Origin of the sequence: Echinicola vietnamensis DSM 17526 (assembly GCF_000325705.1) — a bacterium.
GTDB lineage: Bacteria > Bacteroidota > Bacteroidia > Cytophagales > Cyclobacteriaceae > Echinicola > Echinicola vietnamensis.
The window spans coordinates 3,319,364-3,550,049 of sequence record NC_019904.1 but is presented as its reverse complement, the minus strand read 5'-3'; the positions used below and the strand labels follow the sequence as shown (position 1 = coordinate 3,550,049).

Genomic DNA, 230,686 nt, shown 5'->3' with positions numbered 1-230,686 from the left:
CCCAAATATAATATCTTTTAATGAAGCTTTAATTATGATTAAAACCGCAAGGTTTATTTCCATAGCAAAACAATATTAAATAATCCAAGAAACTATTCTCCAAAATTCCAATTTTCAAAGGCATACTCTATAGTACAAAATTTTAGCGTACATTTTAAGTGATAAATATTTCAACCTCCTTTTAAAAGAAATATTTATCGGAGTGCAAAAATTGGTCAAAACGAACTATTTATGCTAGGATATATTTTTAACAAGATGACTACATCAACAATTTCAAAGATTCTTACTGGGAATTGCGTTTTTGACATTTTGAAGGACATTAAATTCCAACAAAAATGGGACGAACTCTACGAAAATACGAGCTGGGCTACAATTTTTCAAAGAAGACAGTTTGTACAAACCTGGTATTTGGCCAATAAAAAGGATATTACGCCAATTCTACTTACTGTTTATAAAAACGGTGAATTAATTGGCCTTTTGCCATTGACTACACGGAAGCCAGATGGAGAATTAAAGAAGAACAGTCCATTAAAAATCACTGGTGCAGGAAAATTCGATGCGGAGTATCAGGCTTGGCTTGTAAAAAGTGGCAATAATGAAGTTTTTATCAAAACAGCTTTTGAAGCCCTCTTTGAAGAGTTTCCTCATTGTAAATTAAGCCTAAGATTCATTCCTGATGCATCCATAATCGAACCTTTAAAATCTATTACATCAATTACGGAAAAGCATACCGTAATACACAAGCACCATCGTCCGTTGATGGATTTTTCGCTTGTGGAAGAACAAAAGCTGTTTAGAAAAAGACATCTCAAGGCCAAATTCAATCGAATTCATCGTGCCGGAGCTGTAGAATTTATTAAAGTTAAGGATACAGATGAATTCATTAAGATACTCGATGAGATCCTTGTCTTTTTAGATTTTAGACAAGCAGCAATGTTTAATAAACTCCCTTCAAAATCCAATCCAAACCGAACCAAATTCCTAATTGATTTATTCAGACAAGACCTTCTACATGTCACTGCATTAAAATTAGATGGAGAAACCATTTCATCTATTATTGGAATGAAAGGAAAAGGTTGGATGCATCTTGCCGGATTGATTAGTTATTCACCATTTCATTCAAAACATTCACCTGGATTGGTTCATTTATATATGCTCGGAAAAATGTTACAAGAAGAGGGTTTCCAAAAGTTTGACCTTACACCAGGATATGACGGATATAAAGAACGGGTTTCTACAAGTGGAGATGAAGTAGTGGAACTTCATTTAAGTAAAAACATAAAGTACGGCTTCAAGAAGTTCCTTAGGAAAAATCTTCACAATACCCTAATAAAGTTTGATGTTCGCCCAATGACTTTTGAGCTTAACATGAAGAAAAAGATTTATTTAATTAAAGAAAAAACAAAAGGAATAACGAATTCATTCTTTTCACCGAACAGGTCGACTGACTCATGGGCTTTCCCCTCAGACATTAACAACTTATCCGTTAACAAAAACAGCATTACTGATTTGCTTAAATACAATGAAAACAGCACTATACAGTCCAGGTGGGGATTTCTGGAAAAAGCCTTTTTATTGGTAAGCAAGGGAGCCGAATTCTACACAGTGACTGATAAAAAACGTCTTTTGGCCTGTATCTGGATGTCAGCAAATGATCAGCTAGATGAAGATGAAACGGTTTCCGAACAAGCAATAGAAAGTTATTTCCATTCTATCTTCAAGCATAATAAATCCGCTTTCGAAAAGTACGTATTTGAATGTGAAAGGGCCCTCTCTTCAGATAAATCAAAGGCACATCATGAAAATTCTTAAAGGAAAAGAAGTAATGGAGTTGATAAACCATTGTAACTTCAGCAGTGGTTGGGATAAATTAGTAAAAGAATGTCCATGGTCCACTGTTTTTCAAAAAAGAGAGTTTATAGCCACATGGTATGCTAAATTTAATGATCAAACTCCATTTATGATCACAGATTGGAATGGAGAGAGTATGACGGGTCTATTTACATTAGTTGAAGAAAACGGAAAACTTTCCTATCCGGGCAATAACCTCGCAGAATACCAGGTATGGCTATCCTCTTCAGAAAACAATGATAAATTCATCAAAGAGGCATTGGATGCCATCAGGAAGGACTATTCCCTTCACCTAAAATATATCCCTTCAAAAACCCCTCTCGAATGGCTCAATAGCAATGGTAAGCTTAAGAATTCAATATTCTTAAAAGCCTATTCTCAGCCAATTATGCAATGTGATGAGGTTTTTCTTGAAAAAGAACTTAAAAAGAAAAATAAAAAAGAGAAAATTAACCGGCTAAAACGCCAAGGTAAACTATCCTTTGAAAGGGTAACTTCTTCCAAAGAATTTAGGGCAATCCTTCCGAATCTAATAGAACAAAATGAATTTAGAAAAGGGGCTATTTATGGCAAGCTGGCATTTCTCGAAGACCCTAGAAGAATTGATTTTCTATCCAAGGCCTTTGAACACAATTTATTACATGCCAGTATACTGAAATTGGACGAGGAAATTATTGCTTCAAATGTGGGGTTTATTTCAAATGACACTGTTCACCTTCAGGGACTCAATACCCATTCTCCTTTCTATTCAAAATTCAGCCCAGGCATTCTCCACTTTCTGATGTTAGGAATCTACCTAAGTAAAGAAAACTATAATTTTTTCGATCTTACACCTGGTGGTATAGATGGATATAAATCAAAACTTGCAACGAGCTACAGCACCACCCATGAAATACTAATGGACTCAGTGTTTACCACCAAGAAAAACCAAGTAAAGGATGCACTGAAAACAACTGCTAAAACATTAATTGGAAATAACACAAAAAAGGCATCACAACTCAGTAAACTCTTCACCTCTCCCATAAAAAAGAATACAACTGAAAACAATAGTGAAGAAAACGCAAATATTCAACTGATTATCAAGGGGAATCAAATTAATCTAACATCCAACGAACCGGAATTAGAGGGAGAAACATCATCCATTACTTACCAAAAAAACAGCATAGCAGACCTTCTTAGTTTCCCTTTAAACAATGAAAAAACAGAATTTCTTTCGGATGCTCTTTACAGAATTGAAAATGGTCAAACCTTTTATGCAATTAAAGGTGGGGATCACCTTATCGGAACTATATGGTATATTCCAAGAGGAACCAAAGAACCTGATGGCCATAAAAGGTCACAAGACTACATGGAGTTCTCTTATCTTACCCTTCACCTAAGAAATAATTGGAACGTGGTAAGGTTGATAATCAAAGAACAAGAATTACCGGAGAGTCTCTCCTTATTCGCAAATTTGATTCCTTCGAAATCATCATTAGACCATCAATCATAATTACTAGAATCAAGGATCAAATTCACTTTTTTGTATGATCCATATCTCTAAATCATGAATAAGAAACGACGAAATATATACGCTCAAATGATTGCAAAAGCAGTTATTAAATTGGGTATTCTGAATATCGCTAAAAAAAAAGCGCTTAAGGGGAAACATATATTATCCATTTACTTCCACAAGCCAAGTAAAGAGGAGTTTGAAAAAATAATTCTTTGGCTTAAAAACAATGGCTTTAAGTTTATCAGTATCGATAACCTTAAAGAAGTAATCTATAAAAAGGCTCCTTTTCCCAAGGGAGCAGTCTTGATCACTGTAGATGATGGATGGGCATCCAATATAGAAAACATGACAACAGTGGCAAAGGCCCATCAAGTCCCACTGACCATATTCCTAGCTACAGAAGCAATCGAAGAAGGTTACTATTGGTTTTCAACAGCAAAAAAGGCTAGTAGACAAAAGTTGGGATATCCCAACTCTGAGCAGATGAAAAAACTACCTAATACAGAAAGGCTAGCTCTCTATCAAAAACTAAAGGTCCAAACAACCCAAGGCAACAGAGAGGCTATGACTATAGAAGAAATCAAATCCGTCAAGGAAGACAACTATATTAGTTTTGGAGCGCACACTCACTCCCATCCCATACTACCAAACTGTACTGATGAGGAAGCTCGGAAGGAAATAGAAATAAGCAAAGAAAAGGTGTCCTTATGGTCGGGAAAATCAGTAGACACCTTTGCCTATCCTAATGGGGATTATGGAGAAAGAGAAAGTAACCTTTTAAAAGAAAACGGCTTCAAGTTGGCTTTTACCACAAAAGCTACTCCGCTTAGAAAAAATGATTTCACAAACCCTTATTCCTTACCTAGGTTGGGATTTCTGGAAGGAGCGTCACACGAAGAAAACCTGTGTCGTATTTTGGGAATATGGTATTCCAAATCAACATTCAGATAATAATTTAGTAGAAAACACTACACTACAGACAATACTACCTACCTCTATTTAGTACTCAATTATTCAAAAATGAAAAGAAGTAATTTCATAGATGAAACATTAATGGAAGACGCGGATGAAGGCACTTTTGCCATTGAGTTTAGCAAAAACAAAACCCTAACAAACTCCTTTCCCGAAAAAACCATCAATGTGCTATTCGTATCCTCTGGGAATTTAAAAAATTTTGATCTAGCCCCTTTTATAAGAGTTCAAGGTGAATCACTTGCCCAAGTGGGCATTAATGTAACCTACTTTAAGATAAAAGGTAAGGGGTCCTCTGGTTATATAAACAATATAGAAAACCTCAAAAAATTCATTAAAGAGAATGATTTTGATCTTATCCACGCTCATTTTACACTTTCCGGCTGGGTAGCTGCTCTTACTTTTCCTAAGCAGCCTTTAGTTTTATCTTTGATGGGGACAGACGCTTTGGGACGGGTTAAAAGTCAATGGAAAATCACAAAAATCTTCAACCACCTCACCATGCTTACTTATTTCATACAGCCATTTGTCCAAAAAATAATATCCAAATCGCAGAACATTGATAATCATGTATGGTTAAAGAACAAATCTTACATTCTTCCAAACGGAGTAGATTTATCAAAATTTGATGGAAAAAGAACTGATTATAAAGAAGAATTAAATCTATCTCGGGACAAAAAGTACATTTTATTTTTAGGTAAAAAAGATGATAGAAACAAAAATTTTCAATTCCTAAAAGAAATTGAAGAAGACCTTAAAGTCCATAATTTTCAAATAATTGCCCCTTACCCTATCAGTCATTCCTCTACCATTAAATACCTAAGTACTGTGGACATGGTAGTGGTATGTTCCATGCAGGAAGGTTCTCCAAATGTGGTAAAAGAAGCTATGGCCTCAAACTGCAAGGGGGTTTTCACAGATGTGGGAGATATAAGGGAGGTTGTTGGTAATACTCCTGGTTACGCCATAACCTCTTTCAATAAAAGTGACCTTTTAAAAAAGATATTAAAGGTAGATGCGATGTCTATTTGCAAAGGAAGGGAGCGTCTCATCCAAAAAAAGTTGGACACTCAAAATATAGCACTAAGATTAAAAAGCATTTATCTTGATGCTCTCAAAAGCAAATAGCATCTTTTTCAAAAGATAAAATTCAACAAGATAATTTTTTAACTATTCATCAATTCAAATAAATATGGCATATAATTTAAGTACTCCTTCTATTGCCACGTCGAAAAACGAAAAAAATGAAGCAAAAGTAGCTTCAAAAAGTATTATGAAAGTCCTATTTGTTTCTTCTGGCAATTTGAAAAATTTTGATGTCGCTCCTTTCATAAAGGTTCAAGGAGATTCTTTAATGAGCCAAAACGTGGAAGTAGACTATTTCAGAGTGATAGGAAAAGGTCCTAAAGGATATTACTCAAACGTAAAACGACTACGGAAACATTTGAGGACTAATTCTTACGATCTAATTCATGCACATTTCACACTTTCCGCTTGGGTAGTAGTATTGGCCAACCCAAGATTACCTATCGTCCTTTCATTAATGGGAACTGATGCTTATGGAAGGGTGAATAAACTATCTCAAAATAAACCCAGTCTTAACTACCTCACGATTTTGAGCGTTTTGATTCAGCCTTTTGTAAAAAAAATCATTTCAAAATCTCCAAATATAGAACAAGTCGTTTGGCAAAAGAGTAAAAGTCATCTTCTACCAAATGGAGTAAATATGGAAAACCTTCATCCATATGAGCAGAATTTTAGAGAAGAGCTCAACTTATCGCCAGATAAAAAGTATGTCCTATTCCTTGGAAACCCGAAAGATCGCAGAAAGAACTATAATCAATTACTCTCCATAAAAGATAAATTAGCAGAAAATGGAATTAACGTATTGGCGCCTTACCCCATAAGCCATGATCTTATTTTCAAATATTTAAATGCTGTGGACGCTTTAATCATGTGTTCATTTCAAGAAGGATCACCTAATGTTGTCAAGGAAGCAATGGCTTGCAATTGTAAAGGTGTATTTACGGATGTCGGAGATGTAAAGTACTTGATTAATAATACTAATGGATATTCAATATGTGATTTTACGTCTGAAGATCTTTTTATCAAAATCAAAAATGTTATATCTTTAGATAATTGTGAAGGACGGAATCGATTAATTGAGCTTGGTTTATCTGTACCAAAGGTAGCAGCTAAGCTTAAAAGTATCTATTTATCGGCATTAGAATAGGCACCAACCAGAATTTTTAAACTTCTATCAATTATTATTTAGCAAAATCCCGGTCATACTTTAAGATTACCAAACATCTTAACGTGAATTTTGTTGAAAAATAAGGCCATCAAAAAACTATTCCTCAGATGAAAATTTTAATTGATATCAATCACCCTGCTCACGTTCATTATTTTAAGAACCTATACAAAATAATGGCAGATGAAGGTCACCAAATATTGTTTGTCTCTAGAAACAAAGAAATTGAACATAAATTGCTCAAAGCATACAATATCCCTTTCATAAACCGTGGAAAAGGACAAAATGGAGCTATTGGAAAATTCTTATACCTACTATATGCTGATTTAAAACTACTTAGGATAGCTAAAAAATTTAAACCAGATGTATTTTTGAATTTTTTACATCCTTACCCCTCACATATCGCAAAATTAATCAACAAACCATCAATTGTTTTCAGTGACACGGAACATGCTACGCTCCATGCTAAGCTAACAGTCCCCTATGCCACATCCATTCACACTCCGGCATGTTACCGAACAGATTTAGGTGAAAAGCATCATCGCTTCAACGGCTACATGGAACTTTCTTACTTACATCCAAATTATTTCACTCCAGACCCAACTATATTAGACATTATTGGTGTAAAGCCTCAAGAGCGTTTTGTCATTATCAGATTTGTGGCTTGGGGATCTGTCCATGATTTTGGCCATTCAGGCATGTCTATGGAAAACAAACGAAAAGCCATTAAAGAAATTTCTAAATATGCTCGAGTACTTATAACTTCTGAAAGTGAGCTTCCTGAGGATTTAGAAAAATTTCGTATAAAAATCCCAATTGATAAAATACATCATGCTCTCTATTATAGCTCCCTATTATTTGGCGAAAGCGCTACAATGGCCTCGGAGGCCGCTGTTTTAGGCACTCCTGCTATTTTTTTAGATAACGACGGTCGTGGCTATACTGATGAGCAAGAAAAAAAATATAAGCTGGTTTATAATTTCACAGAAACTCCTAATGATCAAGAGCAAGCCATACAAAAAGCTGTTGAAATTCTTTCTGTAGAAAGCAATGACCAGCTCTATAAAAATAGAAGATTGAAACTCTTAAAAAACAGCATAGATACAACTGAATATATGATCGAAAAAGTTTTACAGTATGCTCCATCAAAGCAACAAGTGAATAAAAAAGGACCATCTATAAAAGCGTCTCTTGAAGTCTCATCGCATGGATCCTAATTCACAAAAGTAAAGGCGCCTTAAATTAATGAGCAGAAACAATAAGAATATTTCTTCAAAAAGAATAGACCTTCAATTATTGGTAATTATAAAAGTATGGTAGATGATTTACGTAACATCATTTAAAATACTTCCATTATACAAAATGGTCACTACTATTATTCTACCTCAAGCAAAAAATGTACTGCGACTAAACCAATGGAATTAATCAAAACCAAAGAAGACTTGAATAGGGTCTTGAAAATAGAAAAGGCAAAACTCAACATCAAGAGACCATTTCTAATGTGGATTTCTTATTCTGAAGGATACAGGGTTTATCGTTTTTTTAAAAATTTACGATACCTAGAGTTTTACCTTAATAAAAAGAAAAATCCGTGGGACTACCTACCATTAGCCTGGAGATACTGGAATCATAGAAGAATGAAGCTTAAATTTAGCTTTTATATTCATCCAAATACTTTAGGAGAAGGCTTTCATTTAGTTCATTCTGGCTTTGTACGCATTGCGGTTTTTGCTAACATTGGTAAAAACTGTACAGTTCTTCCTCGTGTGTTAATAGGGAAAAAAAAGCCAAGAATAGAAGATCCTAGAGTCTTAATTGGAGAAGATTGCTATATTGGAACAGGTGTTACGATATTAGGGCCAATAAAAATTGGCAACAATGTAACTATTGCTGCAGGTAGTGTAGTAACTCATGATGTTCCTGATAATTGTGTTATTGGAGGAATTCCGGCTAAAATCATAAAGTATAAAAACTCTCCTGATCCTGTTTCTTCATCCGCATGATGATACAAGATTAAAAGTTTAAATAAAAAGTTAATATTTTGATACAAAAACGGCTCAAACCAGCATTGGTTTGAGCCGTTTTTATAAAAGGTATTAGTAAATTTTAAAGGTCGACGACATCTTGTCTCCTACCGGGATAACCCCTTTCTCATCAGCAAATGCAGCAACGTCAACTCTATATTTTCCTGATTCAAGGAACGCATTACCATAATAAAAGTTACCTTTTCCATCGTCTCCAAACAAAAGAAAAGGGAAGCCGCCATCCATAAGAGAATGAATCAAATCGTACTTACCATTTCCATTTAGACGATGTAAATCAAATCGAACGCTTTTAACTCTCTCATCGACATCTGCATAAATACTGAATTTCTCAGTGCCTAATCTAGAAAAATATACTATTTTCCCTGGATGTAAATCTTCCCATAGAGTTTCCGTATCCGCATTGGCAATGATTAATTTAGGCTCCTTTGGATCCGAAATAACAGTACCAGCTAAATTTAGCATACTTCCTGTAACCAAATCTGTAATAGAGGTGTTTTGATCGCCATAGCGTATATTATCCATATACAAAGACCTCAAATCTGTATCAGTCTCAGTATAATTCCATATAGACTTATAGATTCCTACCTTCCAATGTGGTAATCCTTGTCCTTTAAATAGGTTCGGCCCTTGGTAATTAACGACCTTATTACCATTTCTCCATACTTCAATAGAACCTTCAGATCCTGAAGAATGATGAATACGAAATGCTAATTCTGTCCATTCATCCTTAATGATCGGCCCCATGTTTATAGTTTCCCATTTATTTTCGTTATGTGGAGAAACAACTCTGAGATATAGATCATCTTTTGACGTTCTAAGTGAAAGTGATGGTCCTCCAGAACTTTGCCGCCATTGGGAAATTGATTCATTTGCCCTGTCATACTCATAACCTCCTTCAGGAAAGTAAACAGCAAAACTGTACCACATATTACTAGATGGAGCTCCATTATTGACCAAAAGTTCAGACCGAGTTCCATTTGCCACCATTTCATCAGATGATTTTAGTCTAAACATTGCACATTTTTTTCCCTGGAACGATCTCCAAGAAACCACTCTCACGCTGTAATCCTCTGCCCCCTGTGTGTGCACGCCATAAAGAGGATTGTCTCCTTCAAAATCCTCCTCAAATAATAAGCCTGACAATTGGGTCGTTACTTCGGCAATTTCTGTGCTCTCTTGAATATCGAGCTGTTGCGATTCATCTAGTTGGCAAGAACTCGCAAACAAAACTGTAGTGATTCCTGCAAGAATTCCCCTGCAGGTTAAATTGGTAATAGATTTCATTAAATAAATTGGTTAGGTGATAATTACTTTTAAGTGATTTTCTAAATGACCCTTGATCAAGGTCCCTCTCGGATAGTAATGTTCATAAGTGTGGTATGTTGGTTAGTAAATTGTGTTGTACGTCAGCGAGTAAATCATTCGGGTGATTAACACTGGCTAGCGCAAACTTTCCAATATCCATACCACGTAAACCAATTGGATATAAGGCACTTAGATAAATAAACAAACAACTTATTAACAGGTATGAATACATGTATAACGTAAACAAACAGTATAAATAAATTGAAGGATAATTTAATATTATTTAAATCTAATTATTTAAAAAATAATAAACTTTTTAATATTAAAAACCACTATTACCATACTTATTTTAAACTATTTTTTAAGGCTTCGATAAAAAACAAATACCTTTATTTAAATAATTAAAAATTATATGCATAAAATTGAATTATTGAAAATTTAAAAACAAAATTTCTCATTAGAATATGTGGAAATAATTCTACACTTTGACACTATTTTCCACAAGTTTATATGAAGGAAACTTTATAATTATCAGAATCAATATTATTTTTTGTAAAATTAAAATTCGAATTCAGAATGAATTGACAGAGTTATAAAAATAAAAAAACAAAAAAATGTGTAAAACACAACATTTCAAGTATCTTCCAAAAAATCAAAGAAAACATGGAGAACGATTCGTTCTCCATGCCATATGATATTTATCAAAAAGCGGTCCCGTGTGTCTTACGTCCAAAAATTGTTAAGTATATAATTTTAAGATCTAATTTCATTGACCAGTTCTTTAAGTACCAAAGGTCATGTGCAATGCGTTGCTCTTTCTGCTCAGCTGTTTCTGTAGGACCTCTCCATCCATTTACTTGGGCCCATCCAGTGACACCTGGTTTAAAGTAATGTCTCACCATTGCCTTATCCACGCTTCGCTGAAACTCTTCGTTAAGGTATGTCCTATGAGGTCTTGGCCCTACCACGCTCATATCTCCCATAAATACATTGGCAAACTGAGGAAGCTCATCAATACTGTACTTTCTAAGAACTTTACCGACTTTGGTGATACGAGGATCATTTTCCACCGTTGAGGCCTTACCCGTACTGTCATTTTCCTTCATGGTCCTAAACTTAAAAACCCTAAACGGCTTCCCACCTTTCCCAATCCTTTCAGGACAGTAAAAAGCTGGACCTGGACTATCAAGTTTAATAAGTAACACAATTAAAAAGAACAATGGTGACAGCATTAGAAGTACCAAGCTGGAAAAACACCAATCAAAACATTCCTTTATAAAGGCAGAAATCTTATCATCAAGGGGCATCTGTCTCACGTTTACCATGTCCATTTTCCCTTGCCTGATCACTTTGCAGTCTTCTCCTAGAAGGTTTTGATAGTCTGGCACAAACCTAACCCTTGTTCCGTAATAATCAGCTGTATTTAGAATTTTTTTGATTTCCTCTGAATATTGAATTGGAAGAGCTACTATAACTTCATCTACAGGATTCTCTTTTATGTAGCTTCCCATACTCTCTAAATCACTAACGTATTCGCCGCCTTCTATTGCCAACTCAGGTTCTGCCACATTTTGATATTTCACGACACCTTTTACCTGATATCCGTTCTTAGGATTTTCTTTAAAATAGGAATTCACCTTATTGACCATTTCTCCTTGTCCCGTCACCAGGACATTTTTACCAACCCCTCCACTATTCTTCAGTCGATTAATTATACTTAAGATGACAAAGTTGGTTACAATGCCAATCAAAGGAAATCCGATAGAGAAAGAAAGCACCACTTTTCTAAAGGTTGGAGGAAAAGTGAATATTAAATAAGCCAAGCCCAAGATCACCACTAAGATGGCACTGGACTTTACATAATTTAAAATTCTGTTTGAAAGATCCCCATTGACATCAAAGAAATATAGCTTTCTCCATTTCACTATTACCAGCCATATAGAAATAAGCCCCATGAAGAGCATCCAATCCAATCCTTGAACACTTGTATCTTTAAAGATATAAAGTGAAACAAGAAAAGTAATTCCTAAAATGACAGTGTCCCAGATAAAGAAAAAACCCGCGACAAGTTTGTTAATATTATTCATAGTTTCTCTAATAAAAATTCGAAATTTTTCTCATTAACCCATTTACTATCTGTAAACCACCCATGACGGTTTACGAACCGATGAAGCATCCAAACATTATTTTTATTAGTATTCTTTAACAGCTGTAAATTTTTAATTCAGTGCTTATCAGGATACATCTATGAAATCGATTACCAGGCTTACTTGACTGGTCCACAGTACCCTAATACACACCACTAATTTATATGAATGACGACAAGAAAACAAACAAAATACATTAAAATTAATTTAAAAAACATTTTTCATGGTTTAAAAAACAAACTCGGAAAGTAAATTTCTGTACAGGTAATCAAAAAAAATGTAAACGTACGTACCGATTTCATCAATTTATGAATTCGACGTATCCAAAACCTAAGGAATAAATTTAGGCTACCACCTCTCTTTATTACACATTATGTAATGAGATTTAAAAATAAATGCATTTTTCACAACTAACCTTACAAAATACTGACAAATAAAAAATAGCAACATCAATAATCAGCATTAATAGCAATTACCGATAATTACTGCAAAAAACTGCTTCTCTAATTGCCCCTCTCATTTATTGATCAAATCCTGAAATTGTTACGCCTGTGAGGAAATAAATTTTCTTATTGAAATAAATTAAATTTTGTTGTAAATAGCGTAAAATCCTGCCGATTAATCTTATTTAAACCTATCACGTTATGGCAAGAGGAACTGAACAATACTATGACGAATTCGATGACTTCGAGGAAGATGACGAATTCAATATGGATGATCTCAACGAGGACATTTATGACCTAGATGATGACGATGATGAAAGACTTGAAGACAATTTAATCGATTTCGAAGACGATGATTTTGGCGATTTCGAAGACGATTTGGATGACGAATTTGACTAATTAGTATTCAGACTGGGCCTCTTTCTCCTAAGATAGCCCAGTTTTTATAAATTAATTTTGTCCAATGAGGCTGAGCTATTAAATTGCAAAAAATTTAAGACTTCACTTAAAACATTTCAGATATGTTACTGGAAATATTCAATTCTCCCCTGGGTTCAGGAGCTCAATTATTCATCCTTATCGTTTGTATCCTTATTGGCTTGGGCGCTGGCCTTTCCAACATGGACATCAGAAACAGTCTATTCAAAGGAAATAAAAAGGAAAAATAATAAGGGTTTACTTTATAACTAAAAAGGGGAGCGATGATCGCTCCCCTTTTTAGTTATCTAACATTCCCCATTAATTTCCTAATAGGTTTGGTAATCAACATGAGTACAATTCCTGCTCCTATGGATATCATTACAATTAACATATACTGATCCGGCATTTCAGCTACTGCTTCCTTGGAGCCTCCACTCGCTTCCCCAGCGATAATGCCAGCAACCAAATTGCCCAAAGCAACAGACAAAAACCACATTCCCATCATTTGCCCTTGAAATTTTTTCGGTGCCAGCTTTGTGGTCAAGCTCAATCCCACTGGGCTTAAGCTCAATTCTCCAAAAGTATGAAACAGATAGGTAAACATTAACCAGGTGGGAGCGGCTAAACTTCCCGCTGCCGCTACTTTAGCTGCAAAATACATCACTAAAAAGCCTATCCCGAGCAGGATCAGGCCAAAGGCGAATTTAATAGGAGAACTGGGCTCTAAATGTCTTTTGGCCAACCAAACCCATAGGGCTGCAAATACAGGCGCAAAAATAATGATAAACATGGAGTTTGCAGATTGGAAGTATCCTGTTGGAATCTCCCATCCAAACACATGTCGATTAGTAAACCGTTCTGCAAACAGATTCAAGGTGGAACCTGCCTGCTCAAATCCTGACCAAAACAACGCTCCAAAACAGAGTAAAATAGCAATCACTCCTACTTTTTTCTTTTCTTCTTTATCCAACCCACCAAAAAGAATCACATAAATAAAGAATCCTGCTGCCACCAAGGCAATAACCTTATAAGATGCATCCGCTATCGCTGCAGCATTAATAGCAATAGTGCCCTGAAACATTAAAAAAACTACTAAGGAAATAACTATTATTGTCAGAAAAGTAAACATCCTTAGTCGACGTCGGTGAGCGACTTCCACCTCAGAGGCTGGATCTGTCAACTCCCCTTTCCCTTTTAGCGTACCTGATGTCAATCGGTACTGAATAAGTCCAAGGACCATTCCAAAACCTGCTACACCAAAACCTAAATGCCAATCTATTTCAGCAAAAGTACTGCAAATAATAGGTGCGATAAATCCACCGATATTGATTCCCATATAGAAAATACTGAATCCAGCATCTCTTTTTGAACTTCCTTCATGATAGAGCTGTCCAACAATTGAACTGATGTTAGGTTTGAGCAAACCCGTCCCCACCACAATAAGAATCAACCCAAGGAAAAAGGAAGTAGTATCCAGTGAAGACAACGTATCCTTGGCCACATGCCCTCCTTCCAGCATCGCCAATATTCCCGGCAAACCCATTGTAAAATGCCCCAGTGCAATAATAATCCCTCCGTACCAAACTGATTTCTTTAACCCGAACAACCTGTCTGCGAGCCAGCCACCTGGTAAGGCCAACAAGTAAACCCCCATCGTATAAAGACCGTAAATTGCACCTGATGTCTTATCATCAAATCCCAAGCCTCCATCAATGACAGCCGTGGTCATAAATAAAATGAGCAACGCCCTCATGCCATAATAACTGAAACGTTCCCACATTTCAGTAAAAAAAAGTGTCATTAACCCCCTTGGGTGGCCAAACATCGATGGGCCATCAAAACCTCTATCGAGTTGCTGTTTATTGGATTCTTCGTTTTCTAACATTTGGGTAAATAATTCCTGAATTAAGCTTAATAATTTACAATGATAAGAGATTTTTTCTTAAACTGAGAAAAATGAACCATTTTGTTCCCTAATGGTATTTGGTCAATCTTTTTGAGATTCCACAGGAACAATCATTCTTTTTTGAATATTTTACTTCCTTTAATTGTCATCAAAAAACCCATCGAAATCGTTTGAAAACGTACATTTTCAATCTTTTTTAAGGATAATACGCTCCAATTCCTCTATCTTTGTAGCAATACCTTTTTATAATACCCAAATAGCTTTAAAGATTTATGATCAGTAAAACATCCCCCGTTACTGACCAACAGCGTATTCATGAACAGTTGGATAAAGGTCAGTTAAAACTCAACCTAACACCTCCTGAACTTATTGAGCATGCCCTTGCCCAAAAAGAAGGATGGCTGACAGACACTGGTGCCTTAATGGCAGACACCGGTAAGTTCACAGGAAGGTCACCAAAAGACCGTTACATCGTTTCTGACTACAAGACCAAAAACACCATCTGGTGGGGAACGATCAACATTCCCTTTATGGAAGCGCATTTTGATGGTTTATTGAACAAAATGACAGCTTACCTGAAGAACAGGATCATATTTGCCCGGGATATGTATGCCGGTGCTGACAGTAGGTACCGGCTTAATGTCAGGGTTTACAACACCTTGGCCTGGCACAACCTCTTTTGCCACAATATGTTTTTAAGGCCAGAGGAAGGCGAAACCATTGATTTGGAAACAGCTTACACCATTATCTGTATTCCAGAATTCGAAGCTGACCCAACGGTAGATGGCACTAGAGGCAAGAATTTCACCATCATCAATCTTACTAGGAAAATCATTCTAATTGGCGGAACTGGTTATGCTGGCGAGATCAAAAAAGGTATATTTTCAGTGTTGAATTACCTGTTACCTTTAAAAGAAAAGGTGCTTTCTATGCACTGCTCTGCTAACATCGGTAAGATGGGAGATACAGCTGTATTCTTTGGTCTTTCTGGAACGGGAAAGACGACCTTGTCTGCTGACCCGGAGCGAAAGCTCATCGGTGACGACGAACATGGCTGGACCAATAATGGTATATTTAACTTTGAAGGTGGATGCTATGCTAAAGTCATCGACCTTTCTGAGCAAAAAGAACCAGAAATTTGGCGAGCGATAAAATTCGGTTCCATCGTGGAAAACACAAAGTTCTTTCCCAACAGTAGGACTATAAACTTTGCGGATAGTACGACTACCGAAAACACCAGAACAGCATATCCGTTGTACCACATACCTCAGGCCATAATGCCCCCACTGGGCACCTTGCCCAAAAACATCTTCTTCCTCACAGCGGATGCTTTCGGAGTACTCCCCCCTATTTCCAAACTAAACCCCAGCCAAGCCATGTACCACTTCATCTCTGGCTACACGGCCAAAGTAGCGGGTACCGAAATGGGAATAACAGAACCCCAAAAAACATTTTCAGCTTGCTTTGGAGCTGCATTTCTCCCGCTACACCCCACGGTTTATGCCAGTTTATTTGGCAAAAAAATGAAAGACCATAATGCAAATGTCTGGTTGGTAAATACTGGATGGACAGGCGGCTCTTATGGGGTGGGTTCACGGATGAAACTCTCCCATACCAGAGCCATGATTTCTGCAGCATTGGAAGGAAAACTCGACAATGTCAATTATAAAAACCACCCTGTGTTCAATGTTGCTGTTCCACAACGTTGCCCGGGAGTACCGCAAGAAATCCTGAACCCCAAAGACACATGGGAAAACCCAGGTGAATATGACCAAAAGGCTTTTCAGCTGGCAAGTTCATTTGTGGAGAACTTCAAAAAATACGAGGACTTTGCCGATGAGGAGATCATGGCAGGAGCCCCCACATGCTAAACAAAAAGCCCTCCGGGTATCCGGAGGGCCAACATTATTCTGCAGGCTTGTCCAAGCCATGTTCTTGTTCAAACTTGTTCCTTCTTATTTCGAACCGCTCGAGCTCTTCCCCAAGCATATCCAAGGATTCATTGTACCTTGAGTACAAGTCTCCCATGTTCTTTTCCATGTTCGAAAAATTAAACTCCATGGCATCAAGTTGGAGCTGGGAAGCCTTTTCTATCAATGCCACTTGGCTGTTTTTCAAGTCTGCAAGTAGCCTCAAAGCTCTGTCCATTTTCTCTAACTTTTCTCTGTTATTCATGATTAAATAAGTTTGGTTACTAAAATATAATCAAAAAACAGACCAAAAGGAAGATTTTAAACTCTTTCAATATAAAATAAGACTAATCCAACACTCGCAATTCAATTATTTTCTCCAAATAAAAGCAAGATTTACTATCTTTGCTTCAAATAAACATTCCATGAAAACAGCAGAAATCGTTACTGAAAAAGGAACCATGAAGGTGGAGTTTTATGAAAAAGATGCTCCCAACACGGTGAAAAACTTTATAGACCTTTCCGAAAAAGGCTTTTACAATGGACTTACCTTTCATCGGGTAATTCCTAACTTTGTCATTCAAGGCGGATGCCCCATTGGAAATGGTGCCGGTGGACCAGGATATACCATTGATTGTGAACTGGACGGAGGTAACCAACACCATGAACGCGGTGTCTTATCCATGGCGCACGCAGGAAGAAACACAGGAGGATCCCAGTTTTTCATCTGCCATAGCAGAGACAATACCGCCCATTTGGACAGAAACCACACCTGCTTTGGCAAGGTGATAGAAGGTTTGGATGTAATAGATCAGATACGCCAAGGAGACAAAATCGAAAAAATCGTCATTTCAGAGGCATAATTCATAATTTAATCATATCACTAAAGCCCGAAAAGATCATCATACCTTTTCGGGCTTTCTTTTTTAGCTGAAAAGCATCCCAGCAATGGTGGCTGTCATCATACACGCCAAAGTAGCGGCAAGAAGGGCATGCATGCCCAATTTAGAAAGATTTCCTTGTTGTCCCGGGGCAATGCTTCCTATTCCTCCCACTTGTATCGCAATGGAGCTAAAATTAGAAAACCCGCAAAGGGCGTACGTTGCGATGATGATTGATTTTGGTGATAAGTCTCCTTCTGCCTTCATGGAAGAGAGATCTGAATACGCCACAAACTCATTGATAACCGTCTTTTGTCCCAGTAGCGAGCCCACTTGAAGCGTATCCTGCCATTCCACCCCCATCAGCCAAGCGAATATCCTAAACACCTGACCAAGGATATATTCCAATGAGAAACCATCAAACCTCCCATTGGTGGTATCAACCACAAATTGATTTAAGCCTGTCACATCACCCAGCACCCCTGATAGCAGATAATTAAGCATGGCGATGACAGCAATAAAAGCCAGTAACATCCCTCCTACATTTAACGCCAGTTTCAACCCATCTGCTGCTCCTATAGACATGGCATCGATCAAGTTTACCCCCATACCTTCACTGCTCACTTCCAGTTTATCATTTAGACCTTCTTTATTGGTCTCAGGAATAATTAATTTGGACATGACAATGGCGGCAGGTGCATTCATAATACTTGCGCCTAAAAGGTACGATGCAAACTTGCTCTGTTCAGCAGGGTCATCCCCTCCCAAAAAAGCCACATAGGCAGCCAAAACACCACCAGCAATGGTCGCCATCCCTCCTGTCATCAAACACATAAGCTCTGATCGGGTCATGGTTGGTATAAAAGGACGCACCAACAACGGCGCTTCTGTCTGACCCAAAAAAATATTCCCCGCGGCTGAAAGGCTTTCGGCACCAGAAAGCTTCATGGTCCTGGCCATTACCCAAGCAATTCCAAACACGATTTTTTGCAATACACCTAAATAATACAATCCCGCAGAAACGGTCGAAAAGAAGATAATGGTAGGTAACACCTGAAAGGCAAATATGGTCCCAAATGAATCTGTGGCTAAATCACCAAACAAAAAAATCGCTCCGGCCTGTGCAAAACTAAGTAATTTCACAAAAGCACCACTGATACTGGCAAAAACAGATTCGACAAAGGCTACCTTAGTAATCAAAAAGCCAAAGACTATTTGTAAGATCACCCCTATCCCCACTAATTTCCAATCCACTGACTTTCTGCTCGCTGAAAATAGAAATGCTACGCCCAATAACGCAACAATTCCAATCATACCTCTTAAATAATCCATATATTATCGTTATGACCTTGGTGTTTTTTTGGTCCCCTCAAAAGAAATAAGAAGGTAAATATAAGGTATTTTGGGACAGGAATGGAAACAAAAAAACCTGGAACTTAACAGATCCAGGTTTTTAAGTACTATTAATTTCTTCGATTTATCTCATCTCTAATACGAGCTGCTTGCTCATAGTCCTCATTATTGATGGCCTTGTCCAGTAACTGGTTCAGCTTTTCTAGGCTATAATCTTTGAGTGGTTCTTGACGCCTCGATTTAGTTGAGGAGACCTTTTTGTCTTCGGCTGCTGACTTTCCTCCACTTTTCTCTTCTTCCTCTTCGTTGAATTCAATGGCCGCTTCTGACATCACCTTCTTCTCACAAAATATCGGGGCATCAAAACGCACCGCTATCGCGATGGCATCCGACGGTCGGGCATCGATTTCCACATTCTTCTTGCCGTCTTTACAGACAATTTTAGCGTAAAAAACACCCTCTCTCATATCTGAAACAAGAATGTAATCTACCGAAAACCCAAAATTACTCGCAAAGGACTTAAAAAGGTCATGGGTCATGGGACGATTAGGGACGATCTTCTCTATCTCAATAGCAATCGCCTGAGCCTCAAACATTCCGATCACGATGGGAAGTCTCCGCGTACCAGTGGTCTCGCCCATCACCAGCGTGAAGGATCCTGATTGTGAATGATTTGATGATAAACCTAATATCTCTAGTTCAACTGTGTTCTCCACTCGCTTTTATTTTATTGCTTTTACAGCCTCCGTAAGTTTTGGCAGTATTTCAAAAGCATCCCCTACAATACCGTAATCGGCCGCCTTGAAAAATGGCGCTTCTGGATCTTTATTAATAACCAAAATGAATTTGGATGCATTTACACCTGCAAGATGTTGAATAGCGCCTGAAATTCCAACTGCCACGTACAAACTTGGTGCTACTTTTACGCCGGTTTGTCCTACGTGCTCATGGTGAGGTCGCCATTCGCTGTCAGAAACTGGTTTAGAACACCCCGTAGCTGCACCCATTGCTTTTGCTAGGTTTTCTATTAAATGCCAATTCTCCGGTCCTTTCATCCCACGACCTCCAGAAACTACAATATCTGCTTCTGGTAGAGAAATTTCATCTGTTGCCTTGTCTGTAGCTGTAATCTTTGCGGCAAAATCACTCTCTTCCAAATTCACTTGAAAAGCTTCCACTGATGCATCTGCTCCATCGGATTTTAGTGGAACCGCATTTTTCTTCACAGCCAAAATCTTATTGGAAGTCGTAATGACCGTATCGGTAAAAGCCTTCCCTGTATAAATACTCCTTCTCACTTTGTATCCCCCATCTTCTTCTGGTAAGGCTACTACATTGGAGGCTAGCCCTGCCTTCAATTTTATCGACAAGCGTGCCGCTACTGCATCTCCTAAAGAAGACTTCGCCAGCACCAACGTATCTGCACCTGCCTGCTCAAAAGCCTGGGCCACAGCACTTGCATGTGCCTGAATTACCCCATCGTTTAATTTATCATCTGCTACATGCAGTACTTTTTTTGCTCCAGCGGCACCTGCTTTGGCCAATGCCCCTTCTTCAATGGCACCCAATGCCACTGCTGTCACTTCCTTCCCTTCCTTTTCTCCAAGGGCACTGGCGTACGATACCGCCTCTAATGACGTCTTTTTGATGGTTCCCTCGGCGTGCTCTATATATACTAAAATGGACATGTCTTATTCAAATTTAAATAAAAGATTTTTTTTAAAGGACCTTGGCTTCATTTTGCAACAACTTCACCAACTCTTCAACATTGTCCTTGTCAATAAGTTTTACAGCTCCTTTTGCAGGAGGAAGCTCATAACCTACAGTTTTGGTAGCCGCATCCTCTCCTACTGGCTCTACCACATTGAGCGGCTTGCTGCGAGCGGACATAATTCCACGCATGTTCGGGATCTTCCATTCCGCTATAGGCTCCTGACAGCCGGCCACAAATGGCAGTTTCACTTCTAAGTGCTCTTTTCCGCCTTCTATCTCTCTGGCGATTTTGGCCGTATCTCCTTCCAAATCCAACTTCATTACAGGTGAAACGGATGGAATGCCCAGCATTTCCGCCACCATTCCGTGTACCATTCCACCATTAAAATCGATGGATTCCCTTCCCATCAAAATAAGGTCGTATCCGCCTTCTTTTGCATAATGTGCAATCTGATTGGCCACAAATAGCGAGTCCGAAGGAAAGGCATTTACCCGGATGGCATCATCAGCCCCAATAGCCAATGCTTTTCTTAAGGTAGGCTCTGTCTCTGCTTCTCCTACATTAAGTACGGTAAGACTTCCACTGGACTGGTCTCTTAACTCCACTGCCCTGGCCAATGCATAATCATCGTATGGCCCAATAATAAACTGTACTCCAGTCTTGTCAAACTTAGTGTTATTGTCTGTAAATTGAATTTTGGATGTGGTATCCGGCACGTGTGTAATACAAACCAGAATTTTCATATATTTTAGTTTATTAGTTGTCGATAAAGTTTCTAAGTAGCATTCTATTTCAAATGGCCTAAAATGTGATAATGTAGGTTCTTCCAATCCTTAAAGGCATACCAGCCTCTCTGTCAAAATAAGATAACGTTCCTTTGAAAGACATGATTACCTAAGGCGGCTCCAAGAAAAGTGCACCTAACCCATAAAGCTAGTATGCATTTATCCAACCAACGTCTAGCCTCCTGTCTTGGAATGTCCAAAAATAAAAAAAACGCAGTTCAATACCTATCCTGAAGGAATTGATTTTGGCTATGGGCAATAATAATTGGTTATAGCCAGACCCTTCCACTGATCCATAGGCCACTTGGTTTTGTCCATTCCATTTTATAAGTCCATTTTTACAGTATATTTGCCCCATTAACAAGCAAGTAACGTAAAAACCTTCTTAACCAATGAGTAACTTATCGAGGATTGACCTACTGAAGCAATTTGTGAAAGATGAACCTGACAATCCTTTTAACCTCTACGCTTTGGCATTGGAATATCAAAATACTGATGTAGGACAAGCCGTGAGGTACTTTGACCAGCTCCTAGCCCAGCACCCTGAGTACCTGCCTACATATTTTCATGCAGCAGCACTACAGGCGGAATTGGAAGCAATCGAAAAGGCTCAGGTTATTTACAAAGCAGGTATCGAACTGGCTACCGCCCAAAATGACCAACATTCCTTAAGGGAGTTGAAAAATGCCTATCAAAATTTCCTCTTTGAGAACGACTTAGAAGACTGATCTTCTATATCTTCAAAACGATCTTTCCTGTTTGCTTGCCCTCCGCCATTCTATCAAAAGCCGTGCGGGCATCCGAAAAACTGAAAATTGAATCCACCAACGGCGTGATTTGGTGAGATTCCACAAAAGCAACCATCTCAGCAAAATCCTGATCACTGCCCATAGTCGTTCCTTGAATGGTCAATTGATTCCAAAACACCCTTCTGGCATCCATCATAGGGGGATTTCCTAATGTAGCTCCGTAAAAAACCAGCTTCCCACCTGGCTTGAGTACCTTGATCAATAAGGGAAACGTATCTCCCATAGCAGAATCCACCACCAGATCGAAACCACCTGTTTGATCCAGGGCAGATTGCACCCAATTTTCATCTTTATAGTTAAAGCCAGCAATGGCTCCGAGTGCTTTGGCTTTGGAGAGCTTCTCCTCACTGCTGCTGTTTACGTAAACATCTGCCCCTGCTGCCACACCAAACTGGGCCGCAAACTGGGCAACTCCTCCACCAAAACCAGTCACCAATAGTTGACGGCCAGGCTTTAATTGGCCATGATAAAGAACCGCCCTGTAAGCGGTAAGTCCAGCAAGTGGAAGGGCTGCTGCTTCCTCAAAAGTCAAATGCTGCGGTTTATCGCAAAGCCTGGATACATTCACATGCACGTATTCGGCCATGGTGCCATTGGTAGGCATTCCCAAAATTTGAAAATCTGCGGACTGTACGGACTGATCATCTCCCCAAAAATTTGCTGCATTGATGATCACTTCTTTGCCTAACCATGCCTTATCCACCGATTCACCCACTGCCTCCACCACACCAGCTCCGTCGGACCCCAAAATAATTCCATCCTTGATATTGGGATACTTCCCTTGCCTGCACCACTCATCCCGATGGTTTAAAGCTGCTGCAATCACTTTTACTTTGACCTCTTGAGGTTTTAAGTCTGGTAATGAAACCTCTTTAATGTTGATTCCTGAAGCATTATCCTGATCTAAAACGAGTCCTTGCATAAGTGGTTATGTATTTAAGATTTTGGTTATGGCTTATTAATTTCATTGGGCTTGAGCCAAAAATGAATTAGAACGGTGCCGGTTCATTGCTGCCCAGCCCTCCTGGGAAACCATCTTCTTCATCAGGCCCATTGGCTTTACTCTGGATCCTGATCATATTCGAATCATCAAATCCCTTGCCACCTGCGGCACTTGGGAATTTATTGCCATACATGGCTTCCTGACCTTGGGGCTGATAAGGGACATTGAGGTCCAGGTCGGCAAACTTGGTATATTTACCGATAAATCGAAGCTTGACAGTCTCCAATGACCCACTTCGGTGTTTTGCAATGATCACCTCACCAGTTCCTAACGTACTATTTCCCTCTTCATCTTCATTGATACCGTAATATTCTGGTCGGTACAGGAACATGACAATATCGGCATCCTGTTCGATCGCCCCGGATTCCCTCAAATCGGAAAGCTGTGGCCGTTTGTCACCTCCCCGGGTTTCAACAGCCCTGGACAACTGGGAAAGGGCAATGACGGGAACTTCCAATTCTTTGGCAATTTTCTTAAGTGCCCTTGAAATACTTGAAATCTCTTGTTCACGGTTTCCGCTGGCACTCGCCTTGGAATCACCTGACATCAACTGCAAGTAATCAATCACGATCATCTGGATATCACTTTGCGCTTTCAGTCGACGACATTTGGCACGAAGCTCCAGAATGGACAAGGCCGGTGTATCATCCACAAACAATGGTGCTGAGGAAAGTTTACTGGTTTTGTGAATCAATTGCTCCCATTCATAATCTGCCAGGTTACCTTTCTTGATTTTTTCAGAATCCAGTTCTGCTTCTGATGAAATGAGACGGTTTACCAACTGAACGGCAGACATCTCCAAGGAGAAAATGGCCACCGGTCGACTATGATCCACAGCTGCATTTCGGAGAACGGAAAGGACAAAGGCGGTCTTACCCATCGCAGGACGGGCTGCAATAATGACCAAATCCGACTTCTGCCATCCTGATGTCACCCTATCCAAGGCCGTAAATCCACTTGGCACGCCTGTAAGCCCATCGGAGAGGTCTTTTTTACCTTCCAATTCCGTGATGGCCTCGCGCATGATGGATTTCATGTCGGCATAATTCTTCCGGATATTGTTTTCGGAGATTTCAAACAATGATTGCTCCATGGTATCCAACAGTTCAAACACATCAGTGGTTTCCTCATAGGCCTCCTTCTGAATCTCTGAACATATCCGAATCATATGACGCTTCATGGCCATTTCTGTGATGATTCGGGCATGATATTCAATATTGGCAGCAGAAGATATCTTAGAGGTCAACTCCGTGATATAGTACGCCCCGCCCGCTACTTCAAGTTTACCATTCTTCCGGAGCTTGTTCGTTACGGTAAGCAGGTCTATAGGCTCACTCTCGTTAAAAAGTAGTAGGATAGCATCATAGATCTCCCTGTGGGCGTCCTTATAAAAGCTGTCTGGCTTCAGAATATCCACTACAGCCGTAATGGCTTCCTTTTCCAACATCAAAGCCCCAAGCACTGCCTCTTCCAAATCAATGGCCTGGGGTGGAATTTTGCCCACTCCTCCTGCCATGCCTTGCTCTAAGTTATTTTTTCTACGGAGCGGGTTTCGCTCCCTTCCTGCGGTGTTTCTCTCTGCCATAGCAACAAATGTAATGGCTTTAGGTCAAACATTTTAAACATTTTATGCACCTCGTTATCAACAGCCTTCTAAAAAGCTTGTGATCAACAGGTTGTCAATGAAACTAACTTTCTACGCTGAATTACCAATTTATTAAGCATAAATCATCTAAAATGGTGAAAAATACCGTTTTCAGGGTATTCTATAAATCACTGAAAAGCAGTACCTTTACCAATACATACAACACACTATAATTTATCCAAACAAGCTGCCATTCATCAAAACAAATGTAGCAAACTGTATTTTTCAACCTATAAATTTTAATTACAGGAAACGACTATGAACCGGAACCATAAAATAAAAATGATGGCTTTTACTCTTTGCGGCGTGTTAATGATGATCTTCCCGCAAAAAGCAGAAGGGCTATGGAACACCCTTGGAATATCCAAAATTAGCCCCAAGACTGTTTTACGAGAGATCGCCATAAGTCGCCTTCCCTTACACGTACCGAAAGCATTGGCTTCTTCTGGTGAAGAAATAGAAAAGGCGGACTCCAGCCGTACTGAAGGGAAATGCACATGCATACTTTGATCCTGCTCACCACTGCAAAGGCATCAAATACAGCCGCCTTATCCCCTTGATTACGGACAAATTTTTAAAGGTTTTCAGTCAACTATGACGGCTCTTTTGTAACTTCACTTTTCAGATAATAGAAAACCCAAATAGAATAAAACGCATGACCAAAGTCAATGTGGCCATCAATGGCTTCGGGCGGATCGGCCGCTATGTATTTAAGCTCCTACAACAACACCCTACCATCGACGTAGTAGCCATCAATGACCTGATGGATATCACCAACTTGGCACACCTGCTTCAATATGATTCCATTCATGGCAAATTCCAGGCAGAAATCACCAGCTTGAGCGATGCACTTATTGTAAATGGAAAAACCATTCAAATCTACGGGGAGCCCTCCCCCAAAAAACTACCATGGGAAGCGTTGGGAGTGGACATGGTCATCGAATGCACGGGAAGGTTTGTGGAAAAAGAAAAGGCCGAAGGTCACCTAAAGGCGGGTGCTAAGCGCGTCATCATCTCGGCTCCTGCATTGGGGGATGTTCCCACTGTGGTACTTGGTGTGAATGACGCTTTGCTCACTGGTCATGAAGCCATCATCTCCAATGCTTCCTGCACCACCAACTGCCTGGCCCCAATGGTAAAGGTACTGGAAGATCATTTCGGCATTGAAAAGGGATTTGTCTCTACGGTGCATTCCTACACCGCCGATCAAAACCTCCAAGATGCTCCCCACCGTGATCTTCGAAGGGCACGGGCTGCTGCCTGCTCCATCATCCCCACCACCACCAATGCCGCAAAAGCTGTGGAACTGGTGCTGCCTCACATCAAAGGGAAATTGCATGCCATGGCCTATCGGGTTCCTGTCCCTGACGGATCACTTACAGAAATGAATGTGGTGCTGAAAAAAGAAACCACTAAAGAAGAAGTCAATAAGGTCATGTCGGAGGCCGCCTCCACCACCATGAAAGGATACATCGAATACACAGAGGCCCCATTGGTCTCGGTGGACATCATCGGAAATCCACACTCGTGTATTTTTGATGCCAGCCTAACCGAAGCAAATGGCTCCCTGCTTAAGGTCATCGGCTGGTATGATAATGAATCTGGATACGCCAATAGAGTGGTAGACCTCATTGAAAAAATCAACTGTTTTGACCAAAACTAACCCTTCATGAAGCAGTTTATCGGGACATTGGAAAAATTCGATTCCAGGCTTTGGCGATACCACCTGCCTGTACCAGATGATATTGCCAATGCTTTCATCAATGGCGAAGACCGCCGGGTGATCTGTGAGATTGGCCCGGTCAGGTTCCATGCGGCACTGATGAAAAGTAAAGATTACTGGTTTATCCTGCTCAATACCGCATTTAGGGATAAACTGGCGATCAAAGAAGGCGAAAAGATGACCGTTTGCCTGGAAAAGGATCGTTCGGAATTTGGCCATGAAATGCCAGAGGAACTTCAAATCCTCCTAGATCAGGATGAGGAGGGAAATAAACATTTTCGCGCGCTCACCAAGGGCAAACAGCGCAGTTTGGTCTACATCGTCACAAAGGTAAAAAACACCAACAGCCGGTTGAACAAAGCCTTAGCCATCGTAGAGCACCTAAAAGAGGTAAATGGTGCCTTGGACTTTAAGATGCTGAATGAAAAAATCAAATATTACAACAACCTGGGCAAGTGACGTGCTCACCCATTCAAGTCCTACAATTTCCCTTCCTGCAACTGTGTTAATGCCTTTTCCCGTTAGTTTTGTAATGCATCAATGAAAGAGAATATTTTATGGGGCACCATCACCATCATCACGGACATCAAAACATCAAACTGGCCTTTTTCCTTAACTTGGGATTTACCATTTTGGAGTTTTTTGGAGGCCTTTATGTCAATAGTATTGCCATTATTTCTGATGCACTCCATGACTTGGGCGATAGTCTCTCCCTGGGACTTTCTTGGTACCTCGCCCACAAGTCCAATAAAAAGGCCACTACTATCTTTACCTTTGGCTACAAAAGATTTTCCCTTCTGGGTGCATTGGTAAATGGACTAATCTTATTTGGAGGATCACTTTTTATCATAAAGGAAGCGATCACGCGGATCATTTACCCAGAACCATCCGACGCACAGGGCATGATGGTCTTCGCCATTATTGGTGTATTGGTAAATGGTTTTGCGGCCTATCGACTGAGCCACGGAAAAACCCTTAACGAAAGGGTGATTTCTTGGCACCTGATCGAAGATGTATTGGGCTGGGCGGCTGTTTTGGTCGCTTCTATCGTTATGATTTTTGTGGACACGCCCTATATTGACCCAGTCCTTTCCCTGTTGATCACGCTGTATATCCTGTGGAATGTCATCAAAAGGCTGAAAGAAACCCTGATGATTTTTTTGCAGGCCAGCCCTAGTGAAATCAATGAAGCTGAAATCAAAGAAAAAATACTTCAGTTCCCTCATGTCGGATCCCTTCACCATGTACATATTTGGTCACTGGACGGTGAAAAACACGTCTTCACAGCCCATATCAAGCTCAAGGAAGTAAGGGACTTTGAGGAAATTTTGTCCCTGAAAAGAAACCTCCGAAAATTGCTCAAGCAATATCCTTTTTCCCATCATACCATTGAGGTGGAATTACCTGAAGAAGAATGTGCCATGGAGCCAATGGAAGAAACCAACAGCCCGGTGCCACCAAGCGGTCACGCACCTGATTAGGCCTTGATGCGTGGAAATGCACACGCCACTTACAACTTCCTCCTCCACTGCTTCTTTTCGCCTCTCCGTTTTTTATGGTCGAGGCGCTTTCTTACAGCTGCTTTGGTCGGCTTGGTAGGTTTTCGTTTTTTCTTTCTTTCAAAAACCTTCTTGATCATCGCCTGGAATTTCTCTACAGCCAAGGTTTTGTTCTGGAGCTGTGACCTGGTTTCCTGAACGGTCACTTGGAGATGGCCCTCTGCATTTAATTTATCTGACAATCTCGCCAGCACCTTCTCCTTCGCCTCATCATCTAGGATGTTGGATCCCTTTACATCAAAAATCAGTTGTACTTTTGTGTTTACTTTGTTGACATTTTGCCCTCCGGGGCCACCACTTTTGGTTGTTTTAAAAGTGAGCTCTGAACTAAAATCCAATGTAGAAATTTCATCTGCTGTCCGCAACATATCATCTGTGCTTCTTGTGCTTTTTAAGGTACTCGGATGGTGAAATGTCCATCACATTTTTAAACTGTCGGTTAAAGTTGGACAAGTTATTAAAACCACATTCATATCCAACCTCTGAAATATTTAGCCGTCCCTCGATCAATAATTTACAAGCATAGCCTACCCGGATCTCATTCAGAAACTTGGAATAAGTCTTCTTAGTAGACTTTTTAAAATACCTGCAAAATGCCGTAGGATTCAGGTGCACCAGTTCGGCTACCTCTTCCAAAGCAATATTCCGCTTGAAGTTATTAAAGGTAAATGAATACACTTTATCCACGCGATCATCTCCCGTGATATGGAGTGGGAAACTAAAGCCATCCGTACTGAGTACTTCGTAGTCCTTTTCTTCGGACAGTCGAGCCAAAAAACGCATCAACTTCAACAATTTATGCACACCTTCCAATTCCACAAGCTCATTAAAAATGCCAAAAGCTTGATTTTTAATCTCTCCCGTAAACTTGATCCCTTGGTTTGCACGGTCAAGGAGGCCCTTCACGCCCTTCATCTCGGGCAATTTCATGAAATTTTCCCCGGCAAAAAACTTATTGAAATGAATACTAAAAGCTTCGGCACTTCCTTCTTTTTTGTCTTTAAAATACTCAGGATCATTTTGCCAAAGATGTGGGAGATTCTCTCCTATTAGGATCAGATCGCCCTCTTTGAATTGCTCTATATTATCGCCTATGAACCTGGTACCCGTGCTTTTGGTAATGTAAACCAGCTCCAGTTCGCTATGATAATGCCATACATCCAAAAAATAGGGATAGGAATGTTTGGCCACCATAAAGGACCTGTCGAATGGACTTTTTCTTTCTAGTAATTTGGCTTTCATACACGAGGGGAGTAAACAGCTTTTTCACGACCAACAGGCTTCAATTATACAAATATTATCCAATACAAACAACACAAACTAAATAAAAGCAAAAATAGTACTACATATAACCAAAATTAATGTAGCAATAGACCACCCAAAATTCCAACTTGCATAACCATTTAATGAGAACATTAAACCTATCCACGTTTTTATACATGAACATTAAAATCACTGACTATCAAGTCAAAGACATTCGGTTCCCTACCAGCAGGGAAAAACATGGCTCCGACGCCATGAATCCAGACCCGGATTATTCTGCCGCTTACATTATTTTAAAGACCAACCAACCCGATCTGGAGGGACATGGACTCACCTTTACCATAGGCCGGGGAAATGAAATCTGCTGCGCTGCATTGGAGGCCATTGCCCATCATGTGATAGGTAAAGACCTTGCAGCCCTAACGGCTGACATGGGGGCATTTTGGAGAACCGTAAACAGTGACAGTCAAATACGATGGCTGGGGCCGGAAAAGGGTGTTGTACATTTGGCAACCGGTGCCTTGGTAAATGCCGTTTGGGACTTGTATGCCAAAGTGGAGCAAAAACCACTTTGGAAGCTGCTGGGAGAAATGACTCCTGAGCAGCTATTATCCTGTATCGACTTCAGCTATATCACCGATGTCCTGACCAAGGAAGAGGCCCTCGACATCCTCAAGGAATCCGAAAAGGGGAAAAAGGAGCGAATCCGCTACTTAGAGGAAAACGGCTATCCAGGTTACACCACCTCTGCTGGGTGGCTGGGGTACACCGATGAAAAAATCAGAAGACTCTGCCGCGAGGCCAAACAAGAAGGATGGAAACATATCAAAATGAAAGTTGGTGCCAACCTGCAAGACGATATCAGGCGTGCTGGCATCATCCGGGAAGAAATTGGAGAGGACATGTACTTGATGATGGATGCCAATCAGCGATGGGAAGTAGCTGAAGCCATTGAAAACATGAAAGAATTGGCTAAATTTAATCCGCTTTGGATCGAGGAGCCTACCAGCCCTGACGATATTCTAGGCCATAAGGCCATAGCTGATGCGGTACAACCTATCTTGGTGGCTACGGGGGAGCATTGTCAAAACAGGGTGATTTTCAAACAACTCATGCAAGCCGGGGCGTTGCAGATTTGTCAAATCGACAGTTGCCGCGTAGGAGGCGTCAATGAAAACCTGGCCATTATGCTCATCGCCAAGAAATTTGACATCCCCGTCTGTCCGCATGCCGGTGGTGTGGGATTGTGTGAATATGTACAGCACTTGTCCATGGTGGATTATATCTCCATCAGCGGTTCCATGGAAGGTAGGGTAATCGAATACGTCGACCACCTTCACGAGCATTTCATCGATCCAGTAGTCATCAAAAAAGGACGTTACCAAGTCCCTAAACTTCCGGGATACAGCATTCAGATGAAAGCGGCATCATTGGAAGAGTATGATTTTGCCACAGGTCCGATATGGAACGAAACAGCTGCAAAAGTTTAACATGAGGGTACTTTTCAGCATTCCACAGGACAGGTGTTTTCCCAAAACTCATTAGTTTTCCACTATAAATAATGGAAGCAATAGGATTATGAAAAATAAAACCATTTTGATCACCGGTGGCGCAAGCGGTATTGGCCTGGCCATGACCAAGCGCTTTGCCGAAGAAGGCGGAAACGTCTATTTTATTGATTATGACCAAAAAACAGGAGAAAAAGTGGCGGAAGAATTGACCTCAAAGGGCCATAGAGTGACCTTTCTCCAAGGGGATGTTTCCCAAACTGAAGAGATGAAACAAACCATTTCCTCCATTTCAGGATCCATCGACGTATTGGTAAACAATGCTGGAATTTCCCATGTGGGCAATTTGGAAAACACTGCAGAGGAAGATTTTGACCGTCTCTATCAAGTCAATGTCAAAGGCATCTATAACTGTAGCCTGGCCAGCCTTCCAAAGATGAAAGAAAAGGGCGGCTCCATCATTAACATGGCCTCGGTGGCTTCCACCATGGGCCTTCCTGACCGCTTTGCCTATTCCATGACCAAAGGAGCTGTTTTCTCCATGACGCTCTCCATGGCCAGGGACTACGTCGAATACAATATCCGGGTAAACAGCATCGCCCCGGGCCGGGTCCATACGCCTTTTGTGGATGGATTCCTCGCGAAGAATTATCCTGGCAAGGAAAAAGAAATGTTTGACAAGTTGGCCGCTACACAGCCCATAGGGCGAATGGGCAAGCCGGAAGAAATTGCCGCCATGGCCGTTTACCTTAGCTCGGACGAGGCTTCTTTCCTTACCGGAGGAAATTACCCCATTGACGGAGGTTTTGTCAACCTCAAAATGTAGCCTTGGCGTTGCTCAGCTGTAGCATGAAGCGCTTGGTGCTGCCAGCTTAACTTGTGACCAAGCAATCCCAAGATTCAGGAAATGCTTTCCTGAATCCAAACGATGGGGATATGGAATCTCCCACAAAAATTAAAGCAACTTAGTAACCTAATAACGACACATGAAATTATTACGATTTGGAAATCCTGGAGAAGAAAAGCCAGGAATCGAAAAAGCCAATGGAATACGCATTGATTGCAGTGCCTTTGGGGAAGATTGGACGGAGGACTTTTTGACCCAAGATGGGCTGAACAGACTCACCACTTGGCTGGAGAGCAACGAGGCCAAATGTCCTGAAATCAGTTCAGAGGTTCGTCTCGGGCCGCCTATCAAACGTCCCTCCAAAATCATCTGCATTGGATTGAACTATAAGCTTCACGCCAAAGAAACCGGCGCTGAAGTACCCAAGCAGCCTATTATCTTTATGAAATCCACGACTTCCCTCAGCGGGCCGAACGATGACATCATCATTCCGCGGAATTCCGAAAAGACTGATTGGGAAGTAGAACTTGCTGTCATGATCGGTAAAAAGGCAAGCTATGTGGACAAGGAAAATGCCATGGATTATGTCGCCGGATACTGTCTGCTGAACGATGTGTCGGAACGTGATTTCCAGCTGAGCCATGGCGGTCAGTGGGTAAAGGGAAAAAGCAACGACACCTTTTCTCCTCTAGGCCCATATCTGGTCACCAAGGATGAAATCAAAGACCCTCAGCACCTCAGACTTTGGCTGAAGCACAACGGCAAAATGCTGCAAGACAGTAATACTTCTGACATGGTCTTCGATATCCCTACATTGGTCAGCCATTTAAGCAACTATATGACTTTACTTCCTGGCGATATCATTTCCACTGGTACTCCTTCAGGTGTGGGCATGGGCCTTACCCCTCCTACTTACCTGAAAGAAGGTGACGTAGTAGAGCTGGGCATTGATGGCCTTGGAACTTCACGTCAGAAAGCCGTGAATTATAAAGGGTAATTCCTTTATCGAATCATTGAATGTATAACCCGAATAATGCAATAGGATTCGTCATGAGGGTTGAAACTGCAAGAAAATCAGGCTGTTTGGAGACTGAGGCATAGCGCCGCTATGGCAAAGTCGAAGGCAGCAGCGAAGCGACTGATTTTGAAGCAGTTTCAGGCCGCAATACTTGTTCGCCGCGGCGTAGATTTCCTATGGCGTCTTTCGGGTTCAACCTGCCAATCATGGGATTGGCAGGTTTTATTGCGCTTAACCAAAAACCTACTAACCTATGAGAATTGACGCACATCAGCACTTTTGGCAATATGATGCAGAAAAACATGCTTGGATCGATGATGGCATGAAAGCCATCCAACGGGACTTTTTGCCCACCGACCTTAAGCCGCTTTTGGACAAGGAAGGCATAGACGGCACGGTCGTGGTTCAAGCTGACGAGTCACTAGCAGAAAACACCTTTTTACTTGGCCTGGCCGAGCAACATCCATGGATAAAAAAAGTAGTGGGCTGGGTCGATTTATGCTCCGATGAGGTTTTGACAACACTTGAACGATATGCCCAAGAGCCAAAAATGACGGGCTTCAGGATGATCCTTCAAGGTCAACCTCCAGAACTGATGGCCGAAAAATCCTTTAGAAATGGCTTAGGCCAACTGCAAAAGTTTGATTTCACCTATGACATCCTTATTTTCCCTCATCACATGGATGAAGCCATCGAGTTGGTCAGCCAGTTTCCTAACCAGCCCTTTGTGATCGACCATTTGGCCAAGCCCTATATCAAAGACCGTAAAATTGACGAATGGGCAGGTAAGATGAAGCAATTGGCAGAAAGGGAAAATGTTTGCTGCAAAGCATCCGGCATGGTCACAGAAGCTGATTGGAACCGATGGACCAGAGAGGACCTACGTCCCTATTTGGATGTAGTATTCGAAGCTTTTGGCCCCAAAAGGCTGATGTTTGGCAGCGATTGGCCAGTAGCACAAGTTGCCGCAGATTATCCGGTAAACGTTTCTGTCGTGAATGCGTATATTCATCAACTAAGTCAACATGAGCAAGCCGACATCATGGGAAACACAGCGGCTTCATTTTATGGCATTCAATAACCATTCTTACCAATGACAAAACGATACACCATGGCGTTGGACCTGAAAGACGACCCAACGCTAATTGCCGAATACGAAAAATTCCACCAAGCGGTATGGCCAGAAATCCAAAAAAGCATCAAAGATGCAGGCATTGAAGTCATGGAAATATACCGATGGGAAAACCGGCTGTTCATGATCATGGAAACAACGGAAGATTTTTCTTTTGAGAAAAAGGCGGCCATGGACGCTGCCAATCCAAAAGTAAGGGAATGGGAAGACCTCATGTGGACCTATCAACAGGGCCTGCCTGGAGTACCTGAAGGAGAAAAATGGCAAGTCATGAATAAGATTTTTGAATTGTAGTCTCGTTTCTCGAGAAATTGAGCTTTTCTGCCTAGGCTTAAAAGCGAAAGTATCCTAAGGATGCTTTTGAACAGTTTTTCCAGATAGAATGATTCATGGAAGGGAAATGGATGCGTATGTGCTATTTTTTATCCAATCATAACACACTTCCAGCCTATTTTCAAAACAACTTCAACTTTCCAACCCGAATAAACTAACAGAATAGTTTGTTTTGGTGAATTTTATTTCTACATTTATAGAACACATTCTAAATACATAGAAATGAGATTATCTACAAGTGAAGAGCAATTGATGAATTATCTCTGGAAGCTGGGAAAAGCGTTTATGAAAGACCTGCTACAAGCCTACCCTGACCCAAAGCCAGCACCTACGACAGTGGCCACGCTGCTCAAAAGGATGATTGATAAAAAAGTCGTTGCTTACAAGACATACGGAAATTCACGGGAGTATTATCCATTGATCAACAAAAGCACCTATTTCGGACATCAGGTGAAAGGAATGATTAAAAATTTCTTTGATAATTCTCCTTCACAGTTCGCCTCTTTTTTCACCTCCGAGACAGATCTTACAGATGAGGAATTACGGGACCTAAAAAAGCTCATCGACCAACAGTTAAAAAACAAAACGTCATGATTGCCTACCTCATTAAATCGACCATTAGTTTATTGTTATGCTATCTGGCCTACCGACTATTCTTGTCCAAGGAAAAAATCCATCAGTTTAATCGGTTTTTTCTGCTCGCAAGCATCATTTTTTCACTGCTAGCGCCCCTTTTTCATTCCCCTATTCGAACCTCCACGGAAGTAGCACATTTTTCAGTCATGTCCAATCCCCAACTTACATCCGAGCAAACGGCCCCTAAAAAACCACGCTTATCATTACCTGAGAAACTGCCTGAAACAGCAGCTCTCCCCATCGCTCACATCCTCATTGGCATTTATAGCATTTTCCTAATGTATTTTCTCCTTCGTTATGCTATTACCATTTGGAATTTTTATAGGAGGACCATGACTCATCAGGTCATTGATCGTCACGGTATCAAGTTCGTGATGGATTCCTGTAAAGACACACCGTATACTTTCTTTCAATATGTTTTTGTTAACGACACAGCTTATCAAAAAAAACAATTGGATCCACGCCTGCTCCATCATGAGCTCGTGCATGCCAAGCAGTGGCACAGCATTGACATTTTGTTGGTGGAACTTCTAAAAGCCATCTTTTGGTTCAACCCAATTTTCCATCTATATAAAAAGGCTATCCAGCTGAACCATGAGTTTCTGGCAGATGAATCGGTCAACCGTCAATTCGGTAACATCAACGCATACCAAAACCTCCTGCTTTCTTACGCAGGCCAACAGCAACAAAATAAGCTGGTGAGCTATTCAAAACATTCCCTAACCAAAACAAGATTGATCATGATGCGCAAAGAAAAAAACCTCTCTAACATCCTATTAAAATTGGCCCTCATTATTCCGTTTATTTTAGGTGGGACCTTCCTGTTCAGTATGAAGCCACAACGCACAACGGCTCCTAAAGCAATTCCTCAAAAGGTCACTCCCCACCCTCCTTCTGCTCCCCCGCAAGGTGATTATTTAGAAGAATATAAGCAGCACTATCAGCATCTTCAAGAGTTAATGGATAAAAAAGGAAAGGTCAATTTAAACGAAATTGATATTGACCGCATGAGGCAATTATGGGACTTCATGTCGGATAAACAGAAAGAAAAAGCTCCCAAAGTGCATGGTGTCCCTGCACCTCCCATCCCAGAAAAAAAGCATGCTTCAAATTACCAAATGGAAGAATGGACGACCAATCATGATTATGGGATATGGTTAGATGATACACTTGTCCCCAATGAAGAGCTCAGTGGATTTAGCTCAAAAGATATTGCTTATTGGCAGTACAGTAGATTGTATAAAAATGCTAAGAATTACGACAAATATAAAACCAGAGTCAGCTTGATGACCCATGATGGCTTTTATAAAACATTCATCATGAAAGAAACGGGGTTCGACCAATTGACCGCATACAATAAAGCCATTGAAATCTACACAGCACATCAAAAGCATCCAAAAAAAAATGCTGGTCAATTAGGCGGGAAACTAAGCGACCTACAGCAAGTCTATAACCACATTCCTCAATGGAAAAAAGAGAAATACGAGGTCAAACCACCTTCAGAGATAATTAAAAATCTATAGCTTATCAGCTAGGTAAATACCGTCTCCAAATTATGCCGAGGAATTTGCCTCGGCATTTCTTAGGCAAGCTTCCCTATCCCTATTTTTGGTTTAACACACCATTCACTTTTTACACTTGTCCCAAAATTCACCTTCACCAATCCCCTAAATACACCGGATCGAACCTATATTCTGGCCTGATAAGTGTACAGTTCAAAGTACCTGCCTCTTTTCTCCATCAATTCCTCATGCTGGCCACGTTCTACTATTTCCCCTTTTTCCACCACTAAAATCTGATCTGCCTGGCGAATAGTGCTGAGGCGGTGGGCAATCACGAAGGAGGTCCTACCCTTCATCAATTTTTTCAAGCTTTCTTGTATCAGGGTCTCGCTTTCCGTGTCCAGGTTAGAAGTGGCTTCATCCAAGATTAGGATTCGCGGATCTGCCAAAATAGCCCTGGCAATGGCAATCCTTTGCTTTTGTCCACCAGAGAGTTTTACACCACGTTCTCCGATCAAGGTATCCAGTCCGTCTTCAAAACGATCCGTAAACTCGTGGACATGGGCAGCATATACAGCTTGCATCAACTGTTCTGTACGGGCGTCAGGACGGGGGAAAAGGATGTTTTGCCGTATCGTTCCTTCAAAAAGAAAGTCATCCTGCAGCACCACCCCTAATTGGCTGCGGTAACTGGCCAAACTCACCTGCTGAAGGTCCGTACCATCGATGGTCACGGTACCTCCGGCTGGATTGAGGAAGGATGCTACCAATCCCGCAATGGTGGTTTTTCCTGAGCCGGATGTCCCTACCAACGCTGTCATCGACCCCGCCGGTGCTTCAAAACTCACTTCTTTCACCACATTCTTGCCTTCCTCATACGCAAAACTCACTTGCTCAAAAGCCAAGTCCCCCTTGATCGATGGCAGTTGTAGGTTTCTGGACTTTTCATCCTCCTCCAAAGGGATGTTCATGATTTCCTCGGTCCTGTCAAGGCCAGCAAAAGCCTCTGTCAGCTGGCTTCCAATATTGCTCATCTGAACGATCGGTGCAATCATAAACCCCAAGTAAAGGGTAAACGCCAAAAAGTCACCAAAAGTAAGCTCACCGCTCATGATCATATAGCCACCGATTCCCATAATCCCCGCTGAAGCCAAGCCCAGCAGCAAGGTAGCCGCACTGGTAACCATGCTGGTAGTGGTCAAACTGGATTTTATGTTCAAATAGAGCCGTAGCACACCTTCTTCAAAGGTCTTTACTTCTTGGGCCTCAGCATTGAATCCCTTGATTACCCGGATGCCTCCTAGGGTCTCCGCAAGTCTACCGGTAACTTCTGCATTGATTTTACCTCTCTCTCTGAAAATTGGCCTGATCTTGCCAAAGGCTTTTAGCGATATCAATCCAAAAATAATAACGGGCACCAACACGTAAAGAGTCATCATGGGGCTGATATAAATCAACAGCCCCAAACAAATCACAGATGTCAATACCCCTCCTACCATCTGTGCCAAGCCAGTGCCTACAAGGTTGCGCACACCTTCCACATCGGTCATAATCCTGGAGACCAATTCTCCTGTTTTGGCGTTGTCGAAGAAACGAATCGGAAGTTTGATGATATGGCTTTGGACTTTTGCCCTTAGCTTGGCAATGAGGTGTTGGGCTTCTACGCTAAGGATTTGGGTCAGGGCAAAGCTGGTTACGGCCTGCACGGTCACCGCCACGCCTACGGCAATGACCAGCCACTTGAGCAATTGCATGTTACTGTTTGGGATGACTTCATCCATCAAATATTTACTGGCTCCAGGCAAAACCAATCCGGCCAACCGGCTGATAATGATCAAGAATAAACCAATAAACAACTGCTTCCTTCTCGGCCAAATGATGGTTTTGAACACGTGGCCAATGGTAACTTTTCTCTCAGACTTTTTTGTAGACATATGGCAAATAAAAATAGGGGCAATTTTCAACGAAAACTGCCCCCTTTAAGTTCTTAAGGATGCTAATTAATTCCAATTCGGACGCTGCCTGATTTTACTCCTGCTTGAGACCACGCCAAATATCAAAGCATTGATAACCAAACCGAGCACTAAAAGAATAGCGGTCTCAAAACGCGTGAGAATAGAGCTTCCCGCCATGATGCGTTTGGAGTCGTCATTCACTTGTTTGCCTACCGTCAACTGGATATCGGACAGCTGTTGGAGGTTAGTTGAGGCTTCGGCGATCAATTCATTTGACCTTTCCCTGGCTGACTGGAAATCGCCACGATTATCGTCTTCATGCTGCATGGCATTCTCCACTGAATACAAAGCTTGGATATTGCTTTTAAGATCAGTCAGCGCTTCAGCTTCTTCTTGTGTAAGGTAGGTGGCTTCAAAATCCACCAAAATACTGTCTATCTCTGCATTAAATCCTTCATTGGAGGATTGAAATGCATTAAATTCGGTGCCATCTTCACAGTTGTCAATGAGACGTTGCTTCTTGTTAAGAAAGTCTGATAGATGATAAATATAACTTTCCGGCAACAACCTGTCTTGATAAATCGTCGAACAAGATGTAGTAAGATCAGTTACATTTTCCTCATCGAGCATATTCTTCACAAATACCGAAACGAACAAAACCATTAATAATATAGCAATGGTCACTCTACTTTTTAAACTATATATCCACTTCATAACTAAAGCTCCTTTGGTTTTATATTGAAAGACTAAACAGCCAAACAAGGTTTGTTCTCCCCATATAAATTAATCATTTTTCACTGATTAACAATTAATTAACAAACATATTATCTTTTACGGATATAAACGTGAAGAGGTGACGAATAAATAAAATATTCAGCCTTTTTAGAAAGATTTTTAATAAGGACGAGCTTTCAAAAATAGTTTAGTATTACATCAAAAATCACAACATAACCCCCTGTCCTGCTCCATCATCTACACAAATCCAGTACCGTAATTGACAAAGCAAAAAAGTCTTAATCATCTTACCATTAAGCTCACTAACCCGCTAGCAATTAAATATTTAAACTTTTAATGTTAAATTTTATTAACTCGAAAATCACCATATAATCCACTTTATGTTATACAAAAAACACTTTAACACGAACAAAAAGCCCAAACCTTCCCTTTCACTATTAATTTAGGCATAAATCGTATAATTATTCTAACTTTTAAATTTTAGATCATACACTTTTTTAGGCATCTTTGTGTCCACAGGTTAAAAATTATCGTAACCTAAAAGTAACAGAACCAGAAAATTATGCAGGCGAAAGACTTTATACAGCTTCTCAAGCTGACACCCAAAATGCCCGTTAAAGTAGAATACCTCCCTGGACTATTCACTGACGGTGGCTTTACGATTTCCAAAATTGCTTTCAAGAAAAATGAAGCAGTTCAGGTTTACCTTAGTGACAACAAAACACCTGGACACCTTCCCCATACAGAAGAACTCAAAACGCTTTTGATCCAATCAGTGGGAGAAACCGAAGAACTTGGAAACATGGAGATCAGAGTCATTTATGGTAATCAAGATATAGAAAGCACGGAATTGGACATCACGGAGGTAGAAGTTTTCCAAGGTACTTTCACCCTAAAATTATATTCCTTAAACAACCTGACCAAGGCAAAGGCACGTCAAGAGAAACAACAAAAGGAACAAATGGCCCAGAAAGGCAAGCGATTTTTCTTCCACGCAGTAAGAAATTTTCTCTTCCCCCAACCATTGGTACTTAAGTGGAATCTGGCTAAATTATAGTCCAAATTCCAACGTAAACAAACATGTCCAATACAGACCTGATTATCCCTGAAAGAAGCCGCGACATTGGTGACTTTTTAGTGGGCCGTTTATTGCCCTTTCGAAAAAAAAGAATGGTAGGGCCATTTGTGTTCATTGATCATATGGGGCCTTCTACCGTAAAACCCGGTCACTATATGGATATTGGCCAGCATCCCCATGTCGGCTTGTCCACCCTTACTTTTTTGCTTGAAGGAGAAATGGTTCACGAGGACAGTTTGGGCACGAAACAACTCATTGCGCCTGGATCCGTCAATTGGATGACAGCCGGCCGCGGGGTCACCCATACCGAGCGGACCCCTCCAGCAATGCGGGATGGCGGCACTTATCCCATTCATGGTTATCAAATCTGGGTGGCGCTACCGAAGGAAAAAGAACTGATGGCGCCACAGTTTCACCACATTGATGCCAAAGACCTTCCGCAATGGCAAGATCAAGGCGCTTCTTTTACCTTAGTGGCCGGCAAGGGTTATGGCCGTACCTCTCCAGTTCCCGTACATTCTGACCTTTTTATGATTGACATCAAAACCACCGCAGACCATGACCTTGAGATCGTCGGGCATTTGGAAGGGGAAATTGGGATCTGCATCGTCACTGGAGAAGTCAATGCTTGTGATCAGGTAGTGGAAAAAGACCATTTACTGGTCTCCAAAATCGACAACCAATGTGCGCTTAAGATCAAAAAAGATAGCCATATCATCCTTTTCGGTGGACCAGCATTTCCGGAAGAACGCTTTATAGAATGGAATTTCGTGGCCAGTGATAAAGCCATTATTGAGGAAGGAAAAGCAAAGTGGAAGGCCAAAGACTGGCCCATGGTGAAAGGAGATGACTCCTATATCCCCTGGCCGTAAAAATTTCCGCTAATACCATTTTAGACTATTAAATTCCGCAAGGAAACATTCCAGGTATATTTGGTATTATCCCATCCAAACATTTTATTAATCCACCCTTATCATGTTTCTTTGTGAAAACATAAAAAATCCAATACTATCTTTTCATGAAGATCATAGCCATCGGGCGAAATTACGCCAAACACATCGAGGAATTAGAAAACGAAAGACCTGAAAATCCAGTAGTTTTCCTCAAGCCAGACACGGCAATCATCAAAAACAACCTGCCTTTTTACCTGCCAGAATTTTCCCATGACGTTCACCATGAAGTGGAATTGGTTTTGAAGATCAACAAAGAAGGCAAGTTTATCAAAAAAGAGTTTGCCCATCGCTATTTCGGTGAGATTGGGATTGGCATTGATTTTACGGCAAGGGATGTCCAACAAAAGTGCAAGGAAAAAGGACTCCCTTGGGAAATTGCCAAAGCTTTCAATGGCTCTGCTCCTATCGGCAGGTTTTTACCGGTTAGTGATTTTAAGGACTTCAAAGACATCAACTTCCACCTTGACATCAACGGAGAGCAAAAGCAGGTGGGCAACACCTCCCTGATGCTGTTTGATTTTGGGGTCATCATCGAATACGTTTCCCAATTTTTTACGTTAAAGAAAGGCGACCTAATCTTTACTGGAACGCCTGCGGGGGTAGGCAAAGTAGCCGCAGGTGACCACCTTGAAGCCTTTATCGAAGACCAAAAATTGTTGGATTTTGAGATTAAGTAAATTTCTCCTTTTCTTGCTCATTTGGGGATGGACAGAAAGCACCTTATTTGCCCAAACTGACAAGGGGTATTATCAATTCCCCATCAAACCTGGGGAGCGCAATTACCTCTCGGGCAACATGAGTGAAATCCGCCCCAATCACTTTCATAGTGGCATTGACATCAAAACTGAAGGCAGACAGGGGCTTCCGATCTATGCCGCAGCAGATGGCTATGTTTACCGGATGAAGGTATCGAGTTATGGCTATGGCAATGTCCTTTACCTCAAGCACCCCAACGGCCAATACACATTATATGGTCACCTAAAGGATTTCAATGCACGCATCGCTAAATACATGTGGCAAGAAATGACAGCAGCAGAGGAAAATGACTTGGAAATCTATCCCGATTCCATGGCATTGCCCATCAAAAAAGGGGAAATCATTGCCTATTCCGGAAATACCGGAAGTTCAGGTGGGCCCCACCTGCATTTTGAAATCCGGGATTCCCTGGACCGTGCACTGGATCCGCTAAAGTTTGGCTTTAGTGAAGTAAAAGACAGCACTCCGCCCACCGTCAGGGCCGTGGCCATTACACCCCTTACACTTGAAAGCCGGATCAATGGCAAATTCGAACGCACAGTCCTTCGGCTAAATTACCGGGACAATCAGTTTGTAGTGGACGGCAACCTTTCCATTACGGGAAAAGTAGGCATTGAAGTAAGCGGATACGACAAGCTGGACGGTGCTTACAACCCCAATGGATTTCCGCACTTTGAAATCTACGAAGAAGGCCAGAAGACTTTTGATGTCAATGTCGACAAGATCGATTTTAACTTAGGCAGGTTCTTATTGACCCATACGCACGAAAACCGCTATACCAAACTTTACACGACTCCTTATAACCAGTTTGATTTCTATACCCCCGATAGCCTCTACAGCGGAGCCATTCAGGTGATGCCTGATAGCACAAAAGATGTTACGGTTCGTTTGGAAGATGTGTTCGGCAATGAAAGCCTCCTAAAGTTGACTTTCAAAGGTGAAAAAGAAACCCATGATGTCAGCAGTTATAGTGCCAGTAGAAAGGCCATAGCGTATAAGGGAAACTGGATGATCATTAGGGCCGATAAGACTGATGGACACAAGTTGGCCAAGTTTTATGTCAATGGTATGATGATGGATGTCATGATGTCCTACGAAGACCCTCGGTTCAGGACCTATATTTGGGACATGGATTTTGGGCTGCCCGATTCAGTGGATATTTGCTCCGAGGTGATCAAACCTGCGCTCCAAGCCAAAATCCCCTTTAACAAGGAATACTATTTTAACGATGGATATACGGCCATCCACTTTCCAAAAGATGCCCTCTTAGAGACCCTTTTTCTCCATACGGAAAGAAGCACCTATTACAATCGACCTTCGGTCAAAATCAACGATGATCGAGGGGATTATTTACGCAACGAGATCTCCGTCAGTATGGACGTTTCAGGGTATGACGGACCAATCGATCATGTGGACGTTTACCAACTTTACGGAAATGGATACAAGCGTTTCTTAGGAGGAGAGTGGAACGAAGGGAAGATTAACTTTAAAACCAAATATTTTGGTACTTTTGTATTGGTCAAAGATGATACTCCGCCTACTATTCGCCCTATCCGCGTCAGTTCCTCATCATTACGGTTTTCTATCCGAGACAATCTCTCGGGTATCAATCGTTTTGAAGCCAGGATTAACGGAAAATGGGTAATATTGAGGTTTGAACACAAAAATGGTGTAATTTGGACGCAGAAGCAGGACAACACCCCTTTCAAAGGCCAGTTTGAGCTAAAAGTCACAGATAATGCAGGTAACGATGCAGTTTTTAGCCGGAAACTTTAGGTTTTTGGAAAATATTTCAGAACTTTAAATGTCAAAAAAACACTTAAACCTATAAAACACTAATTTATGTCACTTGAAATAGGAAACAAAGCGCCTGATTTTGAGGCAAAAGACCAAGATGGTAACACGATAAAACTGTCTGATTATAAAGGTAAAAAGGTGGTGCTTTATTTTTATCCAAAGGACAACACTCCTGGATGCACCGCGCAAGCCTGTGACCTAAGAGATCATTACGATGCGCTTTTGGATGCAGGATACGTGGTACTTGGCATCAGTACAGATTCCGAAAAATCCCATAAAAAGTTTATTGAAAAGCACGAACTTCCCTTCCCGTTGATCGCCGACGAGGACAAGGCCGTACATGAATTATACAACACCTGGAGGGAAAAGAAAAATTACGGCAGGACTTATATGGGCACTGTTCGTACCACTTTCGTTATCGATGAAGAAGGTAAGATTGCCGAAATCATCGAGAAAGTAAAAACCAAAGAACATTCAAATCAAATACTTAAATAATTCCTTTAAAATGGAAAAACTATCAACCGAACAACTTAAAAAGACCGCCTCACAGGTGAGACGAGACATTGTGCGCATGGTGCACGATGTGCAGTCGGGACACCCAGGAGCATCACTAGGATGTACTGAATTCTTTGTGGCCTTGTACTTTAACCAATTGAAGCACAACAATGAATTTTCAATGGAAGGAAAAGGAGAAGACCTATTTTTTCTTTCCAATGGACATATTTCCCCTGTATGGTACAGCGTGCTGGCCAGAAGCGGTTATTTTAACATCGAAGAGCTGAAGACTTTCAGAAAGATCGATAGCCGTCTTCAAGGGCACCCAGCAGTAGAAGAAGGCCTTCCGGGCATTCGCATAGCATCAGGGTCATTGGGTCAAGGCTTATCAGTAGCCATTGGAGCAGCCCAAGCCAAAAAAATAGACGGTGATGACGGAATCGTCTACGCCCTGATGGGTGACGGTGAGCAGCAGGAAGGTCAAATCTGGGAAGCTGCCATGTACGCTCCCCATCACAAAGTGGACAACTTGATCGCTACCATTGACTATAACGGTCAGCAAATCGACGGCCCCACGGATGCTGTCATGAACCTTAACGACCTCAAAGCTAAATGGGAAGCCTTTGGATGGGAAGTCATCGACACCTTGAAAGGAAATGATATGGAGTCTGTTGTCTCCAGCTTGGAATATGCCCGTACCCTGTTGGGCAAGGGCAAGCCAGTGCTCAACTTGCTGCACACAGAAATGGGCTACGGGGTAGACTTTATGGTTGGCACCCACAAATGGCACGGAATTGCGCCAAATGACGAGCAATTGGCAGATGCACTGGGGCAGCTGGAAGAAACCCTTGGGGATTATTAACTACCCACAAATGGGACGCAAACCCCATTTGACAATCAAACAGTCCAACAATTCAACAACTGAACAATCATGGAAAAGACTTTAGATACAAAATTCACCTATACAGAAAAAAGCGACACCCGCTCCGGTTTCGGGGACGGGCTGTTGGAAGCAGGACGTAAGAATCCCAATGTGGTAGGGCTTTGCGCTGACCTCATTGGGTCTTTGAAAATGGGCGCTTTCCAGAAAGAGTTTCCGGAAAGGTTCTTTCAAGTAGGCATTGCTGAAGCCAATATGATGGGACTTGCTGCCGGGATGAGCATCAACGGCAAAATCCCTTTCACCGGTACTTTTGCCAATTTCTCTACAGGCCGTGTATATGACCAAATCCGTCAGTCCATCGCCTATTCCGAGAAAAATGTAAAAATCTGTGCTTCCCACGCAGGATTGACCCTTGGGGAAGATGGGGCGACACACCAGATTCTGGAAGATCTGGGCATGATGAAAATGCTGCCAAACATGACCGTTATCAATCCTTGTGATTATAACCAAACGAAAGCAGCTACCATGGCCATTGCAGATTACCATGGCCCTGTTTACCTTAGGTTTGGCCGTCCAAAGTGGCCGATCTTCACACCAGCTGGTCAGAAATTCGAAATCGGCAAAGCCTGGAAAATGATCGAAGGTAAAGACGTGACCATTTTTGCCACTGGCCACTTGGTATGGGAAGCAGTAGTAGCAGAAGCAAAGCTAAGAGAAGAAGGCATCAGCGCGGAAGTCATCAACATCCACACGATCAAGCCTTTGGACACAGAAGCGATCTTGGAATCAGTAGCCAAGACAGGCTGCTGTGTCACAGCCGAAGAGCACCAGTATAATGGTGGCCTTGGAGACAGCGTGGCCCAGACGTTGGTAAGAAACAGTCCTGCTCCTCAGGAATTCATTGGAGTAGACGATTCCTTTGGAGAATCAGGAAAACCGATGGAGCTGTTGGACAAATATGGACTTGATGCCAATAACATCGTCAAAGCCGCCAAAAAGGCCATTGGCAGAAAATAATCAGATCCAATCTTGGATTTATTGGGCAGCAAATTGGTTTATCCGGTTTGCTGCTTTTATTTTTAAAACGAATTGATCTATCAGCCTTTTACCCAAATCATGAAAACCTATATTCTTGCCCACCTCTTTCCACTCTTGCTTTGCTTTTGCGCTTGCAGTAATGCGCAGCAATTGGCCTTCGAAAAATCTGATGAAGGGATCCTGCTTAAAGAGAAGGGGCAGGCACGCTTTTTTTATCAAACTGCCACAAAATCACTGGATGGCAACTATCCTCGGGCAAACTATGTTCACCCCCTTTACGGCTTGGAAGGGGAAGTACTGACAGAAGACTTTCCCGAGGACCACTTCCACCACCGCGGAATCTTTTGGACTTGGCACCAACTATATGTAAATGGTAAGCGCATCGCTGATCCTTGGTTTTGTGAAGGCATTTCATGGAAGGTAAAAAACACCGAAACTACCGTCCAAAATAACCAAGCGACCATACAGGCAACTGTAGAGTGGCTGGCTGACAGCTTACAAAACCGTGCTGTCTTGGAAGAACAAGTAACGATCACCTTTCACCGACTCGAAACGAATGCTTATGCGCTGACTTTCGATATCACCATGACGGCACTGGTGAATGGTTTGGAATTGGGAGGCTCGGAAGATGCCAAAGGCTATGGAGGTTTTTCCCCCAGAATCAAGCTTCCCAAAGAAGTGATGTTTCGATCCGAAGGAAAAGAAATCATTCCACAAAACCTTCCCGTACACGCGGGACCTTGGATGAGTGTAGAGGGAAAGTTTGGTCACAACAGTCCATCCACCATCACCATCATGGGAGCACCTGAACACCTTCCCTCCTACCAAGGCTGGATCCTTCGAAGTGCCAACAGCATGCAAAACATGGCCTTCCCTGGCAAAGATCCGATCACCATTTCCAAAGGTCAACCCCTTAAGTTCAGAAATATGATTTTGGTACATAAGACACTTGGTACGGAAGAAATAAATGATTACTACCAGTGGTTTAGAGAAGAAGACTTTTAGGAATTAATGGCAATTTGGATAATTTTCATCAAACAATCCCCTATCCTCAATATTATAGTGCTTTCGATTACCTGTTTGGTACCATTCGTAAAAGAATGATTTGGCAAAATATAATTCATCCTAATTTTGCTGACAAATCATTACCCTATACATGAAAATTGGATTAAAGAAAAAACTTGAGGACGAACTTGTCCTGAAAGTTTCGCGGATGAAACAGGTCATCAAACCTACCAAGCCACACAAACATGCGGGATATCATGAATTGATTTTTTTGTCAAAAGGATCTGGTAAGCATACCATTGGTGATGAAACTTTTGACGTTATCCCACCATCAGGGTTTTACCTTGGGCCAGGCCAAGTACACTGTTGGGACTTTTCGAAAATCCCAGATGGGTATGTGATTCTTTTTAAGGAAGAAATTCTTGTTCAGTACCCGAAATCCCAAAACTGTCTCTTTGATTTCCCAAATTATTTTGACCTCTCGGGCGATAATGGCATTTTCAAGATTTTGGACATCTTTTTTAAAACATATAAAGCTGGTAGCGACTTGGATTTTTTAACCGCTTATTTGAATTTAGTGATCATCAAAAGCAGTGCTTTGGCCAAAATGAGCCGAAACAATTACACTTCCTTTACCCGTGAATTTACCAATTTTAAACAAGTCCTAAATGAGCATTTTAGGGAGGTCAAGCACGTAGAGCGCTACGCGGAAATGATGAACTTATCTGTCAAAAAACTGAATAAAATCTGTAAAACTTCCGTCAATGCTACTGCAAGAGAGGTGATCAGAGAAAGGATGCTTATTGAAGCAAAGAACCTCTTAACCCATACAGATAGTACGGTATCGGAAATTGCATTTGAACTTAACTTTACGGATTCGTCCAATTTTGTAAAATTTTTCAAAGCACAAACCACACTTACCCCTTTAGAATATCGGGCTAGGGCAATAGGATGATTTCACCATAATCGGATCATATTTACCGTAAAATTTACCTAGGATAAAGTTGTTTTGCAGTAAAACACCATTTCATGAACAAAGCTATAATCACTATAATATTTTCATGTGTTTTGGCCCCCGCCATGTCCCAAACAGGGCTAAAAGGCACTGTCATTGACCAATCCCAGAAAACACCATTGGAATATGCCAATATTGCCTTGTATGGACTACCAGACAGTACCTTGATCAAAGGAGCTGTGACCGATGAAAATGGAAATTATGAATTGATGGAACTGGACAGGGGCACCTATTATCTGACCGTCAGTTTCTTGGGGTACCTTACCATTCACACGCCATCCATTTCAGTCCAAAAATCTCAAGTAAAGCAGTTGGACCCCATTGCTTTGGCGCCCAATGAACAGTTGATGAGCCAAGTAGAAGTGAGTGGCGATCGCTATACGACCATGCACAAGATCGATCGGCAGGTATTTGAGGCTAGTAGCTTTGAAGCCAGTAAAGGGGGAACGGCCACAGACCTGCTTCGCAACCTTCCTGGGCTCAGCATGGACGCCAGTGGACAAATCAGCGTAAGGGGCACTACAGGGTTTGTGATAATGGTCAACGACAAACCCATCCAAACAGATCCTAGTGTATTTCTAAGCCAAATCCCAGCCAACAGTATCAAAAATATCGAAGTGGTCACTGCCCCTTCTGCCAAATACGATCCGGAAGGAAAAGCCGGAATGATAAATATCATCACTTCTAAGCCCATTGAAGACGGCACCTTTGTTCAAATCAACACTAAAATCGGACTACCTAGCATCCAATCCTATGACAACAAAGTAAACCCCAAAAGGTATGGTGCTGATTTTACCATCAACCACCGACAAGGAGATTGGGACCTGTCTGTAGGAGGCAGTTACCTCCGGAATGACCTTGCTGGTCGTAGAGAGGGTAACGTTTACACCATTAGCGGCGATACGACCACCTATTTCCCTTCCGATGGGGAGCGGAGTTTTGACGAGGAAATGTATTCGGGGAGGTTGACCCTTGGGTATACCCCTTCCAAACAGGACCTGTTCAGCTTGGGGCTATATGCCGGTAAAAGAAGCAAAGATCGAACAGCAGATATCATTTATTATGACAATCACGCAGTGGTAGATGATGAGGAAATTTACCAAATGCAGTATTACAATGAAAACCTGCGAATCAGACGGAGTGACTTCGTAATCGGAAGTTTTGATTACGAACACACCTTTACCAATGCCTCCAAATTAAGTTCTTCTTTCTTATATGAATATACCATGCTCGGTGGGCCGACTACCAATCGAAACCTAGGCTATCCAGACATAGATGTAGTTTATCAAGATGAGTATAACACCAACGATAATCCACTGCATGGCATACGCTTCCAAACGGACTATACGGCTGCTCCTTGGAAAATCGGAACGTTTGAGACGGGATACCAATTTAGAAACCTAAACCATACCGGTGACTTTGTCTATGAAAGAAAAAACACTGAAACGGGGATATGGGAACTTGTTCCTGACTTTTCCAGCAATGTGAACCTTACTCGGCAGATCCATTCCGCCTATGGGTTGCTTTCCGGTGAAAAAGGAAAATGGTCTTACTCGGCCGGTGTAAGGCTCGAGTACATGGACCGCGAGTTAGCCCTGAAGGACAAGGCCGGGATGGTGGATACCACTTACACCTATGATTTTGTAAAACCATTTCCTTCTGCCAGCCTGCAATACCACGTCAATGAGGAACTGACCTTAAAAGCTGCTTATACCAAAAGGGTACAGCGTACCACCACCTTCAAAATGAACCCTTTTCCCGAGCGAGAGCATTCCGAAACACTCGAACAAGGCGATCCCACCTTGCTGCCCGAATTTGTGGATTTGGTGGAATTAGGCGTCATCAAGGATTTTGGAGATCATTCCTTTTACGCAACAGCCTACTATAGTGATATTAAAAACCTGGTAAATCGAGTAAATACCATTTACAATGACACCATTCTAAACCGGATATATTCAAATGTAGGGTCGGGCACATCCTTGGGTATAGAAACAGGCATAGCGCTAGCCCCCACCTCATGGTGGAAACTGTTTGCCGGCGGCAATTTGTACAAATACCACATCAAAGGAGCATTTGATGATCGTCCTGTCGATGCTTCCACTTGGGTTTACTCCATTAATGCCAATACCACCTTCGATATTTCATCCAGCCTGAACCTGCAATGGTCCCTCAATTACCTTTCGGATCGCGTAACGGCCCAAGGTGAGGACAGCCGGTTTTTCTCGCCCAACCTCACCGTCACCAAGACCTTTCTGGACGGCAGGCTCAGCACATCCCTCCAATGGCTCAACATGGACATGGGGCTGCTTCACACTAACGAACAGCGTATCACCACATGGTCTGAAAATGAATTTTATACCACCACCAATTACGTGTATGAAGTAGACATGTTTATGCTCAACATCAGTTACACCTTTAACCGAATAAAAAATAAGGCTCGCTTTATTAAAAGTGAATTTGGGGACAAGGAATTTTAAGGAAGAAATTCGTGGCTAAGATCAGGTAAACAACCTTCCACCAGCATTTTCATTTGGCCGATGGGAAAGAACTCGGGAAATTTAAACGTAAAACCGAGTTCTTTCCTATCGCCAGGGAGGAATGGTCCATTGATTTTTTCGCGGCTACTTCTCGATCATGATGAGCCAAGCGATTGACCGAGCACTATCATACCTTCGGCAATTCCCATCCATTATGATAATTGGCCGTTACCAATTTATTGGCATCCTTATCGGTAAATAGCCCTTTTTCAGCATCCCAATAGATTTTCTTTCCTGTTTTATAAGCAATATTGCCCATGTGGGCATTGATGGCGGCCACACTACCTGTCTCGATACCACAATGGAGCTTTGACGCATCATTGGCTTTGATGGATTCCACAAAATTCACGGTATGCTTGTCCAAGGCATTGCCTTCAGGCTTTACCCTGGCCATTCCCTCGATCAGCGACTTCCCGTCTTTTTTCTCGGCAATGATTTCCCAGCCACCACGATTGACCACCAAGGTAGCATTATTGCCAATAAAGGCGATCCCTTCTGTGTATCCATAATTACCTCCATCAATCCCCGTGGCATGCTCCCAAAGCATATTGAATCCATCATATTCATAGACGGTCTGCAAAGTATCAGGTGTTTCGGAAGCATCATCTGGATAAGCGAGTTTTCCCCCGGAAGCCATTACCGATTTGGGAGCACTTACGCCCATAGCATAAAGTGCAATGTCTATTTCATGCACCCCCCAGTCGGTCATCAACCCTCCGGCATAGTCCCAAAACCAACGAAAATTAAAGTGAAAGCGATTTTCATTAAATGGTCGCTCTGGTGCAGGGCCTAGCCACATCTTATAATCTACGCCCGGAGGAGGGGTGCTGTTCGGCTTGACGGGCACCGGATTCATCCACCCTTGGTACGCCCAGCACTTCACCAATCGGATATTTCCCAATTGGCCGGATTTTACAAAAGAAATCGCGTCGTCATATTGGTTACCGCTTCGTTGCCACTGCCCTACCTGCACCAGTTTCCCATAGCGATCTGCTGCTTTCACCATGAGATTGCATTCCTCTATTGAATTGGCCAGTGGCTTTTCTACATAAGCATGCTTTCCTGCGGACAAACTGTCGATCAGGGTGAGACAATGCCAATGATCAGGCGTTCCAATGATTACTACATCTACCTCTTTATCCTCTAATAGCTTTCTGTAATCCTTATACAATGTAGGCTTTTTGCCGCGTAGTTTTTCCACATCTGCGGCCCGTCTGTCCAATACACCTTGGTCTATATCCGCTATGGCTACACAATTTACCTGCGGCATTTTCAGAAACGAATTCATATTGGACCACCCCATTCCATTGGCTCCAATAAGGCCGACGTTGATTTGGTCACTGGCAGGAATACTCCGGGTGAACAGGCCAAAATCTTTGGCAGAAAGAACAGAGGGTATGGATAACCCCGCTGAAGCCAGCAGGGTGTTTTGTAAAAATCTTCTTCGTGATGACATGATAGGTTATTTTGTTGTTAAAATGCTTAATTCTAGGGTACTTGTGGTCGGTATGTCGTACACAGTCCGCTACCAAAAGGGCAGCAAGGACTATTTATCGTCCATTTACAGCTTCCTTACCCAGATATTCCTAAAGTTCACCAAATTACCATGGTCCTGAAGTTTGATCGGTAATTCAGTTTCATGTGCTTCGTACTTATGAACGCCAATATACGCAGTAGATCCTTTTACTTCATAGTGGTTTTGCACTAGTACTCCATTATGGATAACGGTCACGTAAGCTGGAGAAATGACCATCCCATCTTTATTGAATCGCGGGGCAGTAAAAAACACATCGTAAGTATTCCATTCTTGCGGAGAACGCATGGCATTGGCCAAAGGAATACCTTCTTTATACAGTGAAGCCGCTTGGCCGTTGGAATAGGTACGGTTTTGATAAGAATCCAAAATCTGTACTTCATAACGCTCGCAAAAAAACAATCCACTGTTTCCTCTGCCCTGGCCTTCACCTTTTACGACATCCGGTGCTTTCCATTCGATATGTACCTGCACATCTCCAAACTTCTCTTTTGTCGCTATTTCGCCTGTGCCCGGCTTGACGGTAAATATTCCATCATGGACGGTCCACTCTGCTTCTCCGCCAGTTTTGACACTTTTCCATGCGCTCAGGTCACTACCGTCAAAAAGCACTATGGCATCTGAAGGGGGCATGTGATTCTCTTCACCTGGTGTAACGACGGGAGGCACTGGTTCCCATACTTCTGTAGCTTGAGGGGGCAATTGGATTGGATCATGCTGCGCCATTACCGGCACTGCCAGCATACTTCCTGCTAATACAGGAAACAATAGGTTTAATTTCATTGTACGGTTGGGTTTTATTATTATTTATAAAAGTGGAAGTTAAGGGTTTTGGGCTAAAATGAAAAGGTAAAGTTACGACTGGCTTCATTTTGGTGGTTATTGGTTGTTTTATCGCCCTCATCCATACAATCCTCTTCATGAACCTATGCACCGCGTAGCGCTTAGTAGCCAAGAAAAGATTACCGCTCAAAGGCATAACCATAATGCTAAAAAACACCCCATTACACTACTTAGCCAATGGAAAACTTCTGGATAAACTTCCCCCAAAGCATCATCTACTTTCCCTAAAACCTATTGCTCTTGTGTTAAGACACTTAAACCAATTCCCTTACTTTCCTCTTCAGGCTTTTCATCAAATCCTTCGGATAGCTTCGCTCTCCAATAAACACATCAGTCATGGCGGAAATAAAATAATCACCATAGCGCTTCATGAGAAAATTGCGAATCTTGCGTTGGCTGTAAAACCATTTGGAGACCTTTACTCCTGTAAGGATCTCTGGCAGCAACTCTTCCTCCAGCTTGCTTTCATATAGGGCACCTGCTTTGTCAGGATCCAAGTTTGCATTTACCATGGCCGACACTACCATCTCTCCACTTAATAGTGCATTGGAAATTCCTTCCGCTGTAATAGGGTCTGCAAATCCCGCTGCATCACCGATCAAAAACACCTTGTTTCGATAAAACCCGTCGGTACGTGGGGCTACTGGAATCTGAAAACCATGCGCCTTTTCGCTGATCACCTCCGTGATGCCCAACTTAGTAAGGTAGTTTCGGTAATGTGCCTTGAGGTCAATCCGTACTTTCCTCGCAGAAGCAACACCTAAGGAAAGGTGATTTTCCTTCGGAAAACTCCAAGCATATCCATAAGGAATGGTATCCACATCAAAACGAACCTCTTTGGATAATCGCTCAAAATCTGCAGCATTCACTTCCACCTCATATTCTAAGGCGGGAATCAAGGTCCTGGTTTCTTTCCAGCCCGCCATTTTTGCAGTAGGGCTCAATGCTCCGTCTGCAGCAATGATCATCTTGGCCTGAACATCCCCTTGATCAGTGTGTAAAACAGGCACATCGCCAAAGGTAATTCCTGTCAATTTATGGCCATCTTTGACCAATACACCCTTTTCTTTTGCCTTTTTGATGATAAAGCTGTCAAAATCATCCCGCATCACCATGCTGATCACCGGCACATCCCTTTTTGTGGTAAGCATCATCGCTTCATCCTCAAAATAAAGGCTGATCTGCTTAAACTCCCGCTCCACCACCTCGGAAATATCGTATGGTAACCTTCGCCTTCCACGATACACAAAGCCGCCACCACAGGTTTTGTAGCGAGGAAGCGTCTCCTTCTCAATCAAAACAGTAGAAATGCCCTGTTCTGCCAAGCGGTAGGCAGCAGAGGCGCCTGCCGGACCACTTCCGATGATGGCAACATCAAAATAACTCATGCTGGGATAAAAACTTAGTGTGTAATATTTCCCCAAATAAAATACATTATGTAGATATTACCACACATTTCTTGCGATTATCAGCCCAAATTTCCTCTTGGACTGATGATATACCTTGGTGTAGGGCTAACCATTACCTCCAACATCTGTAAACAAGAGCTCCACCATGCAATGGGCTAAGCATTTTGAAGCATCCTTGCATAAAAAGGAAAAAAGGCTGCATTTCTGGCAGACATCATGGAATCGCTGCTCCATTTTCACTAATTTCTAACCAAAAGCCCTTAATTTTGGATTCATAAATCAACCATTTGATCAGATGAACAACCGTCAACTCTTTTTATCCAACCTTGCACAAACCACCGATTTCCCATTGCTCATCGAAATAGAAAAAGCGGAGGGAATATACATGTATGGTCCTAAGGGTGAAAAGTACATTGACCTGATATCGGGCATTGGGGTAAGTAATGTCGGCCACCGACATCCAAAAGTCCTCAAGGCCATCCAAGATCAGCTGGACAAATACATGCACTTGATGGTTTATGGGGAATATGTTCAATCTCCGCAAACCCAACTGGCCAAAGCCCTCACCGACACCTTGCCTAAAAAACTCGATAATGTATACCTGGTCAACAGCGGAAGTGAAGCGGTAGAAGGCGCCCTTAAACTGGCCAAAAGGTACACTGGAAGACGGGAAATCCTCAGCTGTGTCAATGCGTACCATGGTTCATCTCATGGCGCCCTCTCTGTGGGCGGAAATGAAATTTTCAAAAGGGCTTATCGCCCGCTCTTGCCGGGGATTCGACACCTCGATTTTAATGAGCCGGACCAACTGGATCAGATTACAGAAGAAACTGCCGCCATCATGGTGGAAACCGTACAAGGAGAAGCCGGTATTCGTGTAGGGACCAAGGAATACTTCAAAGCCCTTCGACACCGCTGCGATGAAACCGGCACTTTACTCATTTTGGACGAAATACAGGCTGGATTTGGTCGAACAGGGAAGTTCTGGGCATTTCAGCATTATGACATTGTCCCAGACATCGTGGTCTGTGCCAAAGGCATGGGCGGTGGTATGCCCATCGGGGCCTTTATTGCCCCACAGTCTATCATGTCAGTATTTAAAAACAATCCTTTGCTGGGCCATATCACCACTTTTGGCGGTCATCCGGTCAGCTGTGCTGCCGCACTGGCCACCATTGACATCCTGAGGGATGAGAAGCTCATTCAACATGTCGAGCGTAAAGCCAACCTGTTCAAAAAACACCTCAACCATCCCAAAATCCAAGAAATCCGAAACAAAGGACTGATGATGGCCGTTAAATTTGAAGCTTTTGAAGTCCTCAAACCAATCATTGATAGAGCGATAGAGCTGGGTATCATCACGGATTGGTTCTTGTTTTGTGAAGACAGCATGCGGATCGCACCACCTTTGACCATCACCGACGAAGAAATCGAAAAGGCCTGTGCTATTATTTTGCAGTCAATTGATGAAAATTGATTGTTCAGCAGCAAACCCCATCGAATTCTTGCCTTTGATCCAATTATTTGTGTCTTGCCTTTTTAAAAAGGCTCGCAAGTTTCGGATTTTTGTCGGATTTTAGTAAACTTTCTTTAGGAAAATCTCGTTTTCCTACAAAACCTATAGAGTTTATATTTAACCATAAAAAATTTTATCACTATGTCATTAAGATTAGGAGACACCGCACCGGATTTTACCGCTGAAAGTACAGCCGGAAAAATCAATTTGTATGAATATTTAGGTGACGGATGGGGCATTTTGTTTTCCCACCCAGCAGATTACACACCCGTTTGTACGACAGAGCTTGGTACAGCAGCAAAATTGAAAGGTGAATTTGAAAAAAGGAATGTCAAAATGATCGCCCTAAGTGTGGACGGCATTGATAGCCATCATGGCTGGGTCAAGGACATCAACGAAACACAACAAACTGAGGTCAACTACCCCATCATTGCCGATGAAGACCGAAAAGTTTCTGAGCTTTATGATATGATCCACCCCAATGCCAATGAGAAACTTACGGTAAGATCCGTTTTTATCATCGGCCCAGACAAAAAGATTAAATTGATCATCACCTATCCTGCCAGTACCGGCAGAAACTTCAATGAGCTATTAAGGGTAATTGATTCGCTTCAATTAACAGCGAATTATTCCGTGGCCACACCAGCAAACTGGCAGCACGGGGAAGACGTGGTTATTGCTCCTGCCATCACCAATGAGGAAATCCCAACCAAATTCCCTAAAGGCCATAAGGAAATCAAACCCTATTTGAGGACCACACCGCAGCCAAACATTGATTAATGATCATTTTATAGCTTGACAGAAGCCTGGATGGTGTATACCCATCCGGGCTTTTTTTGTATCAAGCCATATCTCTGGGGGATGAATGTTGAAATGTTTCTATGAAAGAAAATTTCACCACGTTAAATGATGGTTTCCCCCATTGGCACTGAACAGGTTTTAGCGGGAAGTTGCGGAGAATAGGGATAGAAGTGCGGCTAAAACGGAAAACGTTGGGTGGGCAAATTTACCATGGGCTTCGCCCATGGCTAAGAATGTGTCGCCCCTTTGGGGCTTGGTGGCATTTTTATTTATCCCTGATTTTACGGATCAAGCTATATCTCTGAGGCCACGGATGAACAAGGATATACACAGACAGGGTGCTTGCTTAAGCCACAGCGAATCTGGACTCATAGCAATTCAATTTCCTTTCCATGCAGGTCCAACATGCGCTTGGTGCCCTTGTGCCTTAGTGGCATTTTTATTGATTATGCCATTAAGTAAAACTGGTGGTCCCCAACTTTTCCGCTTGATCTTTTTTTAACCAACAACATAAAAAAAGGCTGTAAAATAGCCATTACCATCCTTGATGGTCTACTATTTTACAGCCCTGTTGCTTATTAATTAAGTGCTATCTTCCTATCACATAACGGACATTGAGCCCAAAGTAGTTGGCACTAAAATCCGTGTCTTCGACGATCCAGAAGGTGGGACGCCAATCAAGACCAATCGCCAAGGGGAAATCAAAATGATACTCCAAACCTATTTCACCTGACACACCAAAAAAGAACGGATCATTAAAATAAAACGAAGGTCCAACACCTACGTACCAATCCAACCCATCTGCCTCAGGAAAAGGTCTATAAAGGAAATCATAGAGCAAATCAAGCCCCACACCATCACCAAAACTTATGTCACCATGGACACGGCTGAATTCTCCCACGGAGAATATCCCGTCAATGGCAACATTGTTTGCTCCTTCTCCAAAGCGAACACCAACTTCCTGTGCCTGGAGGCTATAGGAAATCAGAAATACGGAAAATACAAGTAATAACTTTTTCATCGTTGTTAACTTTAATTTAAAAATTAGGACTAAAGATTTAACTATTTAAAGTTTAAATATGACTGCAAGATACTCAATACGATTGTCCATAAATCACAAATTCAGGTGTGCATTGCCAAATTTTAGGAAATTTAAGCAATTTCACACCAAAATAGAGGCATGTTACCCACGCTTTCGCCACTTACAAGCAAATTCTGTTGACATTCGCCAACCTTATAAAATTCTATTACACCTCTAAAAAACCTTCAAAAATCTTAACGGCTTTGCCATAAATAATCACCCGATCACCACGTTTTTCCAGTCTCATCTCACCTTCCCGGTGACTTGCCTGATAGGCCCTTAGCACTGCCCTACCTTCTTTTTTATACCAGTAATCCATCAAAGCACAGTGCGCAGAACCTGTCACAGGATCTTCATTGACCCCTAGATTGGGAGCAAAATACCTGGAATATATATCGTATTCGTCATTCCCCTTTGCCGTAATGATAATCCCCTGCTCACTGTGCAATGCCAGCACCTGGAATTCAGGTTCTACATATTCCAACGTATGGTAGTTTTCGAGTTCGAGTATCCAATTATCCTTCAGCGAGGCCGCACCAATTACTTTTTGGCCAAAAAAGTCATCCGTAAAATAAGAATGCTTTCCCTCTTGGGTGGAGATCAACGGAAAATCCATGACAATCTCCTCTCCTTCCATATGCACCTTTAATTCGCCGCTTTTGGTAAAAAATGTGATTTCTTGATCGGTGTCCACGACTTCTTCTACATACAGCATAAAGGCACTCGCCAAGGTTGCGTGCCCACATAAATCCACTTCTTTCTGTGGGGTAAACCACCTTAGGTCAAAAGCAGCTGGACCCGTCTGTTCCAAGAAAGCCGTTTCACTGAGGTTCATCTCGGCAGCGATGAGCTGCATTCCCTCTTCAGCTAATGGACCGGGAAGCAAACAAATGGCTGCAGGATTACCTGAAAAAGGGGTGTCCGTAAAGGCATCAACAGTAACGATGGGAAGTTGCATAGTAAAAAAGAATTGGATATAGGTTGAAAATACGCATTTACGCCCATATCTCAAAAAGAGATCGCTGCGCTGGTAATGACTTCTGCACCGGACTTGCTCATTTCTTTAAGTGACTCATCATAATCATCCGGAGATAGGTTAACAGCCCTGGTAGCATCAGCGATCAAATAGGTGTCAAACCCTTCTTTCAACGCATCCAGCACCGTGAACTTAACACAATAATCTGCTGCCAATCCTGTAACATACAAATCCGAAATATTATGCGCATGCAAATAAGCGGTCAATCCAGTATCTTCCTTTTTTTTATTATCGAAAAAGCCACTATAGGAATCTACAAGCGGGTTAAGGCCCTTTTTGAATATTTTTTTCCAATTTGTGCGGTTTAGGTCTTTTGCAAACTGGGCCCCTTCACTGTCCTGCACACAATGAACAGGCCAGAGCATTTGATCTGTCCCGCCCAGTTTTATGACCTCACCGGGTTCTTTACCTGAATGATTATCCGCAAAACTTTTGTGATCAGCAGGATGCCAATCTTGAGTAGCCAAAATAAAATCAAACTTTTCCTGAAGTTTGTTGATCACCGGGATGACCTTATCGCCATCCTTTACCGCTAGCGCTCCTCCAGGTAAAAAATCATTCTGCATATCCACAATCAATAATGCTCGCATGGTTTGGTCTTTGGTAACACAATTTCATTAGGATGGTACATGATAGGACTACAGGAAAATTAAATCCTACAATCCTTGAACAGGTACCCCCTAATTTTTTTTCTAATAGGAAGCTAAATTAACTATAGTTTTTGGCTTTCAAAACCAGATCCGTCCTCAGATGATACAGTCCTTCCTCGAGCCCAACGGGGTAAATATGTGGATTGATGAGGCGTTTATGGGCCTTATCAAACCTCCTCAGGTTGGTTAAGGTACTGTTTCTGATATCTTCTAGCTTGGGCCTTGAATACACCTTCTTGCCTTTTTTAAATATCGGAACCAGCAGGTCCTTGCTTTCCATATCATTGGGGTTGATTTTCCGCCTTTTGGTCGGATCGTATGGGTCGATTATGGTAAGCTCTTCGGCCAGTTCCTCATTGCTCTCCAGGTAAATCATATCGGAAATGGCCTTATCATTTTTATAAAATCGCTTCACGTTATGAAAACCTGGGATATTGATCTTAATGGATTGCTGAGAAACTTTCACCTTCGGCACCCAGTTTCCTTGTTCATCTTTCAGTGCTGCCATTTTGTAAACTGCTCCAAGAGCAGGTTGATCATAGGCAGTCACAAGCTTGGTACCTATTCCCCAGATATCAATAGAGGCTTCCTGCATCTTCAGGGAAGATAGGATATGCTCGTCCAGGTCATTGCTCGCCACCACCTTGGTATCGGTAAATCCAGCTTCATCCAACAACTCTCTGGCCATATTACTGTAATATGCCAAATCCCCGGAATCGATCCGTACACCAAGTAGCTTTTTACCATTTGCCTTAAGGGCATGCCCTACTTTAATGGCATTTTGCACTCCCTTTATGGTATCGTACGTGTCCACTAAAAAGATGCAATTATCAGGAAAAGCAGCAGCATACGCCTCAAAAGCAGCAATTTCACTATCAAACGCCATAATCCAGCTGTGCGCATGGGTACCGGACACCGGAATACCAAAGAGCTTGCCTGCCATCACGTTACTGGTGGATGAGCACCCGCCAATATAACTGGCCCTGCTGGCCGCCAATGCTCCATCTATTCCCTGAGCCCTTCTCAAACCAAACTCCAAAACGGGATCGCCTTTGGCTTCCAAGGTGATCCTTGCAGCCTTGGTAGCCACCAAGGTCTGGAAGTTAATGATATTCAGCATCGGGGTTTCCAAGAGCTGGCACTGCAACAAAGGCCCCTTAACCCGAATCATTGGGGTATTGGGAAATATTACGGACCCTTCTTCGACGGCATCAATATCACAACTAAACGTCAACTCCCGTAAGTACTGGATAAAAGCAGGATCAAAAGTCGGCGTGCCATCCTCTTTCTCCATGGCGCCCAAATAGGAAAGGTCATTTTCGTCAAACTTAAAATTGCGACAGTAATCGATCACATAATCTAATCCTGCAGCAATGGTAAAGCCGCTTTGGAACGGGTTCTTCCTAAAAAACAAATTGAAAACAGCTTCCTGCTCCGCTTTTCCTGACTTCCAATAGGCATAGGCCATGGTCAACTGATAGAAATCTGTCAATAGTGCCAGTGAGCCTTGATATAAATCCCTCGTTATTTTCATTTATTTGATCTAATATTTAAAATCACTCCTATCAGCACCAATCCCATTCCCAAATAGGTTAGCAAGTTAAAAGTTTCCCCGAAAAAGATAAAACCAAAAACCAATGCGTATAAGATTCCGATGTAATTTAGGCTGGTAATTTTGGCAAGATTGGCATGCTGGTAAGCCATGGTCATAAAGTATTGGGCCATTTGCGTGAAAAATCCGATTCCCAGCAGCAGTAACCAATCCCAACCAGATGGCATCACCCAAATAAAATAACTCCATATCCCTACAATTGGCAAGGTCACCAGCGGAAAATAAAACACAATGACCAATGGATGCTCTGAGCCTTTTAGCTTTCGGATGATATTGTACGCCAATCCCGCAAAAAAGCCTGAAGAAACTCCAATCAACGTGTATTGAATGGAAATTCGCGGATCAAACCCTTCTATCACCAGTACACCACCAAAAGCAATGGCAAAATATAAAAACCTAATGGGGTTGACTTTTTCCCGCACAATGAATATCCCAAGGATGGTGGTAAAAACCGGCGATAAATATTGCAGGGTCACGGCACTCGCCAAGGGAATGTTCTGCAGCGTAAAAAAGAAGGTGATCAATCCTAATGCTCCTGATGCACCGCGCAGGATCAGGAGCTTCTTGTTGTTCCCTAACAGAGGGATTTTTTGCTTTTTTAGGATGACGTAACTCGCCACCAAACTAAAAAGAGACCTAAAGAAAACCACTTCCACTGCTGGAAGGTGCGGGACATATTTCACCATTACTTGCATAATGGCAAAAAATATCCCTGCCAATAACATATGTTGGACGCTCTTTTGATTCAATTTTTTAGATCTTTTCGGAATGGCCCTGGCACCTCACTTTTGGCCTATTGCCACAAAGGGATTGTACCAGCATCATCAGTGGATGTTAACTCAAATCAAGAACGCACAAAAATGGTTCCCTGACTCCAGAGATTATTTGGTTGCTTCATCCTCTGAAGTATTATCAGGTTCGTCCAATCCAGAGGATTTTTCGTCTTCGGCTGCTGGATTTGAAGAAATGCCCGCTTTATCGGTGGCTTCCCCTAGGTGTCCTTCCTCCTTTTCTTCTTCGGCATGGTTGGTATTCGTGATCATTCCTACCATCATGATCAGTACAGTCAGCACGATGACCTGAATGATCAAGGATTTATTGACCAGGCCAATCATGTTTTCCGGGCTGATGTACAAAAAGAGCAAAATGGTAATCAAGCCTCGCGGAGCCACAAAAAGCAAAGGCTTCAATGGGATCTTACTGAGCTTTAGCTGGATGGCACGAATGGTGAAAGTGAGAATCACAATTCCCACTGCCCAAATCAACGTGGAAGTATTGAGTATTTCGGAGGTTTCCAGTAAATATCCAAATAGCAAGAAAAACAACGACCTGATCAAAAAGGTCGCTTCTACAGTGAGTTCTTTAAATTTATTCACCTCCTTGTTCAGGATATCTGTCCGGATGATGTCAAAAAACTTCAAGTTATGCAGTTCGTTCAGGTTTCCGATAGAAAGCCCGAATATCAGGATAAATATCAACGCCGGAAGATGATAAACATAAGATATGGCATAAATCAAGATCGTAAGCAGAATAATAGGAACGAACTTGATATGATGCTCAAGCTTGCTGAGCAAAAATGACAACCCAATGGTGGCCACAAATGAGATGACGCAGATAACGATCAGCTGAAGGCCAAATACACCAAAAGAATCCAAGCCTACCGTTTCATTCCGGAGCATGAAATTAAAGAATACCACTCCCAAAATATCGGAAAGGCTACTTTCATAGATCACAAACTCCCTATTGGATTTGGGAAGGTTACGGACACTGGGAATGGCAATCGCGCTACTGATCACGCAAAGGGGAATGGCATTGATAAGGCTGTCCCTGAAGGTATAGCCGCCATATTGCTCAAAAATATACGTCAATAAAAATGACAAGGCCAATAGCGGTGCCAGTGCTCCAAAGAAAGACTTTCTGATGAGTTTGATTTTGGATTTGTTCAGCTCCAATTCCAACGCCCCTTCCAGCACGATCAAAATCAGGCCCGTTGTACCTAAAATAGGTAAAATAGCAGAAAGATCCGGCAATTGGAGCTCAAAGAGTACCGTCGCCTGGCGCACCAACCACCCTAATAATAGCAATAAGATAACCGATGGGACTTTCGTCTTCTTAAAACTGTAATCAAATAGATACGCTATCAACAAAAGTGAACAGAGCGTTATGATAATAGTAGTTGTCATTCGTCAATTTTTATAATTCGTGGATCGTCCTGTTATCTACCAACCAGTAGGACAAAAAACGATAGCTACCTGTCAAACTCTTGCCTCCCCTTCTTCCATTATTCCCTAAATATAATCCCCAATAAGCACAAAATCCTTAAATCTTCAAGCAATAATAAACCAAAACTTTATAATTCTGAATTTCTGTTGGGCAAATTCCTTTACCCCTCCAAACAACTTTATTTGTTTTTTGTTTAATCTACCGTCTAGTATTTTATACATTAGGTATTTATAATAAGCTCACCATCAATATATCTATATGGCTCTACAAAAAAACACCAAAGCCCCCGACTTTTCTTTACCATCCACGTCAGGTGACCTTTTTAAATTATCTGAAAATTTTAAGGGAAAATCTGCCTTGATATTTTTTTATCCCAAAGATCAAACAAAAGGCTGCACGCAGGAGGTCTGTAGTTTCAGGGATAATTTCAGCGTCTTCAGCTCTTTGGAAATCCCTATCGTCGGCATCAGCAGGGACAGCATCGCCAGTCACCAGGAATTTAAAAAAATGCACCGTCTACCATTCGAATTGCTATGCGACGAAGATGGCAGTGTCTGCAAGCAATACAAAGCCTTGATGCCACTGATCAAGATGCCCAAACGCATCACCTACCTGCTCAATGCCCAGCACGAGATTGTCGCTGTCCATGAAGGCCTATTTGATGGCCCTGCCCACGTCAAAGCCATGATGGAAGAAGTCAAGGCACTGGAGAAGTAAGGATTATGAAGGTTTATGGGCTTCCTTGATGGTTCCCTTTCTATTCCCAATTTGGAAACGAGCCAATTAAAACCCGTTACTATTCCGAGACGATGACCCCATCCTGCATGGTCAGCATCCGATCAGCCATTTGTGCCAATTGCTGGTTATGCGTCACGATTACGAACGATTGTCCAAATCGGTCACGCAAGGTAAAAAACAGTTCGTGCAGCGATTCGGCACTTTGGGTATCCAAATTTCCACTGGGTTCATCGGCAAAAATTATTTTGGGGTCGTTGATCAAGGCACGCGCGACGGCCACACGCTGTTGCTCTCCCCCACTGAGTTCGGAAGGTTTATGCCCCAGCCGATCCATGATCCCCAACAGTCTGGCCAATTCCTTCGCCTTCTCCGTCAGGTATTTTTCATCCTTTTTTGCAATTAGCCCAGGGATGATGATATTTTCCTCTGCGGTAAATTCGGGCAAGAGGTTATGAAATTGGAAAATAAACCCTACCTCTTGGTTTCTGTAGGCTGCCAGCTTATCACCTTTCAACGCCGTAAGCGATTTATCGTCTATGGATACAAGGCCCTTATCCGCATCATCCAAGGTTCCCAAAATATGCAACAATGTACTTTTCCCTGCACCGGAAGCTCCTACAATGGAAACAATTTCTCCAGCAGCAATTTCCACATCCACTCCTTTCAATACATGGAGGTCACCGTAATATTTATGAATGCCCTTTGCTCTTAGCATAATATTCAAATTAAACGATTTCAAAGATAAAACTTCTTATCAGATTCGCCCCAATATGAACAATTTAAAATACCGAGAGGAATGGATCATGCTCCTTTCAACCTGAAACGTTTTTTCGATAAACCCTAACCTTACTAAAGTACATCCCTACCGCCAAGCACACCAATACCCCCAGCATCAAAGAGTTAAGGCAATCAGCGAAAATCTACAAAGGTCCTCTATCAAAAAAACCACCAAACTACTCGCAAAGCAACTTCTATTTTTTTGGGAAAAAGACCCGTTTAATCCTTGAATTATCGGCCTTTGGTCATTAACTTCGGGCAAAAATTTTCGCTAGGATGAATATACACGAATATCAAGCAAAAGAAGTTCTTAAAGGATACGGAGTGAAAATTCAGGAGGGCATTGTAGCCGAAACGCCTGAAGCAGCACTCGAAGCAGCCAAGCAACTCAACGCAGAAACAGGTACCTCATGGTATGTGATCAAAGCACAGATCCATGCGGGTGGACGTGGTAAAGGTAAGATTCAGCAAACTGATTCCAATGGTGTGGTGTTGGCCAAGAAGTTGGATGAAGTACCTGAAAAAGCCAAAAACATCCTAGGAGGGACTTTGGTAACACATCAAACAGGCCCAGAAGGAAAAAACGTAAGCAAAGTTTTGGTCGCACAGGACGTATATTATCCTGGTGATTCAGAGCCTAAAGAATATTACCTATCCATCCTTTTGGACAGGGCCAAGGGATGCAATGTCATCATGGCCTCTACAGAAGGTGGTATGGACATCGAAGAGGTAGCCGAAAAGACTCCAGAAAAGATCATCAAGGAATGGATCGATCCCAAGGTAGGACTGCAAGGTTTCCAAGCTAGAAAAGTAGCTTTTGCACTTGGCTTGTCTGGTAATGCCCTGAAAGAAATGGTGAAATTCATTTCAGCATTGTACAAAGCTTATGATGCTACTGATTCATCTCAATTTGAAATCAACCCGGTTCTAAAAACTTCAGACGATCAGATTTTGGCGGTAGATGCCAAGGTTAACCTTGACGACAACGCCCTTTATAGACACCGAGATCTTGCTGAGCTTCGTGACCTTTCCGAGGAAGATCCTTTGGAAGTAGAAGCGGGCAAATCTGACCTAAACTATGTCAAGCTGGACGGTAACGTAGGCTGTATGGTAAACGGTGCTGGACTTGCTATGGCCACTATGGACATGATCAAGCTTTCCGGCGGTGAGCCTGCTAACTTCTTGGACGTAGGAGGCGGAGCCAATGCTACCACTGTAGAAGCTGGGTTTAGGATCATCCTAAAAGATCCAAACGTAAAAGCCATTCTGATTAATGTTTTTGGTGGTATCGTTAGGTGTGACCGAATCGCTAGTGGTGTGGTAGAAGCTTATAAATCCATCGGTGACATTCGTGTCCCAATCATCGTAAGACTTCAAGGAACCAACGCTGAAGAAGGTGCCAAAATCATCGATGAATCTGGACTGAAAGTTTCCTCTGCAATAACTTTGAAAGAAGCTGCAGAAAAAGTTCAAGAAGTGCTTAAAAACGCATAAAAATAGTTTATATTTGTGACCGATTTGGGGATGAGCATCCCTAAATCGGTTTCAAGCGCGCGTAGTTCAACTGGATAGAATATCGGATTTCGGCTCCGAGGGTTGAGGGTTCGAATCCTTCCGCGCGTACCAAGCAAGCCTGATGAATGATTCATCAGGCTTTTTTTGTGATCGCTCCATCGGAGCAAACCTAGGATCCTACAAAACTGGGAAACAAATCAATCGAAAAAATTGGAGTTTGGCAGTTTGCTTAAGGCAAAACCACGAATAAATAAAAATGCCACAAAGGCACAAGGCGGATCAAGCCGAAAATTGGGGGTAGCCTATTTCGATGGGTAAATATGTTCTTCGCCACCTTTGGTTGCTATTTGACCACGGATGAACGCTGATAAATACAGATAGGACGCTTAAGAAATGGTAAATCTGTGTTCAAATCTTTTATCAGTAGCTTACTTGACTTAAAAGTTTACGATGCCCATGCATTTGGCTATGAAGAGGACTTCTCGGCAAAGCTTGGATTCATCCAGTTCATAGATGAAATAGCATCTTTTAAATAAAGCTGCCCCCAGAAATATGGCTTGATCCGTGGTATGGTGTATGATGTAAACTCGAAAGTTAGCCCCAAAAGGACGGCACATTCATAGCCATGGGTGAAGCCCATGGTAAATTACCCCATTCAACGTTTTCCGTTTTAGCCGCATGAACCACCCTATTCTCCACAACTTCCCGCTAAAACCCATTCGAGCGGATGGAGGAAAAGCATCGTTTTAGCGGTGTGAAATTTTCTTTCATAAAAACATGTCGAAAATCATCCCCCCAGAAATACTGCTTGATCCACAAAGACACCAAGTGTATGTTAGTCTTGCATGGAAAGGAATTAATCATTGCGATGAGCCCAGATTCGCTATGGAATAAGCTCCCTATCTGTGTTTATCCTTATTCATCCGTGGCCTACCATAAATATGACTTGATTCCAAATCCATCGGAAAAGTTGAAGACTGGAAATTTAGAATAGCCTACTTTTTTTTTCATTTCGTTACTAAATCAACAATTAACCTTCATTTTCCTTTCTTTTATGCAAAATTATAGTTTAATTCATAGGTATTTTGTACTAAACAGCCACCATCACTATCGATAATCACCATACATGAAAAGACGCAAATCACTTAAAATCATGGCATTGGGCGCATTGACACCAGGAATGGGCATGCTCTCCCCCCTATCCGAGACCGTTCGATTGGTGGAAAAAACCACTAGCCTGCATTTTAGGAGTGATTGGGAAAAATGGCCAGATATGGACTGGGCAGGGCCTGAATACTGGGCCAACCGCTTGCAGGACTGGAAAATTCAAGCGGGAAAAGCGGTCTGCCAAGTAAGTGGCTCCAATCGAACCCTTCATTGCCTTACCACTCAAGTCCAACCCACCCCTGGAAACCTAGAAATCGCCGTAGAGTTAACCCCGGCCAAAAACCTTCCAGTTGCTGACGAAAATTATTTTGGCATCCGGATAGGGATTAAGGGCAAATTTGACGATTACCGATCTGCTGCCGTACACGGTAAAGGTATCGACATTGGTGTGACCACTTCGGGAAAACTAAAAATAGCGGACCAGCTTTTCTCCCTTGACAAATCTCTATTAGCTGACCACGTCAAACTCCAGATAGTGGTGGCAGACCATTTCCAACATCAAGTAATCCTTACTTCCGAAGAGGGAAGCCATCAGGAATTTCCTATTCCCCAGGATCTCATCTCTCCTGAAAAATTAGCTGGAAATGTGGCATTGGTATCGTCTGTGCAAAAATCGGATGAGGGTGAAATAGAGATCCCATCCTGTACTTTTTCTCGATGGAGCATATCAGGATCCAAGCTAGTTTCCAGTAGCGAACATGAATACGGCCCCGTTTGTTTTGCTCAGTACACCATACATAAAGGAATACTAAAGCTCACGGGACAGCTGGCCCCAATAGAGAAAAATCCCGACCACCATGTTACCTTACAAATGAAAATTGATGGAAATTGGGCAGACATGGGGCAATCCACCATTGACCCACTTTCCAGAACGGTTCATTTCCGTCATGAACATTGGGATCATACAGAACAGATTCCTTACCGGCTTAAAGTGACACTTCCGCTTCGTGAAGAACATAGGAGCTATTACTACGAAGGGAGCATCACCCCAATTCCCGAAAATAAGCAAACCGTAAAAGCTGCAGTATTCAGTTGCAACTGCGACTATGGCTTTCCGGATGCAGAAGTTCCCGAATACGTCAACCATCACCAACCTGACTTGGCATTTTTTGTCGGTGATCAATTTTATGAAGGAACGGGCGGTTTTGGAATCCAGCAATCACCAGTGGACAAGGCCGCCTTGGACTACTTGCGCAAATGGATGATGTTTGGTTGGTCTTATCGCAATATCTATCGTCATATCCCTTGTGCGATCATTCCGGATGATCATGATGTCTACCATGGGAATATATGGGGTGAAGCAGGAAAAGCAGCCGATATTTCCAAGGGCTGGGGAGCCCCGGCCCAAGATTCAGGAGGCTATAAAATGGAACCCAGGTGGGTCAATATGGTCCAAAAATGCCAAACATCCCACCTACCAGATCCCTATGATCCGACACCCGTCAAAAATGGCATTGAAGTTTATTACACGGACTGGACTTTTGGAGGGGTCAGTTTTGCGATATTGGAAGACCGCAAATGGAAATCGGCTCCTAAGCATGTCCTTCCTGAAGAAGCTGATATCTGGAATGGTTGGATCAGAAACCCTGCCTTTGATATCAAAAAACACCGGGTCAAGAATGCCAAACTATTGGGAGAACGACAGCTAGCATTTTTGGAGCATTGGGCTGGGGATTGGTCAGGAGGTGTGAAAATGAAAGCCTTGGTTAGCCAAACAATCTTTAACACCGTTTCTACCTTACCCGCGGAGGCCATGGACGACTCCGTCGTGCCTAAATTGGAAATCCCCACACTTGCTGAATATGTAACCGGGGATACAATCAACGGCGACATGGACAGCAATGGCTGGCCGCAAGAAGGAAGAGATAAGGCCATAGAAAAGATCAGAAAATGCTTTGCGTTTCACATTGCGGGAGATCAGCATTTGGCCAGCTTCACGCAGTATGGTGTAGATGAATATGGAGACAGTGGTTTTGCCTTTGCCGGACCGGCACTCAATAATATTTGGCCAAGGAGGTGGTGGCCGCCTGTCACCGATCCCCGAAAACATTCACCGGAAACCCCACTTTATACTGGAAACTATGAAGATGGTTTTGGTAATAAAATGACGGTAAAAGCCGTGGCCAATCCCAGAAAAACAGGGATGGAACCTTCCATCGTGTATGACCGAGCTACCGGCTATGGCATCATCACTTTTGACAAAAAATCCCGTACCATTACCACCGAATGCTGGCCAAAATATGTGGATCCCCAAACCTCTCCGAACGGCCAATATCTCGGATGGCCCATCACGGTAAAGCAAGAAGACAACTATGGCAGAAAAGCGGTTGCCTATCTTCCTAAGATCAAAGTAAACGGCATGAATAATCCTGTCCTCGAGCTCATTAGAGAATCCACTGGAGAGTGCGTTTACACACTACCCCTAAAAGGAAATGGCTTTACGCCAAAGGTGTTTAACAAAGAAAAATTCACCATACGGGTCAAAGACTCCGAGACAGGAATAGTAAGAGTGAAAAATGGCATCAAGGCAGGCAATTCTCCAAAGGGCACCATCATGCTCAGTTAAGGTGATTAAAGCAGTCAAATCACCTAAAAGCCTCCTTTACAGCTAAATCCCCAATCATTCTTTAAATATCCAGGCTTAAAATTGCACGGATTTATAATTCTTCACAAGATGAAAGGATCAGCCATCCCATTTCGTCGCTTTATCCGTTAACTTTAACTGTTAGCGGACATGAGATTAATCTTTGGGCAAAGTTATTTTTTACATCCCTAAGGAAAATCTTAGCGCACCCTGGTTTATTATTTCAGCACGCCGACCAACTGGCAATAAAATAAAGTCAATTATGAAAAGCAGCTCATTTACGAATAAGCTATTGATGTTGACAATAGGGATTTCCCTTTCTCCATCATTTCTTTATGCTTCCGCCTTTGAGGACAAAATAGCTGATGTGATAAGTTGGGTTGCCCTCATTGTTGCCCCCATTGTAGGAATTGGTGCTTTTCTCATGGTACATGTACTTCCAGAAAAAATTGCCGAAAAAAGGAAACACCCACAAGCCCAAGCGATCAAGACGCTGTGCCTCCTTTCGCTGCTATTTGGGGGAATGCTTTGGCCAATAGCTTGGCTTTGGGCCTATACTAAACCCGTGTTTTATAAAATGGCCTATGGCACGGATGAAGGAGATTACCATGAACAAAGCTTTAGTGAATTTAAAGCGGAAAAAAACAAAAATCAAGACAGTAAAGACACCTGAACTTAAGACTATTCATTCAACTTATCATCCCCTGAAATATGGAAATACTTTTACTTTTAATTTACTCCGGCATTGTTTGGCTTATATTTTTCAAGTTCAAACTCCTACCTTGGAACACCGTCAGCCAAGTCATTGTCTTCATTATTCCGGTCGTGTCCATTGCCTTACTTATCCTAATTTTGAACATCGTAGCACCCTCTTCCCATGATGTCAGGGTAATGAATTATAATGTAGAAGTGGTTCCCCGGGTTACGGGCCTGGTAGTGGATGTGCCGGTGGAACCCAATGAACATGTAAAAAAAGGTGACACCCTTTTCAGAATAGACCCTTTACCCTTCGAGTTGGAAGTAAAAAATATTGAGGCAAAACTTCCCGGTTTGGAAGCCAAGTTGGTCAGTGCTGAAGCCTTTGATCGGGAGTTGGAATCCCAGCTCACCACTTCCAACAACCACATCCGAGTGATCAACACCCAAATAGACTTGGCCGTAAAGCGGCTGGAACAGACCAAAGAACTTGCCCAAAGCGGTGCGGGATCACAATTTGACTATGAGCAGGCCGAGACTAATTTAAAAAACCTAGAGGCACAGCTGGCGGTCGCAGAGTCGGAAAAATCTCAGGTAATTCAGCGGCTTTCTGCCCAATCTGATGAAGGAGAATTTGCACAGGTTTCAGAAGCCCGGGCGGCCCTTGAGCAGGCCAAATCGGATTTGGCCATGGCCAAGTGGAGGCTCGATCAAACGGTTTACCGTGCCCCTGCAGATGGAAGGGTCGTCAATCTCCAATTGAGGACGGGAGCCATGGCAGTCCAATTCCCCATTAAGCCTGTCATGTCATTTGTAGAAGATGAACAATGGGTCGTAGCTTTATTTGCACAAAACGAACTCAGAAGGGTAGAAAAAGGGAATGAAGCAGAAATAGCCCTACGGACACATCCAAATAGAATTATCAAGTGTACGGTAGACCATATCGTTTGGGCAAATGCACAGGGTCAGCTAACGGCCAGTGGCAGGATTCCAGACACCAAAGAAATGGGGCATCACGAAGGAAGGTTTGCTGTCAGGCTGACCATTGATGAAGACAACGACGTTTTTCTGGCTCCAGGAGCCGTTGGCCAAGGAGCCATTTACACGGAACATGGAAAACTGATCCATCTTATCAGAAAAGTGATCATCCGTGTAGGCACCAAAATCGATTGGCTCATCCTTAAATTACATTAATGGTATGAAGCGCTTTATAAACCTCATCTTCTGGGGATTACTGTTATTTGTAGGGTGGTATCCGAGTGGCTGTAAAGTCAAGTCCCCTCCTACTTCTGAAGAGCTCCAAGAGGAATCATTTGCCAATTTTATTCTTCCTTCCACTTGGCAAGAAGCCCAGGAAGGGCAATCAGATTCGACTGAGTTTACCGAAAACTGGCTTGCAGCATTTTCGGATCCGCTTTTGGACACCTTGGTAAAAGAAGCCATAGCTTATAACACCGACCTGCGCATCAGTCAATCGCGTCTTGAACAAGCTGAAGGGTATGTAAAAATGGCCCAAGGAGCGCTAAGGCCAGCTATAAATGGCATGGCAAGAGAAAACAGTAAGCTCGGGGGAAGTTTTGCTGGTGGACTGAACGGCGCTGTATTTTCGGCCTCTTGGGAAATTGATATTTGGGGAAAGCTCAGAAACACCAAACATGCCCAAATAGAGGAATATGAAGCCTTGGGAATGGAAGTAAGTTATGCTCGTCTTTCTCTGGCGGCTGCAGTGGTTAGAAATTATTATTTGGCAACTGAATTATACCTTGAAAAAAGCCTTGCTGAAGAGATGGTCAAGCTCTCAGAAACCTTGGTGTCACTCGCCCAAAAGCGACTGGACGTCGGTATCGGTAATGAGAAAGACGTGAGCGTGGCCCAAGCCAACCTCAGCTCTGCCGAAGATGGCAGTCGCCTGCTTGACCTGGCCTACCATAATCAGTTGCGGGCTTTGGAATTGATCTTGGGCAGGTATCCGCAGGCCGAAGTGGCCGTAAGGGATTCCCTGATGAAGATAAACAGCACTATTCCCGCAGGCATCCCCTTACAGCTATTGGAGCGCCGTCCTGATGTGCTTGCTGCCCAGCACCGCTTTAACGCCAGTTTTCACCGTGTCCGATCGGCCATAGCCGCCAAATTGCCCCAGCTAAGCCTTACGGGAAATTTTGGTGTGGTAAACAGTCAGGTTATCCAATTGGTACCGGAATTTTCGAACCCCATCCGAAGCTTGGGAGGCTCGTTGATTGCCCCCATTTACCAAGGAGGTATGTTAAAGCAAAATGTGGAAATCAAAACAATGGAGCAAGAACAGGCGACCATAGAATATGCCCAAACGGTCCTAAATGCCATAAACGATGTGGAAACGGCTTTGGAAACCGTTCAAAACATCGATTCAAGGGAAACCATCCTCACCCGTGAAGTGGCTCAAAACCAAAAGGCCTTTGAACTGGAACAAATTGCTTATAAAGTAGGGAAATCAGATCTGCGCAACGTCACCCTTCAGCAAATGGACCTGTATTCTTCTAAAATCACTCTACTTCGTGTCCAAACAGAAAAAATCATCCAGCGTGTCAACCTCTATTTGGCTTTGGGAGGAAACATGTAGCGGCATTAAACTTAACTAAACGCCTATTTTACCCCCTCATTCACTGTAAAATCTCTTTCAGCTTTTTTATGTATGCATCAGCATAGTGCTGCATGCCCAAATCCGTCGGGTGTGTTCCGTCCACAAAATCTTCATTCCCCAAGCCCATCTCTTCTTTCGAAAGCAAATACAAACCTTTCACGCCTGAATCCTTCAACGTCTGAAAGCAACTTGCTGCCCATTCATTCAAATTGGTATAGGCGCTCTTCCTATCTGGATCCATCCAACCGTCCGAATACCCCGCATGCTCTACCAGTAACACGGGCATTTTCGGATGAGCAGCCTTCAACGTCCTAACGGCCGCTAGGATTTTTGCTTTTACCACTTCTTCAGTAAATCCTCCCCATGGGCCAAGGTTGGGCAGACAATCCAATACAAATACCGCCGCATCAATCTGCTTCACATAATCCAACACTTCTGGCTCCAACCGCCCATTTCCAGAAAAGGCCAAATTGATCATGGGTACATCCAGGGACCGTCCTACGATATTGGTCCACGCCATGCCCGGTCGACTCGCACAGGCTCCTTGTGCAATGGATGTTCCATATACCACGATCGGTGCCGCTTCTCTTTTGGACATAAATGCAAACGTATCATCCTTCATCACTCCAACCTTAAGCGCACTCAGACTGTTGTAAAGGGGCAGGTACAATTGATATTCCCGATGAATTCCTGTGGCATTTGGCACGACAAAAGTATAGCTGACTTCCTCTGGTGAAAACCGATACTTTCCTCTCACCCATCTCCAGCTGCCCCTGTCGTCCCTCGCATAGAGGTCCAGTCCTGTCACCCCCGTAGAAGGCATATGGGGCATGGATAACCGGGAACCTGGTTTGAATTTAACGTGAACTTCAGCAGCATCTGAGGCAAACCTAATCAATAAACCAGCTGCATTCCGCGAAAGCCCCCAAACAGGCTCTCTTACCTGCGCTTTGGCATCGTCTGGCAACCGGTTAAACTCAATTCCCGACCAACCTTGTCCTTCGACGACTTCCTTTTCTGCCATTAAGGGATCAAACCACACAAGCTCCTGCGCGCACAAAAAAGTGTGTATCAGCACCAAGCTGAACATTAAAACAAACCGTTTCATTATTTATATATATTTTAGATTAACCTTTGCATGCTCTTTTCAAATATGGAATCAAAAATGGAAGTCTCTGAATAAGCACTGAACCTGCTGCCAAGCTGTTACCATTCCCTAAAACCCATTTGTAATGGGCCTATTCCAAATTTTAAAGCCTAAAACTACCATCTTCAAAAGATGTATGCAACCCTATTTGTACCACATCTATCTCAAAAAAATAGATACCCCATATTTATCTCAAGACCTTCCCCATAAAATCCCATTGTTCAAATGCCGGGGTTTTATGTTCCTCTTTAGCAATTTCATCAAGCCGTAAAATTATATCTTCATGCATGTCCGCTACATCTGTGGTCTCCTTAACATCGTTTTGAAGGTCGTATAACTCCCATTTGGCATCGGGATGTTGCTTTAAATTGGTTTTCACTCCCTTCCATTTCCCCATCCGAATGGCCAATTGGCCTCCCTTCTCTGGATATTCAAAATATAGGAATTCGTGAGGCTGTTGCGCTAAATGATCCCCCAACAATGTCGGAAGGAATGATACTCCATCCGTTTCGCCAGGTATAGCCGTTCCGGTAAGAGCTGCAAATGTAGCCATCACATCATATTGGGCAGAAACATGATCTGATTTGGTATTGGCGGGAACCTTTCCGGGCCATCTTGCGATCATCGGCATGCGAATTCCCCCTTCATAAACATCCATTTTAAGGCCCCTTAATCCAGCAGTGCTGTTAAAATAGCCCGCATCCACCCCACCATTGAAAGTAGGGCCATTGTCACTGGTAAAAATCACGAGTGTATTTTCATCCAATCCCTCTTCCTTTAACAGCTGAAGGATTTTACCTACTTCATTATCAAGGTAACTGATCATGGCAGCATAGGCGGATTTGGGAAATTCATGCGGAGCATAACCCTGCTGGCCCAAATACGGCTCCTCCTCAAAGCGACCCAAATAAGGTTTTACCGCTTCATCCGGAACCTGAAGGGAAACGTGTGGAATGGTATACGGTAAGTAAAGGAAAAAAGGCCCATCCTTATGGTTTCTGATAAACTGCGTCGCCTTTTCGGTCATGTGATCTACGGCATATTCATCTCCTTTATAGGCATCAAAGAATCCCTCGTCTCCGTATTTCAAACCACTCTTCGCAAAAGCAGTCATGGCCTGCACATTTGCTTCACTCCCACCTGCAGAAGGAGCATGAACGAAAATATAGGGATTTGAAAGACTGTCCCAATGATCGTTTTCCCACAGATGTGTAGGATAGTAATTGTGCGCTTGCCGTTGATCCAAGTATCCATAAAAATAGTCAAAGCCCTGCTGGTTCGGTGCTCCGGAATTGCCCGTCATGCCTAGTCCCCACTTTCCTATCGCCCCAGTCTTGTAACCCGCTTCTTGAAGTAACTTCCCTATGGTCAATGTTCCTTTTGGGAGAGGCTGTTGTCCATTTTCCACCTCATCGGTAAAGCTGGCCGGCATTACCGGTTTATTCCCTCTGATGTACGCATTGCCGGTGTGTAATCCTGTCATTAATCCGCATCGGGCTGGTGCACACACTGGCGATGATGTATAATGCTGCGTAAAAACCATCCCCTCCAAGGCCATTTTGTCCAGATGTGGCGTCTGGATCTTTTCCTGGCCATAAGCTCCAATTTCACCAAAGCCCAAATCATCGGCATAAATGTAAATGATATTGGGATGGGCATCCTCCATTAGGCGTTTATCTTTTCCCGACTGACAGCTTACCCCCCATATAAGTACCGAAAAAACACACACAAGCACTTGACTCTTCATAATCATTTCCTTTTGTTTTCAATAACTAAAAATAACAAATCATAATTATTTATTTTCGTTTAGGACAGAAAAAGCGAGTCTCAAGAATCAATCAATATTCTGTGGGCCATAAATTCCCCTATTTATCGTAACAATGAAAAGTCATTAAAGTACTAAGACTCAAAGCCATTATGATTGGATCATGCGTAAAAATTATGGGCATTTTACACCATAATGAAAATTAGCAGTTCCCCCAGAACAAACACTTTTAAACTATTAGTAAAGAGATGTCAGCCTGAATTAAAGGACTTCAAGGGGCTAAAAGCGATTTCCCTGATGGCTTTCAAGTGTGGCAAACGCCTTTGGTACTAATTTCGTGTAAAGGAGTTATCATCCGTGCCGCTGGCACTCCTTCGGGAGGTTGAGGAGCGCTTAAATTCCTGCGGATGAATCCGCAGGTTACAAAATTTATCGTGCCGCAGGCACTTTGCCGCGATTTGTACCTGGGAAATCGCAGTAGGCTATGGTGCCGAATGGCGGAATAGGCTGAAAGAATGAGTTGTTGATTTGGATCGTACAAGCCGTCGCAGCTATCTGCTCAGGTATAGTGGTTGGCTTGGTTGAGGTTAAACCCTGAATATGCGCTAGTAACTGAGCATTCTGCCTAAGCGGAGGGGCATACAGAGGGTGCTGGTGACAACCTGCACCAAAAATGATTACACAAAAAAGTATCCGTAGGAACGGCAGATATAAATGCAAATAGGAACATTTTTTTTAAAGGCGTTTGCCCTGTGGAGGAAGTCCATCGTTTTAACGGTATGAAATTTTCTTTTGTAAGACCATGTCAAATTCGCCCCCCAGAAATATGGCTTGGTCCGGAATAGCCATCGAAATAGGCTAGCCGCTATCATTTCTACTTGATCCGACCCGACCTTTACCGTATTATCTCCTTCTACCCTAAAACAAAAAAAAGCTATGAAAACAATCTCATAGCTTTAGTCAATTAACAATAAACCCAAAATAACCTGCTGTAGGGGAAGGACTCGAACCTCCACGGGGCAGTTAGGCAAAACACGAGCTCCATGTTTGCTTTATCCAAGGCTCCCCACCCCCGAGACAGGGGGGCATGTCTGCCAATTTCATCACCCTACAGTATCTGAAAGACCTTTTGTCTTTTCTTCATATAACAAAGTTAACAACAAGAGATATTAATTCAAATTATATTAAAAATTCTTGCAAATTTTTACATTAAATTTAATAATAAACCACATTATTAATTATATCAATAATTTTAAACAAAAATAAAGGTGCTATTTTAGCAAATATTCAACCCAAAATCAGACACCAATAAAAGAGGCCCAAGAATCAACCGTTCCTGAGCCTCTATTAACTATTTCAACCAATTATTATTTCTCTTTAGTTCACGTCCCAGAAAATAGGCACATCAACTTTATCTTCTGCAGCCACCTCGTTATAGTTCTCTGTATTTAGCGTCCGCTCCGTTTCAGGATAGAACAATCTCAATGGCGGTAAAGTGGACTGTGTCGAACTAGGATCTTCCACAAACTCCAATGCTGGATATCCGGTTCTACGATACTCTGCCCAAGCATGGTAGGCATACATCAAGCCATGGTTTAACCATTGCTGGGTACCAATTTTAGCCAGCTTCTCATCCATGGAACCGGTATAAGAAATGATATCACTGCTTAAGAAAGCGGCAATTTCTTCTTCTGTTGGTGCTTCTTCAGGCACAAAGTTGGTTCCATCGGCATTGTCATTCAGGTTGTTGATATGGTATAAGAACGCAATGGATTGACGAATACCCGCTTCATAATTTTCTGCAGCATCACCACCTATAGACCATCTTTCGGCAGCTTCTGCCTTAAACAAACTCACTTCGGCAGCTGTAATGATAATTCCTGGGAATTTATCATTTCTACTGTAAGTAGCCGTATCCAAGCGCGAGAAGTAATTGGCCTGAGTGGAATCAGTTACCCTACTGCCTGCCCAGTCATTTGGCACGCCCACATAATCTCCGTTTTTATTTTCCGAAAACATCACTCTCAATCGAGGGTCCATGCTCGGAACCATCAAATCATTCACCATATAACCTGGCGCTGTACGGCCGATCGTAGCATCCTTGATTCCGCCTCCGTGATGGGTAAGCACAGAGTTTAGCTGCTCTCCCCTGGCCACAAACTGCACCGTTTCATCCACATTGGAAACCACAGGGTAAGTTCCTGGGTTATTCAGGATCTCTCCCACTACCGCTTGGGCTTTGGCCTCGTCATAGTAAGAAATCCTCATGGCCAACCTTAACCGTAGGGAATTGGCATAGATCTTCCACTTTTCGATATCTCCCTGGTTCAAGATATCCGCATTGTCAAAAGCTGCTTTGTAAAATGCTATTGGCTCATACGAATTCAAGAAATCAGCAATATTCTTAAGGTCATCAATCATGGTCATGTAAATGTCCTCTGCCTTATCATACTTAGGCCTGATGATGTCCCCACCAGTAGTAATCAATCCTCCCGCTTCACTAAAAGGAATATCTCCCCAGATGTCCACCATTTGGGAAGTCTGGTCATAGAGGTGCACCTTTCCGGTCTCCATAAACAAACGGAACTGCTCCTTTTGTTCTGCATCCTCTATGCTGTTGTAGTGATTTTCCATTTCCCTGTAATTAGAAATGAAAGCGGTATAATAATAGTCCCATCGATCCTGGTTATAGGCAGTAGCCTGTTCGTAGATCTTTTGGCCATTGGTATAGCCATTGGTTTGGGAATACGTTCCCAGCATTGGAATTTGGAATGTAAACAAGTTCCAATATCTCGGGAAAGTCGTATTTCTATTTTCAAGGTTATTGTTATACAGCAACCCTGTATATAATTTTTCTACACTCGCGGTAACAGATTTTTCCGGATCGTAATAATTGTCCTCAAAATCAGTTTCTGAACAGCTCATCACCCCCAAGGAAGCCAAGAAGGCAAAGCCAATATATCTAAAGTTCTTTTTCATATTTTTTATCGCTTTTTCGTGAATTATGGATTAGAAAGAAGCTCTAATGGACATTCCGTAAGAACGTGACGCCGCACCTCCATTACCGATACCACCTCTTGTCAGGTAATTGGTACCTACTGCTGCTTCAGGATCTAGGTGAGGCAGGGATTTGTAGATGTAAAACAGGTTCCTACCATAAGCAGAAATGGTCATGTTCTGCACCTTAAACTTCTTACCCACGGCTTTTGGTATGGTATAAGAAACCACCAATTCACGAAGTTTGATGTAGTTGTTATCAAACACTGCAGATTCATACGTACCTACCAAGCCTGAGCCAGGATAAGATCCCCAATAATAGGTGTTCAGATAGTAATTAGGCGCGTCCACGATAGTGGTATTTTGTTCTCCTTCACCATTCACACCGTCCATGATCATCCCATCATGATAGATGCTTTCTCCATTTGGTCCTGCAGACATTCCCTCTGCACTGACGAAGTCACCATCACCATTCACATAATAAGGCAGACCTCCATATTCCTCACTTCTACCAAAAAGGGTTTCTTCAAGCATCCCAGCACTTCTCATGTATTGGATAGAAGGTGAGTAGACTTGGCCACCCCATTTGTAGTCAATTACGGCATTCAAGTTGAAGTTTTTATATCCCAAATTGTTGATGAAACCACCAGCTGCTTTTGGCTGGACATTGCCCAACTTCACCAAATTATCGTAATCGGGGATATAATACCCGTCCTCGCCTACCAGCAATTCACCACTTTCATTTCTCATCAACGTATAGCCCATGATATCGCCCGCTGGCTCTCCAATTTGCGAAACAATCTGAAGGGAGCCATTGTCCGGACGGCTATGGATCAAGGTTTCCAATCCCGGCATTAGCTGGGTTACTTTATTTCTGTTGAAACCGGTATTGATCTGGACATCCCATACCCAATCAGCTGTCTGTACTGGCGTAGCCGAAAGACCTACTTCCAAACCATAATTCTGCATGTTACCCACATTCGATAGAATCGTATTGGCACCTGTAGAAGTAGGAATTTGAAGTGGAAGGATCATGTCCTTGATGGTATTTTGATAATACGTCAGGTTCAAGCCAAACCTGTTATTTGCAAACCTATTTTCCCATCCAATCTCCGCTTCGTGCTTCAATTCGTTCTGCAGTCCATTGTTACCATATTGTGCCAATGGATACAGTGCTGGCCGTCCATCAATACTGGCGGCATTGTAAACCACATTGGCCTGATACGCTGGAGCTGGATTACCCACTACACCATAAGAACTCCTAATCTTACTGTACGTAATAAACTCAGGAAGTGTCGCCACCTTGCTCAGCTCAAATGCAGCACTGACAGATGGATATACAAACTTGTTATTGTCAAAATACAAAGTAGAAGTCCGCTCTTGTCTCAGGGATGTTTCGATAAACAAGAAGTCTTTGACATCTAATGAAGCCATTGCAAAAAGGCCATCTTTTACCAAATAAGACCGGGTAGAGTATCCTCTTGGGTTTTGTCGCGAGGCATTCATACTGAACCAGTTTTCTTCTGTCAGTCCACCTTGAGTATTTTGGGAAGTATACCTGTAGTTTTCTTCTCTTGCCTGATACCCAGCCCTAAGGTTTAGGTCATACCCATTTCCCAAAGAAGCATTATAGCTCACCAATACATCGCCATAAAAGATACGATATTGATCTTGGCTGGTACCATAAAGCCCAGAATTATCCACAGACAGTGGAACCGTGTTTGGCTCTTTATTCTCGGTAGCGTAACCGGTATAATCCGTACCGACCCGTCCTCTAACGGTCAGGTTATCCAATATGTCATAGGTAACCGTCATGGCTCCCATCAAGCGATTGGTATTTTCTGTAAACTGACGCGCCCTTTGGGTCCAATAGTAATCCATATATGGCGTACCAGCTGTTACCAAGGCAAATGCCTCATCTGGATCATAAAGGTTGCCGTTTGCAGGAATGTACTTATAGCCTTTGCTGGTTTGGTACTTTTCTTCAAACCACCTGATATCTGTAGCAGGGTTCAAGAAACCACTGTAGTTATTGCTCATTCGGTCCACCATCCAAGGACGGTTGGTCACTTTTTCGCTGATATATGTCGCCACAAGGTCTACATTTACCTTTGGCGCCACTTGGTACTTAGAATTCAGGTTAAAGGTGTTTTTGTTTTGCTCTCCACCTTCCATCACACCTCTGTAGTCGTTTCTTGTATATGAAAGCCTATAATTGGAATTTTCAGAACCATTGGAAATGGCCACATTGTAAATACCGCTATGACCCGTCCTGTAGAAATTCTTCATGTTGTCTTCATAGGCGACATAAGGTCTGGTTTCACCATCCCAAAAATACACATCCCTACCGTCCATTTTGGGGCCGAACTGTCCCCAGGAGTTAAACAATGGAGACTGTACGGTTTGTCCATTTACTTGTCGTTCTACCCATCCATTTTCATCAGCTCCCATGGACATGTTTGTGGCACGGTCATAGCCCGGACCAAATACATTTTGGACATCAGGCAGTACCCCTACCTTTTCCACACCATAGGAAACATTGAAGTCTACGCCAAATCCGTTGGATTTCCCACCATCTTTAGTGGTAATAACGATAACACCAGCTGCGGCATCAGAACCATACAACGCAGAAGCGGCAGCACCCTTAAGGATGTTGATGCTTTCGATGTTTTCAGGGTTAATGTCCAAGATACCATTACCCTTAATTCTTGGGCTACTCCAATAACCATCGTTATTGGTATCTCCATTTCGGGAAATCACCCCATCCACTACCAATAGCGGTTGCTGCTGATAGCTAATGGAGCTTAGGCCACGAATCTGAACAGCCACGGCACTGGTAGCACCACCTGGGTTGGTAGAGATGGTCACCCCCGGTGCTTTAGCGTATAACGCAGAGGCCACGTTTGTCGGAGAAGATTGAAGAATGTCTTTGGAATCTACCGTCGATACCGCATAACCTAATTTTCTCGGGTCCTTTTCGATACCCATTGCTCCGGTAACTACGACTTCTTGAAGATCACTGACACTTGGAGAAAGGGTCACGTCGATGGTTGATCGACCGCCTACTTCTATTTGTTGGGTTTCAAATCCCACAAAAGAAAAGGTTAGGGTCGTCTTACCGGCAGGAACGTTGATATTGTATACACCGTCCAAGTCAGTAACGGTACCAAGGTTAGTATCCACCACCCTGATACTTGCTCCAGGAATCGGATCGCCGTTGTCATCGGTGATCGTTCCTGTTACGGTACTTTGTGCCCAGGCTGAAAAGCCAAGCAGTAGGCACAGCATTGTTGTAAGTAAAAGTTTGTGCTTCATAAAATTAAAGTGATTTGCTTTGTGTTTTTTAGTTTCTTACTCCCCTCCTCCATGGGACAGAGATCAAAATCAGTACTTCCCGCACTGATTACCTGTTTGCAATCCGTTTGACAATTTTGTGTTGCTAACATCAATAAAACCTAGGAAATCATCTTTCGATAAAACAATTATTTAAAACAACTTCCTTGACTTTTTTGATTTTTTCACCAGACCAAAGTAGAAATTATAATGTTCTTTTCAAAAATAATTTTGAAAATGTTTCCGCACACACTTTATTTGTTTGCGGAAACACACACAACCAAGACAAGGTTTTAAATTAGTATAAATGACCTAATTATTCCTTTTCTTTATAAAATCAGAAACAAAAGGATTAAACAAATGATTAATTATAATTTAGTTTACGGAAACGTTATCAATCTAAAAATACAGGCAAATTGAAGACTAGTATTTATATTTAAAAACGACTACTCCATTGCCCATACTACCATGAAGCATAATTCCTAACAATACCCCAACATGAATGACCCTATGAATAAAAAGATGATACGGATAAAAGACATTGCCAAACTATCGGGTGTTTCAGTAGGCACCGTGGACAGGGTAATCCACAAAAGAGGAAAAGTCTCGGATACCGCCCGTGAAAAGGTGGAAAAGGTGCTCGATGAAATCAATTACACCCCCAATCTGCTGGCAAAAACCCTTGGCTCAAATAAAGTATACAGCATAGCCCTGCTGGTTCCGGATCCCGGGCAAGACCCTTACTGGAAGCTCACCATGACGGGATTGGACACGGCAAAGCAGGAATGGAGGCCTTACCATATGGATTTACAGCCTTATTTTTTCGAATTGGAAAGCGCACAGTCTTTTCAATATGCCGCCAAGGAGCTAATGGAAAACCCGCCCGATGCAGTGGTATGTGCCCCTATTTTCTTAAATGAAGCCTTGGCGTTTTTTGAGCAACTCGACCAACAGAAGATTCCTTATGTCCAGTTCAATACCATGATTCCTGAAGTCAAGCCACTGTCCTTTATAGGCCAAGACGCCTATCAGAGTGGCATCCTGGGGGCTTCCCTGCTCCACTTGGTTTCCAAAAACCAAACGGGAAATCAAGCCATCCTACATATCCGGGAAAATGTCCAACACTCCGTTCACTTCCGTGAAAAGGAACGTGGATTTAGAGAATACTTTCGTAAACTCCCCCAATCCCAAACGGTAAGTAGTGTCATTATTGAAGGAGAAGACATGAATACCTTTGAGGATAAATTGATCGGTGCCATCAAAAAGGAAAACATTAAAGGACTATATATCCCAACATCATCCGGAGCCACGTTGACTGTTGATGTGTTGGAAAAAAATGGTTTAGGTCACATAAGTGTAGTAGGGTATGACCTGCTCAAAGAGAATATCGTCCTGCTGAAATCGGGGAAAATCGACTTTTTGATTCACCAAAATCCCAGCAGACAGGTCTTCCGTGGCATCTACCATCTAGCCAACCACCTGCTTTTCAAAAAGCGGTCCCCGGAAAAAGAGCTTTTCCCGCTCGAGGTCATCACCGCAGAAAATGTGGATTCCTACTTAGAGGCTATTTTGCATTGAAATGGAAATGGTTGCCCTATCTTTTAGGACAACCATTCTATATTAATACTACCCGTTTAAGGATTTTCTCGCCTGCTCACTACTACTCGCATCTTGCTACTTGATACTTGATACTTGCTACTGGCTACTTTTGTCTTGCTACTTCACTTACTACTTCCTACCACTTCTTTCCTTTTCCATTGTCCTTTAGCTGAAAAGACCTGGAAATATTGAAGCCAAAATGGATATCCCCGTTCCAGAAATCCCCGGTAGTGGCAGGGATAAAGCCGGTCTCGGTCATGGACTGGGCATTGGTCAGCTGGAGCTGGAAGACGTGTCCTCCCGTCTCAATATCAAAGCCAATCGCCAACGCATTATAAAAACCATCTCCATCATATGGATTCAAGCGGTAATAATATTCCATGTTCAAGGAAGTCCTTGGCGTAAGCTTTAGTCTTCCGCCAATTCCCAGGGCAAAGAGGTCATTCTTGTCCATGGCCGTTGGTGCCAAATTTTGGTGAACATAGCTTGGCATCAGTTGTAGAGAGAGTCCCTCAGAAAACTTACGGGCAATTAACAACTGATTGGCGTAAGCTAATCTCCGCTCAAAGGTCATTGGTAATTCAGGCCTCTTGAAGGTATTGACCGCCATGTTCGAATACCAAGTCATCGTCACTGGAAGCTGTTTCCTACCGCTTTGCTGCTTCAGCAGCTTATATTTTAAAAAGCCATCATATACTTTCTGAAACGAATTCCTTCCGATCCCAACCGTAAGGTCATCCGTAAAGGAATATTCCAGGCCCAGTCGGACATTGGCATCATCAAGGCCGAAGAAGTTGTATCCTCCAGAATTCACCCTCCCAAAGCGGTGGCTAATGATAAAGTCCAGGTTACCTGCTCCACGTGTTTCTACTGTGTGGCCATTGATAAGGCGCGTTCCTTTAAAAGTTCCGTACGTAAGGTCCGAAATCGGCTCAACCTCCTTTTCCAGTTGATCCAACAGGCTTTCTTGCCCATAAGCACATCCTGCCAATAGCACCAGGTATCCTAAAACTACTCCAAATCGAAAAGAAAAACACATCATTTAATCTTCTTTAAATTCAAAATAAACCGTCACCTCTACCTCCTCAGCAATCTTCTGGAAAAGAATCTTGGGAATGTCTATGTCATGATCCTCCAGCTTTACCGGAAACACCGCTTTCATGGTCACCTTTTCTCCAGAAGCTGTCAATTCACCCTTGACATCCATCGGCTGCGCTACGCCATGGATATTCATCGTTCCACTGGCCGTTACCTGCTGCTGGCCGACTTTGGTGAGGTCATAACCTTCGATTTTGCCTTCAAAAGTTCCCCTTGGATATTGATCCGATTCCATGAAGTTTTCATTGAAGTGCTCTTGCATGAGAGACTTGGCAAACTGGAACCCCTTGATCTGGACGACAAAAGCAAAATCTCCCGTACCTGCATTGAACACACCTATAGCCTCTTTATTCTCTGCCTTGATATCCTCCAATGGCGCACTGGAAAAGAAGCTCACTTTACACTTTTCGGTGCGGTAGGTTTGGGCCTCAGCGGTCATTACACCTGACCACACCAATATGATCATCACAAACATTCTCATCATCACCTCCTAATTTTTAATTGTCTTGGGCACCAGCAGATACCCAACAGAAAATATCATCCTTTTGGCTTTGCGTAAGACTTCTCCCTGAGCCAGACGGCGGCATGAATCCGCTTTCCGTATAAGAACTGATCGTAGAAGCAGATTGGATAATGTTCTGCTTAACGGTAAAATCAACCCTGCCCGTACCACTCACATGACATCCCGGCACGGCACAATTATTGGTAATAATCGCTTGTACATCTCCAGAGAGTGTAGCCGTATTATCCTCGCAACGCTCTGCAGAAGGTTTTGGCTGGATGTCGTCTTCATTTTCACTGCTGCACGATACGCCTGCAGCCAATAAAACCCCAATAATCATTAATTTTAGCTTGTTCATCTTCTATTTTGTTTTGGTAAAAATTCGTTTGAATAGGACAATAGTATTCCACCGAAGATCCTGCTTCCATTTTTTTACAGGAAATTCGTCCCGATATGCTACGAATGGTTTGTGGTTTATTTACTTTTTCGGAATGATCACCAGTTATATTTTAAACCGATCAAAACTCCGGCACTTTTTAGGTTGACTTCACCTTCCCCTACTCCCCTCCAAGGTACTTTATAATAGGGTGCTACCTGAAGTGAAAGCTTCTCGGACAAGTCCCGCTCGTACCCGATGCTGAGATTTATCACACTGAAAGGGTGACTGTTTTTATTCTTGAAATCCAGCTCCTTATGCTCTGGATAACCGTTTCCTGCATCGTATTCGAGGTCATATTTTTCTCTTAACATCATATATGAGGATAATCCGGCGCTCACATACCATCTATCCAAATCACGATTAAAAGCATAATACCGCACATCAGTGGCCACATCAAACACAAAGCAGTTTCCTTCTAAGGCTACCTTCCCCTGGTAATAGCTTCCAAAAGCGCTGTAATCTTCTTCTCCTTGATATGTTTTAAATGCGTATAAGAACCCCAGATTTACACTCCATTTTGGATGAATAAAATATTCCAAATTTATACCTACACTGGTTCCTACTCCTTGGAGGTCTTTCCACTTCAGGGCACTGATATCAGGAGAAAGCAGCCCTGCTACGCTCCACCGCTGGTCATTTCTAAAGGCTGCCGGCTGCTTATCGCCCTTCCCTTGTCCACTTTCCCTTGTCGCTTCCTCGTTTGGGGAAGGCTGGACAATCTCCTTTGGTATCTCCCCACGTTCAGCTACAAAGAAATGGGGGGCTCTCTTAACCGTGCCATTCACGGCCTGATGCAAAACCTTATTCCCTGTGCCTTTTCCTGAATGGCTTCCTGCTGATCCACCAGTCCTTTGGTTATTGGGATATTCCCTTGGATACTCCATTTGACCGTTCGCTTCTCCGCTATTAGTATTTACGGATTTATGGGGTGTATTAGATTGCCTGTCTCCATTGGCTAAAGCAGTTTGGTCGTCATTCCGAGCGATCTCTTTTTGATTTGCAGACGTTATCGCTGTCCCAACAGTATCCATCCCCTCATCCACATGGCTCCAAGCGATCCATCCGCCGACCAGCAACAACACCACTAATGGTCCCCACCACTTCCAATGTCTCTTGTGCCAAGCAGAAGTGGTTCCATTTGAGCCAGAAGTTCCAATTTTCTGCTTCATTTTCTCCCAATCCTCTTCAACAAAGGGAATATCGGGCTGTTCAGATTGCTCTTTGAAGAAATCATCCAGCTCCTTATCACTCATATTTTGCCAGTCCTTTTTCATGATTTCTTGTTAGTAATTCCCTTAAATTCGCCCTTGCCCTGGACAGGTTGGACTTGGAAGCCCCTACCGATATGCCCAACTGCTCTCCGATTTCCTCATGGCTGTACCCTTCGATCACATAAAGGTTGAAGACCGTCCGGTAAACAGGAGAAAGTGTTTGCACCACAGCAATCATCTCTTGATAATGGAGCTTGGCCATCACATCCTCTTGGGTGCCCTTTACATGAATGGACTGTTCCAGCTCCTTGGTTGTCACGTGATGACGGTCCTTCTTATAATGATTGATGGCCGTATTGATCAGAATTCTTCTAAACCAACTTCTGAACACCAAGCTTTTGTCATACTGCTGAATATGGGTAAACACCTTCATAAAACTGTCGTTCAGCACCTCCACAGCCTCTTCCCGACTACTGGTATACCGAAGACAGACACTCATACCATAACTGTAAAACTGCTTATAAAGCAATTCTTGGGACTTTGGATCATTTTTACAAAGTCCATCGATGAGCGATTTAGCCGGTTCTAGATCCACGATTCCAAAAAAGGTTGCGCTAGCCTATACAAGGGTTTTTCAGGACAGGTTGCGTGTGCTATTAATTAATTTACAAAAAAATGCTGTCCCAGCCTGTATGGGATCATCTTCTCCTTTCTTGAAATGCTTATTAACATGTAAACGGTAGATAAATCGTAAAAATATTTTATCAGTAATTCGAAAAATCAACATTATGTTTGGCCAGTAAATAAAAAGTAAAATCTCCTTAAACAACAGTTCCCCCAATGGTATTCGTTAGACTAGAGGAGCATTAGCAAAAGCATCATTACCCCAAAGGCAAGTAAGGTCACTTACAAATGGTCATATCGCTTGCCCCGGCCGTAATCTCAAAATTCCCTAAAGAAGGGCTCAAAAAATGGATTCCCAATCCCATTCCCCTAATGATAAAAAGTACTCCAATCAACACCGCAAAATAGGGCATCAATCCATAAATCCGCTGCCGCCACAAAGGAGAAAACAGGGTACTTCCTAACATCAACAGGAACAACAACGGCACCGTCCCCAATCCAAAAGCCACCATATACATTCCACCCTGCCAGGGATTTGACAGCGCCATAGAAGCCAGTAAAGCGATATAGACCATTCCACACGGCAAAAGGCCATTGACCAGCCCTGTCATGAAAAAGGCATAAGTACCTCCTCTTTTTAACCAAAAGCCCAATGAAGATTTAACCTTGGCCACCATACCATACAGTCCGCCACCTGCCAACGCCCGTTCACTTCGCTTATACAGCATGGCAAAAATGATGATCAAAACCCCTAAGCCAATGGACACCCATTGCTGGATTCCGGCCAATTGCAGCCCTTTGCCGACAATGCCCACGAGAAGGCCTAGCAGCCCATACGTCACCGTCCTCCCGAGGTTATACCAAAGCTTACGCCACCAATAACGCTTGGAATCCGCTGCTGAAACTGCAAGCGCTATGGGGCCACACATGCCAAGGCAATGAAATGACCCCAAAAATCCCAATATCAGTCCTGTCCAGATCATTAAAGGTTAATTTTCTGCTCTTCATAAAAGGCTTTGCCGTCCTTTTCCCAGGCAAGCTTAACTTTCCAATAACCACTTTTAAGCTCCCGAAGGCTTACTGCCTGTTCACTGCCACTATCAAATTCCAGTGAGATCTTTTGATCTAACCGTGCATCTGACGGCCTGAAAAGCCAAAGGGTTCCCTTAGAGCCTTTGCCCAGTTTGACCTGGATTTCCTTCTGGCCCGCATCATAAGCCATCACCTGATGATCTAGCATGGCGGCATTGGAGGCCTTTTCGATCTGATCTTGATACTTGATTTCCTCCTCATAATAATTTTTGGTCACCAAGTGAAGGTCATCTTGCTTCATGCAGATGCCTACCATGGTAAATACCAACGCCGCAAAGGCGACAAATACGATAATTATTCCTGTTCCCCAGTTCATTTTCATTTGTTTTTATCTGGTAATGGTGCCATAAAATTGGTGGAAATTTCATCAATAACTTCCCCGTTCTGTAACAAGAGCAGCGTGACGGTTTCATTGATTTCTTGGACATCAATCCTTTCAATGACCAAGAAAAACCTGCCCTCTAACTTGGACTGTCCTTCCAACAGCCAATGCCCTTGGTCATTGGCTTCAATCTGATACCTATCGTCCACCGCTTTGATCTGTACCTCCTGCGCTTCAAACGTCTTGTTAATGAATGTCGCCTCATACAAATTGCTCACCTGACCATCTGTACGCTCCTGGTAGGTCATGCCCCTGAAACGCGTGATGGTAGCTGAAAGCTCCGTTCTGGTCATCAGCAACCCTACAAATGCTGCTATCAACAACACCAATACCGCCGAATATCCCATGACCCTTGGCGTGATCAGCTTCTGATGTCCTTCTTTGATACTATTTTCAGAAGCATACCTGATCAGTCCTTTGGGGCGGTTAACTTTTTCCATGACCTCATCGCAGGCGTCCATGCAGGCCGTGCAGTTGACGCATTCCATTTGGACACCATTCCGGATATCAATTCCCGTCGGACACACCTGCACACATAAGGTACAATCAATGCAATCTCCTTTTGGTGGCTCTTCTGTCTTTTTCTTATTGATTTTCCCACGAGGCTCCCCCCTGACATAGTCGTAACTCACATTGATGGAATTGGTATCAAGCAGCACACCTTGGAGCCGCCCATATGGACACACCACCGTACACACCTGCTCCCTGAAGAGGCTAAAGACCAGCATAAAAATTCCCGCAAAGAACAACAACCCCATAAAACCCGCCAAGTTTTCACTTGGCGGATGACTGATCGTTTCCAAAGTCTCTTCGATCCCTATCAGATAGGCCATCACGGTATGGGCGATGAGCAGGGATATCAAGGAAAATATCCCAAACTTCGCCCCTTTCTTCAGGATCTTTTTCCGGTTCCAAGGCATGGCATTGAGTTTACGCTGTTGGGAAGCATCTCCCTCGATCCAGTATTCGATCTTGCGGAAGACCATCTCCATGAAAAGGGTTTGGGGACAGATCCATCCACAAAACACCCTGCCAAAAACCACGGTAAATAATATGATAAACACGAACAAAATGAGCAGCAGGAAAAGTAAAATATAGGTATCCTGCGGCCAAAACACTTGCCCAAAGATGACAAACTTCCGCTCAAAGACATTAAGGAGCAGGAGCGGCTCACCGTCAATTTTCAGGAAAGGGCCTACAAACAGCATGGCCAAAAGCAGCCACGAAAGCCAGGTTCTCCATTTATAGAAAAACCCGGTCACTTTCTTGGGATAAATCCAGTTTCGTCCACCGTCAGGTTTTACCGTGGCCAGGGAATCTCGAAAGGCTTCTTGACTATTCTGCTGCTTTTCACTCATTTCGACTGCTATTTAGACATCTACCTTCACTGAATCCGGTTGTACACCGGTGGAATCTGCCGCATCCGTCTCCCCTTCTTCATTATCAGGCACATACAGCTCACCTTGCGGCTCTTTTGGATTGGCAGGGGTTTTTCCTTGTAGGGAAAGGATATAATTCGACACTTGCATGATTTCCTCAGGACTCAGCTGATCCTGCCAGGGAATCATTCCTTTATCGGGCACCCCGTATTTCACGGTTTTAAAAACATCCTGAATGCTGCCCCCATGAAGCCAATATTGATCGGTAAAGTTAGGACCTACGCCACCACCGCCATCGGCAGCGTGACAGGCCACACAATTGTTTTGGTATATGGTTCCGCCGGCAGTAAGCACAAACTCCGACTGGTCAAACTCCACATTGCTTTCATCAATGGAAGCCAAAGCCAACTCCTTTCGCTTTTCAGCAGCTATTTCCTCCGCTTTTAGCTGGGCTTGATATTCCTCTTCCGGTGTTTTTCCCCAGCCTATGGCAGAATAATTGATCAAATAGAAAATGGCAAAGATCGTGGAGCCGTAAAACAAATAGGTAAGCCAAGGGGGCATAAAATTGTCCAACTCCCGAATACCATCGTAATTGTGGCTCAGCATGATCTCACCTTCTTCCTCCACCGGTTTCAATTTTCCGGATACAAAACGCTCATTGAACTGCTCCCACCAGCTGGGCTGATTGGCCAATGCTGGATTTTCACGTTTGAGAAGGGTCACCATAAACGACATCAGGTAGATCATGAGCAATAGCAACAACACCAAAACACCCAGCATCACGATGATCATCAACAGCAGCATCAACTCACTGCTGTTCATGGTTCCTAAGGCAGACCAAAATGAAGGTTCCTCTACATTTTGGGCAAAAGCTGTGGAAGAAGCTAATCCCATAAAGGTGGTCAATAGCACTGCTTTATTTTTTTTCATGGCTTTCTTCTTTTTGGTGATCATCATCTACAGGAAGTGATTTCATGTGGTCAATGTATCGCTTATCCACGCGAAGCACCCACCATCCCATCCCAACAAAGAACAGCACAAAGACCAATAGGGAAATGATTGGGTATATTTCCACGTTTTCGATTGAAGTTAATATTTCCTTTTGCATAATTTTCTTGTTTTATTTCGCCTCATTGGCCGTTTTAGTGGGGGCATCCAGCTTTTTGATATCCGTACCCAAGCGCTGTAAGTATGCGATCAATGCCACAATTTCCGTATTGGGCAAGACCTCAATATTCGCATCCTTCAGCCCAGCGGTAATCTTATTGGCTTGCTCATTTAGGTCTTCCATGGCAGGGCCATCCGCATATCCCTCGGGATAGGGCACACCGAGTTTTTGGAGGGTACGGATTTTGGCAGGAAGGTCCTCATGATCCATCGTCGTCGTAATCATCCAGTCATAGGGAGGCATGGTCGACCCTGGTGACATGGTCCGGGGATCCAACATATGGTGGTAATGCCAGCTATCGGGATACTTCCCTCCCACACGATGGAGGTCGGGACCAGTTCTTTTGGACCCCCATAAGAATGGCCGGTCGTAAACAAACTCCCCGGCTTTGGAATACTCGCCATAACGTTCAGTTTCAGAGCGGAAAGGCCGGATCATTTGGGAGTGGCAGCCCACACAACCATTTTTAATGTAGATATCCCTTCCTTGCAGCTCCAGCGGCGTATAAGGTGTCACACTGGAGATGGTCGGCACATTGGATTTGACCAAAATGGTCGGTATGATCTCAATGGCACCGCCAATCAGAATGGCCACTGTCGCGAGGATGGTAAAGAAGATCGGTTTTCTTTCCCATACATGATGCCAATATTCTCCTTTTTGGGCGACAGGCTTGGTCAAGGCAGGTGCTTCATCAGGCTCTTCTGCCACGAAGGCGCCCATTTTGGTCGTCTTCACGAGGTTATAGATCATGATCAGGGTACCGCTCAAATATAGCACGCCCCCAAAAGCCCTGAACATGTACATGGGCACAATCTGCAAGGTGGTTTCCAGGAAATTCGGATAGGCCAACCTACCCATTTCATTAAATTCTTTCCACATCAAACTCTGTGTCAAGGCTGCCACGTACATCGGCAAGGCATAGAAAATGATCCCCAACGTCCCTAGCCAAAAATGTGTATTGGCCAGTTTTGTGGAATAAAGTTTAGTATTCCACATTCTCGGGCACAGCCAGTAAAGCATACCAAACGTCAGGAATCCATTCCAGCCCAACCCACCAATATGGACGTGCGCGACGATCCAATCGGTATAATGGGCAATCGCATTAACACTTTTCAGCGAAAGCAACGGGCCTTCGAACGTGGCCATACCGTAGGCTGTCACGGCCACTACCATAAACTTCAGTACAGGATCTACGCGCACCTTGTCCCACGCGCCTCTCAATGTCAACAGTCCATTCACCATTCCACCCCAAGAAGGAGCAATTAGCATGATGGAAAACGCTACGCCCAAGACTTGGGCCCAGTTTGGCAAGGCCGTGTAGAGCAAATGGTGAGGACCTGCCCAGATGTAAATAAAGATCAGTGCCCAAAAGTGAATGATCGACAGTTTATAGGAGTAAATAGGTCTGTTGGCTGCTTTGGGCAAATAATAGTACATCAAGCCCAAATAGGGAGTCGTCAGGAAGAACGCTACCGCATTATGGCCATACCACCATTGGACCAAAGCATCTTGGACACCTGCATAGGCAGAATAACTCTTAAAAAGGGAAACAGGCAACTCCAGGGAGTTAAAGATGTGCAGCACCGCTACCGTCACAAAAGAGGCCAGGTAAAACCAAATAGCCACGTACATGTGCCGCTCACGGCGTTTGATCAAGGTACCGATCATATTGGCCCCAAAAGCCACCCAAACCACCGCAATGGCGATGTCAATGGGCCACTCCAGCTCTGCATATTCCTTTGAGGTGGTCAGCCCCAAGGGAAGGGTGATCGCGGCTGCCAAAATGATCAATTGCCATCCCCAGAAATTGATCCAACTGAGGGTGTCACTCCACATCCTGGCCTTCAGCAGCCGCGGCATGGAATAATAAACTCCTGCAAAGATCGCGTTGCCCACAAAGGCAAAAATCACCGCATTGGTATGCAGCGGACGAATCCTGCCAAAGGTAGTGTATGGGTTTCCTAAATTGGCCTCGGGAAGAAATAGCTGGGTGGCGGCCAATATCCCCACCAGCATCCCGACTACGCCCCAAATGATGGTGGCTGCTCCAAAGTACTTTACGATCTTATTATCGTAACTGAACTTTTCCAGTAGTGGTTCTGACATATTTACTTAGATTTAGTTGTTGGTTTGCTTGTCTCTGACTTCTTTTTATTATCGAAGAGTATTCTCACCGAGGGGGTGTAGGTATCGTCATATTGACCACCCTTCATTGCCCTGATAAACAGGATTAGAAAGGTCACTGCCAATATCAAACTGATGCCGATCAATACAAATATTACTTCCATAGCCACTTGGTTTTAAGTCCTTTTTTATAGGCAAAATAATTCATCATCACCGTGGTAAAAACCACCACTGAAATACTACTCAAGGGCATCAGCACCGCACAAACTACTGGACTTAAAAGCCCTTGTACAGCCAATCCAATCCCCGCTACATTATAGACCAAGCTGATAACAAAACTGGCCATGATCACCTGCTTACCATTCCTCGCCAAACCGATAAAAGCAGGAAGCTTGGTAAGGGCCTCCACATCCATAATGGCATCACTGGCAGGAGAAAAATAGGTAGACTGATCCGTCACGGCGATCCCCACATGGCTCGCCTGCAAAGCTCCCGCATCGTTTAATCCATCGCCAATCATCACAGTGGACTTTCCTTCCGCATCCAGACGTCTAAGGTATTTCAGCTTGTCCATAGGGCTCTGATGGAAGTTTAGCATCACGTCTGCTCCCAATGTCTCTTTTAACTTCACCGCTTCCGTGGCCCTGTCTCCTGACAAAACGTGAACATTTCCATTGTTTTTGAGCTCATGGATGGTTTCCTCCACGCCTGCCCTCAAGGTGCTCATGATGTGAAAATAACCGAGCACTTTACCATTGACAGCCAAATACACCCGGTTCTCCCCTTCTTTGCTTTTTACCTTGCCTAATCCCAACCACTCGGGAGATCCCAGTCGTATGATATCCCCTTGATACAAGGCTTCCAAACCACGTCCAAGTTGCTCCTGAAAGCCTTCAATAAACACTGATTCGTATACTGGAAGCCAACTGTTTATGCGGTGGCTCAAGGGATGTGTAGACTCGCTTACCATGCTTTTGATGGCTATCTTCAGGTCTTCTGAAAGGGCTTCCCCGATAAACATGACATTGGCCAAAGTCGGATCGGTCAAGGTTCCGGTTTTATCAAAAACGTAATCCGTAATTCCTGCCAGACGCTCGATAACTTGCCCATTTTTCAGGAAGAATTTTTGATGGCCCATTATCCGCAAGGTATTGCCAAGGGTAAATGGCGTGGAAAGGGCCAAGGCACAAGGACAAGCCACAATAAGCACACTGGAAAAGGCCTTTACTCCCATCGCCAAATCATTCAAACTCCAAAAAATGAACGTCACCAATGCAATCACCAGCACGGCTACCGTGAATTTACCACTGATCTTATTGGCCAAAGTGCTCAGGTCCTCCTTGGGCAATTCCTTGAAACTTTCGTGGTTCCACAGCCCCGTCAAATACCCTTGGGAAGGTTCCTTCTGGACATTCAACAGCAAGGCACCAGCCTGCTGCCTCCCGCCTGCATAGATAATACTTCCCTTGGGTACCGTAACCGGCACTTCTTCCCCTGTCACAAAACTATAATCTATCTGGGCATCCCCTTGGATCAAAAGGCTATCGGCAGGGATCAATTCGCCTTTTCTGACTTTAATAGTGTCTCCCACCTGGAGTTTGGGCATGGAAATCACCTCTTCCCCTTCTTGCCTCATTCTGGTGACCGCCAACGGGAAATAAGCCGCGTAATCCCGATCAAAAGAGAGGGTATCGTAGGTTTTCTGCTGGTAATATTTTCCAATGAGCAAAAAGAATATCAATCCCCCCAAAGAATCCAAATAGCCTGTTCCTCCTCCGAGGACCTCATGTAGACTGTAAAAAAATAAGGCCGCTATGCCCATGACAATGGGTACATCCATGTTCACTGTACCATTCTTCAAGGCATACCATGCCGATCGGTAATAATCAGTGGCTGCATAAAACACAATCGGAAGTGACAATGCTAAATTAAGGTAACCGAAAAGACCCCTAAATTCCTCTTCCAGCAGGGAAACCTCACTGAAATATTCCGGCAAGCTGAAAAACATCATATTGCCAAAACAAAAGCCTGCTACGGCTAATTTATAAATCAGCCGCTTATCGACTTTAGAAGAAGTTTTTTTTGGATTAACGTTTGACAAATTAAGGGTGGGAGGATATCCAATTTTAGAAAGGAGCTCCACCACTTCCCGCAAACTGGTCCGGTCGGTATAAAACTTAACTTTACACTCTTTTTTTACAAAGTCTGTCCTGGAATAAAACACACCATTGCACAGCTGGTGCAGGTGCTCCAATAACCAAATACAAGAGGCACAGTGAATGGCGGGAATGTGGAACGTAATGTGCGACTCCTTGTCATTCGAAAAATCCACCAGTTTCTGAATGACCTCAGGTTCGTTCAAATAATCGAATTGATTTCCTGGTGCGTGAGGAACTGCTTGACGGATTCCGGGACGGGATCCATATTCATAATAGCTGGAAAGGTCATTTTCTTGCAGCACCTCATATACCAACTTACAGCCTGGACAGCAAAAATCTTTTTCATCAAATACCAAGGATTCCTCTTGGCATTTTTCACCACAATGATAACACAACACAAAACTCCTATTGTCAATTTGTCTCATATTTATCACGGTTATGCCATAATTTAAATAAATTTAACAATATAAAGTAAATTCAAAGCGTTCAATTTGGTGTTTTTTTACTAGCTCAAGTAAATACTTAACTTCAAGAAACTGTTTGGTTTAGGGTGGTGAAGAGATCCCAATAGGTGAAGGAGACTTGACAAATACTTTTTGGGTGTAACCAAGAAAGTAAAATTGTGCTGTTGGGCATATTGCCAAAATTGTTCGATTTGGGTGAAATTAAACTTGATAAAACTAGTCTCTTGGGATTTTTTGGACAATAGCCGAACCAAAGAGGCCTCTTCACGAATCTTAGATTTGGGAATAAAACCAGGCGAAACAATGGTGATCTGACTATACTTCAGCTCCTCTTCAAAAATGGAAACAAAACGTATGATGCTTTTAGCCGTCTGTGCTTTCCCATCATAGTGCAACAAGACTTTTTCAAGTGAGATCTTTGCACCGCAAATTACAACAGGGATATCAGCGCTCGGTCTCCACTCGGTCGGTTTTAATTTTTTTTGCTTATGCCAAGTCGAAACTTTCGTCAATTCACCAACAAGTAATTTTGGTCGGAACTGGTTTTCGGACAAACATCTCTCCCCTGAACGGCCCATAGCATTTATGGGCAACTCGTCCTTGCTTAATGTAAGCCAAAATTTGCTTTCATTTTTACGGGTATTCATGTCATCCTCTTTCATATTTGACCGATTAATTCCTTAACAAAGGTATCTGCCAGTCAAATGGAAAAAGATGATATAAGCTCACGGTATGATATGACATTTGTCACATAAATCAATAAAAACAACCTTCAATTCCCAACCTGACACCTGCGGACAATGATAAAAGTGAATGGTTTTTTTATAAAAAATGAAAGGTTAAAACTAGTAAGTCTTTTTATCACACCTGCTAACTTCACAATAAGCGGTAGACACATGTCTACAGCCACTATTATTTATTAAATCGGGAAATTATAATGTCAAAACTAAACCTTATAAAAGTCAGAAAGTCGTGCGAGGGCATTTCGGTCCATCACGATGATTTTTTTACCTTCAAAACGCACCATCTTATCTTTCTTAAATTCTGAAAGAAGTCTAATGACCGTTTCGGTAGCAGTCCCCACCAATCCTGCCAATTCTTCCCTGGTCAGGTTGATATTGATTTTTTGGCTCGCTCCACCGTCTATACCATAGGAATCACTTAGTTTCAGCAAAGTAAAAGCCAAACGTTCACGAATGGTCTTTTGTGTCGCATCAGTGAGCTTTTCCTCCATCATTCCAAGTGATTGACAGATCGATTTGGTCAACCGCCGATGAAAATTATTATCCTTTGAGAGTATATTTAAAAAGGTTTCCTTAGGGATAAAGCAAATATTGGCATCTTCTACAATCGATGCAGCATTACTATATACATCTTCTCCCAATAGCGAAGTATATCCTAAAAAATCTCCTTTTTGGGCAAGACGAATGATTTGGTCCTTTCCATTTGAAGCGGTTTTATACACTTTTACAATCCCTGAACTAATACAAAAAATACCTAAAGGCTTGGTTCCTTCATAGAACAATACTTGTCCCTTTTGGTGGGTAATCAAATTTTTATTTTGTGACAAACTACACAGATGCTCTTCGGATAAATCTGAAAACAAGGAAAATTTTCGGCTTATACAAAGCTCACACGGTGTATTCTTATTTTTCATGACTGGCACAATTCTAATGTATTGGTAAAGACACCACAAAAGTAAGTCTATTCCATTGTCAAAAACATGACTTTTGTCATAATAGTTAAATTCACGTAATGTATCACTTTTTACGCGATGATTTTTTCATCTAGGATGTATACTAAATGGCTTCAATAATGTCGTCCCCACAACCATTCATCTTTAAACGACCCTTGGCAGTTAAAAAACATCGTCATAGTCTCATCATTGAAAAAACCTTTTTTATGGAAAAAAATCTTATTATTTATATTTGTAAGGAAACCTTGACCATTTTAGCTTGGAGGATTTCATATCCACCTCAGTTTGCTGTAAAACCAACGTACCATCCCATGGAGAGATTCCGTCCATTACTTTTTACCTATGCTTACAACATCCTGGGAGCTGCCATGGAGGCAGAAGATGTGGTACAGGACGTATTTGAAAAGTTTTTAACCTTGGATACCAACACCATCCAAAATGAAAAAGCGTACCTTATTCGCATGGTCATCAACCAAGCCATCAACCGTAAAAAACAGCTCAACAGATCACTTCTTCACTATCCTAACGATTGGCTCCCAGAACCTGTAATCACCAACATGGACACGGAAAGGTTGGAAGATGAGCACATTCTCTCCTATTCCATGATGCTATTACTCGAACAACTGGAACCTGGCCCACGAGCAGTTTTCCTGCTAAAAGAGTCATTTGGCTACAGTCATAAAGCGATCAGTCAAACCTTGGACATCAGCCAAGAAACGTCAAGGCAACAACTTTCCAGAGCCAAAAAAAAGCTTCGAAACACTACTTCCCCCCAGGTCATAGAGCCTAACCGCGAAGGAGTTGAGGCGTATTTAAAAGCCATAAAAAACGCCGATGCTAAAGCCCTGGAAGAATTGCTTCTAGAAGACATCTCCCTTACTTCTGATGGCGGCGGAAAAGTACCTGCCGGCACCAAACTCGTTCAAGGAACACACAGGGTGGTCGCCATGCTTCAAGGGTTATTTAGAAAATTCTATCAAGAAATTAACCTACTCCCTACCACCGTTAACCACAGCCCTGCTATACTTTACCTCACACCGGCAGGTGAAGTGACCAACTGTCAGGTGTTTGTTTTTGAAAACCGTAAAATTGCCCGGATATTTTTCATCCGTAATCCGGAAAAACTACTTTTTTTACAAAAAAGACTTCACCAGCTGTCACAAAAATCATGATGGATTGTCTTTAGGGCAAAACCAAATAATACACTATCATGAAAGAACGTATTTCACATCAGGAGCTGCCCCAAGGGCTTTATGAATCCCTAAAAGAAGTTCAAAACTACCTCGATCAAAACGGGGTAGGAAATCCCCTTAAAAGCCTGATCAAAATGAGGGTTTCCCAGATCAATAGCTGTGCTTATTGTCTGGACATGCATTTTAAGGAGGCTACCCATGCAGGTGAAACGCCACTTAGATTGGTCTCATTGGCTGCATGGAGAGAAACACCTTACTATTCTCAAAAAGAGCAAGCGGTACTTGAATTTGCAGAACGTCTTACCCACATGCCTGCTGAAGAACATAGTGATGACATTCATGACAAATTAAGGGAACACTTTAGCCAACGAGAAATGGCACTGCTCACCTTAGAAGTCATTCAGATCAATTCATGGAACCGGCTGGTACGGTCTTTTGGGTTGATTCCGGGAAATTATAAGGTTCAGGAGGCAACTAATGGCTGATAGTTTGTAAAACTCATGCCTACCAAACCGTCATTGTCCCTGTGATTCCTTTTGGGACGGTGACGGTTTTATTTACAAAAGGGTGAACTTATCGCTTAAGACTTGCATAAACATTTCAGGCTTATCCAAGGGCATAAAATCAAATTTTTCATATAAAGAATGAGCATCCTTGGTGGCCAACATGACCCTTCTGAGGTCTCCAAACCATTCTTGCCCAAGAAACTCCCTGAGCATTTGCTGGCCAATGCCCTTGCCTGAAAATTCCTCCAAGATATAAACGTCCGAAACCCAAGCGAAGGTGGTGTAATCGGTGACCGCCCGAACAAAACCTACCTGCTCATTTCCGATAAACGCTCCTGCACAGAAGGAATGTTCTATGGAATCCTGGACTTTTTTAAAATCAATGTCCCTGGCCCAATAGGACACTTCTGACAAATACTGGTGAACCGCATGCACATCCATGCTTTCCGCACCACAGCGTATCGTTACTTGATCAGTCACCAATTTTTCCACTTTCAGTAATCTAAACCTTCAAAATACTTTTCACTGCCCGCAGAAGGACTCCAAGGGCTTTTGGGCTCAAAATAGTTCCAGAGTAATGCCGAAACCTTCCGTGCCAAAACCCACGATTCATTATCTGGCTCCCAGCGGGTGTCTTCATTGTTTTTAGTCGCGATGTATAGCACATAATCCCCATGGGGAGCATTAACCATGACCAGCTCAGAACGGGACGCATTGACCATCCCCTGCTTGGATGCTGTCTGGACGTAAGGAGGTATTTGCGACAGTGCATAATCATCGTAATAAACGTTGGTCATCAATCGGTACATCCGCTCGGATGCAGCTTGGCTGATGAGCTCACCCTTTCTCATTTTCTTGAGCAACGTGGCCATTTCCCGTGGGGTAGTTTGGCCCCAACCGTACTTTTCCCAATCCTTATCTCTTCCTGGAGTCCGGGAATTGACACGGGTAGACACCATGCCATACTGCTCCATGAGGGGATTGATGGTTTCGCCCCCTCCTGCCAAAGCTTGGTTCCAGAGTGAGGTGGTATTGTCACTATAGGAGATCATCAAGGCCAGCAAGGTACTCAAGTCCGTCTGGGTACTATCCTCAAAATACTGCATCAAGCCCGACCCTCCATACTTGATAGAATCCCGGTACACCAAGGGTTCGTGGTAGTCCAACTCACCCTTTTCGATTTTATCAAAAACCCCTATTAGAATCGGGATTTTAACGATGCTTGCAGTGGGAAAAATGGTATCGGCATTTATGGCTGCATACTTTCCAGAAGGCAAATGCTCTACATAAATCCCTGCAGTGCCCTTAAATCCCTCAAAAACTGAATTTAAGGCGGCGGTTAACTTCTTGTCTTCTTTTAATTTTTGGCCAAAAGAAACGACGGACCAGCACAACATAAAAAAGACCAATAACAAGCGCTTCATGTTCATTTGATAACAATTTGGTTTCCGTAATCTAATAGCGTACAATTAACAAAAATAAATAGAAACCACTTTCCCTGATTTCAGGGATTTTCAAAATTTTAAATATAACCCATGAGGCCAGCAGCTTCATCCGCCCAAGACTCACTTCCTTATAAAAAAGAAAAAGCCAAAGACTAACGTGCTTTGGCTTTTTAATATCTTTTGGAATAAACTTACATTTTATAGTATTTCAATGCCTCCGGCATTTGGCTGTTGAGCTCATCAATTCTCCTGTTCGGTCCAGGGTGGGTAGACAAAAACTCTGGTGGCGCTTCTCCGCCAGACTTGGCTTCCATACGTTGCCAAAACTCAGGCGCTACCCTAGGGTCATATCCTGCCATGGCCATAAAGATTAATCCCAATTGGTCGGCTTCCAACTCTTGGTCCCTGGAGAATTTAAGCATCCCTACCTGGCTGCCCATTCCTACGGCCTGCATAAAAATAGACTCTGTCAGACTGGGGTTTTGGCCCATGGCTGCTTGAACGCCACCCAAAAGGCCATTCGCTACAAGCCCTTGAGACATCCGTTCTCTGGCATGGCTGGCAATCGCATGCGCCACCTCATGGCCCATCACCACCGCAATACCAGCATCATCTTGGCATACTGGCATAATTCCGGTGTAGAAAGCCACCTTACCTCCTGGCATACACCAAGCATTTACTTGGTCATCTTGTATAAGGTTAAATTCCCATTCAAACCCGTTCAGAATATCTCCATGGCCATTATCGTTCAGATAGGTCTCCACCGCTGCAGCAATTCGCTTTCCTACCCTGACCACGCTTTCACCATCTGCTGTATTGGTCACAATCTTGCTTTCGGACTTGACCTCATTGTACTGCTGAAATGACATGGGCAATACTTCCGAATTGTCCACCAGGCTGAGCTGCTTCCTTCCACTTAGCGGAACCGTGGCACAGCTGTAAAAGAATAAACCTGCAAATAATAAAATTGATATCCGTTTAAGCATATTGATAGTTGATTGGTTAAATCTCATTCCCCAAAAAAAGTGCCAAACCCCACACACTTATAGTCCATACCGATGGACACTTTTATCTCACAAAATTAATGGAAGATTTCGTAGACATGTAATTTATCAGGGATAATTTACCACTTTATACCGCTATTTCCGGCCATCATTTTTTATTACGGACATAAATCAACTTATGCTTGCCGCGTTGTCCTTCGCGTTGTTCTATTTCAAACTTATTGACTGCACTGATCATTGGGGTCAACTTTTGAAAACCATAATTCCGTGAGTCAAAGTTGGGTTGTTTCTTTTGAAGCAAATTCCCTACATCCCCCAAATACGCCCATCCATCATCGTCTTCACAGTCCGAAATGGTATTGGCAATCAGCTTGATAACTTTGGCTGTTATTTGATCGACACCTGAATCTCTTTGCTTATTAGTGCCCGCTGTAGGTCGCGCTTCCTTTTTTTCTTCCTGCTTTAATATCTCGAGGTAAATAAACTTATCACATGCAGCGATAAAAGGCGTTGGTGTTTTTTTCTCTCCGATACCGATCACTTTCATACTGGCTTCCCTGAGCCTAGTGGCCAATTTGGTGAAGTCACTATCACTCGATACAATACAAAAACCGTCTACCCGCTCAGAATACAAAATATCCATGGCATCTATGATCATGGCAGAGTCTGTGGCATTTTTTCCGGTGGTATAGCTGTATTGCTGCATGGGGGTGATGGCATTTTCCAGTAGTACGGCCTTCCACTTGGCCAAATTTGGCTGTGTCCAATCTCCATAGATGCGCTTTACCGTAGGGTTTCCATATTTCGCAATCTCTTCCATCATTTCCTGTACATATCCTGAAGGGATATTATCCGCGTCTATGAGCACGGCCAGCTTTAAATCGTTTTCCATTTGTCTAAGTTTCTAACTTAAAAATCAATACTACCTGCACCAGCAAGCTACTCAAAGGTGTTAAAGTATAACAATTCATTGGCAATTCCAGTGTATCATTTCCTAAAAAGACATTATATTTTGCTTTTGAATCAATATCGCATCCAGCCTGTGTCATCAACCGGAACAAAACTGCACCTTACCCGCATTGCCCCTACTCCTAGCGGCTTCTTGCATCTTGGCAACATCCTTTCCTTTGCCATCACCTACGCGTTGGCCAAAAAACACCAAGCCAAAATCTTGCTAAGAATCGATGACTTGGACCAAAACAGGATCAAAGCCCCTTATGTGGAAGACATGTTCGACACCTTAGCATTTATGGGGTTCACTTGGCACTATGGTCCCAAAAACATCGAAGACTACCATGCTTCCTTTTCTCAAATCCACCGCATGCCCCTGTATCAGAAAGCGTTGGATCATCTCACCGCTAAATCCGCGGTCTACGCCTGCCAATGCAGCCGAAAGGATATCGCTCAGGCTTCCCCTGATGGCCGCTATCCAGGGACTTGCCGAGAAAAAGCCATCGACTTACACAAAAACAGGGTCAACTGGCGCTTGAAGACCCACGATACCCCCATATGCATGCGGCTGGAAAGCGGACGCGTGATTTCCGAACTTCCTGCATTGATGGAGGACTTTATCATCCGAAAGAAAGATACTGCACCTGCATACCAGTTGGCATCTGTTGTGGATGACATTCATTTCGGAGTGGACTTGATCGTGCGCGGCAATGATCTAGTGAACTCCAGCTGGGCACAGCTTTTCTTGGCAGGCCTGCTTCCTGAAAATACCTTTTCCAAAAGCACCTTTTACCATCACCCGCTCATCATGGAAGACCGCGAGCACAAACTCTCCAAAAGCGCTGGAAGTACTTCCATCCATGGTTTAAGAAAAATAGGTAAGACCAAAGCTGAAATTTACCAGCAACTGGGGGCTTTTATGGGTTTTGACACCTCAATTTCATCCTTGCAGGAATTTGAACGAGCATATAACCAAAAAGGGCTACCATAAGTCGGTGACTTTCGGTAGCCCTCTACGCCATGGATGTCTCATGACCTTTACAAGGTTCGCCAATTCCGAACCTGCATGTAAAATCAATATTTTGCTGGGGATCCAGCTGCCGGGGTCGCTTTGATTATAAAATCCCTAATATCATCATTAGCTTGCTCCAAATCCTCTGACCGAAGATACATCATGTGACCACTTCGGTACCCTTTCCAAGAGAGCCTGTCCTTTAGCTTTCCGCTGGGATCCATTTGCCACATGGAATATTTCGCATTGAAATAATCGGTACCACCATCATAATATCCTGATTGGATCAGGACGTGTAAATAGGGATTTTCCGCCAGAGCTGACCTAAGGTTTTCGCCAGTCTGATCGCCACTCCGGTCCCAAGGGTGTACCGGTCCAAAAAGGAAGTAATTGATATCGGTTTTAAAATCAAGTTCATTGATCATATAGTGGTTAAAGGCTGGCGCAAAAGCATGATTCCAACTGGAAAGGGCTGGATCATAATCATATCGGCTACCAGCATCCTGTCGGTCCACTCCCCGATACCTGCTGTCCAGTCTTCCCACGGTCAAGCCTTCATCTCTCAGCAGTTCCTTCCAAAAGAAGCTGGTGGGCACGGCTAAGTTATGCTCCCGAATAACTTTTTCACTGAGACCAGAATACGCTGACATTTTACGGGCCAGTGCTTTTTTCTTTTCCTCCTCCAGAAAACCTCCCTTCACCATGGCCGGTATCAATTCATTTACGGTGAATGCTTCTACTTCAGGTAAAATTTCGTCGAGGTCCTTCTGCTGCAAGCCATTGTCCAAGACCCCGTGGTACCAAGCAGTTGCTGCATAATAAGGCAAGTAATTCGCTGCGGCCACCGGACCTTCCCGGTCAATGCCCAAGTCCGTGGGTGATACCAACACCACCCCGTTAAAGTACATCCATTGGCTGTTCTGAAGACGGTTTACCAATCCAGACACCCGCGTGGTGCCATAACTTTCCCCGATCAAAAACTTCGGAGAAGCCCAGCGATTCTGGCGCGTGACAAAAGTCCTTACCCATTCTGCAAGGTAATTGACATCTGCATTTACCCCAAAGAATTGGGAACGGTCGGCCTCCTTATCCGTAATCCTGGAATATCCAGTATTGACAGGATCTACATACACGATATCTGCCACGTCAAGGATGGAATGCGGATTTTCACGGTATCCATACGGCTGAACTGGGTTTCCCTCTTCATCAATATTCAACAAAACGGGACCTGTATAGGCAATATGCATCCAAATAGAGGCTGACCCAGGCCCACCGTTAAAAGAAACCACCAACGGCCTGTTGGTCTTGTCTTCTACATCACTGCGCTGGTAATACGTATAAAAAAGATAGGCCACTTCTTTCCCTTTCTTATCCCAAACGGGCTGGGTGCCGACAGTGGCTGTATAGGGAACCCTTTTCCCTTTAATGGTCACCTGATGCGATGAAACAGCGGAAGAATCTGAATGGAGCATTTGCTGGGCTTGTGCCGCCCAAACGGTAAAGCACATCCCTGCTAGCATTAAAAGTATTAATCTTTTCATAAATTATGGTTTAAGTAATTCCTGAATATAAAAATTCTTACCATACCATTAAACAAGATTCATAGAGAAGGCATTATTTTCCTTTCAACGTTAGCTGATTACGGATGGAGATTTTCTCCAACACCTCCTAGGACGTTAAATAGAAAAACTGAATTACATGGGGAGTTTATCATTTTAGCAGAGGTTGTCTCATAAGTCCTCGTCATTGCTATTCCGGTGAATATCGGAAGAAGCAATCTCGTCATACGTGTAATGAAAGCACAACAAGATCACTTCACTCCGCTCGTGATGACGGATTATTTATTTATGAGACAGCCTCCTCTATTTTTTGATGGCACTCTAATTGTAATACCCTGAGCACAAACTCAATTAAAACTACCATCAATTATTTATTGAAAATGAAATTTAAGTTTACCTGGCAGCCTATCCTTCTTTTATGTGGCCTGTGTACGGCCTTTTCTGGATGTGTTAACGAACTCCCTGAGAAAGAAGAATCTATCTCCATAAAGCATTATCCTGTGGTGGAAAACAATGAAGCAGGAAATGCTTCGTTATTCCTTAAAGTGCAATTTTCGCATCAGAAGGGCACTGATGAATGGGAGGTAATCCCCTTGGATGCCATTGAAGGATTTAATTTCCAAATGGGGTACAATTATGAAATAAAAATTCGTAAAGCACAGGTATTTAACGAAGCAACAGATCATTACCATACTTCGTACACCCACCTTTCTACGACCTCCAAAGATCAGGTAAGCCCCAATGCGACGTTTGAGCTACCACTAAAATCATTGGATTTCCAACCTGCTACGTTGGCATTCGGAAATGTGGAACTTGGCTACAAAATGTTAGGAGAAATCCCCATCGTATGCTCCACCCTCTGCGAGGATTTGGATGCATCTTTGGAAACAGATCAAAATGTAACAGGTGTCTTTAGACACAACGGCAGCAATATGATTAAATTAATCCAGCTAAAGTAAACTACCACAAGTTATACTTTATCCTGTTCAAAGGCTGAAAACATGTTTTCAGCCTTTTTCATTTGTTGTTCCAGATAAGCTTTCAGCTCTTCCCCTTTTTCAACGTAAATCTCCCCCGGTAATCCCAGCACAAAACGACCAATCCCAGGTAATTCGGGAACTTCCCTTTCTAAATAATACGTATTGTTTGCTTTGGAATAGGTGTATGGTTTGGCATCCGGGTGTTCCTCAATCAGCAGCTGATAAGCCTTCTTCGATAACCTTAGCCGCACTTTAAACTGATCTTTCCCCGTAAATCCGAAAAGTCCTTGTTCCAGCGGCTCATGCAATTGTTCAAAGAGATGGTGCTTACTGGTCACCTTTAGCTCAGCGATTCGCTCCAACTTAAACATTTTCATCTCCCTACTGGCCACTTCCAACGCGTAGACCGACTCAAAATTATTAGAGAAAACCACTGGCTCTACCAAACGGTCACTAACCGAATCACTGCTAAGAGAATAATAATCCTTCAGAAGCACCTGAAATTTATTTTTGATGGCATGGCTGAGCTCATCGACAAAGCGCCCCAATTTGGCATTAAACAGTTGTGACACACTCTGCTGGAAATCAGATCTCACTTGTACCTTTTCCAGTATGGATGCTTTCAGTAAGTTCTTCTTACTGCTTTTGTTCATCACTTCCACCAAGTAAGCAGCTTCGTCATCCGAGAAAGTACCGTAAAACGTGTTTTTAGAATATTCTACCCTATCGGTAATTTTAAACTTCCCATATTCCCGCTCCACCTGAAAGCCCAGCTCCCGCAAGAGCTGAAAATACCGGTAAACCGTACGACGATCCGTACCCAATATTTCTGCCAGGCTGTTGGCCGACTTACCAATATTCGAACGCAACAAATTAATTAATTTAAAGACTCTCAGAATCTTTTGTTGCTCAACACTTTTTGTTTTACCCATCTCCTATTAAATTTCAGTTTGCAATTTAACTTATTGTAAACAAAAGACCATTTTAGCGACACAAATTGTCACTTTTTAAAAACTACTATTTTCCATGGAAAATGGTTATTATTAGATGTATGCAGAAACTCTCTACTCCTCAGCCTCCCTATGCCCTCTTCACGGGATTGCTATTCTTTATGGCACTGTGGTATTGGGGATATGATGGCGTCACTTTTAGCGATGATATTTCTTACCTTGATTTGGGCTATCGCTTCTGGAATGGTCTTCCCTTTCAGGAAGTGGACCTGTTCAATTACAGGTGGGGAACCTATGTGTTGCCCGGTTTCATCACGTATATTTTTGGCTTTAATGACCATCTCGCTTCCTTGCCCTCGCTGGTTTCCTATATGATGACCTTGATGCTCATTTGGAAAGTGCTCACGGAATATTTAGCCAAAAACGTCTTTGTGATTTTCTTTTGCTCCTCGGTGTACTTATTGCATTTTTTACCCAAGGTTTATCCAGATTCGCTATTGGTGTTTTGGGTTGCACTTATTCCTGTATCGGCCATTTATCGGCACCAAAAGCCCTTTCTCGCCGGGATGATCATGGCTGCTGCTTTCTTTATTGGCTTCTGCACAAAGGAAACCATTATCCTGCTTGCCCCACTTCCCATATTGCTGTTCATCTTTGATACGAAAAAGGATAAAAAGCCCCTGTTTTATACTTATTTCTTTCTCTGTATGGCCGTATTGGTGATAGCCTATTTGGGCTATTTTTATGTCAAATTTGACGATCCATTCTTGCGGTTTAGAAGCATCGAGCAAGGACATTACATCTCGCCCTACTCCTTTTATGACAAAGGCTGGACAGCTGTAGCAGAACGGCTTACTTTTAGCCCAATCCTTACCTTTATCGAGCGGACCTTTTGGATTTGGATTGTCCTGAGTGTACCTGGACTGGTCAGGGCTTTTAAGCATGACAAGGACCTTCATTTAATCTTTGCCCTTGCTAGCTTATGTTTGTTGGTTGGGTTTTGGTTTATGACCACCAGTTTATCCTTTTACAGTCCCCTACCGCTCAATCCCCGCCACCTGATCATTTTACTGCCCATCTTATCGGTAAACATCGCCCTGGAAGCCAAACGATGGACCAATAATTTCTTCTGGAACAGGTTTGCTACGCTTTGGATTGCCTTTGGAGGAATTGTATCCTTGGGTTTACTTGACTGGAAATTGGCGGCATTTTACTTTTCATTCGCAGCCGTTTTGTTATTTGTACCTGTCAAATGGAAACCGGCTTGTATGGCGGTATTGTTACTTTTTCCCGTTTTGGCATCGGTTGCCTACCAAAGAGAATTAAAGCACTTCGACCATTTTAAAAATGTCTTCACCAAAACCATAGACACCTGCCATCCGGAAGCACCACTTATTTCACATGAGTTTGTCGTCAGAAGTATTGATGTCCTTGTAGGAGAATATGACAGCAATCTCCCCCTATTTTCGATCCATGAGTTGGCCGAAAAGTCCACTGCAGGAGGCTTGCCCAAGACATTCACCCTTCTCACCTATTCCTATGCCGCGCATGCTTTTCCTGAGCAGGAATCGCTTCTGAAGGAGGTAAATGACTACGCTACTCGTTTCAACTACGACCAAACCAATATCTATCAAGACAAGTGGATAAAAGTCATCCAATATGATCACCGTAAAGATCTTTCTACTTTTTCCAATCATGGCGAACTTGTTGAAAATGAAACCCCGTCAAGAAAAGTGGATCAATAGGCAATCAAACATTCCCCTTTCTCCAAAACATAGGCTCTAAGGCACAAAGCAATTACAATCCCTTAGGTTACAGCATCCACTTGGTGCCATGGGAATGTGGTGGCATTTTTTTCCTTACGTGGATTTACCGTTAAGCAAACGTCAGCCCCAACATCTATGCTTGGCTCCTTCTTACTGCTGTTGCGGCCAATTTCGGGTAAAAATGCATAAAAAATGGCTGCCCAAGTTTTGGACAGCCTTATTCTTTAGGAAGACTTTGCTTCTCAATCCAACTTTTCTATCAAAAAATAATCAGATCTTTTATTCCTTGCTGAAAGTATACAATCCGTGGACCGTATGGGTACAGGCCACCCCTTCAATTTCATCTTGATTTGTTATATCATAAGAAATAATCAGTTTCTTCTCCGAAAACTTTATGATTTTTGCTTTAATAGCAGGCAACCCTTCAAAATTAAAGTACATCAATCGATCCGTCTCTTTGGACCATGTGCCTCTTTTGAAAATATCCGAAAAAGGAAAAATATCCTTAAACGTACTTCCAGCTAAATCCGCTGGAACTTCAATCGTGTAATAACCCTCTGCCAAAAAAGTATTGGTGGGATCGTCTGAAATATCCATTGTTAGTCCATGAATATCGGCCAATCCACTGTGATTGATGGAATACATTTCACCATTGTTGATCACATCTGTGCGGACATCATATTCTACGGTTTCCAACGTCCATTTCCCTACTATGGATGGAGCCACCACCAAATCCTGAAGGTCCTCCGTACACGAAATCATACATGCCGCTGCACACGACAAAAGGAGTGTTCTTAAAAATGTAGCTTTCATAGTTTCTTTTTTGTTATTCAATACTTATTTCAAATATATAACATTTTTAAGTATTTGAAAACCATTTTTATATAAATAAAACTATCCCATGTTCAAAAAGGCCTTTAAATATTCCCTGAAGGGATTTCATGCAACGCTTACAATTTCCCATCGTATTTTTTTATGAATATTCTAGTTTCTTTATGCTTGATTATGGCTTTTTTCGCCACATCTGCGAATTCATTTTGATGATCAAATCGTCCGGTTATAAGACCAAAAGTGTCCGCTAATAAAACACCCATAATCGTAAAAATGCCTATTTCAAGTTAAAATGCATATGGCATAGTTTTAGGAATAAAAAGTATCCCTGATGGTGATATAAATCCCCATTACAAACTTGAATCCTCTTCAAATAACAAAACATGAAATTATTTCTTAACCTCGTCCTTTGGACCATTCTTTTTGTCTTGTGTTGGCCTATCGCAATCTTGTTGTTGCTGCTGTATCCCATCATCTGGCTACTGATCTTACCATTTCGCCTATTAGGGTTTGCCATTGACCTTACTTTTTCCATGATTGCCAAAATATTTATGTTACCTTTTCAGGCACTTGGAAAATAATTTCAACATGGCATATGAAAATTAGTCTGGTACAGCTATGCCCTATCACAGGAAATATCGAGCAAAACATCTCTGATCACATCAAATGGATCAATGAAGCAGGCTCTGCGCATTCAAACCTTGTCATTTTTCCTGAACTCTCGCTCACTGGCTATGAGCCTACCTTGGCCAAAGAACTGGCTATCTCGAAGGATGATGCCCGATTAAGAAATTTTCAAGAATTGAGTGATGAAAAATGTATATCCATCGCCGTGGGGGCACCGCTAAAAAATCACAAAGGAATTACGATTAGCCTATTACTATTTCATCCCCACCAACACGTCCAAGTTTATTCTAAGCAATACTTACATGAAGATGAAGTGCCTTTTTTTATTCCCGAAAAAAATCAACACCCTCTGGTAAACAATTTTCCCATAGGCCTGGCCATATGTTATGAAATCTCAGTTGCTGAACATATCGGAAATGTCATGGCAAAAAGGCCCACTCTTTTGCTTTCCAGTGTAGCAAAGGATCAAAGGGGTGTGACCAATGCCTATCACGAGCTTTCTGATATCGCCATAAAGAACAAACTACCAGTGGCCATGGTCAACTGTGTCGGTCATGCTGATGGCATGCGATGTGCAGGACAAAGTGCATTTTGGGACCATAACGGGAATCTGATCAAACAATTGGACAGTACCTCAGAAGCCATCCTCCCCTTGGAGCTGTAACAAAGGAACCTGTGCTTCAAAGGTTGTCAAAACGAAAACCAGGATCTGCTTTAGGACATACAAAACTTAACAATTCTTAAATCCGTCACTCAGTTGGTTAACAAAACTTAATCCTAACTTTTTTTAACATCATCTTTTTATGGGATCCTTTTTCAAAATATAATTTCGAAAAAATCATTATTCGAACTTTTAACTATTTTTATTATGAAAAACAACCGCTATTTGGTCACGTTCTTCGTGACACTATGTACTTGCTTACTTCCGACGATTTCAAAGGCTCAATTCAATGAAAATGGGCTGGTCATTCGATCGGGAATAAACTTCCAATATAGCCCTCAAGACTCTCCGTACACACTGCCAGACAACATAGGGCATGAATCGGAAAATTTCACTTACTATTTCACTCCTGGCATCGGGAAATTCATTGGAAATGGCTTTTACATCGGCTTGGAAGGCAGAATTGGTTCCTCTTCTCGATCCATGACAGCCATGGTTAATGGTGATGTCACCCATCACTCCAAGTATCAAAACCTGATTTATGGTGGAGGAGTTTTGCTCAGGAAATACTTTAACGTCTCTGACAGATTCACTCCTTTTGTAGGACTAAGCAATACCTTTTTCAAAGAAAAGGGAGATGAAAAATCGCCAAACGGATTCCGTTCTTACCATTACAACAACTTTACCGCTGATATCCAACTCGGCGCACAGTATAGGATATCGCCTCGAATCGGCATTGAAGCCTACTTCACACCTGGCGGCCTTTTGGTCAGTAAGGATAAGAACGCCAGTCACAAAGCCGACATTTCTCCAAATTTTGGCGAAAGCGGTCAACACTTTTCATTTGGAATCAACTATTTCCTTGGAGGAAAATAAGGTGGTTACCGAAAAGTGATGCTACCGGTACCAAAAGCAAAGAGGGTTGTTTTCCAACGATAAACAACCCTCTTTGTATCAAACCTTATAGTAGGTTTCCCATCCTTTTCTCGGCGGAGGCCCTACCAAAAGGGCATTGGCAAACTTGTTATTGGTGATGACCTTTTTGTCACGGTCAAACTCCAATTTGGCATTTAGCCGCTGGGCCAATGTGCCGAGGGTAAACACCTGACTCAGTGGCCCTGCGATAGAAAACGGTGACCTGGTTTTCTCCTCCCCTTTACACGCCAACAGAAAGTTGGCAAAATGATTTGAAGGGCTTTCAGGGACTTCCGGAAGTTTTCCTTCCATGGCTTTGGCCTTTTCATCAGGAATGATGGACAGCGTACTGCCGTGTGATCCTCCCTTAAAGGTCAATTCCTTGCCGTAAATGATCTTACCAGGGTTTAGCTTTGCCGGCTGGATTTTACCGTTACTGGCCGCAGGGATATCTGCATCCAGCTCTGATGAGCCATAGCCTTCAGGCACCTCCGGTATATTATCCAGTCCATCGTACCAACTGACATTTACCTCCGGCATTTTTCCCCTTTTGGGGAATTTAAAATCCAAGGTCGTCGCCTGAGGATAAAACAACGCATTATGTCCTTCGATCTTTACAGGATCCACTTCATAAGGCAAGCCAAGATCCAAAAACTGATGAAAGGTATCCATGATATGTGCTCCCCAGTCTCCCAAGGCACCCATCCCGAAATCATACCAGCATCGCCACTGGCCGTTTATAAAGTCATGGTTATAATCGTGGTGCTGGGCAGTAGTCAGCCAAGTATCCCAATCCAACGTATCAGGAATAGTTTCAGCAGCAGGAAATTTCCCCATATTGACGTCCCATCCATGCCACCTCCTTCGGCCATTCATGTGGCAGGTAATTGCCGTGACATCCTTGATAATGCCGGCATCCACCCAAGCCTTAAACTGGAAGTAATTCGCCTCCGAGTGGCCTTGGTTGCCCATTTGGGTTACTACGCCATATTTTTCGGCCGCTTTCATCAATAACTCTATTTCATGAAATGTTCGTGCCAACGGCTTTTCCACATACACCCCTTTACCAGCAGCCATAGCTGCCATGGTCACGGGAAAATGAGAAAAATCAGGAGTAGCTACCATCACCGCATCAAAATGCTGGCTGTCTTTATCCAGCATCTCCCTAAAATCCTGAAAACGTGTAGCCTTGGGGAATTTATTCATGCTCGGTAAGGTGTGCTCAGCTCCCATATCCACATCACAGAGGGTCACAATATTAGCCTGACCGGTTTCATCGATGGCATTGATCACCTGCTCACCCCTATTGCCAATGCCCACACATGCTAAATTCACCCGATCACTGGGTACAAAAGACGCTTTCCGAAGCAATTTGCCCTGCTTATCCCTAATTTCAGGTTTGGAAAAGAGCACATGGCTTGGCACAATACTCACTGCGCCCAGCGCCAAGGCACTCTTCTTTAAAAAATCCCTACGTTCACCTGCCTTTTGCAGTACTTTGTTTTTTTCTGTTTTCATGGTAAAATGGTTAATTTAAACGGGTTTATGCTTTATGATAGGTTCGTTTTCATACTTCGGATATCGAAAAGAACATCTTTAAAGATAATTATATTATTGAATACTAGTTTAAAAAATTCATCCAGTGGAGCATATTCCCCACTGCCGGAAAAGTTTTGCGTCTACTTTTTCATCAGGATCCTGCTCGAAGGGTCCTGGAAAATAATTTTCAGTGAAATACCATCATTAGCTAAAAATCACATCCCGTATTTTTTCTTCTTTACTAAAAACGGACTTTGCAAAAGGACAAAGAGGAATCACTTTATACTGGTTTTCCCTAGCAAAATCCACAAGGTTCATCAACATCAATTTACCGACTCCTTGTCCTTTAAAATCAGGATTTACTTCGGTATGATCGATGATTATCCGGTCACTTCCGGCAAATGTAAAGGTCATCATTCCGGCTTCTTCATCATCCTCCATGGCTGTGAAAAAACCTTTTTTTCCATCATTACTGTTCTTGACTATCATATTATTTTTCCTGCTATAAATCGTGAACGTATGGTTTTCCTATAATCACTCCTTAAAATAACAATAAAAAAGGAGGCTACCGCCTCCTTTTTTCTCCTTTATCGTAAAATAATATTTGCTTGATGATGGATTAAATTTTGCGAAGCTTGCTTGCCGCTGTTTCATCAACCAACCATTGTACTTCACCCTCTGAAGGCTGAATCATTTGAGACGGATATTGGGTAGGATTCCGCTCCCCTTCAAGTACCTCAAAAAGGGCGTCTGCCTTGTTTTCTCCAAATACAAAAAAGACAATTTTCTTGGCTTTATTGATCAATGGAGCCGTTAGTGTGATACGATGGATATCTTTGGATTTCAGGAAGTACCCTTCCACCCATTTCTTTTCTTCTTTTAGCACTTCAGTCCCGGGGAACAAGGAGGCACAGTGGCCGTCATCTCCCATTCCCAGTAAAATCAAGTCAAATACACCTGCTTCACCGAGGACTTTTTTGAGATAAATGGTGTATTCTTCGGCCCTTGCTTCCGGTGTTATTCCCGCTGTCCACATCGGAAAAACATTGGACGCTGGAATCGGTACATGGTTGAGCAGCGTTTCATAGGTCATGCCGGCATTGCTCTGCTCATCATCCAAGGAAACCCATCGCTCATCGCCCCAAAAGACAAACACTTTGTCCCATTCTACTTGCGATTTGTATTGCTCTCCAGCCAAAAGCTGATACAGCCCTTTAGGTGAACTACCACCGGTCAAGGCCACGTTGAATTTTCCTTTTGCATCGATAGCCTCCTTTGCAGATTGTACAAAAAGGGCTGCCGCTACTTCGCTCAGCTTAGCGGGATCTTTCTCTATTTGTATCATCATTCACTAATCTTTTTGTAGGTTCAGCGCCCATACATGGCCATCCTTGGCGATCAGGGCTTCAGCATTTTCAGGCCCCCAAGCGCCTGCCGCATAATTTGGAAAATCGAGGGAAGGCCTGTTTTCCCACACTTCCAGGATCGAATCGATCACATCCCAAGCTTCTTCCACTTGGTCGGAGCGCATGAACAGGGTAGGATCTCCCCTCATGGCATCCAAAAGCAGCGTTTCATAAGCCTCTGGGGTCTGCGTACTGCAAGCATCATAATCATAGATCATATCTGCTTGGTTTAGGTTCATTTCCAAGCCGTGACGTTTTACCGTAAAACGCAGCCTGATGTCCATCTGTGGCTGCAAGTTAATGGTCAGCCGATTGGGCATCACACTGTCCGCCTGCTCTCTAGCAAAGGTACTGTGGGGTACGGGTCGAAACTGGATGGTTATCGAGGAAGTTTTTACAGGCATCCTCTTTCCAGTACGGAGGTAAAAAGGAACGCCTTGCCAACGCCAATTATCCAAGTAAAATTTAATGGCAGCATAAGTTTCAGTTCCCGAATTTTTCTCCACACCGCTTTCTTCGCGATAGCCAGGTACTTTTTTACCTTCTACCCATCCAGGCCCATACTGGCCCCTTACCGCAAATTTATGGACGTCCTCTGTTTTGATTCTCCTTACGGCACGCAGGACATCCGCCTTGCGGTTACGGATTTCCTCGGCATCAAAAGACACGGGTGCCTCCATGGCCACCATGGTCAAGATCTGCAACAGGTGGTTTTGGATCATGTCCCTAAGGGCTCCAGACCCCTCGTAATAGCCACCTCGATCTTCCACACCGACTTGCTCCGCCACGGTGATCTGTACATAATCAATATAATTACGGTTCCACAATGGCTCAAAAAGCGCATTGGCAAACCTGAAAGCCAAAATATTCTGGACGGTTTCCTTCCCTAGGTAATGATCTATGCGGTAGATCTGCTCCTCCTGGAATGTCCTTCTCAACATATTGTTTAGCTCAATGGCCGTCTCTTTGTTGGTTCCAAAAGGCTTCTCAATAATGATCCTGTCCTTCACTTCATTACTGGCCAAGCCGGAATCATTGAGGTTTAGCGTTACCGTTTCAATGAAACGTGGGGCTACCGAAAGGTAAAACAACCGGTTCGCCCTTTCCCCCCATTCCTCATCAATTTTGTCTAGCTTGGCCGAAAGGTCCTGATAGGCTTTTTCGTCGTTGATGTTGGATTGGAAATAGGAAATCGAGGGATGAAAAGCATCCCACTTTTCTTTTTGTGGTTTTCCGTTTCTTGAAAACTCGGTCAGACCATCAAACAGTTTCTTTCTGTAGGACTCATCGTCCAATTCAGTCCGTCCTAGGCCAATTATTGAAAATTTATTGGGCATCCACCCGTCCAAGTACAGGTTATAAAACGCAGGAACCAGCTTACGCTTGGCCAAATCTCCTGTACCTCCAAAAATCACAATGATGGTAGGTGCTGCTTTTCTGGTTGTCTTAATTTTTTCGCTCATAATTTTATCAAAGCTTTTCAGGTCATTTATTCCCACTGGGCATGAAACACACCTTCCTTATCAATTCGTTCAAATTGGTGGGCTCCAAAGAAGTCTCGTTGGGCTTGGATCACATTTGTGGACAATCGATCGCTGCGGTAAGCATCAAAATAACTCAATGCCGCCATCAGTGCGGGAGCTGGAATCCCTTTCTCCACCGCTACTTTCACCACTTCCCTGACGTCCTTTTGCCGGGCTACCAAATCTTCGCCAATTTCCTTATCCAACATTAAATTGGCCAAGTCAGGCGCCTTTTTATAGGCTTTTCTAAAATCTTCTAGACAAGCAGCCCTGATGATGCATCCACCTCGCCATATCTTGGCCACTTCTTCCAGGTTAAGCCCGTAACCATATTCCTCAGAGGCCAACCGAAGCTGTACCATACCCTGTGCATAGGTGGTGATCATCCCAAAATAAAGTGCATTCTTCAACATATCGGCCGTCGCATCCACGTTCTCCTCTCCTGCCCACTTTAAGGCCTTGGAAGCGGCCACACGCTCCTCTTTAAACTTGGAAATATCCCGCATCAAAACGGCCATATCAATGACCGGTACGGGAGCTTGCAGGTCCATGGCATTTTGGCTGGTCCATTTCCCCGTCCCTTTGGACCTGGCTTGGTCAGAGATAAGGGGCAAGAGCTGCTTGCCAGTGTCATCATCCTTCTTCTGTAGAATCAAACCAGTGATTTCTACCAAGAAGGATTGTAGCTCTGTATCATTCCATGATGCAAAAATGGATTGGATTTTATCATCTGAATACCCTAATCCCTTCTTCATGATATCATAGGTTTCAGCAATCAGCTGCATGATGCCATATTCAATACCATTATGGACCATTTTAACGTAGTTTCCGGCAGATCCCTTCCCTAAGTAGGTAACGCAGGGTTCGCCATCGACTTTTGCCGCAATGGCTTCAAAAATGGGCCGCAGCCGCTCATACGCTTGAGCATCGCCACCGGGCATCATACTGGGGCCAAACCGTGCTCCTTTTTCACCACCTGAAATGCCCATTCCAAAGAAGTGGATATTCTTTTTGGCCAATTCGGCAAATCGCCTTTCAGTGTCTGGAAAATAGGAATTCCCACCGTCCACGACAATATCATCTTTTTCCAGCAATGGCAAAAGGGAGCCTATGGCAGCATCCACCGGCTTACCTGCAGGTACCAAAAGCATGATGGCCCTTGGACGCTTAAGGGAAGAAACGAATTTTTCCGCTGTAATAAATCCTTTGACATCTTGCCCTTCCCTGGCGCCTTCTTCCAGGGCTGCTGCCTTTGCTTGATCTAAGTCCAAACCGGCCACGGAAAAACCGTGATCAGCCATATTGAGCAGAAGGTTTTTGCCCATTACACCCAGTCCGACAATCCCAAAGTCGAATTGTTTCATGCTATCTAATATTGTGATTCTACTTGGTTGTTTGAAATGCGTTATTTTAGGAATTCGTTTTCCAAGTCTTGGACTTTTTTCAGTCGACGCTGAAAACGTTCCTTTTCGACATACTCTGCCGTGATAAAAATCTCCACCAATTCCTTGAGTACAACGCCTCCCATCACCCTTCCGCCAAGGCACATCAGGTTCATATTATCGTGCTCCACTCCCTGATGGGCACTGTAAGGCTCTGTAATCAAAGCAGCCCGCACTCCAGGCACTTTATTGGCAGCGACGGTCACCCCTACTCCGCTGCCACATATCGCAATGCCTTTCTGAATCTCTCCTTTGGAAACAGCGATGGCCAGTGGCTTTACTTTATCAGGATAATCATCCGATTCATCAAATTCAAACGCACCAAAATCAGTCACGTCATGGCCGTTGCTCTTGAGGTATTCGTAAAGTTCTTGCTTTTGATCGAATCCTCCATGATCTGCAGCGATTCCTATTTTCATATTTAGACTTTTTTATCGGTACCAAACCAAAATTGATTTTTCACCTTTTTTTTCCCAGTTCCAATGCAATTTCAAAAATAGCTTTTTTTTGATGAAAGTATGTCTTTATCGATGGCAAATAGCACTGAACCTTCTTGGATCGTTTAGAAAATATAGCCAACCAAAATGTAGCGGCAAAACTAAAAAAACATCAACATATTGATTAACAAAAACTTACACCCCTAATTTATAGCAGTCTATAATTCACTTGATATTTGCTACCTTTGACCCAAAACCCTGAACCGTCGGAAAAGCCCCCAAAGCATGAAGCACCGCTTTTATCAAAAATCTGAAAAAAAACAAAAACAATTTATCCTGATCGTCAGCCTAGGCCTATTGGTCGTGTTTTTGGTCACCCTGTACCTGGCTTTCATAACGAAACAATACTGGTTAAGCCTGATCATAGCCCCCATTATCATGATGGCCGCTCCATTCATTGACACGCCAATGGGGAAACGAAATGGGAAATTGACTTACTACTCCCCGATGTTCATCACAGAAAAAGCAGATCATCAAAAAACCATATTTCACGGAGGAACATTATTCGATTATTGCTTCACATTGGACTTTAGCGTTCCTGGGTATGCACGGACACGCTGGATTTTATTGGGTTACCTCAAAGGACTTCTGAACTTTATTGAAGCCCATCAAGAGCTGGATGGTGAAACACAGGTATTAGAGGGTACTTCCTATATTCTTCAAGAAAATACAGCACGCAAGCTGGGTTTTCAGCCGACATCCACTGAAGGTATCCAGCGGCTAGTTCTGCTAGTAAACTTCCCGACATTGACCCTCGCGAATTCCATTTCCAAGAACAAACTTAGCTTTCCGAACCTCAGTAAAATAAAGACCTATCGCACCACTCTCAAACACCTGAGAGAAAAGCAGCCTTTCATAAAAAACTTGCATGACAAGCTAGAGAAAAAATAAAAGCCCCGCGTAGGCGAGGCTCCTATAATCCCACAAATTAACAACATTCAACTGTATTACTGGTTTTCTTTATAGTTCATTTCTATTCCGCTGGTTCTTCTTCAGAAAGCTCATAGGACATATTGGACTTTTTCACCAGCTGGACGACCACAGGCACCGCTGCAAGCACCATTAATGTCACCCCTCCCAAGAAAATATGGTACGGATTCATGAAATAATTCCCTGAAGAGAATACGCCAAGAATCACCAAAGTACTGAAGGGCAAGGAAACGGCCAGGATGTTCAGCCCAAGGGTCAAATCAAAGGTCTCTCCTCCATTACCCTCTTTTTTCTCCATGGCCGATACGGCAGACATATGGGCAAATGGCCAAAAGCTACAGGCACTTTGAGGGAACACCACGGCCAGTAATATGGCTGCTTCATTTGGCAAAGGCAGGAAGGTCACCAGCAAACCACTGATGATAAAGGTAATGCCTGACCGAAATGCCAATAGCGCTACAATCATCTTTAACTGATCCCACTTTAGCACCGCCGCTACCCCTATGAAAATCAAAATCAATGGCGTCATCATGGCTTTCATCTGAAGCACCGCATCGCTCAAAAACAAGGGTAGACTATCAAGTGTAAATCCAAAACTCAACAATACGATGGCCACGATCATGACCATGTTTATCGGTTCATTGAGCATGGAAAGCAAGAGCCCCTTCACTTTTTGATTGCCGCTGTGATTGACCGACTTATTGGCTCTATAATACCACTGCATGGCCAGCAAATAGGTCAAAACCAATACAAACACTTTGTTTCCAATATCGGCCAACGCTCCCCATGCCAACGCTTCATCTCCCAGATACTCTACCAAAAATGGAAAGCATGAAAGCCCTGGAGCCAGCGAAGGCAATAACATCAGCAAGGTCCGCATCGTTGGCGTATCATTATCGATACCATACAGTGGCAGCACGTACTTGCCCACTACCAGCATCAATAAATTGAACACCAGCGCAAGAATAGGCAAAAACAACAAGTCGGGCTGGATCTGTATTTTAAGCAAGGCCACAAAAATAATAGCGGGCAATGCGATATTCAAGATAATGATCTTCAGCCCTTTTTTGTGCTCTTCCTTGTTTAGTTTACTCTTCAGAAAAAACCCGATCGCAATCAGCAGTAAGAGAGAAAGGGTCTTTTGTATAGCTATACTCATGATAGACTAGTTTTTATTGGGCAGTAACGTATATTAGGCAGTGACTTTTTTGAAGGCTTCCAGGAAAATCTCCATTTCGGCCATGGTCCCCATACTTACACGGCACCAAGGCTTGTCCAAAAAGTTATAGGCGCGTACTCCTACTCCTTCTGCAAACATGGATTTCAGGAATTTGTCACCTTCCATCTGAATGGGGAAAATCATAAAACTGGTGGAGGAAGGAATGACATCGTAGCCCATAGCAGTCAGCTCGCTAAAAACATAATCTCTGCACTCCTTATTCATGGCCTTGCACTCTGAGAGGAATTTATCCTCTTGAACACTGACGATGGCTCCTTTTAGGGAAGTAACCGAAAGGCCCATTGTGCTTCGTACCATATCCGTAATGCTCTCTATACGCTCTGGCTGTGCCACGATATATCCGATTCGCAATCCTGCCATTCCGTGGATCTTACTGAAAGTCCTGGCGACGATCACATCATGGCCTTCCGCTACCAAGCCGACCATGGTATTATCTTCTGGCTTGTCCATAAATTCCAAATAGGCCTCATCCACAAAAATGGGGGTCTTGGCGGATACCGTTTTACAGAAGCTCTTTAATTTACCCGCCTCAGTGATTGATCCGGTAGGATTATTTGGATTACAGATGTAAACCAACTTGGTATCACTGTCTACTGCTTTGGCCATTCCATCCAGGTCATGAGCAAAATCTGACGTCAAAGGAATCGGTTTCCAAGTAGCTCCAATCCTTCTGGAGGTATTAATAAGAGACATGTAAGACGGATCAGCGGAAACGATGTTTCCACCTTCCAAGAATCGTACAATAGCTGTTTTTTCTAACAAGTCAGTGGAACCTGGACCTAACATAATATGGTCTTTGGTGACCCCTTCTTTTTCAGCTATCATTTCTATTAAAGTGGCCGCATCGCTGTGGGCATAACGGTTCCCCATAGAAACCGCATCGGAGATAGTCGAGACCACCTTTTTGGACGGGCCATAGGGATTCTCATTGGCCAACAAACGTGCCCTTAGTCTCGGAGCATTGTCTTTATACATGGGATCATGCTCCCAAAGTAAACTCTGTGGATTCATGGGAGCCACGTGGGAAGAAACACGAGTGGTACCTGCTACTAAACTGGGAGCCAAACCAATGCCTCCTGCTGCTAATAAACTAGACTTTAGCCAAGATCTTCTATTGATTTTTGTCGTCATGGTTGAAATGGTTAAATATTTTGAAAATTGATGAATACGATAATTAATTGTGATAATAGAATTGGACTTACTGTACTGTCTAAACCAGAACGAGGCTTCTGGTACTCATGCATCAATTATTTCGGGTTTCTACTTATAAGTCAACCATCCCGGCACAAACCTCCATAACGAGTATATATTTTAAACCTATTTTTTTATTTTTTACATAAATAGTATATAAACAGATATAAAAAACAACCACAAACTCCCAAATATGTATAAAATTGTGATTAGAAAATTATAAACATAATAGCGACACTAAAGTCTATTAAATTTCAATTTGGAGCTATAGGCCCGGCCTATTACCTGAAAACACAAGGAAATGAATGCGCGTCAATCAAAATCACCTACTCCGGGCTTTAGCCTTTTTACTTTTTCCCACTTCTCCTGTTATCAGCATGAAGACCATAAAAAAAACCTGAACAGTTTTACCGTCCAGGTTTCCGACCTATAGAATTACCCATTACTAATCACTCTACCCTAACGGTATGATACTTCCTAAAAGGAATGTTTTTGTGTGAACCGGTAAACTCCAAACGCACCTGATCGCCACTTCCAGGAACTTCGAGTCCGAGCTCCTGCCAACTTATATTCAGCATAGCCTCTCCTTCTCCATCCGTTACGGCAGTAGAGACTTCTTCGGTTTGGTTTACAAAAACGCTAATCTGTAAATCGCTCACCGGAATAGAATCAATTCCGACATTATTATCGAGGATACCGCTTTTATCCAATTCCATAAACTTGGCAGTGACTGCTACATCACTGTCTGATGGGAAATTACTCCCATCCACCACGACCAATACTGGAGACGCGACATTTGGAGTGGCTAACTCCACCGCATCTTCACATGCAAACAACAAGGGGATGCTCGCTAATAAAATCCCTCCTATTTTATATATCTTATTTTTCATTTTTATCAGTATTAAGAATGTTGACAATCTGAAACAGGCACATTTAGTCTTCAACCCACCAAAGCGGCGACCTCATGGTATCATCTCCTCCCAGCAGTCTCAAACCTTCATCCAAGGCTGCCTTATTGAGTGAATATTCCGATGTAGGATATTCTAACCTGGTAGGCAATACACCTTCATTATAGAACACTGCATCAGGATTAGGCGGTGGAAATACCGGATACCCGGTCCTCCTGTATTCTGTCCAGGCCTCTACCCCTTGGCCAAACAATGCCAACCATTTCTGTGTCATAATGGTCTCCTTATCCACTTCACCGATACGGCTCATATAATCTGCAGGCATTTCTAAACCATGCTGATCAAAGGAAGCCGCAATGGCTTCTTCCAAAAGTGCTGCAGGATCTCCATCGATGTCGCCGTCCAAGGCTGCCTCTGCTTCGATAAATAGCAACTCTGCATAGCTCATCAAGATACTCGGAGCAGTGGGATCAAGAAATTTTGTCCCAATGATACTGGCAGAATAATTTCCTGCTGCAGCATCCGTGAGTCCATTGGGAAGGCCTGCATATGATCCATCCGCCAAGGGCTGAGCATATACGGTAATGCGCCCATCATCCAGCTCCAGTAGTTTATTGATCAATGTTTCACTGATGTTCCAATCGGATCGGGTCGAAAAAACGTCAAACATTTTATTCCTACTACCGATCACATCGACATGATTCAATTGGGCAAAATCATCATTGCTGGTAAACAGTGGATAGGTGGATGGATCTCCGAGGATTTCTGCCATGATCGCCTGTGACGCTGCTGGTTTCTGCCCAGCTTGGTGATTGGCCAACTTTAAGCGCAATGAATTGGCAAATTTCTTCCATCTCATAATGTCTCCTTCGAATAGAATATCTCCAGAAATAGCAGGTCCATCCGTACTGAGGCTTTCATTGGCCAGACGTAAATCTTCCATCAATCCCGCATAAATATCCTCCATGGAGTCGTATTTGGGTGAATTAATAGGGTTTTCAGCCGTACCTTTCAGCGCTTCTGAATAAGGTATGGGGCCAAAAACATCCGTCATGTAGGAAAAGGTGAAAGCTTTCATCACCAAGGCGACCCCGTAATAGTTAGTGTTTTCGAATTCACCACCCTCACCGGATAGACGCTGGACACTCTCAAAGTTCACCAGCGCATCATTATAAAGCGCATCCCATGTTCCGGAAGATACCGTCAACGGGATCTCATAACTGTCTCCTTCCACGTTGATATAAATATTACGGGCAAGGTGCTGCATCCAACACATGGCAGCATCAATGTTTAATCGCTGAAACCTGGAACTGTGTCCCCAATAGCGGTCCACAGAAACTTGGATAGCATTGGGCAATAACAACGCCGGAGAAATACTCGTAGGGTTGTTAGGATCCACATTCATCTCTTCAAAATCCCCTGTACAGCTGTCCAAGAACAGGCCAACTGCAGGAATCATGAAAAGGGCATATATTTTTGTTAGACTCTTCTTCATAGCACGTTTGTATTTAGGTGATTCAATGGATCAAAAAGTAACGTTCAGGTTAAAACCAATACTTCTGGTAGAAGGCTGCTCTCCATAGGAAAAGCCCTGAGCATTCCCCCCTTTCATATCTACCTGAGGATCCATGTGCGGATGATTTTTAAACAAGATGGCAAGGTTTCTTCCTACGGCCGAAAGCTTCATGGACTGGATAAAATTATTGCCCAGGAAATTTTTCGGGAAGGAATATCCCAAGGTCAGTTCCCTTAATTTCACATAGCTGCCATCGAAGATCCCCGCCTCATGGTAAGTCCTGGGGTTTTGGGCATTCCAAAAGGTACCCGCATCCACGATCACGTCATTTTGGACATAGACTGGGGTTTCTTCCGTGCCCACATTCATCACGCCTTCTCCGATCACGCCTTCTTCCCTACCTATGGCAGTCTCTGCATATTGGCCTGTCTTACGAGCCAGCCCCGTACCCACATCAAACAAATCACCGCCCATTCTAATGTCTATCAATGCCCCCAGTGACCAGTTTCTGAAGGAGAAGTTATTGGAGAAACCGCCCATCCAGTCGGGCTGGATATTACCAAGTGCGAAGGTGCCTGCTTCCAGCTGAGGAAGGCCATCACTGTATACGATTTCACCCTCTGGAGACCTGAGGTACCTTCTTCCGTACAATGTTCCATATGGCTGGCCTACCCTAGCTTCGGAGGTCAAACTGTTTTGGCTGGCCAAGGTGTAGTTTTCCAAACCTTCTGCCAATTCAACCACAAGGTTCCTATTTCTGGAAAAGTTAAAGGACATGTCCCAAGTCAAGCCTGTTTCAGACTTAATCGGCGTACCGTAAACCATCAGCTCAACACCCTTATTGGTGATTTCTCCAGCATTGAGCACCTGACTGGCATACCCTGAAGAACTGGAGATGGCTACCGCCAAAATCTGGTTAGTGGTGGATTGGTGATAGTAAGTAAAGTCCAACCCAATTCTTCCTTCCAAAAACCTCATATCCAAACCAAGCTCTTTTCCAGTAGTAATCTCAGGCTTGAGGTTAACATTGGCAATTTCACTGGCATTTGCATAAGTAGGAGTAGTTCCTGCCCAGAGACCTTCGGAATTATATACTTGGCTGAGCATATAAGGACTGGCATCGCTCCCTACTTGTGCCCAGCTCGCACGGAGTTTTGCAAAAGAAAGCACGTTACTTTGCACATTGAAAATATCCGTCACCACAGCACTTAGGGCCACAGAGGGGTAAAAGAAGGAATTATTGTCCACTGGCAACGTACTGGACCAGTCATTACGTCCCGTTACGTCCAAGAAAAGGTAGTTGTTAAAACCAAGGGTAGCTGATCCAAACAGTGAATTTACCTCTTGCTTACGAATAGTACTTTCTGGTGTCACAGGACTGGCATAATTGCTCAGATTGTACAGGCCATCAATGGTCAATTCAGTCACATTCACATAATTGCGTTTGTAATAATTGGTCCTGTTGATCCCTCCTACTTGGGCTTTTAATGAAAATGTATTGGAGAACTCTTTGTCGTAGGTAAAGATAAAGTCGCTGTTGGTTTCCTGACTCCTAAGGACCGTTTCAGTATAAGAACCCTTGGTGGTCACAAAATTCTTTGTCCGCTCCACGCCTGTAACGTTCATCCGTGTATCCGTCCAAAAGTCCGTACCGGTCCGAACCATCAAGCTAAATTCATCTGTAAACTGATAGTTGACCGCAATATTTCCTACCATTCGGTCTTTCTCATTGGCATTGGTATAGTACTCCTGCAAAAAATAGGGATTGGTGAAGTATTCATGTTGCCAGTTTGCATAAGGATAGTCATCTCCATCCCGAAAGGTTTCACGTTGGATCCCGTAATAATCCCTCCAATTAAATAATTTAGTGAAATCTGTATGACGATGTGACCAAATGAAGTCAGAGCTTCCGCTATACCTTCTATTATCAGATCCAGACTTGATATACTCTGCACTGATGGTAACATTCAACTTATCCGTAAAATTGTATCCAGTATTCAGCTTAAAGTTATTCCTGTAGTAATCATTGTTCCACATGATACTTTTTTGATCAAGTCTTCCCACAGAAAGCCGAAAATTCCCTTTATCATTGCCGCCAGAAACAGCTATGTTATTGGAAACTGTTTTACCTGTCTCCCAGAAATCCTCCCAGTTGTCCGGCTGAGGCGTTAGTGGGACTAGCTCGGGTGCTGAAAACCAAAGCGGCACCAACCTGCCGTCCATGGGTGCACCCCAGCTTTCGTCCACCCCTGCGGTACCTCTTATGCCTTGCTCGTCAAATCCATTACGACCATCGACGTACCACGTCCTGTATCCAGCCCCACCACCGTAGGTGTTTTGGAAATCAGGCTTTACCAAAGGATTGTCAAAGGTCATATTGGAGTTAATCGCCACTCCGATGCCCTTGGTGCCTTTTCCGTCCTTGGTCGTTACCATGATCACACCGTTTGCAGCCCTTGATCCATAAAGGGCTGCAGCGGTGGCTCCTTTGAGCACATTCATCTCCTTAATATTATCTGGGTTAATTTCTGAAAGGCCATTGCCATAGGTTCGGGAAGAAGTTTGGTCGAGCGGAACACCGTCCACGACCACGAGCGGTTGGTTATTTCCTGCCACAGAAGATGATCCCCGAATGATCACCTGTGACCCACTGCCGGGCATGGAGTTGCTGTTAATCTGAACACCAGCTACCCTGCCTGACAAGCTGTTCACCACGTTTGGATTTTGAGCTTCCGTCAGCTCATTGCCTTTCACGCTTTGGACAGCATAGCCAAGGGCTTTTTTGTCCCTTTCAAGACCAAAAGCCGTAACGACCACCTCATTAAGGGCCATCGTACTGGATGTCATCACAATGGTCAAGCTGCTTTCCGAACCAATGGTCACTTCCTTGCTTTCAAATCCTATGAACGAAACCACCAAAACGGCCTCGTCAGGACTATCTACTTCAATGGAAAATTTTCCATCCAGATCGGTAACACTGCCCACCATGGTTCCTTTTACCAAGACACTGGCTCCTGGAATGGGCAATCCTTCTTCGTCCACGACCACCCCTGTGATTTCTTCCAATAGGGCTTCATCATTTTGGGCGACGGTAGCGGACAAGGCTTCTTTTGGCTTTGGTGGATTGTCATCTTTGACGACGACATAAAAACTCCCTACTCCTTGACGATAATTCAAACCGGAATCTTTCAAAAGCTTTGAAAGGTTTTCGTCAATGGTCAGGTCGCGATTTGGGGTGAATTCCTTTGACCATTTCTGGTCGGCTAAGTCTGAGGGATAAGCAATGGAAACCTTGTAAATGGATTCCAGCTTTCGTAGAACTTCTGGCAGCGAAGGTTCTCTGCTGATCGTATATCGATCTGGAACCTGCGCAAACTCTGCCAACAATTGCGCTTTGGTCTCATCTATGGCCATCATGGCAACCAAAAGCACAACCAGGCGCTTTGTAAAGGTGTTTAGCATAGGTATTTGGTTAGTGGTTAAAGTGGTTAAACTTTTTGCTATTTTGGGCTAAAATTGTTGCGGACAATTTTTGCTAAACAAGCCATACCAAACCCCACACACGTGTATTCCGATTTAAAATAGGGCAATATGCTTCCACGGTAAGTTTAATGCATAACTTTCCATGTCCCGATTTCTCGGGGAATTGCCATAAGTTTTGTTAAGTCGGCCTATTGGTCAGGCCACTTGAAGTGCACTTATTCTTTGTTGGTTATTCTGATCTCCACATCAAAAAGCTGCTCTAGATTTTTGATGAGGGATGCTGGGTCCCTGGTGAGCGGCAGGGTACCCGATACTTTGTGTTCTCTCCAATTTGAAGTATCCAAGGATATCTTCAAACCATAGGTGCCTTTTATCTTTTCGATAATTTCCGGTAAGGTCGAATAATCCAATATCAATTTACCTTCTTTCCAAGCGTAATGGCTTTCCAGGTTGGCCGGCGTATTGATCTCCACCTCCTTGACTTGGTGATCATATACTGCTAATTCCCCAGGCTTCAAGAAATGGACCTTCCGTTCACCTGCTCCTGCATCCGGCAACATGACCTTCACACTTCCTGATGCGAGGGCTACAGCATTGACTTCCTCTCGAACCCTATAATTAAAGGCGGTACCGAATACTTCGATCCCCAACCCTGTCTTTTCATTTATCGTAAACCGACGATCGTCGATCGTATGCACTACATCAAAAAAAGCCTCTCCCTCCAAATTCACCTTCCTGTCAAACTCCCCAAACCATCCCGTAGTATAGCTCAATTGTGAATTTCCATTTAAGGTAACCTCTGTACTGTCGGGCAATTTGAGGATGAGCACCTCTCCGAGACCCGTTTGGTAGACAACTGGCCTGGCCTGCTGTTTGTAGAAGAAAAACCCTAACCCCACTATCAGCACAAATGAAGCAGCTACCATTAGCAATTTTGACAAACTGCCTTTGGCGTTCTTTTCTATTTCGACCTTATCGCCAAGAGCCTCTTCCCTGATCTTTCCCAGCATCCTACTTTTCAACTCCCACTGCTCTTCATCCCTCATTCCATCGGTAACATCATCCTGCCCGTCAAAGTCCTTGTACCAGTGGTCCAAGACTTTCTGCTCTTCAGGACTGATCTCTCCCGACAAAAACTTATCCAGTAGTAAATTGATCTCCTCTCGGTTCATTTTTAGTGCTTTTCTATAATTAAGTCAACTTCTCCATCTCCAACCTCCATCTAAAAATATAAAAAAGCTAAAAAATATTTGATAATCTTTTAAAACAATCAAAATTCACCATACATATCGATGGTTTTCATAAAGAAACCATCTCTGGAAGCCAAATGATTGTTTTTACTGCACACCCTCGATCATCACACCCCTTCTATACACAATAATTCCTCAGGTTTTGCCGAAGGATCTTGAGTGCCTTTATCATGTGCTTTTCAACGGTACTAACAGAAATTCCCATCTCTTGGGAAATTTCGACATAACTTAACCCCTCTGTATTTTTAAGCTCATACACGCGTTTTGCCTGGGATGGCAAATTGGCGATCTCTTGCTTATAGGCCTCATCCAATTCCTTATAAAAAATCTTCTCCTCCACTTCACTTCCAAAATTAGACTTCCGTGAAGTCACAAAGGCGACGTATTTCTCTTTCACCATCTGGGATTTCATTTGATTGATCACTTTGTACTTTAGAGCCGTGAATAAATAGGCCCCCAAGGAAGTATGAACCATCAATGAAGCCCGCTTCTGCCACATCTCCACAAACACCTCCTGCACTAACCCCTCCACAATTTCCTTCTTCTGGAACCGTTTATATCCACTATTGAACAATTGTTTCCAATACTTATCATAAACCTCCACAAAGGCCATCTCATTCCCTTTTTTAATTTGCTCCAATAATCTTGTTTCAATTTCTCTCATGGTTCGTCGGGGATTAACATGTCACTAATTTCAGTCAAGCTAAACTCGATCAACCAAATAAAATTCAAATAACATTCAGGTTGTTAAATAAACCTTGTTCGATCAACTTTACGTTAAAGTAGAAAAATTAGGTTTAAATTAAAACTGTATTTATCGAATTTTTAAAAAAACATTAAAAAATAGGTTTAAATAACAACCTATAAAATCATTTTATGCAAAAAACATTAGGCAAAACGCATTAGAATAAAAATATTTATTTTTAACCTCAACCAAACATGATTCTATCAGTCATATTGATAGCAGTAACATCCCGTTCATTTCAGTTGGTTCTTCTTCATAAATGGCCACTTTGACTTTTCTATTGATTTTAGCTTCTGCCTTTTCAATCAGAAACTCGAGGTATTCTTTATTAATGGCTTTTCCCACAAGGACTAGCTCAATAACACCGCTATCGATACCTTTAGCATAATCCCCCACCACGATCGCCTTCTCTACATTGCCAAGTTTATTGATCACCACTTCGACCAATCTATCCAACCCCAGGTATTTGGCCACCAAACTTTTCATTTCATGAAAAAGAGGATGCTTTCTGTTGGCTGCATAAGACTTTGTGTTTCCTTCATGTTCTGATACCAATATCCCCGCTTCGGAAAGCCTGTTTAATTCGACCCTTACGGAATTGGTGGACTCGTTAAACTCCTCTGCCAACCCACGCAAATATCCTCTATTGGCTTCATGGGTAAAAAATTTAATCAGTAGCTTTACCCTGGTTTTGGATGTAATCAGTATATCTAGCATGAAAGTTTCTCAAATGGCTCCTAAAAATCATATAATGTGAGTAACAAATTTACTCGTTAAATTTTAAAAAGCAACGAGAGGTAAGCGGTTTAGCAGGTTATAACACATGGAAGGCTGGATTGGTTGGAAAATTCACCGCCCTTTATCCCCACGTAAAAAGGTGCAGTCCCCGACTGCACCTTTTATCATTTCTTTTCTGCTCATGTCCTGAAATCATGTGACACTTCTTTTACGTTATCCTTAGCCTAATCGAATTGCGGTTCTCCGCCGTGGCGGAGAAAAAACCACCGCGCACTCCTCGGTCATTCTCATCTCCAGGTCAGTAGGCTTCCATTTTTCAGAATACCCTGACCGATCCATTTCTAGGGGAATCCACATCCGTGTTGTCACACAACCTCACCAGACATCCGACTTTCCTCCCTGATCATATGGCTAGGTTAACTAAACATAGACACGGATTAACCTGAACAACATTGATTATCTTCATCTCACATCTAACTCATTTCCCCAACACGATACTGCTGAATGCCGGTAATTTAATTTTATCACCGTTGACCTTGGCCCCTTTGAGATGATAAACCTCGCGATCAAAGCCTTGAGGCAACGGGATCTCCACTGACTTCTTCCCCAAATTATGGAATACATATAACTCCTGTTCCCCTGTCTTCCGTTGATAAGCCATTACAGCTTTTGGATACTTTTCCGCGGGAAGCTCCAAACTTCCAATAGCCAAGGCTGGATGCGTGTTCCGCAATTGGATCACTCGTTTATAATGGTTGAAATAACTATCCGCATCTTCCTTCTGGATAGCCAAAGGCGTCACCGTATTATCCGTTGAGAATGCTGGTGTAATCCATTTGGTCCTGCCTTCATCCTGCTCCGCCACATCCCATAGGAACGGTTCCCGGATATTGGGATCCGGTTTTTTGCCCAACATCCCTATTTCCTCTCCATAATAAATATATGGGGCACCTGGCATAGTCATCAGGATAGCGATGGCTTGCTTGAGCTTATCCTTACTTTTCCCCAGCTCATTGAGCAAACGAGGCTGGTCATGGTTGGATGAAATGGTCGCGTCTATAAAATCGTCCGTAATCCCATTATAGAATGCTAAAATATCATGTTGCTTCTTGGCCAAAAGCATCCCATCTTCCTTTTTGTACGCTTCCAGAAGAGTATAATGAAAATCAAAGTTAAATAAGGCCCTTAGTCCTGTTAGGTATGGCGCCACCACCTCTTTCATATCGTACACCTCTCCTACCAAATACACATCGGGTTTTACTTTCTCCATTTCTGCCCTGAACTCTTCCCAAAATTCATGGCTGTCCGCTGCCCGATCATCAGGATAAATGTGCTTGGCCGCATCCAACCGAAAACCATCCACTCCCACTTCTGCTAACCAATAGCGTCCTATCTCATATATCTCTTCCCTCACCTTGGGATTATCAAAATTCAAATCAGGCATGTCACCCGTAAAAAATCCATAATAGTAATCATCCCCTTGGCCTGGATCGTGCCATTGTCGGATATTATCGCTGTCCAAGGTCACCACCTTCTTATCCAAGTAATCTTGGATGGTATCGTACTGGGCCCAGACATAATAATCCCTGTAAGGATTATCCCGGCCCTTCTTCGCCTCCTGAAACCACGGGTGCTCGTCACTGGTGTGGTTAATGATCATATCGATCACGACCTTGATGTCACGCTTATGTGCCTCATCCAGCATCTGCTTAAAATCGTCCATCGTTCCATAGTCTGGATGGATTGCCTTATAATCCGTCACATCATACTTATGATAGGAAGGAGACGGCATCAGGGGCATAAACCAAATGGCATTGGCCCCTAACTCTTGAACATGATCCAGCTTTTTGGTCACACCATTGATATCACCAATCCCATCTCCGTCTGTATCATAGAAGGACTGGATAAATATTTCGTAGGTGATACCTGCCTCCGGCCAATAGTTTTTTACTTCCAATTCCTCGTTCGCATCTTGCATACAACTTGCTGTCAGTAGAACCAATGTACAATAGGTAAATGATCTTAATAGGTTTCTCATGTTATAATTTTGGTTAATGAGTTTATTGATGGTTATACATTAATTACCATGGAGAAGCATTTTGCCATCCATGTCAGGTTCATTTTTATTGTGCATATCCATGCTATTGCTACTTTTGCTTCAGGCAAAAACAACTGGACAAACACGACCCACCCCAGAATTTTGGGCACAAAAAAACCGCCTCAGAAGTCTCTTAACTACTAAGCGTTGGCATTTTAATATAAAACGCCTTGGCTAAATCAAGTTAAAATATACTCCTGAGACGGCTTAAATACCGACTAGTTACCTAACCTTAGTTTCTGTCCACTGCATTGAGCATGTCAAAGGCTACCTCGAGACGTTTCACGAAATTCTCTTCGCCTTTTCTAAGCCATACTCTTGGATCATACTTCTTCTTATTAGGCACATCTGGCCCCTCAGGGTTTCCTAGTTGAGTTTGAAGGTAACCTTCATTCTCTTTATAATATTTCAAAACACCTTCCCAGAATGCCCACTGCATATCGGTATCGATGTTCATTTTAATAGAACCATATCCGGTAGCTTCACGGATCTCTTCCACAGAAGAACCTGATCCACCGTGGAACACAAAGCTCACAGGCTTACCGGAAAGTCCGAATTTCTCACAGATATAGTCCTGGGAATTTTTCAAGATTTTTGGCTGCAAACTTACGTTTCCTGGCTTATACACACCGTGAACATTACCAAAGGCTGCAGCAATGGTAAACAACTCACTTTGCTCTCTTAGCTTCTCATATGCATAGGCCACCTCTTCTGGCTGCGTATACAGCTTGGAGCTATCGATATCGGTATTGTCCACACCGTCTTCTTCTCCTCCGGTCACACCTAGTTCTATTTCAAGGGCCATTTCAAGCTTTTTGAATTCAGCAAGGTATTTCACAGACGTCTCGATGTTCTCCTCGATAGGCTCTTCGGAAAGGTCCAACATGTGTGAGCTGAAAAGCGGCTTCTTGAAAGCTGCATAATACTCTTTTCCAGCCTCTAGCATACCGTCCACCCAAGGAATCAGCTTTTTGGCAGCATGGTCAGTGTGAAGGATTACAGGCACACCGTACGCTTCAGCCATCTTGTGTACATGCATCGCTCCGGACACTGCTCCTGCGATGGAGGCTTGTTGTTTATCATTCGCCAGCCCTTTTCCAGCAAAAAACTGAGCTCCTCCATTGGAAAACTGCACAATCACTGGAGAATTAACTTTCTTGGCCGTCTCCAACACTGCATTGGCAGTACTGGTGTTGATCACGTTGACAGCCGGCAAAGCAAATTCACTTTCCTTGGCATACTCCAACAAGTCTTTCAATTCTTCACCGAACTTTATTCCTGGTTTGAATTTCATAATGGAATGGTTTAATGGTTTGATTACTTTTTGATAAAATGCTTTCGCAGCAACTGATCATTGTCAGTAAGCTCAAAGATATAAAGACCTGCTCTAATATCCTTTAATTGAAAGACGAAATGTTATCATTTTGGCAATTTCTCCTTTCAAACCATATCCATTCAGGAAAAAGTATCGTCATTTCCCTTAGTTCCACATTGGATGTTCGGTAAACCATCCATCATGGCGTCTTATGTACCTGTCCAGTCTGATCGCCAGACGAAATGAAAAATGCACCTCGAAAGGTTTCATCCCTCCTGGCAAAATTCAACGCCATTCTCCCTTTCTCTGGGCTGACAGCACTTCTCTTTAAGCCGCTGGAAATTGAGCCTTTACGGCTCAATTTTTCATCAACGTATAAGAAACCTCTCCCGGCACTTTAAAATCCAACGTGATGGTATAGTTTCCTGCTTCCTCTACAGGAATATCACCTCCACCCGGCTCTAAGATGCCATCCAGATCATCATCTCCGAAATTATTGTCCCAGGCATCGTTGGCACGGAACTTCATCACGCCTACCCCTAAATCCACCGTAATGGTCAGCAAATTTTCAGCCGCATCGAATTCCATTGGCGTAGAGGCATCCCAGCCGCCTGGCGTCGCATCTCCGATAATCCCCCAATACAGGGGATTGCCCAAGGTATAGGTTTTGGCCGCTAGGTCAACCGTCAACTTAAAGGTACCGACACCTTCGGCCTTGATGTTTTCGCCATTCTCCTCCAACGTCCCGTCTGCACCATCATCACCGTAATTAACGTCCCAATTGGGCATTTCATTGATTTTAAATTCACCAGAACCGCCCAATACATGGATAAACCCTTCGTAGACATTGTCAGATTTCACAGAATAAATCACCGTATTTTCGTTCGCAGGATCCCATCCTTGGTAATCTCCGGGCAGGTAAAGCCGTGGATACTCCAAGGCCACCTCATAAGGCGTGACTTGCATTTGGATCACCTCAGAGAACTTGTCCATCACGGACTTGTTTATGGTGGACTTGATCCGGAGCGCAATGGAAGCCTCCTCCCCCGGAAGCAAGCCTTTTGCCAAAAGCTTTTGGTTAAAGGCCTCATAGGTGAGCATCATTTCAGCCGCAGCGGAACTAGCAAGATCCATCGGCTCGGCAAAATCGTTTTCCGGGAAATCAAGCTGCGCCGTGTACGTGGCTGCCGCTGGAAATCCGTAATCGGTTTTTTCATACGCAAACACCAATTCTTCAGCACCTTCCTCTGCGGTCAACACAAGTGAGGTTCCAGAAGCTGGGCTCATCAATACTGGAGGGGTAGGATCACTTTTGATGACAGGATCCAAGTCCTCCGAACATGCTCCCACCAGCAAAATGGAAAGCCCTCCTAAAATATATGTCGCTAATTTTTTCATCATTAAAAGGTATTTTGGATTAATAACCATCATTTTGTGTCAGCTTGGGATTGGCGGTCAGATCAGCCACTGGCAACGGGTAAAGCGTCCGATATGCCTCCACCGAGGTTCCTTCAAAATCACCACCTTTCCATTGCCAAGTATAGCTGTCGCCGGTAAAGCGGTCAAACCGAATAAGGTCGGTCCTGCGATGCGCTTCCCACTTCAGCTCCCTGGCACGCTCATCCAAAATAAAATCCAAAGTCAATTCTCCTGAGGTGATATTACCAGCGGCGTCACCATAGGCCCTTTCCCTCAGCATGTTGATATAGGCCAGTGCTTGGGCTTGGCTACCGCCACTGCCCTCACGAAGTACCGCTTCAGCATACATCAGGTAAACATCCCCAAGACGGAACATGGGGAAATCGGTATCCACGATATCCGTCCCGGGACTTGAACCACGCTGGCCGGTCCTGGTGACATTCTTATATTTTTTTACCGCATAACCATCTTGGAAAATGGCGATTTCCTCAATATCCAAGTTTTGCTCTTCGGTATGAAAAAGCGCCCGCGCATCGGTAGACCCATCGGTAACAGGGTACAGCGCCACTATCTCAGGACGGGTCCTTAGCCCTTGCCAGCCTCCCGGAATGCCAAACTCCGCCCTGTCCATCGTACCGCCTACTGCTGCGTTTACAAGAAAGGTCGTCCCACCATATGTTGTGGTATTCACCCCATCAAAAGCCACCGAAAAGATCAGCTCATCCCGGCACAGGTGATTATCCGCCAAAAACAAGTAATTATAATCCTCCTCTAAAGAATAGCCACTGTTAAGGATCTCGTTAAGGTAAGTAAGCGCATCGGAATAGCGGTCTTCACCAATATACACCTCAGCATTCAGGTACAATTTGGCCAGCAGCATCCAAGCTGCTGCTTTATCAGCTCGTGCATATTCATTTTGTCGTGCATCCACCAAAGTGGGCAAAATTTCCATTAGCTCGCTTTCGATGTATGCAAACAAGTCCGCTCGATTGGTTTGCTCTGGAAAAAAAGCCCCTACCGCATCGGCCTCTGTCACAAATGGGACATTGCCATACATATCCAACGCATGGTAATAGCTCAGGGCACGTAAAAACCTGGCCTCAGCACGGTAAACCCTGCCCACTTCCTGATCAGCTTCGGAAATCCCCCTGGAAGCCATTTTTTCATCGCTGGTCTCTCGGATAAACTCATTGGCCAGTGATATCTGATAGAAAATCCGATAATACATGGCGGCAATAAAGTTGTTTTCAGAAGTCCACTCGCTCGTGTTGAGCTGAGGAAGCCCTTGGTCATTCCAGGCTATGATCGCCTCATCCGTTGGCAGCTCCTGCAATTTCCAATAAGCCCGGATGTAGGTAGAGGCTCCTTCATCGAGGCCACTGATATCCGGCTTACCCGAAGGCCCCTGTTGACCACTCACAGCTAGGCCAGCATACAGCTTTGCCAAAACGGATTTATAATTGCTAAAGTCTTCATACACTTGGATTGAAGTCACCTCATTGTACGGCTCCAAATCCAGGTCTGTACAGGATACCACGCCCAAAAGCCCCAGTATCATGCTTGTTGTATATATCCAGTTAAATTTCATTGCTATTCAGGGTTTAAGGTTAAAATCCGAAGTTTACACCAAAAGAGAAGATACGCGGCAAGGGATAGAAGTTATTGTCAATCCCGCCTCCAGTAGCATCGTCTACACCTGGGGCAATTTCTGGGCTGACCCCACTGTAATCGGTGATCACAAAAACGTTTTGGACGGTCGCACTGGCGCGTAAGTTGACGCTCGAATCAAACAGGTTGCCGAAATTATACCCCAGTGAGATATTCTCCATCCTTACGAAAGAAGCGTCTTGGATGTAGTAATCTGATCGCAACTGATAATTTTGAAAGTTGGTGTTGAGTACGTCTGTTGGCAGGTTGTTAACATAACCAGGGAAGCGTAGCCCTTGGTAAGCTGCATTGGAAGAAGCCACGTTATTGTAAACCTTATTACCGGCATTGCCTCTCAGGACAAAACCAAAATTCCAGCTTTTATAGCGCATGGAACTGTTAAAGCCAAAGTAATGCCGGGCATCAGGGAAGCCGTTTCTTTTCAGGTCTTGCTCATTGATCAAGCCATCTTCATTTTGGTCTACATAGACACCTTCCAAGGGTGTACCATTCTCATCATATACCTGCTCATAGACATAAAAGGAGTTTGGCTGATATCCCACCGTATGTACTTGGATGGTATTGCCTGTTCCGCCATTGATACCGCCTACCAATATCCCCACGGCATCCTCCTCTACATTGCTAAGACTTTTAATGGTGCTTTTACTATGGGTGTAGTTTCCTCCTATGTCCCAATTGAAATCAGTCGTTTTGACCACATTAAAATTCAGGCCAATTTCCAATCCTTGGTTTTCTATACTTCCTACATTGGTAAACAACTGATTTGTCAGGTTGGTACCAGCCGGAACTGGGATGACCGCTAGCAGGTCGTCTGTCCGCTTAAAGTAATAATCTAACGTACCATAAAATTTACCGTCCAAAAACTCATAGTCCAGTCCGACATTATAGGTCGTCGTTTCTTCCCATTTGATATTTTCATCATAGCCCTCTGGTCGCAAGGTGGTGTAATATGTATCTCCGAAACTGTACCGAGTGGCGTCATCACTCTGAATATATCGTGGAAGGTACGGGAAGTATGTGCCGATGTCTTGCTGGCCCGTCACCCCATATCCCAGTCTCAGCTTCAGATCGGTCAAGACCGTGCTGGCTTTAAGAAAATCCTCTTCGCTGATTCGCCAAGCTGCCGCAAGGGAAGGGAATACCCCCCAGCGATTATCCGGACTGAACCGAGAAGAACCATCTGCCCTTACCGTGGCGGTAAAGAGGTATTTATCGTTAATGGTATAATTGGCCCGTGCAAAATAGGAGATCAAGCGGTACTGCGGGCGGCTGACTACTCCTGCAGGAGCCAGGGTATCTCCCTCTGCATTTACCCTGGCAAAGGTTGGGTTTTTGATTAAGAAGTCTTGGGCAGAATATCCTACCAGAAAGTTTAATCGGCTATTGCTAAATTCCTTGATATAGTTCAAGTAAAAATCCGCCAACAAATTGCGTTTGCTTTGCTCATACGGCGCTATACTTCCTCCTTCAAAATACCCTGATGCCGAATTGGCATCGATGATCGCACGTCCTTCACTGGAGCTCACGTCATAGCCCAGGTTCAGATTGGCACTTAAGCCTTCCAGGAAAGGTAATTCATAATCCAGCTGAAGGTTTCCGATACTCCTTTTCACCGTTCCCCTGTCATCCTTCGACATGAGCAAGCCCACAGGGTTTCTTGGGGCGAGGGTTTGAGGCACCCCATCATCGTCCAGCCATTCCCAGTACCCCCCGACGCCATTGGGATCATATACCGGATGGGTAGGATCGTAAGCTGCCGCGGCCCCGATGGCATCCTGATTAGCGAAGCGGCTTTTGGTGATCACGCCCTTCACGTTAAAATTCACATGGAGCTTGTCATCGAAGAAATTGGGATTTAAGCTGATACTGGCAGACGTTCTTTTTAGGTTGTCCGTTTTGAGGATGCCGTCCTGATCCAAATATCCTACCGATACCCGATAAGGTAAGGACTTGTAAGCACCAGAGATGGAAACATTATTATCGAAACTCACCGCATCCTTATAAATCTCCTCTTGCCAATCTGTCGACTCTTCCCCTACCAATGCGGCTTGGGACGCTGAGGCTTCCTCAGTCACCACACTTCTAAACTGGTCTGCATCCAGCATGTCCACGGTATTGGCCACTTGAGAAACAGACACCATAGAGCTTACATTTACCCGCAAAGGCTGGCCTTCTTTTCCTTTTCGAGTGGTAATCAGCACCACCCCATTGGACGCCCTTGAACCGTAAATGGCCGTCGCAGATGCGTCCTTAAGAATATCGAATGTCTCGATATCATTCGGATTGAGAAAGTTAAGTGGATTAGCGGTACCAGAGGTTTTGGAGTTATCCAAAGGTACACCGTCAATCACAATCAATGGATCGTTCGAGGCATTTAGAGAAGCCCCTCCGCGGATCCGAATCCTACCTCCTGATCCGGGAGAGCCTCCATTGGGAGTGATCTGAACACCCGATACCTTTCCGGTAATCAACTGTTCGGGATTGGTTACTTGACCGACGTTAAAGTCATCACGTACCACAGAGCCCACTGATCCCGTCAAATCAGCTTTGCGTTGGGTACCATAACCTACGACCACTACCTCATCCAGCTGCTTGGTATTGCCCTGCAGCTGTACATCAATTGTTGATTGATTACCTACCGATACTTCCTTGGCATCAAAGCCGATAAAAGAAAAGACCAACACATCGGATGGGTCATTAACTGAAATGGAATATTTCCCTTCAATGTCTGTCGTGGTGCCTTTGGTCGTTCCTTTCAACAGCACATTCACAAAGGGCAAAGGCTCACCGGAATCCAGGTCCGTCACCGTTCCGGACACGGTCTGCGCCTGTGCACAAACGATGTGCCCACAAAGTAGTGAAAAGCACATTACCGTGATTTTTAAGACGGTAGAAATCTTTTGCATAATGGTTATGTTTTGGATTTATTATTAATTTTTTAGAAGTAAATTAAATATTATTTAAATACAATTTATCTTCTATACTCAGAAATAAACGCTCCATTCAGGTAATCTGCATTTGGATGTGTTTTTCCCGATTGTTTTGAAATATAAGGGAATACAAGCCGTATAGACAAGTTTACAAACCGAAAAAAACAAAGATTTTTTTATGCAAACGTCGCCGCAAACGTTTTCATAAGGGTCAAAAAATTATCTTACAAAAATTCAATTTCATCCAAAAACGTACAGTGTATGGGATTTGTCGATTTGATACACCGTTTTATTCTAACGGTAAAATAGTATATTAGAATCTTAGAAAAGTCTAAATTAACCATGAAACTAGGACAAGCCACGATAAAGGATATTGCCAAAGCGCTGAACATTTCTTCTTCTACCGTCTCTCGCGCCCTGAAAGATTACCCGGGTATCAGCAAAGAGACCAAAGAAAAGGTAAAGGCGCTTGCCAAAAAACTTAACTATCGGCCCAACGCAGTGGCTTTAAGCCTTAGAAAGAGTAAATCTTCCACCATTGGAGTGATCATTCCTGAGGTGGTCCACTTTTTTTTCAGCACGGTCATCAGCGGCATTGAGGAGGTGGCCTATGCCAATGGCTATAATGTCATCCTGCTCCAGACCAATGAAAACATAGCACGGGAAATCGCAGCAGTGGACACCATCATCAGCAATCAAGTCGATGGGCTCTTGGTGAGTTTTTCGAAGGAAACCGCCAACTTCGACCACTTCAAAAAGTTAATGGATTATCATTATCCCATTGTTTTTTTTGATCGGATTCCCAATCTTAAGGACACGGTAAATGTTAGCGTGGATGACCAAACTGGCGCCTACAGAGCGGTGAAGCACCTCATTGAGCAGGGCTATACGCGAATTGTCCATTTGGCTGGGCCTGAAAACTTAAAAATCAGCATTGACCGTAAGGAGGGCTATATAAAAGCCCTGAAAGAAGCGAACATCCCCATCCGCGAAGAGTGGATCATTCCTTGCCCCAAAGGTACTCCTGACGAAAGTGAAACGATCTGCAAGGCCCTATTGTCGGATCCTTCAAACCGGCCAGATGCCGTTTTTGCATCCAATGACATCGCAGCTGCCGGAGCCATGCAGGCGGCCAAATCCTTGGGGCTAAAACTCCCTGAAGACTTTGGTGCAGTAGGCTTTAGTGATTGGCAGTTTTCGTCCATGATTGCCCCGCCCCTTTCCTCCGTTTCCCAGCCAGGATTTAAAATGGGTGAAAAAGCTGCCCAGCTTCTATTGGAAATGATCGATAGTGAAAGCGAAGAGGCATTTCGAAGTCGCACCGAAATGTTGGAAACAGGCTTGGTCATTCGGGAATCTTCGCTGAGGAAAGGTTAGTAAAGGGAAATTTATAATCATGGTAATAATAACAAATTGCCACCTATGAAAAATATTGTTTTGATTTAGCTATATAGAACTACCTCATTAAAAGCATATACATTAAATCATGCTTCAATTTACCAACTACAAAAAATCGTACCATCAAAACCTCGTACTGACCATTGACCATTTGGAACTGAACACTGCGATATACCATTTAAAAGGTGAAAATGGATCTGGAAAAAGCACGTTATTGGAAACTATTGCAGGTATCATCCCCTTCGAAGGCGACATCAGTGTAAATGGAGACGACAGTATCAAAAGAAATCCCATTGCTTTCAGAAGGATCATTAATTTTGCAGAGGCAGAACCAACTTTTCCGGAATTTTTAAGTGGCCTTGACCTTATTAATTTGTTTGTGAAAGGGAAAAAAGCTCCCACCGGTCAAGCAGAACAACTCATTGAAAAAATCAATATTGGTGATTTTATGGATCACCCAATCGCCAACTATTCCTCAGGAATGATCAAAAAGCTTTCGTTGGTATTGGCGTTTATCGGTAATCCAAAATGGATTTTGCTGGACGAACCACTCAACACACTGGACCGTACCAGTAGGGAATTGCTCTTCAGACTAATAAGGCAATATCATACTCAATTTAATACTGGTTTTTTAATCTCTTCCCACCAAGATTTAGATGAAGCGATGATGACAACCCATCGTACTATTTCCATAGATGATCATCACCTTATTATTCACGCGCATGAGCCTAAAGGTCTTTAAAGTATTTTATAACATATTTACCAAAAGCTTCTACAGACAAAAAGGAGCTCTTTTTTTGGTAGTATTTGGCATTTTGTTTAGCCATATTTTTTGGATGAAACCCCTAGGAGGCCACCTGACCGCAGCCCAAGAAACATATTTTCACCTAATCCTTTTATTATCCTTCGCCAAGGAACCGATCATGGTAATCGTATTTTTCTTTTTAACCTTACTATGGGCACTTGAGAGTTGGAAGCACATCAAGGCCGTATTAAACTTAAGTTCTAACCGATTTATTTTCTATGTCTTTAATTCTTTTGGTTTCAAGACTCAATTTCACACATGGCTTCTAACCTATGGTTTAATATTTCTGCCGTTATTGCTGATTGCACTCTCATCTCTAGCTGTTGGTCTTTCTTATGGCTATTATTTCCTGCCGTTTATCCTTCCGGTCATCACAATTTTGGGAATGTGTTGTTTAAGCTTTATTACGCTTTCACATATCAACAATATCCACTTGCATAAAAGCATACATTATTCACTTCCTTTTAGACGTTGGCTAAATAAATCATTTTCTAATCTATTCCTCTTTCAGCTTACCCACCACTTAAAACTTCCTTTGGTCCTCACTAAACTCCTTTCAGGATTGATATATGCTGCTTTTTTAATCCTCTTCGACGACCTTTGGTCAGGCATGAAGGTCCAAATGCTATTAGCGCTAGTGCTTGCCTGTAACAATAGTTACCTTATTTATGAATACCGAATATTTGAAGAAACGGCACTTAAGATCATGAGGAACATGCCGTTTTCATTGGTGAAATTAATGTTCCAAAAAGCTACTCTAATAATATACCTTCTTTTACCTGAAATGGTCTTAATATGCCTAAACACGTCCTTTCCAAACCAATTTATACTTCTGTTGTTTTGCTTTAGTACTGCCTTTCTCCTGTGCGCTTTACTTTTCCAGAGTATCGCATCTGCCCACTATATCAGAAGACTTTTTTTCCTTTTTTTCACATGCACGCTCCTGATTCTTTTTGGACTTTTTTGGATATTAATCCCCATGGTAACCATTTCTGCTGTAATCCTTTTCAAGAAATTCTATTTCAAATTTGAGTATCTTCCTTAATCCCTCACATGAGAGCAAAAACTATATACTTTATCTGCTAACCATTTTTACAGCCTTTCCTTGCAGTTGGAAAATTTTTTCTTTCTAGTTTAAATTTTTATGCACACGATTGAAAAGTCAAATGAAGATTGTTTTCTTGCCTAAATCCCGCTGTATCAGGCAGCACTCCATGAATATTGAGTTTTTTACTTCCAAAATCCTTTTTAAATTAGCTGCATAGTACCTGTCCAAATGCAAGCTGTTCCGTCACCAGCCATCGACATGAAACAGGAAAAAAACAGCCCCTACCCATCCTACCTCCAAGGGGCTTGACAATTGCATTTCAACACATTTAAAGTAACCCAAATGACTACTGTAGCCACATCAGTTAATCGTGCCCAAAACCAGTCTGCCGGAAAAGTAATGTCCTGGGAACAAACACCCCACGGAATAGCTGGCATAACGGATAAAGCATATTTTAACATCTGTCTATATACGGCCAAGATCGTTCGTGTACAGGTATCCAGGACTGTACCGTTTACTCCCAATCCTTACAGTGTGGTGGCTTCTCCCGAAGAAACTCCTGTAAACCTCCACGAGGAAGCTGACTTCTTGATCTTGGAAACCAAGGATCTTAAAATTGTCTTAAACAAGAACGAGTGGGCACTTACCTATTACGATCAAAACGGCAATCTGCTGAATCAGGACGATCCGGCATTTGGCGTTTCATGGCTCGGTACCGAAGTCACCAATTATAAAAAACTGCAGCCCCATGAAAAATTCATCGGCTTAGGTGAAAAAACAGGAGGTATCGACCGTGCCGGCCAAGCCTTTGTAAACTGGAACACGGACTATTTTGCCTATGGCGTGAACGACGATCCCCTGTACATGTCCATTCCCTTTTACATCGGTATTCATCAGGAATTGGCCTATGGAATTTTCTTTGACAATACGCACAAAACCACCTTTAACTTCGGCGCCTCCAACCGTCGGTTTTCTTATTTCTCTGCCGATGATGGAGACATGGATTACTATTTCTTTCAAGGAGACAGCGTGTCGGAAATTATCGGTGGCTACACTTCCCTAACTGGAAAGTTAGCGTTACCGCCCAAATGGGCATTGGGATTCCAGCAGTGCCGCTACTCTTACTATCCTGAATCGGAAGTATTTACCTTGGCAAAGACCTTTCGTGACAAGGACATGCCGGCAGACGTGATCTACCTTGACATCCATCACATGAAAAAGTACAAGGTATTTACATTTGATGGTGAAAAGTTTCCCAATCCCAAAGCCATGATCAAAGCACTGAATGCTAAAGGGTTTCGTGTAGTGGTCATCATGGATCCGGGCATCAAAGTAGAAAAGGACTACCTGCCCTATGAGGAAGGCATGGACCAAGACCTCTTTCTGAAATACCCTGATGGCGAGACATACGAGGGGCAAGTTTGGCCGGGATGGTGTGCCTTTCCGGATTTTACAGCTGCCAAGACCCGTGAATGGTGGGCGGAGAAAATGGCTTTTTATACCGATGCTGGAGTGGACGGTTTTTGGACGGACATGAATGAACCGGCTTCCTGGGGCCAACATACCCCCAATCTAATCAATTTTGACTACGAAGGCGAACAAGTCAGTCACCGCAAAGCCAGGAATATCTACGGCATGCAAATGGCTCGGGCAGCTCAAAATGGTGCTTCTACAAACGGGCAGGAGCGGCCATTTATCCTGACCAGGGCAGGTTTTTCGGGCATTCAGCGTTTTGCCGCTGCATGGACAGGTGATAACGTGGCCAGTGAAGAGCATATGCTTGCCGGAATTCGACTGGTCAACAGCCTTGGCATTAGCGGTGTGAGCTTTGCTGGATATGATGTCGGAGGATTTTGTGGAGAAGCCAGTAAATCGCTCTTCGCCAGATGGATGAGCATAGCGGCCTTTGCTCCACTGTATCGTGCCCACTCGATGATCAACAGCAATGATGCAGAACCTTGGGCTTTTGGAGAGGAGGTAGAAGAAATATCCAAAAATTACCTCAAGCTCCGGTATAAAATGCTTCCGCTGTGGTACTCCGCTTTTTACAAAAGCACCCAAGACGGCCTTCCCGTAGCCAAAAGTCTTGCCATTGATTATTGCTTTGACGACCACGTTTATGACGCTCGCTTCCAAAACCAATATATTTGCTGTGATGCCTTGTTGGTAGTTCCTGTGGAAAGTCACAAGGAAATCACCAAAGCCTACCTACCGGAAGGCCAATGGTACTACTTATACAATGACGACTCTTACAAGGGAGCACAAGAGATTTACGTGGACACTCCTATCAATTACCTGCCTGTATTCGTAAAGGGAGGAAGTATTCTGCCACTACAGTCCCCCGTATCCCATACTGCCGAACAGCATGATGGAATCTTACGCCTTCACGTGTACAAAGGAGAAGGGACTTCCAGCTATATCCACTATGAGGATGACGGTGTTACGTTAGACTACCAAAAGGGAAAGCATCATAAGAGAACCATTACTTTGGACAGCGACCAGCAAGAACTGGTTCTTTCAACAGTAGAAGGTGATTTTACCAGTAGCTTTACAGCCTTACAAGTATATTTCCATGGCTTTTCGGTGGGAACGGCAACGATAAATGGTAATCAAGCCAGCGTACATCGGGAACAACTTGCCTTTTTACAACCGATCACGGACTTTGATCCACTTCCGGACAATCGCCTCCCCTATTATGAAATAGAGGAAATCCCCGTTGTTACGGTGCCATATGACCGTGATAAAATAACCGTTATTTTTGATCAATAGGTTCATTTAGGAAAATTCACTTTCTAACTTTCCCCATCAATCCTTAACCCCAACATAACCGATCAATGCAAGCTCAAATTGAGAAGAAAAAATTAAGCTTTTGGCAAATCTGGAACATGAGTTTTGGCTTTCTAGGTATCCAAATGGGATTTGCCCTACAAAACGCCAATGCCAGCCGGATCCTGCAGACCTTTGGAGCAGATGTGGAACATTTGTCACTTTTTTGGCTGGTGGCACCTATTACCGGAATGATCATTCAGCCCATCATTGGCCATTACAGTGACCGCACGTGGACCAAACTGGGAAGGCGAAGACCCTACTTTTTGGCAGGAGCTGTGCTGGCCGCCATTGGCTTGGTACTAATGCCCAATGCTTCCCTTTTCGTGGCGTATCTTCCTGCACTGTGGGTGGGAGCAGGATTTCTCATGATCATGGACGCTTCATTTAATGTCGCCATGGAGCCCTTCAGGGCCTTGGTTGCGGACAAGCTTCCAACGGATCAGCGAACGCTGGGGTTTGCCGTCCAAACCCTCCTTATTGGTCTTGGCGCGGTCATCGGATCATGGTTGCCGTATGTCCTTACCGAGTGGTTTAGTATCCCCACCACGGCCAATGAGGGCATCGTCCCTCAGAATGTCCTTTGGGCGTTTATTATTGGCGCCACGATTTTGGTGGCTTCTATCCTTTGGACGGTCTTGCGCACCTCGGAGTATCCACCAGACGAGCTGGAAAAGTCAGCACATAAAATTGACAAAAACGCCCAAAGGGGGCTATCCAGTATTTTTACCGACTTTATCAAAATGCCCAAAACCATGAAACAACTGGGCCTCGTACAATTCTTTTCGTGGTTTGCGCTATTTTCCATGTGGGTATTCAGTACGCCAGCCCTTGCTCAGCATGTGTGGGGACTGCCCAGCTCAGATCGTTCGTCACTGGAATTTAATGAAGCGGGAAATTATGTAGGCGTCATATTTGGTGTCTATAACCTAGTATCTGCACTTTTTGCCATGACCTTACCGGTAATTGCCGCCAAAATAGGACGAAAAATGACTCACGCCATTTGCCTGCTGATAGGAGGAACGGGGCTTATCTCCATTTTATGGGTCACGGATCCGGAAATGAAATGGGTATTGAATTTATCCATGATCGGTGTGGGAATCGCTTGGGCCAGTATCCTTGCCATGCCCTACGCGATCCTAGCCGGATCGATTCCAGCAAAAAAAATGGGCGTGTACATGGGAATATTCAATTTCTTTATCACCGCTCCTCAAATCCTGAACGGCTTTATCGGCGGGTGGATCGTAAGGTATATATATGGCGGACAGGCGATATACGCTCTTTTCTCCGCAGGATTGTTCTTGATCCTGGCAGCCATGCTGACCTATTTTGTGGAAGACAAAGATGATGGCGCCATAGCGTAGCCCCCTAGCCCATCTGGTCCAACCTTAAGTCTACGAAGATGCCATCTTGGGCTCAAACTGTGGAATGGTAAAATGAAAGCGGGTACCTTTCCCTAGCTCGCTTTCTACACCAATTTCCCCGTCATTTTTCTCTACAAAATCCTTACAAAGCAATAACCCTAAACCAGTACCTTTTTCATTTTGGGTACCGGTAGTGGTAAAAAAACTGCTTGAAAATATCTTATCTACATTTTCCTTGGAGATCCCCACTCCTGTATCTTCCACGATCACTTCTATTTCGGATCCCTTTGAAATCAATTTCACGATAATTTCATCCCCTTTATGGCAGAATTTTATCGCATTGCTGATAAGGTTCCGGATCACTAGCCTCATCATATTTAAATCTCCAAAAGCATAGGTTGGGGCCCCTGCGATTATTTTTAGCTGTACACCTTTGGTATCCAGGTGATTTTTAAACAATGCAACCACCGCTTCCACTTCTTCCTCGAGATCTATTTTTACCGCTTCAACGGACTCGCCCTTCAATTGGGTCTGTGCCCACTCCAGCAAATTCTCCATGAAGCTGGAAACATCTTTCAAGTTTTTGGAAAAAGAAGGCAGCATGGACCGGAACTCGTCATCCTTGACCCACCCATATTCCACCATCTCGAGAAACTGGGAAAGGGAATGCACTGGATTACGCAAATCATGTGAGACAATGGATAAAAACCGATCTTTGGTTGCATTCAGCTCCATCAACTCCTTGGCTTGAAGTTCCAGACGCTGTTGATCATGGATAAACTGGGTGATATCCCTTAAAAGGATCAACCTTCCCTGATATTTTCTACCTCCTTCCTTCAAAATCTTGCTGGACACCTCAAAATATCGCTCCACGCCGTCCACCACGATCATCTTTTCCACAGCCAGTTCATCTTCACTTTCCAATATCCGTTCCCAGTCCTGCCATTCAAACGGTAAGCGGCTTACATGTAAGCCGATAACATGCTCGGCCTTCTTATTGATAAGCTTGGTAAAGCAAGGGTTTACATCTACTATTCGACGCTCACCATCAATTACCAACATGCCATTCCGCATGGATTCCACCACAATGTTACGGGCGATGGGTTTTACATCAAACAGTCCCACTTTGAGAAAACCACCAAACACAATCAGACACGTTACCATAAAAGCATGTGGTGTGGGATCTATTCCATTGAACGGCTCTACCTGAAAAACCACTAAAATATTGGCAATCCAAGGAACCATCGTCCCAAAAAGTATGATTAACGTCTGCTTCTGGTAAATCCCTTTGGTATTAAAATACCGCTTGATCAACAGGTAAACACCATAGCCAATGGCTAGGTAAAAATAACTGGTATGAATGATATACCACGGGCCTTTCGCTGTAAGCAGCCCGAAAAGGCCATTTATTTCTACCACTTCTGCTCTTTGGTAATGGAGATGGTGAAGGCCATTGGTCCACACCATTACCATGGAAATGACCGGAAAGATAAACTGGCAAACCATCCACCTCGGGTTAAGCCAAGCCTCTTTCCCTACAAACTTCAGCACAAAAAGCAACCAAAAGACAGGAACTAAGGTAATGCCGATATACTCCACATCCACCACCCATAACATGGCTTCCAAATCGTCCATTCCCACCATTATCCCATCACTGGCAGCCCAAATGGCCACGGCGATCATCATTGCCCCAAACCACCGTACCTCCTTACTCAATCGCGTAAAGAGAAACACTGCCAATAGCAAAACGATTACTGCAAAAACCAGTAAAGAGAGTGAGTAGGGACTTAGTGAAAACTCCATTTAAGACAAAGCAAACGAGGTGATAATGGTATTAATTGTATAAATCTAGCAATAAATGTTTATTGTATTACAATTATCCGCCATTTTACACCATGTTGGCACGAAACTCACCCCACTACCGCCCCTTAGCGAGTGCATCAAAAGCCTTTTGTGGATCGGATTTCTTTATTTTCAGGAGCACAGGTCATTCCCATTCTTTTTTTTCAAAGATGTAACACCTATAAAATTGTATATTGAGTATCCTTAATATACATTCACTATGGACAAACACTTACAAGAGGCTATCAGAGAAGCCCAAAAAGGGCTAGAAGAAGGAGGAATTCCCATTGGATCTGTCCTCGTGCACAAAGGCAGCATCATTGGACGTGGACATAACAGGAGGATTCAAAAAGGCAGTACCATCCTCCATGGTGAGATGGATGCGCTTGAAAATGCAGGCAGGTTGTCTGCCAAGGTGTACCAAGAAAGTACCCTTTACACCACGCTCTCCCCTTGCCCTATGTGTACGGGAGCCATCCTCTTGTACGGAATACCCCAAGTCGTTATCGGCGAAAACCTTACTTTTCAGGGCGAAGAAGACTTACTCGCATCCCGAGGAGTGAAGATCATCGTGAAAAATGACCAGACATGTATTGATTTAATGAAAAAGTTTATCCATGACCACCCTGATTTATGGAACGAAGATATTGGCAAATGATCAAAACGGTAATCTTCCTTTGGAGTTTTACGATCATTCATTTAACGGTTTGGGCAAGGCAGCAACCAAAAATGGCCGCTCAGAACCCTTCTCCAATGACAGAAAATATCAGACCGCACCATCGCGTCCCTGAAAAAAAATTCCCGGGAGTTTATGAGGAATGGGACAACCTCTTGCCTTCCACGGTGAAATTCTTCATGCCTACACAACATGCTCCTGATTCCCTTAACCTATTGATCCATTTTCATGGCTCGCCCCAAGCGGCTAATTATGCCGTCCATAACCATCCGGGTTGGGCTGCCATCACGCTAAACTTAGGAAGTGGTTCTTCGATATATGCTGACCAGTTTTCAGATGCCAAAATCCTAGAGCAACTTCTCCTTTCTGCATCCAATGCCATAGAAAAGCCCATTCGGGCTGTATACCTTTCGGGGTGGAGTGCTGGATACGGTGCCATCCGAAGTATTTTAAGAAGTGAAAACAAGGCCAAGATCCGTGGGATTATCCTTTTGGACGGCATGCATGCCGATTATGTTCCCAAGGGCACTCCTCTAGCAGCAGGGGGTGAAATTGACCAAAATGACCTGTTTCCTTTTGTGGATTATGCAAAATCATCCATCGCAGGTGAGACCTATTTCATCTTTACGCACAGTGCCGTATTTCCGGGAACCTACGCCAGTACCACCGAATGTGCCGATTATCTCATTCGGTCCCTTTCCCTGAAACTCACCCCACAACTCCAACAGGGCCCCATGGGCATGCAGCAGCTGGGCAAAACTGCAAAAGGCAACCTTCAGATTATAGCTTATGCCGGAAATTCAGCACCTGACCATGTCGATCACTTACATGGGTTGTACTATTTTTTGAAAATGATCGGAAGGAATACCGAACAGGATGACAGTTAAATTTTATCTCCCACCTCCCAAATCAAAATTGCTTTTTATCTTTGAACTATGAAAACGATCAAAATAACCGGTGTCCCGGAACACTTTAATTTCCCTTGGCTAAAGCTCGTGGAAGAACAACCTTTTAAAGCTGCTGGATATACCTTGGAATGGAAGGACGAATCCAAAGGTTCTGGCGCCATGAACATGGCCCTCAAAGAAGAAAAAACAGACATTGCCATTCTTTTGACAGAAAGTTTTATCAAAGATAAGATTGAGGATAATCCTGGAAAAATCATCGGTTATCATGTGCTTTCTCCGCTTACTTGGGGGATTCATGTCCCCGCTAAATCTACCGTGCAACGTATCAGTGACCTCGAAGAAGCACCATTTCTTATCAGCCGGTACGGTTCTGGCTCGCATTTGATGACCTATTTGCTGGCCAAAAACAACGGCTGGAACCCCGAAACCCTTCAGTTTGACGTCGTCGGAAATATGGAGGGTGCCTTAGCTGCTTTCTCAAATCAGGAGCCTAAGGGTTTTCTCTGGGAAAAATTCACCACCAAGCCATTGGTAGATAGCGGTCAGTTTAGAAAAATTGATGAAATCCCTACCCCTTGGCCCTGTTTTGTCATCGTGGCGCATGAAAAACTCCTGAAAGAGCATGGTGAAATTATCCCTCAACTTCTCTCCAAGCTTTATGCACAGTCCAAAAAACTGAAAGCAACCCCACAATTGCCCTCAATGCTAAGCAAGACCTACCAACTCCAAGAACCAGATGTAAAGGAATGGTTAGCACAAACCACTTGGGCTACACAAGCTGAAATGGAAAAATCTACACTGGATAACACCATGGACATTTTAAGGGAACTTGGACTCATAGACACCAAGGTTTCTTTAGACACATTGGTAGATACGAACTTGGTTAAGTTGCTGTAAAGTATGATCACGTCCTATTCTTGGAGGATATCATCATGGGCTTCACTCAGGGCTAATCCTATGAATGAGGCACAACTACTGACTTCGTGCTTTTCCACCCCCCATTTTCGTCTTTAACCTACATCTAAGCTTGGTTAGGGATAAACCATAAAAAGGCCTTGGAAGCTATTCCCTCCAAGGCCCTCTTTATTGCTCATTTTTGTTTTGCCTTAACAATAAGTCAGTTAGTTCAACACAAGCGTCGTACAAAACGCCTTTCATCAATTGGTCTTCTTGATCAGATCCCCGTCTTCCAACTGTTTGCTCACCACAAAGTACGGCCCTGACACCAACTCTTCTCCTTCTTTGATCCCCTCTAGTATTTCAATATTTTCAAAATCTGAGATTCCCGTTTTGACACGGGTAAGATGAGCTTTGTTTCCTTCGGACATGAAAATAATTTCTTGTAGATCACTCTCCGCATTGGTGGAATCTACCCGAATATCATCCCTGGTAGTCACTGCCGCCAACGGTACCGATAACACATCTGCTTTTTTCTCAGTGATGATTTCCACACTGGCTGTCATGCCGGGTCTGAAGGGGTACCTGTTTTCCTTGGTAATCAATTTTTCATAGGATTCGTTGAGGATCCTTATTTCCACCTCAAATTCAGTCACCGCATCCTGTGTCGCTTTTTCATTGGCCGAATTGGCAATGGAAGTGACCACCCCTGTAAACTTCTCACCGGTATGTGAATAAGCATCTACTTCAATGATCGTCGTGTCCCCCAAAGATATTCTCACAATATCATTTTCATTGACATCCACAACGACTTCCATCACGCTCAAGTCCGCAATTCGAAGCATTTCAGTACCGGCCATTTGCTGGGTACCCACTACCCTTTCCCCTTTTTCTACAAGGAGCTTGGACACTATCCCATCGGTAGGAGCAAACACATTTGTCAGTCGCAAATTCTCATTAGCTTCCTCCACGGAAGCTTGTGAGCTTTTCACCACGTATTCGGCAGCTTCCACCGATTGCTGGGCAGCTTTTAGGTCGTTTTCAGCCGAAACATAATCCGCGGTGGCCTGCTCAAACTCCGAATCAGAAATAACGTTGGATTCATAAAGTGACTTATTTCGCTCGTACTGTAGCTTGGCCCGATCAAATAGGGCTTCCGAGCGTTTCAATGCCGCCTGGGATTGGGCCAAATTTGCCTTTTGCTGGTTTAGATTTGCCCGTGTCCTGTCCAATGCAGAAATGAAGTTGTCAGGCCGAATTTTCACCAATAAGTCGTTCTGCTTCACAGAATCACCTTCACTGATGTTCAATTCAATGATCTCACCCGCTACGTCCGGGCTCAATTTCACCTCTGTCTCAGGTTCGATCACCCCAGAGGCACTGACTTTTTCTACGATGGTCTTCTTGGAGGCCTTGGTGGTTTCTACTTCCGTCTCTGCAGCTCCACCTACCCACCCGAGGGCCCTTCCAATGATGATAAAAAGTATTAACACCCCTGCGACTCCGCCCAAAATGTAAATTAATTTGTTTGATTTCTTCTTAGCCATGGTTCTTCGTGTTATAATGTTAGGGGATTGCCCAAGTAAAAGTCCAATACCTTTACCCTGAAAATATATTCATATTTTGCTTGCAGTAAATCTGCCTGAGCATTAAAAAGGTTGTTTTGTGCCACTTGAAAATCCACCGCATTGATCACCCCTACTTCAAAGCGCTTTTGGGCCATTCGGAAGGCTTCCTCCAGCGACGAGACCCGCACCGTGGAGGACTCGTATGATTGGCGAGAGGCCACTGCATTGGTATAAGCCGTTTCGATATCTTGCCTCAGTTGGTTCCGTGCCTCTTGAACGGATATTTCACTAAGGTACTTCTGCACTCTTGCTCGCTGTAAACTAGCCCTGTTACTACCGTTGTTAAAAATAGGAACATTAAGACTTACCCCCAGGCCTTCATTTAAATTAAGACTTAACTGATCTTTAAAAGGCCGTGGTTCTCCCGTTTGCGGATCCTCAAAATTATCGGTGTAATTAGTCCCAATGCTTCCTCCTAATCCCAAAGTGGGCAACAAACCACCTTTGGCGATCTTTACACCATATTCAGCACTTTCCATCCCCAGCTCGGCAGCTTCAATTTCAGGCATCAACGTGACGGCTATGGAAAAAATCTCATCAACATCGTCATTGCTGATCATATAGTTTTCTGCTTCCAGCTCTGGAACAGCCACATCAAACTCCTCTTCGAATGGTAATTGCATCGCTTGGGAAAGGTTCAGTTTAGCCAATCGCAGGTTGTTCTTCGCGTTGGTGAGCTCCATGGCACTGGTCGCATTTTGAGCTTCCAGATCCAACTGATCGGACAGCGGCAATGCCCCTGCTTCCACGAGCTTTTGAGTCCTTTCAAACTGTTGGCTGGTCACCTCTAATTGGGATTCGGCCACGTTTACTTGTTCCTTTGCGAAGACTACATTGACAAATAAATTGACAATGTTTAGCGTAATATTATTCCTGGCAGCCTCCACATTCTTTTCGCCAACCTCTAGGTCTGTTTTTGCCTGCTGAATGGAATTATTGATCTGTCCACCGGCATATAAGGTCATGTTGGTGGATGCATTCAATCCTGCACTACCAAAATCCACCAAAGAGGCCACTGAGGTGACCGGGTTAATGGACCTACCCCAGTTATATCGATAGGAAGAAGAAGCAGACAGGGAAGGATACCTTCTAAGCTTTGCTTCCTTTAGATTGGTTTCATTATTCGTTTGGTTAAGCAGACTCCGCTGCAGCTCCAAATTATTTTCGAGTCCGATCTGGATACACTCCTCCAACGACATAGAAGCAATATCCTGTGCATGCAATGCACCCAAAAAACCGCAACTGAAAACTACTGCAGTAAAAAATTTTCTCATCATAATGTAAAACTATAGGTCAATATCTGGAATGTAAATTAGTTCATGAATCCAACTGATACTCTCTAAATACTTAATGGTAATGGCATTAAGCCCAGAATCCATCTCTATCACGTGACAGGCCATATCCCGTTTGCCTTTTCTGGAAACGGACATTGTGGCGATATTTGCCTGTTCTTGCGCCAAAATACTGGTAATGAAGGCTATGGCACCAGAAACATCATCTGCTTTGATGATCAAAGTATGCTCTTGAGCTGAAAACTCGGCATGAAACCCATCAATGGACTTAATATTGATTAGTCCACCACCCAAACTCTCGCCTATGACTTCTACTTTCCGATCACCCTTGGTTAGGTTTAGCTTGATCGTATTGGGATGAAAAACGGATGCGTTCCCGACCGACTTAAAAATATAAGTCAATCCGCGCGCTTCAGCAAGTTCAAAGGCCTGTTTTATTCGCGCATCATCAGTTTTCAGATCCATAAGCCCTCCAATAATGGCCTTGTCACTACCATGCCCTTCATAAGTCCGGGCAAATGAATTATAAAATGTGATCACAGCATCATCAGGAATCCCACCCAACACCTTGATTGCTGCCCTGGCGATCCTGACCACACCAGCGGTATGGGAGGAAGAAGGGCCTATCATCACCGGGCCTATCATATCAAAGACACTACTTTTTCTTGTCATATTTGGGGTTTACATTTTCAAGTACTATGCTAATCTAATACTTAAGATTCAATTATCACTGAATATGGTTTTAAATACTCAAATCATAATCATTATCCATAGAAATTAACTTAAATTCACTCCACAAATAATCAAGCAACACATTAGAATGACCGATAATGAACAGTGACACGTTCGATAACGATACACTTTTGTTTTCCCCCTCGCCAAAAGGCGGTTATGTTTCCGCTCCTGATCACCTTGCCAATAGGGCATCTTTTTTTGGTGATGGCCTGTTTGAAACCATGATATTCAAAGAAGGTGAAATCCGATTTCGTGACGGCCATTGGAATAGGATCACAGAGGGGCTACAGCAATTAAAAATCAATGGTCGCCGCTTGCAGCACATTGGGGAACTGGAAGCATTTCTGGTGGGGCAATTTGGAAGTCATGCTTTTTTGCGGGTGAGATGGAATATTTATCGAAGCGGATTGGGAAAGTACAGCCCTCAAGAGAATGGGACTGATGAATTGATCAGTATTCAGCAAGCGACTTCCCCACCAAAGGTAAAACAGCAGACATTTATCAGTACTTCCATTACTGTTCCCAAAAGCCCTTGGTCGCATTGCAAGACCTTAAATGCCCTCACCTACGTGATGGCCAATATCGAACGTGAAGAAAAGGGAATGGATGAGGTAATTCTGAAGGATACTTCCAACTTCATTTCCGAATCGGGCATTGCCAATCTTTTCTGGAAGAAAGACGGCACCTTTTATACCCCCTCGCTAACATGCAGCTGCATTGCTGGTGTATCAAGGAATGCATTGATCCAGCACCTAAATCATCAACGCATTCCACTGATCGAAGGAGAATTCACGGAAGATCACCTGCTTTCCGCAGATCAAGTCTTTACTACCAATGTGTCCGGGATAGCTTATTTACAACGTATCGAAGGCAAGGAATTTGACACCAGCCCTATTGCGGAGGCAGAAAGTCTCTTCAACTAACCAAACCGGTCATTTCCCGGATCAAGCGGAAAAGCTGGAGGAAAGCTTGGTCGGATGGGGAGGGAGGATTAAGAATGACAAATGAAGAATTTTGAATGATTATCAATTGGTGCCTTTACTCTTACCCCCCTAAAGGGGACTTTCCGCTCACCCCATCACCGGACGACAGCAGATGCCAACGGGACTTCCTTGTCCTTTTTCTTGATATAAAAGAACGAAAACCTGTCCGCCGCAGGAGGAAATCAAAACATGGCAAAGCTTCCGCCCGCTAGCCAGCCGCCCCGCTTTTATCGATTTCAGCTTTTTTTCTGCCTTGAGGGATTTCGGCGTGAAGAAACCAAAGAAGCGGGCTGGCAAAAGGCGCAGGCATGCCTGCCTGCGGTAGGCAGGCCTGACGGGATGATGCGCAAAAGGCCAATCGGCAGCTCATACGGAGGAGTTCGCCTGCGCGCGGTAAGGTCTTTGGGTTTAGCCGAAATCGCTCACAGCAGCGGGGTTTTTTGGTTACTTTTTTCACCTGCAGGAAAATAGTAACAAAGGTAAAGAGAGGAATTCCCCCTAAATCCTCTGAAGGAGACTTTTTCTCCACTCCACAATCCATCGGCTTGGTCTGACATTCCTCGTCCCCCAGAAATATGGCTTGATCCCATTTCTCCCTCTCACCATTCCCTAAACAGACACTTCTGCCTTGATGTGGGGATGCGGATCATAGTTCTGCAATTCAAAATCCTCAAATTCAAAGGAAAACAGGTCCTTCACTTCCGGATTGATCTTCATCGTGGGCAATGGCCTGCATTCGCGGGTCAACTGTAGTTTTGCCTGTTCTAGATGATTGGAATATAAATGCGCATCGCCAAACGTATGGATAAACTCACCAGGCTGCAAATCACAAGCCTGAGCAATCATCATCGTAAAGAGCGCATAGGAAGCGATATTAAAAGGAACGCCTAAAAATACATCTGCACTGCGCTGGTAAAGCTGGCATGAAAGCTTTCCGTCGGCCACATAAAACTGGAACATGGTATGGCAAGGAGGCAAAGCCATATGATCTACATCGGCCACATTCCAAGCGCTTACCAAAAGCCTTCTGGAATTGGGATTGGTTTTGAGCTGGTGGATCAGGTTCTTGATTTGGTCAATTTCTCCGCCTTTTCCATCAGGCCAATGTCTCCATTGGTAGCCATAAACCGGCCCCAAATCACCATTTTCATCTGCCCACTCATCCCAAATCCTAACCTTATGATCCTTTAGGTATTTGATATTGGTATCCCCCTTCAAAAACCACAGCAATTCATAAATGATGGATTTCAAATGGCACTTTTTGGTTGTCACCAGAGGAAAGCCTTCTTGCAGGTCAAACCGCATCTGATAGCCAAACACACTTAACGTGCCCGTGCCGGTACGATCACCTTTTTGAACTCCTGTGTCCAGAATATGCTGTAGTAATTGATGATATTGTTTCATGGTATGCGTTACTGAATTGTGTAATTGGTTCTTTAGGTGATTGAATATTGGGAGGTCCACCGCCGGTAATGGAAATTTATCATCCCCATTAAAGCCTGTTTTCTGAGCGCACTAGCGGTCAGGCTTCGGCCGCACCCTAAATAATATTCAGTGCCTGTTCTTTGATCTTCTCCAACTCATCCTTCATGATGATCACGTGCCGCTGGATCGCCGCATCATTGGCCTTGGAACCGATGGTATTAATTTCCCTGCCAATCTCCTGACTGATAAACCCAAGTTTCTTTCCTTGGCTGTTAGGCGCCGACATGGTCTTATCGAAGTATTTGAGGTGCGTGGATAGCCTGACGATCTCTTCTGTAATATCCAACTTCTCAAAATAATAGATCAGTTCCTGCTCAAAGCGATTTTCATCAAAGGAATTTTCCTCCATCCAATCCTTGAAGTTGTTTCTGATCCGGTTCTTGATCCGTTCTTTTCTATTGGGCTCTTCCTTTTGGATCTCATCCAGGCCTTTGGTGATGACGTCCAAGTTTTCCTTAAACTTATGATAAAGGGTTTCACCTTCGTCTTTACGGAAGTCATCGCACTTTTGGGCAGCTTCCATCACGACCTTTTTTACCGCATCCCACTCTTCTTGATCATCGGATTTGTCCGTTAGGGTGGTAACCACATTCGGGGCTTGGATAGCCATCCGGAACAAGTCATTGCTGTCGCTCACGCCCACTTTTGAGGCCATGGATTGGTAGGTGTCAAAATACGTTTCAAAAAGTTCCTGGTTGATGCTCACAGGAAGGTTTGTGCTGGACTTGGCCGTAAATTCAATGTTGAGATTTACTTTGCCCCTCTCCAAAACACCTGACACCAGCCCCCTGATTTCTATCTCTCGATCAGAAAACTGTCGGGGACTGCGAAGGTTAAAGTCCAAAAACTTGGAATTTAACGTCTTGATTTCCGCGCTGATAATATAGCGGTCATTTTCAAAATTGGCTACACCATAGCCGGTCATGGATTTAATCATGTAGCAAACTTAAACAATTCACTTTAGAAATTATATCCCAAGGTGACATAAAACCTCGGGTCACCTACTTCGTAATTACGTATTGGCCACGCCGTATCAAACTTCACATAATAGTTCAGCAATACTGTCCTAAGTCCAGCACCATAACTTTGTAGCCACGGGTTATTGAAGTTATTGAGGGTAATGTTAAAAGGAGAACCATCGGTATTGATGACCTCGGTATTCTGGTCATTGACACGTTCCCAAGGAGCAGCATCATCCCAAGATGACCCTGCATCATAGAAACCTACGAGCTGAAAGTTCTTGACGAAATTAGAGGCTATGTTTCCACGGGACAAGTAAGAAAATAACGGAATTCTAAGCTCTGCGGAAAAAGTCACCACATTCCTTCCTCGGATTTCATCATAATCATATCCTCTCAGGTCCACAAACTCTGCGAAGAGAATATTGGAATTCTCCACACCATCTCTATTCCTTACGGGCGAAGGCTCCGGTCGATTGGATGGTGGTTCATAAAATTCATTGAACAACCAGTTCTTCATACCACCCACCAGATAACTTTGGGGATTATTTCCCATAAAGGATCCCGCAAAGAGCTTGGTCGCAAACGTGATGTTCTTATGGATCTTCTGGTAATTTCTCAAGTCCAGGTAAACATTACTGAAAGACCGGTCTCCTTCATCAATCCCTTGGTAATGCTTAATCCCTACCTTACCCTTAAAGCCTTGCTCCATATGAAGCCCCAGTAGTCTGGTCTTATCCACCACCAACTCGGCTTTTCCTCCTAAATAATTTACGTCAAATCGATTTTGAGGACCTTCACTTCCCAAGACCAACGAGTCGGGGTTAAGGTTAAAATATTGGGTTTTGGCATAGAAAGGGGCAACCGTAAACCTGGTGTGCTCTGTAAACGGATAGGAAAACCCTAGTTCTCCTTTCGTAAGCACATAGCGTTGGTAAGTAACGTCCCCTTCCGAAATCACCAACGCCCTCCTGTCAAAGCGAGCCCGATAGTCGATCCTGCTTTTGAGGTATTGATACTCAAAATAAACGTCACTTCCAGACCTAAAATCCAGCGGTGTCATAATGCCGCCTTGGAAAACATGATTGTTTAAAAGCTCGGTCATCTTCCCTTCGATGTTTAGGCCAAAACCTCTCAAAGGATCCACTACAAAGGTCGTTCGCAAACTGTTCGCCTGAACTTGGGGCATATAGTCCCTCGGTCCCCTCACCGTATTTTTCAAACTTTGCTTTCTAAAGGCCTCCAAAATATCACTTTTCCCCGAAGCCAGTCTGCCTTCCCGCTGTTCTATTGGCGTCGGCACAGTATCAAAACTATAATTTTCCGTGTTGATGCCCGAGTGGTGCTCAAACCGCAAACGGTCCACATTAATGGCGCCAGTATTATTGGAGGATGGTGGGATGGAATCAATCGTCAACGGTTCTTCTACTTCAGGTGCCAATCGCCTAGGAACTTCTACCTCTTTCTCCTCGGTCTCTTCCTCTTGCTGCTTTTCCAATCTTCGTTCTGCCAATCGCTCATTCAACTTTTTGGCTTGATTTAGCTGTATACGTGGAGTTCCGGGCGTAAACTGATCGATATTGGGATAGGATTCCAGGACCAATTTACTACCTGTTCCATCCTTATATGCATAAGCCCATTTGTTTATGATCGGTGAAAAATCAAATGCCTCCACGCTAGTATTAAAGGCTGAAACTTGGCTCGAAACTTCACTGCCCAGCCCATATCGCATAAGGTTATAAATTCCACTTTGGTCGCTGAGGTGAAGCACGAAATTCTGATTCATCGGACGTGGCATGAAATTCTTGGAATTCATGTTGGTCAGCTTGGTGGTCACCAAACTGTCTCCTAATTCCAGTTTATACAAGTTAAAATAATCCGGCAACTCCCGCACATCCGGGGCACGGGTCAGCACACTATCTGGCAAGGCTGTGTGGTTAGAAGCGTACACGATGGTCGAATCGTTAACAAAAACAGGCGTAATATCGTCAAAGACGTCGTTGGTCAGCCTTCTGCCCCTGCCTCTTAGGTTTAACGTGTAGATATTGGTCCTACCTCCAGCCATGGCCGACAACACCATGTTTTTGCCATTTGGAGAAAAGTCCAAGCTATTGATCTGAGTGATGTTTCGAAGAAAAATTTTATCCTGACTGCTACCATCAATACTTCTCATTCGCAAGGTAGTCAGGCCTCGCTTAAACGTGGCAATGGTCAGGTTCAAGGTGTCACGCCAGGCGATTACCGGAGAGGTAAAGTTAGGCTCTTGGTCATCGGTGGAAGTTCCTCCCTTAAAGACCGTCACTTCATTGTTGGAAGAAAGGTTCCGGACGATTACTTTAAATTTACCGTTATTATTAATTACATAAGCCAAATGTTCTGCATCGGGGCTGAACTTTATGTCATTGATCGATCCATCTTCATTTTTCTTGGTGGCGGCAATGACATTTTCCGTAGAAGGTTCTTTAAATGTCGAAAAAACAGGCTCATTCACCATCGTGTAATAGGCGCGCCACTGCTCAGCAAAACTTTTATACCCTACTCCCAAGGTATTGGAAATACTGTTCTCTTCATTTCTATTGATCCGGCTTAGGTTCAGGATACTGGAAACGTATCGCTTCCCATACTTTTGCACAATAAAATTCCAAATAGACTGTCCGACAAGTGCTGCTTCCCTTTCATTAAGCTTATGAAGTTTGGGGTTTTCATTTCCTTTGAGGTAATGCCTCACGTAGTCATCCATTTCCAAACTCCAGCCCTTGGCCAGATAAAGCGCTGTTCCATCGATAAACCATTCCGGAAAGCTGTTGATCAGGTTGGACTGAAAAGCATCCGCGATGGTGCTACCATACAGCATCTCCTCGATGATCACCTTGGATGTGCGGTACAATAATTCTTCCTTAAAAGATGCCCAGTCACCCGTATAGGGCACTTCGGCCATCAACTTGGAAAAAAAGGTTTCTCCATTGACAGAATAGCTTTCCTCTTCTAGGTCAAGGTTACTCTCAAGCCATTCCTCGCGACTGTTGTATATGAAAATTTTTGGTTTAGTGTAAGCGACGTAACCGATCATCTGCGTGATCCGCTCAAATTCATTTTCCAAATAATCTATGGCCATCCGGGCATTGTCCCGACCTCCTCCATAATAGTACACCTCGAAATTATTGGACGAAAAAAAATACCAATCAAATTCGTGGTGCTGTATTCTGTTCTTGCCAAAACGTTCTTGGTCAAATTGGGCGTTGGAGACAGTATAGGAACCTAGCCAGAGTAGTGTAAAATAAATAAAAACTAATTTTACCTTCATTGATCTGTTTTATTGTCTTTGTTTTAAATATACTTAAAAAATCGACTTATGTTAACATCTTTTTCAGGTTCGCTACCTTCCAACATTAACCCGAGCATGATCTTACTGTAATAAGGTACTAAAGAAACGCCTTTCGCACCAAATCCATTGAAGATATAAACGCTTTCAGCAGCAGGATGTTTTCCCAAAAATGGTTTTCGGTCCTTAGTAGCAGGCCGAATTCCCACTCGATGGCTCAACAATTTTCCGGCTTGGCCGGGCACGATCTTCTCCAGTCGCTCCAATATCTCCTCCTTGCCCCGTTCGGTAGGTCCTTGGTCCAAATCATGCCAACTGTAGGTGGACCCTACTCGGATCCGTCCATCAGGCATGGTGATCCTAAAAACTCCTCTATTGATGATTTCTGCAGGCGTAAAATCACTTTCCATCTCCAGGATCTCTCCCTTTACCGGCGCAAAAGGCAACCAATCAAAGTACGAACTTTTTGCTGCCCCCAGACCACTGCAAAAAACGATTGCTGAAGCTTTTGTCCCTTGATAATGCCACTTCCCCTCACGATGCTCCAACATGCCTTCATCAAAATGGTCTCTTTTTAACTGACCGTTATCAGCCAACCAGCTGCTATACCCGTCGAGCAGTGTATTGATGTCCAAATAGCCGGAATTCTTGAGCATGATGCCTCCATAGGGATCGGCAACTTCTTCACACAATGGCTGTGTCCTGACTGCTTCCAGGTAATCCTGTACTTCGGCATCACAACTCTTTCCCATCCATTCATTTTGTTCCTCAATACTGAAAAAAGGCCGATAGATGTTTTTATCGTAGATTAATTTCTTTTCCAGTAACCTTTCCAATTCACCATAAAGGGGCTTTATGACAGGAAAGAGACGATCCGCCTGCCAGGTTTTGACCATTTTGCGCCCCGTAATGGGGTTAAACAGTCCAGCGGCTACCCTACTGCTGTTGTTTGCCGCTGCCTGATCGATCACCAAAACAGACTTCCCTGACTTAATCAACCGATAGGACAAAACCGTACCTGCAATGCCCTGTCCAATGAGTAAAAAATCTACTTCCATACCCAAAATTAATTTCTTTCTTTGTTATTTTGGCATGAATTCACAAATGTTTCGATAATGCTTAATGTACAAACTTTCACGTTCAATCCTTTTCAAGAAAACTGCTATGTTCTGTATGATGATACCAAAGAAGCGGTAATCATCGACCCTGGTTGTTATGCTAAAGAAGAACAAGAAACATTAAAGCAGTTCCTCCAATCCAATGACCTTCGTCCTGTGCGGTTACTCAATACCCATTGTCATATTGATCATGTTTTGGGTAATTTTTTCATTAACCAAAACTATGGCTTGCCCCTTGAAATCCACCCTAAGGATGAGCCCGTGCTGATGGCTGTTGGTTCCTATGCTTCCAATTATGGATTCCCTGCCTATACACCATGTAAGGCTGAAAAATATTTAGAAGAAGGGGATAAGGTCACCTTTGGTGAGACAGACTTGGAAGTCATCTGGGTGCCGGGACACGCCCCGGGGCATGTGGTATTTTACCATCCCGAAAGTAAAACCTGTATCGGTGGCGACACCTTGTTTCAAGGGAGTATTGGTCGCACAGATCTGCCCGGTGGAGACCATCAAACCCTACTTGATGCCATTAAAGCGAAGCTTTTCACCCTTCCGGATGATGTAAAAGTCCATCCTGGACATGGACCGGCCACCCTGATTGGGCATGAAAAGATCCACAATCCATTCGTAGGTAAAAACGCTCAATTTTGAAGATCAAAAAACACATCCCCAACACCATTACCTGTATGAACCTTGCCAGTGGCATGGCGGGGATATACTTCGTACTTCAGGGCAACCTCTTTGCGGCGACCTATTTCATTCTGATCGCTGCTGTTTTTGATTTTTTGGACGGCATGGTGGCCAGGCTTCTGAAGGTGCACAGTGAAATCGGGAAGCAACTGGATTCCTTGGCAGACCTGGTGACCTTTGGGGTGCTCCCGTCCTTTGTGCTCTTTCAATTATTGAAAGTCCCTTTTCCTGATGGGTACCTCCCCTTCTTTGCTTTTATTATCGGCATTCAGTCAGCCATGCGGCTAGCAAAGTTCAACATCGATACGCGGCAGTCAGACCGCTTTATCGGCGTTCCCACTCCTGCAAATGCCCTCTTGATCTGCACCCTGCCGTTTCTTGCCGAACATTTTGCCTGGGCAGGCAGCATGATCCAAAACCGTTATTTCCTGCTCTCGCTGACGGTGGTCTTGGCGTTCCTCCTGACAGCAGAACTCCCGCTTATCGCCCTGAAATTCAAAAATTTGAGCTTTGGAGACAATGTGTTTCGATACTTGGTGATTGCCATCGGAGCCATAAGTGTGTTATGGCTGGGATTGGCCGGTGTACCCTTTATCATCCTCAGCTATATTTTGCTTTCTTTGGTGGAGAGCAGGCTGCACCCCGCATGAAACCATTTGCGAAAATACTGAGAAGCATTTCTTTAATCTGTTTGACATGGTTCGTAACAGTCCCTTTTGTTTTTGGCCAAACCTCCTACTTTAAATTCCCCATCACCAAAGCAGGCATCTATCAACTATCCCTTGCAGAATTACCGCAGTTAAAGGATGCCCGGTTGGAAAATATTGCCATTTATGGTGCTAGTGGCATGTTACCGCAAAAATTGGAGGAAGAATCGCTCCATCTCCAAGAACTGCCTTCCCTGCTGCTGGACGGGAAGCTTTTGGTTTACTTGGAAGGTCCGCACCAAATAAAGACGGAAGGAGACAGCCTCCATTACCGCCACCATTCCTACACTGATACGGCTTATTACCTTGTCAAAACCCATGTTACTGCTCCCAAAAGGCTGTCGTCTGAATTGCCTGCCCCAGCTGATGCCCCTACCTTCACTACAGAACAGGCCATGCTTTATGCCCTTTACGCCTATAAGAAAGAAACAATCAATTTGCTTTCTTCGGGAAGAAAGTGGTATGGAAACAGGGTTCGGGCTGGAGGAATTGCCTCTTTTAACATGCAAGTGGATCCATACGATCAAGGGCCCATTTACTATCATGCCAATCTTTTGGCCCAATCCACCAGTGAGGCGACCTTGCGCATCAGGAGTCGACAACAGGAGTTTTTCTCCACGGTGATTTCTGCCATCCCTTCATCCACTTATGGCCTAAAAGGGCGGGAAAAGCACATATCTGGTTTTACAGGACATGTTGACGTGGGAAATCCCACCCAGTTTAACCTCGAGCTAAAAAGCAGTGACCCAAATGCGGTAGGTTTCTTGGATTATTTTCTACTGGGACTGCCTCATCTAGCGGCTAATGTGGAAGAGGGGATTTATATGAACCTCAACCACGAACAGCCCATTTCATTGGACGCCAAAAAGCACCTGCTTTACTGGGATGTCACTCAGTCTGACCGGCCAGAAAAGCTCTCTACCTCAGCAGGAACCGTGCATCTGCGGCCGTACCAACGCTTGGCCATCGCCGATCCAATGAAGGCCCCTAAAATCCATGGACTCCAAAGCATAAGCCAAAACATCCGTCAAATCAATCCTGCTGAACTGGTGGTCATCACCTCTCCCTCCCTTCGCTTCCAAGCCAATAAGCTGGCGGATTTTAAGCGCAGTATCGGAATAAGTACGGCAGTGGTAACGCCCCAAGAAATATATGACGCCTATAATTACGGCACCAGGGATGTTACAGCCATCCGCAATTTCCTAGCCGACCAATATCACCGCCACCAAACCCTTCAGCATGTACTGCTTTTTGGAAAAGGGACGTTTGACTATAAACATATCAGCCCTGGTCACCCAAACCTCGTCCCCACATACAGCAGCAGGAACAGCCTTCATCCCCTGACTTCTTTTGGTTCGGATGATTATTTTGGTTTTTTGGAATTTGGGCAGGGCCAATGGGCCGAATCCGAAGCAGGCGACCTGCCGCTTGCCATCGGCGTGGGGCGACTTCCCGTGACCAACACACAGGAGGCTAGAAACGTCGTGGAAAAGATCATCCAGTACGAAACCCACTCCCTCCAGCTAGGCAAATGGAAACGAAAATTACTTTTTGTTGCCGATGACGGAGACTACAACGTCCACCTTGACCACAGTGAAACGCACACCGCTTCCCTTTATCAAAGCAGCCCATTCTATGACGTGCAGAAGCTGTATCTGGATGCATTCAAACAGGTAGCAGAGGGAAGTTTCCAAACCGCACCGGAAGCAAAGGCGGCATTGGCAGAAAGCATGGAAGACGGAGCATTGCTCATCAATTACATAGGTCATGGCAATGATAACACCCTTGCGGCGGAAAGGATCTTTCAAGTACAGGACCTACAAAACTGGCCAGAAACCCAACATTTTCCGCTGATCGTTACCGCTACTTGTGAATTTGGCCGTCACGACAGCCCATATCTCCGATCAGGAGCAGAAGAACTGCTGATCGCCAAAAACAAAGGCGCCATTGCACTGCTTACTACGGGCCGACCTGTGTTTAGCAGTATTAACTTTTCCCTGAACAAGGCCTTCATTTCGGCATTTCAGGAAAACGACGAAGGTCAGGGATTGCAGTTGGGGGATATTTTCAAGGCCACCAAAAACAACAGCCTAAATGGCCCATACAACAGGAACTTTTCCCTCTTAGGGGATCCCAGCCTTCGTTTGGCCAGGCCAGAATTAAGCATTGACTTGACCGTATCATCGGCAAAAGGAACAGCAATAGACACCCTTTACTCCCACCAACCCACAAGGATCACAGGAACCGTCCGGGATCCGCTCACCGGGCTGCCTATGCATAATTTTGATGGCACTTTTCTATTGGAAATACTAGGCGAACCGATCACGGTAAAAACCAATGGAGATGAAGGCCCTGCAAGTACCTTCCAAGAACTGAACAACATCCGCTACCGTGGCAGTGGAAACATCACCAATGGCCAGTTCACGGCAGAGATCTTCGTTGGACAGGACACATTGGGCCGACCATCAGATGGCATTATAAGGATTTTTGCAAGTTCGGAATCCAGTACATTCGAAGCGATAAATGCCCAGGCCATTTCGCTTGAAGAAGGCACTTTTTCAGCTCCCGATGACCGTGAAGGGCCATCGATCAGGCTGTTTGCCAATGACACCATCCAATCCCCTACCACTGTCTCCTCTACACAAATCACCTTTATCGCGTCCCTAAAGGATGAAAGTGGCATCCAAACGACTTCGGAAAACGGACAGGGAATCATGCTGAAGGTAAACGGAAACTCCCCTATTGTATTGGACAACTATTACCGCACGATCCATGGTAACTACCAGCAAGGTATCATCGAAATGCCTATTGGTGGACTGGAAGAAGGAATCAACACGCTTGAATTAACCGCCTATGATCATGCAGGCAATGCCAGCACCCAGACATTAAAAATTAAGGTCAGCGGAAGTGAAAACATTAAGATTGAGGAAATTATTAATTATCCAAATCCTACAAATGATATCAGTTATTTCAAGATAAAACATAATCGACCTAATGAAAATATAATTTTGTACTTGACGATTTATAATTTGCTTGGAAAGAAAATATATTCAACGGAAAAACGTTATCCAAAAGCAAGTACTGAAATCCCTGATCTTGAATGGATTTTTTTAAGAGACATGACAAAAATTCCCGCAAAAGGAACTTATATTTACGAATTACAGCTAACAAGCGAAAGAGACGGAACCTCGGACCAGGCAATAGGAAAAATAAATATTCAATGAAGAAATCAAGTGATTATTTAAAGGCGCTTACTTTTTTAACTGTACTTTCGATTACTGCTTTTTCGGCGAAAGCCCAAAATTCCGTGCGTGTTTCTGGTCAAGACCAAGGACGCAGGGTCATCATCACAGCAGTGCCTTTTCTTAATTTTGCTCCTGACAGTAGACATTCGGCCATGGGAGATGCCGGTGTGGCCACCACGCCTGATGCCAATTCGATCCACTGGAATGCGGCCAAACTGGCTTTCGCGGAAGATGAAATGGGATTTGCCCTATCCTATTCCCCTTGGCTCGGGAAACTGGTTCCCGATATGTCCTTAAGCTATCTGACCGGTTATATGCGCATCGATGACATGTCCACTTTCGGAATAGATTTGCGCTATTTTAACATGGGTGATATCCAGCTGACCGACCAGTTTGGACAGGATATTGGACAGTTTAATCCACGGGACATCGCCATTGGAACCAATTATTCGAGAAAATTATCCGAGACCCTTTCCCTGGGCATATCCGCCAGGTTCATCCATTCCAATATCGCAGGAAACATTTCCTCTAATGGAAACGGAGACAGCAAACCCGGCATCAGCGTAGGCGTGGATGTAGGCGTTTACCAACGCAAAGAAATCCTCCTCAGCAACAAGGAAGCCTACTGGTCTTGGGGTGCCAATATCAGCAATATCGGTCCAAAATTGACCTATAACAGTTCTGACGATGCCGACTATATCCCTACCAACCTACGGATAGGAACCGCGCTCGAAACAGCCCTTGATGAAAACAACACCCTGACTTTCGCCCTTGACCTGAATAAGTTAATGGTCCCCACCCCTCCGATCTATGCTACCAATGAAGATGGTTCGCTCATCATTGGTCCTGATGGGAAACCCGAAATCGCTGAAAATGGTGGTAAAGACCCTGATCGCCAACTCCTCAGCGCCATGTTCGGCTCCTTTGCCGATGCCCCTGATGGCTTCAGTGAAGAAATGCAGGAACTGATGATCTCCTTTGGTGTGGAGTACGAATACGCGGAAAAGTTTGCCTTGAGAACAGGCTATTTCTATGAAAACAAGCATAAAGGCGGAAGACAATATTTCACCATGGGCGTAGGATTTGACCTTAAGCGCTTAGGCTTTGACTTCTCCTACTTGGTTCCCCAAAAGCAAAATCACCCGTTGGCTGAGACATTAAGATTCTCTCTGGCTTATAATATCCCGAAGTAATGACAGTATTGGATCGCTCCATAGCGCCGGAATTTAAGATTCCGGAAACGATAGCATTGACCAAACCTATCAAGCGGACACTAAAAAACGGCATCCCGTTATATTTTATCCCCACACCGGAAATCGATGCGATCAAACTGGAAATTGTCACGGAATCCAACAGACAGCTGTTACCTGAAGAAGATGGCTTGGTGCCCTTTTTTACGCTAAACATGCTTTTGGAAGGTACCAAGGATATGAATTCTCCAGAATTGGATAATTTCTTCGATCATTATGCTTCTGAAGTGGACACCATCTCTACCTTCGAACAGCAAGGTGTTTCGCTGTTGACCACCAAAAAACATTTTCTGAGCGTTTTACCGGTGTTTAGGTCTTTGCTGACAGATGCTGTATTCCCTGAAAAGGAACTGGAAAAGCGAAAGTCCCAAAAAGCGCTGACCATTACTATGCAGCAGGAACAAAACGGTGCACGGGCAAACCAGCTTTACAGAAAAGCACTATTTGGCACTGATCATCCTTTTGGTTTTATTTCCGAAGAACGACATGTAAACGCCGTTACCAGAGAAAAATTAGCGAATTATTACCAAGAAAAATTCCTGGTCAGCCCAGAATTATTCGTCATCGGAAACCTAAACGAACTGGAAATTTCCCGCATCATGGAAGCTTTTGGAGACCTCTTCATCCAGGACAGCCTCCTAAAACCTAATGAATTCAGTGTCTGGCCGGAAAAGCGACTTTCCGAGGTGAAGGAAAAGGCAGTCCAGTCCAGTATCCGCTTAGGGCAGCACCTGATCCCCAAAACCCATCCGGATTATCATGCTTTAACCGTTTTCAATACGATCTTGGGTGGCTATTTTGGCAGTCGACTCATCAAAAACATCCGTGAAGACAAAGGCTATACCTACGGCATTTACAGTTCGATCGGCAGCCTCGAAAAATCCGATTACTGGGTGGTTATGGCTGATGTCCAAAAAGGCTATGCTGATGAAGTAATCCATGAAGTCTATGCTGAAATAGAAAAATTAAAAACCATCCCCGTTTGTCCAGAGGAGCTGGAGATTGTCCGAAATTTCATGGCGGGCCATTTCCTGTCCAGTTTCAGCAATGCCTTTGACCTGATCAATCGATATAAAGCCATTCACTACGCTGGACTGGATTATGATTTCTACGAAGAGCAGCTAACATTTTTCAGGAACTTCACTCCCGACCAGGTCATGGAAGCAGGTCAAAAATACTTCGACTCAGGCAATATCATCGAGGTGGTGGTGGGATAGCTTATTAGCTCAGCCCGATATAATTAGCCTTAAAACGTCCCCGATAGCCATCTGGCCAGGCTAATGGAAGCCTTCAGCAGTGATTAGGATGGCGGCCAAGGAACCGGCAGTGAGGGCTATTTCAAGAGAATCCAGGTCATAACTTTTTCAACCTTTCATACAAAAACGAAACATCAAGCTTCATCCCATGCCATAGCCTTAAAAGCTTAACGGCCAATCCATTGGCTCCAAGGCTTTCGGCAAGATGGAGCAACTCATCTGCAGGGCCAAAATTGGCTGATGCCAGGGCATGCTTGGCCTCATGCACGCACCGATAGATCAAGGCCTTCCGCTCAAAACCCGTCCTGTTCATGATTGCAATGTTTTTGCAGACCTTTACGGTAGAGTCAAGCATTGATGAAGATTTGGTCTTGTACTGCTGGCGGGAAAATGCCTTTCCATGTATCCGTTTATTTACGCCGATGTGATCGCTAAATGCAAACGGATATTTTCGGGCGAGTCGGGTCATAATATCAAAGTCCTCATAAACCAAGGCTTCATTATACCCTCCAATCTGCTTTAGCTTGACACTATCAAATACGATCGTAGGAGTGCACACACAATATCGCATAACGACCCGCTCATACACCTCTCCCTCAGGCACCTGCCCCATGACATGTCCTTTTTGGTTTACTGGAAAAAAAGTATCGATATGCTTCCCTTCCTCGTTTATCAGGTTGGCATTGCTGGAGCAAAGGCCGGCCTCCGGGCATTGCCTCAGTGCCTGAACTGATTTTTCTAAATGACTAGGGATCAAGACATCATCTCCCGACAAATCGATCACGTAATCCCCTTGTGCTGTTTCCAGGGCCTCATTAAAAGCCTCGCAGTAGTTAATAGGATGTTCGTAAAGAAAGCTCTTTACCGATCGCTCCTTATCATTCATCCAAAGCCAGGTTTTGATCTTGTCTATGCTGCCGTCCTGACTCCCGTTATCCACTATGATCATTTCCAGGGACGGATATTCTTGGCTCAAAACACTATTTAACGCCTCAAAAACATAATCGCCATGATTATGGCAAATGACAATTACACTGACCAATGGTACATCCATTTCACAACATTAGTGTCCAAATAAACTTATTTCCGGCATTATTCGCATTTTTCATTTTATAGCGAATGAGGTTATGGTTAGGCTGCCCATCCAAGTCAGAAGATCCAAGATCAATAAAATCTACCCCCAGGGATTCTCCCAAACGGATTACTTCAAAAAGCAACGCCTCACCTGTATAGGCTTGCTGTAAAGCAGGATTGATGGCAGGCAAATAATAATATAAACTATTCGGCGTCAACTTCACACACAGGGCATGGGCGACGGCTTGCGCTTCCTGATAGAGTGACACTAAAAAATAACGATCAGGATACGCACTGACTTGCCGGATCAGCTTTTCTTCCTGAACATTGTACTCATGGCTGCGCTGTGTTCGCCACCATTTTATGTCTTTCAAAAAATTAAAGGTCTTGATACTGCCTGTTTCAACTGTACAATGCAGTTTTTTAACTTTCTTTTTGTGCTTCGACGCCTTGGCATGGATAAAGCCCTTTATGTACTTTTTATCTTCTAAAAAATGGTGCAGCAAAACGCCCTCGAGCTGAAAGCCTTGGCTTTTCAAGACATAATGAACCAACGGATTATTTTCATCATAAGTACTGGGCGGTTGTACCAATCGGAAGCTATGGGCACCAAGACTCTTTAAGGCCAGGATGAGCTCGGCAACCAAGTACTGCAAACTGTCAGAGGAAATTTTTCTTTCGGTCCAAAGGCCGCCAAATGGGGCATTGTTCAGGGAAATCGCCCTACCATCGGCCTTCAGCACCACATAGATCAGCGCCCTTACTTTTTGCTTTTTTAATAACCGGGCACAAAAATACCGTTCACCTTCTCCTATCAAATAGTCGTGTAAAAAATAAGGGTGCTCTGTAGGTGGATTTTCCTGTAATACGAAATCATAGTTTTTCGCTATGTCCATCTTTAAGCTTATCAAATTCCTCTTTGTTTCTTATATAATCCGATTCGTCAAAATCGCTCTCAGATAGCACTAAAAGCACACTATCCGCTGTAAAAGTAAAGGAAGACCAAACCAATCGAGGTAAATAAAGTGCTTCTTTGGTACTTTGAAGCATAAATTCATACCGATTACCTTCCAAGTCCTCCAACGCTACGCTCACACTTCCTTGAAGGCAAACGGTAAGCTGGTTGTCACTTTTGTGGGCATGCACTCCCCTTATGCCGCCTGCAGGTACTTCCGTAATCCAAAAAGCCCTTCTCACTTCAAACGGGAGCTGACTTTGCTCCCAGTAGTTCAATTTTCCGGATGCATTCTTCGTCTCGCCGAGATGAAAAACATAGGGTTTGGTCATGGGTGATAGATCATGGATTTGGTACTCTTAACACACTACACAGGCTAATTTAATCAAAAACCTAGTGTTCTTCGTAGTCGGGTATCATTTATTAAATAAATAATATCCTAAACTTAACATTGGCAGCCAAAATATTGCCGCTTTTTTGCCTTTCCATGATTCAGCGTTTACTTTTGGCAGCAGCATAGGCTAAGCATAAATCAAAACAACTATGGAGGACACCTTTTTGACCTTAAAAACCAGTTCAGAGGGCTTATACAAAGAAAAAGGAAGTAAGTTTTTGGCATTTGCTTATCCAGTCCAAGATGAAGAAGAGATCAAAGAGCGATTGGAAGCATTGAAAAAAAAGTACTATGATGCGCGTCACCATTGCTATGCCTACATGTTGGGCCGTGAGCAATCCCAGTTCCGTGCCAATGATGATGGAGAGCCCAACCATTCAGCCGGAGATCCTATTCTCGGGCAGATCCGCTCACACGAGCTCAGTGATGTACTGATCGTCATCATCCGTTATTTTGGCGGCACCAAGTTAGGCGTAGGCGGGCTGATCACGGCTTATAAAACCGCAGCAGCAGAAGCCATCGCCGCAAATGAAATCATTACGGCCGTGGTCACCAAAAAGGTTCGCTTCCATTTTGATTACCTCGACATGAACGATGTCATGCGACTGATCAAAGATTACGACTTGGAAATCATCAAGCAGGACTTTGACAATACCTGTAGCATTACCCTGAGGATAAGGGAAAAACATTGGGAGGAAGTAACCGGCCGCCTGGAAGAGATTCCTTCGTTCAAGAAGATTGATTAGAAAAGAGCGGATCCAAATATCCTTTGCTGTACAGTTCGTTGAAAACCTCCAAACAGGCCCACGCATCGGTAGCTGCATACAGCTGCTGCTTTGGCGTAAGCTCTTCCGCTTCCCAGTTGGATACCTGTTCCGACTTTGAAATCCGGATATTGAGCACCATGGCGCTCAGGTTACGAACGCCTACATTGTGAAACCCTACTTTCTTCAGTTCTTCGTTCAGGTCAAAGAAACTTGCTTGGCGAAAAGATGGCTCCAGTTTTTTCAGGGCCTTGATATCATCTCTTACTGCTGCACCGATTTTTACCTGATTGGGATCTTCCAACAGGCTACGGACAGAAGTGGGAAACCCCACATGGTTCAGGCGAAACAAAAAAGCCCTTTCCGGTGTGGAAAGTTGCAAAAGGGACACATCATGATGCACTCCTTTTTTAAAAGAAGGTCGCGTTTCGGTATCGAAACCAATTTTGGAATATTTCTTCAGTTCTGCTACTGCTTCCGGTACCAATTTTTCATCTTCAATCAAGACTATATCTCCCTCAAAATGTCCCAATGGAAGCTCATTCACCTCGTCTTTACTAATTTTATATGGAATCATACGGCCAGTTCTTTTTGGATTTCTCTCATTTCTTCTTCAGAATAATAATTGATACCAAGCTTTAGGTATCCGTACAAAACAGTCATAAATGGACTGATGATGTTAAAAAAACAATATGGAGCATAGGTCAAGGTGGCCACGCCGAGCACGGAAGCTTGTGTGGCACCACAAGTATTCCAAGGCACCAACACGGAAGTCACAGTGGCACTATCCTCCAGGGTCCGGCTCAGGTTTTCCCCCTTTAAGCCCCTTTTTCTATAAATGTCTGAATACATCCTTCCCGGAACCAATATCGCCAAATACTGGTCAGAAGTAGTAAGGTTAAAGAAAACACATGTCGCAGCCGTAGAAGCAATCAATGAACCTAAGGAATGCACCTTCCTGATGACTGCCTCAGCGATCACTTGCAGCATCCCACTTTCTTCCATCACCCCTCCAAAGATCATTGCGGTGATGATCAGCCAGATGGTGAAGAGCATTCCTGCCATGCCACCGGTGGACAGCAGCTCATTTACCATTTCATTTGAAGTGGTTACGCTTATGTCTCCATAGAGGGACATCATCACGGCCTTGAAGGATTGGTACATATATCCAGCGGTCGGTTCACCAGCAATACCTTCTATGATCTGCGGTTGGAAAATTACGGCAAACACCCCTCCTAGCAAAGCCCCTGCAAGCAAGGCTGGCACAGCAGGCACTTTTTTGATGATCATGCCCAACACCAACACCGGCACGATAAATAGCCAACCACTGATGTTAAATTTTTCAGAAATCACTTCAGAAATCCCTCTCACCTGATCCACCGATCCGCTCACATCAATGGTAAAACCCAACACCCCAAATATGATTAAGGTAATCACGATCGATGGCACGGTAGTTTTGGTCATGTGACGGATGTGGGTAAACAAGTCCGTTCCTGCCATGGCGGGGGCCAGATTAGTGGTATCCGAAAGCGGTGACATTTTATCCCCGAAATAAGCTCCCGATATAATTGCCCCAGCGATGACACCCTCTTCAAACCCCAAGGCTTTCCCGATCCCCAATAAAGCTACACCTACCGTGGCCACCGTGGTCCAGCTACTTCCCGTAGCAATGGAAACAATGGCACTTACCACACAGGCAGCCAACAAAAATATTCCAGGACTCAGGATCTTCAATCCATAATAAATCATGGCCGGTACAATCCCGCTCAACAGCCATGTCCCCGCCAATGCTCCAATCAACAACAAAATCAAAATGGATGGCATGGCCGCTCCAATGCTGTTAACAATGCCTTTCTGCAGGGTATCCCAGCTAATTTTCAACCTGAATATTGCAATCAATGAAGCGACACATGAGGAGAGGATCAGCACCATCTGGTTAGATCCGGATAAACTATCGGTCCCAAAGACCCGGATGTTAATGACCAATAAAATAATTAGAAATAAGATGGGAATCATCGCCTCCCCAAGGCTTGCTTTTTGATGAGGTTTCGTCATTGATATGGATTTACAATAAAATGAATCCTAAAATTAACAAAAATTATCATTAATTCAGTCCCCTAGTAAACTAGCTAACTCTTTTCCGGTTTCCCACCCTAACGCAACCCCCATCCCTCCGAGCCTAACCCCTACTGCCACACGGGGATTAATCTGGCGTAAAATAGGCTTCTTGGACTGCCCGAATGCCATGGTACCGGACCATTCCATCTCCCAAGAGACGGGATTTTCAGGCGAAATAACATCTTTTGTCAGTTGCTGAAGATAGGCTTTAATATCTTCGTTTATGCCCCTTTCAGTAGTGGTTTCATCTTCTTCAGAAACATTTCTTCCTCCGCCCAGCAAAAGTCTGCCATCCACATTCCTAAAATAAACATAGCCCCTTTCCATATGGAACGTACCTTGCAGTCGAAGGTCTTTAATAGGCTCACTGACCATGATCATCCCTCTGCCTGGCCGGATATAATCGTTTACCTCCGGAAGCAATTGGCCAATAAAAGCGTTGGAACAGAGTCCCATCAACCTGCTTTGAAAAACAATTTCCTCGTCATAATAGGAGCGAACATGTGCCCGGCAATTTTCTTCATCAAGTCTGATCACTTCAGCTCCAGTGAGCATTTGGATATTTAACTCCCGACAGCGTTTCCATAGGCACTGGATATACTTGGCAGGATCCAGCTGCCCTTCAAACCGGTTCCGCACCACATGAAGCACCTCGTCCGAAAAGCCAAAAACCTTCGGATCGGCCACTTCTTCAAATACATCTCCACCAAATACTGAACTGAGGAGGGCATTGATACCTTCCACTTTTTCCATGTAATGTGCTTCCTGCTTCCTGATCAAGTCAAAGCCACCACAAGAGGAATAATCAATCGCCTCATCACCGAAAACACTTCTGATATTTTTGATCCCCATCCTTCTTTTGGTGACCAGTTCGAACGCTTCATCTTCCTGATAGTTTTCCAAATCTTCGGCTATCTCGCTCAAACTTCCAAAACAGGCAAACCCTGCATTTCTGGTACTGGCCCCACTGGGAAACACCCCTCTTTCCAATACAAGCACTGATCTTCCTGGATGCTTTTCCTTGTAATGAATGGCTGTCGACAAGCCCACAAATCCGGCTCCCACAAGGATTAAATCATATTGAATAAGGTTCTTCTTCTCCCAATAGCTTAACATATTTATCTTATTTAGTGCCTTTTACCTGAAGAATTGTTAAATTATTGATCCAGCTTAGGATTGTTTTTTTACCCTTGAGATCATGGCGCAAACTAACTTAAGAAAAATTGATCAATTATTAGAAGAATATGGCGTAAGCCACCAAAATCAAACCAATAAAATGATCCATTGGTTTTGTGTTCCTGCAATATTCTTTAGCGTGGTAGGCCTCATTTACAGCATCCCACCTGGCCCTATCGGCTTTTTACAAGATCATTTGGGAGCCTTTGCCAATTGGGCGACCATCGTATTGGTAGTGGTCTTGTTTTATTACTATTCCCTGTCTCCACCGCTGGCCTTGGGGATGTTTTTATTTGCTGCCCTTTGCCTATTCTTGGCCAATTTTATCACCATTGTTTTCCCTTGGCCATTGTGGGCGGTATGCTTGGTTATTTTCCTGTTTTCTTGGGTTCTGCAGTTTTATGGCCATAAAATTGAAGGGAAAAAACCATCATTTTTAAAGGACATCCAATTCCTGCTGATCGGCCCAGCTTGGTTGATGCATTTTATATATAAGCAACTTGGACTTTCCTATTAAACGTAATTCTCCGCTTTGGTAGGTGAAAATCTGGATTGTTATTGTATTTTTAAAAAAGCTTTTTGAACACCTCAATGCGTTTATATGATTTCGACAATATTAGCTTCGGCTGAAATCCCCATGTTACCTGAAATTGTCATCATCTTTGGATTGGCGACATTGGTAATCATGCTATTTACTCGGCTAAAAGTACCTACCATCATCGGTTTTTTACTTACCGGCACCATTGCAGGCCCCTATGGATTATCCTTGGTCAATGCTTCCGCCACGGTGGATGTACTCAGTGAAATCGGCATTATCCTGCTCCTTTTTGTCATTGGAATGGAATTTTCACTCAAAAGCCTCATGTCCATCAAAAAGGCGGTTTTTGTCGGCGGATCGCTCCAGGTATCCCTCACCATTTTAGCTGCTACCGTTACGGCATATTTCTTTGGATTTGACTGGAATGTAGCGGTGTTCTTTGGCTTTTTGCTCGCCCTGAGCAGTACGGCGATTGTGCTCAAACTGCTGCAGGAAATGGGACAGGTAAACAACCTTTCCGGCAAAACCATTTTGGCCATATTGATTTTTCAGGACATCATCATTGTCCCCATGATGCTGTTTACGCCCATGTTGGCGGGAGAGTCTGACAATGTCCTGCTTTCCTTGTTTTTTATGGCCGTAAAAGGTGGCTTAGTCATTCTTTTCACCATCCTTTCAGCCAAATACCTCATCCCACAATTACTCTTTTGGGTAGCCAAAACCCGAAATGAGGAATTGTTTCTCCTGAGCATCATCGTCATCTGTTTCAGTGTCGCATTTCTTACTTCATTATTGGGACTATCACTGGGACTGGGTGCCTTTTTGGCTGGATTGATCATCAGCGAATCCGAGTACAGCCATCATGCAACCGGGAAAATACTACCCTTTAGGGAGATTTTTCTCAGTTTCTTCTTCGTATCCGTTGGGATGCTATTTGATGTCACTTTTCTCTTTTCGCATATTGAAATCATCATTGGCATCTTGGTGCTGGTATTAGTCTTTAAATTTATCATGACCGTTGTCGCAGTACGCTCCATTGGAATTGACTTTAAAGAAGCTTTTATCGTTGGTTTTTCCATTTTCCAAATCGGGGAATTTTCGCTCTTGCTTGCACAGGAAGGCGTGGAAATTGGCTTGATTGACCAAAACCACTATCAGTATTTTCTGGCAGTATCCATTTTGACCATGGCCATCACGCCCTTTGTCATCAAGAACAGGGAAAAACTGGCCTTCAAAATGTTGGATGCTCCGCTTCCACAGAAACTCAAAACGCACCTTAGCACGTCCACTGGCAACATCTCCATGGCCAATATGGAAGGGGAGGAATTGTCGGATCACTTGGTCATCATCGGCTATGGTCTCAATGGCCGCAACCTTTCCAAAGCCGCCAAAAGGGCCAAAATCCCCTACGCGATCATCGAAATGAACCCTGAAACCGTTCGGGCTGAAGGGGAAAAAGGAGAACCGATCATTTATGGTGATGCCTCCAATGAAATGGTGCTTAAACATGTGAACATCCACTTGTCCCGAGTGGTCGTCATCGCCATTTCCAATTCTGATGCTACCAAGAGCATCATTACCGCCATCCGGCTCCTCACCCAGAATGCCTCCATCATCGTCCGTACCCGCTATGTCAATGAAATATCTGCTAACCTTTCCATGGGTGCCAATGAAGTCATTCCTGAGGAATTTGAAACTTCCATTGAGATTTTCACGCGGGTACTGAACAAATACCTGATCGCTAAAGATGATATTGAGGACTTCACAGAAGAGGTCCGGTCGCACAACTATGAAATGTTCCGAGCCACCCAAAACAGAGGGCGGGATAGGCTAAATATCGATCTGCCAGAAATTAATTTTGTCTCGCTAAAAGTAGATCGGGATAGTGGCCAATACATTAACAAACCGCTCAAAAAGGTGAATTTAAGAGAAAACCTCGGCGTCAGCTTGGTTGCCTTAAAAAGGGAAGGCCAAACCACTTCTCATATTGATGGGGATACCAAATTGAAATTTGGTGATATCGTATACGTGGTAGGAAAACCAGACGGGCTCAGTGAATTTGAGAAAGCCATTGGTGAAAAGGATCGATGAACGCAAATGAGACGTATCGGAAGTGCAATTAGTCCTTACGGCAAATCATGTGGCTTTTCAGCCTTCTCCGAAAAGATTGCTGAAAGCCTTTCCAGTGACTGTTGATTTTGGATGCTACCGATGCAGTCCAATATATCACGCTTTTCTCTCGCTGTTAGTCGCCAGTTTAAGGATGCCCGTTGGACATCCAGGTCTTCGCTTTCTACTTCACCCGTCAAGTTGGTGGTCCTTTGCCGCTCTAGAAAATCTTTGGTAGAGTATTCAAATTCTATCCGGTCAAGTTCAAATCCCACTTTAGCTTTCATGTAGTTGAACATCGTTTCGTTATTGATCGTCTGCACATTATCCCAGTTTACATAAATGTTTTTTAAAGGCGTTATCAGTTTTTGCATGATCGTAGGAGGTGTCTTCTTCTCGATTTCCAAGTTCTTTTCGGAATCCCTAATGGTGACCAAGACCACCCCGGCCGTGTTGGCTTCCATCCAATCCTCAAAAACGCTGATAAACCGTAAAGCATCCTTCACCCCAAAATTATCCGACAAACCGGAATCCATAATTTCCATTTGGGGATCAGAGGGCAATTGGATATTGGGCGTGACAAAGGGAAACGTCGCCCCCATCCGCAACGCACTGATAAACCTCAAGTTTTCAGCATCCTGATGGTGAAAGAACCTTAAAAAATCAATGGCCTGGCTCTTTTCATCTAAGGGCATGTTTGAGTTTTCAGACACGCACAAATAGCTCACGTGGTGAGGAGAAATGTATAGTTTTCGTCCGTCGTTAACGATTAGCGGTGCCACTGGCATCATCGGAATTTTTGCGTGATATTCCGGACTTGCATACGCATGGAGCGGCTTATCCAAAACACCACCGGTATTTTTATTCAGCTGATTTTCAAAAGCAAAGCCTCGATCTTTCAAATAAAACCGGTCATGGTATTCCACGTATTGATTTCTGATCAACAGGTCATTGACCATTAAAGTGAAAATAATTGGATTAAGATTATCCGAAGATATCTGTTCGCGGTATTCAGAAGAAGCCAACTGGATTGATGGATCTTGCAGGGACCTCAAGTACAATTCCCTGAAAAAAGCTGCTCCCACTATCCCTCCTGAAGCTCCAGTAATCAGCTGGGTATGGGGCATAAACCTCCCTTCACTGTGCACATGCATCTGCTGCAGCACATGTAAGGTCCATAAGGCAGCCCGCTGCCCTCCCCCACTACAGGCGATAAGCAGCATTTTGGGAGGTTTGTCCTTTGGAAACTTCGCCCGCCAATTGTCCAGAATTTCCAAGGTCTTCTCTTTGTCCTTCTTCAAGGTATCCGGATGGAGAAGCGCCTGCATGCGGTGCAGGTTATAAGGAGCCTTTTCCACCTCATAATCCATTCCAAGGGCCGTATGAGGACGGTTTAACCACGGTGTTTTGGAACTTGCATTCAACAGGACAAAAAGCAAAATGACCACAAACGTCGACCAACTTCGCAACCAGAAGGTGAGCGCTCCCACCATCAGGGTCAATATGGAAAAAATCAACATGACACTCATGGCGGCTGGAAATTGCAGGAACTCATATTCCCTGAAAAATCCTAAAAACAGTATTGTAAGGACCAAAACCACACCAATGATCACCAAGTTCAAGTGATTCTGATCAAATACCTTCAATAATTTATGTCCCTCAAACCTGGCCAAGTCTTCCCTTACCTTTTTAAATTTCAGGTTGATATCGAGGTAAGTATCCACGGTGTCTTTGGCCAGCTTCCGATCCTTGTAGCGCTTGATGACATTGGCACGGGACACATTTACTTTCCTGAGCCGCTTGTCCAAGCTATCGGTAAACATCACGAAAAAATCCTTATTGGTCAGGGCAAAATATCCAAACATCATCAAGTACATCAATAAACTCCCTCCCGCAAAACCAAGTAAATACCCCATTATGCCCCAACCGTCCTGGCTGATATTATCCAACTGAAAGGCAATCACACTAAAAATATAGACCAAATAAACCACCAGCGGGATGAGGCTGTTGTTGACACAGAACCTGATAAAAGGCCTGGACAATGTGGCTAGAAACTGGAACCTGGCCGCATCCATGATGTAAGTGGTCATATGGAAAGCCATGGTGAAAATGGCAAAGCCAATTCCCATCATAAAAAATCCGAGCCAAGAGACCTTATTCAGGTATTCGGGATCCAAAAACAAATATGGAATCCCCAATACCTTTCCGAAATCACCCAAAAATATCAGCACCAGCAAAACCCAAATCCCCACCAATGCCATGTTCTTTTTCAGGTGAAGTTTAAGCAATAATATCGGAAAACTGTGTAAAACACGATTCCTCATAAATGGTATATTTTATAAGTTAATATACATTTTTTTAACGGATTGTGAAGCATCATCGAAATTTGGACAACACTAAACAAATGACGAAATCTAATGTTCAAGCTCCTGGTATTTGTGGTATCGCCCATGTTAAAACAGTGAACTTGAGATTACTCGGGGTTGGCACTGAAAGGGCATCTTTTCAATAGCCAAGGGTATGTGCTATCCTTCCCTGAAAACTTACTGAAATATATCTCCAAAAAACATGTCCTGATCCAACTATTCCCAACTGACTACTACATGGATCCTCTCCTAAATCACCATTTAAACATCCACACAAATCCCAAACTATCCTATTCATCGTGATGGCCCATTCAGCGATTCTGCTGTGCATCAGCAGGCTTGTCAAAATATTAAATTTTTCTATTTGGGCTTTCTTGATTAGGTGTTACCTTAGCCATCCGAATAGCAAAAAGAAGGAAAAAATGAGAACTTGGTTTTTGTGTAAAGTAAAATACGCGAAAGAAAATGAGCAAGGGCTGCTAAAAAACGTATCAGAACAATACCTTATCGATGCGGTATCTTTTACAGAAGCAGAAGCCCGCATATATGACATGCTGGGAAGTGTCATTCGAGGAGACTTTCAGGTTACCAATATCAGCAAGAGTAATATCGTAGATGTATTCTTTTATGATGACATCGACCTGTGGCACAAGTGTAAAATCACCTATGTGGTGGCCGATGCAGACAGTGGAAAAGAAAAGAAGGTCACCCAGTACATGTTGGTTACCGCGCATGATGTAAAAGAAGCCTATGAGCGGATCCACGAAAGTCTTAGCAACATGCTGGTGACTTTCCGTGTCCCCGATATCAATGAAAGCCCCATCGTGGAAATATTCCCTTATGAAAGCGAAGACGAGGAATTATTACCTCCTCCACCTTCCCACCTTAAGCCTGTCAGCGAAGTGAAAGCTGATCAAGCCCGCAGGGAAGAAGTCCGTGCCGAGAATCAGCAAAACCATACTTCCGAAGAAGAGGAGGAAGGGCCTGTAGAAGATGAAGCCCCTATGGAAGAAAATCCTTCCGAAGAGGAGATCGAAATAAAGGAAGAAGCAAATGAAGAGGAAGATCATACGGAAGATCCAGAAGAGGACAAATAATCTTTCGCCTGATCAAAGAATTTAATCTGCAAGACCGCTTTTTTAGCGGTCTTTTTTTACCTTGAGAAATACTAGCCTACCCAGATTCCGGCAAAGAGTAATTATAATATTAAACCTCCTCATCATCAGCTGGCAGACTACTGCTTCCAGTTCTATGTGACAGATAGAAAAGAACACCACCCGTCGAAGTGAATATCCCAATTCACAAACATTTTGATTTTCTTGTAGTTTTAAACCTCTTTTATCTCCGTAGGCGATTCCTAACGCAGAAATAGCGTAAATCACTAAAGCCTATTGCTCATTTTTTTTGCATATTTGTTTACTGCTTGAAATAACCTCAATTTTACCCTATGAAAATCCAGCTTTTGGTAGTTCTGCTTTATGTAGCCGCATTCTTTTCCTGTAATCCTGAAAAAGACCATGCCACCTACAAAATTGGTTTTTCTCAGTGTGTAAGTGGTGATGCGTGGAGAAGAGCCATGCACCAAGAAATGTATCGTGAACTCAGCTTCTACCCTGAACTCTCGCTCGAAATCAAAGATGCCAAAGGAGACAATACCACTCAAATCAGACAAATCAGGGATTTTTTGGACGAAGGCATTGACCTACTGATCGTATCCCCAAATGAATCAGAACCCATCACCCCAATTGTGGAAGAAGCCTTCCAAAATGGTATACCGGTAATCGTGATAGACAGGAAGATAAGTTCAAACCTCTATACTGCTTATGTCGGTGGTGATAATTATGATGTGGGGCATACCGCTGGACAGTACATCAGAAACCTCCTAAAAGGTCAAGGACGCGTATTGGAGATATGGGGACTCCAAGGAAGCTCTCCTGCAAAGGAAAGGCATAGAGGTTTACTAAAAGGTTTTCAGGATTCGGAAATCGAAATCGTTACCAGCATCAAAGGTGAATGGGAAAAAGACACCGCTAAAAACAGGCTGAAGCAGCATCTCCAATCTGGCACCATCCCGGAATTTGACTTGGTATTTGGGCATAATGATGTAATGGCCATTGGCGCACATGAAATTTGCAAAAACCTAGATATCGTTCAAAAGAAGTTTATCGGTGTAGATGCTCTTCCTGGTCCTTATGGTGGAATCCAAGCCGTAACTGATGGAATATTGGACGCCACGTTTCTTTACCCTACCGGTGGCGATATTGCGATTGAAATCGCACATAAGATCCTATCTGATGAACAAGTAGTAAAGGAAAACATCCTCCAAACTGCAGTAGTAGACTCTACCAATATCCGTATTATGAAGCAGCAAACGGATAAAATTATCGACCAGCAAGATAATATCACTAGACAAAAGCAGCGCATTGATGTTCAAATGGAGATTTACAAAAACCAGCGTACCTTTCTTTTCGGATTTGGCCTGACACTTTTTGTAGCCATTATTTCACTCGCTTATGTCTTTAAATCCCTCCGTGAAAAACAAGAGATCAATGAAGAGCTGAAAAACAAAAACGATGAAATCCTCCAACAAAAAGACAAAGTACTCAGCCTCTCCAAAAAGGCGGAAGAAGCCACCCAACAAAAGTTTGACTTTTTTACCAATATCTCCCATGAATTCCGCACACCGCTAACCCTCATACAGGCTCCAGTAGAAGACCTGTTGGCCAATAAAGATGCTGCCCCATTTAAGCCTGATCTACAGCTCATTCGTAAAAACACCATGCGCTTACTGCGATTGGTAAACCAGCTCATGGACCTGCGAAAAATAGATCATGCCAAGATGAAGGTAAAAGCCGTGGAGCAGGAACTCATTCCATTTTTACAGGACATTCTAAATTCCTTTGATAAAACTGCTCAAAAACATGACATCACGCTACGGCTATTGGCAGATAACCGTAACTTAAAAGTTTGGTATGATCCCATGATGCTGGACAAAGTAATGTTTAATCTCCTATCAAATGCCTTCAAGTTTACGCCTATTCACGGTAGTGTTATCGTAAAAGTCACTGAAAAGCCTCTTTCCAACAAGGTGTGCATCCGTGTGGAAGATACAGGATCTGGTATGTCACCAGAAGATACTAGCCATGTTTTTGATCGTTTTTATCAAGGAGAAACCTATTCTGCCGCCGGCAGCGGTATTGGTCTGGCACTATCAAAAGAACTTATCGAGCTCCACCATGGAGAAATCTGCTTAGAAAGTACGCTTGGCAAAGGCACTTCCTTTGAGGTGGTGTTACAAATGGGGAAAGCACATTTTAACGAGTCCGAAATGCTTAATGGCACGGCAACCCAATATTTCTCCGAAGAGAACATTGGCATTTTGGAAGAGGTAACTCCCAAAATATCTAGGGACACGCAGGAAGAAAAAGAGCAGACACTGCTGATCATTGAAGATGATCAGCAGATACGACAATACCTTTGCCAACAGCTTTCCGCCCATTACAATATCCTGGAGGCAGAGAATTTTGAAGTTGGTATCGCCAAAGCGCTGGACAAACTCCCTGACTTGATCACTTGCGACCTTATGCTAAAGCAAGGAAGTGGCTTTGACATCATCAAAAAGCTAAAGGATGACATCAGGACATCCCATATCCCTATCATCGTCATTACTGCAAAAAGTTCTTTGGATGAGCGGATTGAGGGAATCAAACTTGGCGTAGATGACTATATCTCCAAACCTTTCAGCTTTACATTGTTACTTGAACGAATCAAAACACTACTTGCCAACAGGCAGAAGTTAAGGGAGCATTACCTCCATGAACTCCCCATAGAGAAATCCAAATCCTCGGGAATCTCAACCGATAAAAAGTTCATCAATGCCTTCAATGCAATCATAGAACAACACCTCAGCGATCCTCAGTTTGGTGTGAACACCATTTGTGATGAAATTGGGCTTTCACGCGGACAACTTTACCGTAAAGTAAAATCCATGCTAGGATACAGTGTGAATGATTATATCAACAGAGTGCGCATGAAAAAAGCCAAGCGCTTACTGGCTGAAAATGATACCCCGATTGCTGATATAGCTTTTCAAGTAGGTTTCTCCACTTCAGCTTATTTTTCTACTGCTTTTAAAAACTATTTCGGAAGCACCCCTTCTGAATTTAGAGACCAATGCAAAAACAGCTAATCCTAAACGCATTTATCCTTCATCCCATCACCCAACCATGGGTAAAAAACGAACAGAGGTTCATCATCGGCTTCCATGATCACCATTATTCATCTTAAGCATATTTCAGCTTGGCCTCTCTTCAGGTTACCCGAATCAAGATTTAAGGCCCCCTCTCAAAACACCTCCCATCCCGTCAGCAAAAAGCACTCCTCTCCCCTTCCATCTAGCCAAACAATCTCTTGAAAAAATCAAATTATGACGATGTTTTAAAATGGATTTTCACGTGACATTTTGTTTTTATTCATCTATCAGCCCAACCCTATTGATTGAGCAGCCCCGATTTCTTATAAAAAACGATACAATTTTAAAAATTTGAGACAATATTGAAACAATCTCGTGTCTTTGTTTCCTTCCAAAATCAGGCTTAAATCCACCGTTAAACTACTTTTCCATCCCCGTTCAGCTTGTAATCTGAAATTATAAAATTTTGGGACAGGATTAAAACATATTTCCTCTCATCCTACCTAGATTGAGATCAATGGCTCATGATAATCTCCATGAATTTTCTTGTGCTAATAGTAACAGTAAAACTCAAAAACCGTGAAGAACCTCACCACTTATTACGCATTTATTGTATCCCTCACCGGATTTCTATTCGGTTTTGATACTGCTGTAATATCGGGTGCCAATTTACCACTCAAGGCACTTTGGCAAACCTCTGATTGGTTCCATGGCTTTTTCATCATGTCCGTAGCCTTGTGGGGCACAGTGATCGGTGCATTACTGGGAGGAATCCCCTGTCACCACTTGGGTCGAAAAAATACTTTATTCTGGATTGGGGTGATGTTTTTGGTGTCCGCTTTAGGTACTGCATTGGCAACAGACCCATTTGTGTTTTCTTTTTACCGTTTTGTCGGTGGAGTAGCCATTGGTGCCAGTTCCATTGCTGCCCCTACTTATGTGTCAGAGATTTCCCAGGCCTATCAAAGAGGTCGTCGTGTAGGTCTTTACCAAATCAATATTGTCTCAGGGATTTTAGTGGCCTATGTTTCCAACTACCTTCTCCAAGGTGTAGGAGACCACAATGATTGGCGCTGGATGCTAGCAGCAGAAATAATCCCTGCGATCATCTACCTAGCTTTTATTTTGGACATACCCGAAAGCCCCCGCTGGTTGATCCTCAAGCAAAAGGATGAATCAGCTGCACAAAAGGTACTCAAAAAGATCACTACAGGAAAGATAGATCAGCTATTGCTTTCCATCAAGCATGATTCACTGCGTTCAAAAAAGATGAAACTTTTCTCTGCCAAAAACCGGCTACCACTTTTTCTGGCTGGTATCATCGCGATATTCAACCAACTCAGTGGTATAAACTTCATCCTGTACTATGCACCCGAGATCATGGAAAAAGCAGGTTTTGTAACGACCACCTCATTATTGGGGGCTGTATGCATAGGATTCACCAATTTAATATTTACCCTGATCGGCATGTCTCTGATCGATAAAACCGGCAGAAAGCAACTGATGCTCATCGGATCCATGGGATATATCATCAGTTTAGGCTTGGTCAGTTACGGATTTTATGACAGCTCATCTCCTCTATTCATCCTGACGAGTATCCTCATCTTTATTGCAGCACATGGCATTGGACAAGGAGCGGTTATATGGGTATTTATCTCAGAGATTTTTCCAAACAAAGTCCGAGCGATGGGCCAGTCTTTTGGTGCGGGAGTGCATTGGGGGGGCGCCGCCATGATTACACTCTTTGGTGCCGTGTTGATCGATACCTTGATGCCATTTCAGATTTTCATGGTGTTCATGGCACTGATGATACTTCAATTTGTTTTTGTCTGGCGCTATATGCCCGAAACCAAAGGACTTGAATTAGAAAATCTCCATTCAAAATTAGCTCAAAAACTATATGAAAAATTTCCAAGCGATCACAAAACCTAAAACACAATTAACCTAAAAAATTTACATGACAAACCCATTTACCTTATGAAAACAAGCGTATTAAATTTCCTAATCATGGTTTTACTGGTCTTGCCAAGCTGGGCCCAAGACAGTGAAATCTCAGGCACCGTAACTGACAATGCGAGTGGCGATCCCCTTCCGGGCGTCACCGTTCAGGTGCAAGGCACAGGAACAGGTACTGTCACAGGCCTAGATGGAAAATACAGCATCCCTGCCACTACCGAAGATGTATTGTTATTTTCCTTTATTGGCTATCAAACCGCCAAAGAAACCGTTGGAAACCGAAGTTCCATCGATGTCGCCCTCGGCCAAGATGTGTCCAACCTGGATGAAGTGGTCGTAGTAGGATACAGTTCCCAGAAAAAATCGGATATGACCGGCGCCATTGTCGCAGTAGATCTTACGCCCATAGAAGGACAGAGCATGAGTAATGGTAACCCAATGCAGGCCTTGCAAGGGAGAGTTCCAGGCCTGTATGTAGAAAAATCAGGTGATCCTTCAGGAGCCAGTAGTAGGGTATTAATACGTGGTGTCTCCACGCTGGGCAATAATGATCCACTGTATGTGATCGATGGTATTCCTACGAAGCGTCCAGAAGTTTTTGCCAGCCTAAGCCCTGACGCAATTGAGTCCATTCAAGTGCTCAAAGATGCTTCCGCCTCTTCTATTTACGGTTCCAGAGCGGCAAATGGCGTCATCTTGGTCACCACCAAGAACAAAACGCTTGGAGGAGATAAGCTGGGGGTAAGCTTTAATTCTACCTTTTCAGTCCTTTCCGAAAAACAGCAACGTTATGATATGCTGAATGCCCAGCAGCGGGGAGAGGCCATATGGAGGGCATCGGTCAATGACGGGGCAGATCCTGCCAGTGGCTATGGAGAAATCTATGATTTTGATTGGAATGGAGATTTTGACAATCCCGTGCTAAACAGTGTGACCGTCCAGCCCTTTGTAGGTGGTAATGAGTCCATACCGGCTGGCGACACCGATTGGCAGGATGAAACATACGAAAAAGGATACGCCTTCAATAATGAACTGACGGTCACCACCAATTCTGAAAAATCATCATTGATGGTCAATTTGGGATATTACAAAAACACCGGCATGCTCAAATACACTGATTTTGAGCGTTACACTGCTCGGCTAAATGCCAATACATGGTTATTTAACGACAAGGTCCGGTTTGGGATAAACACCCAATTCTCTTCTTCAAATGAGCTTTTGGCTGCCATGGACGTAGGCGGTGCCCCCACTCCGGGACTTGCTATTACCTTGGCTCCTACCATCCCTGTATATGACGCCAATGGCAGCTTTGCCGGGCCCTTGGGGTCAGGATATTCAGACCGGAACAACCCTGTCCTAATGCAGTATCTCAACCGATGGGATAACACACGTAAAAACAACTTCTATGGAAATGTCTTTGCAGAATGGTCCATTTTGGAAAACCTTACCTTTAAGACCAGTCTAGGTCTTGACCTAAGTGACTACCAACGCAAGGATATCGAACCAAAAGTAAACAACGGTTTTGTTAACCGAAACAATAACCGACTGATTTGGGACACCAATAAATTCACCAGCTTGGTCTTTTCTAACACCTTAAATTATAAACTGGTTAAGGGTGACCATCGATTTGATGTATTGTTAGGAGTGGAATCGATCAAAGACGATTTTAACAGCATCCTATCTCAAGCGGATGGATTTGCAGTTGAATCCGAGTCGTATTTTGTCCTAAATGCAGCCTCCGGAGCACGTACCAACAGCGGTTCTGCTACAGGTAGTCGCTTGCTGTCACAATTCGGAAAAATCAATTATGCTTTTTCTGACAAATACCTGGCATCGTTTACCCTGAGAAGGGATGGCTCCTCCCGCTTTGGTAAAAACAACCGATACGGTATATTTCCGGCGGCCACTGTGGGCTGGCGGATCAGCAATGAAGCGTTTATGGAAGACAGTCAAGTCTTCTCAGACCTTAAAATCCGACTCGGATATGGTGAAGTTGGCAACCAAGAGATTGGTGACTTGGCGCGCTTTGGCCTGTATGAATCTCGGTATGGCCCTAACCAAGCCCAATATGGTGGTGGATTCTTTGAAACATATTATAATGTCGGAACAGCCTATGACATCAACGGGAACGACACAGGAACATTACCTTCTGGCTTTGTCTCTATCCAAGCTGAAAACCCTGACCTAAAATGGGAAACCACTCAGGAATGGAATGTCGGGGTTGACTTCAGTCTGTTTAATTACGCCATCAATGGTTCATTCGATTATTTTAACCGGAAGACAACAGATATCCTTACCACTCCGCCCATTGCCTCGGTAATTGGGGAAGGACAGCAAAGGGTGCTCAATGGAGCTTCTACAGCTACCCATGGCTGGGAACTGGCCTTGAACTGGGCAAAAGACGTTAATAGTGATTTAACCGTATCCGTAAACACCAATTTTGGGGCTTTTAAAGATGAAATCACCTATCTGCCCGAGGAGGTACGAACCGCCTTTCCCGGCACGATAAACAACTCCATCCTTGGACACTCACAGTTTTCCATTTTTGGCTACCAGACCGACGGTCTTTTCCAAAGCCAAGAAGATGTTGACAACAGTCCTGATCAAGATGGCGCGCGACCAGGAGGGCTTAAATTCAAAGACATCAACAATGATGGCGTGATCGACTCGGACGACCGCGATTTCATCGGAACGACATTACCCGATCTCGAATACGGAATTGGTGTAGACATCAAGTACAAAAATTTTGATTTCTCCATTTTTGGATCAGGTGTAGCTGGAAGGATTGGACAAGACCCCTATATCTTTTGGAACAATTTCGTTCAAGGCCGGGAAAATGCAGGGTTGGGAGTCCTAAACGCCTGGACTCCAGAAAACTCAAGTTCGACGATTCCTTCCCTATCCCTTGCCTTTAATGACACCAGGACTTCCGACTACCTTTTTAGAAACAATGCCTATTTCAAAATCAGAAACTTACAATTCGGATATTCCTTTCCTGAGGAAATGATCAGCAAGTGGGCAGGGATGTCTCGACTCAGGGTGTATTTCCAAGGTGAAAACCTCTTATGGTTTACGCCAAAGGACTACATCGGTTCAGATCCAGAGCGTACTGATGTTAATCGCATCCCCGTCCCTACCACTTTCACATTAGGACTAAATGTTAACTTCTAAATTCAGCAACTTATGAAATCATATAAAATATATACTGCTGCTATCCTACTGGGATTAAGTATAAGCGCTTGCTCGGATGAATTTCTTGAATACGAGCCAGAAGGAGTACTTTCCAGCGAAAATGTATCCTCTCCTGATAATGCAGAAGGATTGGTCATCGCCGCCTATGCTGGCATTGGAAATGACGAAATGATAGGTCCATTGACCTCCATGTGGGTTTATGGAAGTGTACGCTCAGATGATGCCTATAAAGGAGGAGGAGGACGAGGAGACGTCGCAGAAATAGACCGATATGAACAATATAACCTTACTATTCCTGACCAAGGCGATGCTATGGCTCCTCGAACATGGACCGACTTCTATAAAGCCATTTCAAGGGCCAATTTTGCGCTCCAAGTAATTGCTGATATTCCTGAAGCAGATTATCCGATGAAAACCATCCGTCAGGCTGAGTTAAGGTTTCTAAGGGGCCATTCTCATTTTATTCTTAAAACACTCTTCGACAAAATCCCCTATATCACTGAAGACCTTTCTCAAGAGGAAATTGCTCAGGTAAGCAATGATGTAACCGATGAAGAACTTTGGAATAAAATAGCAAATGACTTTCTATTTGCTTATGAAAATTTGCCGAATTCCCAAGATGAGGTAGGCCGCGCTGACAAAAATGCAGCAGCAGCCTATTTGGCAAAAGTGAGGCTTTACCAAGCTTATGAACAAAATGACCAACACCAAGTAATAAACATCAATCATGATCGCTTGGAAGAAGTCATCCAATATGCAGATGAAGTAACAGGTACTTTGGAAGACGACTTTGGCAATAATTTCCTTGATGGATTTGACAATGGTCCCGAATCCATATGGGCAGTTCAATTTTCGATCAATGACGGTACGACAGTAGGACGCGTGAGCTATGTCACCGGACTAAACTCACCTCATGGTAATGTATTGTACGGATGCTGCGGATTTCATTTAGCTAGCCAAAACATGGTCAATGCTTTTAAAACTGATGAGAATGGGCTTCCAATGTTGGACAACTTTAATGAAATGGATATTTTCAACACTGTATTACCCGATGGAACCACCCCTCCATCAGCCAGCCTAACGGTGGATCCCAGACTCGATCATACGGTGGGCATTCCAGGAAGACCGTTTAAATACAGAAATACTGTAAATAATGAAGGGGATATGGTGTACAATTTCAGCTGGGCCAGAGACCCTGGGGTATATGGTTACTTTGGTAACATGAAAGAACAGCAGTCTCCTGATTGTGCTTGTTATAAAAAAGAAGGACCTTTTATAGGCACTTCGAAAAATATCGATTTTATCCGTTTTGCAGATGTTCTTCTATGGAAAGCCGAAGCACTGATTCAGCTAGACCGATGGACGGAAGCATTGCCCCTTATCAATGCCGTAAGGTCTCGCGCAGCAAACAGTACGCAAAGGCCTCTAAATGCCGGAGCTAGTGATATTTACCATATTGGATTATACAATTCATTTCCCGACAAAGCCTATGCTTGGAAAGCGCTTAAATTCGAACGACGACTGGAGTTTGCCATGGAAGGCCACCGCTTCTTTGATCTAGTTAGATGGGGAGAAGCTGACTCAGTCCTCAATAACTACTTGGATGAGGAAAAAACCAAAAGGGATTTTCTGTCCAATGCTGAATTTACACCTGGCAGAGATGAGTACTACCCTATCCCGCAACGTGAAATAGATTTTACAGGCGGGGTATATAAACAAAATCCTGGTTATTAACCACTATGCAGCGGGAACAAGATCAGTTCCCCGTTGCATAAAAATCTCATAGATTTATATGCTAAACCGATATAACAATTAAATGAGTTATGAACTTCGGATTATGGAAAAGTTTTGCAATGTTTGGATCAATCTATATTCCGGAGACCTATGTTATCCATAAACAATAGCCCATCGCGAAATGATAAAACACCCTCAAAACATCCTACTGGTAGTGCTCCTACTGCTCACTTGTCATTTCACTGTTTTGGCCAGTGAAATTGAACTGAAAATTACCAAAAGGTACCTCAACTTTCCTATTTCCGGTCAGGAGGCACGGCATAAAATGACCTTCCAAAGTGAAGGTCAGCCAGAACTGAATATCGTCATTAGACTTGCTGCCGGGGAACCAGACTACTGGGTATTCAAGGATGTCTCCAATCTAATAGGAAAAACGCTTACCATCAGCTATGAGGGAAATCAAGCAGGACTTTCCAAAATCTACCAAGCTGATGAAATTGCTGGTGCTGACAGCCTTTACCAAGAACAAAACAGACCCCAGTTTCACTTTACTACCCGCCGTGGATGGATCAATGACCCCAATGGACTACTTTATTATGATGGAGAATATCATCTATTTTACCAGCACAATCCCTACGAAAGGGAATGGGAAAATATGCACTGGGGACATGCTGTAAGTAATGACCTGATTCATTGGAAAGAACTTCCGGATGCCCTTTATCCTGATGAGCTTGGCACCATGTTTTCGGGATCAGCGGTCATAGATGATCAAAACACCGCCGGCTGGAACAGTGGAAGCACCCCAGCCATGGTCGCCGCCTATACTGCCGCAAACCGTGATCGACAGACTCAAGGAATTGCCTATAGCTTAGACAAGGGCAAAACCTTTACAAAATATGAAGGGAACCCTGTGATTGACTCTAAAGAAAAATGGAACAGTATTGACACTCGAGATCCCAAAGTTTTTTGGTACGAGCCAGGAAATCACTGGGTAATGGTACTCAATGAACGTGATGGTCATTCCATTTATAATTCATCCGACCTAAAAAACTGGGAATACCAGAGTCACACCACGGGTTTCTGGGAATGTCCAGAGCTTTTTGAACTACCCGTGGACGGAAATACTGATGAAATGCATTGGGTCATGTACGGTGCATCAGGAACTTATATGCTAGGCGAATTTAATGGAAAAACCTTTACCCCTACCACTGGGAAACATCACTATATCACCGGGTCTATTTATGCAGCTCAGACTTTTACAAATGTCCCAAATGGACGTAGAATCCAAATGGGATGGGGGCAGATCAGTCACCCTGGAATGCCATTTACCGGCATGATGATGCTGCCCACTGAACTTACGCTAAGGACCACCAAAGACGGCCCAAGACTTTTTAACGAACCAGTTAAAGAGACCGAAAATCTATTTATTCCGATAGGTCAGTGGCGTGACCTTACGGCTGAAGAGGCCAATAAAATACTGGAGGCCCATAGCGCGAAAAGTACCTTAAGAATCAGGACAAGGATAAAACTATCGCACGCCACAAGTGCCGGGATAAGTCTTTCTGGCCAACGGATCCTAAATTATGATCTTAATTATAATAAATTAAATGGAGCTTTTTATTCTCCAAATGATCCTACTGAAATGGGGATTTCTGCCGACATCTATATCGACAAAACCAGTATCGAGATCTTTGTGGATGATGGCGCCTTTACCGTGGTCATGCCTAGGGAAACAGTAGAAAAAAATAACGAACACCTTCGTTTTTGGGGTAATAATATATCCATCCAAAGCTTGGAAATACTCGATGTGGCTTCCATATGGAAATAAGCACACATTTCGAACGCATAAATTAAACATTTTCAGGAATAACAACTCACGATCAAATCAATCCGCTAATGAACTTATACATCAAACCTATAATGCTATTCACGGTATTGGTGAGCATCACTTCATGCTCACCCAATACCCGTGAGAAAAAGATGGCTGTCCAAAAGTCTTTCGATGAACAATTTCGCCCACAATATCATTTCAGTCCACCACAGCAGTGGATGAACGATCCCAATGGCATGGTGTACCTTGATGGAGAATATCATCTTTTTTATCAACACTATCCCGATAGTAATGTTTGGGGCCCGATGCATTGGGGACATGCCGTTTCAGAAGACCTCCTTCACTGGGATCATCTTCCTATAGCCCTATACCCGGACAGCTTGGGGTACATATTCTCAGGTAGTGCAGTGATAGACCATGGAAACACCTCTGGACTTGGAAAAAATGGTCAGGATCCAATGGTGGCCATCTTCACTTATCATCATGATGAAAATGGCCAAAGTCAAGGGATCGCATTCAGTAATGATAAAGGCCGTTCGTGGACCAAGTATAGGAATAACCCTGTGCTAGAAAGTCCTGGAATTCCGGATTTCAGAGACCCAAAGGTAAGTTGGTATGACCGTGGAAATGGTTCAGGAAAATGGATCATGACTTTAGCCGTAAAGGACAAAATAAGCTTTTATTCTTCCCCAAATCTCATCGACTGGACGCATGAAAGTGATTTCAACCCCGAATGGGCTGCATATGGAGGTGTATGGGAATGTCCTGACCTCTTTCCATTAAAGACCAACTCCGGAAATGAAAAGTGGATGCTATTGGTCAGCATCAATCCAGGAGGCCCCAATGGGGGGTCGGCCACCCAATACTTTATCGGAAATTTTGACGGACAAAACTATACCGCTGAAGGTGAAAGCATCAAATGGTTGGATTACGGCACAGACAACTATGCAGGAGTAACTTGGTCAAACATTCCTCCAGAGGATGGTAGAAGGCTATTCATAGGCTGGATGAGCAATTGGCAATATGCTAACATCGTTCCGACAACCGAATGGAGATCCGCTAACACCATTCCGCGTGAGCTAGCATTGATTACGGATCATGGGGTAGAGAGGGTGGCATCTCGACCGATAAAAGAATTGGAGCAACTACGTCAAACTACTGAAATCATTCAAGGATCCACACATGCTTTAAAGGATCCACTATTTGAACTGGAGCTAGAAAAAGAGAGTGGCGAATCAGCCAGAATCACTCTCAAAAATGAGCTGGGAGAAAAAGTCATGATTACATTTGAAGACAATCAATTGATCTTTGACAGGACTGAATCTGGAAAAATAAGTTTTGAAGAGGGTTTTGGCAAACGAATTACCGCACCTATCACCGATATAACCATAGAAACCATTCGTATGTATGCTGACCGCTCCTCATTAGAAATTTTTATTAACGATGGAGCTTTGGTAATGACCGAAATCATTTTCCCTAACGCTCCCTATTCACAGTTAGAAACAGACGGTTTTCAGAAAAAAGGCAAAATACATTATTTAACATCGATTTGGAACCATTAATCATAATGGTCAGATAAAAATGTTTCAATTCCTAATACTTCTGGCTAGCTTTAGCGATCAGCTTAGCAAAATGCATTGAAGTAAACCTATAAACCTAAAATGAACAGTAAAAAATACGTCATCTTTCTTTCCATCGTGGCTGCTTTGGGAGGTTTTTTATTCGGATTTGACACCGCCGTAATTTCTGGTGCAGAGCGATTTATTCAGGAAAAGTGGCAGCTTAGTGACTGGACACACGGCATGGCCGTCGCCATAGCCCTTTATGGCACCGTCATTGGCGCGCTGTTTGGTGGCATTCCTGCCGATAAATACGGAAGAAAAACCTCATTATTGTGGATTGGAGTATTGTATTTCATTTCTGCCTTGGGCTCTGCACTGGCACCCGATGTATACAGTTTCATGTTCTTCCGCTTTATCGGAGGCTTGGGCGTCGGGGCTTCTTCGGTAGTGGCTCCCATGTACATCAGTGAGATTGCCCCGGCCAAAAACCGCGGCGTACTGGTGGCCCTCTATCAATTCAACATTGTTTTTGGTATCCTAATGGCTTATTTCTCCAATTACCTGATCGAAATGGCCGACCTGAACGAAAGCTGGCGTTGGATGATGGGAATGGAAGCAATCCCTGCTTTGATATATACGCTGCTTTCTATCCGAGTACCCAAAAGTCCCCGATGGCTGATCGCTCACCATAACAAGGTAGAAGAAGCTACCCAAATCCTTAGAAAAACTGACCCAGAAGGTGTGGATGAAGCCATCCATTTGGCCATTGAGGAACGCAATAGAGAAAAAATCAAAGTTGGTTTTGCCGTGCTCTTTAAGCACAGCCATTTGAAAACCACCTTGCTGGCTATTATGATTGCGCTGTTCAACCAACTTTCAGGCATCAATGCCATCATCTATTTTGCGCCCAGAGTTTTTGAAATGGCAGGAATTGATCAAAAAAGTGCCTTGCTGTCCACCATAGGCATCGGCGTGGTCAATATGATCGCCACCATGATCGGCCTGTACTTGATCGACCGAATCGGTCGTAAAAAACTAATGGTGATCGGCTCCATCGGCTATATCATTTCGCTACTACTGATGGCCTATTCCTTTTCGGGAGGAGTCATCAACTCCGGGTATTTACCCCTTTTCGTATTCGTTTTCATTGCCTCACATGCCGTGGGACAGGGCAGTGTGATCTGGGTGTTTATCTCAGAAGTATTTCCCAACGAGACCCGCGCTTTTGGACAGTCCATTGGTTGTTTTACGCACTGGATATTGGCTGCAGTGATCGCCAATGTATTCCCTTTCTTTGCCAATTCCTTTGGGCCGGCAAGTATATTTGGATTCTTTGCAGTCATGATGGGCTTGCAACTCCTATGGGTATTGACCAAAATGCCCGAGACCAAAGGAAGATCCTTGGAGGAAATCCAGCAGGACCTCAAAATAAAGCAAGGCACTTAACGGTACCTAAAGTATCTTTCCAAAAGATTCACAATAAAAAGCAAACAGTAAATGAACAAAAAAGCAGTTATTTTCGGTGAAATGCTTTGGGATTGCTTTCCTGATAAGCAACTACCGGGAGGTGCCCCCATGAACGTAGCCCTACACCTACAGCATTTGGGCATCACGACCACTTTTATCTCCAAAATAGGTTCTGATAGTCTTGGAGCAGATTTATTGTCGTTTGTCCAAAAAAACGGGCTTAATGGTGATTTTGTTCAAAGAGATACCGCTCATGAGACCAGTCGCGTAGTGGTGGACAACTCCGACAAAGAAAACATCAAATATGAAATCGTGAAGCCTGTGGCCTGGGACTTTATGGAGTGGAACACAGCCATTCAGGAAAAAGTGGATGAGGCCGATGTCTTTGTATTTGGTAGCCTCGCTGCTAGAAGTTCCCAAAGCCAGAATACACTTTTCAGGCTGCTGGAAACTTCCACCCTAAAAGTCTTGGACATCAATCTTCGTCCGCCCCATTACAGCACCAAAGTGTTGGAACGACTACTGAAAAACACCGACGTTTTGAAAATCAATGAGGATGAACTGGAAATCCTCATCGAAATGAGTGCTTTAGATAAAAATGAAGAAAAGGCTCTTTCAGCAATAGTCGATCGATACGAGTTACAATTAGTCTGTATGACCAAAGGCAGTGCGGGAGCCATTATCTATGATGGCAGGGAGTTTTACCGTCATCCGGGCTACCAAGTGGATGTAGAAGACACGGTGGGCTCAGGGGATGCCTTTCTCAGTGGTTTTATTTCCCAGTACCTGAAAGGCAATCACCCCAATAAAATCCTTGATTTTGCGTGTGCTCTTGGTGCCCTTGTAGCCACCCAAAAAGGCGGCACACCACGGTATGACACAGATCAGATTACTGCTATCCAAGATAACAACTCATAAAATCAAAAAAAGGCAAATAACAATCGGTGAAGGAGAACAAACTGACTATATATCGTTGGCATTATATCATGAAAAGTCTCCCTACCTCTTTATCCAATCTTCACCCTCACCCCTTCCTTCGCAGACTTAAATGCCGCTTCCACGACCATGACATCTCTGAGTCCTTCCTCTCCAGGCACCATTACAGGCTTGTCCTGCAAAATGGCCATCGCATCATCGTCCATCTGTACGGCTTGCTGACTTTTTACCTGATTGGTGAATTGGGTACCGTCACTGGCGTATCCTTTGATACCTCCGTAAGACTGAAATGGCTCTAAACGGAAATTGCCACTCCGACAAGTTACGGTAAGCCTTCCCATGTTCATCCCAAAGCTGGTCGCACAATTCGCCATCAATCCGTCTGGAAACTCGAGCATATAATTCATGGTCTCGTCCACTTCTGCAAACATTTCAGGCCTCATCTTGCTTTCATAAGCCATAACTGAAATCGGTTCTTGGCCACTGATATACCGAACACCATTTATAGGGTATACGCCCATATCGTACATGGCCCCGCCTCCCATTTCCTTATCCAAGCGCCAAATACCAGTGCTATTCATGTAAAAGCCAGCCACTGCTTCCAGCATTTTAAGTTCCCCATATTTCTGGGTCTTCACAAATTCCCGGAACAGCTGCGTATTGGGTTCGTGTTGCATCCTGTAACCGATGGATAATTTCACCTTATTTTTGCGACAGGCTTCTATAATTTGTTCGCATTCCTTGACCGTCTTGGCCATTGGTTTTTCACACCAAACGTGCTTTCCGGCTTCGGCAGCTTTGATGGCATATTCGGTATGCATGCTGTTTGGCAACACCACATAAACCACGTCAATATCCGGATTATCGGCGATAGATTCGAAGTTATCGTAATTGTAAATGTTCTGATCGGGTATGCCGTAATCTTTCTGCCACTTCACTGCCTTGGCCGGCGTACCGGTTACAATACCCGCCAGGTGGCAGTTAGCGGTCATTTGGAGTGCTGGGGCCAATTGCCCTGTGCTGTATCCACCAAGTCCCACTAAAGCCACCCCTAGTTTCTCTTTCTTCCGGCCAAAAGAAACATTTGGAAAATTGATAGCAGCAGTGGCCAAGGCCGTACGTTGGATGAATTGTCTTCTTTTCATGGTTGGTTTTAGGTTTAAAGGTTTGAAGCTTAATTGGTTTAAGAGTTGGGAAAACATGAATTAATCTAGGTTTAACCCGAATTATGCAATTGGATTCGTAATGAGGGCTGAAACCGCAAGAAAACCAGGCTGTTTGGAGACTGAGGCATCCACCGTGGCGAATGGTGAACTTGTCTGCCGCCAAGTAGAGTCGAAAACAGTAGCGAAGCGACTGATTTTGAAGTAGTTTAAGGCCGTAATACTTTTGCGCCGCGGCGCAGATTTTCTATTGCATATTTCGGGTTTTATATCGACCAAGCTAAAGACAAAAAGATACATGTCTGAATATTGGCATGTCAATCTCCCCGTCCTTACCCCCCACTGTTTCATTAAGATACAAAAAGAAAAACCCATCCGCTACGACAGATGGGTTGAAATATGTAAAATTGGTATAATCGGTCAGAAACTTTTCCCGAGAGATACCTTGAACACGCTATTTTTGGTGTCGACATCATTATAATTCATGTCCACAAATCCAAAATCATAACTCCCTTGGATATTAAACCCTAACGGCAAATTCAATCCCACTCCGACGATTCCACCAATATCAAACTTGGTCAATCCATCCAAAGATGAAACGTCTGTGCTTCCCTTATAGCTCCTCGCCAATAGCACAGAAGCCTGTGGTCCGGCGAATACGTTAAATAGGGGAAGGAAGCCTACCCGCACCAATACGGGAACATCCAAATAGTGTAGCCTTTCTTTCCCAGTAGTACCCATTTCATCCACCTTACAGCCCTTTCGGGTATATTGAAGCCCAGGCTCTACCGCTAACAACCCTAAATTGATCTTATGGTAAAATCCCGCGTGGAAACCGGAACTACCATCCGAACCAATTCCATTAATATCAGAATAATTCCACCCGGCCCTGATACCGGTCTGGCCATAAAGCTGGTGAAATCCTCCCATCATTACGATTACAAAAATGATCAAACGTGCTTTCATGAAAGTGTTGGTTTATATGCAAACTATCTATTAAAACTCGGCTCTGAAACACAAAATAAACGAGAACCTTTCTTTATAACGATAATAATCACCAAATGGAGGTAAATAATTCGCTAAATTTTACCAAAATCACTAAAGCCAAAGTACTCAATAGCAACTAACGTTCCTATTGGCTTTTCGATTATGCTAGCCAAAGACCTTATGGTAGCTGAATTCTATAGGAATGGCTTTGGGGATCCACCATATTTCTAGGGGCAGCTTCCTTAAAAGAATGGCATTTTATCTATGGACTGGATGAATTCAAGCTTTGTCAAGAAGTCCTCTTTATAGTTAAAGGCATGGGCATTGTAAACTTTTAAGTCATGTAAGCTACTGATAAAAGATTTGAACACGGATTTCCAATGCCTAAGCATCCTATCTGGGTTTATCAGCTTTCATCAGTGGCAAAGGTACATGTTTACCCATCGGAATAGGCTAGCCCATCTTTTCTGTTTGATCCACCTTTGATACAAAAAGTTTCTATATAAAAAAAGGATTTCCCATAGCTAGGAAATCCTTTTTTATGGTTAAAGGGATCGATTAGAAACTGTATCCTAACGACACCTTAAATCCTCTGTTGTAGACTTTTGCATCTGATTCTTTAAAGACCGGCGTCAGCCCAAGATCATAACTCCCCTGAACATTTAATCCCACAGGGAGATTATAGCCGACACCAAACACAAGTCCTGCATCCAGGTCATTGACATCATCCCTTTCCCATTCAAAGGAGCTGCCAAAAGCATCACCTTCAAATTTTGCGTTGGTCAAAATCGAGCCTTGAGGTCCTGCAAAAACATTAAAACCATCACTGGCATAAAATCTTAGCAATATTGGTACATCAATGTACTCCAAGATGGTCCTGGACTCGGTAAAGTTATCGGCTTCTGTACCTTTTTGGGAATAATAAACCCCTGGCTCAATCGCGAAATTATCGGTCACAAACATGTTACCGTAAATCCCCGCATGAAATCCAGCCCTGTTAGTGTAATCATTATTGGAGCCATCGTCTCCTCCCCAATTAAAGAAGTTGACCCCACCTCGGATACCAAAGTTACTGTTTTGCGCACTTGCTGGAGTTCTTCGCTGCGCATTGGCATCCCACACAAATAATGAAAACGCGATAAATGCAAAAATTACTTTTTTCATGTCATTGATATAGTTGGTTCACCCATTTATACACCAATTCTGTGCCAAAATATCATGAAAAAAGGTTGTTTAAGTTTAATCTTTTCACCGATCCGATCTAAAACAATTGGCTATCAATCAAATAACTCGTTTTTCGATATAGTAAGAATTTAAAATGGCCAATGCCCCCATGTATTTTAATTTAAAACGAATCAAATCACCCACTTTGTAGTTTTTTGGATTTTTACCTAAATCCAAAATGAGCATATCAGAGCTCGCCCCCAGCACCTCAAATTCATCTTTGTCATAAATTAAATACTTGGGATCCACGTCTAATAGGCCTATATCCAAAATCCCTCTAAAAGAAGACTGCCCATACAGTGATTCATCTATTTCCTTAATGTCTCCCTGTGGATTTGCGGCTAAGTTTCCTGTTGGTAGCAGGGGTTTCTCCTGCATCTCAATGATTTCTGTACACAGCTCAAACACTGCATCATTCATTCCTGGGATAGTGCTTTCATCAAACAAGTTAGCACCAAAATAAAGCGTCTCACCAACCCTAAAGTGGTTGACTCCTTTGGGAAGTTGATGATTGAGCATCAGGGGAATGGTCACCGAAGTACCCGCAGACACCAACGGAATTTCTTTATTGAATTTTAGCTCTATGATTTGCTTGTATAGGGACAGCTGCACGAGCTTATCCGTGGAAGGCATTACACCGTTCAGGCAGTTTAAGTTGGTCCCCAGTCCAATTACCTCCACATTGGGCAGCCTAAATATTTTGGCATAAAAGTCCACCAGATCTTCCCCCATCACGCCTTCACGCAGATCCCCCGTTTCCACCATGATGATGATTTGGTGTCTTTTGTCTTGCCTGACGGCTTCTTCACTTATCCACCTAATAGTCGTCAATTCGCTGTTTAAGCTTACATCTGCATAGGTCACCACATCTGCCAAGTTTCTTTTGGAAGGTGGCTTGATATATACCGTTTTAATATTGGAATTGATTTCCTTAACCTTAACAAGGTTACTGATCCTGGAATCATGGATTTCATCCACGCCAAGATCGATCAGTTCCTTGATGTAAATCTCATTTCCACAGAGCATTTTGGACACAGCACCCCAAGCCACTCCATGTTCTTTGAATTTTTCCTTTAGGAATTGATAGTTTTTTTGAAGGTTTCCTTTATGAAGATTTAAAAAAGCCATTCTATTTTTTCAACCTCATTTCCAAGTATTTGTTCGTGAAGCCTAATCTTTCGTATAATTTTTTCGCCGGGTTATCTGGTTCTACGTGCAAGGCTATATCACCTGTTGTCATATTTATGGCCGTCTCCATCAACTTTTTGCCCAGCCCTTTTCCGCGTTGATTGGCATTGACAGCAATATAAACTAGTATATTTTCCGGAATATAACCAGACATCCCTGTCTTATTTACCACTACGGCGCCCACAATTTGACCTTTTTCGCGGCCCATTACCACAAAACCTCCTTTGTCAACCGCCTGATCCAATGCATAATCAAGACAGTTCATAATATAGGCATGGGGATCTCCATACTCATCCAAGTGTTCAAAAAGGAAATCGGCTATTTCTTTTTTTTGCAAATAAGTGGCGTTATCTATCGTAGAAAGTGATTCTATCTTCATAATTGATCTCAATTGGTACAATGGGAATAATCATATTCAGGATAATCCTGTCCCACTAAATGATTTATGTTCACTAATTTTTCTTTGCTTAATTTTAAGTGAATTATCCAGCAGCAAAAACACTGCTAAAGATGCCAAAAGCCCAAACAAATTGGCATCGAGCCCTAAAGGCAATGCCAGCTCACTAAAAGCTAACCCTGCAGTTAACCCTCCACCAATGATCATGGAAGCAATGGCAGCCGTAGGGTTTCGCCTATTCCAAAACAAGCCTGCCAGGATCGGGACCAACAGCCCCGAAACCATAAAAGCATAAGAATACAGCATCAGCTCCAGAACATTCGTCATCTGCATTGCGATCAAAAGCGCTACCGTTCCAATCAACAGGGTAAACAATTGGCTATATCGGACGGACTTTTCTTCCGGCTGCTTGCTAAGCCATTTTCCAAACAGGTCAGTGGTCAGATTTCCAGATGCTGCCATCAAGCATGAATCTGCTGTGGAAAGGACTGCTGAGAAATACGCTGACATCATCAGGCCCATGATTCCAGCGGGTAGTACGTGGCTCAGCAGTATAGGCAATCCCATTTCGGGATCAAGGGATTCCGTTGCTTCTGCGATAAGGCCCTGCTCAAAGGCTACTTTCGCCAAAACACCCAGTGAAACGCCCATAAAGGCCATGATCGGCCACTCAAATATTCCTGCTATATACCAAGCCCTTTTGGCTGTTTTGACATCCTTACTGGCAAATATCCGCTGGTAAAGGGTCATACCCACAAACCAAATCGGTAAAATCGTGATGCCCCAATTGGCCAAATCCTGCCAGGTAAGATTGGTCAAGCTAAAGTATTCGGCAGGAAGTGTTTTACTGATTTCGGCCCAGCCCCCCACGTGAAAATAGGCGATAGGCAAGCCAATAAAGATAAACCCAAGAAGCAAAATGATCCATTGAATGGTGTCTGTATAAATCACTGCCTTCAATCCTCCCATTACCGTATACACCACCGCGATCACCCCCATGATCATCAAAGCCATGTCCAAATCAAGTCCCTTAAAGGTACCGGAAGCTAGTTTGGCCCCTGCCAACAACTGGGAGGAAGTAAATCCCAAATATCCTACAAAACAAATTAACCCCGCTACAATCCCCACTTGCCGGTTAAACAGGTATTGAAAAATCTGGGGAAAGGTATAGAATTTCGCAAAGGCAGGGTTGGATTTGACTTTTGGGATGAGGAAAACAGCCGCAAGCCAAGCCCCTAACAGGCCGGTAAAAAGCATCCAACTACCTGAGAGTCCCATAGCAAAGCCAAGGCCTCCCAAACCTATGCTAAATCCTCCTCCCACATCGGTGGCCACCACGGATAATCCGATGTGCCAAGCCCCCATATTTCGACCACCGACATAATAGTCATCATTTCCCTCATTCTTGCGCATAAAATATACACCCACTCCGAGCATGACAATCATGTAAATGACAAAAATCAGGAGGTCGACTAATTCCATTCAGTGATGCGTTATTTATAGTGGTGTTCGTTTTAAATAAACCGATTAACTAATATAATGTTTTATTTATTTTTTCCTATTTGGAAGCACCATTTTCCAAAAATATACTATTAAAGTAGCGATTTTACTCCGAAAAATCAAATACTACATTTGCTGTGATGGATAGATTTCGCTATCCTTTTTGGATCATGAAGAATAGATAGGGGCCAGCCAATTTCAATGACGATGCACATGCTTTACCACCTTTGGTTTCTATTTGGCCACTGATGACCGCTGAAAAAATCCGATTAGATACTTAAGGCGTTGCCAGTCTATTTCCATATCCTTTGTACGTGGCTCAAAATGCCTTCCTTATAGGGAATCTGCTTGTAAAAAAATCATTTGGTCCCTTTATAAATGGGCATAAAAAAAAGCCGGATAAACCGGCTTTTTTACATTAACTTGATCATCTATACGTTTTCGCTGCTGGCTGATGCAGAGAAATACTCCCTGTTCATCCGAGCGATATTCGTCAAACTAATGCCCTTCGGACATTCTGCAGAACAGGCTCCTGTATTGGTACAAGCGCCGAAACCTTCCGCATCCATCTGGGCTACCATTTTCTCAGCCCTTTCTTTACGCTCCACCTTACCTTGCGGCAACATGGCCAATTGCGAGATTTTTGCGGAGGTAAAGAGCATGGCAGAGGCATTTTTACAAGCCGCCACACAAGCCCCACAGCCGATACAGGTGGCTGCGTCAAAAGCTTCATCAGCTATTCTTTTCGGAATAGGAATTTCATTCGCATCGGGTACACCACCCGTGTTTACGGATACATACCCTCCTGCCTGGATAATGCGGTCAAAAGACCCACGATCCACTACCAAATCCTTTACCACAGGAAAAGCTGCTGCTCTCCAAGGTTCGATCACGATGGTATCTCCGTCTTTAAAGGAACGCATATGCAACTGGCATGTGGTCGTCTGCTGGGGACCGTGTGGCTTACCGTTAATGTAGAGTGAGCACATTCCGCAGATACCTTCCCTACAGTCATGGTCAAAGTGCACGGGATCCTCCCCTTTCTCAGAAAGCTCTTCGTTCAATACGTCCAGCATTTCCAAAAAAGACATGTCTTCAGAAATTCCCGTAAGTGTATAATTTTTAAAACCGCCCTTGTCAGAACTGTTTTGTTGTCTCCAAACTTTAAGTGTTAAGTTCATAAGAGTGATGAGTTTTTAGATTTTGAAATGGTTACTTGTAGCTACGCTGGGTCAACTTCACGTTTTCAAATTTGAGCTCTTCTTTGTTTAGCTCTTCCGCTACTCCTTCTCCCATGTGCTTCCAAGCAGCCACGTAAGCAAAGTTTTCGTCATCGCGAAGGGCTTCGCCCTCCTCTGTCTGATATTCTTCTCTGAAGTGACCACCACACGATTCATTTCGGTGCAGTGCATCCCTTACCATTAGCTCACCCAATTCCAAGAAATCCGCCACTCTATGGGCTTTTTCCAGGGAAAGGTTCAATTCTTCATTTGCGCCCAACACTTTCACATCGTTCCAAAACTCCTTTCTCAAGTCTTGGATCATGGAGATGGCTTTTTCCAACCCTTCAGCGGTTCTGGCCATTCCACAGTATTCCCACATGATTTTGCCAAGGCGCTTGTGGAAATCATCCACCGTCTTGGTTCCTTTTATGCTAAGCAGTTTTTGGATTTTATCCTTGACTTCCTTTTCAGCTTTTTTGAATTCCTCATGGTCTGTAGGTACTTTTTCATAAGCCATTCCCGCGAGGTAATCACCTACTGTGTAAGGAATCACGAAATAACCATCTGCCAAGCCCTGCATCAGTGCGGATGCCCCAAGTCTATTGGCCCCGTGATCAGAGAAATTGGCTTCTCCCAAAGCGTACAAACCAGGCACTGAAGTCATCAAGTGGTAATCCACCCAGAGTCCCCCCATGGTATAGTGAACTGCCGGATAAATTTTCATCGGCGTTTTATAAGGATTTTCACCCGTGATCTGCTGATACATATCAAACAGGTTCCCGTACTTGGCACTGATGAGGTCCTCTCCGTCACGGATGATGGCATCACGGAAGTCCAAGAATACCGCTTCACCCGTCTCATTTACGCCCCGGCCTTCATCACAGACGTATTTGGCATTTCTGGAAGCCACATCACGTGGCACAAGGTTACCGAAGGAAGGATACCTTCGCTCCAAATAATAATCCCTGTCTTCATCTTTGATATCTTTTGGCATGATTTCCTTCTTGCGAAGCTTTTCTGCCAATTCTTTCGTCTTCGGTACCCATACCCTTCCATCGTTTCGCAGTGACTCTGACATCAAGGTCAGCTTCGACTGGTGATCACCTGAAACCGGAATACATGTAGGGTGGATTTGCGTGTAACAAGGGTTTGCAAAATAAGCTCCCTTCTTGTGTGCCCTCCAAGCGGCGGTCACATTGGATCCCATCGCATTGGTGGAGAGGAAGAACACGTTTCCGTATCCTCCTGTACACAGCAATACGGCATGTGCACTGTGCGATTCGATGGCTCCTGTAATCAAGTTACGGGTAACGATTCCCCTGGCTTTGCCATCGATGGTCACCACGTCCATCATCTCAGTCCGCGGGTAAAGCTTCACTTTGCCATTGGCGACCTGACGGCTGAGTGCCGAATAAGCCCCAAGCAATAGCTGCTGTCCCGTTTGGCCCCGTGCATAGAATGTCCTGGACACCTGCGCCCCACCAAAGGAACGGTTGGCCAATAACCCTCCGTACTCACGGGCAAAAGGCACCCCTTGGGCGACACATTGGTCAATGATATTTACAGATACTTCTGCTAGTCTATATACGTTGGCTTCTCTGGAGCGGTAGTCTCCACCTTTGATGGTATCATAAAACAACCTGTACACCGAGTCACCATCATTCTGATAATTCTTGGCAGCATTGATCCCCCCTTGGGCAGCAATAGAGTGCGCTCTTCGGGGGCTGTCCTGAAAGCAAAAGGCTTTCACATTATAGCCTAACTCTGCCAAAGAAGCGGCAGCGGAGGCCCCAGCCAATCCGGTTCCCACCACGATCACTTCGTACTTTCTCTTGTTGGCCGGATTGACCAACTTCATGTTGAATTTATGTTTCGTCCACTTTTCAGCTAATGAACCTGCTGGTAATTTAGAATCAAGTATCATATTGGCTAGTTGTTAATTCAAAGTTGAGAAATAGATGTAAATCGGCATGGAAGCAAACAATGCCGGCACAATAATGGAAAATGCAGTTCCTATAAACTTGATCGCAGGCGTGTATTTTTTGTGATTAAGCCCTAAGGTCTGGAAAGCACTTGCAAATCCATGGTTCAGGTGAAAGCCCAAAAAGGCCATGGCCACCACGTACAAAGCGACAAGGCCAATATTTGAAAAAGCCCCGTAAACCACTGAATAGAGGTCTTTGTACTCACCGGATTCATAGTTTACCACTGGTATACCACCCCAATGCATCTCTGCCCAAAAGTTTTGGAGGTGGACAACAATAAAGATGAGAATAATGGTACCTAGAATCCCCATATTTCTGGAATTCCAAGTACTGTTTGTGCTGGCTTTGGATTCAGCATAGCCAATTGGCCTAGCTTTCTTATTTTTGGCGGATAGGATAATGGCGTAAACAACGTGCGCTATTATCGAGATATAAGTCAAGTAAGAAAGAATCTTCACAGCGGGGTTTGTGGTCATAAACTTGGCGTACTCATTAAACGCCTGACCGCCGTCGTCCTTAAACAACAACATGTTTCCTGAAACGTGGCCGATTAAAAACAGTATCAGGAATAATCCTGTCAGGGCCATTAGCAACTTTCGTCCCAAAGTGCTAGTAAAGGTTTTGGTTACCCAACTCATAAACTTTTTTCTTTATTTAATGTAGATGGTTTTATTTTTTTATCTGGTTAACAAAGTTAAATGCCGAAAGTTTAGCAAACAATCCACTTCATACGTAATAAGCTTATTTTAAAAGGTTCTAAATAACTCCAAAACGAGGATTTATGACACTTTTTTAAACTTTTTGCTCCCTAATGACTTAATTTTTGGGTTGTATTTAGATAAATAGGGACACTTCATTAACTTTAATCCGTATATAAATTTAAAATGAGTAAAAAATTACGTTAACTACGTATTTAAAATTTAAGTAAAATTACGTTAAAATTTTTAAGTAATACACTGTGAAAAACGGAAATCACAGCGTAATCGGTGTAAAAACTTATGAGATATATGAAATGTAAAGCTTTTCTCCTACTCTCCACCATCCTATTCCTCTTTGGATTCCATCAGGCCATGGCCACCCACATCCGGGCAGGAGAGATCATTGCAGAAAGAATATCCACCCAATCCCTCACTTATCGTATCACGGTAGTCGGTTATACGGATACACGGTCATCTGTAGTATTCGGTCCCGGAGAGATCCATTTTGGAGATGGAAGGGTAGTAGAAAATCTCAACACCGAAAGTGAATTCAGTACTGTCGAATCCTTGGGCAACCAAATAGAAAAGAACGTTTTTGTCATCACCCATACGTACCAAGGTCCCGGAGAATACACCATCCGGTTTCAGGAATTTAACCGAAATGACCTGACCCTGAACATGGACAATTCGGTCGACACGCCTTTCTATATCGAAACGATGATCACCATCGACCCATTTATAGGCGTCAACAATTCCCCAGTCCTTACCATCCCTCCTGTGGACAATGGCCAGATCAACACCCGTTATATCCACAATCCTGGAGCTTATGACCCGGATGGAGACAGCATTGCCTACCGCTTTGAAGATGTGGTTCCCCTACAGGATTTTCAGCGCCCCGTAAATAACTATCGAAGCCCTGCTTCCGGTGAATTCAGTTTTAACCGTGAAGATGGCTCCCCCAATCCATATATTTCCATGGATCCACTCACTGGAGACCTCATATGGGACGCCCCTGGAATTGCCGGACAATACAACGTCGCCTTTCATATTGAAGAATGGCGAAAGATAGATGGGGAGTATCGAAAAATCGGATATGTCGTCAGGGACATGCAGATCATCATTGAAAATTCGGACAACCAACGTCCACAACTCCAAATTCCAGATGACCTCTGCGTCGTAGCTGGTGAAAACATAGAAGCCATCATACAGGGAAGCGACCCTGATGGTGATGACATAAAAATTGAGGTTTTTGGTGATCCCATAGAGATCACCTCTTCTCCTGCCTCCTACAGTCCGGAAGAAACGTTCCAATCTTCTCCTGGTATCGTAAACTTCGATTGGCAAACCGTCTGTAACCACGTTCGATCCAGGGAATACCAGGTAAGGATCCGGATTACAGATGATCCTGAGTCTGGGCCGGCCCTGGTGGATATCCGTACCTGGAATATCCGGGTAGTGGGGCCACCTCCCGTCATCCAGTCGGTATCGCAAGGAGTCGGGCGATCCGCCAATATTACGTGGGATCCCTATTCCTGTACCAACAGCGCAGAATCCATGCAAATCTGGCGCAGTGTCAACAGTAACCCTTATACCCCCGACTCCTGTGAGACGGGCATCAGGGAAGGTTATGAGCTTATCGGCACCACCGATATGCAAACCTTCGAGTTCCTGGACAACAATGACGGCGAAGGACTGGCGCCTGGTAACACCTATTGTTACCGACTCGTCGCGACTTTTCCTCAGCCGCGAGGGGGCGAAAGTATCGTTTCTGAAGAATTCTGCTTGACCGTGGACGTGGACGTTCCCATCATTACCAATGTCAGCGTGGAAGAAACCAATGCAGAAAATGGAGAGATTTTCGTAAAATGGACACCTCCCTACGATATCGATACCCAGCAATTCCCCGGCCCTTATGAATACCAGCTGATCCGCTCGGAAGGGTTTAGCGGCACTGGCAATATGGAAACCGTGGTCACTACTAGCGACACCTTGTTCACCGACACAGGATTGAACACCGAAGGGTTGGTGTATAATTATCAAGTAGTGCTATTTGATGGCGGACAAGCCATTGATACTTCCAGCATGGCTTCTTCGGTATGGCTCCAACCTACCATCATCAATGAAGCCATCGAGCTCAACTGGGAGTTCAATGTTCCTTGGAACAACAGCATAGGCCAATACACCCATGAAGTTTATAGAAACAGGACTGATCCAGATGCCAGCGATGCCGATACCTTTACGCTGATCGCAGAGGTAGATGTTACCGCAAATGGATTTACCTTCTTGGATGACGGCAGTCATAATGGTATTCCCCTAAGCCGGGAAACCGAGTATTGCTATTATGTGGTCACGAAGGGAGCATATAATGTGGACATGCTGACGTATCCCCTCATAAACAATTCTCAAATTATATGTGCCCGTCCTGATGACAATAGGCTGCCCTGCCCTCCTGTCTTGACTTTCGATGGGCCGGTATGTGAGGAACTACTGGCCAATGAAGACTGCAACTTCAATGCTTTCTACCATGATTTGAGTTGGGAGCCTGATTTCTCAGGTGATTGCGATGATGAACTGGGAAGTTTCAACATCTACTTTTCTCCTACTGGTGACGAGGGGACTTTTGAATTGGTCAGCACCGAAAGCTCACTGAGCCGTGACGCGACCCTTTCAGATCTGGAAGATTATAAAGGCTGTTACTATATCACAGCCGTAGACCGTTCTGGAAATGAAAGTGAGCCCAGCAATATTGTTTGCGTGGATAATTGTCCCAATTATGAGCTTCCCAATGCCTTCACACCAAACGGCGATGGCACTAACGATACGTTTATGGCCTTTGACAATCCTTTCCCGAGGTGTCCAAGGTTTGTAGAAGCAGTCGAAATAAAAATCTATAACCGATGGGGCGGTCTGGTGTTTGAATATAACAGTGCCACATCAAACGAAAATGACATTTATATTCGTTGGGATGGTAGAGACCAAAATGGAAATGAGCTTCCGGCAGGCACTTACTTCTATTCGGCCACCGTCCTTTACGACACCAATGATGAAAGTGCTGGCCAAGAAGAATTAAAAGGCCATATACAGATCATCAAATGACAAAGCTAACCGATCGTTACGATATCGTTTTATTCGATGGAGTCTGCAACCTGTGCAATCAGGCGGTAGACTTCATCATCCAACGTGACCCCAAAAACCATTTCAAACTAGCATCCTTGCAAGACGACCTGAGCAAAAAACTGCTCAAAGGAAAAAACTTAGATGAGTCTTATTTGGATTCGATCGTGCTGCTCCAAAACGATCAGGTTTATTATAAGAGCAGGGCGGCCCTTGAAATTGCCAAGAAGCTAAATGGGCTGTGGCCGTTACTATATGTTTTTATCGTCATTCCGAGATTTCTTCGCGATCCACTTTATGACTGGATTGCCCGCAACCGTTACAAGTGGTTTGGCAAAAGGGAAACATGCCGCTTCCCTACCGAAGAGGACAAAATGAAGTTTTTAAGCAAAGAAGATCTTGAATCCACTTGATCGATCCATCCGCTCCCCCCTTTCATGTGACCTCAGCTGCTTCCACTTGTGATAAGTATGGTATCACACAAAAGGTACATTAGGCACAAAATCAGGAAAGATCACGCCATGGTTTTGGGGGATCAAGGCGGTGTTTACCGAAATGCTGAACTAGGCTTTCAGCCTGAAAGGAATGTGTTATGGCGGTTGCTCCCCAAGGCCTTGCCTTGGGCTAAGATGATCAAAGACTTTCAGCCTTCGGTTCCAGCATGGGGTTTGGGGATAAATATCTGCTAGAAGCCCCCTGTAGAGCTGAAAAAATCCAAGGTGATTGCCTCCAAAAAAGACCAGCAAAATCTTCATAACCTGCGTCATCTGCATGCTTTCAGCACCAACCAACCCCCTTCCCCAACGTTGTAGCTTGATCCGTAATTATCAATTTCTTGCGCCTAGGTTACAGCATCCACTTCGTGCCTTTGCGACTTTGTGGCCTTTTTAGTTATCCGTGGTGCTACCATGAAGCAAACTGCCAGTCTCCAAACTATTCCTATTGATCCCTAACTGTGTTTATGAGCGTTTATCCGTGGCCAAATAGAACCCAAGGTGGCAAAGAAGGATCAAGCCATATTTCTGGGGGACTAGGTTTTATCTTCATGGGAAATACAAATCCCCTACTCAGGAAACTTCCATGAATACAAGGGGTCCGGTAGGTAGCACACCCGATGCTTAGCCCATACAACATGGCCGGTTTTAGCCGCATTGCCCTCCCTATCCCCCATAAATTCTGGCTAAAACCCGTGCAGCACCCATGACGGAAACCATCGTTTAACGGTATGAAGTATTCTTTCATAAGAATATTTCAACATTCACCCCTTGGAAAAGTGGCTTGATCCGTTTTAGGAAGTACCTACATCATCGCTGTCAAAAAATATCTTTTCAAATGGCCCATAGCGGCCAATTGGCTACGATCTCTAAAACACTAAGCAGAAACGAAATTAAAGTAGCCTTCAGTCCTTGCCTTATTTTTTGGTATATTTGGCCTCACAAAATTACTTTACCTTGGCGTGCAACGGATTGCCGTCGTAAGCCAATGATTTAAAGCATGCACCATAAATAACGATAAGGATATGAAAGCTTATGTTTTTCCCGGTCAGGGAGCACAATTCCCAGGAATGGGCAAAGAACTTTACGAATCCAACGATGAAGCCAAAAAACTGTTTGACCAAGCCGATGAGATTTTAGGCTTTAAGATCAGCGAGATCATGTTTCACGGTACGGCCGAAGAGCTCAAGGAAACCAAGGTCACCCAACCAGCGGTATTTCTCCACTCCGTAATCCTGGCCAAGACCACCGCAGATTTCAAACCTGATATGGCGGCAGGACATTCTCTTGGAGAGCTCTCCGCCTTAGTGGCGACAGGAGCATTGTCATTTGAAGATGGCCTGAATCTGGTGTACCAAAGGGCCCTTGCCATGCAAGAAGCATGCGAAATCAACCCTTCCACGATGGCCGCTATCCTCGGTTTGGAAGATGATAAAGTGGAAGAAATCTGCGCCAGTGTAGCAGGAGAAGTAGTGGTAGCTGCCAACTACAATTGTCCTGGTCAGCTGGTCATTTCCGGCTCCAACGAAGGCATCAAGATTGCCTGCGAAAAAGCCAAAGAAGCCGGTGCCAAGCGGGCATTGCCACTTCCTGTGGGGGGAGCGTTCCACTCTCCTTTGATGGAACCTGCCAGGGAAAAGCTGGAAAAGGCCATTGCCTCCACGGCTTTCAACCAGCCCGTTTGCCCCATTTACCAAAACGTCAGTACCAAAGGCGAAACGGATATCACTACGATCAAACAAAACCTGATCGCCCAGCTTACCGCTCCCGTGAAGTGGACCCAGTCGGTACAAAACATGGTCGCCGACGGAGCAACGGATTTTGTAGAATGTGGTCCTGGCAAAGTCCTACAGGGCTTGGTCAAAAAAATTCACCGAGAAGCAGAAGTTTCTGGACTTTAAGAAATAAAAATCAGACTGCTTAGAGAGCGGTCTCTTTGCTGTCATTATGGTTCCTGATCGCAAATCAGGAACTCCTAACAAAGGGGATTTGCCATCCCCTTTGTTTATTATCTGGGCGATAGAAAATATCAACAAAACCAATAGCAATCCAAACTTATGACCCAAGAAGAAATCCTTTCCATAGACCACAAACACATTTGGCACCCGTATACCGCTGCCTCAAGGCCAATGGACAACTTGGTCGTAAAAAAAGCCAGTGGTGTTTTTCTGGAATTGGAAGATGGCACCCGACTGATCGATGGCATGTCCAGCTGGTGGTCCACCATCCATGGATACCAAGTGCCAGCACTCAATCGTGCCATTCAGCAGCAGTTGGAAAACATGGCGCACGTGATGTTTGGGGGAATTACACACAGGCCTGCCGCTGAGCTGACCCAAGCATTGCTGGAGGTCGTGCCCCAGGGATTAAAGCATGTATTTTACAGTGACTCTGGCTCAGTTGCCGTAGAAGTGGCCATGAAGATGGCGCTCCAATATTGGCATTCCAAAGGGCAAGGAAGTAAAAATCGTTTTGCCACGGTGCGAAGTGGCTATCATGGCGACACCTGGCATGACATGTCTGTATGCGACCCCGTCACCGGCATGCACAGCATTTTCAACAATCGTTTATCCCCACAAATTTTCCTACCTGCCCCACAATCGACATTCCATGGACAGCTGATACCGGAGGAATTAGAAGAAGTGGAACGGGTACTTTCTTCCCACCACGAAGAAATCGCCGCCTTTATCCTCGAACCGATCGTTCAAGGGGCGGGAGGCATGCGTTTTTACCATCCTGACTACCTCAACTCCCTAAAAACACATTGTGAAAAATACGACATCCTCCTGATCGCAGACGAAATTGCCACCGGTTTTGGGAGAACGGGGAAATTGTTTGCTTGCGAGCATGCAGCCATTACCCCTGATATCATGTGTATTGGTAAAGCCCTTACAGGCGGTTACATGTCATTTGCAGCCACGCTTTGTACTGCTGATGTGGCCCATACCATTTCGGACGGGTCGCCAGGGGTATTTATGCACGGCCCCACTTTTATGGGCAATCCATTGGCCTGTGCCACGGCATTGGCCAGCCTGGAACTGCTACTGGCCAAAGACTGGAAAGCTGAAATCCAGGCCATTGAAAGCCACTTGAATGATGCCCTTGCTGGTCTCCAAACCTTGGAGGCGGTCAAAGAGGTAAGGGTGCTGGGGGCCATAGGCGTGGTGGAGATGAAAGCTGAAGTGGACATGAAGGCCATACAAGCAGCACTCACCAAAAGAGGCCTTTGGCTTAGACCCTTTGGAAAACTGATCTATACGATGCCGCCTTTCGTGATCACTCCAGCGGAACTCCAGCAACTCACCAATGCCATGGTCGACAGCATCAAGGCTTATGGCGAAAAATTAACAGAAGAAAAGTAAACACCAGACAACCTATAATCCCACTTTTCCTCAACAAACCTACGGTTCAAATCGTTACAATTGTAGAAAACCATTGCTAACCTAAAAAACATTTAACCATGCCATTTTTGATCAATGAGACAGGGAAAGATCCCGTAGATTTATATTACAAAGACTATGGAAAAGGCAAGCCTGTAATCCTGATCCACGGATGGCCACTCAGCCATCAAGCTTGGGAAGGCCAGACACAAACCCTTTTGGATGCAGGGTACCGTGTGATCAGCTATGACCGCAGAGGCTTCGGGCTTTCCTCACAGCCCTTGGAAGGGTATGATTATTCTTCCTTGACAAGTGACCTGAGAGAAATCATCCTTCAATTGGACTTACAGGACGTCACCATTGTCGGCTTTAGCATGGGGGGAGGTGAAGTGGTGCGCTACTTTACAGACTTTGGTGGTGACAGGGTGAAAAAAGCAGTCCTGATTGGCTCCATCATTCCATTGGTAGCCCAGAAGACCGACAACCCTGACGGAGTACCTGCCGATATGCTGAACGGTATCTTGGACGCCCTGAAAAGCAATCGCATAGGGTTCTTGAAGGATTTTCATAAAAATTTCTATAATTATGAAAATAATACTGATCGCATGTCCCAAGCCAACTTGGATTACGATTTCTCCATTGCATCCCATGCCTCTCCCATCGCTACCATTAAATGTGCTGAAGCTTGGGCAGGAACAGACTTCAGACCCGAATTGAAAAATGTCTCCGTACCGACCCTCATCATCCACGGTGACGAAGATAATATTGTCCCCATCAAAAGTGCCAGTGACCAAGCTGCCAAAGGCATCACCGCTAATGAATATCATGTGATATCGGGTGGTCCCCATGGACTGACCCTCACCCACAGAGATGAGGTGGACAAGTTGCTACTGGATTTTCTGAAAAAATAAAACGGGAATGGTCCTGTGATCAAAATGCCTTTCAATGTACAGCTTGAAAGGCATTTTTTTAACCATCGATCCGAAGGCCTCCAAAAGCACTTTTTAGCCCCTCCCATATCAATCCGCTGACTTCTGAAGGAAGCCCCAAAACCATGACCACATTTGCCAGGGTTCCGATCAGCAGGGACTTCCAGTCAAATTTATTCATCTCCTCTAATTTTCCGGACAATTCCTCAAGCTTATCCAAAATCACCTGTTTGTCTTCTGCCCCAAAGGCCGATTGGCCATCAATATAAAACTTGTAATGATCTAAGCTCTTCCTGACCTGCTTTTTCTCCTCTGAACTGAACGGCCTATCCAAATCTATTGCTTTCAGGTCCAGGTAATTTTCGCTTTCGAAATGCTCCCAGCCTGTTGGAGTGCTCAACTCTTTGGCCAACTGCTCCGCCCAAACCCCAAAGCGGGATATGAGGTAATCCCAATCACCTGTTTCGCTAATCGGTTTGGTGGAATTTACAGGTAAAATCCCAATGGAATACTGCTGCAACCCCACTCGGTTGATCGAAAACGAAAAATAATCATACCGGTACTGCACTTTAAACTCCTTGTGCATCCCGGACACCTCAAAATCCACTACATTCAATCCCACCTCCCGTAGTAAGTCGGACAATGCCTTCTTTTGTAGATTTGTGATTCTCATCTTTTAAAAATCATTTTAACCTATTCAATTTACAAATTAAACGCCACAAAACACTTGAAATTTGCTTACCACTTAACTTTTAAGTTAAATCACGAAAAACCTATTATTTTTGGGCAAACGATATTACCTACAATGACATTTCTAGACAAAATCAGCCAAAACCCAGAAGCAATTTCCTTTCAGGAAACCATGGATTTCATTGACGAAAACTACATTTTCACCCCCACGCATTTCAGCAATGGTAAAACGGTCAATGAAGCCGGTCAAAACAACGGATCCTGTAAAATCTTCAGCCTTGGCCGACTCCTTAGCCTTAGTAAAGCGCAAACGCTAAATCTTTTTGGTGACATTTACCGCAAGGATGTCTTGGGAAATCCCCAAGGAGAAGATCATCAAAATATCCGGAATTTTATCCAAAACGGTTGGGAAGGAATTATCTTTAAAGGTACTGCATTGGAGAAGAAATAATCGGGCAAGCAGCTTCCATCATCATGGTTTTCACCTTGGTTAAACCTAAAGGAGCGCCAGCTATCGAGCACCTACCTTCGTAAATGGGTAACGTAGCCGCGCACACAAAGGCACTTGAAAACATAGCTTGATCCGAAAGAATTCTTCCCATAGACTTTCCATTAAAGCAGAAAGAAGCTGTCTTTTAAAGGCAACTTTTGAATTGGTTGCCAAATAATCTTTCCCCATAAACATGGGCAAATGGCTTTTGAGACAGCTTCTTTCCTTTATCTTTCTCTGCTATACCTCCTTCAGCTTCCACTTTCCTTGGTTAAAGATAAAACCGCTGACCAGTGCATGAACGGAATGGCCTACAGCAATGGCTATAAACACCCCAATTTCTCCCATGTCAAACCACTGAGAGAGCACATAGGCCAAAGGCAACTGAAACAGCCATAACACCACAATGTTAATTAACGTAGGGGTCTTCGTATCGCCAGCTCCGTTAAGCGATTGGCTCATGACCATACCATAAGCAAAGAACACATAGCCCAAACAAATGATCCCAAGCCCATCGGTTCCTACTTGAATCACCTCCGGGTTATCATTGAACCAGCTGATGATGTATTCCCCGAAAAAGAAAAACAGTAGGCCAATGCTTCCTAAAAAAAGCGCCGTGTAATGCGCAGCCTTCCAAGCGGACTGTTCTGCTCGGTCAGGCCTTTTGGCGCCCAGGTTCTGGCCGACCAATGTGGCCGAAGCATTTGAAAAGCCCATAGCAGGAAGTAAGGCAAATATGATCAGGCGTATGGCAATGGTAAAACCCGCCAAAGCGACGCTTCCTGAATTGGAGACGATCCGCATGAGTACAATCCAACTGGCCGATTCAATGAGAAATTGGCCCATTCCGCCGATGGCGATTTTGAGGATATTTTTTACCGTATACCACCTGAAGCGCAAAACATCCCAATTAAAGCTAATGATCGCTTTTCCGCGAAAAAGGACACTCAACTGAAACAAGACGCCTACTGATCGACCGATCGTAGTGGCCCAAGCAGCCCCTTCCAGACCAAGTTCAGGGAAAAAGCCGATCCCGAAGATCAGCATAGGGTCCAATACGATATTGATGCCATTTGCCAACCATAGTGTACGCATTGCAATGACGGCATTGCCCGCACCCCGGAATACTCCATTGATCAAAAACAACAGCATTACACTGATATTTCCTGCAAAGATCACCTGGGTGTAGCCAAATCCACTTGCTACCAACGCTGGATCGCCCCCCATCAGGGTAAGGAGGTCCTTAGCGAAAAACAAGCCCAACACACCAATCGTCATGGCCAATACCGCACAAATAATGATGGCTTGAAAGGCTGCTTGGGAGGCGGCTTTCTTTTTCTTCTCCCCTATCCTTCGCGCTACCACAGCCGTCGCGGCCATGCTCAGCCCGATGGCCACCGAATACACAATGGTCAGCACCGATTCGGTCAATCCCACCGTAGCCACAGCTTGCACCCCCAATTTACCTACAAAGAAAATGTCTACCACTGCAAACAGTGATTCCATGAGCATCTCCAGGATCATAGGAATGGACAGGTAAAAGATGGCTTTTCGGATACTTCCTACTGTAAAGTCCTCTTCTTCGCCACTCAGTGCCTTTTTAAAATGATGAATAATATTCGTTAATGTCATAATTAAGAAAAGATATAATGAAAAATAGCAGTGCATTCCCTTGACGTAAAGAACACCGCATACATGACCTTAAGAGGCCAAAAATCTCCGAAATTGTTAATTATGACTTCATGATGCCTCAAATTTGCCAATTATTGGCATTACTTGCAATAAAAATCAGCTTTTTTACCCGCATTACAGTTTTATCACCTTTCCGATATCGGTACATGCATCGAGAAGCGCTTGGTTCGTCTTCCTCAATATAGGATGAACAAAATCCGGCATGATTTCTACCAATGGCATCAGCACAAACTTTCTATCAGGCAAGTGCGGATGTGGCACTGCCAACCTTGCGGTTTTAATAACCCTATTCCCAAAATAGATAATATCAATGTCCATGGTTCGATCTCCCCATTTCTCTTTACGCTTTCTTCCCAAATCAATCTCCACGGCTTGCGTAAAATCCAACACCTTTTCGGGTTCCCAATCGGTTTCAACCACCACCGCTTGGTTAAGGTAATCGCCTGAGGACTTCCCTCCCCAAGCGGCTGTTTCATAAAGGGATGAAGTTTTGACCAACCTGAATTTTCTTCCGAGCTGTTCCACGGCAGCATGGATCAGCATTTCCCTATCCCCCAAATTCCCTCCGATTAACAACACTACTTGTGACATATCTTGATTTAATTTCACCTTTCAAAACTAACAGAAATAAGAAAAAAGACGTATTTTCGAGCTAATCAAAAACGCATAATCTATGAAATTTTTAAGTAATGTGCTGGCAGTAATTTTGGGGTTGATGATTTTTTCGGTCATCAGTTTCATTTTATTTGCTGGTCTGATCACGTTATCCACTGCAGAAGAAAAAGTCACCATCAGCGATAATACTGTTCTCCATATCAATTTAGAAAATATTGTATTGGTGGAACGGACATCTGAAGACAATATTGACCTTTCATCGTTTGGCCCTATTCCCGCAGCCTATAAAATCGGGCTTGCAAATGTAAAAAAGGCCATCCGTACCGCTAAGGAAAACAACAATATAAAGGGCATATACCTCCAAGCTGGAACCGTCATGGCAAATCCTGCCGTCCTGACCGAACTCCGGAATGAGCTGATTGATTTTAGTGAATCCGGGAAATTTATCGTGTCCTATTCAGAATTATACAGTGAAGGAGGATATTTTCTATCATCCGCTGCCAGTGAGATCTACCTTAACCCCATGGGAGGACTTGAATTCAATGGCCTTTCCTCCGAAATATTGTTTTTTAAGGGCATGCTGGAGAAACTTGAAATAGAACCGGTGATATTTAGGGTTGGGGAATTTAAAAGTGCCGTAGAACCTTTTATTCTCGACCAAATGAGTGATGCCAACCGCCTACAAACGGAGTCATTCCTGGGCGACATGAACGATTACATGATTCGTCAAATAGCGGAGAGTAGGTCATTGACGTTTGACACGCTCAAAAAAGCCAATGATCAGATGCTGGTGCGTGAGCCACAAGATGCTGCTGACCTGGGCCTAGTGGACGGGATTTGGTACGACGATCAAGTCAAAGACCTCCTTCGGGAAAAGCTTGGTTTGGAAGCGGACGCTGAAATCACCACCATCAACATCTCAGGCATCAATAAAACCGCCAAAACCAAAAACCTGACCGCCAGTAATCGCATTGCCGTGATCGTGGCGGAAGGAGAGATCGTCAGTGGCAAAGTGGAAGGCACCATCAGCTCAGAGATCTTTGCGCAGGAAATCAAAAAGGCACGAATGGATGATGACATCAAGGCAATCGTCCTCCGTGTAAACTCACCGGGTGGGTCTGTCTTGGCCTCTGAAGTCATTTGGAGAGAAATGAATGAAGCCAAAAAGGTAAAACCTGTCATTGCATCCATGTCATCTTTGGCTGCATCAGGAGGATATTATATCTCTACACCAGCCGATACCATCGTCGCCCAGCCCAATACCATCACTGGATCAATTGGCATATTCGGCATGTGGTTCAATGCTGAAGGCCTCCTTAACAATAAATTGGGGATCACGACGGATGTGGCAAAGACCGGTGAATTCTCGGATTTTATGAACCCTACCCGTCAGCTGAGCGAAGTCGAAAAAAACATCATCCAAAAACAGATCGAAGACGGTTACGACACGTTTATCACTCGCGTGGCTGATGGGCGAAAGATGAGCAAGGAAGCCGTCATGGAAGTGGCATCAGGAAGGGTATGGAGTGGCCGCCAAGCCAAAGAAAATGGTCTGGTTGACATCCTTGGAGGACTGGATGATGCAATTCAAATCGCAGCAAACAAAGCTGATGTGGGTGAAGACTACAGAGTCCTTTACTACCCCAAACAAAAAACCATCTTGGAACAGATCATGACTGAATTGGGCACTGATATCGAAGCCCGATACATGAACTATCGATTTGGAAACTCCTATCGTCTTCTTGAAAAAATCGAAAACATTCAACAAATGAAAGGCATCAACGCAAGGTTGCCTTTTGATATCAAAGTCAAATAAGCGAACTCCTTTTTACAAAAATCATGCCTAAAATATACAGAAGCCTAATTTATCAAAAAAACACACAAAAACCGATTAATTCAGACAGCTTTAAAATAACCTCAACGACCTAAAGAACAACAAGAAGACAAGCTATCACGAACATCTACCGTTTAAAAAATAACACTATGAAAAGAGCGTGTAATGAATAGATTTGCAGATTAAATTGTGGAAAAAATCCACAATATTTAAAATTTTAGCATAAGTTTTGCTGCTTAGTCAATTATGAAAATTTTACACGCTCCTCACTATTTCACCATTACCCTATTGGTTTTTGCCTGTATGCTTTACAGCAGCTGTTCGACAGAAAGTAAGCCAAGAGAGAAAAAGATAAGAGAAAAATCGCTTCCCGTCATGCAGGTAACGTCCATTGACACGGCGCTTTACCGGGAATATGTAGCGGATATCAAAGCTATTCAGAACGTGGAGCTGCGATCACGCGTTCCGGGTTTTCTGGAAGAAATACTCATCGATGAAGGTAAATACGTAAAAAAGGGACAGCTCCTTTTCAAAACCAATGATGAAGAATACAAAGCGGCATTGGCAAAAGCCAGTGCTAACCTCACAAGTGCAATAGCAGAAGCGAAAGCATTGGAATACGAGGTAGATAGGCTTCGGATTATGGTAAATAAAAATGTCATTTCCGAATCGGAATTAAAAGTGGCATTGGCAAAGCACAATGCCGTGCTCGCCAAAATTGAAGAGGCCAAATCAGCATACGCCCATGCCGACACCCAACTTGGATATACCGAAATCAAAGCACCTTTCAGTGGAATAATAGATAGAATACCCCATAGAATAGGTAGCCTTTTGGATCAAGGAAGTTTGCTCACCAAGGTATCTGACATCAGTGCAGTACATGTTTACTTTAATGTATCGGAGAGGGAATACCTTGAATATGTCAACACCCAAGAAGACTCCAACAATGATATAGTGAAGTTAATTCTAGCTGATGGCACCCCCTACCCTTATGAAGGTAAAATCGAAACCATGGAAGGAGAATTCAATGCCAACACAGGCTCCATTGCTTTCCGGGCACGATTTCCTAACCAAAAGCAAATCCTAAAACACGGAGCTACAGGTAAAGTAGTCCTCACCAACCAAGTACACGATGTTTTGATGGTTCCACAAAAAGCAGTTTTTGAAATACAAGACCGTCATTACGTTTTTGTACTGGACGAAAACAATCAAGTGAAAATGAAATCATTTATCCCTAAAGTTCGGTTTTCCCATTATTATGTAGTGGAATCAGGAATTGAGGAAGGTGATAAGATTGTCTATGAAGGGATTCAGGACTTGCAAGAGGGCATGACCATCCAGCCGAAATTTATTGCTGCGCATCACTTAAGCCCCCTTCAGGAAACCCCTACCGTTCAATAATTCCACCAAGACCTTATTTCAACCTCATGCTGTCTTTATTTATCAAAAGACCAATCCTTTCTTTGGTCATATCCCTTTTCTTTGTCTTACTCGGAGCACTGACATTCTTTTCGTTGCCCGTAGCCCTATTCCCGGACATCGCTCCTCCAGCCGTTTCGATCAGGGCAAAATACCGGGGAGCTAATTCCGAGGTGGTAGCCAAAACTGTGACAACCCCATTGGAAAAAGCCATAAACGGTGTACCGGGGATGATGTACATGTCTTCAGTGTCCAGTAACCGGGGTACTTCCAAAATCAAGGTATATTTTGGGGCGGAAACCAGCCCAGATGAAGCGGCCATGGAAGTACAAAACCGTGTTTCTACAGTCGTAAATGATTTGCCACAGGATGTCATCAAAGCAGGTGTGACCGTAGAAAAGGAAGTAGAAGGACTGCTCCTCTACATCAATGTGATGGGTAGCGACCCCTCTATGGATGAGCAGTTTATATATAATTTCTCTGATCTAAATGTCCTTCAGGAACTAAGGAGAGTAGACGGAGTGGGCTTTGCCGAAATCATGAGTACGAAAGATTATTCCATGCGGATATGGCTAAAACCTGACCGCATGACCGCTTACCAAGTTTCTACTGACGAGGTAAAAGCCGCCTTAAACAACCAAAATGTAGAGGCAGCTCCCGGTCAAGTAGGGGTAAGCTCGGGCAAAGGAGCGCAGATGATCCAGTACGGCCTTCGGTATTCCGGTAAGTTCAATGAGGCCAAAGAATATGAAAACCTGGTAATCCGTGCCAATAAAGACGGTTCTATCCTAAGACTTGGAGATATAGCAGATGTAGAGTTTGGTTCATTGAACTATGGACGTATCTCTAAAACCGACGGTAAACCTGCTGCGTCAATCATGATCATCCAGCGTCCCGGATCCAATGCCAGGGATGTCATCCAGCGGGTAAAAAAACGCATGGAAGAACTGAAGCAAGGATCGTTTCCTCCGGGTGTAGATTATAAAATCACCTATGATGTTTCGCGCTTTCTTGACGCCTCTATCCATGAAGTATTAAAGACATTGATCGAAGCCTTTATTTTGGTATTCTTGGTCGTTTTTATATTCCTCCAAGATTTCAGGTCTACCTTAATTCCAGCACTTGCCGTACCCGTAGCATTGATCGGCACCTTGTTTTTTATGCAGTTATTTGGTTTTTCCATCAATATGCTGACCCTATTTGCTCTGGTACTGGCCATCGGTATTGTCGTGGACAATGCTATTGTAGTAGTAGAGGCCGTGCATGCCAAAATGGAGGAAGACCATCTCCCTCCCATGGAAGCTACATTGGCAGCAATGAAGGATATTGGAGGTGCCATCGTGTCCATTACGTTAGTCATGTCGGCGGTATTTATCCCTGTTGCATTTCTTGATGGTCCCGTAGGAATTTTCTATCGCCAGTTTTCGATTACCCTGGCCATTGCCATTGTTATTTCTGGAATCAATGCCTTGACCCTTACGCCCGCATTGTGCGCCATTATATTAAAAAACCATTACGGTACAGAACAGAAAAAGACGCTTCTCAACACCTTTTTCAATGGCTTTAACAGGGCCTATGAGTCCTTTTCAGGCAAATACCGTAATACATTGGGGGTGCTAGTGGGACGGCGATTAGTGACCGTAATCATGCTTGTCGCCTTTTTCATAGGCACTTGGGGAGTGGCCAAAGTATTGCCTTCGGGATTCATTCCTGTTGAGGATCAGAGTATGGTTTACATCAATGTCGTATCCCCATCCGGTGCCACCGTAGAAAGGACAGAAAAGGTACTTGACCATATTCAGCAAGCTGCTGAGGAGCTGGATGAAGTTGCCGCAGTATCCACCCTTGCAGGATATAGCCTGTCCACAGGACTGTCCGGAGCATCCTATGGGATGGGCATGATCAATCTGAAAAATTGGGATGAGCGAGAAGCTTCTATTCAGGAGACTATCGATGAGCTCTATGCCCGCACGGCGGATATTTCCGATGCCCAAGTGCAGTTTTTCCTTCCTCCTACGGTTTCTGGTTTTGGTAATTCCAGTGGATTCCAAATGAAGGTGCTCGACCAGACAGGCAGTGGCAATCTTCAGAAGCTCTCACTAGTGATCGAGGATTTTGTGGAAGCGCTGGACAATGCGCCTGAAATTGGTGAAGTGAAGTCGGATTTTGATCCAAACTTCCCCCAGTATATGGTAAATGTAGATCAAGACATGGCCGCCAAAAAAGGCGTTACCATCAGTAATGCCATGAGCACTTTACAAATACTGATGGGAGGTGTCTTGGCCTCCGATTTTGTTCGCTTCGAAAACATGTATGATGTGATGATGCAGGCCGGACCACAATATAGAGCTAATCCAGAAGACGTGCTGAAAGTCCATGTTAAGAATGACGGCGGTGAAATGGTCCCTATCTCCTCTTTCATTAATTTGGAAAAAGTATACGGCCCAGAACAGTTGAGTAAACATAACATGTACACCTCGGCAAAGGTAAAAGGTATCCCTGCGCCAGGGTACAGTAGTGGTGATGCTGTGGCTGCCATCCAAAGAGTAGCGGCAGAAAAACTGCCTAAAGGATATGGCTATGATTGGTACGGAATGACGCGTCAGGAAGTAAGTTCAGGCAATCAGGCCATTTACATTTTCATCATCTGCCTTGTCTTCGTTTACCTACTGCTGGCAGCGCAGTACGAAAGCTTTGTATTGCCACTTCCAGTGATTCTGTTCTTACCAGCCGGGGTATTCGGTTCTTTTGCAGCCCTCTATTTACTTGGCCTTCAAAACAACATATATGCCCAAGTGGCCCTCATTATGTTGATAGGCTTGCTGGGCAAAAACGCGATTCTGATTATTGAATTTGCGGTTCTAAAGCGAAAAGAAGGCATGGACATAATCCCGGCAGCAATTACTGGCGCCGTGTCCCGATTACGGCCCATCCTGATGACTTCCTTTGCTTTTATGGCAGGACTGGTACCCCTCTGTATGGCCACAGGAGCCGGAGCACTCGGCAACAGGTCAATAGGTACCGCTGCATTGGGAGGAATGTTCAGCGGAACGGTCTTTGGCATGTTCCTTATTCCTGGCCTCTATGTACTGTTTTCCAGTAGAAGGAAAAAGAATAAGACCAAGATGAAAAATAAAGTGGAAAACATAGCGGTTTCGCTATCTAATAATTAATATAATGATCCGAATTGATCAAAAAGTAATACTGTCAATCATTATAATAGCGGGAATTTTCGGGGGGTGCAAATCCATAGACATCCCCGAAAAACCTGATATGCCGAAAATACCCGCAACTTTTATCGGAGAAAAAGACTCTATTAACATTGCGCATATTCCATGGAACAAATTCTTCAACGATCCTAACCTCAACAGTTTGATCGAAGAGGCATTGGAACACAACTTGGATATGCTAGCAGCCGTAGAGCGTATCGAGGTAGCCACCGCACAATACCGCATAGAAAAAGGGAGACTATATCCCACAGTAGACGGTATCGCTAGGTACAGGTCTGGAAATATCAAACCCAATCTACTCTCCGGTACCGTTAATGGAGACCGCAACGTGGACAATCAGATTGAACGTAGCTTTTTAGGATTTCAAAGCACTTGGGAAATTGACCTTTGGGGAAAGATCAAAAACCGAAAGAAAGCTGCCCATCAGCGGATACTGGCTACAGAAAAGGGACGCTTGCTGGTACAGACCACATTAATTGCAGAAGTAGCAAAGCTATATTATGAATTGCTAGGATTTGATAAAGAGCTGGAAACCATCAATAAAAACATTGATTACCAGGAAATTGCCCTTGAGCTGATCAAAATTCAAAAAATGGCCGGAAGGGCTAACGAACTGGCCGTTCAGCAATTTGCTGCCCAGTTATTGGCCACCAAAAGCCTACGATATGAAAAAGAACAGGAAATCATTGCTGCTGAAAATTCCCTAAACTATCTCTTGGGCAGGTATCCCGAAGAAATACCCCGGGCAGAATCACTCTTGGATATAAACTTGCCAGAAGCAATCAATGTTGGTGTCCCCACGGATCTATTGCTTAGAAGGCCCGATGTCCAACAGGCAGAGCTTGAATTACTGGCTACTGATGCACACCTTGCCGCTGCTAGGGCAGAATTTTTCCCTTCCTTAAGCCTTACGCCATATATCGGTCTAAATGAACAGAACATTCCTTCTGCTTTCAATTTCCCGGGAGCGCTTACAGTAGGGTTTCTTGGTGGCATTACCGCCCCTATATTCCAACAGTTTAAAATCCGAGCTGGATTTAATAAGTCCATTGCAAATAATCGAATAGCTTATTATCAATATCAACAAGCTATCATGAATGGCTATAGAGAGGTCTTGACTAATCTCAGGCGGGTGGATAAAATGAAAAAGAAATACGCCCTCAAAGAAGAGGAAACCCAAGTTCTCCTAAATTCTATTCAAATAGCCAATGACCTTTTCAGAGGAGGTTATGCGACCTATTTAGAGGTTATTACCGCCCAAGCAAGAGCTTTGGAAGCAGAGTTAGAAATGACGAATACAAGAAAAGAGGTGTTCCTATCAGTTGTGGACCTGTACCGTTCCTTGGGTGGTGGATGGAATTAAACTATAAACGGACTGGCATTTACCATAACTAATCTTGTACCGCTGGAACAGAACCTCCAGCGGTATTTTTTCTGATATCCACCAGACTTATCTTAAATTGGCTTAAACGGAGTTTTATCCTCCTTTTATTCTTCGGAACATGTTCATCTTACCTCATCCAGATCATAGTCCTTACCAATCCCCCATCTCAACAATTCGTCCAACTCGTAGATTTCCAAGGTATCCAAATCCTTTACCTGAAAATTTTCCCTTCCTATCCGCTCCAATACCTCCAGGTGACGGTTTTCTCCATAATTGGTCAAATAATAAACCCTACCTACACGTAAATTATCCAATGCTATTGCCATATTCTTAAAATTTCTATTGAATCAAAACTCCTGTCGCAACAAAAGTATACTCTTCTTTCGGTTCAGTAATATTCTCTATTTCTTCAGCTGATGCACCCCCATCCTGGGCATAATGCCTCAAAGAAGCCACATCGGTAACGACTTTCACCGCTTCTCCTTCAAGCACCACTGGATATCCATGGGCATTTTTAGGCACAAAAAAGCCATAATCTTTAAACGTCACCCGCATTGACTCCCCATTTGGCAAGTCCATCGTCAACCAACATCCTTTTTTCACACAGACCTCGTCGATTTCACCACTGATCTTTCCCTCAAATTTCTCCTCTGACTTTAACGTCTCCAACATATGCGTGAGGGAAAACATTCCATCCTCACTAAGGGGTGCACCGTAAGTGCCAGAAACCCCGTCTTCACTTGCCGTCTCCCCAGTGGTTTCTTGGACTTTTTTTGCATCGTCGCAAGCAAAAAAAGAAAAAGTTAAAAGGAGTACCAAAAGCACAGGAACCTTCATTTTCATAGCTATTTCGTTTATTTCAGTGATTTTACAAAAATACGTCGTAATCGACTAAAAAACATTTAAAAATTTTGAAAGTATTTTTGACAACAAACATTCGTATAAATTAAGAAAATGCTAAATTTACGCGCAAATCATTAAAAGTTCACCACAAAATGACCACTGATAAAAAGTTTATCATCGATTTTGACAGTACCTTTACGCAGGTAGAAGCGTTGGATATTTTGGGAGAGATCAGCTTGAGAAATGATCCCAAAAGAGATGAAAAATTGCAAGCCATCAAGGACATCACGGACTTGGGCATGGAAGGGAAATTGAATCTGCGCGAAAGCTTGGAAAGGAGAATCGAAATCCTTCAAGCCAACAAATCGCAAATCGCAGAGCTTATAGATGCGCTTAAGCAAAAGGTGTCCAAATCTTTTCAGCGAAACCGGGAGTTTTTCCAAGAAAATGCTGAAAACATCTATATCCTGTCCAATGGCTTTAA

Annotated in this window: 185 protein-coding genes and 2 tRNA genes (1 of these 187 only partly in view); 88 read left to right on the top strand and 99 right to left on the bottom strand. The window is 43.5% G+C overall.

Going from position 1 to position 230,686, the window contains the following annotated elements; genetic code table 11:
• Positions 1-231: 231 nt before the first annotated feature.
• The 7 genes from ECHVI_RS14495 (at position 232) to ECHVI_RS24085 (ending at position 8,572) form a co-directional block, all read left to right on the top strand.
• Positions 232-1,812 (top strand): GNAT family N-acetyltransferase, encoded by a 1,581-nt coding sequence (locus ECHVI_RS14495; protein WP_015266760.1) that lies wholly within the window; start codon positions 232-234, stop codon positions 1,810-1,812.
• Positions 1,799-3,343, top strand: a complete 1,545-nt coding sequence (locus tag ECHVI_RS14490; RefSeq protein ID WP_041738695.1) for a GNAT family N-acetyltransferase — start codon at positions 1,799-1,801, stop codon at positions 3,341-3,343. The genes ECHVI_RS14495 and ECHVI_RS14490 overlap by 14 nt, the downstream gene beginning before the upstream one ends.
• Positions 3,344-3,397: 54 nt before the next feature.
• Positions 3,398-4,297, top strand: coding sequence for a polysaccharide deacetylase family protein (locus ECHVI_RS14485; protein ID WP_015266758.1), 900 nt, complete (start codon positions 3,398-3,400; stop codon positions 4,295-4,297).
• 69 nt (positions 4,298-4,366) lie between these two features.
• The gene (locus tag ECHVI_RS14480) at positions 4,367-5,446 is read left to right on the top strand and encodes a glycosyltransferase (protein ID WP_157501438.1); all 1,080 of its coding nucleotides are present in this window, start codon (positions 4,367-4,369) and stop codon (positions 5,444-5,446) included.
• Between the two features lie 64 nt (positions 5,447-5,510).
• A complete protein-coding gene (locus ECHVI_RS14475; protein ID WP_015266756.1) occupies positions 5,511-6,551 on the top strand; it encodes a glycosyltransferase family 4 protein in 1,041 nt (346 codons plus the stop codon).
• Positions 6,552-6,679: 128 nt separating this feature from the next.
• The gene (locus tag ECHVI_RS14470; RefSeq protein WP_015266755.1) at positions 6,680-7,786 is read left to right on the top strand and encodes a DUF354 domain-containing protein; all 1,107 of its coding nucleotides are present in this window, start codon (positions 6,680-6,682) and stop codon (positions 7,784-7,786) included.
• Between the two features lie 198 nt (positions 7,787-7,984).
• Positions 7,985-8,572 (top strand): serine O-acetyltransferase, encoded by a 588-nt coding sequence (locus tag ECHVI_RS24085; protein ID WP_015266754.1) that lies wholly within the window; start codon positions 7,985-7,987, stop codon positions 8,570-8,572.
• A 93-nt stretch (positions 8,573-8,665) separates the two neighbouring features.
• On the opposite strand, the gene ECHVI_RS14460 is transcribed toward ECHVI_RS24085, so the two are convergent.
• Both ECHVI_RS14460 and ECHVI_RS14455 read right to left on the bottom strand, forming a co-directional pair.
• Positions 8,666-9,898: a polysaccharide lyase family 20 protein gene (locus ECHVI_RS14460; RefSeq protein WP_015266753.1), complete on the bottom strand. Its 1,233-nt coding sequence runs from the start codon at positions 9,896-9,898 to the stop codon at positions 8,666-8,668.
• 722 nt (positions 9,899-10,620) lie between these two features.
• Complete coding sequence (locus tag ECHVI_RS14455) at positions 10,621-12,006, bottom strand: undecaprenyl-phosphate glucose phosphotransferase (protein WP_015266752.1); 1,386 nt, start codon at positions 12,004-12,006, stop codon at positions 10,621-10,623.
• Positions 12,007-12,710: 704 nt separating this feature from the next.
• Here ECHVI_RS14455 and ECHVI_RS14450 point away from each other — a divergent pair.
• Together ECHVI_RS14450 and ECHVI_RS23865 are read left to right on the top strand one after the other, a co-directional pair.
• Positions 12,711-12,908: a hypothetical protein gene (locus ECHVI_RS14450; RefSeq protein WP_015266750.1), complete on the top strand. Its 198-nt coding sequence runs from the start codon at positions 12,711-12,713 to the stop codon at positions 12,906-12,908.
• Between the two features lie 122 nt (positions 12,909-13,030).
• Entirely contained in the window at positions 13,031-13,177 is a 147-nt protein-coding gene (locus ECHVI_RS23865; protein ID WP_015266749.1) for a hypothetical protein, read from the top strand.
• Positions 13,178-13,230: 53 nt separating this feature from the next.
• On the opposite strand, the gene ECHVI_RS14445 is transcribed toward ECHVI_RS23865, so the two are convergent.
• Entirely contained in the window at positions 13,231-14,814 is a 1,584-nt protein-coding gene (locus tag ECHVI_RS14445) for a peptide MFS transporter (RefSeq protein ID WP_015266748.1), read from the bottom strand.
• 293 nt (positions 14,815-15,107) lie between these two features.
• On the opposite strand from ECHVI_RS14445, the gene pckA reads away from it, so the two are divergent.
• The gene (gene pckA, locus ECHVI_RS14440; RefSeq protein ID WP_015266747.1) at positions 15,108-16,706 is read left to right on the top strand and encodes a phosphoenolpyruvate carboxykinase (ATP); all 1,599 of its coding nucleotides are present in this window, start codon (positions 15,108-15,110) and stop codon (positions 16,704-16,706) included.
• 34 nt (positions 16,707-16,740) lie between these two features.
• Here the strand turns inward: pckA and ECHVI_RS14435 are convergent, their stop codons facing one another.
• A complete protein-coding gene (locus tag ECHVI_RS14435) occupies positions 16,741-17,010 on the bottom strand; it encodes a hypothetical protein (protein ID WP_015266746.1) in 270 nt (89 codons plus the stop codon).
• A gap of 160 nt (positions 17,011-17,170) precedes the next feature.
• Between ECHVI_RS14435 and ECHVI_RS14430 the strand changes: the two genes are divergently transcribed.
• Positions 17,171-17,608, top strand: coding sequence for a peptidylprolyl isomerase (locus ECHVI_RS14430; protein WP_015266745.1), 438 nt, complete (start codon positions 17,171-17,173; stop codon positions 17,606-17,608).
• 63 nt (positions 17,609-17,671) lie between these two features.
• Here the strand turns inward: ECHVI_RS14430 and ECHVI_RS14425 are convergent, their stop codons facing one another.
• The 4 genes from ECHVI_RS14425 to ECHVI_RS14410 all read right to left on the bottom strand — a co-directional run bounded on the left by ECHVI_RS14425 (position 17,672) and on the right by ECHVI_RS14410 (position 21,436).
• A complete protein-coding gene (locus ECHVI_RS14425; RefSeq protein ID WP_015266744.1) occupies positions 17,672-18,958 on the bottom strand; it encodes a NupC/NupG family nucleoside CNT transporter in 1,287 nt (428 codons plus the stop codon).
• Positions 18,959-19,089: 131 nt separating this feature from the next.
• Positions 19,090-19,695 carry a bifunctional nuclease family protein gene (locus ECHVI_RS14420; RefSeq protein WP_015266743.1) on the bottom strand — a complete coding sequence of 202 codons (606 nt, stop codon included), beginning with the start codon at positions 19,693-19,695 and terminating at the stop codon, positions 19,090-19,092.
• A gap of 6 nt (positions 19,696-19,701) precedes the next feature.
• Complete coding sequence (locus tag ECHVI_RS14415; RefSeq protein WP_015266742.1) at positions 19,702-20,667, bottom strand: electron transfer flavoprotein subunit alpha/FixB family protein; 966 nt, start codon at positions 20,665-20,667, stop codon at positions 19,702-19,704.
• 31 nt (positions 20,668-20,698) lie between these two features.
• Positions 20,699-21,436: an electron transfer flavoprotein subunit beta/FixA family protein gene (locus ECHVI_RS14410; RefSeq protein ID WP_015266741.1), complete on the bottom strand. Its 738-nt coding sequence runs from the start codon at positions 21,434-21,436 to the stop codon at positions 20,699-20,701.
• Positions 21,437-21,870: 434 nt separating this feature from the next.
• Between ECHVI_RS14410 and ECHVI_RS14400 the strand changes: the two genes are divergently transcribed.
• A complete protein-coding gene (locus tag ECHVI_RS14400; RefSeq protein WP_015266740.1) occupies positions 21,871-22,206 on the top strand; it encodes a hypothetical protein in 336 nt (111 codons plus the stop codon).
• A gap of 4 nt (positions 22,207-22,210) precedes the next feature.
• On the opposite strand, the gene ECHVI_RS14395 is transcribed toward ECHVI_RS14400, so the two are convergent.
• Positions 22,211-23,209, bottom strand: a complete 999-nt coding sequence (locus tag ECHVI_RS14395) for a zinc-binding dehydrogenase (RefSeq protein WP_015266739.1) — start codon at positions 23,207-23,209, stop codon at positions 22,211-22,213.
• Positions 23,210-23,276: 67 nt separating this feature from the next.
• A complete protein-coding gene (gene dnaB, locus ECHVI_RS14390; protein ID WP_015266738.1) occupies positions 23,277-24,875 on the bottom strand; it encodes a replicative DNA helicase in 1,599 nt (532 codons plus the stop codon).
• 318 nt (positions 24,876-25,193) lie between these two features.
• On the opposite strand from dnaB, the gene ECHVI_RS23860 reads away from it, so the two are divergent.
• From ECHVI_RS23860 to ECHVI_RS14370, 4 genes are all read left to right on the top strand, one after another.
• Positions 25,194-25,445 carry a hypothetical protein gene (locus ECHVI_RS23860; RefSeq protein ID WP_015266737.1) on the top strand — a complete coding sequence of 84 codons (252 nt, stop codon included), beginning with the start codon at positions 25,194-25,196 and terminating at the stop codon, positions 25,443-25,445.
• A 145-nt stretch (positions 25,446-25,590) separates the two neighbouring features.
• Positions 25,591-26,598 carry a type I glyceraldehyde-3-phosphate dehydrogenase gene (gene gap / locus ECHVI_RS14380; protein WP_015266736.1) on the top strand — a complete coding sequence of 336 codons (1,008 nt, stop codon included), beginning with the start codon at positions 25,591-25,593 and terminating at the stop codon, positions 26,596-26,598.
• Between the two features lie 6 nt (positions 26,599-26,604).
• A complete protein-coding gene (locus ECHVI_RS14375) occupies positions 26,605-27,117 on the top strand; it encodes a YdeI/OmpD-associated family protein (RefSeq protein ID WP_015266735.1) in 513 nt (170 codons plus the stop codon).
• A gap of 98 nt (positions 27,118-27,215) precedes the next feature.
• Positions 27,216-28,139 carry a cation diffusion facilitator family transporter gene (locus tag ECHVI_RS14370; RefSeq protein WP_015266734.1) on the top strand — a complete coding sequence of 308 codons (924 nt, stop codon included), beginning with the start codon at positions 27,216-27,218 and terminating at the stop codon, positions 28,137-28,139.
• 29 nt (positions 28,140-28,168) lie between these two features.
• Here ECHVI_RS14370 and arfB read toward each other — a convergent pair whose 3' ends face one another.
• Both arfB and ECHVI_RS14360 read right to left on the bottom strand, forming a co-directional pair.
• Entirely contained in the window at positions 28,169-28,585 is a 417-nt protein-coding gene (arfB, locus tag ECHVI_RS14365; protein WP_015266733.1) for an alternative ribosome rescue aminoacyl-tRNA hydrolase ArfB, read from the bottom strand.
• A gap of 1 nt (position 28,586) precedes the next feature.
• Complete coding sequence (locus ECHVI_RS14360) at positions 28,587-29,459, bottom strand: AraC family transcriptional regulator (protein ID WP_015266732.1); 873 nt, start codon at positions 29,457-29,459, stop codon at positions 28,587-28,589.
• A gap of 164 nt (positions 29,460-29,623) precedes the next feature.
• Here ECHVI_RS14360 and ECHVI_RS14355 point away from each other — a divergent pair, with 164 nt between their 5' ends.
• From ECHVI_RS14355 to ECHVI_RS24080, 7 genes are all read left to right on the top strand, one after another.
• Positions 29,624-30,970, top strand: a complete 1,347-nt coding sequence (locus ECHVI_RS14355; RefSeq protein ID WP_015266731.1) for an L-fuconate dehydratase — start codon at positions 29,624-29,626, stop codon at positions 30,968-30,970.
• Positions 30,971-31,058: 88 nt separating this feature from the next.
• A complete protein-coding gene (locus tag ECHVI_RS14350) occupies positions 31,059-31,814 on the top strand; it encodes an SDR family NAD(P)-dependent oxidoreductase (protein ID WP_015266730.1) in 756 nt (251 codons plus the stop codon).
• A 160-nt stretch (positions 31,815-31,974) separates the two neighbouring features.
• On the top strand, positions 31,975-32,832 hold the full coding sequence (locus tag ECHVI_RS14345) for a fumarylacetoacetate hydrolase family protein (RefSeq protein WP_015266729.1): 858 nt from the start codon (positions 31,975-31,977) through the stop codon (positions 32,830-32,832).
• A gap of 274 nt (positions 32,833-33,106) precedes the next feature.
• The gene (locus ECHVI_RS14340) at positions 33,107-33,934 is read left to right on the top strand and encodes an amidohydrolase family protein (protein ID WP_015266728.1); all 828 of its coding nucleotides are present in this window, start codon (positions 33,107-33,109) and stop codon (positions 33,932-33,934) included.
• 12 nt (positions 33,935-33,946) lie between these two features.
• Positions 33,947-34,279, top strand: coding sequence for an L-rhamnose mutarotase (locus ECHVI_RS14335; RefSeq protein ID WP_015266727.1), 333 nt, complete (start codon positions 33,947-33,949; stop codon positions 34,277-34,279).
• 261 nt (positions 34,280-34,540) lie between these two features.
• Positions 34,541-34,912 carry a BlaI/MecI/CopY family transcriptional regulator gene (locus ECHVI_RS14330; RefSeq protein ID WP_015266726.1) on the top strand — a complete coding sequence of 124 codons (372 nt, stop codon included), beginning with the start codon at positions 34,541-34,543 and terminating at the stop codon, positions 34,910-34,912.
• Positions 34,909-36,477, top strand: a complete 1,569-nt coding sequence (locus tag ECHVI_RS24080) for a M56 family metallopeptidase (RefSeq protein WP_015266725.1) — start codon at positions 34,909-34,911, stop codon at positions 36,475-36,477. Before ECHVI_RS14330 ends, ECHVI_RS24080 begins: the two co-directional genes overlap by 4 nt.
• A 164-nt stretch (positions 36,478-36,641) precedes the next feature.
• Here ECHVI_RS24080 and ECHVI_RS14320 read toward each other — a convergent pair whose 3' ends face one another.
• On the bottom strand, positions 36,642-38,390 hold the full coding sequence (locus ECHVI_RS14320) for an ABC transporter ATP-binding protein (RefSeq protein WP_041738688.1): 1,749 nt from the start codon (positions 38,388-38,390) through the stop codon (positions 36,642-36,644).
• Positions 38,391-38,456: 66 nt separating this feature from the next.
• Positions 38,457-39,125 carry an MCP four helix bundle domain-containing protein gene (locus ECHVI_RS14315; RefSeq protein WP_015266723.1) on the bottom strand — a complete coding sequence of 223 codons (669 nt, stop codon included), beginning with the start codon at positions 39,123-39,125 and terminating at the stop codon, positions 38,457-38,459.
• Positions 39,126-39,708: 583 nt separating this feature from the next.
• Here ECHVI_RS14315 and ECHVI_RS14310 point away from each other — a divergent pair.
• From ECHVI_RS14310 to ECHVI_RS14265, 10 genes are all read left to right on the top strand, one after another.
• Positions 39,709-40,203, top strand: a complete 495-nt coding sequence (locus ECHVI_RS14310; RefSeq protein ID WP_015266722.1) for a hypothetical protein — start codon at positions 39,709-39,711, stop codon at positions 40,201-40,203.
• Positions 40,204-40,226: 23 nt separating this feature from the next.
• On the top strand, positions 40,227-41,096 hold the full coding sequence (locus tag ECHVI_RS14305; protein ID WP_015266721.1) for a pirin family protein: 870 nt from the start codon (positions 40,227-40,229) through the stop codon (positions 41,094-41,096).
• A gap of 146 nt (positions 41,097-41,242) precedes the next feature.
• Complete coding sequence (locus tag ECHVI_RS14300) at positions 41,243-41,854, top strand: fumarylacetoacetate hydrolase family protein (protein WP_015266720.1); 612 nt, start codon at positions 41,243-41,245, stop codon at positions 41,852-41,854.
• Positions 41,841-43,709, top strand: a complete 1,869-nt coding sequence (locus ECHVI_RS14295; protein WP_041738686.1) for a M23 family metallopeptidase — start codon at positions 41,841-41,843, stop codon at positions 43,707-43,709. Before ECHVI_RS14300 ends, ECHVI_RS14295 begins: the two co-directional genes overlap by 14 nt.
• 66 nt (positions 43,710-43,775) lie before the next feature.
• Positions 43,776-44,225, top strand: a complete 450-nt coding sequence (gene bcp, locus ECHVI_RS14290; protein WP_015266718.1) for a thioredoxin-dependent thiol peroxidase — start codon at positions 43,776-43,778, stop codon at positions 44,223-44,225.
• Positions 44,226-44,235: 10 nt separating this feature from the next.
• Positions 44,236-45,087, top strand: coding sequence for a transketolase (locus tag ECHVI_RS14285; protein WP_015266717.1), 852 nt, complete (start codon positions 44,236-44,238; stop codon positions 45,085-45,087).
• A 69-nt stretch (positions 45,088-45,156) separates the two neighbouring features.
• A complete protein-coding gene (locus ECHVI_RS14280) occupies positions 45,157-46,125 on the top strand; it encodes a transketolase family protein (protein WP_015266716.1) in 969 nt (322 codons plus the stop codon).
• Positions 46,126-46,224: 99 nt separating this feature from the next.
• Complete coding sequence (locus tag ECHVI_RS14275; protein ID WP_015266715.1) at positions 46,225-47,151, top strand: DUF6807 domain-containing protein; 927 nt, start codon at positions 46,225-46,227, stop codon at positions 47,149-47,151.
• Positions 47,152-47,302: 151 nt separating this feature from the next.
• Positions 47,303-48,106: an AraC family transcriptional regulator gene (locus tag ECHVI_RS14270; RefSeq protein WP_015266714.1), complete on the top strand. Its 804-nt coding sequence runs from the start codon at positions 47,303-47,305 to the stop codon at positions 48,104-48,106.
• Between the two features lie 74 nt (positions 48,107-48,180).
• Positions 48,181-50,643, top strand: a complete 2,463-nt coding sequence (locus ECHVI_RS14265; RefSeq protein ID WP_015266713.1) for a TonB-dependent receptor — start codon at positions 48,181-48,183, stop codon at positions 50,641-50,643.
• 187 nt (positions 50,644-50,830) lie between these two features.
• Here the strand turns inward: ECHVI_RS14265 and ECHVI_RS14260 are convergent, their stop codons facing one another.
• From ECHVI_RS14260 to ECHVI_RS14250, 3 genes are all read right to left on the bottom strand, one after another.
• Positions 50,831-52,159, bottom strand: a complete 1,329-nt coding sequence (locus tag ECHVI_RS14260) for a Gfo/Idh/MocA family protein (protein ID WP_015266712.1) — start codon at positions 52,157-52,159, stop codon at positions 50,831-50,833.
• Positions 52,160-52,264: 105 nt separating this feature from the next.
• The gene (locus tag ECHVI_RS14255; protein WP_015266711.1) at positions 52,265-53,020 is read right to left on the bottom strand and encodes a 3-keto-disaccharide hydrolase; all 756 of its coding nucleotides are present in this window, start codon (positions 53,018-53,020) and stop codon (positions 52,265-52,267) included.
• A 314-nt stretch (positions 53,021-53,334) separates the two neighbouring features.
• Positions 53,335-54,468, bottom strand: coding sequence for a geranylgeranyl reductase family protein (locus ECHVI_RS14250; protein ID WP_015266710.1), 1,134 nt, complete (start codon positions 54,466-54,468; stop codon positions 53,335-53,337).
• A 316-nt stretch (positions 54,469-54,784) separates the two neighbouring features.
• On the opposite strand from ECHVI_RS14250, the gene ECHVI_RS14245 reads away from it, so the two are divergent.
• Both ECHVI_RS14245 and ECHVI_RS14240 read left to right on the top strand, forming a co-directional pair.
• A complete protein-coding gene (locus ECHVI_RS14245; protein ID WP_015266709.1) occupies positions 54,785-55,966 on the top strand; it encodes an aspartate aminotransferase family protein in 1,182 nt (393 codons plus the stop codon).
• A gap of 180 nt (positions 55,967-56,146) precedes the next feature.
• On the top strand, positions 56,147-56,785 hold the full coding sequence (locus ECHVI_RS14240) for a peroxiredoxin (RefSeq protein ID WP_015266708.1): 639 nt from the start codon (positions 56,147-56,149) through the stop codon (positions 56,783-56,785).
• Positions 56,786-57,395: 610 nt separating this feature from the next.
• Here ECHVI_RS14240 and ECHVI_RS14235 read toward each other — a convergent pair.
• From ECHVI_RS14235 to ECHVI_RS14210, 6 genes are all read right to left on the bottom strand, one after another.
• Positions 57,396-57,827 (bottom strand): hypothetical protein, encoded by a 432-nt coding sequence (locus tag ECHVI_RS14235; RefSeq protein ID WP_015266707.1) that lies wholly within the window; start codon positions 57,825-57,827, stop codon positions 57,396-57,398.
• 226 nt (positions 57,828-58,053) lie between these two features.
• The gene (locus tag ECHVI_RS14230; protein ID WP_015266706.1) at positions 58,054-58,845 is read right to left on the bottom strand and encodes a PhzF family phenazine biosynthesis protein; all 792 of its coding nucleotides are present in this window, start codon (positions 58,843-58,845) and stop codon (positions 58,054-58,056) included.
• A gap of 50 nt (positions 58,846-58,895) precedes the next feature.
• Positions 58,896-59,513, bottom strand: a complete 618-nt coding sequence (gene pncA, locus ECHVI_RS14225) for a bifunctional nicotinamidase/pyrazinamidase (RefSeq protein ID WP_015266705.1) — start codon at positions 59,511-59,513, stop codon at positions 58,896-58,898.
• A 118-nt stretch (positions 59,514-59,631) separates the two neighbouring features.
• Complete coding sequence (locus ECHVI_RS14220; RefSeq protein WP_015266704.1) at positions 59,632-61,107, bottom strand: nicotinate phosphoribosyltransferase; 1,476 nt, start codon at positions 61,105-61,107, stop codon at positions 59,632-59,634.
• A complete protein-coding gene (locus ECHVI_RS14215; RefSeq protein WP_157501435.1) occupies positions 61,104-61,934 on the bottom strand; it encodes a DMT family transporter in 831 nt (276 codons plus the stop codon). Before ECHVI_RS14215 ends, ECHVI_RS14220 begins: the two co-directional genes overlap by 4 nt.
• A 132-nt stretch (positions 61,935-62,066) precedes the next feature.
• Positions 62,067-63,368 (bottom strand): cation:proton antiporter, encoded by a 1,302-nt coding sequence (locus tag ECHVI_RS14210; RefSeq protein ID WP_015266702.1) that lies wholly within the window; start codon positions 63,366-63,368, stop codon positions 62,067-62,069.
• Between the two features lie 298 nt (positions 63,369-63,666).
• Here ECHVI_RS14210 and ECHVI_RS14205 point away from each other — a divergent pair, with 298 nt between their 5' ends.
• Positions 63,667-64,125, top strand: coding sequence for a peroxiredoxin (locus tag ECHVI_RS14205; protein WP_015266700.1), 459 nt, complete (start codon positions 63,667-63,669; stop codon positions 64,123-64,125).
• Between the two features lie 79 nt (positions 64,126-64,204).
• On the opposite strand, the gene ECHVI_RS14200 is transcribed toward ECHVI_RS14205, so the two are convergent.
• Positions 64,205-64,861 (bottom strand): ABC transporter ATP-binding protein, encoded by a 657-nt coding sequence (locus ECHVI_RS14200; RefSeq protein ID WP_015266699.1) that lies wholly within the window; start codon positions 64,859-64,861, stop codon positions 64,205-64,207.
• A gap of 338 nt (positions 64,862-65,199) precedes the next feature.
• Between ECHVI_RS14200 and sucC the strand changes: the two genes are divergently transcribed.
• The 6 genes from sucC (at position 65,200) to ECHVI_RS14160 (ending at position 73,484) form a co-directional block, all read left to right on the top strand.
• Entirely contained in the window at positions 65,200-66,417 is a 1,218-nt protein-coding gene (sucC, locus tag ECHVI_RS14195; protein WP_015266698.1) for an ADP-forming succinate--CoA ligase subunit beta, read from the top strand.
• A gap of 55 nt (positions 66,418-66,472) precedes the next feature.
• Positions 66,473-66,549: transfer RNA gene (locus ECHVI_RS14190), tRNA-Arg, on the top strand.
• A gap of 1,015 nt (positions 66,550-67,564) precedes the next feature.
• Positions 67,565-70,171: a PhoD-like phosphatase gene (locus ECHVI_RS14175; RefSeq protein WP_015266696.1), complete on the top strand. Its 2,607-nt coding sequence runs from the start codon at positions 67,565-67,567 to the stop codon at positions 70,169-70,171.
• Positions 70,172-70,451: 280 nt separating this feature from the next.
• Positions 70,452-70,862 (top strand): DUF3302 domain-containing protein, encoded by a 411-nt coding sequence (locus tag ECHVI_RS14170; protein WP_015266695.1) that lies wholly within the window; start codon positions 70,452-70,454, stop codon positions 70,860-70,862.
• Positions 70,863-70,900: 38 nt separating this feature from the next.
• The gene (locus ECHVI_RS14165; protein WP_015266694.1) at positions 70,901-72,079 is read left to right on the top strand and encodes an HlyD family secretion protein; all 1,179 of its coding nucleotides are present in this window, start codon (positions 70,901-70,903) and stop codon (positions 72,077-72,079) included.
• A 4-nt stretch (positions 72,080-72,083) separates the two neighbouring features.
• Positions 72,084-73,484 carry a TolC family protein gene (locus tag ECHVI_RS14160; protein WP_015266693.1) on the top strand — a complete coding sequence of 467 codons (1,401 nt, stop codon included), beginning with the start codon at positions 72,084-72,086 and terminating at the stop codon, positions 73,482-73,484.
• A gap of 40 nt (positions 73,485-73,524) precedes the next feature.
• Here ECHVI_RS14160 and ECHVI_RS14155 read toward each other — a convergent pair whose 3' ends face one another.
• The 5 genes from ECHVI_RS14155 to ECHVI_RS14140 form a co-directional block, all read right to left on the bottom strand.
• A complete protein-coding gene (locus ECHVI_RS14155; protein WP_015266692.1) occupies positions 73,525-74,613 on the bottom strand; it encodes an SGNH/GDSL hydrolase family protein in 1,089 nt (362 codons plus the stop codon).
• A 226-nt stretch (positions 74,614-74,839) separates the two neighbouring features.
• A complete protein-coding gene (locus ECHVI_RS14150) occupies positions 74,840-76,399 on the bottom strand; it encodes an arylsulfatase (RefSeq protein WP_015266690.1) in 1,560 nt (519 codons plus the stop codon).
• A gap of 1,007 nt (positions 76,400-77,406) precedes the next feature.
• Positions 77,407-77,530: transfer RNA gene (locus ECHVI_RS23710), tRNA-Asp, on the bottom strand.
• Positions 77,531-77,794: 264 nt separating this feature from the next.
• Complete coding sequence (locus tag ECHVI_RS14145; protein ID WP_015266689.1) at positions 77,795-79,396, bottom strand: SusD/RagB family nutrient-binding outer membrane lipoprotein; 1,602 nt, start codon at positions 79,394-79,396, stop codon at positions 77,795-77,797.
• Positions 79,397-79,426: 30 nt separating this feature from the next.
• Positions 79,427-82,729, bottom strand: coding sequence for a SusC/RagA family TonB-linked outer membrane protein (locus ECHVI_RS14140; RefSeq protein WP_015266688.1), 3,303 nt, complete (start codon positions 82,727-82,729; stop codon positions 79,427-79,429).
• 540 nt (positions 82,730-83,269) lie between these two features.
• On the opposite strand from ECHVI_RS14140, the gene ECHVI_RS14135 reads away from it, so the two are divergent.
• Complete coding sequence (locus tag ECHVI_RS14135) at positions 83,270-84,325, top strand: LacI family DNA-binding transcriptional regulator (protein WP_245553329.1); 1,056 nt, start codon at positions 83,270-83,272, stop codon at positions 84,323-84,325.
• A gap of 157 nt (positions 84,326-84,482) precedes the next feature.
• On the opposite strand, the gene ECHVI_RS14130 is transcribed toward ECHVI_RS14135, so the two are convergent.
• The 15 genes from ECHVI_RS14130 to ECHVI_RS14060 form a co-directional block, all read right to left on the bottom strand.
• Complete coding sequence (locus tag ECHVI_RS14130; protein ID WP_245553327.1) at positions 84,483-85,388, bottom strand: DUF5777 family beta-barrel protein; 906 nt, start codon at positions 85,386-85,388, stop codon at positions 84,483-84,485.
• Positions 85,389-85,928 carry a YceI family protein gene (locus ECHVI_RS14125; protein WP_015266685.1) on the bottom strand — a complete coding sequence of 180 codons (540 nt, stop codon included), beginning with the start codon at positions 85,926-85,928 and terminating at the stop codon, positions 85,389-85,391.
• A 13-nt stretch (positions 85,929-85,941) separates the two neighbouring features.
• Positions 85,942-86,304 (bottom strand): hypothetical protein, encoded by a 363-nt coding sequence (locus ECHVI_RS14120; RefSeq protein WP_015266684.1) that lies wholly within the window; start codon positions 86,302-86,304, stop codon positions 85,942-85,944.
• Positions 86,305-86,441: 137 nt separating this feature from the next.
• Positions 86,442-87,659: a porin family protein gene (locus ECHVI_RS14115; RefSeq protein WP_015266683.1), complete on the bottom strand. Its 1,218-nt coding sequence runs from the start codon at positions 87,657-87,659 to the stop codon at positions 86,442-86,444.
• On the bottom strand, positions 87,631-88,191 hold the full coding sequence (locus ECHVI_RS14110; protein ID WP_015266682.1) for an RNA polymerase sigma factor: 561 nt from the start codon (positions 88,189-88,191) through the stop codon (positions 87,631-87,633). The genes ECHVI_RS14115 and ECHVI_RS14110 overlap by 29 nt, the downstream gene beginning before the upstream one ends.
• A 307-nt stretch (positions 88,192-88,498) precedes the next feature.
• Positions 88,499-89,203 (bottom strand): sulfite exporter TauE/SafE family protein, encoded by a 705-nt coding sequence (locus tag ECHVI_RS14105; protein WP_015266681.1) that lies wholly within the window; start codon positions 89,201-89,203, stop codon positions 88,499-88,501.
• Positions 89,203-89,634, bottom strand: a complete 432-nt coding sequence (locus ECHVI_RS14100; RefSeq protein ID WP_342662018.1) for a FixH family protein — start codon at positions 89,632-89,634, stop codon at positions 89,203-89,205. The genes ECHVI_RS14105 and ECHVI_RS14100 overlap by 1 nt, the downstream gene beginning before the upstream one ends.
• Entirely contained in the window at positions 89,631-91,052 is a 1,422-nt protein-coding gene (gene ccoG, locus ECHVI_RS14095) for a cytochrome c oxidase accessory protein CcoG (RefSeq protein WP_015266679.1), read from the bottom strand. The genes ECHVI_RS14100 and ccoG overlap by 4 nt, the downstream gene beginning before the upstream one ends.
• Positions 91,053-91,064: 12 nt before the next feature.
• Positions 91,065-92,006 (bottom strand): cbb3-type cytochrome c oxidase N-terminal domain-containing protein, encoded by a 942-nt coding sequence (locus ECHVI_RS14090; protein WP_015266678.1) that lies wholly within the window; start codon positions 92,004-92,006, stop codon positions 91,065-91,067.
• Complete coding sequence (locus ECHVI_RS14085) at positions 91,993-92,184, bottom strand: cbb3-type cytochrome c oxidase subunit 3 (RefSeq protein WP_015266677.1); 192 nt, start codon at positions 92,182-92,184, stop codon at positions 91,993-91,995. The genes ECHVI_RS14090 and ECHVI_RS14085 overlap by 14 nt, the downstream gene beginning before the upstream one ends.
• 12 nt (positions 92,185-92,196) lie before the next feature.
• Positions 92,197-94,350, bottom strand: a complete 2,154-nt coding sequence (gene ccoN, locus ECHVI_RS14080) for a cytochrome-c oxidase, cbb3-type subunit I (protein WP_015266676.1) — start codon at positions 94,348-94,350, stop codon at positions 92,197-92,199.
• Between the two features lie 2 nt (positions 94,351-94,352).
• The gene (gene ccoS, locus ECHVI_RS14075) at positions 94,353-94,532 is read right to left on the bottom strand and encodes a cbb3-type cytochrome oxidase assembly protein CcoS (protein ID WP_015266675.1); all 180 of its coding nucleotides are present in this window, start codon (positions 94,530-94,532) and stop codon (positions 94,353-94,355) included.
• Positions 94,523-96,952, bottom strand: coding sequence for a heavy metal translocating P-type ATPase (locus tag ECHVI_RS14070; protein WP_015266674.1), 2,430 nt, complete (start codon positions 96,950-96,952; stop codon positions 94,523-94,525). Before ECHVI_RS14070 ends, ccoS begins: the two co-directional genes overlap by 10 nt.
• Positions 96,953-97,032: 80 nt before the next feature.
• Positions 97,033-97,653 carry a hypothetical protein gene (locus ECHVI_RS23010; protein ID WP_015266673.1) on the bottom strand — a complete coding sequence of 207 codons (621 nt, stop codon included), beginning with the start codon at positions 97,651-97,653 and terminating at the stop codon, positions 97,033-97,035.
• A 284-nt stretch (positions 97,654-97,937) separates the two neighbouring features.
• Positions 97,938-98,648 carry a Crp/Fnr family transcriptional regulator gene (locus tag ECHVI_RS14060; RefSeq protein ID WP_015266672.1) on the bottom strand — a complete coding sequence of 237 codons (711 nt, stop codon included), beginning with the start codon at positions 98,646-98,648 and terminating at the stop codon, positions 97,938-97,940.
• A gap of 350 nt (positions 98,649-98,998) precedes the next feature.
• Between ECHVI_RS14060 and ECHVI_RS14055 the strand changes: the two genes are divergently transcribed.
• Together ECHVI_RS14055 and ECHVI_RS14050 are read left to right on the top strand one after the other, a co-directional pair.
• Positions 98,999-99,859, top strand: coding sequence for a sigma-70 family RNA polymerase sigma factor (locus ECHVI_RS14055; protein ID WP_041739864.1), 861 nt, complete (start codon positions 98,999-99,001; stop codon positions 99,857-99,859).
• Between the two features lie 38 nt (positions 99,860-99,897).
• Positions 99,898-100,365: a carboxymuconolactone decarboxylase family protein gene (locus ECHVI_RS14050; protein ID WP_015266670.1), complete on the top strand. Its 468-nt coding sequence runs from the start codon at positions 99,898-99,900 to the stop codon at positions 100,363-100,365.
• Between the two features lie 72 nt (positions 100,366-100,437).
• Here the strand turns inward: ECHVI_RS14050 and ECHVI_RS14045 are convergent, their stop codons facing one another.
• The 4 genes from ECHVI_RS14045 to ECHVI_RS14030 form a co-directional block, all read right to left on the bottom strand.
• Complete coding sequence (locus ECHVI_RS14045; protein ID WP_217189897.1) at positions 100,438-100,878, bottom strand: GNAT family N-acetyltransferase; 441 nt, start codon at positions 100,876-100,878, stop codon at positions 100,438-100,440.
• Between the two features lie 2 nt (positions 100,879-100,880).
• Positions 100,881-101,816, bottom strand: a complete 936-nt coding sequence (locus ECHVI_RS14040) for a serine hydrolase (RefSeq protein WP_015266668.1) — start codon at positions 101,814-101,816, stop codon at positions 100,881-100,883.
• Positions 101,817-102,022: 206 nt separating this feature from the next.
• The gene (locus ECHVI_RS14035) at positions 102,023-102,817 is read right to left on the bottom strand and encodes a M48 family metallopeptidase (RefSeq protein WP_015266667.1); all 795 of its coding nucleotides are present in this window, start codon (positions 102,815-102,817) and stop codon (positions 102,023-102,025) included.
• 166 nt (positions 102,818-102,983) lie between these two features.
• Positions 102,984-103,727, bottom strand: a complete 744-nt coding sequence (locus ECHVI_RS14030; protein ID WP_015266666.1) for an NYN domain-containing protein — start codon at positions 103,725-103,727, stop codon at positions 102,984-102,986.
• A 120-nt stretch (positions 103,728-103,847) separates the two neighbouring features.
• Between ECHVI_RS14030 and ECHVI_RS14025 the strand changes: the two genes are divergently transcribed.
• Positions 103,848-104,777, top strand: a complete 930-nt coding sequence (locus ECHVI_RS14025) for a tRNA glutamyl-Q synthetase (RefSeq protein WP_015266665.1) — start codon at positions 103,848-103,850, stop codon at positions 104,775-104,777.
• An 83-nt stretch (positions 104,778-104,860) separates the two neighbouring features.
• On the opposite strand, the gene ECHVI_RS14020 is transcribed toward ECHVI_RS14025, so the two are convergent.
• Positions 104,861-106,339 carry a S10 family peptidase gene (locus ECHVI_RS14020; protein ID WP_041738683.1) on the bottom strand — a complete coding sequence of 493 codons (1,479 nt, stop codon included), beginning with the start codon at positions 106,337-106,339 and terminating at the stop codon, positions 104,861-104,863.
• 398 nt (positions 106,340-106,737) lie between these two features.
• Between ECHVI_RS14020 and ECHVI_RS14015 the strand changes: the two genes are divergently transcribed.
• Positions 106,738-107,316: a DUF4377 domain-containing protein gene (locus ECHVI_RS14015; protein ID WP_015266663.1), complete on the top strand. Its 579-nt coding sequence runs from the start codon at positions 106,738-106,740 to the stop codon at positions 107,314-107,316.
• An 11-nt stretch (positions 107,317-107,327) separates the two neighbouring features.
• Here ECHVI_RS14015 and ECHVI_RS14010 read toward each other — a convergent pair whose 3' ends face one another.
• Positions 107,328-108,269 (bottom strand): helix-turn-helix transcriptional regulator, encoded by a 942-nt coding sequence (locus ECHVI_RS14010; protein WP_015266662.1) that lies wholly within the window; start codon positions 108,267-108,269, stop codon positions 107,328-107,330.
• 119 nt (positions 108,270-108,388) lie between these two features.
• On the opposite strand from ECHVI_RS14010, the gene ECHVI_RS14005 reads away from it, so the two are divergent.
• A complete protein-coding gene (locus ECHVI_RS14005) occupies positions 108,389-110,032 on the top strand; it encodes a glycosyltransferase family 39 protein (protein WP_041738681.1) in 1,644 nt (547 codons plus the stop codon).
• A gap of 300 nt (positions 110,033-110,332) precedes the next feature.
• Here ECHVI_RS14005 and ECHVI_RS14000 read toward each other — a convergent pair whose 3' ends face one another.
• Positions 110,333-110,866, bottom strand: a complete 534-nt coding sequence (locus ECHVI_RS14000) for a hypothetical protein (protein WP_015266660.1) — start codon at positions 110,864-110,866, stop codon at positions 110,333-110,335.
• Between the two features lie 401 nt (positions 110,867-111,267).
• Here ECHVI_RS14000 and ECHVI_RS13995 point away from each other — a divergent pair, with 401 nt between their 5' ends.
• From ECHVI_RS13995 to ECHVI_RS13985, 3 genes are all read left to right on the top strand, one after another.
• Positions 111,268-111,465, top strand: a complete 198-nt coding sequence (locus ECHVI_RS13995; protein ID WP_015266659.1) for a hypothetical protein — start codon at positions 111,268-111,270, stop codon at positions 111,463-111,465.
• A gap of 14 nt (positions 111,466-111,479) precedes the next feature.
• On the top strand, positions 111,480-112,175 hold the full coding sequence (locus ECHVI_RS13990; RefSeq protein WP_015266658.1) for a carbon-nitrogen hydrolase family protein: 696 nt from the start codon (positions 111,480-111,482) through the stop codon (positions 112,173-112,175).
• Positions 112,176-112,379: 204 nt separating this feature from the next.
• A complete protein-coding gene (locus ECHVI_RS13985; protein ID WP_015266657.1) occupies positions 112,380-113,048 on the top strand; it encodes an autotransporter outer membrane beta-barrel domain-containing protein in 669 nt (222 codons plus the stop codon).
• 78 nt (positions 113,049-113,126) lie between these two features.
• Here ECHVI_RS13985 and ECHVI_RS13980 read toward each other — a convergent pair whose 3' ends face one another.
• The 6 genes from ECHVI_RS13980 to ECHVI_RS13955 form a co-directional block, all read right to left on the bottom strand.
• Entirely contained in the window at positions 113,127-114,605 is a 1,479-nt protein-coding gene (locus ECHVI_RS13980; RefSeq protein WP_015266656.1) for a Gfo/Idh/MocA family oxidoreductase, read from the bottom strand.
• A gap of 225 nt (positions 114,606-114,830) precedes the next feature.
• Positions 114,831-115,115, bottom strand: a complete 285-nt coding sequence (locus tag ECHVI_RS13975) for a GNAT family N-acetyltransferase (RefSeq protein ID WP_015266655.1) — start codon at positions 115,113-115,115, stop codon at positions 114,831-114,833.
• Between the two features lie 130 nt (positions 115,116-115,245).
• Entirely contained in the window at positions 115,246-115,974 is a 729-nt protein-coding gene (gene pgl / locus ECHVI_RS13970; RefSeq protein ID WP_245553325.1) for a 6-phosphogluconolactonase, read from the bottom strand.
• Positions 115,975-115,977: 3 nt separating this feature from the next.
• On the bottom strand, positions 115,978-117,495 hold the full coding sequence (zwf, locus tag ECHVI_RS13965; protein WP_015266653.1) for a glucose-6-phosphate dehydrogenase: 1,518 nt from the start codon (positions 117,493-117,495) through the stop codon (positions 115,978-115,980).
• 26 nt (positions 117,496-117,521) lie between these two features.
• Positions 117,522-118,919, bottom strand: a complete 1,398-nt coding sequence (gndA, locus tag ECHVI_RS13960) for an NADP-dependent phosphogluconate dehydrogenase (protein ID WP_015266652.1) — start codon at positions 118,917-118,919, stop codon at positions 117,522-117,524.
• Positions 118,920-118,960: 41 nt separating this feature from the next.
• Positions 118,961-119,416 (bottom strand): RpiB/LacA/LacB family sugar-phosphate isomerase, encoded by a 456-nt coding sequence (locus ECHVI_RS13955; RefSeq protein ID WP_015266651.1) that lies wholly within the window; start codon positions 119,414-119,416, stop codon positions 118,961-118,963.
• Between the two features lie 303 nt (positions 119,417-119,719).
• Between ECHVI_RS13955 and ECHVI_RS13950 the strand changes: the two genes are divergently transcribed.
• Positions 119,720-120,385 carry a hypothetical protein gene (locus ECHVI_RS13950; RefSeq protein WP_015266650.1) on the top strand — a complete coding sequence of 222 codons (666 nt, stop codon included), beginning with the start codon at positions 119,720-119,722 and terminating at the stop codon, positions 120,383-120,385.
• Between the two features lie 82 nt (positions 120,386-120,467).
• Here ECHVI_RS13950 and ECHVI_RS13945 read toward each other — a convergent pair whose 3' ends face one another.
• From ECHVI_RS13945 to ECHVI_RS13885, 13 genes are all read right to left on the bottom strand, one after another.
• On the bottom strand, positions 120,468-121,583 hold the full coding sequence (locus tag ECHVI_RS13945; RefSeq protein WP_015266649.1) for an AEC family transporter: 1,116 nt from the start codon (positions 121,581-121,583) through the stop codon (positions 120,468-120,470).
• 33 nt (positions 121,584-121,616) lie between these two features.
• A complete protein-coding gene (locus ECHVI_RS13940; protein ID WP_015266648.1) occupies positions 121,617-122,795 on the bottom strand; it encodes a pyridoxal phosphate-dependent aminotransferase in 1,179 nt (392 codons plus the stop codon).
• Between the two features lie 509 nt (positions 122,796-123,304).
• On the bottom strand, positions 123,305-123,745 hold the full coding sequence (locus tag ECHVI_RS13935; protein WP_015266647.1) for a hypothetical protein: 441 nt from the start codon (positions 123,743-123,745) through the stop codon (positions 123,305-123,307).
• Between the two features lie 43 nt (positions 123,746-123,788).
• Positions 123,789-125,258: a SusD/RagB family nutrient-binding outer membrane lipoprotein gene (locus tag ECHVI_RS13930; RefSeq protein WP_015266646.1), complete on the bottom strand. Its 1,470-nt coding sequence runs from the start codon at positions 125,256-125,258 to the stop codon at positions 123,789-123,791.
• A 30-nt stretch (positions 125,259-125,288) separates the two neighbouring features.
• Positions 125,289-128,741 carry a SusC/RagA family TonB-linked outer membrane protein gene (locus ECHVI_RS13925; protein WP_015266645.1) on the bottom strand — a complete coding sequence of 1,151 codons (3,453 nt, stop codon included), beginning with the start codon at positions 128,739-128,741 and terminating at the stop codon, positions 125,289-125,291.
• A 236-nt stretch (positions 128,742-128,977) separates the two neighbouring features.
• Positions 128,978-129,934, bottom strand: a complete 957-nt coding sequence (locus tag ECHVI_RS13920; RefSeq protein ID WP_015266644.1) for a FecR family protein — start codon at positions 129,932-129,934, stop codon at positions 128,978-128,980.
• 196 nt (positions 129,935-130,130) lie between these two features.
• Complete coding sequence (locus ECHVI_RS13915; RefSeq protein ID WP_015266643.1) at positions 130,131-130,676, bottom strand: RNA polymerase sigma factor; 546 nt, start codon at positions 130,674-130,676, stop codon at positions 130,131-130,133.
• A gap of 288 nt (positions 130,677-130,964) precedes the next feature.
• Positions 130,965-131,474, bottom strand: coding sequence for a helix-turn-helix domain-containing protein (locus ECHVI_RS13910; protein WP_015266642.1), 510 nt, complete (start codon positions 131,472-131,474; stop codon positions 130,965-130,967).
• A gap of 499 nt (positions 131,475-131,973) precedes the next feature.
• Positions 131,974-133,473 carry an alpha-amylase family glycosyl hydrolase gene (locus ECHVI_RS13905; RefSeq protein ID WP_245553514.1) on the bottom strand — a complete coding sequence of 500 codons (1,500 nt, stop codon included), beginning with the start codon at positions 133,471-133,473 and terminating at the stop codon, positions 131,974-131,976.
• Positions 133,474-133,825: 352 nt separating this feature from the next.
• A complete protein-coding gene (fbaA, locus tag ECHVI_RS13900; RefSeq protein WP_015266640.1) occupies positions 133,826-134,887 on the bottom strand; it encodes a class II fructose-bisphosphate aldolase in 1,062 nt (353 codons plus the stop codon).
• Positions 134,888-135,265: 378 nt separating this feature from the next.
• The gene (locus ECHVI_RS13895; RefSeq protein ID WP_245553324.1) at positions 135,266-136,309 is read right to left on the bottom strand and encodes a SusE domain-containing protein; all 1,044 of its coding nucleotides are present in this window, start codon (positions 136,307-136,309) and stop codon (positions 135,266-135,268) included.
• Positions 136,310-136,325: 16 nt separating this feature from the next.
• On the bottom strand, positions 136,326-137,915 hold the full coding sequence (locus tag ECHVI_RS13890; RefSeq protein WP_015266638.1) for a RagB/SusD family nutrient uptake outer membrane protein: 1,590 nt from the start codon (positions 137,913-137,915) through the stop codon (positions 136,326-136,328).
• A 19-nt stretch (positions 137,916-137,934) separates the two neighbouring features.
• Positions 137,935-140,901, bottom strand: a complete 2,967-nt coding sequence (locus tag ECHVI_RS13885) for a SusC/RagA family TonB-linked outer membrane protein (RefSeq protein ID WP_015266637.1) — start codon at positions 140,899-140,901, stop codon at positions 137,935-137,937.
• A gap of 366 nt (positions 140,902-141,267) precedes the next feature.
• Between ECHVI_RS13885 and ECHVI_RS13880 the strand changes: the two genes are divergently transcribed.
• The 4 genes from ECHVI_RS13880 to ECHVI_RS13860 all read left to right on the top strand — a co-directional run bounded on the left by ECHVI_RS13880 (position 141,268) and on the right by ECHVI_RS13860 (position 148,366).
• On the top strand, positions 141,268-142,302 hold the full coding sequence (locus ECHVI_RS13880; RefSeq protein ID WP_015266636.1) for a LacI family DNA-binding transcriptional regulator: 1,035 nt from the start codon (positions 141,268-141,270) through the stop codon (positions 142,300-142,302).
• Positions 142,303-142,411: 109 nt separating this feature from the next.
• Positions 142,412-143,065 carry an ABC transporter ATP-binding protein gene (locus ECHVI_RS13875; RefSeq protein ID WP_015266635.1) on the top strand — a complete coding sequence of 218 codons (654 nt, stop codon included), beginning with the start codon at positions 142,412-142,414 and terminating at the stop codon, positions 143,063-143,065.
• 1,453 nt (positions 143,066-144,518) lie between these two features.
• Entirely contained in the window at positions 144,519-146,945 is a 2,427-nt protein-coding gene (locus ECHVI_RS13865) for a glycoside hydrolase family 31 protein (protein ID WP_015266633.1), read from the top strand.
• Between the two features lie 65 nt (positions 146,946-147,010).
• Positions 147,011-148,366, top strand: a complete 1,356-nt coding sequence (locus tag ECHVI_RS13860; protein WP_015266632.1) for an MFS transporter — start codon at positions 147,011-147,013, stop codon at positions 148,364-148,366.
• A 30-nt stretch (positions 148,367-148,396) separates the two neighbouring features.
• Here ECHVI_RS13860 and ECHVI_RS13855 read toward each other — a convergent pair whose 3' ends face one another.
• A complete protein-coding gene (locus ECHVI_RS13855) occupies positions 148,397-150,169 on the bottom strand; it encodes a sensor histidine kinase (RefSeq protein WP_015266631.1) in 1,773 nt (590 codons plus the stop codon).
• 259 nt (positions 150,170-150,428) lie between these two features.
• Between ECHVI_RS13855 and ECHVI_RS13850 the strand changes: the two genes are divergently transcribed.
• From ECHVI_RS13850 to ECHVI_RS13840, 3 genes are read left to right on the top strand one after another with little or no spacing between them, the layout of a single operon-like run.
• Positions 150,429-150,866, top strand: a complete 438-nt coding sequence (locus tag ECHVI_RS13850) for a nucleoside deaminase (RefSeq protein ID WP_015266629.1) — start codon at positions 150,429-150,431, stop codon at positions 150,864-150,866.
• Positions 150,842-151,771 (top strand): hypothetical protein, encoded by a 930-nt coding sequence (locus ECHVI_RS13845; protein ID WP_245553323.1) that lies wholly within the window; start codon positions 150,842-150,844, stop codon positions 151,769-151,771. The genes ECHVI_RS13850 and ECHVI_RS13845 overlap by 25 nt, the downstream gene beginning before the upstream one ends.
• 48 nt (positions 151,772-151,819) lie before the next feature.
• Positions 151,820-152,689, top strand: coding sequence for a substrate-binding domain-containing protein (locus ECHVI_RS13840; protein WP_015266627.1), 870 nt, complete (start codon positions 151,820-151,822; stop codon positions 152,687-152,689).
• Positions 152,690-152,949: 260 nt separating this feature from the next.
• Here ECHVI_RS13840 and ECHVI_RS13835 read toward each other — a convergent pair whose 3' ends face one another.
• From ECHVI_RS13835 to sdaAB, 3 genes are read right to left on the bottom strand one after another with little or no spacing between them, the layout of a single operon-like run.
• The gene (locus tag ECHVI_RS13835) at positions 152,950-154,236 is read right to left on the bottom strand and encodes an efflux RND transporter periplasmic adaptor subunit (protein WP_015266626.1); all 1,287 of its coding nucleotides are present in this window, start codon (positions 154,234-154,236) and stop codon (positions 152,950-152,952) included.
• 11 nt (positions 154,237-154,247) lie between these two features.
• Positions 154,248-155,594, bottom strand: a complete 1,347-nt coding sequence (locus ECHVI_RS13830; RefSeq protein ID WP_015266625.1) for a TolC family protein — start codon at positions 155,592-155,594, stop codon at positions 154,248-154,250.
• Between the two features lie 9 nt (positions 155,595-155,603).
• Positions 155,604-156,281: an L-serine ammonia-lyase, iron-sulfur-dependent subunit beta gene (sdaAB, locus tag ECHVI_RS13825; RefSeq protein ID WP_015266624.1), complete on the bottom strand. Its 678-nt coding sequence runs from the start codon at positions 156,279-156,281 to the stop codon at positions 155,604-155,606.
• Between the two features lie 158 nt (positions 156,282-156,439).
• Here sdaAB and ECHVI_RS13820 point away from each other — a divergent pair, with 158 nt between their 5' ends.
• Positions 156,440-157,267: an aminotransferase class IV gene (locus ECHVI_RS13820; RefSeq protein ID WP_015266623.1), complete on the top strand. Its 828-nt coding sequence runs from the start codon at positions 156,440-156,442 to the stop codon at positions 157,265-157,267.
• 669 nt (positions 157,268-157,936) lie between these two features.
• Here the strand turns inward: ECHVI_RS13820 and ECHVI_RS13810 are convergent.
• From ECHVI_RS13810 to ECHVI_RS13795, 4 genes are all read right to left on the bottom strand, one after another.
• The gene (locus ECHVI_RS13810; RefSeq protein WP_015266622.1) at positions 157,937-158,731 is read right to left on the bottom strand and encodes a thymidylate synthase; all 795 of its coding nucleotides are present in this window, start codon (positions 158,729-158,731) and stop codon (positions 157,937-157,939) included.
• Between the two features lie 136 nt (positions 158,732-158,867).
• Positions 158,868-159,749 (bottom strand): YicC/YloC family endoribonuclease, encoded by an 882-nt coding sequence (locus ECHVI_RS13805; RefSeq protein WP_015266621.1) that lies wholly within the window; start codon positions 159,747-159,749, stop codon positions 158,868-158,870.
• A 23-nt stretch (positions 159,750-159,772) separates the two neighbouring features.
• Positions 159,773-163,075, bottom strand: a complete 3,303-nt coding sequence (locus tag ECHVI_RS13800; protein ID WP_015266620.1) for a hypothetical protein — start codon at positions 163,073-163,075, stop codon at positions 159,773-159,775.
• Positions 163,076-163,098: 23 nt separating this feature from the next.
• Entirely contained in the window at positions 163,099-164,151 is a 1,053-nt protein-coding gene (locus ECHVI_RS13795; RefSeq protein ID WP_015266619.1) for an NAD(P)/FAD-dependent oxidoreductase, read from the bottom strand.
• 57 nt (positions 164,152-164,208) lie between these two features.
• On the opposite strand from ECHVI_RS13795, the gene ECHVI_RS13790 reads away from it, so the two are divergent.
• From ECHVI_RS13790 to ECHVI_RS13770, 5 genes are read left to right on the top strand one after another with little or no spacing between them, the layout of a single operon-like run.
• Complete coding sequence (locus ECHVI_RS13790; RefSeq protein ID WP_015266618.1) at positions 164,209-164,862, top strand: MBL fold metallo-hydrolase; 654 nt, start codon at positions 164,209-164,211, stop codon at positions 164,860-164,862.
• Positions 164,859-165,551, top strand: coding sequence for a CDP-diacylglycerol--serine O-phosphatidyltransferase (pssA, locus tag ECHVI_RS13785; RefSeq protein WP_015266617.1), 693 nt, complete (start codon positions 164,859-164,861; stop codon positions 165,549-165,551). Before ECHVI_RS13790 ends, pssA begins: the two co-directional genes overlap by 4 nt.
• A gap of 41 nt (positions 165,552-165,592) precedes the next feature.
• Positions 165,593-168,832 (top strand): type IX secretion system sortase PorU, encoded by a 3,240-nt coding sequence (gene porU / locus ECHVI_RS13780; RefSeq protein ID WP_157501423.1) that lies wholly within the window; start codon positions 165,593-165,595, stop codon positions 168,830-168,832.
• Complete coding sequence (gene porV / locus ECHVI_RS13775; protein WP_015266615.1) at positions 168,829-170,046, top strand: type IX secretion system outer membrane channel protein PorV; 1,218 nt, start codon at positions 168,829-168,831, stop codon at positions 170,044-170,046. Before porU ends, porV begins: the two co-directional genes overlap by 4 nt.
• Positions 170,046-171,320 (top strand): M16 family metallopeptidase, encoded by a 1,275-nt coding sequence (locus tag ECHVI_RS13770; protein ID WP_015266614.1) that lies wholly within the window; start codon positions 170,046-170,048, stop codon positions 171,318-171,320. The genes porV and ECHVI_RS13770 overlap by 1 nt, the downstream gene beginning before the upstream one ends.
• Positions 171,321-171,456: 136 nt before the next feature.
• Here ECHVI_RS13770 and ECHVI_RS13765 read toward each other — a convergent pair whose 3' ends face one another.
• Genes ECHVI_RS13765 through ECHVI_RS13755 form a run of 3 tightly spaced genes read right to left on the bottom strand, consistent with a single transcriptional unit; the run spans position 171,457 to position 173,720 of the window.
• Positions 171,457-172,413 (bottom strand): glycosyltransferase, encoded by a 957-nt coding sequence (locus ECHVI_RS13765; protein ID WP_015266613.1) that lies wholly within the window; start codon positions 172,411-172,413, stop codon positions 171,457-171,459.
• A gap of 1 nt (position 172,414) precedes the next feature.
• Positions 172,415-173,329, bottom strand: a complete 915-nt coding sequence (locus tag ECHVI_RS13760) for a GNAT family N-acetyltransferase (RefSeq protein WP_015266612.1) — start codon at positions 173,327-173,329, stop codon at positions 172,415-172,417.
• Positions 173,307-173,720, bottom strand: coding sequence for a sugar 3,4-ketoisomerase (locus ECHVI_RS13755; protein WP_015266611.1), 414 nt, complete (start codon positions 173,718-173,720; stop codon positions 173,307-173,309). Before ECHVI_RS13755 ends, ECHVI_RS13760 begins: the two co-directional genes overlap by 23 nt.
• A 211-nt stretch (positions 173,721-173,931) precedes the next feature.
• Between ECHVI_RS13755 and ECHVI_RS13750 the strand changes: the two genes are divergently transcribed.
• A complete protein-coding gene (locus ECHVI_RS13750) occupies positions 173,932-174,528 on the top strand; it encodes an IMPACT family protein (protein ID WP_015266610.1) in 597 nt (198 codons plus the stop codon).
• On the opposite strand, the gene ECHVI_RS13745 is transcribed toward ECHVI_RS13750, so the two are convergent.
• Genes ECHVI_RS13745 through ECHVI_RS13735 form a run of 3 tightly spaced genes read right to left on the bottom strand, consistent with a single transcriptional unit; the run spans position 174,512 to position 177,780 of the window.
• A complete protein-coding gene (locus ECHVI_RS13745) occupies positions 174,512-175,123 on the bottom strand; it encodes a 3'-5' exonuclease (protein WP_015266609.1) in 612 nt (203 codons plus the stop codon). The genes ECHVI_RS13750 and ECHVI_RS13745 overlap by 17 nt on opposite strands.
• Positions 175,120-176,601 carry a Na+/H+ antiporter NhaC gene (gene nhaC / locus ECHVI_RS13740; RefSeq protein WP_015266608.1) on the bottom strand — a complete coding sequence of 494 codons (1,482 nt, stop codon included), beginning with the start codon at positions 176,599-176,601 and terminating at the stop codon, positions 175,120-175,122. Before nhaC ends, ECHVI_RS13745 begins: the two co-directional genes overlap by 4 nt.
• 54 nt (positions 176,602-176,655) lie before the next feature.
• Positions 176,656-177,780, bottom strand: coding sequence for an NAD(P)/FAD-dependent oxidoreductase (locus ECHVI_RS13735; RefSeq protein ID WP_015266607.1), 1,125 nt, complete (start codon positions 177,778-177,780; stop codon positions 176,656-176,658).
• 82 nt (positions 177,781-177,862) lie between these two features.
• On the opposite strand from ECHVI_RS13735, the gene ECHVI_RS13730 reads away from it, so the two are divergent.
• Both ECHVI_RS13730 and ECHVI_RS13725 read left to right on the top strand, forming a co-directional pair.
• A complete protein-coding gene (locus ECHVI_RS13730; protein WP_015266606.1) occupies positions 177,863-178,357 on the top strand; it encodes an Mpo1 family 2-hydroxy fatty acid dioxygenase in 495 nt (164 codons plus the stop codon).
• Between the two features lie 84 nt (positions 178,358-178,441).
• Positions 178,442-180,469: a monovalent cation:proton antiporter family protein gene (locus ECHVI_RS13725; protein WP_041738674.1), complete on the top strand. Its 2,028-nt coding sequence runs from the start codon at positions 178,442-178,444 to the stop codon at positions 180,467-180,469.
• 35 nt (positions 180,470-180,504) lie between these two features.
• Here the strand turns inward: ECHVI_RS13725 and ECHVI_RS13720 are convergent, their stop codons facing one another.
• Positions 180,505-182,811 (bottom strand): patatin-like phospholipase family protein, encoded by a 2,307-nt coding sequence (locus ECHVI_RS13720; RefSeq protein ID WP_015266604.1) that lies wholly within the window; start codon positions 182,809-182,811, stop codon positions 180,505-180,507.
• Between the two features lie 464 nt (positions 182,812-183,275).
• On the opposite strand from ECHVI_RS13720, the gene ECHVI_RS13715 reads away from it, so the two are divergent.
• The 9 genes from ECHVI_RS13715 to ECHVI_RS13675 all read left to right on the top strand — a co-directional run bounded on the left by ECHVI_RS13715 (position 183,276) and on the right by ECHVI_RS13675 (position 199,705).
• Positions 183,276-183,950 carry a DUF4494 domain-containing protein gene (locus ECHVI_RS13715; protein WP_015266603.1) on the top strand — a complete coding sequence of 225 codons (675 nt, stop codon included), beginning with the start codon at positions 183,276-183,278 and terminating at the stop codon, positions 183,948-183,950.
• A gap of 350 nt (positions 183,951-184,300) precedes the next feature.
• Positions 184,301-187,042 (top strand): hybrid sensor histidine kinase/response regulator transcription factor, encoded by a 2,742-nt coding sequence (locus ECHVI_RS13710; protein ID WP_015266602.1) that lies wholly within the window; start codon positions 184,301-184,303, stop codon positions 187,040-187,042.
• A gap of 582 nt (positions 187,043-187,624) precedes the next feature.
• A complete protein-coding gene (locus ECHVI_RS13705; RefSeq protein ID WP_015266601.1) occupies positions 187,625-188,977 on the top strand; it encodes a sugar porter family MFS transporter in 1,353 nt (450 codons plus the stop codon).
• Positions 188,978-189,022: 45 nt separating this feature from the next.
• Complete coding sequence (locus tag ECHVI_RS13700) at positions 189,023-192,172, top strand: SusC/RagA family TonB-linked outer membrane protein (RefSeq protein WP_041738672.1); 3,150 nt, start codon at positions 189,023-189,025, stop codon at positions 192,170-192,172.
• Between the two features lie 12 nt (positions 192,173-192,184).
• Positions 192,185-193,927: a RagB/SusD family nutrient uptake outer membrane protein gene (locus ECHVI_RS13695; protein WP_015266599.1), complete on the top strand. Its 1,743-nt coding sequence runs from the start codon at positions 192,185-192,187 to the stop codon at positions 193,925-193,927.
• A gap of 181 nt (positions 193,928-194,108) precedes the next feature.
• Complete coding sequence (locus ECHVI_RS13690; RefSeq protein WP_015266598.1) at positions 194,109-195,755, top strand: glycoside hydrolase family 32 protein; 1,647 nt, start codon at positions 194,109-194,111, stop codon at positions 195,753-195,755.
• Positions 195,756-195,823: 68 nt separating this feature from the next.
• Entirely contained in the window at positions 195,824-197,320 is a 1,497-nt protein-coding gene (locus ECHVI_RS13685) for a glycoside hydrolase family 32 protein (RefSeq protein WP_015266597.1), read from the top strand.
• A gap of 99 nt (positions 197,321-197,419) precedes the next feature.
• Positions 197,420-198,766, top strand: coding sequence for a sugar porter family MFS transporter (locus ECHVI_RS13680; RefSeq protein WP_015266596.1), 1,347 nt, complete (start codon positions 197,420-197,422; stop codon positions 198,764-198,766).
• A gap of 51 nt (positions 198,767-198,817) precedes the next feature.
• Positions 198,818-199,705: a carbohydrate kinase family protein gene (locus tag ECHVI_RS13675; protein ID WP_015266595.1), complete on the top strand. Its 888-nt coding sequence runs from the start codon at positions 198,818-198,820 to the stop codon at positions 199,703-199,705.
• 89 nt (positions 199,706-199,794) lie between these two features.
• On the opposite strand, the gene ECHVI_RS13670 is transcribed toward ECHVI_RS13675, so the two are convergent.
• From ECHVI_RS13670 to ECHVI_RS13630, 9 genes are all read right to left on the bottom strand, one after another.
• Positions 199,795-200,868 (bottom strand): Gfo/Idh/MocA family protein, encoded by a 1,074-nt coding sequence (locus ECHVI_RS13670; RefSeq protein WP_015266594.1) that lies wholly within the window; start codon positions 200,866-200,868, stop codon positions 199,795-199,797.
• Between the two features lie 438 nt (positions 200,869-201,306).
• Positions 201,307-201,852, bottom strand: a complete 546-nt coding sequence (locus ECHVI_RS13665; protein WP_015266593.1) for a porin family protein — start codon at positions 201,850-201,852, stop codon at positions 201,307-201,309.
• 579 nt (positions 201,853-202,431) lie between these two features.
• Complete coding sequence (locus tag ECHVI_RS13660; RefSeq protein ID WP_015266591.1) at positions 202,432-203,037, bottom strand: porin family protein; 606 nt, start codon at positions 203,035-203,037, stop codon at positions 202,432-202,434.
• Positions 203,038-203,154: 117 nt separating this feature from the next.
• Positions 203,155-204,225 carry an alanine racemase gene (locus tag ECHVI_RS13655; protein WP_015266590.1) on the bottom strand — a complete coding sequence of 357 codons (1,071 nt, stop codon included), beginning with the start codon at positions 204,223-204,225 and terminating at the stop codon, positions 203,155-203,157.
• 1 nt (position 204,226) lies between these two features.
• Positions 204,227-204,664 carry a GNAT family N-acetyltransferase gene (locus ECHVI_RS13650; protein WP_015266589.1) on the bottom strand — a complete coding sequence of 146 codons (438 nt, stop codon included), beginning with the start codon at positions 204,662-204,664 and terminating at the stop codon, positions 204,227-204,229.
• A gap of 36 nt (positions 204,665-204,700) precedes the next feature.
• The gene (locus tag ECHVI_RS13645) at positions 204,701-206,164 is read right to left on the bottom strand and encodes a sodium:solute symporter family protein (protein WP_015266588.1); all 1,464 of its coding nucleotides are present in this window, start codon (positions 206,162-206,164) and stop codon (positions 204,701-204,703) included.
• Positions 206,165-206,613: 449 nt separating this feature from the next.
• Positions 206,614-207,363 (bottom strand): succinate dehydrogenase/fumarate reductase iron-sulfur subunit, encoded by a 750-nt coding sequence (locus ECHVI_RS13640; RefSeq protein ID WP_015266587.1) that lies wholly within the window; start codon positions 207,361-207,363, stop codon positions 206,614-206,616.
• Positions 207,364-207,394: 31 nt separating this feature from the next.
• A complete protein-coding gene (locus ECHVI_RS13635; RefSeq protein WP_015266586.1) occupies positions 207,395-209,329 on the bottom strand; it encodes a fumarate reductase/succinate dehydrogenase flavoprotein subunit in 1,935 nt (644 codons plus the stop codon).
• A gap of 12 nt (positions 209,330-209,341) precedes the next feature.
• On the bottom strand, positions 209,342-210,028 hold the full coding sequence (locus ECHVI_RS13630; RefSeq protein ID WP_015266585.1) for a succinate dehydrogenase cytochrome b subunit: 687 nt from the start codon (positions 210,026-210,028) through the stop codon (positions 209,342-209,344).
• A gap of 369 nt (positions 210,029-210,397) precedes the next feature.
• On the opposite strand from ECHVI_RS13630, the gene ECHVI_RS13625 reads away from it, so the two are divergent.
• From ECHVI_RS13625 to ECHVI_RS13600, 5 genes are all read left to right on the top strand, one after another.
• Positions 210,398-213,184 carry a T9SS C-terminal target domain-containing protein gene (locus tag ECHVI_RS13625; protein WP_015266584.1) on the top strand — a complete coding sequence of 929 codons (2,787 nt, stop codon included), beginning with the start codon at positions 210,398-210,400 and terminating at the stop codon, positions 213,182-213,184.
• Positions 213,181-213,615, top strand: coding sequence for a thiol-disulfide oxidoreductase DCC family protein (locus tag ECHVI_RS13620; RefSeq protein WP_015266583.1), 435 nt, complete (start codon positions 213,181-213,183; stop codon positions 213,613-213,615). The genes ECHVI_RS13625 and ECHVI_RS13620 overlap by 4 nt, the downstream gene beginning before the upstream one ends.
• A 1,106-nt stretch (positions 213,616-214,721) precedes the next feature.
• Positions 214,722-215,597, top strand: a complete 876-nt coding sequence (fabD, locus tag ECHVI_RS13610) for an ACP S-malonyltransferase (RefSeq protein WP_015266582.1) — start codon at positions 214,722-214,724, stop codon at positions 215,595-215,597.
• A 156-nt stretch (positions 215,598-215,753) separates the two neighbouring features.
• Positions 215,754-217,058, top strand: a complete 1,305-nt coding sequence (gene bioA, locus ECHVI_RS13605; RefSeq protein ID WP_015266581.1) for an adenosylmethionine--8-amino-7-oxononanoate transaminase — start codon at positions 215,754-215,756, stop codon at positions 217,056-217,058.
• Positions 217,059-217,156: 98 nt separating this feature from the next.
• Positions 217,157-217,987, top strand: coding sequence for an alpha/beta fold hydrolase (locus ECHVI_RS13600; RefSeq protein WP_015266580.1), 831 nt, complete (start codon positions 217,157-217,159; stop codon positions 217,985-217,987).
• Between the two features lie 58 nt (positions 217,988-218,045).
• On the opposite strand, the gene ECHVI_RS13595 is transcribed toward ECHVI_RS13600, so the two are convergent.
• Complete coding sequence (locus ECHVI_RS13595) at positions 218,046-218,678, bottom strand: hypothetical protein (protein WP_015266579.1); 633 nt, start codon at positions 218,676-218,678, stop codon at positions 218,046-218,048.
• 132 nt (positions 218,679-218,810) lie between these two features.
• Between ECHVI_RS13595 and ECHVI_RS13590 the strand changes: the two genes are divergently transcribed.
• Positions 218,811-219,146, top strand: coding sequence for a HopJ type III effector protein (locus tag ECHVI_RS13590; protein ID WP_041738668.1), 336 nt, complete (start codon positions 218,811-218,813; stop codon positions 219,144-219,146).
• A gap of 279 nt (positions 219,147-219,425) precedes the next feature.
• On the opposite strand, the gene ECHVI_RS13585 is transcribed toward ECHVI_RS13590, so the two are convergent.
• Together ECHVI_RS13585 and folK are read right to left on the bottom strand one after the other, a co-directional pair.
• Complete coding sequence (locus ECHVI_RS13585) at positions 219,426-220,817, bottom strand: MATE family efflux transporter (protein WP_015266576.1); 1,392 nt, start codon at positions 220,815-220,817, stop codon at positions 219,426-219,428.
• 174 nt (positions 220,818-220,991) lie between these two features.
• On the bottom strand, positions 220,992-221,468 hold the full coding sequence (gene folK, locus ECHVI_RS13580; RefSeq protein ID WP_015266575.1) for a 2-amino-4-hydroxy-6-hydroxymethyldihydropteridine diphosphokinase: 477 nt from the start codon (positions 221,466-221,468) through the stop codon (positions 220,992-220,994).
• Between the two features lie 82 nt (positions 221,469-221,550).
• Here folK and sppA point away from each other — a divergent pair, with 82 nt between their 5' ends.
• The 4 genes from sppA (at position 221,551) to ECHVI_RS13560 (ending at position 229,338) form a co-directional block, all read left to right on the top strand.
• Positions 221,551-223,308 (top strand): signal peptide peptidase SppA, encoded by a 1,758-nt coding sequence (gene sppA, locus ECHVI_RS13575; protein ID WP_015266574.1) that lies wholly within the window; start codon positions 221,551-221,553, stop codon positions 223,306-223,308.
• A gap of 264 nt (positions 223,309-223,572) precedes the next feature.
• On the top strand, positions 223,573-224,727 hold the full coding sequence (locus ECHVI_RS13570) for an efflux RND transporter periplasmic adaptor subunit (protein ID WP_015266573.1): 1,155 nt from the start codon (positions 223,573-223,575) through the stop codon (positions 224,725-224,727).
• 26 nt (positions 224,728-224,753) lie between these two features.
• Entirely contained in the window at positions 224,754-227,918 is a 3,165-nt protein-coding gene (locus tag ECHVI_RS13565; protein ID WP_041738667.1) for an efflux RND transporter permease subunit, read from the top strand.
• A 100-nt stretch (positions 227,919-228,018) separates the two neighbouring features.
• Positions 228,019-229,338, top strand: coding sequence for an efflux transporter outer membrane subunit (locus tag ECHVI_RS13560; protein ID WP_245553322.1), 1,320 nt, complete (start codon positions 228,019-228,021; stop codon positions 229,336-229,338).
• 143 nt (positions 229,339-229,481) lie between these two features.
• Here the strand turns inward: ECHVI_RS13560 and ECHVI_RS13555 are convergent, their stop codons facing one another.
• Positions 229,482-229,685 (bottom strand): hypothetical protein, encoded by a 204-nt coding sequence (locus ECHVI_RS13555; RefSeq protein ID WP_015266570.1) that lies wholly within the window; start codon positions 229,683-229,685, stop codon positions 229,482-229,484.
• Positions 229,686-229,698: 13 nt separating this feature from the next.
• Complete coding sequence (locus tag ECHVI_RS13550; RefSeq protein WP_015266569.1) at positions 229,699-230,202, bottom strand: DUF4920 domain-containing protein; 504 nt, start codon at positions 230,200-230,202, stop codon at positions 229,699-229,701.
• 152 nt (positions 230,203-230,354) lie between these two features.
• On the opposite strand from ECHVI_RS13550, the gene serA reads away from it, so the two are divergent.
• Positions 230,355-230,686, top strand: the 5' portion of a protein-coding gene (serA, locus tag ECHVI_RS13545) for a phosphoglycerate dehydrogenase (protein WP_015266568.1). It continues 1,561 nt past the right edge of the window; only the first 332 of its 1,893 coding nucleotides appear in the window; its start codon is at positions 230,355-230,357; the stop codon falls past the right edge of the window.

Bases quoted from the DNA above. Each gene is read 5' to 3' on its own strand.
- ECHVI_RS14495 (WP_015266760.1), top strand. From the start codon at position 232: ATGCTAGGATATATTTTTAACAAGATGACTACATCAACAATTTCAAAG.
- ECHVI_RS14490 (WP_041738695.1), top strand. From the start codon at position 1,799: ATGAAAATTCTTAAAGGAAAAGAAGTAATGGAGTTGATAAACCATTGT.
- ECHVI_RS14485 (WP_015266758.1), top strand. From the start codon at position 3,398: ATGAATAAGAAACGACGAAATATATACGCTCAAATGATTGCAAAAGCA.
- ECHVI_RS14480 (WP_157501438.1), top strand. From the start codon at position 4,367: ATGAAAAGAAGTAATTTCATAGATGAAACATTAATGGAAGACGCGGAT.
- ECHVI_RS14475 (WP_015266756.1), top strand. From the start codon at position 5,511: ATGGCATATAATTTAAGTACTCCTTCTATTGCCACGTCGAAAAACGAA.
- ECHVI_RS14470 (WP_015266755.1), top strand. From the start codon at position 6,680: ATGAAAATTTTAATTGATATCAATCACCCTGCTCACGTTCATTATTTT.
- ECHVI_RS24085 (WP_015266754.1), top strand. From the start codon at position 7,985: ATGGAATTAATCAAAACCAAAGAAGACTTGAATAGGGTCTTGAAAATA.
- ECHVI_RS14460 (WP_015266753.1), bottom strand. From the start codon at position 9,898: ATGAAATCTATTACCAATTTAACCTGCAGGGGAATTCTTGCAGGAATC.
- ECHVI_RS14455 (WP_015266752.1), bottom strand. From the start codon at position 12,006: ATGAATAATATTAACAAACTTGTCGCGGGTTTTTTCTTTATCTGGGAC.
- ECHVI_RS14450 (WP_015266750.1), top strand. From the start codon at position 12,711: ATGGCAAGAGGAACTGAACAATACTATGACGAATTCGATGACTTCGAG.
- ECHVI_RS23865 (WP_015266749.1), top strand. From the start codon at position 13,031: ATGTTACTGGAAATATTCAATTCTCCCCTGGGTTCAGGAGCTCAATTA.
- ECHVI_RS14445 (WP_015266748.1), bottom strand. From the start codon at position 14,814: ATGTTAGAAAACGAAGAATCCAATAAACAGCAACTCGATAGAGGTTTT.
- pckA (WP_015266747.1), top strand. From the start codon at position 15,108: ATGATCAGTAAAACATCCCCCGTTACTGACCAACAGCGTATTCATGAA.
- ECHVI_RS14435 (WP_015266746.1), bottom strand. From the start codon at position 17,010: ATGAATAACAGAGAAAAGTTAGAGAAAATGGACAGAGCTTTGAGGCTA.
- ECHVI_RS14430 (WP_015266745.1), top strand. From the start codon at position 17,171: ATGAAAACAGCAGAAATCGTTACTGAAAAAGGAACCATGAAGGTGGAG.
- ECHVI_RS14425 (WP_015266744.1), bottom strand. From the start codon at position 18,958: ATGGATTATTTAAGAGGTATGATTGGAATTGTTGCGTTATTGGGCGTA.
- ECHVI_RS14415 (WP_015266742.1), bottom strand. From the start codon at position 20,667: ATGTCCATTTTAGTATATATAGAGCACGCCGAGGGAACCATCAAAAAG.
- ECHVI_RS14410 (WP_015266741.1), bottom strand. From the start codon at position 21,436: ATGAAAATTCTGGTTTGTATTACACACGTGCCGGATACCACATCCAAA.
- ECHVI_RS14400 (WP_015266740.1), top strand. From the start codon at position 21,871: ATGAGTAACTTATCGAGGATTGACCTACTGAAGCAATTTGTGAAAGAT.
- ECHVI_RS14395 (WP_015266739.1), bottom strand. From the start codon at position 23,209: ATGCAAGGACTCGTTTTAGATCAGGATAATGCTTCAGGAATCAACATT.
- dnaB (WP_015266738.1), bottom strand. From the start codon at position 24,875: ATGGCAGAGAGAAACACCGCAGGAAGGGAGCGAAACCCGCTCCGTAGA.
- ECHVI_RS23860 (WP_015266737.1), top strand. From the start codon at position 25,194: ATGAACCGGAACCATAAAATAAAAATGATGGCTTTTACTCTTTGCGGC.
- gap (WP_015266736.1), top strand. From the start codon at position 25,591: ATGACCAAAGTCAATGTGGCCATCAATGGCTTCGGGCGGATCGGCCGC.
- ECHVI_RS14375 (WP_015266735.1), top strand. From the start codon at position 26,605: ATGAAGCAGTTTATCGGGACATTGGAAAAATTCGATTCCAGGCTTTGG.
- ECHVI_RS14370 (WP_015266734.1), top strand. From the start codon at position 27,216: ATGGGGCACCATCACCATCATCACGGACATCAAAACATCAAACTGGCC.
- arfB (WP_015266733.1), bottom strand. From the start codon at position 28,585: ATGTTGCGGACAGCAGATGAAATTTCTACATTGGATTTTAGTTCAGAG.
- ECHVI_RS14360 (WP_015266732.1), bottom strand. From the start codon at position 29,459: ATGAAAGCCAAATTACTAGAAAGAAAAAGTCCATTCGACAGGTCCTTT.
- ECHVI_RS14355 (WP_015266731.1), top strand. From the start codon at position 29,624: ATGAGAACATTAAACCTATCCACGTTTTTATACATGAACATTAAAATC.
- ECHVI_RS14350 (WP_015266730.1), top strand. From the start codon at position 31,059: ATGAAAAATAAAACCATTTTGATCACCGGTGGCGCAAGCGGTATTGGC.
- ECHVI_RS14345 (WP_015266729.1), top strand. From the start codon at position 31,975: ATGAAATTATTACGATTTGGAAATCCTGGAGAAGAAAAGCCAGGAATC.
- ECHVI_RS14340 (WP_015266728.1), top strand. From the start codon at position 33,107: ATGAGAATTGACGCACATCAGCACTTTTGGCAATATGATGCAGAAAAA.
- ECHVI_RS14335 (WP_015266727.1), top strand. From the start codon at position 33,947: ATGACAAAACGATACACCATGGCGTTGGACCTGAAAGACGACCCAACG.
- ECHVI_RS14330 (WP_015266726.1), top strand. From the start codon at position 34,541: ATGAGATTATCTACAAGTGAAGAGCAATTGATGAATTATCTCTGGAAG.
- ECHVI_RS24080 (WP_015266725.1), top strand. From the start codon at position 34,909: ATGATTGCCTACCTCATTAAATCGACCATTAGTTTATTGTTATGCTAT.
- ECHVI_RS14320 (WP_041738688.1), bottom strand. From the start codon at position 38,390: ATGTCTACAAAAAAGTCTGAGAGAAAAGTTACCATTGGCCACGTGTTC.
- ECHVI_RS14315 (WP_015266723.1), bottom strand. From the start codon at position 39,125: ATGAAGTGGATATATAGTTTAAAAAGTAGAGTGACCATTGCTATATTA.
- ECHVI_RS14310 (WP_015266722.1), top strand. From the start codon at position 39,709: ATGCAGGCGAAAGACTTTATACAGCTTCTCAAGCTGACACCCAAAATG.
- ECHVI_RS14305 (WP_015266721.1), top strand. From the start codon at position 40,227: ATGTCCAATACAGACCTGATTATCCCTGAAAGAAGCCGCGACATTGGT.
- ECHVI_RS14300 (WP_015266720.1), top strand. From the start codon at position 41,243: ATGAAGATCATAGCCATCGGGCGAAATTACGCCAAACACATCGAGGAA.
- bcp (WP_015266718.1), top strand. From the start codon at position 43,776: ATGTCACTTGAAATAGGAAACAAAGCGCCTGATTTTGAGGCAAAAGAC.
- ECHVI_RS14285 (WP_015266717.1), top strand. From the start codon at position 44,236: ATGGAAAAACTATCAACCGAACAACTTAAAAAGACCGCCTCACAGGTG.
- ECHVI_RS14280 (WP_015266716.1), top strand. From the start codon at position 45,157: ATGGAAAAGACTTTAGATACAAAATTCACCTATACAGAAAAAAGCGAC.
- ECHVI_RS14275 (WP_015266715.1), top strand. From the start codon at position 46,225: ATGAAAACCTATATTCTTGCCCACCTCTTTCCACTCTTGCTTTGCTTT.
- ECHVI_RS14270 (WP_015266714.1), top strand. From the start codon at position 47,303: ATGAAAATTGGATTAAAGAAAAAACTTGAGGACGAACTTGTCCTGAAA.
- ECHVI_RS14265 (WP_015266713.1), top strand. From the start codon at position 48,181: ATGAACAAAGCTATAATCACTATAATATTTTCATGTGTTTTGGCCCCC.
- ECHVI_RS14260 (WP_015266712.1), bottom strand. From the start codon at position 52,159: ATGTCATCACGAAGAAGATTTTTACAAAACACCCTGCTGGCTTCAGCG.
- ECHVI_RS14255 (WP_015266711.1), bottom strand. From the start codon at position 53,020: ATGAAATTAAACCTATTGTTTCCTGTATTAGCAGGAAGTATGCTGGCA.
- ECHVI_RS14250 (WP_015266710.1), bottom strand. From the start codon at position 54,468: ATGAGTTATTTTGATGTTGCCATCATCGGAAGTGGTCCGGCAGGCGCC.
- ECHVI_RS14245 (WP_015266709.1), top strand. From the start codon at position 54,785: ATGAACAACCGTCAACTCTTTTTATCCAACCTTGCACAAACCACCGAT.
- ECHVI_RS14240 (WP_015266708.1), top strand. From the start codon at position 56,147: ATGTCATTAAGATTAGGAGACACCGCACCGGATTTTACCGCTGAAAGT.
- ECHVI_RS14235 (WP_015266707.1), bottom strand. From the start codon at position 57,827: ATGAAAAAGTTATTACTTGTATTTTCCGTATTTCTGATTTCCTATAGC.
- ECHVI_RS14230 (WP_015266706.1), bottom strand. From the start codon at position 58,845: ATGCAACTTCCCATCGTTACTGTTGATGCCTTTACGGACACCCCTTTT.
- pncA (WP_015266705.1), bottom strand. From the start codon at position 59,513: ATGCGAGCATTATTGATTGTGGATATGCAGAATGATTTTTTACCTGGA.
- ECHVI_RS14220 (WP_015266704.1), bottom strand. From the start codon at position 61,107: ATGAAAATAACGAGGGATTTATATCAAGGCTCACTGGCACTATTGACA.
- ECHVI_RS14210 (WP_015266702.1), bottom strand. From the start codon at position 63,368: ATGACAACTACTATTATCATAACGCTCTGTTCACTTTTGTTGATAGCG.
- ECHVI_RS14205 (WP_015266700.1), top strand. From the start codon at position 63,667: ATGGCTCTACAAAAAAACACCAAAGCCCCCGACTTTTCTTTACCATCC.
- ECHVI_RS14200 (WP_015266699.1), bottom strand. From the start codon at position 64,861: ATGCTAAGAGCAAAGGGCATTCATAAATATTACGGTGACCTCCATGTA.
- sucC (WP_015266698.1), top strand. From the start codon at position 65,200: ATGAATATACACGAATATCAAGCAAAAGAAGTTCTTAAAGGATACGGA.
- ECHVI_RS14175 (WP_015266696.1), top strand. From the start codon at position 67,565: ATGAAAAGACGCAAATCACTTAAAATCATGGCATTGGGCGCATTGACA.
- ECHVI_RS14170 (WP_015266695.1), top strand. From the start codon at position 70,452: ATGAAAAGCAGCTCATTTACGAATAAGCTATTGATGTTGACAATAGGG.
- ECHVI_RS14165 (WP_015266694.1), top strand. From the start codon at position 70,901: ATGGAAATACTTTTACTTTTAATTTACTCCGGCATTGTTTGGCTTATA.
- ECHVI_RS14160 (WP_015266693.1), top strand. From the start codon at position 72,084: ATGAAGCGCTTTATAAACCTCATCTTCTGGGGATTACTGTTATTTGTA.
- ECHVI_RS14155 (WP_015266692.1), bottom strand. From the start codon at position 74,613: ATGAAACGGTTTGTTTTAATGTTCAGCTTGGTGCTGATACACACTTTT.
- ECHVI_RS14150 (WP_015266690.1), bottom strand. From the start codon at position 76,399: ATGAAGAGTCAAGTGCTTGTGTGTGTTTTTTCGGTACTTATATGGGGG.
- ECHVI_RS14145 (WP_015266689.1), bottom strand. From the start codon at position 79,396: ATGAAAAAGAACTTTAGATATATTGGCTTTGCCTTCTTGGCTTCCTTG.
- ECHVI_RS14140 (WP_015266688.1), bottom strand. From the start codon at position 82,729: ATGAAGCACAAACTTTTACTTACAACAATGCTGTGCCTACTGCTTGGC.
- ECHVI_RS14135 (WP_245553329.1), top strand. From the start codon at position 83,270: ATGATACGGATAAAAGACATTGCCAAACTATCGGGTGTTTCAGTAGGC.
- ECHVI_RS14130 (WP_245553327.1), bottom strand. From the start codon at position 85,388: ATGATGTGTTTTTCTTTTCGATTTGGAGTAGTTTTAGGATACCTGGTG.
- ECHVI_RS14125 (WP_015266685.1), bottom strand. From the start codon at position 85,928: ATGATGAGAATGTTTGTGATGATCATATTGGTGTGGTCAGGTGTAATG.
- ECHVI_RS14120 (WP_015266684.1), bottom strand. From the start codon at position 86,304: ATGAACAAGCTAAAATTAATGATTATTGGGGTTTTATTGGCTGCAGGC.
- ECHVI_RS14115 (WP_015266683.1), bottom strand. From the start codon at position 87,659: ATGAAAAAGGACTGGCAAAATATGAGTGATAAGGAGCTGGATGATTTC.
- ECHVI_RS14105 (WP_015266681.1), bottom strand. From the start codon at position 89,203: ATGATCTGGACAGGACTGATATTGGGATTTTTGGGGTCATTTCATTGC.
- ECHVI_RS14100 (WP_342662018.1), bottom strand. From the start codon at position 89,634: ATGAAAATGAACTGGGGAACAGGAATAATTATCGTATTTGTCGCCTTT.
- ccoG (WP_015266679.1), bottom strand. From the start codon at position 91,052: ATGAGTGAAAAGCAGCAGAATAGTCAAGAAGCCTTTCGAGATTCCCTG.
- ECHVI_RS14090 (WP_015266678.1), bottom strand. From the start codon at position 92,006: ATGAAAAAAAATAAAGCAGTGCTATTGACCACCTTTATGGGATTAGCT.
- ECHVI_RS14085 (WP_015266677.1), bottom strand. From the start codon at position 92,184: ATGCAAAAGGAAATATTAACTTCAATCGAAAACGTGGAAATATACCCA.
- ccoN (WP_015266676.1), bottom strand. From the start codon at position 94,350: ATGTCAGAACCACTACTGGAAAAGTTCAGTTACGATAATAAGATCGTA.
- ccoS (WP_015266675.1), bottom strand. From the start codon at position 94,532: ATGGAAGTAATATTTGTATTGATCGGCATCAGTTTGATATTGGCAGTG.
- ECHVI_RS14070 (WP_015266674.1), bottom strand. From the start codon at position 96,952: ATGAGACAAATTGACAATAGGAGTTTTGTGTTGTGTTATCATTGTGGT.
- ECHVI_RS23010 (WP_015266673.1), bottom strand. From the start codon at position 97,653: ATGAAAGAGGATGACATGAATACCCGTAAAAATGAAAGCAAATTTTGG.
- ECHVI_RS14060 (WP_015266672.1), bottom strand. From the start codon at position 98,648: ATGAAAAATAAGAATACACCGTGTGAGCTTTGTATAAGCCGAAAATTT.
- ECHVI_RS14055 (WP_041739864.1), top strand. From the start codon at position 98,999: ATGGAGAGATTCCGTCCATTACTTTTTACCTATGCTTACAACATCCTG.
- ECHVI_RS14050 (WP_015266670.1), top strand. From the start codon at position 99,898: ATGAAAGAACGTATTTCACATCAGGAGCTGCCCCAAGGGCTTTATGAA.
- ECHVI_RS14040 (WP_015266668.1), bottom strand. From the start codon at position 101,816: ATGAACATGAAGCGCTTGTTATTGGTCTTTTTTATGTTGTGCTGGTCC.
- ECHVI_RS14035 (WP_015266667.1), bottom strand. From the start codon at position 102,817: ATGCTTAAACGGATATCAATTTTATTATTTGCAGGTTTATTCTTTTAC.
- ECHVI_RS14030 (WP_015266666.1), bottom strand. From the start codon at position 103,727: ATGGAAAACGATTTAAAGCTGGCCGTGCTCATAGACGCGGATAATATC.
- ECHVI_RS14020 (WP_041738683.1), bottom strand. From the start codon at position 106,339: ATGAAAAGATTAATACTTTTAATGCTAGCAGGGATGTGCTTTACCGTT.
- ECHVI_RS14015 (WP_015266663.1), top strand. From the start codon at position 106,738: ATGAAATTTAAGTTTACCTGGCAGCCTATCCTTCTTTTATGTGGCCTG.
- ECHVI_RS14010 (WP_015266662.1), bottom strand. From the start codon at position 108,269: ATGGGTAAAACAAAAAGTGTTGAGCAACAAAAGATTCTGAGAGTCTTT.
- ECHVI_RS14005 (WP_041738681.1), top strand. From the start codon at position 108,389: ATGCAGAAACTCTCTACTCCTCAGCCTCCCTATGCCCTCTTCACGGGA.
- ECHVI_RS14000 (WP_015266660.1), bottom strand. From the start codon at position 110,866: ATGAAAGCTACATTTTTAAGAACACTCCTTTTGTCGTGTGCAGCGGCA.
- ECHVI_RS13995 (WP_015266659.1), top strand. From the start codon at position 111,268: ATGAAATTATTTCTTAACCTCGTCCTTTGGACCATTCTTTTTGTCTTG.
- ECHVI_RS13990 (WP_015266658.1), top strand. From the start codon at position 111,480: ATGAAAATTAGTCTGGTACAGCTATGCCCTATCACAGGAAATATCGAG.
- ECHVI_RS13985 (WP_015266657.1), top strand. From the start codon at position 112,380: ATGAAAAACAACCGCTATTTGGTCACGTTCTTCGTGACACTATGTACT.
- ECHVI_RS13980 (WP_015266656.1), bottom strand. From the start codon at position 114,605: ATGAAAACAGAAAAAAACAAAGTACTGCAAAAGGCAGGTGAACGTAGG.
- ECHVI_RS13975 (WP_015266655.1), bottom strand. From the start codon at position 115,115: ATGATAGTCAAGAACAGTAATGATGGAAAAAAAGGTTTTTTCACAGCC.
- pgl (WP_245553325.1), bottom strand. From the start codon at position 115,974: ATGATGATACAAATAGAGAAAGATCCCGCTAAGCTGAGCGAAGTAGCG.
- zwf (WP_015266653.1), bottom strand. From the start codon at position 117,495: ATGAGCGAAAAAATTAAGACAACCAGAAAAGCAGCACCTACCATCATT.
- gndA (WP_015266652.1), bottom strand. From the start codon at position 118,919: ATGAAACAATTCGACTTTGGGATTGTCGGACTGGGTGTAATGGGCAAA.
- ECHVI_RS13955 (WP_015266651.1), bottom strand. From the start codon at position 119,416: ATGAAAATAGGAATCGCTGCAGATCATGGAGGATTCGATCAAAAGCAA.
- ECHVI_RS13950 (WP_015266650.1), top strand. From the start codon at position 119,720: ATGAAGCACCGCTTTTATCAAAAATCTGAAAAAAAACAAAAACAATTT.
- ECHVI_RS13945 (WP_015266649.1), bottom strand. From the start codon at position 121,583: ATGAGTATAGCTATACAAAAGACCCTTTCTCTCTTACTGCTGATTGCG.
- ECHVI_RS13940 (WP_015266648.1), bottom strand. From the start codon at position 122,795: ATGACGACAAAAATCAATAGAAGATCTTGGCTAAAGTCTAGTTTATTA.
- ECHVI_RS13935 (WP_015266647.1), bottom strand. From the start codon at position 123,745: ATGAAAAATAAGATATATAAAATAGGAGGGATTTTATTAGCGAGCATC.
- ECHVI_RS13930 (WP_015266646.1), bottom strand. From the start codon at position 125,258: ATGAAGAAGAGTCTAACAAAAATATATGCCCTTTTCATGATTCCTGCA.
- ECHVI_RS13925 (WP_015266645.1), bottom strand. From the start codon at position 128,741: ATGCTAAACACCTTTACAAAGCGCCTGGTTGTGCTTTTGGTTGCCATG.
- ECHVI_RS13920 (WP_015266644.1), bottom strand. From the start codon at position 129,934: ATGAACCGAGAGGAGATCAATTTACTACTGGATAAGTTTTTGTCGGGA.
- ECHVI_RS13915 (WP_015266643.1), bottom strand. From the start codon at position 130,676: ATGAGAGAAATTGAAACAAGATTATTGGAGCAAATTAAAAAAGGGAAT.
- ECHVI_RS13910 (WP_015266642.1), bottom strand. From the start codon at position 131,474: ATGCTAGATATACTGATTACATCCAAAACCAGGGTAAAGCTACTGATT.
- ECHVI_RS13905 (WP_245553514.1), bottom strand. From the start codon at position 133,473: ATGCAAGATGCGAACGAGGAATTGGAAGTAAAAAACTATTGGCCGGAG.
- fbaA (WP_015266640.1), bottom strand. From the start codon at position 134,887: ATGAAATTCAAACCAGGAATAAAGTTCGGTGAAGAATTGAAAGACTTG.
- ECHVI_RS13895 (WP_245553324.1), bottom strand. From the start codon at position 136,309: ATGATGAAAAAATTAGCGACATATATTTTAGGAGGGCTTTCCATTTTG.
- ECHVI_RS13890 (WP_015266638.1), bottom strand. From the start codon at position 137,915: ATGAAATTTAACTGGATATATACAACAAGCATGATACTGGGGCTTTTG.
- ECHVI_RS13885 (WP_015266637.1), bottom strand. From the start codon at position 140,901: ATGCAAAAGATTTCTACCGTCTTAAAAATCACGGTAATGTGCTTTTCA.
- ECHVI_RS13880 (WP_015266636.1), top strand. From the start codon at position 141,268: ATGAAACTAGGACAAGCCACGATAAAGGATATTGCCAAAGCGCTGAAC.
- ECHVI_RS13875 (WP_015266635.1), top strand. From the start codon at position 142,412: ATGCTTCAATTTACCAACTACAAAAAATCGTACCATCAAAACCTCGTA.
- ECHVI_RS13865 (WP_015266633.1), top strand. From the start codon at position 144,519: ATGACTACTGTAGCCACATCAGTTAATCGTGCCCAAAACCAGTCTGCC.
- ECHVI_RS13860 (WP_015266632.1), top strand. From the start codon at position 147,011: ATGCAAGCTCAAATTGAGAAGAAAAAATTAAGCTTTTGGCAAATCTGG.
- ECHVI_RS13855 (WP_015266631.1), bottom strand. From the start codon at position 150,169: ATGGAGTTTTCACTAAGTCCCTACTCACTCTCTTTACTGGTTTTTGCA.
- ECHVI_RS13850 (WP_015266629.1), top strand. From the start codon at position 150,429: ATGGACAAACACTTACAAGAGGCTATCAGAGAAGCCCAAAAAGGGCTA.
- ECHVI_RS13845 (WP_245553323.1), top strand. From the start codon at position 150,842: ATGGAACGAAGATATTGGCAAATGATCAAAACGGTAATCTTCCTTTGG.
- ECHVI_RS13840 (WP_015266627.1), top strand. From the start codon at position 151,820: ATGAAAACGATCAAAATAACCGGTGTCCCGGAACACTTTAATTTCCCT.
- ECHVI_RS13835 (WP_015266626.1), bottom strand. From the start codon at position 154,236: ATGGCTAAGAAGAAATCAAACAAATTAATTTACATTTTGGGCGGAGTC.
- ECHVI_RS13830 (WP_015266625.1), bottom strand. From the start codon at position 155,594: ATGATGAGAAAATTTTTTACTGCAGTAGTTTTCAGTTGCGGTTTTTTG.
- sdaAB (WP_015266624.1), bottom strand. From the start codon at position 156,281: ATGACAAGAAAAAGTAGTGTCTTTGATATGATAGGCCCGGTGATGATA.
- ECHVI_RS13820 (WP_015266623.1), top strand. From the start codon at position 156,440: ATGAACAGTGACACGTTCGATAACGATACACTTTTGTTTTCCCCCTCG.
- ECHVI_RS13810 (WP_015266622.1), bottom strand. From the start codon at position 158,731: ATGAAACAATATCATCAATTACTACAGCATATTCTGGACACAGGAGTT.
- ECHVI_RS13805 (WP_015266621.1), bottom strand. From the start codon at position 159,749: ATGATTAAATCCATGACCGGCTATGGTGTAGCCAATTTTGAAAATGAC.
- ECHVI_RS13800 (WP_015266620.1), bottom strand. From the start codon at position 163,075: ATGAAGGTAAAATTAGTTTTTATTTATTTTACACTACTCTGGCTAGGT.
- ECHVI_RS13795 (WP_015266619.1), bottom strand. From the start codon at position 164,151: ATGGAAGTAGATTTTTTACTCATTGGACAGGGCATTGCAGGTACGGTT.
- ECHVI_RS13790 (WP_015266618.1), top strand. From the start codon at position 164,209: ATGCTTAATGTACAAACTTTCACGTTCAATCCTTTTCAAGAAAACTGC.
- porV (WP_015266615.1), top strand. From the start codon at position 168,829: ATGAAGAAATCAAGTGATTATTTAAAGGCGCTTACTTTTTTAACTGTA.
- ECHVI_RS13770 (WP_015266614.1), top strand. From the start codon at position 170,046: ATGACAGTATTGGATCGCTCCATAGCGCCGGAATTTAAGATTCCGGAA.
- ECHVI_RS13765 (WP_015266613.1), bottom strand. From the start codon at position 172,413: ATGGATGTACCATTGGTCAGTGTAATTGTCATTTGCCATAATCATGGC.
- ECHVI_RS13760 (WP_015266612.1), bottom strand. From the start codon at position 173,329: ATGGACATAGCGAAAAACTATGATTTCGTATTACAGGAAAATCCACCT.
- ECHVI_RS13755 (WP_015266611.1), bottom strand. From the start codon at position 173,720: ATGACCAAACCCTATGTTTTTCATCTCGGCGAGACGAAGAATGCATCC.
- ECHVI_RS13750 (WP_015266610.1), top strand. From the start codon at position 173,932: ATGGAGGACACCTTTTTGACCTTAAAAACCAGTTCAGAGGGCTTATAC.
- ECHVI_RS13745 (WP_015266609.1), bottom strand. From the start codon at position 175,123: ATGATTCCATATAAAATTAGTAAAGACGAGGTGAATGAGCTTCCATTG.
- nhaC (WP_015266608.1), bottom strand. From the start codon at position 176,601: ATGACGAAACCTCATCAAAAAGCAAGCCTTGGGGAGGCGATGATTCCC.
- ECHVI_RS13735 (WP_015266607.1), bottom strand. From the start codon at position 177,780: ATGTTAAGCTATTGGGAGAAGAAGAACCTTATTCAATATGATTTAATC.
- ECHVI_RS13730 (WP_015266606.1), top strand. From the start codon at position 177,863: ATGGCGCAAACTAACTTAAGAAAAATTGATCAATTATTAGAAGAATAT.
- ECHVI_RS13725 (WP_041738674.1), top strand. From the start codon at position 178,442: ATGATTTCGACAATATTAGCTTCGGCTGAAATCCCCATGTTACCTGAA.
- ECHVI_RS13720 (WP_015266604.1), bottom strand. From the start codon at position 182,811: ATGAGGAATCGTGTTTTACACAGTTTTCCGATATTATTGCTTAAACTT.
- ECHVI_RS13715 (WP_015266603.1), top strand. From the start codon at position 183,276: ATGAGAACTTGGTTTTTGTGTAAAGTAAAATACGCGAAAGAAAATGAG.
- ECHVI_RS13710 (WP_015266602.1), top strand. From the start codon at position 184,301: ATGAAAATCCAGCTTTTGGTAGTTCTGCTTTATGTAGCCGCATTCTTT.
- ECHVI_RS13700 (WP_041738672.1), top strand. From the start codon at position 189,023: ATGAAAACAAGCGTATTAAATTTCCTAATCATGGTTTTACTGGTCTTG.
- ECHVI_RS13695 (WP_015266599.1), top strand. From the start codon at position 192,185: ATGAAATCATATAAAATATATACTGCTGCTATCCTACTGGGATTAAGT.
- ECHVI_RS13690 (WP_015266598.1), top strand. From the start codon at position 194,109: ATGATAAAACACCCTCAAAACATCCTACTGGTAGTGCTCCTACTGCTC.
- ECHVI_RS13685 (WP_015266597.1), top strand. From the start codon at position 195,824: ATGAACTTATACATCAAACCTATAATGCTATTCACGGTATTGGTGAGC.
- ECHVI_RS13680 (WP_015266596.1), top strand. From the start codon at position 197,420: ATGAACAGTAAAAAATACGTCATCTTTCTTTCCATCGTGGCTGCTTTG.
- ECHVI_RS13675 (WP_015266595.1), top strand. From the start codon at position 198,818: ATGAACAAAAAAGCAGTTATTTTCGGTGAAATGCTTTGGGATTGCTTT.
- ECHVI_RS13670 (WP_015266594.1), bottom strand. From the start codon at position 200,868: ATGAAAAGAAGACAATTCATCCAACGTACGGCCTTGGCCACTGCTGCT.
- ECHVI_RS13665 (WP_015266593.1), bottom strand. From the start codon at position 201,852: ATGAAAGCACGTTTGATCATTTTTGTAATCGTAATGATGGGAGGATTT.
- ECHVI_RS13660 (WP_015266591.1), bottom strand. From the start codon at position 203,037: ATGAAAAAAGTAATTTTTGCATTTATCGCGTTTTCATTATTTGTGTGG.
- ECHVI_RS13655 (WP_015266590.1), bottom strand. From the start codon at position 204,225: ATGGCTTTTTTAAATCTTCATAAAGGAAACCTTCAAAAAAACTATCAA.
- ECHVI_RS13650 (WP_015266589.1), bottom strand. From the start codon at position 204,664: ATGAAGATAGAATCACTTTCTACGATAGATAACGCCACTTATTTGCAA.
- ECHVI_RS13645 (WP_015266588.1), bottom strand. From the start codon at position 206,164: ATGGAATTAGTCGACCTCCTGATTTTTGTCATTTACATGATTGTCATG.
- ECHVI_RS13640 (WP_015266587.1), bottom strand. From the start codon at position 207,363: ATGAACTTAACACTTAAAGTTTGGAGACAACAAAACAGTTCTGACAAG.
- ECHVI_RS13635 (WP_015266586.1), bottom strand. From the start codon at position 209,329: ATGATACTTGATTCTAAATTACCAGCAGGTTCATTAGCTGAAAAGTGG.
- ECHVI_RS13630 (WP_015266585.1), bottom strand. From the start codon at position 210,028: ATGAGTTGGGTAACCAAAACCTTTACTAGCACTTTGGGACGAAAGTTG.
- ECHVI_RS13625 (WP_015266584.1), top strand. From the start codon at position 210,398: ATGAAATGTAAAGCTTTTCTCCTACTCTCCACCATCCTATTCCTCTTT.
- ECHVI_RS13620 (WP_015266583.1), top strand. From the start codon at position 213,181: ATGACAAAGCTAACCGATCGTTACGATATCGTTTTATTCGATGGAGTC.
- fabD (WP_015266582.1), top strand. From the start codon at position 214,722: ATGAAAGCTTATGTTTTTCCCGGTCAGGGAGCACAATTCCCAGGAATG.
- bioA (WP_015266581.1), top strand. From the start codon at position 215,754: ATGACCCAAGAAGAAATCCTTTCCATAGACCACAAACACATTTGGCAC.
- ECHVI_RS13600 (WP_015266580.1), top strand. From the start codon at position 217,157: ATGCCATTTTTGATCAATGAGACAGGGAAAGATCCCGTAGATTTATAT.
- ECHVI_RS13595 (WP_015266579.1), bottom strand. From the start codon at position 218,678: ATGAGAATCACAAATCTACAAAAGAAGGCATTGTCCGACTTACTACGG.
- ECHVI_RS13590 (WP_041738668.1), top strand. From the start codon at position 218,811: ATGACATTTCTAGACAAAATCAGCCAAAACCCAGAAGCAATTTCCTTT.
- ECHVI_RS13585 (WP_015266576.1), bottom strand. From the start codon at position 220,817: ATGACATTAACGAATATTATTCATCATTTTAAAAAGGCACTGAGTGGC.
- folK (WP_015266575.1), bottom strand. From the start codon at position 221,468: ATGTCACAAGTAGTGTTGTTAATCGGAGGGAATTTGGGGGATAGGGAA.
- sppA (WP_015266574.1), top strand. From the start codon at position 221,551: ATGAAATTTTTAAGTAATGTGCTGGCAGTAATTTTGGGGTTGATGATT.
- ECHVI_RS13570 (WP_015266573.1), top strand. From the start codon at position 223,573: ATGAAAATTTTACACGCTCCTCACTATTTCACCATTACCCTATTGGTT.
- ECHVI_RS13565 (WP_041738667.1), top strand. From the start codon at position 224,754: ATGCTGTCTTTATTTATCAAAAGACCAATCCTTTCTTTGGTCATATCC.
- ECHVI_RS13560 (WP_245553322.1), top strand. From the start codon at position 228,019: ATGCCGAAAATACCCGCAACTTTTATCGGAGAAAAAGACTCTATTAAC.
- ECHVI_RS13555 (WP_015266570.1), bottom strand. From the start codon at position 229,685: ATGGCAATAGCATTGGATAATTTACGTGTAGGTAGGGTTTATTATTTG.
- ECHVI_RS13550 (WP_015266569.1), bottom strand. From the start codon at position 230,202: ATGAAAATGAAGGTTCCTGTGCTTTTGGTACTCCTTTTAACTTTTTCT.